We start from the raw sequence: 228,960 nt of genomic DNA, 5'->3' as shown, positions 1-228,960 counted from the left end.
CACTTGGCCGGCGGAACCACCACGCCGCACGCCATGCGATCGCCGCTTGAAGCCATGGCCATGTAATCATCCGCGCCAGCATGGATCATCACAGCCGTTCCGTCAGCATCGGAAAGGGTATAGGGATAACGGCCATTATCGGGGCCGGCCACATTGATTTGCGGCACGAAAATTTCGGCCTTGGCTGTGCCATCAGCCAGTACGTCGATGTTGGGTAGATCGCCAACATGGTAGCCGCCTTCGGACTTGAAGCCGTGTTCGGCATCCAGCGGGTTGAAGTGGCCGCCAGCCGCCTTGAAGTCGGGCGCGCACATGCCCTTTTCATGCAGATGCAGCCCATGCGGACCCGGTGTCAGGTTCTTCAGATCGACGCTGATTACCACACCATGAAGCGTTTGCGTAAAGGTGGCCGTGCCCGCTTCCTTGCCGTCGGCCGTCATCAGGTTGGCCTGAACCATGTCGGAAGGCGTTGTGGCAGTGACGGGGCCAGCTACCATCAGCGCAAGCGCGGGTAGGCCAAGCGCACGGATTACAGACGAAGACTTCATCGGGATTCTCCTTGGTGTTACCAGGAACAAGCCATTTTTGCGCGGGAAGTTCCGAAATGCACGGCGGGTTGCACATCTGCCGCGATGCATGGTTGCCCCTATTCGCAATCGCGCAAAGCGCCGCACAGGGGCGAAGCAATGCCATGGACACTGCCTTTGCCATTGCCTTGCGCCTGTCGCTCGGCCACGGGGGGGCGCGTTTCAACGCTTGACGCATTATCGCCACGCGCTCCACCCTCGCGCGTACACACGTAAGGGACACCTCGGCACCATCATGCAGCTCGTCATCGTAGAATCGCCCGCCAAGGCCAAGACCATCGAGAAATACCTTGGCAAGGACTTCAAGGTTCTTGCCTCGTACGGGCATGTCCGCGACCTGCCGCCCAAGGATGGCAGCGTGAAGCCAGATGATGACTTTGCGATGGATTGGGAACTGTACCGCGACAAGCAAAGCCGGTTCAAGGAAATCGCCGACGCGGCCAAGGGTGCGAGCCGTCTGGTTCTGGCAACTGACCCCGACCGCGAAGGCGAAGCGATCAGCTGGCACGTTCAGGAACTGCTGAAGAAGCGCAAGAGCCTGCCCGCCAAGGTCGACCGCGTTACCTTTAACGCGATCACCAAGCAGGCGGTGACCGATGCGATGACCCGCCCGCGTGAGCTAGATCAGCCGCTGATCGACGCGTATCTGGCGCGCCGCGCGCTCGATTACCTGTTTGGCTTCACGCTATCCCCCGTTCTGTGGCGCAAGCTGCCCGGTGCCAAAAGCGCGGGGCGCGTCCAGTCTGTCGCGCTGCGTCTGATCGTTGAGCGTGAGCGCGAGATCGAGGCGTTCCGCGCGGATGAATACTGGAGCGTGGTTGCGCGGATGCTGCATGACGGCACCGAATTTGATGCGCGCCTTGTCAAATTCCGGGGCGAAAAGCTGGAGAAGCTCAGCCTTGGCGCGCAGGGTGTTGCGATGGAGGCCAAGGCAGCTGTCGAAGCCGGGCGCTTCACGGTCGAAGGCGTCGAGACCAAACCGGTGAAGCGCAACCCTGCGCCGCCGTTCACCACATCGACACTGCAACAGGAAGCTGCGCGCAAGCTTGGTTTTTCAGCCCAGCACACGATGCGGCTGGCGCAATCGCTGTATGAAGCGGGCGCCATCACCTACATGCGGACCGACGGCGTACAGATGGACATGGGCGCGATCATGGCCGCCCGCGATGCCATTGCAGCGCGTTTTTCCGAAGATTATCGCCCTGAAAAACCGCGCTTCTACAGCACCAAGGCCAAGAACGCGCAGGAAGCCCACGAAGCGATCCGTCCGACCGATTTCACGCGTGAACGCGGGGGCGCAGGCGACGAAGGCAAGCTGTATGATCTGATCTTCAAGCGCGCGATGGCAAGCCAGATGGCCACCGCACAGCTTGAACGAACCACCATTACCTTGCGCGATGCGACCGGGCAGCATGAACTGCGCGCCACCGGTCAGGTGATCCGTTTCCCCGGGTTCCTCGCCGTGTATCAGGAAGGGTTCGATGACGCCGATGATGATGAAGGAAGCCTTCTGCCAGTCATGAAATCGGGTGATCTGCCGGCCAAGCGCGCCGTTGATGCAACCCAGCATTTCACCCAGCCGCCGCCGCGCTTTTCCGAAGCGTCGCTGGTGAAGCGCCTGGAAGAACTCGGCATCGGGCGTCCATCCACCTATGCCTCGACCATTCAGACCCTGCGTGATCGTGCCTATGTCCGGATGGAAAAGAACCGTTTCTTTGCCGAAGAATCGGGCCGTTTGCTGACTGCCTTCCTCGAACGCTTCTTCCCCACCTATGTTGCCTATGATTTCACCGCTGGCATGGAAGACGAACTCGACGTCGTTTCGGACGGGCGGGAAGAATACAAGGTGCTGCTTGCGCGGTTCTGGAAGGACTTCAAACCCAAAGCCGACGAAGTGATGGAGAAGCTGCCTTCGGAAGTGACCGAGGCGCTGGATGAATATCTGTCCGATTTCCTGTTCCCCCCGCGTGAGGATGGCGGCGATCCGCGGGCCTGTCCGCTTTGCGCAGCCGAAGGCCGCGATGGCGGGCGGCTGGCGCTGCGCGGTGGCAAGTTCGGTGCGTTTGTGGCCTGTGCAAACTACCCCGAATGCAAGTTCACCCGCCGCTTTGCGCAACCGGGCGCCGATGGTGAGGATGCCGCCGATGATGGCGTGATGGGACAGCACCCCGAAACGGGTGAGGATATTCATCGCAAGACCGGACGCTTCGGCCCCTACGTCCAGATGGGGGAAGGCAAGGAAGCCAAGCGCGCCTCGATCCCGAAGGATCTTGACGATTTCGACCTGGATTGGGCGGTGAAACTGCTCGATCTGCCCCGCATCATCGGCGCGCATCCTGATACAGGGTTGGAAATCGAAGCCAATATCGGCCGCTACGGGCCTTACCTGCGCCATGACGGCAAATATGGTAAGCTGGCCAACACACGCGAAGTGTTTGAAGTGGGCATGAACCGCGCCGTCGATCTGCTTGCGCAATCTGCGACCCGCGGCGGTGCGGCGCGCGGCAAGGCGGAAGCCATCGCCACATTGGGCGCGCACCCTGTCAGCGCTGGGGAAATCAAGGTGATGCCGGGCCGCTATGGCCCCTATGTCACCGATGGCACCACCAATGCGACGATTCCGCGCGATGTGAAACCCGAAGACGTGACGCTCGACGCCGCAATTGCCTTGATCGATGCGCGCATCGCCAAGGGCCCTGCCAAGGGTAAGCCCAAGAAAAAGGCCGCCCCCAAGAAAGCCGCGCCGAAGAAGGCAGCCGCCAAGAAAGCACCGGCAAAAAAGACCGCCGCCAAGAAACCTGCCGCCAAAAAGGCGCCAGCGAAAAAGGCGGTATCAGCCAAGGACACCTGACAACACGATGAACCGATGCTGGGAACGCTGCAAAAAGGCGTTCCCGGCGCGGTATGTTTGTAAATAATAAAGCATTTGGACCCTACCACGGTGCCCGGAAAAAGGGCTGCGCCGTGATTGAAATCGAAGTCCAGAACGAAACCCATCAGAACCAGGCCCGCATCCGCTTTGCGGCGGTGCCGCGTATCGGTGAAGGCATTCGTCTGCGTGAACCTGATGGCTTGTGGGCCAGCTATGATGTGCTCGATGTCTGGTATCAGAAAGCCGAATTCGGCGATGTCTGGATGCCGTATCTGCACATCCGCATGACACCGGGCGAAGCGGTGGGAACGCCGGATGCGGCCGATCCGTTTTCAGATGATTTTGCCGCGCAGGCGTTCGAGGCGAGCTTTGCCAAAATGGGCGGGGGGCGGTAATCGTGCACAACCTTATCAAGCGCAATTCAGGCCCCAATCGTCGCACCGGATTTGAAGGCAAGACGCTGGCGGAAAAGCTGGCGCAGAACGAAGCCATGCTGGCTGCGGCCGCTGACGTGGACGAGGCGCGCATCGCTGCTGAAACCGATGCTGCGGCGAAGGAAGGCGCCCCGCCGCGCCCGGCCGGAACGACTGGATCAGGCGCCGAACCCGAAGCTGCGAATGACGAAACCGCTGCCATCGTGGCCGCTGCCAAGGCGATGCGCGACCGTTACGGGGCAGCGCCCGCGGCCGCAGCAGCCAAGACCTGCCTGATCGTCGACGACAGCCGCGTGATCCGCAAGGTTTCGTCCAAGATCGCGCTGAGCCTTGGTTATGTCCCCGTTGAAGCGGAAAACGGGGAAGAAGCGCTGGCCCGCTGCAAGAAATCGATGCCCGATCTGGTTCTGACCGATTGGAACATGCCCGAAATGGACGGGATCGAATTCGTTACCAAATTGCGCAGCATCCCCACGCCCAAGGAACCCGTGGTCGTGTTCTGCACTTCGAACGGAGAGGCCAAGGACATTCACGATGGCATTGCGGCAGGTGCCGATGATTACATCGTGAAGCCTTTTGACGAGGCTGCTCTCAAGGCTAAGCTGGAAAAGCTGCGGCCTGCCTGACATTATAAATACTAACCAAGGTTAATAACCCCCACGATGGACACGACTGTCCATCTCTGCGACCGCGAAATGTGTCCAAATGCGGGCACAACTATACAGAAGGCGGTCAATGCCCAAATCTCTCGACCAGAAGAACGACATGAGCGTCGGGCAGATTACGTTCCGCCAACTGGCTGATGCGATGCCGCAAATGGTCTGGTCGACCCAGCCCGACGGCGCACACGATTACTACAATGCTCGCTGGTACGAATTCACCGGCGCGCCTGTGGGATCGACCGATGGTGAAGGCTGGAACGGCATGTTCCATCCTGAAGACCAGGAACGCGCATGGGCGATCTGGCGCAGCTGCCTTGAAACCGGTGAGCCTTACGAAATCGAGTATCGGCTGCGCCATCACAGCGGCGACTACCGGTGGACGCTGGGGCGTGCCTTGCCCGTCCGATCGGACGATGGCAGCATCATCCGCTGGGTCGGCACCTGTACCGATATCAACGAACACAAACAAACCGCGCAGATGAACGCGGTTCTGAGCCGTGAGTTAAGTCACCGGATCAAGAATATCTTTGCGGTTATTGGCGGTATCATCGGCATTTCTGCGCGGCAGTTTCCCACCATGGAAACGCTTGCACGCCAATTGCAGGCGCGTGTTTCGGCCTTGGGCCGCGCGCATGACTATGCCCGCCCGCACAGTGAAGACAGCGCGCCGCATAGCGGGCCTTCTTCGCTTTCAGAACTGCTGCGTCAATTGATGGTCCCCTATCCGGTTTTGGACGAAGGGCGTCTTACGATCGAGGGCGATAGCGTGCTGATCGATGACCGCGGCGCAACGCCAATTGGTTTGGCTTTTCACGAATTGGCCACCAATTCGATGAAGTATGGCGCGATGTCGTCGCCTGATGGTCGGGTTGCGATTCAGATCGATGTCGAAGATGGATTGGTTGCAATCAAATGGCATGAATCGGGTGGGCCGCCGGTTACAGAGCCTGAGCAAACCGGGTTTGGGACCCAACTGACTGAGATCGCAATTACAGCGCAACTTGGCGGCACGATTGACCGCGTTTGGGCAAAAGACGGTCTTTGCGTGAATATTCGGGTGCTGGAAGAACGCCTCAGCCGAAGCTGATCAATTGAAGCATTGCAGGCATTGAGGCGCTTCGATCTCGCGGCCGCGGCGACGTTCCATTGCGTAACTGACGGCGGTTAGCAGCACTTCGGGTTCGGCTGGCTTGCTGATAACGCCGACAGTTCCGGCAATCCCGTTGCCGAGAAGACGGGGGTTGGCCGTAACAAACACCACCGTCGCGCCAAATTCCGAACATAGCCGTGCGCCAATCTCCGGGCCGGTCAGCCCATCGCGCAGATGCAGATCGACAAGCGCAATGGCCACGCCTTGTTCCGCATGGGTGAGCGCTTCGGTAAGATCCGCCGCAACAGCGCGCACTTCATACCCGGCGCGTTCGAGAATGCTTTTCATCTCAAATGCGATGAAAAATTCATCTTCGACAATGAGAATGGGTTCGGACATGGATTGCAAAAGACCTGTCATGACCTCTCGGTTCCCTTTTCAGGACATTTTTTTTCAGGAAGCACTGACCGATAACTGACGGACCGATCGCCCGATCCGTAATCTGGCACAGTCACACCGCCCCTTATCTGACCCAGTCCAGACCCATCTCTTCAAAGATTTCCTTGTCTTCGGCCCAGTTTTCAAGCTGCTTGACGTGCAAGTAGAGGTGAACCGGCACGCCGAGCACTTCCGATAATTCCTTGCGAGCCGCAGCCCCGATCTGCTTGATCCGGGAACCGCCTTTGCCAAGCACGATCGCACGCTGGGTTTCCCGGGCCACGACGATCTGCTGATGAATCTCGATACTGCCGTCCTTGCGCACTTCGTATTTTTCGGGACGCACGGCGCTGTCATAGGGCAGTTCTTCGTGGAGCTGCTGGTACAGCTGTTCGCGGGTAATTTCCGCGGCAAGCAGGCGTTCGGACGCGTCCGAGACCTGATCTTCGGGATACATCCATTCGCCATCGGGCATCATGGCTGCCAGCGCATCCTTGAGTTCCGGCACGCCGTCACCCGTCAACGCGGATACGAAATAGATTTCGGCAAAATCGACCTTGCCGCCCAGATCCTGCGCCAGCGCCAGCATGGGTTCCTTCTTGGCGCGGTCGACCTTGTTGATGACAAGGATCTTGCGTTCCGGCCGCCCAGCCAGCGCCTCAAGCAAAGGTTCCAACTCATGGCGGCGCTGCTTGATCGGATCGACCAGCAGCAACACCGCATCAGCTGCCTCGGCGCCTTCCCACGCCGCGCTGACCATTGCGCGGTCAAGCCGGCGGCGCGGTGCAAAGATACCGGGGGTATCGACCAAAATCATCTGAACAGGTGTTCCTGCCAATTCATGCAAGGCAATTCCCAGCATCCGCGCGCGAGTGGTTTGCGCTTTGGCAGAGGTGATTGCGACCTTCTGGCCGACTAGCTGATTTACAAGCGTCGATTTGCCCGCGTTGGGCGCGCCGATCACGGCAACCATGCCGCATTTTTGTTGGGTCATGTCATGACTTCCTGGCCGCAGAATTTTTGCTTCGTTCCAACGCGGCTGCGGATCGCCGTTTGGGTTGGGAGCCGTCCGGTTCCGATGTTGGCACCGCCTTAGCGCACTTAGCCGAATCGTTCCAGAAACGCTTTTGCCGCCAGACGTTCGGCTTCGCCCTTGCTTGTGGCTGTGGCTTCGGCGGCGCCGACGTTGCGGACGCTTACCTGCACGGTGAAGCGCGCCGCATGATCGGGTCCGCTGCGGTCCGTCACTTCATACAATGGGGGCGCCCGGCGATTGCCCGCGGCCCATTCCTGCAGCGCGCTTTTGGGATGCTTGGCCTTGCCGACATCGCCATCCAGTTCATTGGCCCACAGGCGATAGATCATCGCTTGCGCCGCATCGAACCCGTTTTCGATAAAGCATGCGCCGATCAACGCTTCCATCACATCGCCCAGGATCTTGTCGCTATCAGCGCCGCCATCATCGCGGGCCTGTTTGCCCAGCCGGATGTGCTGGGGAACGCCGATTGACCGCGCAATGCGTGCGCAGGTCGTGCCGCTGACCAGCGCGTTAAGACGCTGCGACAGCTTGCCTTCGGGCGCGTCGCCCGCGTGAAACAGCCAGCTTGCCACAGACAGGCCCAACACCCTGTCGCCCAGAAATTCGAGCCGCTGATAATCGGCCGCATCAGCGCCTGACCCATTGTAGCTGCCATGGGTCAGCGCCTCCACCCAGGTCGCGGGTGTGGTGACGGTGAACCCCTGATGTTCGAGCCAGCCCAACGTGGCGGGTGACAGCGCGGTCACAGCAGGTTTCCAATCCGGTCCCAGCGCGCTGCGTCAAACCAGCTGAAGGGGTCGCCCCAGTCGGCGCTCCCATCGGTTGACCAAACGATGATCGCCGCGCGCCCGACCAGCAGATCCTGCGGCACCATGCCAACCCCATCGCCTGCCATCGCCGCAAACCGGCTGTCCCGAGAATTGTCGCGGTTGTCGCCCATCACGAACAGGTGGCCTTCAGGCACGGTCTGTTCGGCAAAGCCATCATACGGCGTTGGACCGAAATCGAGTGTGATGAAGGATTTGCCTCCCGGCAAGGTTTCACGAAAGGCGGTATAGCGACACGTTTCAGCAGTTGGCGCATCTGACAAAGTGTTGTGTGATACCACGCCGCCCCAGCCGCAGCCGGTGTTGGCTGACTGGGGTATCACAGTGTCATCAACCGCGTCGCGGCGCAGTTGGACGCCGTTCAGGATCACGGTGCCGCCAATCATGGCAACCTTGTCGCCCGGCAAACCGATCACTCGTTTGATATATTCCTGGCCGCCAACCGGGTGTTTGAAGATCACGATATCACCGCGCTCTGGCGAGCGGGCCAATATCCGTCCTTCGGGAAGCGACACATCAAACGGAAGAGAATGGCGCGACAGGCCATAGGGCCACTTCGCCGCGAGCAGGAAATCGCCGTTCATCAACCGTGGGAGCATGCTTTCCGACGGGATCGAAAACGGGGAAAATACGACGGTTCGAAAAACGAGCACTGCCAGCACGAGCTTGATCAGAAACCAGAAAAACCCGGCCCAGCTATCGCGGGCACGTGCGCCATCTGCGGCAGGGTGCGGGGCCGCAAGCGATTGGGTCTTAACATCCATCGCCTCTGCCCTTACTCGCACCGGCACACTTGCGTAAAGGGGAACGGCGATGAGCACTTCGGGCAATGTACATGGCGAAGCTGCCGCTGCACAGGCATGGACGACGTTGCGCGGAATGCAGCATACCCCGCTGTCCGATCTGTTTGCCACCGATCCAGATCGGCCCGCGGCGCTTACCCGCAGGATCGCATGGCCGATTGAACCTGGCAGCCCGGCTGAAGCGGGTATGCGAATCGATTTTTCCAAGACGCACCTGTCCAGCGACATCCTGACCGCGTTCGAAACGTTGGCGCAGGCTTCTGATTTCGGCGCGGCGCGCGATGCGCTGTTTGACGGCGGGATTATCAATGTCACCGAAGGCCGCGCCGCCACCCACGGCGCGCTGCGTGGCAGCGGCACCCCTGCTCAGGTAGAAGAAGCCGCCGCCTTGCTGGATCGCATGGGAATGCTGGTCGAAGCGATCCATGAAGGCGCCTTGGGCGAAATCAGGCATTGCATCGCTATCGGCATCGGCGGGTCTGCGCTGGGCCCCGCGCTTGCCATCGATGCTCTGACCCGCGATCTGGCGCTGGTGGATGTGCATGTCGTGTCGAACATCGATGGGCTGGCAATGGAACAGGCGTTCCGCGCTTGCGATCCCGAAACCACGCTGATCGCGGTCGCATCGAAGACCTTTACCACCATCGAAACGATGACCAACGCCAACAGCGCGCTGCAATGGCTGGCCGAAAACGGCGTCGATGACCCGGGCGGCCGGGTGATTGCGTTGACCGCGTCGCCCGAAAAGGCGGTTGAATGGGGTGTGGATGAAACCCGCGTGCTGCCCTTTACCGAAAGCGTGGGCGGGCGCTACTCTATGTTTTCATCAATCGGATTCCCGGTCGCGTTGGCGATTGGCATGGATGAATTCCGGGCGATGCTGGCAGGCGCCAAGGCGGTGGACGATCATTTTCGCGCCAACGAAGGCCGCGACAACGCGCCGCTGCTCGCTGCCTTTGCTGATCAATATTACACGCGGCTGCGCGGTTGCCAGACCCGCGCGGTGTTCGCCTATGATGAACGGCTGGCACTGCTGCCCGATTACCTCCAGCAGCTTGAGATGGAATCCAACGGTAAAAGCGTCACTGTCAGCGGGGCGCCGGTGGATGCGCCGACTGCGGCCATCACATGGGGCGGGGTAGGGACCGATGCGCAGCACGCCGTGTTCCAGTTGCTGCATCAGGGCACGCATCTGATCCCGGTCGATTTTCTGGTCAGCATCGCACCGGGCGATCAATTGAATCCCGCCCATCACCGCATCTTGCTGATGAATTGCCTGGCGCAAGGCGCAGCATTAATGGCGGGCAAACCCTCCGACGATCCAGCACGTGCCTATGCCGGCGACCGGCCGTCAACGACATTCTTGATCGACGATTGCGATGCCGCGGCATTGGGCGCTCTGATTGCGTTTCACGAACATCGCACTTTTGCCAATGCTGTCCTGATGGGCATCAACCCCTTCGACCAGTTCGGTGTTGAACTGGGCAAGGCGATTGCCAAGCAGATCGAAACGGGTGAGGGCACGTTCGATGCCAGCACAAGGGCACTGATGGCAGCAGCAGGTCTGGGGTAAGGGCGACACGGTTGACTTTTGGCCCGATCGCGCCCATCTGCACCGCATCGAAGCGCGCTAGCCATGCGTGAAGCGGCGGAAATCTAAAAGCATCCGCCCCGGCCGCTCTTCGGTTCTACCTTTCAAGACTTCCCTTTTCACGCGGGCGGTTTCAACCCCCGCGCCGTGCGTGGCGTGCCTGTGAACGTTTGGCGTTCAGGCAGCCGAGCGCGCGTCGCAGATCAATTGCGAGCTTATTTCACATGACTATTTTTGCTGACCTCGGGCTGTCGCAGCCCGTTCTTCAGGCGCTTGACCTCAAGGGCTATTCTACACCGACGCCGATTCAGGAACAGGCTATTCCCGCCGTTCTGAAGGGCCGCGACCTGCTCGGAATCGCGCAGACAGGCACCGGCAAAACTGCCGCGTTCATGTTGCCGAGCATCGACCGCTTGCGCGAAGCCGACAAGCAAATCCCGTTCAAATCATGCCGCATGCTGGTGCTGGCCCCGACCCGCGAACTCGCGGTGCAGATCGCGGACAGCGCCAAGGATTACGGTGCGCTTGCCGGGTTGAAGGTGCAGTGCATCGTCGGCGGTACCAGCGTGGGCAAGGACCGCAACAAGCTGCACCGCGGCACCGACATTCTGGTCGCGACCCCGGGCCGCCTGCTTGACCTGATCGACCAGAAGGCATTGAACCTGGCAGGTATCGAGATCCTTGTGCTCGACGAAGCGGACCAGATGCTTGATCTCGGCTTCATTCACGCGCTGCGCAAGATCAAGGAACTGGCCCCCAAGGAGCGCCAGACGCTGTTCTTCAGCGCGACGATGCCCAAGGCGATCAAGGAACTGGTCAGCGGGTTCTGCAACAACCCCGTGCAGGTGTCCGTTACCCCCGAAAGCACGACTGCCGAGCGTATCGACCAGTACCTGTTCATGGTGCAGCAGGACGAAAAGCTGGCGCTTCTCGAAATGGTTCTGAAGGGCCGCCATCAGGTGCCCGGCGCCATCGAACGCGTGCTGATCTTCACCCGGACCAAGCATGGCGCGGACCGCGTGGTGAAGAAGCTTGAGCAGGCGGGCATTCCTGCCAATGCGATCCACGGCAACAAGTCGCAGCCGCAGCGCCAGCGCGCGCTCGACGAATTCCGCAAGGCGCGTGTGCCTGTGCTGATTGCGACAGATGTGGCCGCGCGCGGGATCGACATTCCGGGGGTCAGTCACGTCATCAACTACGAACTGCCCAATGTGCCCGAACAATACGTGCACCGCATCGGCCGCACGGCGCGGGCGGGTAAGAGCGGGATTGCGATTGCCTTTTGTGCCGAGGATGAACGCGCGTATCTGAAGGATATTCGCAAGACGACCGGCGCTGAACTGGATCGTCTGGCACTGCCCGATAACTTCCGTGCCGTGGTGGAAGGCGAAGGCCCGACCAAGCCTGCACCGCGGGTCCCGATGAAGCGCGTCAACCCGCGGCCCATCGGCCAGCGCAAGCCGCAGGGCGATCGCAAGCCGCAGGGCGACAGCCGCGGCGAACGGCGCCCGCAGCAGGGCGAACCGCGCCGTGCCGAAGGTGATCGTCGTCCGCAGGGTGATCGCAAGCCTCAGCAGGCCAATGGTCAGGCGCGCCCCGCCGGAAACGGTGGCGGTGGTGATCGGCGCCATGCAGGTGGCGGCGCGCGTCCCGGCGGCAATGGTGGCGGTGGCAACCGTGGCCGTGGTCGCCCCGGCGGCGGCGGTGGTCGTCCGCGCTCTGCCAATGTCTGAATTGAACGGGGGCCTTTCTGGCCCCCGTTTCATTTGACCAATCGCACCTTTTCGCCGCGCCGTGGTTGCCCCCATCGGCGCGCGCCGCCATATGCGCCCGGTCCCCTAAAGGAGCAGCGCCGTGGCCGACACTTATGATTTTGATCTCTTCACCATCGGAGCAGGGTCCGGGGGCGTACGCGCCAGCCGGGTAGCCGCTGCCCACGGCGCCAAATTGGCGGTGGCCGAAGAATACCGCGTAGGCGGCACCTGTGTCATTCGCGGTTGTGTGCCCAAGAAGATGCTGGTGTACGGCGCGCACTTTGCCGAAGATCTGGTTGATGCACAGCATTTCGGCTGGACTATCGGCGAAAAAAGCTTCGACTGGGCGACCTTGCGCGATTCCGTGCAGCAGGACGTGTCGCGTCTGGAAGGGTTGTATGGGCAGACGCTGGGCAGCCACGATGTGACGATCTTCAACGAACGGGCAACAATTACGGGCGATCACGAAATTACGCTGGCGAGCGGAAAGGTCGTGACTGCGCGATACATCCTGATTGCCACCGGCGCGCGCCCGTTCGTACCGCAGTTTCCGGGCAATGAGCATGTCATCACCTCGAATGAGGCTTTTCATCTTGAAACACTGCCGAAGCGTATTCTGATCGCAGGTGGCGGTTACATCGCAAACGAATTTGCCGGCATTTTCAACGAATTCGGTTGCAAGGTTACGATCGCCAACCGTTCGGACACGATTCTGCGAAGCTATGATGCAAGCGTGCGTGACCGGTTGCTGCAGATATCGATGGTCAAGGGCATTGCCTTCCTGTTCCATGCCGAGTTCGAGCATATCGAAAAGCAGGCCGATGGCACCCTTCTGGTCACGCTGTCGGGGCAGGAGCCGTGCGAATATGATGCGGTAATGGTTGCAACCGGCCGTGTCCCCAATGTGGAAGGTCTGGGACTGGAAACCATCGGCGTTGAAGTCGGTAAGCGGGGCGAAATCGTAGTCGACGCTTTCAGCCGCACCAATGTCGATTACGTCTATGCCGTAGGCGATGTGACGGACCGCGTGCAGCTGACACCGGTTGCCATTCGCGAAGGTCAGGCGTTTGCTGATAGCGTGTTCGGCGACCGCGAGCCCTACGCTGTCGATCATTCCTGCGTGCCGAGTGCCGTCTTCAGCCATCCGCCCATCGCCGCTGTCGGCATGACCGAAGGCGAAGCGCGCAACACGTTGGGGAACATCAAGGTCTATCAGTCCGATTTTAGACCGATGAAGAATGTCGTGGCTGGCCGCAACGAACGCAGTCTTTACAAGATGATCGTCGATGCCGGAAGTGATCGGATCGTGGGAATCCACATGATCGGCCCCGAAGCGCCCGAGATCATGCAGGCTGCAGCGATTGCGGTGAAGGCCGGACTGACCAAGGCCGATTTTGATGCCACGGTGGCGATCCACCCCACGATGGCCGAAGAACTGGTGCTGTTCAAATAGCGCGCACCGCGCAAAAGGAGGGCGTGTTTTGGACCTTAATGACAAGAACGTGCTGCTGACCGGCGGCAGCGCCGGGATTGGGCGGGAAATGGCGCGCCAGCTTCAGGCCAAGGGCGCGCGCGTGATCCTGACGGGCCGCGATCCCGCCCGGCTTGACTCGATGCGCGCCGAAGGATTCGAGGCGCTGACTGCCGATCTGTCGAACGCCGCCGGGGTCGATGCCTTGCTGGCGCTGCTGGGGGATCGCCCGCTCGACGTCCTCATCAACAATGCCGGACAGCTGGTCGATCATGATTTCCGCAAGGGCGCGCCCGATGCCGACGCTGCGGATGAAGGCATTTACGCCAACCTTACTGCGCCTATCCGGCTGATCACAGCGCTGGTCCCGCGTCTGCGCGGCCGGCCTCAGGCGGCGATCGTCAATGTCACTAGCGGCCTTGCTATTGCTCCGGCGGCGCGTCAGCCGGTCTATTGCGCGACCAAGGCGGGACTGCGGTTCTACACGCTGGCCCTGCGTGAACAGCTGAAGGACACATCGATCCAGGTGATCGAGGCACTGCCCCCCGTAGTTGACACGCAGATGAATGACGGGAACCCGATGAAGAAGATGCCGGCGGAAGAATGCGCGCGGCAGATCGTTGCCGCCATCGAGCAGCAGCGGGACGAGGCGAATATCGGCATGACCCGCGCCCTGCGGATGGTTGAATCCATCGCGCCGTCGCTGGCGCGGCGGATGACGTTGCGGTTTTGATCTAGCCGCCAAGCCGCTTTGGCGAGAAGGTTTCGGGCGATAGTCCTCCCGCAGCGCAGTCTTCGGGGAAGGGCATCCCCAGCACCGCCGCCGCTGCGATGCGCGCCAGGGTGGGGGCTGACTGAAAGCCTGCCCCACCTTGCCCGGCACACCACACAAAGCCGGGCGCGCCGGTGGCTTGGCCCACTACCGGCAACTCGTCTGGCGCAAAGCTTCTTAAGCCTGCCCAGCTATGGCTGATCCGGCGGATGGCAAGCGTGGTGGCCTGCTCAACCCGGTCAGCCGCGATGGCGATGTCGAATTCCTCCGCGGCGGCGTCGCAAGGGGCCGAACGGGTCTGGTCCATGCTTGATGCCAGCAGGCCCCCGCGTCCTTCAGGCAGCAGGTAGAAGCCTTCGCCGACCGTTTTGGTGAAAGGCCATGTGCTTACATCCATATCTCCGGGCGCGGCAAAGCTGATGACTGTGCGGCGGCGCGGTTCGATCCCGAGCGGAGCGATGCCGGCCATCTGCGCGACTGCATCGGCCCACGCTCCGGCAGCGTTGACGAGGATCGGTGCAGCAAAGTCCCCCACGCTGGTCTCGGCGTGCCAAATCTGCCCGCACTGCGCAATCCCAGTGACACGCGCACCGGTGACAAGAGTGCCGCCCGCGGCCTTCAGCGAAGTGGCGCAGGCGTGGAGCATCGCGTTGGTGTCAAGTTTCAGCGACCCGTGCTCCACCAGCGCCGCTGCGCACGCCTTTGCCTTGAGTACAGGCATCAACGCCTGCGCTTCATCCGCACCGATCCGCATGGTATGGCAGCCATAGCGCCGATGCACCGCCTCCAAAGCATCGAGCGCCGCCGTCTCTTGGGCGCTGGCGATATGCAAGGCCGGGTGCACCGTCGCGAAGGCGGCAAGCTCGGCCATGCTCATCGCGGTCAGATCACGCACAGGCTCGTTCCCGAGGCCGTAATGTGCAAAAGCAACGCTGCGGCCCGAGGCGTGATAGCCCGCCGCAGCCTCGGCTTCGATCACGATCACCCGCGCATCCGGTGCAACGCGGGCTGCGGCTGAAAGACCCGCGATCCCGCCGCCGATCACCAAGACATCTGCGGTTTCCATACCTGCCTTCTCGTTCTCTGCCACGTTTGGCACGTTGACGCTCGCGGCGCGCTAAGGCAACGCGTCGGCAACGACATTGAGAGAGGAACCCCGCGTGTCCGCCAACATCGCCGAAATGGAACGCCGCCGCGAAGCTGCCCGGATGGGTGGCGGCCAAAAGCGGATCGACGCGCAGCATGCCAAGGGCAAGCTGACCGCGCGCGAACGGCTCGAAGTGCTGCTCGACGAAGGCAGCTTCGAGGAAGTCGACACCTATGTCGAGCATGACTGCACCGATTTCGGTATGGAAACGCAGCGCATCCCCGGCGACGGGGTGGTGACCGGCAGCGGCACGATCAACGGTCGGCTGGTGTATGTCTTCTCGCAGGACTTCACCGTGTTCGGCGGAAGCCTGTCGAAGCGTCATGCCGAGAAGATCTGCAAGGTGATGGACACCGCGATGAAGGTCGGTGCGCCCGTGATCGGTCTGAACGATTCGGGCGGCGCGCGGATTCAGGAGGGCGTGGCCAGCCTTGGCGGCTATGCCGAGGTGTTCCAGCGCAATGTGCTGGCGAGCGGCGTGGTGCCGCAGATCAGCCTCATCATGGGGCCGTGTGCGGGCGGGGCGGTCTATTCGCCTGCCATGACCGACTTCATCTTCATGGTGAAGGATTCCAGCTACATGTTCGTCACCGGCCCCGAGGTGGTGAAGACCGTCACCAACGAGGTCGTGACGCAGGAAGAGTTGGGCGGCGCGATCACCCACACCACCAAGACCAGCGTCGCCGATCTCGCTTACGAAAACGACATCGAGGCGCTGCTGGCGACCCGGCGGTTCTTCGATTTCCTGCCGCTCTCGAACCGCGAAGGCGTGCCGCAGCTGCCCACCAGCGACCCGTGGGACCGGCTCGACATGAGCCTCGACACGCTGATCCCCGACAATGCTAACCAGCCCTATGACATGCACGAAGTCATCGCCAAGGTGCTGGACGAGGGCGATTTCTTCGAGATCCAGCCGGCGCACGCGGGCAACATCCTGTGCGGCTTCGGCCGCGTGGAAGGTCGCACCGTGGGGGTGGTGGCGAACCAGCCGATGGTGCTTGCGGGCGTGCTCGACATCAATTCATCGAAGAAGGCCGCGCGCTTCGTGCGGTTCTGCGATGCCTTCGAGATCCCGATCATCACCTTCGTCGACGTCCCCGGCTTCCTCCCCGGCACCGCGCAGGAACTGGGCGGGATCATCAAGCACGGCGCGAAGCTGCTGTTCGCCTATGCCGAGGCGACCGTGCCCAAGATCACCGTCATCACCCGCAAGGCTTACGGCGGGGCCTATGACGTGATGGCATCAAAGCACCTGCGCGGCGATTTGAACTACGCCTGGCCGACCGCCGAGATCGCGGTAATGGGCGCGAAAGGCGCGGTGGAGATCATCTTCCGTCAGGAGAAGGACGACCCCGCCAAGATCGCCGAGCGGACCAAGGAATACGAAGACCGCTTCGCCAACCCCTTCGTGGCAGCATCACGCGGCTATATCGACGAGGTGATCCACCCGCACTCGACCCGGCGGCGGATTGCGCTGGGGCTAAGGAAGCTGCGGACGAAGCAGCTGGAGAACCCTTGGAAGAAGCATGATAATATTCCGCTCTAAACCGAAGCGCATGGCGTTTCGGATCACTAACTCGAGCAAAAGATCCCTGCACATCATGACGGAGCTATGGTGTGAAGAGTTCGATCTCGAACCGGGTGACGTGCTGCATGGGACTGCTAGCATTAAGGAACTGACGGACTCCCTCAACCCGCTGGATTTCGAGATTTATCTTGAAGATGACCACGTGTCGCTTTGGTGTCCGCTTGACGCAGAGTTCAATATTGAAAAGGCGAACTCAGAATGAAACTCGGACGCCTCAACCACATCGGGATCGCCACGCCCTCCATCGCGGACTCAATCGCCTTCTACCGCGACGTTATGGGCGCGACGAAAATCCACACGCCGTTCGACCTTGAGGAGCAGGGCGTGAAGGTCTGCTTCGTCGACACCCCCGGTGCGGACGGCGCGATGAACGGCACGCAGATCGAGCTGATTGAGCCGCTGGGGGAAAACTCCACGCTGGCAGGCTTCATCGCCAAGAATCCGCTCGGCGGGCAGCACCACCTGTGCTTCGAAGTGCCCGACATCGCCGAGGCCCGCACCGCCTACGAGGCCATGGGCAGGCGCATCCTCGGCCCCACGCGCATCGGCGCGCACGGCACCCCCATCTTTTTCGTCCATCCCAAGGACATGGGCGGCATGCTTACCGAGATTATGGAGACCCCGCGCGAGGACGCGCACTGGTCGAACTGACACATCTTACCGGAGAGAAGAATGTCCTACGAAACCATCCGCGCCGACCGTGACGGCCCGCTGCTGACCATCACCCTCAACCGCCCCGAACGCCTCAACGCCATGGCGCCGCAAATGGCGGACGAGCTGGGGCAGGCGTTCTATGATCTTGGGGATGCGCGCGCGGTGCTGATCACGGGGGAGGGCAAGGGCTTCTGCTCGGGCGCGGACCTTTCGGCGCGCGGCGCGGGCTCGGCTCTCGGCAGCAAGGGCGGCAGCCACGAGGCGCTGATCAATCACTACAACCCCGCAATCAGCCAGCTTCTGCGCGCGAACGTGCCGGTGATTTGCGCCGTGAATGGCCCGGCGGCCGGCGTGGGTTGCTCGCTTGCACTGGCGGCGGACTTCACCATCGCTGCCAAGAGCGCCTACTTCCTGCAAGCCTTCGTCAATATCGGGCTCGTGCCCGATGGCGGCTCGACCTGGTTGCTCGCACGCGCCATCGGCCGCGCGCGCGCAACGCGGATGATGATGCTGGGCGAGAAGATCAGCGGCGAGCAGGCCGAGGACTGGGGCCTGATCTACAAGTGCGTCGATGATGCCGACCTTATGACCGAAGCCCGCGCACTGGCGGAGAAGCTCGCGAACGGGCCGACCCTCGCCTACGCCCAGATGAAGCGCAACATCGCCATCGCGCTCGACAACAATGTGCAGATGGTGCTGCTGGCCGAAGCCGAAGCGCAGCGGGTTGCAGGCGCGAGCGCCGATGCGATGGAGGGCGGCATGGCCTTCCTCCAGAAGCGGAAAGCCGCGTTCAAGGGCGCCTAATCACCCTCATAATTCGGGCTGAGCGGTGTTGCTGTGCAACAGTTTCGCTTCCCAAGCCCTGCACTTTTTCTTCCGAACCTGCGCCAAAAGAAGGGCAACCCTTCGACAGGCTCAGGGCGAACGGATATGGTAATGCAATGACCGACAAACCGACCCTCTCCGACTGGAATGCCCTCGCCGCCAAGGAAGTGAAGGGCCGCGACCTTACCTGGCAGACGCCCGAAGGGATCGCGGTCAAGCCGCTCTACACCGCAGAAGACCACGCCGGTTTCGACCCCGGTCTGCCCGGTTTTGCGCCCTTCACACGCGGGGTGAAGGCCTCGATGTACGCGGGCCGTCCCTGGACGATCCGGCAATATGCGGGCTTTTCCACCGCCGAGGAATCGAACGCCTTCTACCGCCGCAACCTCGCGATGGGGCAGAAGGGCCTGAGCGTCGCCTTCGACCTCGCCACCCACCGCGGATACGACAGCGATCACCCGCGCGTGGTCGGCGATGTCGGCAAGGCGGGGGTGGCGATCGATACGGTCGCGGACATGCAGATCCTGTTCGACCAGATCCCGCTCGATGCCATGAGCGTCAGCATGACGATGAACGGTGCGGTGATCCCGGTGCTGGCCTTCTTCATCGTCGCCGCCGAACGTCAGGGCGTGTCGCAGGACAAGCTGGAAGGCACGATCCAGAACGACATCCTCAAGGAGTTCATGGTCCGCAACACCTATATCTACCCGCCCGAACCTTCGATGCGGATCATTGCGGACATCATCGCCTATACCTCGGCCAACATGCCGAAATTTAACTCTATTTCTATCAGCGGCTATCATATGCACGAAGCCGGAGCGACGGCGGTGCAGGAACTCGCGTTCACGATTGCCGATGGCAAGGAATACGCGAAGCGCGCGATGGAAACCGGGCTCGATATCGATGCCTTTGCGGGCCGCCTCAGCTTCTTCTTCGGCATCGGCATGAACTTTTTCATGGAGATCGCCAAACTGCGCGCCGCGCGCACCCTGTGGTACAAGGTGATGGACGATCTCGGGGCTAAGGACGAACGCTCCAAGATGCTGCGCACCCACTGCCAGACCAGCGGCGTCAGCTTGCAGGAGCAGGACCCCTACAACAACGTGATCCGCACCACGGTGGAAGCGATGGCTGCGGTGCTGGGCGGGACGCAGTCGCTGCACACCAATGCGCTGGACGAGGCGATTGCGCTCCCGACCGATTTCTCCGCCCGCATTGCCCGCAACACCCAGCTGGTGCTGCAGGAGGAAAGCGGCATCTGCAACGTTGTCGATCCTTTGGGCGGCTCGCATTATATCGAGGCGCTGACCGCCACGCTGGTGGCCGAGGCCGAGGCGATGATGGCCGAGGTCGATGCGGCGGGCGGCATGACCGCCTATGTCGCCACCGGCGCGCCCAAGGCCGCGATCGAGCGCGCGGCGGCGGAAAAGCAGACCAGGGTCGACAAAGGCGAAACGGTGATCGTCGGCGTCAACAAGTATCGGAAGGACGCCGAAGACGCGCTGGAGACGCTGGAAGTCGACAACCAGATGGTCCGCACCGGCCAGATCGCGCGGCTTGCCAAGGTGCGCGATAGCCGCGACGAGGCGGCGTGCCGCGCGGCGCTGGCGGCGCTGACGGCGGGCTGCGCGGACGGCGCAAACGTGTTGGCGCTGGCAGTGGAAGCTGCGCGTCACGACGCAACTCTCGGCGAGATTTCCGCGGCGATGGAGGAAGTCTTCGGCCGCCACGATGCGACGCCTGCGCCAGTCTCGGGCGTCTACAAGAGCGCCTATGAATTCGACCGCCGCTGGGCGCAGGTGACCGACGGGGTCGAAGCCGTGGGCCGCCGTCTGGGCCGCGCGCCCCGAATCATGGTCGCCAAGATGGGCCAGGACGGCCACGACCGCGGCGCAAACGTGATCGCGAGCGCGTTCGGCGACATGGGGTTCGATGTGGTCAGCGGCCCGCTGTTCCAGACGCCCGAGGAATCGGTCGCGATGGCATTGGAGCATGATGTCGACGTGGTTGGTGCGTCGTCGCTGGCGGCAGGCCACAAGACCCTGATCCCCGAACTGATCCGCCTCCTGCGTGAAGCCGGTCGCGGCGATATCAAGGTCACCGCTGGCGGCGTGATCCCGCCACAGGATTACGACTACCTGCGCGAGGCAGGGGTGCAGGGGATCTACGGCCCCGGCTCGAACGTGGTGGAGTGCGCGGCGGATATCCTCGTGCTGCTGGGGCATAACATGCCGCCATTAGGTGAAGGGCTGGACGAGGCGGCGGAGTAGCCGCTACTCCCCCTTTATCGCGAGCCGGAGGCGAAGCAATCCAGAGCGGCTTGCGAAACGCTCTGGATTGCCGCGTCGCCTGCGGCTCCTCGCAATGACGAAAGGGATGGTAGCGTGGCTTTCAGCGATCGACCGTTGCTTAGCGGGCGTCAGAAACTCGGATGCGCGGTTGTTGCAGCAATTGGCATCTTCTGCTCCTTCATTGCTTTAATTATCGCGGCTCTTGGCTCTTGCCCAGAGTGCGATCCTAACCCTGTCGTTCAATTCATCCTCATGCCCGGTCTGCCGATTCTCTTTTTTGGCATCGGCATATTGATGATCCGGCATTTTATTCGAGACAAGAAATGACCCAACCCCGCACCGACTGGACCCGCCTCGAAATCGCAGGCCTTTTCGACCTCCCCTTCACCGAGCTGCTGTTCCAGGCCGCCAGCGTCCACCGCGCATTCCACCCGCCGACGCAGGTGCAGCTCTGCACCCTGCTCAGCATCAAGACCGGCGGGTGCCCCGAGGATTGCGGCTATTGCTCGCAGTCGGTGAAGGCTGACTCCGGCGTGGAAGCCACAAAACTGATGGACGTGCAGGCCGTGCTCCAGCGCGCGGCGCAGGCCAAGGATGCGGGCAGCCAGCGGTTCTGCATGGGCGCGGCGTGGCGCAATCCCAAGGACCGCGACATGCCCGCGATTGTCGAGATCGTGAAGGGCGTACGCGACATGGGGCTGGAAACCTGCATGACGCTGGGGATGCTCGAACCGCATCAGGCAGCACAGCTGGCCGAAGCGGGGCTCGATTACTACAACCACAACATCGACAGCAGCCCCGAGTATTACGAGCGCGTCATCTCCACCCGCGATTTCCAGTGCCGCTTGGATACGCTGGGTCACGTGCGCAAGGCCGGGATCAATGTCTGCTCCGGCGGGATCGTCGGCATGGGCGAGACGCGCGAGGATCGGGTGGGCTTCGTCCACACGCTTGCCACCCTGCCGCAGCATCCTGAAAGCGTGCCGGTTAACGCGCTGGTGCCGGTCAAGGGCACGGTGCTGGGCAATATGCTTGCCGACACGCCGCTCGCCAAGATCGACGATATCGAGTTCGTCCGCACAGTCGCGGTCGCGCGGATCACCATGCCGCGCTCGATGGTACGGCTCTCGGCGGGGCGCGAGTCGATGTCCGAAGCGACGCAGGCGCTGTGCTTCCTCGCGGGCGCGAACTCGATCTTCACCGGCGACAAGCTGCTGACCGCACCCAATGCGGGCGACGACAGCGACGGCGCGCTGTTTGCCAAGCTAGGACTGACCGCATTGAAGGGCGAGGAACCGGCGCGAGCGTGCAAGGCTGCGGTGGCGGCAGAATAGAAAACCGTTCGCACTGATCTTGTCGAAGCACTGTCTTTTCTTGTGGCGCAAACTTCGTGAAAGAATGAAGGCGGCCCTTCGACAAGGTCGGGGCGAACGGAGTTTGTGGTCATGACTCTTGGCTTCACCGTCGACACCCTGCTCCCCAAGGCGCGCGGGGGCGGGCAGCTTCGCATGGGACTGGTGAAGCTGGAGGAGCGCAATTGGCTGCAGCCTGCGCCTGACCTTGCTGCGCGGGCAGAAGGTTTTGCCGACTGGGCCGAGGGCGTGCAGCTTACGCAGGAAGCGCACACGCCGGGCCGGGAACTTGCCGCGATGCTGGGCGTCAAAGGCGCGCTCCCCGAGGCGGCGCTCGCGGTCCACGAAGACCTGTGCCTGCTTACCCAGCGCAAAGGCGAAGATGTCTACCGCCTGATCGGAGCGGCGGTCGCATGGCCATCCGACTGGCGTCCGGCAGATAAGATCGGGCTGCCGCTGCGTGCGCTTCATGCACCGATACAGGGCTATGCCGAACACCTCGCCACCGGGGTCGACCGTTTCATGGCAACATTGCGCCCCGGCCCGATCTATGCCCGCTGCAACTGGTTCATCGCCGCGACGGACGAGCGGCGCTGGCTCCCCGACCGCCCGCCGCAGGAAGCCTTCGCCCATGTTACTACCGAAAACGCGGGCGAAACCCTGTTCGTGCGCTCCGAACGCCAGACCCTGCGCCGCCTGCCGCAGACCGGCGCGATCCTGTTCACTATCGGCATTTATGTCGAACCTCTCGGCAGCCTTTCCTCCGCCAATATCGCCATGCTGGGCAAGGCGGTGCAAAGCCTCGTCAGCGGCGAGGGTGACCGCAGGGGCACGCCTGCCTATGCTGACAGTCTGATCGCTTACGCCCGAAGGAACGCCGCATGATCGCCTCCCTAGTCCTCCCCATTCTGCTGCAATCGGCTGAGCCGCCATTGCCCGGCTGGAATTGCGATGATCCGATGGTGCAGCAGGAAATGAACTGGTGTGCCGGGCAAGACTACGCGGTGGCCGATACCGAGCTGAATGCGCAATGGATGATCACAGCATCCATCATGAAGGAACGCGACACCGGGATGGAGGCCAATTTCGGCCCAATAAACCCCGCCTCGCCGCAGGAGGTGGCGACGGCGCGGCTGGCCTATACGGGCCATTTCCAAACTCTGCTTGAGGCCCAGCGCGCATGGCTTACCTATCGTGATGCGCAATGTCGGCTGGAGGGGTACAGTTTCCTGGGTGGTTCAGCGCAGCCGATGATTGTGGCTGGATGTCTAGCAAAGATAACCCGCCAGCGGACGCAGGAACTGCGGGATCTCGTCGAAGTCCTTGGCTGACGGCCAAATCCCATAGCTTGCAGCAATGCCAATCCCTCGGCATAGCCGGGTGATAACATAACGCGATTGCACGAGAGGTCTTAGCCTTGTTTGCGAAAATCCTGATTGCCAACCGCGGCGAAATTGCCTGCCGGGTCATTACCACTGCCCAGCGCATGGGGATCAAGACCGTTGCGGTCTATTCCGACGCCGATGCCCGCGCGCCGTTTGTCGCCATGGCTGACGAGGCTGTGCATATCGGCCCGTCACCCGCGGCAGAATCCTATCTGATCGCCGACAAGATCATCGCCGCAGCCAAGCAAACCGGGGCCGATGCCGTGCACCCCGGTTATGGTTTCCTGTCTGAACGCACGTCCTTTGCCGAGGCTTTGGCGAAGGAGAACATCGCTTTCATCGGCCCGCCGGTGGGCGCGATTGCGGCGATGGGGGACAAGATCGAATCCAAGAAACTCGCGATGCAGGCGGGGGTCAACGTCGTCCCCGGCTTCGTTGGCGAGATCGACGATACCGAGCATGCAGTGCGGATCGCGGAAGAGATCGGCTATCCGGTGATGATGAAAGCCTCAGCCGGCGGCGGGGGCAAGGGGATGCGGCTCGCCTACAGTGAAGCCGACGTGCGCGAAGGGTTCGAGGCGACCAAACGCGAAGGCCTCAATAGCTTCGGCGATGATCGCGTGTTTATCGAGAAGTTCATCCTTAATCCGCGTCACATCGAGATACAGATCCTCGGCGATCAGCACGGCAATATCCTCTATCTGAACGAGCGTGAATGCTCGATCCAGCGGCGTCACCAAAAGGTGGTCGAGGAAGCGCCGTCGCCCTTCGTGACGCCCAAGATGCGCAAGGCCATGGGTGAGCAATGTGTCGCTCTGGCGCGCGCGGTGGGGTACTACAGCGCGGGCACGGTTGAACTTATCGTCAGCGGCGCGGACCCGAGCGGGGAAAGCTTCTACTTTCTCGAAATGAACACCCGGCTTCAGGTCGAACACCCTGTTACCGAGGCGATCACCGGCATCGATCTGGTCGAACAGATGATCCGCGTCGCTTACGGCGAAAAGCTTGCCATGACGCAGGATGATATCGGGATCGATGGCTGGGCGATCGAAAACCGCGTCTATGCTGAAGACCCCTATCGCGGCTTCCTGCCTTCGACCGGGCGATTGGTCGAATATTCTCCCCCGCTCCCCGGGTGGACCGAGGATAAATCCGTCGCAGGCAAGGCGCGGCGCGGGGTCGCGCGCGGCACCGGCGGTGTTCGCGTGGATGATGGGGTCTACCACGGCGGCGAAGTGTCTCGCTTCTACGACCCGATGATCGCCAAGCTGATAACATGGGCACCCACCCGCGATGAAGCGGCGGATTTGCAGATCGAGGCACTCGACAATTTCCGCATCAAGGGATTGAGCCACAATATCGACTTTCTCAGTGCTATCATGCAGCACCCGCGGTTCCGTTCGGGCGAACTGACGACTGGCTTCATTGCCGAAGAATATCCCGAAGGCTTCCAAGGGGCGCCGACGACGCTGGAATTTCGCCAGGTTCTGGCGGCTGTCTGCGCTGGCAATGAATTTACGCTGCAAAGCCGAGCACGCCGCATTTCGGGCCAGCTTGACGACCCCTTGCCTGTTACCAGCGCTTGGCTTGTGAAGCTGGGTGACACGGCGCATGAGGTCGAACTCGGCGATGGTCACGCGATGGTCGATGGTGTGCGGGTGGAAGGCACTTGCGACTGGCAGCCCGGTCATTCGCAGGCCACTGCGACCGGCAAGGTGGATGGCGGCGAGGAACTAAGATACGGCCTGATTGTCGAGCGGATCGGCAATCAGTGGCGCGTGACCACCCGCGGTGCGCAGCACACCGCGCTGGCGATACCGCTCAGGCTTGCCCGGCACCAATCGCTGATGCTGGAGAAGACGCCACCCGATCTTTCGAAGTTCCTGATTTGCCCGATGCCGGGGATGCTGGTGAAACTGCACGTCGCTGAAGGCGAGACAGTGCAGCCCGGCCAGCCTCTGGCCACGGTTGAGGCGATGAAGATGGAAAACATCCTCCGCGCCGAGAAAGAGGGGGTGATCGCCAAGATCAACGCTGCGGAAGGCGAAAGTCTGGCTGTGGATGCCGTGATCCTCGAACTGGAATAGATCGGCCCGTTGATCGCAGGATTTGGCTGCCGGGACTGTGTCATAAATGACCGATTCCCGGCACACTGGCGTTGATCCGAAGCGAGCATACGTAATCATCCGTCAGTATTGCGCCAGGATAATTACGCATGAGCGGAACATATCTACGCGAAATCGTAATTTCTTGTCACACATTATTGTAGATTTGCGCCAGTCTTCCGTTTTTCGACATAATGTTGTTTTTCGCTCTGTGCGTCGGCCCACTTCGTGAGAAACTGCCCCAGTCGAATCGCGGTATGTCCCGCATTCGCAGATTGAATCTGAGTGGGAGGATTTGATCGTGGCACACACAGGAACTGGATTTTTCGACCGGAAGGGTAATTTCTTTAAGACGGCTCGCGATGCGACGGTAAGCGATCTTGCAGCGTTGCTGGGAAAGATTGGTGATGGCGAAAGCCTTGCACCGGGCATCGCCATCATGCTGCTGGAACGCCGTCTTGAAATAGAGCAGCTGTTTGCAGAGCATGATCAGATGCTGGCGGCCGAGGCGGCGGTGAAAGCTGCGCGGGTGATTGAGCTGGCGGACAATGTGTCGCCGCTACAAAGCCGGCCGGCTTGTTGAGAAGCACAGCCGACGTCGGACCCTATTAGGTTCGAGTGAAGCGCGAAATACCGACGTACCACGCACGCCGCAATGGTCAACCAGCGGGATCAGCCCGCCAATTCGTCATCCAGAAATGCTGCAACATCTTTCAGATCGACATCTCGCGCGACGTGGGCCTCTCCCACTGAACGTAGCAGCAGAAAAGGCAAAGTAGCTGCCTCTGCCTTTTTGTCGTGGCGCATATGATCGACCAGCCTGCTGCCGCTACATTTCAGGCCGAGTTCCTCAAGCCGCGATGGCAGGCCCGCTGCCGCAACCGCGCGTTGGACCCGTATCACATCGGCATGGTCAAACCCACCGCGCCGCGCTGAATATCGGGCCGCCAGCACCATTCCCATAGCGACCGCCTCGCCGTGCAGCAGATCGTGCGAAAAGCCGGTCTCGGCCTCAAGCGCATGTCCAAAAGTGTGGCCGAGGTTCAGCAGCGCACGCAGATCCTGCGTTTCTTTTTCGTCAGCCGCCACGATGTGCGCCTTCATCGCGATGCTGGTGCAAATGGCGTATTCAAGCGCGGCTGCATCGCGCGCCAGCACCTTGCTGCCATTGGTTTCCAGCCAGGCAAAGAATGCGGCGTCCCCCAGCAGTCCGTACTTCAGCACCTCGGCGTATCCTGCGCGCATTTCCCGATCGGGAAGAGTGGCGAGTGTTGTCGTATCGACAAGCACGAGCGAGGGCTGATGAAACGCGCCAATCAGGTTCTTGCCTGCGCGCGTATTGATGGCGGTTTTGCCACCGACAGAGGAATCGACCTGCGCCAGCAACGTTGTGGGCAATTGCACAAAACCCACACCGCGTTTCAGGATGGCGCAGGCAAACCCCACAAGATCGCCCACGACACCACCGCCAAGCGCAAAGACATGATCCTGACGTGTGACACCCAGTTCAAGCAGCCAGTCAGTCAGGCGTTCCAGGTTCTCCCAGCTTTTCGATCCTTCGCCCGGCTTCACGTCGAACCATGCGATCTCGTATTCATCCGACGCGAGCGAATGGGCCAATCGCTCGCCGTGATACTTGCGGGCGTTGGTATCGGCGACGACGGGGACCTTGCGGCTACCCCCACCAGTCAGCGCATAGGTTTCAATGAAGTCGCGCGCCTGCACGATTGCATCGTCGATCAACCCTGCACCAACCTGCACATCATAGGAACGCCCGCCCAATTCCACGCGGATAGGGGACACAGTGTTCAGAGCCATTGGTCTATCGCCTCGATGATTGCGCGGGCGGTATCGGCGTGTGGACCGTTTTCGCTGACAACGCGGATGGGAGCCTGCGCATAGAAAGGCGCACGCTCATGCGCCAGTCGGGTAAGAATTTCGTGCGGATCGCCAGTTTTCAACAAGGGGCGATTGCCGCGGCGCGCGGTGCGTTCGACCAGCGTATCGATGTCGCAATCGATCCAGACAGCAATCCCTTTGGCAAGAATAAGATCGCGAGTGGAGGAATCGGCGAAAGCGCCCCCGCCGGTGGCGATTACGCCGTTGGTTTCAGACAGAAGGCGTGAAATGACGCGCCGTTCGCCGTCGCGAAAATAGGGTTCGCCAAAGGTTTCGAAGATTTCCGGGATCGATCGCTGCGCTGCTTCGGCGATGGCATCGTCCGCGTCGACAAATTCGCGGCCCAGCAACCCTGCGAGTTTGCGCCCGACCGTCGACTTTCCCACGCCCATAAGTCCCACGAGGACCAACGGTCGGGTGATGCGCGCGCTGATGGCGGTGAAGGTGGCGGGATCGTTGAAGGGTTGCGCGGCGGTCATTGCAGCAGGGCCTATAGATGGGCTAGGGCACGCGCAATATGCGAAACTTGCGCTCTCCGCGTCTCTCTGTGTCCGGCCTCGAAGGGGCGCCAGCACCTTTGCGCGCAAGCAAGCGTCGCCTTGTCATTCTGGCAAGCCTTGCCACCGCCGGAGTATTGGGACTTGCCTGGTTTGATGGCGGCGAAGAACCACTCCATCCGATCGCCGAGGTCGTGGCGTTGCCGGAGCAGGGATAATGAAACAGTTGCGGGTGATGGTAAGCATTCTGGCGCTCGGCTGCGCCGCAGCGCTGGGCGGTGCGGGATTGGCTGGACTTGCGTCGGCGCAAGGCAAACCCGAATCGCTGCTTCCTCCCGGTTTCGATGATCCTGCGCCTGCGCCAAGCCCGGCATCAACGCCCCCCGTTCGTCAGGGTACAGCGCCGTCCCCGCAGCAAGGCAATGTTCCGCCGCCCGCAGTTCAAGCCGGCATCCTTCCGCCTGCAAATTCAGGCAACGCTGCGAGATCCTTGCCACCGCTGCCGGCCATCACCCGCAGCGAATTGGCGCGTTTGCCCAGCCTGGACGAGCTTGAAAACATGTCGACCGAGGAGCTTGATCAGCTGCTTGGCCTCAAGCCCAAAACCGACATTCCTCCGGGCGCCCGGCGGGCATTGACCCGTATCGGGGTGCTGGCCGTGGATGAAGGCGGCCTGCCTCCGATGGCGCTTGCCAATCAATCGGATGATCTGGTTCGCGCCGTATTGGCAGGAACGCGCGGCCCGCTTGTTTCACGCTGGGGACATATTGTGCTGCGGCGCGCTTTGGTAAGCCGCATGGCAGCGCCACTGGGAATGGAGCCGGCAGAGTTTGCCGCGCTGCGGTTGGGTGTGCTGAATGCGATGGGCGAATACGCCCTGACGCGGGCGGTCGCCCAAGATATCGACAGCGCCGACTGGTCACCCAGCCTGACGCAGCACGCTCTTGATGCGTACCTTGCCAGCGGAGATATCACGGGGGCCTGTCCTGCGGTGCGATTGCAAGGGTCAGGCCGTGACGATGGCCAATGGAAGATGTGGCAAGCCATCTGCAATGCTTACGCGGGTGAGACCGCTCTTGCCGCATCGCAGCTTGACCGGGCCTTGTTCCGGGGTGCCGCGCCGCGGATTGACGTGTTGCTGGCGCGCCGTTTCGCTGGGGCTGCCGGACGCAGCCAGCGCGGCGTTCAGATTGAATGGCAGGGTGTTGATGATCTCAACCCGTGGCGGTTCGGACTTGCGAGCGCGGTGGGCGAACCCTTGCCCGAAGGACTGTTGGACAATGCCATGCAGGCAGAGGGCGGTGCCTACTATGCGCGTGCTGGCGCACTGCTGCCAATGCTGCCCGCAAGCCAGCGCGCAGCATTTGCCGGTCAGGCAGCACGTGAAGGCATAATGTCCGCCGATGCGATGGTGGATCTCTATTCCGAAATCCATACTGATGCAGCCGCTTCGGGCGATCCGCAGAGCCATGCAGCGACCTTGCGGGAAGCCTATCTTGCCAGCAGCCCCGCCGCACGAATTGCGGCGATGGAGCGGTTGTGGGCGGGCGACACTGTCCTGGGCGGTTTGGATGGCTACGGCGCGAAGGTGCTAACGGCTTATGCGGCAGCACGTATCCCCGCCGATGCGGCGCACACCGGCAAGGCAGATATGCTCATTGCGTCGATGTTGGCCGCGGGCCTTGATGCCAATGCTGTACGCTGGGCTGACGTGGTCGAAGAAGGATCGCTTGGCTGGGCGCTGATCGCGCTTGCCGATCCACGTGGAAGCACGGTCGGTGTGAGCGCGGTAGACGGTTTTGCAGACAATGATTCCAGCACAGGTGCGCGCAAGACTGCGTTTCTGGCAGCGGGCCTTGCCGGTCTGGGACGTCTGAATGAAGATGATGCCCGCTCTGTGGCAGACGATCTTGGCTTTGATCTTGCGCGTCAGACACGTTGGACCAATGCCATTTCGCGTGCAGCATCGGTAGGCAATCCGGCGCTTGTAGTATTGCTGGCTGGTCTGGGGATGCAAGGCGAAAGCTGGCAGCAGATGACGCCACGGCATCTGTATCACATCACTGCGGCGCTCAATCGGGTAGGCATGCAGGCCGAAGCGCGAATGATTGCGGCCGAGGCTTTGGCGCGCGGATAATGTCCGCCGCGACCGAGGCTTTTCTTGCCATGCTGGCCGCCGAACGCGGTGCAGCGAACAATACGCTTTCCGCCTATCGGCGTGATCTTGCGCAGGCAGAAGACGCCATCGGCGCACTTGCCGAAGCGTCATATGATGCGGTTGCCAGCCTTGCAGGAGAATGGGCCGATCTTGCCCCGGCATCTGCTGCGCGGAAGGCTTCGGCGCTTCGGCAGTTTTTCGGTTTTGCGGCCGATGAAGGATGGCGAAGCGATGATCCTTCGGCTGCGCTTCCGCGTCCCCGTGCGCGTCGGCCGCTCCCCAAATTGCTCGGCCATGATGAAATTGCCGCGCTGTTCGCCCGTGCCGAACATGAGGCTGCGGGTGATGATCCCGCAGCGGTACGCCTGCTTGCGTTGATCGAACTTCTTTACGGGTCGGGTCTGCGCGCGACTGAGCTGATTGAACTTCCGCTGCACGCCGTACCACGCGATTCGCCGTTTCTCACAGTGACGGGCAAGGGCGGAACCACGCGGATGGTGCCTGTGGGGCGAAGAGCGCTGGATGCAGTTGGTCGCTGGCTGGCGATACGTCCGAATGAACCTGCGTCACGGTTTCTGTTTGCATCGCGCAAAGGCCAGCCGCTCAGCCGAGTAAGGTTGTATCAACTGGTGAAAGCCTTGGCCGCTCGAGCAGGGCTCGATCCTGCGGCAATCAGCCCCCACGTGCTGCGCCATGCCTTTGCAACGCACCTGCTGGAAGGCGGAGCGGACCTGCGCGTCTTGCAAACTTTGCTCGGCCATGCAGACATCTCGACGACGCAAATTTACACTCATGTCGACAGCGCGCGATTGGTTGCCCTCGTCAATTCCCGTCATCCGCTTGCAACACGCTCAACATCCGACTAGCCCGGCGGAATGATTTCCTACCTCGATTTCGAGAAGCCGGTCGCCGCGCTGGAAGAGCGCATCGCACAGTTGCGCAGTGTGAACGCATTGCATGATGTCGATGTAGCCGGCGAAATTGGCCGACTTGAAGCCAAAAGCACCGAACTGCTTGCCAGCACCTATGCCTCGCTTACGCCGTGGCAGAAAACGCAGGTGGCCCGCCATCCGCAGCGCCCGCATTTCCGTGATTATGTCGCGCATGCTTTCAGCGAATTTATGCCGCTTGGCGGGGATCGCCTCTATGGTGACGATCTGGCCATCATGGGCGGATTTGCCCGGCTGAACGGACGCCGGGTTATGCTGATTGGCCATGAAAAGGGCCACGACACCACGACGCGGATTGCCCACAATTTCGGCATGGGAAAGCCTGAAGGGTATCGCAAGGCCATTCGCCTTATGGAAATGGCGGGGCGGTTTGGTCTTCCGGTTGTAACCCTGGTTGATACATCTGGCGCGTTTCCCGGAATTGAAGCCGAAGAACGGGGACAAGCTGAAGCCATCGCTCGGTCGACCGAGGCGTGCCTCGCGCTGGGCGTGCCAATCATCGCAGCAATTGTTGGCGAAGGCGGATCGGGCGGTGCTGTGGCTTTGGCGAGCGCGAACCGCGTGCTGATGATGGAGCATGCCGTCTATTCGGTCATTTCGCCCGAAGGGTGTGCATCGATCCTGTGGCGTACCAGCGAAAAAGCCGCAGATGCTGCGCAGGCCATGAAGGTTACAGCCCAGCATCTGAAGCGCGACAAAGTCATCGACCGCATCGTAAAGGAGCCTGTCGGCGGCGCACACCGTGATCCCATGGCCGCTGCCCGAATGCTTGGCGCAGCGTTGATCGAAGAGATCGATATCTTCAGCGGTCAAAGCGCAGAACAGATTATTGCTGCGCGAGAGGAACGTTTTCTTGCCATAGGCGGTTAATGCCTCCCGCAACGGGTCGGATGGTTTGCGAAGCTTACGCGATCCGTCCCACATCCCAAAACCTGCGGGAGAACATGATCATGGCACGAATTTCACGCAAACTTCTTATATTGGGCGCGGCACCTTTGGCTATTGCCGGGTGCACGGCTGTTGGCGGGGGACCGATCCCATCGGCATCAACGCCGATTACGCCAACCGAGGCGCAGCAAGGCGCACAATATCACCCTCAGCTTTTGTCCGAATTCGGCGGAGCGATGACGGGAAGCCACGCGCAGTATGTCGAACAGGTCGGCAAGAATATCGCGGTGCAGTCGGGCCTCGGCAATGCGCGTGAAAGTTTCACGGTCAGTCTGTTGAATTCTCCGGTTCACAATGCCTTCGCCGTACCGGGCGGCTACATCTACACCACGCGCCAGCTTGTGACGTTGATGAACAACGAAGCAGAGCTTGCCGGCGTTTTGGGGCATGAAGTCGGCCACGTGGCAGCGCGCCATTCGCAGCGTCGTCAGCAGGAAGCGCAGAAAAATTCGCTGCTGGGCGGCGGACTTGCGATCCTTTCAGGGCTGTTGCTGGGCGATTCGGGTATCGGCAACACTTTGTCGCGCACGCTGTTGCAGGGCTCGCAGCTTCTCACGCTCAAGTTCTCGCGCCAGCAGGAACTGGAAGCTGATGACCTCGGTATCGAATATCTTTCAAAAGCGGGCTATGATCGCCGTGCCATGGGCACCGTTTTGTCGAGCTTGGCAGCCCAAAACGCGCTCGATGCTCGGCTTGCGGGCCGCAATGCCAGCGTTCCTGAATGGTCATCGACTCACCCTGATCCGGCCAGCCGCGTGCAAAGCGCACTGGCGAAGGCCAATGCGGCCGGAACAGGCGGTGTAACGAATCGTGACACCTTCCTCAGCCGGATCGATGGCCTCAGGTACGGTGATGACCCGGCGCAGGGCATGATTGAAGGTAGCACCTTCATTCATCCCGAACTGCGCCTTGCTTTCACCGCGCCGCAGGGCTTCTACATGGTGAATGGAACGCGTGCTGTCAGCATTCAGGGGCAGGGCGGTCAGGCGCAAATGACGCTTGCCGCTTATAACGGCAATCTGGAAACCTACGTGCGTCAGCAATTCACAGCGCTTGGTGGCCAGAACAATCAATTGGCACCAGCGCAGTTGGAGCGCACGACGGTAAACGGGCTGCCCGCGGTTTACGGCACGGCGCGCGTCAATAATGGTCAAAGTCAGGTCGATGTTGTCGTATTTGCGTACGAATTTGCGCGCGATCGTGCATATCACTTTACCGCCATTACGCCTGCAGGCCGCGCCGGAACCTTCAATGGGATGTTCCAGTCGATGCGGCGGATCACGCAGACCGAAGCCTCGTCAGTAGTTCCCAAGAAATTGCAGATCGTGACCGTGGCGCGCGGCGACACCGTGGCAACTCTGGCACGGCGCATGGCCTATCCGGCTGCTCAGGAAGAACGTTTCCGTGTTCTCAACGGTCTTTCGAGCCGCGATACGGTCACCGCTGGGCAAAAGGTCAAGCTGGTGGTTCGCGGTCAATAAAAGACGATGGGCGGGTCTGATATGTGTTCAGACCCGCCTTCCTTGCAGACAAAGAAAAACGGCGGGGATTGCTCCCCGCCGTTGTTCTGTTGGCCCGAAGGCGAACGATTAGTTGGCTTCAAGACCCTTGGTCATTTCCGAGTCAACTTCGTTGAAGGTCTCTTTGAGGGTCGAGCCCAGCGAGGTCATGGCAGTGATCGCAGCGACGGCGATGAGAGCAGCAATCAGGCCGTATTCGATAGCGGTGGCGCCCTGCTCGTCGCGGATCAGCTTGTTGAGAAAGTTCATGGTCGGTCTCCTGTTGGTCTTCGATAATCCTGCCCGTCGGAAGCTTGGCTTGGTTCGGACAATTGTTGAATTAGGACGTATTTCTTTAAAAAATCCTAATTGCGGTTAATTCGACATTGCGGCGGTACTACGGGTATCTATGTCGTTCCACATACCGGTCGAAGTTTCGGAAACGCCCCACAGCGCGGTTACCATCGCAATCGCGATCAGTCCGACGACAAGTCCGTATTCCACGGCTGTTGCGCCCTTGGAATCATGTCTTAAAAGCTTGAAGAAATTGGTCCTCATGACTCGTACACCTGTTCTGTCGCCATCCTGACAACTTGAAAATCGTCGAGGAATATTAAGAAAGTGTTGATCGCGACGGTTTTGGTGGAAAGAAATCCGACATGATCGTGCGCTGGACGCCCGTGGTGGCCGGCGCTTTGTATCGTGGTGATGGAAGGTGGCTGATGCACTGTCGCCCAGAAGGAAAGCATCATGCTGGACTGTGGGAATTCCCTGGAGGGAAGGTAGAAGCTGTTGAAATGCCTGTGCAATCCTTGCTGAGAGAACTGGCGGAAGAGCTGGCCATTGTTGTTCGCGCGGATGATTGTATCCCTGCAGGATTCGCTGAGAGTGGCATCGGCGGAGCATCTGACGCACTTGTCATCCTGCTTTACACTGTCAGCGCTTGGCAGGGCGATCCGCAATCCACCGAAGGCGGCTCAATAGGCTGGTTCACTCCGGCCGAAGCGATGGCGTTGCCGAAACCGCCTCTCGACATTGTTTTGGCTCGGCGACTTTTCCACAATCTTTGATTTACTGCAAAAGACCCTTGCCAAGTCACGGCGGCGCCCGTATTTGGCCCCCCTCAGCGCGCACCCGTAGCTCAGCTGGATAGAGCACCAGACTACGAATCTGGGGGTCGGACGTTCGAATCGTTCCGGGTGCGCCAACAACGCCCGCTTCTCGAAAGAGGGGCGGGCGTTGTTGGTTTCTGGGGAACCACGGTCGGTCTAGTCCGCCGTGCCTTCTTCCAGAGCATGCATATCCGCGTCCGACAGGCCGAAATGATGGCCCGCCTCATGAATGACGACATGGCGGATCAGCGCATCGAAGCTGACGCCGGTGTCTTGCATTTCTGCAAGCAGAGGTTGACGGAACAGCGTGATTACCGGCGGCAGGCTTTCAATATCCCATTGCGACCGCTCGGTCAGCGCGACACCTTCATACAGGCCGGTCAGGTTCCAACGGTTCGCGATCCCGACAGCGCGCAGTTGTTCGGCGGTGGCAAATTCCTCCACGCGAACAATCACGCTGCCGAGCAAGTCGCGGAATGTTTCCGGCAGCCTGTCAACCACACCAAAGGCGGCCGCTTCAAAGTCGGCGATACTGGGATGGTGCAAGGTGGATATCCTTTGACGTTCCCGAAAGGGGATGATTTGGCGCAGCAAAAGCCTACATATCGCAAGATGGGGAGGGCACCGTTACCGCGCAATCGGCGTATCGCGATGGAACGCCTTGAGGTCTTGCGGGTTGAGATGACTCGGGTTCGGCAGGCTAGGAGGCTCTGACCGGGCCCATGCGCAAAGAAAGACGATAGATCATGAACTATATTTCGGCCCACGATCACGATCATGACGACGGGTTCGATCCGGAAAATCCGCTCGGCAAGCCCGATGTGCCGGACAATGTTCAAGACGCGATCCGCACCCTGATTGCATGGGCCGGTGATGATCCGGCGCGTGAAGGCTTGCTGGATACCCCCAAGCGGGTTGGGCGTGCGTGGCTTGAATATTGCGAAGGATACAAAGAAGACCCTGCAATCCATCTTTCTCGCATCTTCGAGGAAGTTGGCGGCTATGACGAAATCGTCTTGTTGAAAGACATTCCGTTTCAGTCGCATTGCGAACACCACATGGCGCCCATAATTGGCAAGGCGGCGATCGCGTACCTTCCGAACAAAAAGGTCGTCGGCATCTCCAAACTTGCGCGTGTGTTGCATGGTTATGCCCGCCGCTTGCAAATCCAGGAACGACTGACCGCAGAAGTTGCCAGCTGTATTTGGGATCACCTTGAGCCTCAGGGCGTCGCTGTAGTCATCGAAGCCCAGCACGGGTGCATGACAGGGCGCGGCGTGAAGACCCCCGGAGTGAGCATGATCACCAGCCGCGTGCTTGGCTGCTTTCTCGACGATCATCGCAGCCGCAAGGAAGTGATGAGCCTCATGGGTTATTGAGCCCGCCGATGTTTCGGAGCTTATCGAACGAGTAGTGCAAATCGAATTGTGTGCAATGGAGAGCAGCGCGGCCAAAGCCTGCGGCGATAGCCGATCGTGCAGCAGGCTAGTTTGATGTTTGCGGTTTGTCTGAAAGGAGCATAGCGTTTCTTGAGGTCGCCAGCGGGTGTGCCTGAGGAGATCGCCAATGCCGCGCAAATCCGTTAACCGCATGACAATCGCCGCCGTACTGACTTTCGCGCTGATTGCCTGTTCAGGTGATGGCGCGGGTACGTCTTCGGCTGGAGGCACCGTGCCGCCGATCATTTCGGAACGTCACGACAATTTTGAGGCAATCGGCGCGGCTTTCAAAACCGTACGCGTCGAGCTTGAAAAGGACGCGCCCAAATATGCCGTCATCGCCGCAAAGGCGACGGATATAAATACGCGGGCAATGAAGATTGAAAACCATTTTCCCGCTGGCACCAGCGTGGAAGATGGGTTCAAGACCGAAGCCCTTCCAGCAATCTGGGAGACACCCGAAGAATTCAAAGCGGCGGCGCAAAAGCTTGTCGCTGAAAGCGCCAAATTGGCGGCGATTGCCGGTGGGGGAGACAAAGCCGCAATAGAGGCCCAGGCAAAAGTGATGGGCGGCACCTGCAAAAGCTGCCACGACAAGTTTCGACTTGATAATGACAAGTAGGCCGTAATGATCCGTCCGCTGGAGCCAGCGTCAGAAGGGCATCGCGATGTCCGGGTATGGGACCCGCTGTTGCGCATCGCGCACTGGAGTTTCCCGCTCATTATATTGATGATGTGGTGGACGGCGGAAAATTCGAAATGGGCGCTTCACCGGCAAACAGGTCTGGTTCTTCTGGGCCTGCTAACATTCCGTTTCGTATGGGGATTTGTTGGTCCGAAGACCGCGAGATTTTCTGATTTTATCAAAGGCCCAGGCACGGTTCTCAGCTATCTCAAGGCAGGGCGTGGCGGGGAATGGACTCGGATCGGCCATAGCCCGCTTGGCGGGTGGAGCACCCTTGTGCTGCTTTCAGTGATGCTCGCACAGGTCAGCATGGGACTGTTTGCAGGCGATCCCTATGACGGGATGACAGGCCCGCTCAACGCTTTGGTTGGCGTTCAGACCGCAGATTCGATCACGCAACTGCATGAAACATTTTTTTGGGTAATCGCCGGGCTTATCGCGCTGCATCTGGCTGCGATTACGTATTATGCTGTCAAAGGTAACGATCTTCTCGGCCCCATGGTGAGCGGTCATCGTCCGCCCCTGTCAGGCGTTGCGGGGATCGGTCCGACACCATGGGTGCGGGCGGCGCTTGCGATCATGGTAGCTGCTGGCTTTGCGGTGTGGATAGCCTATGGCGCATCGCCGCTGACCTGATGTAAAAAAGGGGCGCTTCCCTATACCGAAAAGCGCCCCTTTCTATCCTTTGGCTTGAAGGATTATAGTTGGCCGAGCATGTGATCGGCGCTCGAGACCTTGAAATCGCCCGCTTCTTCTACGTTGAGCTGTTCGACCACGCCGTCGTTGATGACCATGGAGAACCGCTGGCCGCGCTTGCCCATGCCAAATCCGGAACCGTCCATCGTCAAGCCAATGGCTTCAACGAATTCGGCATTGCCATCGGCCAGCATGGTGATGTCGTCGCTGCCGGATGCCTTGTTCCATGCGCCCATCACGAATGCATCGTTGACCGCAGTGCCCACGATCTCATCGACGCCCTTCGATTTGAGATCGCTTGCCTTCTCGACAAAGCCGGGGAGGTGCTTGGCAGAACACGTCGGGGTGAAAGCACCGGGAACCGAAAACAGCGCGATTTTTTTGCCCGCAAAATAATCGGATGATTGCACCGCCTGCGGCCCTTCGGATGTGGCTTTGATGAGCGTGACTTCGGGGATCTTGTCGCCAACAGAAATGGTCATAATGGTTCCGTCCTTGTGTGATCGTTACGCCTTGGCGTCTCTATAACGAATGGTCCTGCAGGGGCAACAAATAGACATATAAAGATAAGTTTATATTTGCCCTTTGGAGTCTGTGCCGTTAGGGGCCTGTTCCATCATTATACCCCCAAGCGCTTTTGCGCAGGAGACACGACCATGGCTACCCTCGCTGCCGCCCCCACCCATGAATACGTGATCAAGGACATCGTGCTCGCCCAGTTTGGTCGTGATGAAATCCAGATCGCGGAAACCGAAATGCCCGGTTTGATGGCGCTGCGCGAAGAATACGGCGCGGCTCAGCCGCTGAAGGGCGCGCGCATCACCGGCTCGCTCCACATGACCATTCAGACAGCCGTGTTGATTGAAACGCTTGTCGCGCTTGGCGCAGAAGTGCGCTGGGCGACCTGCAACATCTTCTCCACACAGGATCACGCAGCTGCAGCGATTGCACAGAGCGGTATTCCCGTGTTCGCCATCAAGGGCGAAACGCTGGCTGACTATTGGGACTATGTGGGTCGCATCTTTGATTGGGCTACCGATGAAAACCCCGATTTGACCTGCAACCTTATCCTCGATGATGGCGGCGATGCCACTATGTTCGCGCTGTGGGGCGCACGCCTTGAAGCAGGCGAGGAAATGGGCAAGCCAACCAACGACGAAGAAGTTGAATTCCAGCGCGCGCTAAAGGCTTTCGTCGCTGCCAAGCCTGGCTACCTCACCAAGACGGTGAAGGCGATCAAGGGCGTTTCGGAAGAAACCACCACGGGCGTGATGCGGCTCTACCAGATCGCCAAGCAGGGCAAGCTTCCCTTCCCGGCGATCAACGTGAATGACAGCGTCACCAAGTCGAAGTTCGACAACCTGTATGGTTGCAAGGAATCGCTGGTCGACGCGATCCGCCGCGCGACCGATGTGATGCTGGCCGGCAAGGTCGCTTGCGTTGCCGGTTACGGCGATGTCGGCAAGGGTTCGGCCGCCTCGCTGCGTGACGGCGGCGCACGCGTGATGGTCACTGAAATCGATCCGATCTGCGCGTTGCAGGCAGCCATGGACGGCTTTGAAGTCGTCACCATGGAAGACGCCGTCAAGCGCGCCGACATCTTCGTTACTGCGACCGGCAACGAAGACGTCATCACTGCTGATCACATGATGAACATGAAGCCGATGGCGATTGTCTGCAACATCGGCCACTTTGACAGTGAGATCCAGATTTCCGCCCTTTCCAACTACAACTGGAAAGAAATCAAGGAAGGCACCGATCTTGTGACCTTCCCCGACGGCAAGTCGATCCTCATCCTCGCCAAGGGTCGTCTTGTGAACCTGGGCTGCGCCACCGGCCATCCCAGCTTCGTGATGAGCGCCAGCTTCACCAACCAGACGCTGGCCCAGATCGAACTGTTCACCAAGGCGGACGAGTACAACAACGACGTGTATGTCCTGCCCAAGCATCTCGACGAAAAGGTCGCCGCGCTGCATCTGGAAAAGCTGGGCGTCCAGCTGACCCAGCTCAGCAACAAGCAGGCCAGCTACATCGGTGTGCCGCAGGCTGGCCCGTTCAAGCCCGATCACTACCGCTACTAAACAATACAGACAGCCCGCCTCCGCCCTGTTTTATCACGGGGTTGGGGGCGGGCGTCTTTCGCCCGTTGCACTCCGGCGCGCACGCGCATAGCGGTTGAGCGATGGACATGTCGCCCCTTTCACTTGTGCTGATTGCGATCGTGCTGGCGGCGTGGACCGTGGGCGCGGCTGTGGTCGTTCTGCGAGCGAGCAGCGACGTCAAGCGTGCCAAGGCGATGCGCACGAGCCTCAAACGCTTGCAAACGCTGCTGGATGTTGCCCCGGCGCTGCCTCTGCTGGTCCGCGTTGATGGCCGGATAGAAGCACCTGAGAAACTGGCGCGCATGCTCGGACTGTCCGCGATGCCGCGCTATCTAAGCGAACTGGCGGCGCCGCCGGGCAATTCCACGGCGGGTGGGCTGGCCCAGGCGCAGCTCGATCAACTTTGGGCCAAAATCCAGACCACGCAGAAAAGCGCTGCGCCGTTCCGCATGGCGATAAATCTGCCCGGTGCGCAGCGCAGCCTTGCGCTGTATGGCACGCTCGCTGACCCCCAGGTATCGCCGGGGGGCGCTGCACTTGTGTGGATCTTCGATTTTACAGATAGCCATGCCGAAATGGCGCGGTTGCGGGCGGCTGCGGCGCGCGCGACAGGGGATTTTGCCGCGCTGGTCGGATTGATCGAAGCTGCGCCCATGCCGATGTGGTTCCGCGGCGCAGATCTGACCTTGCAGCTGGTCAATCAGGCATATGTCGATGCTGTTGGAGCAGGCAGCGCAGCTGAAGTGGTGCAGGCGCAGATCGAGCTGCTTGAACCCGAAGATGGACGTTCGCCCGCCGATGTTGCGCGTACAACGCTGCAGAGCCAAGACAAATCCGAACGCATCATCGCGGCAACGATACATGGCGCGCGGCGGACGCTGCGGGTCAGCGATCTTCCGCTGGGTCTTGAAGGGGTTGCAGGCTACGCGATCGACATTGAGGAACAACAGCAGGTCGCACGGGAGTTTCGGGCTTTTCGTGATGCTCAACGCGCATTGCTGGATCAGCTATCAGTGGGCGTCGCGCTGTTTGATGGCGAAGAACGCCTGACCTTTGCCAATCGCCCCTTTCGCCGTCTTTTCAGCCTTACCGATGAAACGATCGAAACGCATACACCGTTCGAGCGCTTTCTTGCCGAGGCGAGAGAGCGCGGGCGCACGCCCGAAGTGCGCGATTTCCCCGAATGGCGGCGTGAACGGACGGCATGGTTCGGCATGCAGGCGACGCTTGAAGAGGCTTGGCCGCTTCCAGGCGGAACGCACCTGCGCGTGGTTGCGCAGCCCATGCCCGATGGTGGTCTGATTCTGATTACCGAAGACCGCACCGAAAGCCTCGCCCTGTCTGCGGTTCGAGACACGCTGCTGCGTACACGCACAGCAACGCTCGACAGCCTGTTCGAAGCCCTGGCCATCTTTGCTCCCGATGGGTCGGTTCAGCTTTGGAACCGCAGTTTTGCCGGTACTTGGGGTCTGTCGCCGGAATTGCTGGATCAACACCCCAGCGCGGATGAATTGCTGGGCGCCATCGGACGCAATCTGGTGCGACCCGAAGAAGCCAGCCTTATCGGAGCCGCTGTGCGGGCCGCAACGCTTGACCGGCGTGAAAAGGAAGGGCGGGTTGATCTGGCCGATGGCCGCACGCTGCGATTTGCCGGGATACCGTTGCCCGATGGCAATGGCCTTTTGACAGTGCTGGACATTACTGCCTCGCAAAAGGCGGAACAGGCATTGCGCGAACGGGCTGAGGCGCTGGAAGAAGCAGATGCGGTCAAGGCGCGCTTCCTTGCAAACATGTCCTATGAATTCCGTACTCCCCTTACGACCATCGGGGGTTATGCAGAATTGCTGAAAAGCGGCGTGGCCGCCGATCCCGAAGCCTCGGGCGAATATGTTGATGCGATCCTCAGTGCGGTCGAACGCCTGACCGAGCAGGTGGAAAATGTGCTCGATCTATCGCAAAGCGAAGCTGGTCTGTTGCCCATCCGCAAAGAACGCCTCGATCTCCTCGATTTCCTCACGACGCTTGTGCGGGAACGCGAAGCTGCGATCGTGTCAGCGGGGCTCAGCCTTGACCTGAAGGGGCGCCGGGGCCGTGTCATCGAAGCCGACCCGCGTCAGTTGGGCCGGGCCATCGGTAATCTGATCGATAATGCCGTGGTGGGAACGCCCAAGGGCGGGCGTATCGTGATCGAAATTCGCAAGGCCCCGGAGGGAACCGACTTCGGTGTCGAAATCAGCATTGCCGACAACGGGCGCGGCATGACATCGCAAGAACTCGCGCGCGCACAAGGCGGGGTGAAACCAGCCGGCGACGGATCGCCAGAACGCCGGACAGGACTTGGCATCCCGCTCGCCCGACAACTGATCGCCGCCCATGACGGGACGCTTGAAATTCTAAGCCGGAAGGGTGCAGGCACTTCCGCAACGATCCGCCTGCCATGATCGAAACACGAATCGAGCTTGGTGATCTGGCAGCGATGACGGCCTTCGGCTCGCGCATCGCAGACAAGCTGAAGCCGGGCGATGTCGTGGCGCTGACGGGCGGGCTGGGCGCCGGAAAAACGACCTTGGCGCGGGCTATCCTTGCGGCTTTGGGTCACACTGGCGAAGTGCCATCGCCCACATTTACGATCATCGAAACCTACGATTCGCCGGCATTGCGGTGGCCTGTGGTGCATGCCGATTTCTACCGGCTCGACGATCCGGCCGAACTAGCTGAAATCGGGCTAGATGATTACCGTGAGGGTGCGGTTTTGCTGGCCGAATGGCCTGAAAATGCCGGCGGTTTCATGAAAGAGCCGGGCTGCCTGTCGATTGCATTGCAACCCATCGGAGAAAACGGGGAAGGCGGACGTATTGCGATTGCCCGCGCAGGGCCGGATTGGGTAGGGCGAATGCCATGACACAACTTCCCCCCGGCCTTGCCGATTTTCTTGACCGAGCCGACTGGAGTGGAGCGGACATCGCCCCGTTGCCGGGGGACGCATCGTTCCGACGATACTTTCGTGTGACCCGCGGCGAAGATCAGGCGATGCTGATGCATGCGCCGCCTCCGCATGAAGACCCCGCGCCATTCCTGCATGTTGCGCGCTGGTTGAACGCAAACGCAATGCGCGCACCTGCGATCCTGGCACAGGAAGCTGATGCAGGCTGGGTACTGACCGAGGATTTCGGCGATGATCGTATGCGTGACTGGCTCGATGGCAATCCGCAGGACGAAGTACCCGCCTACGAGGCTGCCGTATCAGCACTCGCGGCGCTGCATCGGCTTCCACCCGGGCCTTTTGCAGCCTACGACATGGCGACATACCAGCGCGAAGCGGCGCTTCTGACCGAATGGTATTGTCCCGCACACGGGCTGGATGTGGATGCGCAAGCATACAGCGCCGCTTGGCAGGAGGTTCTGTCCCCCGTCGTGTCCCGGCAATCGCCTGGCGTTACGGTGCTGCGCGATTATCACGCGGAAAACATCATGTTGCTGGGTGGTAAAGCCTCTACGCCTCAGGGCCTGATCGACTTTCAGGACGCCTTGGTGGGGCATCCGGCCTACGATCTTGTATCCTTGTTGCAAGATGCGCGGCGCGATGTCGCGCCCGAGCTCGAACATGCGATGTTGCTGCATTATGTCGATGCAGCAGGCGGCGTCGATGATGCCTTTCTAGCCGACTACGCAACGCTTGGCGCGCAGCGCAATGCCAAGATCGTGGGCATTTTCACCCGGCTGAACCGCCGCGATGGGAAGCCCCGGTATCTCGCCATGATCCCGCGAGTCTGGGCGTTGCTGGAACGCGATCTGGCCCATCCGGCCCTAGGTCCTGTGGCGCGCTGGTTTGATGCCAATATCCCTGAAGACCTGCGCACCGCCAACGGTGCTTTTGGGACATGACCGTGGCCAAGCTAGCATCGGACACCGCGATGATACTGGCTGCCGGGCTCGGCAAGCGTATGCGACCGTTGACCGCCAGCCAGCCCAAGCCGCTTGTGCGGGTCGCCGGAAAACCATTGATCGATCACGCGCTTGATCGCCTGTCGGAAGCGGGCGTGAGGCGTGCGGTGGTGAATGTCCATTATCTTGCCGATTCGCTGGAAGCCCACGTGCGCGCTCGTACCGCACCCGAAATTTCTGTCTCGGATGAGCGCGCGTGTTTGCTGGAAACCGGTGGGGGCATGGCAAAGGCGCTGCCTCAATTACCCGATCCGTTCTTTGCGCTGAATGCCGACAACATGTGGCTGGATGGGCCCAAGAACGCCTTCCATGATCTGTCCCGGCGCTGGGACCCGCACCTGATGGACGCGCTGCTGTTGGTGGTGCCGCATGCGCGTGCCGCCAATTTTTCGGGACCGGGTGATTTTCATATGGACCCGCTTGGCCGTATCTCTCGGCGCCGCGACGGGCGTATGGCCCCATTTATCTACACAGGCATCCAACTGGTGAGCCATCGTTTGCTGCGCGATGCACCTGATGGGCCCTTTTCAACCAACATTCTGTGGAATCGCGCGATCGAAGAGGGCCGTCTTTATGGCCTGAGCTTTACCGGCTTTTGGTTCGAAGTGGGCACCCCGCAAGCCATTCGTCCTACCGAGGAGGCGTTGCAGAGTGCCTGAAACGCGCCGGGTGGGCCCTCTTGTCTATTCGATTGCTGCCCACCGCGGATTTGCAGATGCGCTGGTTGCAGGTCTTGTCCCGCGTTATCGGGAACCCAATTTTGGCCTGGCCCGCCTGACACTGCTCGTCCCGTCGAGCCGCGCTGCCCGCACACTGTCCGAAGCCTTTGTCCGCCAGACAGGGGAAACGGGCGAAGGTGGATTGTTAATGCCGCGCATGATTGCAGTGGGCGACCTTGATCTCGACGAAAAGCTGGGCGCAGCGCTCGACCCATTGGGGGCCAGCGACATTCCTCCGGCAAGCGACCCCATGGCCCGCTGGCTGACACTCGATCGCCTGATCGCCGAGGAGCGCGCCGCCGAAGGCATGGAACCGCTGCCGGGACGCGCGCGGCTTAATCTGGCGCGCGAAATGGCGCGAACGATGGATCGCCTTCTGGTTGAAGAAAAGGCCGCAGACGATTTGTGGTCGGATCCTGTCCTTGATGAACTCGGGAACGTGGCCGATCACTGGAAGCGGGCGATCCGCTTGTTTGCGCGGGTCAACGCAAGGTGGCAGGCAGCACTGGTTGATCGTGGGGAAGTGGATGCGGCGACGCGGCGCAACCTGCTCTTCGACCGTGCTGCGCGCCGTTGGAGAGATACGCCGCCGCCCCATCCGATTGTGGCGGCAGGCGTGACAAGTGCCTCGCCCGCGTTGGCGCGGTTGCTTCGTGTGGTGGCGGAACTGCCGGATGGCGCCGTCATCCTGCCCGATCTTGATCTGGCGATGAATGACGATGCGTGGCAGGAACTGGGTTTGGCAGGCGCATCGGCAGAACCGGGCGGGCCCGTGTTTGCGGCAGGCGATGCTCTCAGCCATCCGCAATATCATCTCAAGCTTCTGCTGAACCGCATGGGGATTAACCGCGCCGAAGTGCAGCCGTGGCATCGGCGCGGTCTGTCCGCGGCCGAACCTTCGCGCAGCCGGGCAATATCGTCGCTGTTCCTACCCCCGCAGGCCAGCCGCGCATGGATCGGGCTGGAGGCAGACAAGCGCCGCTTGGCTGGCGTGCGCCTGCTTTCCAGCGCGACGATCGAAGAAGAGGCGCAGGCGATTGCAATGCTCACCCGCGAGGCTTTGGAACAGCCAGAGCAGCGGGTCGCCATCGTGACCGCAGATCGCGGATTGGCACGGCGGGTAACGCAGCATCTCGAACGCTGGAACATCGCGGCTGACGACAGTGCGGGGCGCCCGTTGTCACTGACTGCGGCAGGCCGATTCATGGGTCTGTTGTCCGAAATCGCAGCCAACGGGCCCGAACCTGCCGCCCTTGTGGCTGCGTTTGGTCATCCGCTGGTTCATGCAAGCGATGCAGATGCCCGGCGCGCCTGGCTGGTGGGGGTTCGTACCTTTGACCGGCGCCTGCGCGGCCCGGCACCTGCGCCCGGACTTGAAAGCCTGCGCAAGATTGCACGTGATGCGCTAATCACGGAATGGTGGACGGGTGCCGAAGCATTGATCGCGCCGTTGCTCGACTGGCCGCGCGAAATGGCTTTGGCCGATGCGTTGAGCCGTCTGTCGGCAGCGGCCGAAAGCTTTGCGCAGGCGCTGGTGTGGGAACGTGAGGATGGCCGTGCGCTGGGCTCCCTGATCGACGAATTGCGCGGACAGGCCGATAGCGCACAAACTGTCATAGAAACCGCCGATCTGGCCGGGATTCTGCGCGATTGCATGGACGCTGTCGCCGTTCGCCCGGGCTATGGCGGGCATCCCCGTGTCGCGATTTACGGGCTTCTCGAAGCGCGTATGGCGCGTGCGGATCTGGTAATATGTGGCGGTCTGAACGAAGGAAGCTGGCCCCAGCCGCCCGGCGCCGATGCGCTGTTGGCACCGGCCATCCTGCGTGCGCTTGGCGTGCCAGGGGTAGAATTCCGGATCGGGCTTGCCGCGCATGATCTTGCAGGGGCGATGGGCGCGCCGCGTGTCATCCTGAGCCGAAGCCTGCGCGACGCCGAAGGCCCGACCTTGCCATCGCGGTTCCTTCTCCGGGTGGAAGCCTTGCTGGGCGATGATCTTGAAAAAGAACATCGTGAGCGATCGATACCTGCGTTGCTTCCTTATCTGGATCGGATCCGGCCCGCGGCTGATGCCTATCCGCGTCCAGCCCCCAATCCCTCGCCCGAACAGCGCGATGTGCCGATCAAGGTGACTGCGCTCGATCGATTGCTCGGTGATCCCTACCAGTTCTACGCAGCTGCCATTTTGGGCTTGCGCCCCTTGCAGCCGCTTGCTGCCGACCCCTTTAGCGATCCCGCGCTGCGGGGCACGTTGGTTCATGATCTGCTCGACACATGGCACAGAGCAAAGCGGGACAATCCGGGCCTCGCGCTTGTGCCCTTTGCCGCTGCGTATTTTGCAAAAGAGCGGGTGCATCCGCTGTTCCGCGCCCTGTGGCAGCCACGTCTGCTCGCCGCGCTTAACCGATTTGAACAGTGGCTGGCGCAGGACGCGGCGGACGCGGGACGAACGGTCCTTGCTACGGAAATCGACGGGGAAATGCGCTTCAAGGGCGTGACAGTCAAAGGGCGCGCCGACCGGATCGACCGGTTGGGCGATGGTACGCTGGCAATTGTCGACTACAAGACAGGCAGCGTCCCTACCAAGAACCAGGTCGAAAAGGGGTTCGCCTTGCAGCTGGGATTGCTTGGACTGATCGCAGGGCAGGGACGGTTCGGCGACAAGGAGACAGGCCGAATCGTGCAGGGAATTGCCAGCGATTTTGAATACTGGTCCTTCGGCAAGCAGAACGACAGCTTCGGCAAGCGTCAAAGCCCGATGAAGAAAACGGAGAAGGAAAAGGGCATCCTGCTGGACGATTTCCTGCCGCACCACGCCGCCAAACTGTCTGAAGCCATCGACCGCTTTATCAAGGGCGCTGCGCCCTTCACTGCGCGCGAAAATCCTGACTACAAGGGCTACACCGATTTCGATCAATTGATGCGTCTGGAAGAATGGGCCATCCGCCTCACAGAAACGGGGGCCGAATCATGAGCGGCGGCGGCCTCGTTTTCCCGCTGAAAGACAATCAGCGTCTGGCAGCAGACCCTGCCGACAATGTCTGGCTGTCTGCGTCTGCCGGGACCGGCAAGACCCAAGTGCTTTCGGCGCGCGTACTTCGGCTTTTGCTGCGCGAAGATGTCGCCCCTTCGCAGATATTGTGCCTCACCTTCACCAAGGCGGGCGCCGCCGAAATGGCGAACCGCATTAACGCCGTGCTGGCACGCTGGGTGCGGCTGCCGGCGGTGACGCTGGCGAAGGAACTTGATGATCTTGGCGCCGACATTGATCCTGCCACGCAAGACCGGGCCCGTAGCCTGTTTGCCAGCGTGCTCGATTGTCCCGGCGGTGGTCTGCGGATTGATACGATCCATGCCATTGCGCAATTCCTGATCGGCAACTTCCCCGAAGAAGCGGGGCTCGCGCCGGGAGCGCGCGTGCTTGACGATCGCGGCCGCGAATTGCTGGCGCGCGATGTGCTGACCGATCTGTTCGAAGAGGCCGAAAGAACCCATGACGTGCGCCTGCTCGACGCCATCAGCGATTTCACGCTTCGCAGGGAACCGGCGGCGCTGCACAAATGGTTGATGCGTACCGCAGAGGCGCCCAACCTTTGGGATGGCCCATCGGGTTGGCAGTCGCCCATGATTGGCCGGGTGCGTGGTGTACTCGGTATTCCGTCCGATGCGGACGATACCTGGGTCAACGCGCCGCTTGATCCGGATTTGTTTCCCGACGACGTTGTGGCAGCGATGCTCCCCGCGCTGGATGGCTGGAAGGTGAAGACCGGTCAGGAAGCTGCTGCATTCAACCGGGAATGGCTGACGCTTGATCTGCCTGCGCGGCTTGCAGCGGTGCCTGGCTTTTTCAAGACGATCCTGAAGACCGACGGAACCCCGCGCCAGATGGGCGGAGCAGAGAAGATTGACGCATATTTCTCTGATTATCAGCTTGTTATAGCCGAAGCGATACAGGACCATGAAGATCGCCGGTCGTTGCTGGCGTGCGCGGGTATCATCGCCAGCGCGCTTGAAATCGGCCGGGCCTTTGCCGTTCGCTGGGAAGCGCGCAAGGCAAGCGAAGGGTTGCTCGATTTTTCCGACCTGATCCGCAAGGCGGCGGCACTGCTGGGGAAATCCGAAGCGGCCGATTGGATCCGTTACAAGCTTGACCGGCGGTTCGATCACATCCTGATCGACGAGGCTCAGGATACAAACCGCAGCCAATGGGATATCGTCGAAGCGCTGATCGATGACTTCTTTTCCGGAGACGGCGCGCACGGCGACAAGCTGCGTACTATCTTTACCGTAGGCGATTACAAGCAGGCGATCTTCGGGTTTCAGGGCACCAGTCCCGAAAACTTCGCCCATGCCAAGCGCCGCGTCCATGCGCGGATCACGGCGGCGCAGGCGGGTATCCGCGAAGGCCGGGTCAACCGCCGCGCCCCCGGTTGGCAGGATCTGGATCTGGGCCGTTCGTTCCGCACCGCCGATCTTGTGCTGGGATTTGTCAATCACGTGATCAGTACGCTCGGTTTCACCGAGTTCGGTCTGGACAAGGCACCGCCCCCGCACGAGGGCACCGATCGACCGGGAATGGTCACGCTGTGGCCGCCGATCATGCCTGACAAGGACGAACCGGGCGAAGATCCGGAAGCCGATGCCGGTGACAGTCAGGACTGGATACCGCGCCATGATACGATGCTTGCGCAGCGTATTGCCGACCAAGTTCATCGCTGGGTCAGCGGCGCCGAACCTTTCGTATTGGAGAAGGGATCGCGCCGTCATGCGCAAGCCGGCGACATCATGGTGCTGGTTCGCCAGCGCAAGGAACTGGCGTCGCAGATCGTGGCCAAACTGTACGCGCGCGGCGTGCCGGTGGCGGGGGTGGATCGGCTTCGCCTGGGAGCGCCATTGGTCATCAAGGATATTCTGGCCGCGCTGCGGTTTGCTGCGCAGCCGCAGGATGATCTGAGCCTTGCCAATCTGCTTTCCTCGCCTCTGATGGGTTGGACCCAGGATGACCTGCTTGCCCATGCCCCGCGACCATCGGCGGTCCGATTGTGGGATCATCTGCGCCGTGCAGACGCGCCTGAAACAGTCGCAAGGACTGCCGCGCAACTGCGCGAACTGCTGCGCCGGGCCGATTATCAGACGCCTCAGGCATTGATAGCATGGCTGCTGACCGGACCGTGGCAAGGCCGGGCGCGGCTGGTCGAACGGCTGGGCGCGGAAGCCAATGACCCTCTGGACGAACTGGCCAATGCGGCGTTCGCGTACGAGGCTGAATACTGGCCAAGCCTGGCAGGTTTTCTGGCGTGGTTCGATGCCGGGACAGGCGATCTGAAACGCGATTCGGACAGCGCATCCGGCCAAGTTCGCGTGATGACTGTACACGGATCGAAGGGATTGCAGGCGCCCATCGTCATCCTTGCCGATGCGACAGGCGCGCCGGGTGATGCAGGCGATCTTACGCTAGAGGAAAATCCGTTCGGCGTCGTGATTGACCGGGCGCTGGAAATTCCGATCCCGCCGCTCTCCAAAGAGCACAAGAAGGGTAGGATCGCTGAAGCCGAAGCGGCGCGTAAGGCCGCCGCGTTGCAGGAGCACTGGCGGCTTTTGTACGTCGCACTGACCCGTGCGGAAGAAGCGCTGTTCATCGGTGGGTCGCTGAACAAGATCGAGGCCCGCAAGCGCGAACCGCATGCCGACAGTTGGTACGCCCGTATCGCCCCGCTGTTCGAAAGCGACGAGCTGGACGACCCGATCTGGGCCTGGCGCAAGGAATGGGGGGAGCGCGCCGCGCCATTGGTGCCGGACGATATATCCGCGCCAAACGCATACAGCCGGCCCACCTTGCCGCTTTGGGTAACAACCGCGATCGGGCCCGAACCACGCCCACCGCGCCCGCTTGCGCCATCGGGCGCTGGCGAGGATGGCGGTGCCGCCCCCCCGTTACCCCCGGAAGTTGCGCGCCATGCTGCCCGGCGGGGCAGCTTGATCCACAAACTGCTTGAACGTCTGCCAGACGTGAACCGCGACGATCGCGAAGCGGCTGCCCGCGTCTGGCTGGAACGGCAGGCAGGCGATTTGGATCAGTCGGTGCGCGAAGAGATGCTGTCTTCTGCGCTCGGCGTTCTTGATCACCCCGATTTTGCACCGATCTTTTCCCCGTCAGCACTGGCAGAGGTGCCGCTGGCCGCGACGGTTGATGGTGTCGTGGTCGCAGGAACGGTGGACCGGTTGCTGGTTGACGAATCGTGCATCATGGTTGTCGATTTCAAGACCACCCGCCGCCCCCCTGCCGATCGTGAAGCCGTGCCCGTCGCTACGCTGCGGCAGATGGCTGCCTACGTTGCCGCACTGGAAGCGATCTATCCGGGGCGTGAGGTGCGCGCAGGGGTGCTTTACACGCATGCGCCGGTGCTGGTCGACCTGCGGCCCGAAACGCTTGCCGCGCACAAGCAAGCGTTGCAGACCGCGCAGCAATCCTATCTGCCCCCTGATATTGAGTGACGGCGCAGGCGCATTAGATTGCATTCAGATCACCGGCGCCCCTATGGTCGCTGGCAAAAGGAGATACAACATGGCAACCGTCAATGTGACCGATGCAAGCTTTCAGGCTGATGTGCTGGATAGCGATACCCCAGTGCTGGTGGACTTCTGGGCAGAATGGTGCGGCCCTTGCAAGATGATCGCACCCGCGTTGGAAGAGATCAGTGATGAGCTTTCGGACAAGGTGAAGATCGCCAAGATTGACATCATGGAAAACACCGATATCGCGGCGCAGATCGGCGTTCAGTCGATCCCGCTGATGGTGCTGTTCAAGAACGGTGAACCCGTCGCCCGCAAGCTGGGCGCTGCGCCCAAGGGCCAATTGAAGGCGTGGCTCGAAAGCGAGCTTTGATTCAAGGCGCATAGCGACCAATCGTGTCTCCGGCGGCAAGGCTGTTGGAGACACATGAGACACTGTCCAGAACAGGAAAACCCGCCCCCGGTTCAAGCGTTGCTGAATGGATCGCGCGATGGGGGCGGGGGCAGGTCATGGGCGTGATGCTCGCATGACCATTAGCTGTAGGAAAGCGTTCTACGCCTGCGTGCGGCGCACGAAATCTTCCCAAATTGCTGGCGTGGATGCGCCGACAAGCCCTGTCGCTTGTTGGTCATCCACGCGGTACGGGCTGCCATCGTAGCGCGCCGCCTTGCCGCCTGCCTCGTTCAGCCACAACACCCCTGCGGCATGATCCCAGGCCAGCGTGCGGGTAAAGCTGGACACATCATTGTCGCCCAGGGCCAGCCGCGGGTATTGTTCGGCAGCGCAGCGCGGAATGTCGACGAGAGTGTAATGCGGCGCCAATCTTGCATCGACCATCGCCGATTGTTCGGGCGACAGGAACATGCGGCTAACGGCGCTGACGGGCGGTTGCAAGCCTGTCGGCCGCGCCGCGATCCGTTCACCCTCGATGAACGCGCCGTGCCCTTCGCAGGTGTGGCAGAAGCGGTCCTTTACCGGATCGTAAATCCAGCCTGCGACCGCACGGCCGGCATCGGCCAACGCGATGATGATGCCGAAGGGTTCCTTCCCTTCGGCGAAGTTGGCGGTGCCATCCAGAGGATCGATGATCCAGCACTGACCCGACAGATGATCGAGCACTGCCTTGTCGGCGTGAACCGCTTCCTCGCCCACAACCGCAACACCGGGGGCGAGCCGGGTCAGAGCCTCGGTCAAGAAGGCCTCGACTTCGCGGTCGACGATGGTGACAGGGTCATCTGTGCCCTTCATTTCCACGTCGCCTGCCGCCAGATTGCGGAACCGCGGCAGCATCGAACGTTGCGCGGCAAAGCGCATCAGGTCGCGGATTTCAGCGTCGAGGGCGGAGAGGCTCACGAGCGGTAGTCCGCGTTGATCGCGATGTAACCGTGCGTGAGATCGCAGGTCCACACGGTTGCGCGGCCATCGCCAAGCGCCAGATCAACCGCTATGTCGATGTCCTCGCCCTTCAGATGCGCGGCCACCGGGGCTTCGTCATACCCTTCGACCGGCAGGCCGTTGCGCGCCGCCCAAACGCCGCCGAAGGCGATCGAAAGCCTGTCACGATCTGCTGGCTCGCCGGCCTTGCCTACCGCCATGACCACGCGGCCCCAGTTAGCATCCTCACCCGCGATCGCCGTTTTCACCAGCGGCGAGTTGGCGATGGAAAGGCCCACGCGGCGCGCGCTGTCATCGTTGACCGCGCCGCTCACGCGGATGCTGATGAACTTTTGCGCGCCTTCGCCATCGCGCACGACAAGCTGTGCCAGCGTGCGGCAGACATCGGCCAGCGCCGCGGCGAAGGCATCTGCGCCCGGGCTGTCCCAGCTTTCAATCCGCAGGTTGCCCGCCTTCGCCGCGGCGAAGGCCATCACGGTGTCACTGGTCGATGTGTCGCCATCCACCGTGATGCAGCTGAACGTGGCCGCATTGGCACGCTCCAGCGCGTCTTGCAGAAAAGCCGGTGCAACATCGGCATCGGTGAAAATGTAACCCAGCATTGTTGCCATATCGGGCGCGATCATGCCGCTGCCCTTGATGATCCCGGCAAACTGGACACGCGTTGCGCCGATCATCGCGCTGGCGCCCGCACCTTTGGCAAAGGTATCGGTGGTGCCGATCGCATTGGTGGCGTCTTCCCAGCCGCATGGCTGCGCTGCAAGAGCTGCGGTGATCCCGGCGCGGGCCTTGTCGATGGGCAGGGGCACGCCAATGACCCCGGTGGATGATACGAACACTTCGTCTTCCCGGCATCCCAGTGCGGTGCTGACCTGCGCACGGATCGCATCGACAGCCTCCCGCCCACGCCAACCGGTGAAGGCGTTGGAATTGCCCGCGTTGACGATCAGCGCCCGCGCACGCCCCTGCTTTACCGCTTCGCGTCCCAGTTCGACTTCGGAAGATGCGCAGGCGCTTTTGGTAAAGACCCCCGCCACGCTAGTGCTTTGCGTCAATTCGACAAAGGTAAGGTCGCAGCGGTCCCAGGTCTTGTACCCGGCGCGCACGACACGCAGCGTCACGCCTGCAATGTCAGGAAGATGGGGGAAGGGGCGGGCCAGTGGAGAGCGATCGATCTGCATGAAGTAAGCCTCTAAGCTGGCAGTGGCTTGCAGTAAATCGGCAAAGCCAGTGGACGAAACCGCTGTGATTGCCTATCTGGGCCTGGCATGACGCGGCATATTCTCGCCTTTCTGGCCCTGCTTTCCGGCCTTGCTGCCTTTGGCAGCCCGGCGCAGGCGTCGTTGGCTGAGGCGCTGGCGTGCGGGTCCAGCATCGCTGCGGCTGCCGGCAACGAAGCGGCTCGGAACGAAAGCGTGGCTGCCCAACCAGCGCCGGCCACGATCAGCGCATCACGGGCGATGGAATCGCCCAGCGTTGCGCCCGTTACACCGCACGCGCTGCGTCTGCCCGTGTTGATGGGGATTGAACGCGCCTTCGAATAGGCGTGCCATTGCGTCACCCCTGCGAATTGCGGCGCGCCGGGCCTGAAGGCCGCGCGCTGTTACCCCACAAACAGTTTCACAGCCCGCAGGACGGGCTTGTACCCTTACAAAAGGTTTGCCTTCATGTTGAACGCCTTCGTCAAGTCGGTCTTCGGTTCGTCGAATGATCGCTACATCAAATCCGCACGCAAGGTCATTGCGCAGATTAACGCGCTTGAACCTGAACTTCAGGCTCTCACCGATGCCGATCTGCAAGGTCAGACCGCCAAGCTGCGGGCGTTGATCGATCAAGGCTCCAGCCTTGACGATGTGATGCCCGAAGCCTTTGCCACGGTGCGCGAAGCATCGGTGCGCGTGTTTGGCATGCGCCACTTCGATGTGCAGCTGATCGGCGGCCTCGTCCTTCACCGCGGCGAGATTGCCGAGATGCGCACCGGCGAAGGCAAGACCCTGATGGCGACGCTGGCGGTCTATCTCAACGCACTTGAAGGCAAGGGCGTGCACGTGGTGACGGTGAACGATTACCTTGCCCGGCGCGACGCCGCCGAAATGGGCAAGCTCTACAACTGGCTCGGCCTGACCGTCGGCGTGATTGTTCCCGGCATGCCCGAGGAATACAAGCGCGATGCCTACAACGCCGACATCACTTACGGCACCAACAACGAGTTCGGCTTCGATTATCTGCGCGACAACATGAAGCACGAACGCAGCGGCATGGCGCAGCGGCCGTTCAACTTCGCGATCGTCGACGAGGTCGATTCGATCCTGATCGACGAAGCGCGCACCCCGCTGATCATCTCCGGCCCGACAGAGGACAAGTCCGAACTCTACGTCCAGCTCGATCAGGTCGCCCGCGAAATCCCTGTCGAATGGCTCGACATCGATGAAAAGGTGAAACGCGTTCAGCTGACTGAAGATGGTATGGAAGAAGTGGAAAAGCTGCTGCTCGAAAAGGGCCTGCTTGCCACCGAAAACCTGTTCGATGTGGAAAACACGCAGGTCGTCCACCATCTCGATCAGGCGCTGGTCGCCAACTTCGGCCGCAAGCGCGATACCGATTATATCGTGAAGGATGGCAAGGTTGTCATCATCGATGAATTCACCGGACGCATGATGGATGGCCGGCGTTGGTCGAACGGTCTGCACCAGGCGGTTGAAGCCAAGGAAGGCGTGAGGATCGAACCGGAAAACCAGACGCTGGCTTCGATCACGTTCCAGAACTATTTCCGCATGTATCCCAAGCTTTCCGGCATGACCGGGACCGCGGCAACCGAAGCGGCGGAATTCTGGGACATCTACAAGGTGGGCGTCGTGGAAATCCCGACCAACCTGCCCGTCGCCCGCATCGATGAAGATGACGAATTCTACAAGAACACCGTCGACAAGTTCGGCGCCATTGCCAAGGCGATCAAGCAAAAGCAGGAGATCGGTCAGCCGGTGCTGGTGGGTACGGTTTCAATCGAGAAGTCCGAACTGCTTAGCCAGTTTCTCGACAAGGAAGGCGTGACGCATTCGGTGCTGAATGCGCGGTTCCATGAACAGGAAGCGCGGATCGTGGCGCAGGCCGGGCGACTTGGTGCGGTGACGATTGCTACGAACATGGCTGGCCGCGGCACCGATATTCAGCTCGGCGGCAATGTCGAATACCGCGTGCTCGATGAACTGGGCGACATGCCCGAAGGGCCGGAGCGCGATGCAGGCGCAGCCCGCATCAAGGCCGAAGTCGCCGCCGAAAAGGAACAGGTAAAGCAAGCCGGCGGCTTGTTTGTGCTCGGCACAGAACGGCACGAATCGCGCCGCATTGACAACCAGCTGCGTGGTCGTTCGGGCCGCCAGGGCGATCCGGGCCTGTCGCGCTTCTACCTCTGCCTTGAAGACGATCTTCTGCGTATCTTCGGGCCTGACACGTTGTTCTCCAAGATGATGAATTCCAACCTCGCCGATGGTGAGGCGATCGGGTCAAAGTGGCTGTCGAAGGCGATCGAAACCGCGCAGAAGAAGGTTGAAGCGCGCAACTACGACATGCGCAAGCAGGTTGTTCAGTATGACGACGTTATGAACGACCAGCGCAAGGTGGTTTACGAACAGCGGTCCGAAATCATGGATTCCGAAGCGGTCGACGATGTGGTGGTCGATATGCGGCACGATACGGTCAACGCCATGATCGGTGCTGCCTGCCCTCCCGGTTCCTACCCGGAACAATGGGATATCGAAGGGCTGAAGGCGCGCACCGAAGAAATCTTCGGCTTCCAGCCCCCCTTCGATGCATGGCTTGCCGAAGACGAGGTTGAGCCTGACCTGCTCGAAGAAAAGCTGCGCGCACTCACTGACGAGATGACTGACGCCAAGGTATCGGCATCGGACCCGGCGATCTGGCGCATGGTCGAAAAGGACGTGCTGCTGCGCCAGCTCGATCATCACTGGAAAGAACACCTCGCCACGCTCGACGCCTTGCGTCAGGTGATCTGGATGCGCGGAATTGCGCAAAAGCAACCGATCAACGAATACAAGCAGGAAGCCTTTGCGCTGTTTGAAACGATGCTGGAAACACTGCGCGAGGAGGTGACCAAAATCCTGTTCCGCGCAGAATTGCGGATCGAACCACCGCAGCCTCAGGGCCTGCCCGAACTGCCCGATTTTCTCACCGGCCATATCGATCCGCTGACCGGGCTCGACAATTCGAATGACGGCGACGGGTCGGAACTGCGGCCCGAATTGTTCGGGTCGCTCGCCGGAAGCCCGCGCGCCGCAACGGGGCCGGGCGGGGCGAACACGAACAACCCCTACGCCAACCTGGAAATCAGCCGCAATGCGCCGTGCCCATGCGGTTCGGGGAACAAGTACAAGCACTGCCACGGCGCCATCGGCGCTGCGCAGACGGTGTGACACGCGGACGCGGGAACTAGCGTGGGGTCGAGATGATCGGTGCGGTTCCCGTGCTGCTGGCGCTGGCATTTCTTGTCACGGCGCTATTGTATGCCAGTGTCGGTTTCGGCGGCGGTTCGACCTATGCTGCGCTGCTGGCGCTGTCAGGGCTCGACTACCGTTTGCTGCCGCTGGTCGCGCTGGCTTGCAACATCGTGGTGGTCGCCGGTTCAAGCATTCGCTTTGCCCGCGCCGGACTGACCCCATGGCGGCGCGCTGCGGTAATCATCGCCGTCGGTGCGCCGGCGAGCTTTGTTGGGGGGCTGACCCCGATCAGGGAGGCTAGCTTCCTGATGTTGCTTGGCGGCAGTCTGGTGCTGACCGCACTGACGATGCTGATCCCTGTGCGCGAAGGAGGAGGAGGCGCGCCCACCCGCTTCGCCCGGTGGATGCCGCTGGCGGCTGCGCCGCTCGGCTATATCGCCGGCCTTGTGGGCATTGGCGGCGGCATCTTCCTTGCGCCGCTGCTGCACCTTGCGCGCTGGCACGAACCGCGCGGGATTGCGGCCACGGCGAGCCTGTTCATTCTGGTCAATTCGCTGTTCGGCCTCGCCGGGCAGATGCTCAAGAACGGCCCCGATCTGCTGGGCCCCGCCATCGGCGCAGCCTTGCCGCTGCTGGTCGCAGTGGTGATCGGCGGGCAGGTGGGGAGCCTGATGGCCGCGCGCCTGCTGCCGCCCAAGTGGATCCGCTGGCTGACCGCGCTGCTGGTCGGCGTGGTAGGCGTGCGGCTGCTGGCAGGGGTGTGAGCGATTATCCTTTGATGATAAGTTTCAATGCGCCGCCAATGGGGAGCAGATGATGCGGGTGACGATATGGCTAGCGGGTCAGGGGCTTCTTTTCGGAGCCATGTCAGCGGTTTGGGCCCAAGATGACACCAGCCTCGGTCAGGCCTCGCCCCAGGTCCATCCGACCCCATCGACCGGGCTTGGCGTAGCAGACCGATCAAGAGCGCTGGCCACGCGAAATGAAGAGAAATGGATGGCCATGATTGTCCAAGCCTATCCCGTCCACGCTGGGATCCGGGGGCAGGAAGGGACAGTGAGTGTCACAGTGTCAGTGAGCGCCGATGGTCGGCCGAAGGATTGCAGGATCACGAAATCAAGCGGGCACGACTTGCTCGATACTGCCGCCTGCGCGGGCATGATGCGTTATGCGCGCTTCGATCCCGCCTTAGACGCTGACGGTAACCCGACCTCCGCCGACTACACGGCAGAGGTGACATATTCGCTCGAAGGTTAGAAGAAATGGCTCCCCGAGTAGGATTCGAACCTACGGCCAAGTGATTAACAGTCACCTACTCTACCGCTGAGCTATCGGGGAGCAACTCTTCCAAGCGGTGTAAGGAAGAGCGGAAGCGCGCCTATATGGGGGGTGTTGAATGATTGCAAGAGGGTTTTGACAGAAGATCACGCTGTGATGAATTGTTCGGCCACGATGCGTTCTTCAAGGCTCTGCCCAGGGTCGAACAGCAAGGTCAGCGCGGCATCCTGTGCGATTTCCAACCTGACTTCGGCAATATCACGCAGCTCTTTCTGATCTGCAACGGCGGCCACCGGGCGTTTTACGGGGTCGAGCACGCGCAACACGATTTTCATGCGATCAGGCAGAATTGCACCGCGCCAGCGGCGCGGGCGAAACGGGCTGATCGGGGTCAGTGCGAGCATCTTGCTGTCGAGCGGCAGGATCGGGCCATGCGCCGACAGGTTGTATGCGGTCGACCCGGCCGGGGTTGCCACCAGCACACCATCGCAGACCAGTTCGCGGATTCGTACGCGGTCGCCCACGGTGACTTCGATTTTTGCGGTCTGACGAGTTTCGCGCAGCAGGGAGATTTCATTGATCGCGTTCATCACGTGAACATCGCCCCCTTGCGTCACCGCCTCGACCCTGAGCGGGGCAATCGACCAGCGCCGTGCCCGGTTCAGCCGTGCTGCGATGGCGGCGCGCTTGTCATAACGGTTCATCAGGAAACCCACGGTGCCAAGGTTCATGCCATAGGCGGGGACCACCCGCCCGGCATCCAGCATCGCGTGCAGGGTTTGCAGCATGAACCCATCGCCCCCCAGCACCACCACCGCATCGGCTTCCTCAATCGGCGCCCATTCGCCTTGACCAAGCAGCGCCGCGTGCGCTTCCATGGCGCGGGGCGTGTCGGAGGCCAGCAGTGCCAGTCGCTGATAGGTTGTCGTCGTGCTGGCCATTGAACCCCCTGTGACAGCGATCGCCGTTTATCCCCGGCGCATCGCTTGGCGTCGGCCCTGATGTGCCAGTTTCGGGCGGATTGCAATTGATGCGAGGCAGGTTGGCGTTCAATGGTTAGAGGGGGCCGGGGCAAGAGGAACGTGATGGATCAGGGTCGTATATCCTTGCGTGGCTCGGCTCGGGGACGATTTCCGGGGGTTGATCCGGACGTGCTTGAGGCCGATCTGCTGAGCGCGCTGGAAAGGCGCGAAATCGAGGTGCTGTTTCAGCCGCAATTTGCGTCTGCCACAGGCGCTGTGGTGGGGGCCGAAGCGCTGGCACGCTGGCGCCATCCCACGCTGGGCGCAGTAGGCGCGCGCGATCTGTTTGCAGTGGCCGAACGCGCCGCGCTGGTATCGCCGTTGTCGCGGCATGTGGTGGCCCGCGCGCTGGAAGATGCTGCAACGTGGCCGGAAAACCTGACCCTGTCGCTCAACATCACCCCCGAAGAACTGGGCGACCCGCGCTTCGCGGCCGATTTTGCTGCGCTGATCGGGCGATCGGAAATCGCGCCGCATCGCCTGATGCTGGAAATCACCGAGGACGTGTTGCTGCGCAATCTGCCGCAAGCTGCCAGCGCCTTGAAGGCATTGCGGGGCTTGGGATTTCGCACCGCGCTTGACGATTTTGGCGCGGGCTATTGCAATTTCCGCTACTTGCGCGAACTTCCTCTGGATGCGTTGAAACTGGACAAGGCGATGGTGGACGGCGTGCCGGCTGATGCCACCGCGCTTGCCGTGTTGCGTGCGATCGTGACGCTGGGCAAGGCGCTTGGCCTTGCAGTCTATGCCGAAGGGATCGAGGACGAGATCCAGCGCGCCGCGATCACCGCTGAAGGATGCGATTATTGGCAGGGTTTCCTGCGGGCCCAGCCAATGCCCAGCGAAAGCGTGCTGGCACTGGCGCGTACAGCACGGGGGATGGGTCACGGCTGATCGTGCGGCGCCACGCGTGTAGGAGACATATGAGACATTGTCCTGAACGCAAAAACACATCGCCCCGCATTCGTCTGACTGTTGGTATGTAACACGGCTGATGGGCGAGCGGGGCATAGCCGCTGCGATACAGTTGCCAGGCCGCTGTAGGAAACAGCGCGTTTGTCAGCACTTTGGGACGGAGCAGATTTCTGGTGAGACAGTTGCGCTTATAACAGTATCCCAAGACTGACAGGCCGAGCATCAACCCCAGGTACACTCTTACGCTGCCTTTTTCGCCTTAGAAGCCTTCTTCTTCACAACTGCAGACAGCCCCTTGGTCAGTTGGAACAGGCCATTAAGCCGGCTTTGCGGGTCGCCCCATGCGCGGTTGATGACCAGTTTCATATCAGGGCGCAGTTTGGCGGTTTCCTGTCCACCTTGGTTCAGCCGTTCGACATAGGCGATCAGGCCTAGCGGATCGGGGAAGTCGTCATTGTGGAAGGTGACAAGCGTTCCGCGTGCGCCAACATCCATTTTGGCAATGTTCGCGCCGATGGCCTGATGCTTGATCTCGATCAAGCGGATCAAATTCTTGGTCGGTTGCGGAAGGTCGCCAAAACGGTCGATCATTTCGGCGGCAAGGCTTTCTATCTCCTGCTGTCCATCCGCCTGATTGAGGCGGCGATACAGCGCCATGCGAACCGCCAGATCGGGAACGTATTGTTCCGGGATCATGATCGGCGCATCGACCGTGATCTGGGGGCTGACCTTGTCGCGGGGACGTTCCAGCCCCATTTCGCCCGCCTTGGCAGCGATGATCGCTTCTTCCAGCATGGCCTGATACAATTCGAACCCGACTTCGCGGATGTGTCCGGATTGTTCATCGCCTAGCAGGTTGCCCGCGCCGCGGATGTCGAGATCGTGGCTGGCGAGCTGGAAGCCTGCACCCAGCGTGTCCAGATCGCCTAGCACTTTCAATCGTTTCTGCGCGACTTCGGACAATGCCACCCCGGCTTCATGCGTGAGATAGGCATAGGCGCGCAGTTTGGCGCGGCCCACACGGCCGCGCAGCTGATACAGCTGGGCAAGGCCAAAACGGTCGGCGCGGTGAATGATGATCGTATTGGCCGAAGGAATATCCAGCCCGCTTTCGACGATGGTGGTCGATAGCAGCACATCATACTTGCGATCATAGAAGGCGCCCATGCGTTCTTCGACTTCGCTGGGGCTCATTTGGCCATGCGCTGTCACCGCCTTGATTTCGGGCGCATTGTCACGCAGCCATTCTTCGATATCGGTCATGTCGGAAATGCGCGGCACGACGATAAAGCTCTGCCCGCCGCGGTGATGTTCGCGCAGCAACGCCTCGCGCATCACCATGTCATCCCATTCCATCACGTAAGTGCGCACCGCAAGCCGATCGACCGGCGGCGTCTGAATGGTGCTGAGTTCGCGCAGCCCGCTCATGGCCATTTGCAGCGTGCGCGGGATCGGCGTGGCGGTCAGTGTGAGCACGTGGACATCGGCCCGAAGCTGCTTCAGCTTTTCCTTGTGCGTGACGCCGAACCGCTGTTCTTCATCCACGATCACAAGACCAAGATTTTTGAACTTGGTGGATTTGGACAGGATCGCATGGGTGCCGACAACCAGGTCGATCTGGCCGTTTTCCAGCCCTTCGCGGGTTTCGGTCGCTTCCTTGGAGGTGACGAGACGCGAAAGCCGCCCAACATTGAGCGGGAAGCCTGCGAAGCGTTCGGCAAAGTTCTGGTAATGCTGGCGCGCCAGCAGCGTGGTAGGGGCGACCACCGCGACCTGCTGGCCGTTCATCGCGGCAACAAACGCAGCGCGCAGCGCGACTTCGGTCTTGCCGAAGCCGACATCGCCGCACACCAGCCGGTCCATCGGGCGTCCGCTTTCCAGATCGCCCAGCACATCGGCAATCGCGTGTTCCTGATCTTCGGTTTCGGACCAGGGGAAGCGGTCGGTGAACTGGCCAAGTGTTGCAGGATCGGCGGGAAGGGCGGGCGCCTGCCGCAATGCGCGGGCGGCAGCGACCTGCATCAATTCGCCAGCGATCGCGGTGATGCGTTCCTTCAGCTTGGCGCGGCGGCGCTGCCATGCCTCGCCGCCCAGCCTGTCCAGTTGGACAGCCAGTTCGGACGAGCCGTAGCGGCTGAGAACGTCGATGTTCTCGACCGGGATGAACAGCTTGTCTCCGCCGGCATATTCCAGCGCGACGCAATCGTGCTGGCTCTTGCCCACGGGGATCGGTTCAAGCCCAAGATAGCGCCCGATCCCATGTTCGATGTGAACCACCAGATCGCCGCGCGCCAGGGCCTGAAGTTCGGCAAGGAAAGCGTCGGAATCCTTGCGTTTCTTCTTGCGACGCACCAGCCGATCGCCCAGCACGTCGGCCTCTGTCACCAGATCCAGGGTTTCGCTGGAAAAACCGCTTTCGAGCGGGAGCACCACCACGGCGGTCTTGTTCTTGGCGGCAAGCCCCAGCGCCTGCTGCCAGCTATCGGCCAGCGCGGTCGGCGCGCCTGCTTCTTCCAATATCGCCGCCATCCGCCGGGCGCTGCCGATGGAATAAGCTGCTATCAGTGACTTGCGCGATGACTTTGCCACGCTTTTAAGGTGTGCTGCGGCAGCCTCGTACACGTTTTCGCCGCGGCCACGCTCAGGCGAAAAATCGCGTGCGGAGCGGAACCCGAAATCGAGCACGCCGGCGCTGTTATCGGCGGCAAAACCGCTCGCCCGGTGCGCGGGCATACCTGTGAGCGCTGCGTCGAATTCGGTGCGGGTAAGGTAAAGCGCATCGGGCGCAAGTGGACGATAGCTGCCCTTTTTCTCACCCGCGATGCTGCTGCGCTGCTGGTGATAATCAGCGATGTCGGCCAGCCGTTCTTCCGCTGCGCCCACGGCCCCTTGATCGATGACGACCACGTCATCCTTTCCAAGGTGGTCGAACAAGGTGGCCATGCGGTCTTCGAACAGCGGAAGCCAGTGTTCCATGCCCGCAAGCCGCCGCCCTTCGGACACGGCTTCGTACAGCGGGTCCTGCGTGGCGTTGGCGCCAAAAAGTTCGCGGTAACGGGTGCGGAAGCGTTTGATGCTGTCGTCATCCAGCAATGCTTCGGATGCGGGCAGCAGCAGATGTTCGTCAATCCGTTCGACCGTCAGCTGCGTGGCGGGGTCGAACAGGCGAAGACTTTCCAGCTCGTCCCCAAAGAAGTCGAGCCGCAGGCCGGAATCGAGGCTGGAGGGAAAGATGTCGACGATCGAACCGCGCACCGCAAATTCGCCGTGGTCGATCACCGTGTCCGTGCGTCCATAACCCTGACGGGACAAAAGCGCGGCAAGACTTTCATGGCCGATCGTGGTGCCCACGCGGAATTCGCGCACGCTTTCGCGCACCCGGAACGGGGTCAGCACCCGCTGCAAGACCGCGTTGACAGTGGTGACCAGCAATTGCTGCGCTGCGCCGGGCTGTTGCAAGCGGTGCAGCGCGGCGAGCCGTTCGGCGCTGATAGACAGGGCAGGGCTTGCCCGGTCGTAGGGAAGGCAATCCCATGCCGGGAAGGTGACAACCTCAATCTCGGGCGCGAAGAAACGGGCCGCTTCGGCCGCGGCACGCATCGCGGAATCATCGGGCGCGATGAACACCGCGCGCCGCTTGGCCGCGCGTGCCAGATCGGACAGCACCAGCGGCAGGCTTCCGCGAGGAAGCGAGGCGAGGGTCAGCGGTTCGCGGGCCGCGAGAATGCGGTTGAGATCGGGCATAGGTTTCCTGTCAAGCGGTGCGGGACCAAAGGGTTCCCGCAGGCCGCTGTCATTCAGCGCGGAATATCGACATAATCGAGCTTCTGCATGGCTTCCAGCAGATCGCCTGCCAGATGTTCGGGCGGTTGCTGCGAACGCAGCGCCCAAGCCATGATGTCGACATCGTCTTCGTCCAGAAGCGCTTCGAACCACGCCAGTTCGGCTTCAGCCCACGCGTGATGATAGCGATCGTAAAAGCCGCCGATCATGTAATCGGCTTCGCGGGTGCCGCGGTGCCAGCTACGAAACTTGGCGCGGGCCAGACGTTGTTCGAATGAGGGGGCATCAGTCATGACCTTCACCTAGCCACAGCCTTGCGCGGCTTCAACTCGCAATACGGCAGGTGTGGTGATAGCGAAGCGCAATGCGCCCCGAGGCTCTCAATCCGTTGTTCGCCGAAGTCCAGACCCTTGAGGGGGTCGGGCCAAAGCTGATGAAGCCGCTTGAAAAGCTGGGCCTGACCCGGATCAAGGATCTGGCCTACCACCTGCCTGAACGGTTCGTCAGCCGGCGGGCTATCCCCGATCTCGATTCGGGCAGCGAAGGCGAACAGGTCATCATCGCGCTGACCGCGATCGAACACCGCGCGCCGCGTGCCGGAAGCCGGGGGCCGTATCGCGTTCTGGCGCAGGACGAGGCAGGCAATATCTGCGCGCTGACCTGGTTCGGCCGCGCTGCCTTTTCGGGGAAGAAGCTGGTCCCGGTTGGGGAACAGCGCTGGGTGGCGGGGCGGCTCGACCGGTATGGCGACATGCTTCAGATCGTGCACCCCGATCATATCGAACCCACCAGCGCGGCGAACATGGGACGGCTGAGCGAGCCGGTCTACCGCCTGTCGGACGGGCTGACGCAGCCCCGTCTGGCCGATTTTGCGCGGCAGGCACTGGCCCGGCTGCCTGCGCTCTCCGAATGGATCGAGCCCGGACAGCTTGAACGTTCGGGCTGGCCGGCGTGGCGTGACGCGCTGTATCTGGGGCATGAAACGACCGATCCCAAGGCGCTTGATCGATTGGCGTATGACGAACTTCTGGCCAACAGCCTGGCCTTGCTGCTGGTCAAGGCCGAAGGGCGGCGACGCAAGGGTCAGGCGCTGCGCGGCGATGGCAGTCTGCGAGAGCGATTGCAGCTGCCTTTTGCCATGACCGGCGCGCAGCAGCGTTCGATCGACGAGATTGCGGGCGATATGGAGCAGGAAGCGCCGATGCTGCGACTGCTGCAGGGCGATGTCGGCGCCGGCAAGACAGTCGTGGCGCTGAATGCCATGCTCATTGCCGCAGAAGCGGGCAAACAGGCCGCGCTTCTGGCGCCCACCGAAATTCTCGCCCGGCAGCATTACGAAACCTTGCGCAAAATGCTGGCGCCAACGGGCGTGGAAATCGCGATCCTGACCGGACGTGCCAAGGGGCGCGAGCGTGAAAGCATCCTGATGGGATTGATGGACGGATCAATCCAGATGCTGGTGGGCACGCATGCCATCTTCCAGGAATCGGTCAATTATCGTGATCTGGGGCTGGTGGTGATCGATGAGCAGCACCGGTTTGGTGTGGCGCAGCGGCTTGCGCTGGCAGCCAAGGGCAGGCGTGCGCCGCATACGCTGGCCATGACCGCGACGCCCATCCCAAGATCGCTGACGCTGGCGCAATATGGCGAGATGGATGTCAGCCGGCTCGATGAACTGCCGCCGGGCCGACAGGCAATCGATACGCGGGTCGTTCCGCAGGAACGGATGGACGATGTGGTCGCGGGCGTGGCGCGCCATCTTGCCAGCGGACAGCAGGCCTATTGGGTGTGTCCGATGGTGCGTGAAATCGACGGTGCGCCCGATCTGGCCGATATTGCAGCGGCTGAAGCCCGCTTTGCCGCGTTGCAAACGCATTTCGGCGATGCCGTCGTGCTGGTTCACGGGCAGCTTCGACCCGAAATCAAGGATGCCGCAATGGAGCGTTTTGCCAGCGGCGCGGCCCGGTTGCTGGTGGCCACCACGGTTATCGAAGTGGGTGTGGATGTTCCCACTGCGACATTGATGGTGATCGAACAGGCAGAACGCTTTGGTCTGGCGCAACTTCACCAGTTGCGCGGCCGGGTTGGGCGCGGGGCTGAAAAATCGACCTGTCTTTTGTTGCGCGGCGGCGCCTTGTCCGAAACGGGCCGCGCCCGCCTTGCCCTGATGCGCGAGACACAGGATGGTTTCCGCATCGCCGAAGAAGATCTGGCGCTGCGCGGCGGCGGCGAACTGCTTGGCACGCGCCAGTCAGGCGAAGCTGCGTTTCGGATCGCCAATCTCGATCAGGTGCAAAAGCTGCTACCGGTCGCACACAGCGATGCGCGCCTGCTGATTGAGCGTGATGGAGGGCTGACCAGTCAGCGCGGCGAAGCGGCCCGCATCCTGCTTTATCTGTTTGAACGCGATTGGGGCGTGCAACTGCTCCGCGGGGGGTAGCGTGTCACCCCGCTCGCATGGTCATTTCATGCACGATCCGGTCGGCCCAAGCATTCACACCGGTATTGATGACATTCCACGTCGCTTCGAAAGCGGCTGGGGCGCCATAATAGGGATCGGCAATCGGTTCGCCCCGGCGCCCTTCGACAGCATCGAGCAGCATCGCCAACCTGGCGGTGCCATCGCGCGGGGCCCGCGCGCGCAACGCTTCAAGATTGGCGCGGTCCATCGCAATGATATGCGAAAACCGGAAGAAATCGTCGCGCTCGATCTGACGGGCCGTTTGCTGCGCAATATCGATTCCGTGCGCCCGAGCAGCCGTAATGGCCCGCGGATCAGGGGAACACCCAAGGTGGAACGATGCGGTGCCGGCCGATTCCACATGACACGCAAGATTGCGCGCCACCGCCGCGGCGCGAAACGCGCCTTCTGCCATCGGTGACCGGCAGATATTGCCAAGACACACGAACAGCACTCCGAAATTATGCTCAAACCCCCCATGCATGGGAAGCCCGCTAAACCAATTTACAACCGCTGTCACGTCCTATCGTGTTGGTTTCGCGTGAAACATATCTCAATTCGACGCATTTACCTGCGGCGTTCCACGGGATTTTTACCTAATAATCACTTAACACCGCATACGCGCCGTCATTCAGTGGGCTCGGGCACAGGATCGGTGCCTGCCAGAACCTCTTCGGTGATCCGCCGGATATTGACCCTGGCCTTCAACCGCGCGCCCAGCAGCGCGGTGCCCGATACCTTACGTTGCACGAACAGCGTTTCAATGGGCGGGAAGGCCCAGGTGTCCTTGTCCTGCGCAATGGCGTAGCCTTCTTCGCGCAGTAGCGGGACGAAACCGCGATCGCCAAAATCGAACGGCGCGTCTTCGCGCATCTCGTTCATTACGATGTCGATCATCCGGTTTACCCGTTCGGGATGTTTTTCCGCGACGATCGGCATCATGAAGCCAGCCTCGATGGTTGCGGCCAGAACGTCCTGCGCATTGCCCTGCAAGCCTGCCTGCAGCATCTTGCGATATCCGTTGGCCACCGCTGGATCGACCGGACGACAGGCGCCAAAGTCGAGCAGGATGATTTCACCCGTGTCGCGGCGGTAGCGGAAATTGGCAAAGTTGGGATCGGTCTGCATCACGCCGAATTCGAACAATTCGCGCGCCACCAGCCGGATCAGGCGGCCAAAGACTTCATCGCGGCGTTCGGGCGGTTCATTGCCCAGCTCTTCGATCGATATGCCATCTTCGAAGCTCATCGCGAGAATAGATCCGCGGGTAAGGCCCTGATGCAACCTTGGTACGACGAAACCCGGCGTGCCGTTCAGCGCGGCGCGGTACATCTCCATTTGCGCGCCTTCGCGGGTGTAATCGGCTTCTTCGTGAAGCTGCTGCTTGGCGGCGGCCATCAGCTTTTCCATCTCCAGTTCCGGCGGCGCAAACCCGGCAACCTTCAACAGCGTCATCACGTTGTCGACATCGCTGTCGATGCTTTTGGCAACGCCTGGATATTGCACCTTGATCGCCAGTTCTTCGCCATCGCGGGTCAGGGCCTTGTGAACCTGACCGATGCTGGCTGCGGCGATGGGACGCGGGTTGAACCAGCGGAAGGATTTGCGCCAATCCGGCCCCCATTCAGCGCGCAAAACCGCGTCCAGTTGTTTGGTGGGCATGAAATTCGCCTGATCGCGCAGGGTGGCGAGAATCTTGGAAAGCTCGTCAGGCAGGAAATCGCCTGCGTCCAGACTGATCATCTGCCCCATCTTCATCGCGGCCCCGCGAAGGTGCGAGAGGCGGTCGGTCATGCGCTGAACGTTGCCCGGGGTCAGGATCAGGTCTTTGGCCGTGATCCCTTCGCCGCTGGCGATCCGCCGCGCACCTTCGGCCACCATTCCCCCTGCTACGCCCCCAACGAGCCGGCCAAATGTGCCGAAGCGCGCGATCCGGCCCGAAGGCACCGCCCGTTGGCGCCTGCGATCATCGGGCAGATTGTCGAAGTCGGGAATGGAGGGATCATCAGCCAAGGTAAGTGTTTCCGGTTGCAAGAGGCTTTTGCAGGCAACGGCCCGGGCCATGGTGCGTTCCCCTTTCAAATGGGAACCGCGATGCTGGCGCAAAGGAGGCGGGCAGGCCGTCAGGAGATACTCAAGCCTCCATCGACGGGCAGACATTGTCCCGTGATGTAATCGGAATGCGACGAGGCGAAGAACACCGCGAGCCCTTCCAGACCCTGATGATCCCCCGACCGGCGCAGGGGAATGCGGCGGCTCATCCATTCAGCAAAGCGCGGGTCTGCCTTTGCGGTGATATCCGTCTCGTAAAAGCCGAAAAGCAGCGCATTGGCCGTGATCCGATAGCGCGCCAGTTCAAATGCGGCCGCGCGGGTGAGTCCATTCAGTGCGGCTTTGGACGCTGCATAATCGGACGATCGATTGACCCCCATGATCGATTGGCCGGACGATGTGGCGATCAGCTTTCCCCCTGCATCCCCTTCCTGCGCCCGCGACAGCATGTGCCGGCTAACATGCTTGTAAACCAGCGCCGCGCCGCGCGTATTGATTGCCATAGTGTGATCCCAGCCGTCCAGGGTGATGTCCGGGATGGCCGTGCCAGCTCCCGCAATCCCGGCGTTGGCAAAACACACATCGATCCGTCCGAACGTGTCAATTGTGCGGGCTGTGGCGGTTGCAATGGCGTTTTCTTCGCCAACATCGCATGTCAGCGCGGTTATCTCCCCCGCGCCGCAACTGCGCAATTCGCTGACAGCTGCTGCGTTCTTGTCCCGATCGCGTGCCCAAATGGCGATGTTGGCGCCTGCCTTTGCAAGACCCCGCGCCATCGCAAGGCCAAGCCCGCCATTGCCTCCGGTGATGACCACGCTGCGGCCACTAAGATCAAAGAGTTCCATGCCTCATCTGTTGGCCCAATCACAGCGGCGCTGCAAGCGAGGCGGGAACCGGGCAGGGGGCCTGCGACTTGTGGCGGGATGGACGATCAAACATCTCGAAGCGCAGCCTCGCTTTCGCAAACCGCACGGGCGCTGGGCTATGCCGGACTCTTGCCGCAGATTATCTGCCTTGCGCTGATCCTGACCGGACACGAATGGCGTTACAGCGCACTTGCCGGGGGGTTCGCTTACGCTGCTGCCATCTTCAGCTTTCTGGGCGGCGTATGGTGGGGGCAGGCGGTACAAAGTGGCCGGGCGACCACCGGCGCCTATGTTCTGGCTGTGATGCCAAGCCTGCTTGCTGTCGCGCTGTTCCTGCCATGGACCTTCGGATGGGACTGGCCAGGCCCGGCGTTGCTGTATCTGGGCGCGCTTATCCTGGTATCACCCTTAATCGACAGGGCACTGGGTTTTGCTGCGCGTGATTTCCTGCGCCTGCGCTGGCACCTGTCGATCGGGCTTGGCGTGTTGACGATTGTGCTCGGCTTTCTGGCCGACAGGGTCATCTGACCACTTCTGTCATGCGTGACCGGATCGGGGATCCACCGTTTGCGATGAATTAACCAACGTATCCTAGGACGAAGCATGGCTTTGCCCCCAGGAACGCACGTTTAATGATCGGATCGTTTAACACTCTGGCTGAAAGGATGCGGCAATCGCTCGGTTTTGCGGGCGATGAAGTCGCAAATTTGCGGCAGGAAATGACTCAACGCTCGGGCGCTTCGCTACTGCGCCGCAAGCGGTCGAAGGTGGCTGCGCTGGCGGTAGTGGTAGGAGTGTTCGCAGCGGTCATCGATCTGCCGTTGCCGATCGAAGACATGTACCGCGCAGTCCGTGCCGAAATGCGGTCACGCCCCGCACCGAATGACATCGTCATGATTGCAATCGACGAAAAGACTATGAACGCCAATGGTCGCAACCTGCCGGACCGGTTGCAGGATAGTCAGGTGGTCGACAGGCTGATTGCCGCTGGCGTGGATCGGGTGGTCTTTGACCGGGCGCACGCCGACCCCGAAACACCCGCGTCCGACGCGAAATTTGCACAAACCCTGGCCCGTCACAAGGGCAAGGTATGGTTGGGTTTCACTCCCACCGTCGATGTTGGATTTCAGACACTTGAAGAACTGAGGCCACTGCCCGAATTCAGCAGATCCGCACGCCTTGCGGCCATGAACGGCCGCGCCAACCTGTTCGGTCTTTCGGTTATATTTCCCACATCGGTTGAGCTGCATGAAAGCACCTTTCCGTCGATTTCTACGGTCTTATCTGGCTACAGTGGTCCTTCAAGATCATACAGGCCGGATGCGGCCTTCGATCCGTTGACCGTTCCGTCATACAGTTACACCGACATCTTGCATGGCCGGATCGCCGCGGAAAATCTGCGTGGCAAAAATGTCGTCATCGGGCAGGCCTTTTTTGGCTCGAACGATTACTTTTTCATGCCCTTCCGACCAAACACCCGAGTACCGGGCGCGTATTTTCATGTTCTCGGCGCGCATACATTAAAACGCGGAACACCGCTGGACCTGATGTGGTATCCGGCGATGGTTATCGCAGCTTTGGCCGTCGCCTTTCAGATAGCCAATCGCCGGCGATCGTCGCACGCGATGTGGTATGCCGCCGCAGGGTTGCTTTCAGTTGGTTTCGTGCTCGATGAAATCAACATCAACATGGATGTCATGCCAGCACTTATGGCGATGGGCGTGGCCGCAATTGGCTTCCAGCGGATCAATCGCAAGTATTACAGCAATGACGTTGATGCGATGACGACAACCGCCATAAGCTCTGACCGCACGAATGATCAAAACGATGTCTATGCGCTGAAAATTGCCAATCTGGCAGAATTTTCAGAAGATTGGTCCGCCCGCGAAATCGGAGAATTCGTCAATACGTTGATCGCCTATGTCAAAGGACCGGGCGAAGTCGGCGATGTGGCATTTGAGCGCGATATTCTGGTTTGGTTCGCGCCGCGAATGGAAGATTTCGATTTGCAGCGTCATGCGGATGGACTGGCGCTGATGCTCAAGACGGCAATCAGCTACGAACTTCAGTCGTCCAATGGCAGCCCGGCCTTGGGTATTGATACCAATCACGAATTGCCGGTGGCGCTTCGCATCAAGAAGGCAATGCAAGCGTCCGAAGAAGCCGCCACACGTGGTATGCGCTTCATCGTCAATGATGCAGCGCATCTTGAAGCGCGCAACAACCGTCTCGAACTGATCCGTGTCCTGGAAAAGGGGCTGCGCGAACGCAGTATCGGCGTGGCTTATCAGCCCAAGATCGATCTTGCTTCAGGACGGATCGTCGGTGCCGAAACGCTGATTCGCTGGCGTCCTGATGGCGGCGATCATGTCAGTCCTCAGGATCTTGTGCTTGCTGCTGAAGCGAGCGACCGGATCAACGAGCTGACGCTGCTTGTCATGCAAAAGGCGCTGATTGATGCCAAGCAGGCGATCGCGCTCGATCCACGGTTCAAGCTGGCGGTGAACATGTCGGCCAAAAGCCTTTCGGACACGCATCTGCTGTTCGATATCATGACCTTACTGGGTCGATATGATTTTCCGCCCGAGAACCTTACTCTTGAACTGACGGAAACTGCAAAGCTCGAAGATCATCGTATTGCTCCGCAGATCGCGGCGCTCAAGGCACGTGGCATCAGCCTGTCGATCGATGATTTCGGAACTGGCGAATCCAATCTGGAATACATCGAAACGCTACCGAGCTCCGAGCTGAAGATCGACAAGCGTTTTGTGCAGCACATGGCCACATCAGAAGAAAGCCGTGCCGTGGTTCGTGCCACGATCGAGATTGCCCATTCGCTCGGCAAGACCGTTGTCGCTGAAGGTGTCGAAGATCTTTCAGTCGCGGCAACCCTGCGTGCAATGGGATGCGATCAGGCGCAGGGATACCTGTTTTCTCCTGCCATCGCCATGCCCGAACTTCTGGCGATGATGGGCGGAGGCCGGACTGCAATTTACGGTTGATTAAGGTTAATAAAGTGTTAAATCGATCCTACAGCATTTGGCGCTGATAGGAGAAGATTTATGTGGGGTTGGATCACACTCGTTCTCGGCAGCCGCTAATACGGCATAGCCTTTGGAACGCGGAGAGCCTCGGGAAACCGGGGCTCTCTTCTTTTGTGCTGCGTGAAATCTTCCAAGTGCCAGTTGTCATCGCTGCGATGCCGTTGCTTCCGCAGACGGATTGGGGCCGCGTGTCACTTACCGTTGAATGGCAATAAACCTGATACGGCGCGACCGACCAGCCGTAGAATTCGGGCATCAGCAAGTCAGGCCGCAGGGGGTGCTTGGCGCTCTTTTCAAACGCAGCCCTTGCGGGCAGCGCCCTGATTTGAGCCAGCAGTGCTCTGGTTTGCCGTCACCGTTGCCGCCCTTCGGCGAATCGTCGCCATTGCCACCGAAAAGCCTATCGATAGCTCCATACCCGCAGGCCGCGCCTTACGTCAGATGCTGAGGATCTTTCCTGAGTACGAAACCGGCATCCGTAAGGAAGCGCAGTTGGAAGGCATCGCCAAGGCTAAGGCCAAGGCAGTGTGCGAAGGCCACAAGCCGTCCGTCCTAAAACAAACAGAAAAAGAAAATTGGTCGGGGAGAGAGGATTCCCGACTAATTTTCGACCGCTTCTAAGCGTTCGCAGAAAACAGCCATTTCCACGCTCCCGGACGAAGCGTGTGGCACAATCTGTGGCACAATTTGTGGCACAGTGCGAGAGTCGAATTAAGATCGTCTCGACGATAGAAATCCAGCAGCAACCCCGCCCGACTGTGTCCGATATTTTCAGGATCTGGCTGCCTGTGGTATTTCGATCTGGTCCCTGTCGGAGAGCAGCCATGCGATCAGCTCATTCACTGCCTCGTCAGCATCGGTCGCAGTCCTGACCCCGCACTCCCAGACGATTGCAACCCGCCAGCCCCTGTCACGAAGCTCAGCAATGTTGCGCCGGTCTCTCTCTTGATTGGCCGTGAATTTCGCTGTCCAGAAGTCGGTTCGCGTAGATGGCGTTGTCGCTAGACGGCAGCCCGGGTGCCTGTGCCAGTAGCAGCCGTGGACGAAAATGACCGCATCGTGGCGCGGCATGACGAGGTCCGGTCTGCCGGGCAGATCCTTGCGATGCAGCCCGTAGCGAAAACCGGCAGCATGCAATCTTCGTCGAACGTTCAATTCCGGTTTCGTGTTCGCGCCACGGATGCCGCTCATCATTCGCGAACGGGTTTCTGGATTTACGACGTCCACCATGTGAATTGATCCTGGATTATCCGAGCCTTCCTAGTAAAACGTTTGATGAAGGGAAGACTGCAATTGGGTTCTGGTTTCAAGGTAGTAGACGTCTTTGCGGGGCCTGGCGGGCTTGCAGAAGGCTTCTCATCATTCATTGCAAATGATGGCTCGTCGCCATTCGATATCGCCCTCTCGGTAGAGAAGGAGAAGTCGGCGTTCGCAACGCTACGCCTGAGAGCTTTCTCGCGACAATTCGCGACGTTGCCGTCGGAATACTACCGGTTCCTCGCCGGCAATACTTCCAAAGATGCCCTCGTGGCGGCGTATCCAAAGCAGTGGCAAGCCGCTATCGACGAGACGCGCATGCTGGAACTCGGATCGGACGAGGCCCGAGCCGAACTGGACCCTATCCTCGATCTCCTCAAATGCGAAGGCGAAACCGTGCTCATCGGCGGGCCTCCTTGTCAGGCATACTCGCTGGTGGGCAGAGCCCGAAACAGGGGCAATTCGGAATATGTTGCTTCCAAAGATCATCGGCATTTCCTCTACAAGGAATACATCCGGATAATCGAACGGCTCGAGCCGGCTGCTTTCGTGATGGAGAACGTGAAGGGGATGCTCTCGGCCACAGTCGATGGGGAAAGCATGATTGATCGGATCATCGCTGACCTGCGGTCCATCGGAGGCGAGACCGACAGGTATCGATTGATACCCTTGGTGAGTCATCCCGACGGTGGTTTGCGCGGCAACATCATTTATGCCGAGAAGTTTGGAATCCCGCAGAAGCGACATCGCGTGATCCTGATGGGCGTCCGCGCTGACCTAGTGGATGGGATAGACAACTTCCCGCGCCTTGAGCCTGCTAGCAGAGCGGTGACAGTGGCTGATGTCTTGGAGGGGATGGAGCGCCTGCGAAGCGGATTGAGCCGCGGAGGCGACGACGGCGATCGCTGGCAAGCACACGTGGCTACAGCTTTTTCGGAAGCAGCTGACGCACTCGAAGGTAAGTCCGAAATGGGTGAAGTGCAAAACCGGCTCATAGAATATCGCGACAAGATCCTCTCGGTCGACAAAGTGATGGGCAGAAAGGGGACGCAGGCTGCCCCCATCGCAAGCAACGTGATTGCTGCTTGGCTGCAGGATGGCAATCTTGAGGGCCTGCCAAACCACGAGACAAGAGGTCACATGCCCAGCGACCTCGCTCGCTACGCATTTGTCGCGACGTTCGCCGAAGTCACGGGCCGGACTCCGAAAGCGAAGGACTTTCCTCCTGCATTGGCACCTGATCACAAGAGCTGGAACAGTGGGAAGTTTGCCGACCGTTTCCGGGTGCAGCTCTGGGAGCATCCGTCAACCACGATAACAAGCCACATCTCGAAGGACGGGCACTACTTCATCCATCCGGATCCTGCCCAGTGTCGCAGCCTGACGGTTCGGGAGGCGGCGAGGCTGCAGACCTTCCCCGATAACTATTTCTTCGAAGGAAACCGGACGCAGCAGTATGTCCAGGTCGGAAACGCGGTTCCGCCTCTGCTAGCCCGACAGATAGCCGCCGTGCTGTGGCAGATCCTTGATGATTGTGCCCTCGAACCGGCTGCGACGGCGAAAGAACGAGCTGCGGCTCAGTAGAATTGCTCGAGCCGATTAGCCACTTCGATCGCTATCACCGCCTGTTTTTCGGAAGGCAGTTTGTGCGGAATCTGTGAGCAGACGGTAAGGATACCTTTCTCCTTCGGAGAGATTTTTCCCATGTGCAGGCCGAAATTGAGCATCTGGCTCCAGTATTCCCCACCTTGCTGCATCACTTCGGTCATCGCTTCTGCACCGCTCATCGCATTGCGGTCCTTGCGGTCGCTATCCTTGGCCGCCTTCGCTTCCTGAGGACTTACGAGAACATCACGGAAGTTCGCCGGATATTCCAGATCGCGTCTGCTTAGCTGCTCCCAGCAGGCCTGCTTCTTGGCCCACTCGCTGAAGTTCCGGACGCCGTCAGGCGGGTTCGTGATCTGCTCATTCGCTGCCTTGGCGGTAACTTTCAATGCCTCTTCGAGAGCGGCCGGGACGCGCTGAAGTTTCCAGACCCGGTCAAGATCAGGCACCTTTGCTTGTTGCTCCGCATCATGAACAAGCTTGGCGAACGCATAGGTCACGATGTTGGCACGATAGCCCCCCTCATACCAGTCTTGGGCCGGCACCAGCTTCTCGAGGGTCCTGAAGATGATTGCCTTGGCGACGAGGCGCTTGAACCACGTTTCGTCGAACTCACTTTCGTTCTTCTTCCACTCCTTCCCGATTGCGCTGGCAAAGTTCCCGAAGTTCTTCTGTGCACCAAGGCTGACAACATGCGGCTTGCATCGATAGGAATTCTCAAATTTTGCCAGATCGGTCTTGGTGATGAACTGGCTTCGCGGGAACTCAGCCTTGAACTTGCGCTTTTCTGCCACGCTGCGCTTGCCGTATTCGTCCGCATACTGCCCGCGCGCCCGTTCGTAGAACCACTTTGTTTCCCGGTATTCGTCTTCTCCGGACGGAGCCAGCACGCGGCGGGAAAATTCCTCCATCTGGACATGGAAGGGCTGGTTGGAAGAGAAGTCGGCCGCATTCACTTTGTTCTGGCTGTTTGCATAGAGCGAGATGTTTGGGACGATTTCCTCGACATTCGCCTTCGGGACGACTGTCAGCTTCATCTGCACGAAGACGTTCTTCAGCTGGGCCGGAGACAGCTTCTTCGCCGCGTGTATGGAAGCGGTCGTCTGGCCCCCGTTCACGATCTGGAAGTTCTCGGCTGACATCAGGAACAGCCCATCTTCCATCTGCACTACCTCGACGCTCTCGGCGGTCGCCGTGAGACCGTTGTTGTAGGAGAAGAACATGGAGGGATCGTCCTTGATCGTGTCCCGGATCCCACGGTTCACCTTGTTCCTCGCCTGAAGAAAACTGCGAACGTTCGCTTCGAGAAGCCTTGCTCCCCATTTGTCGTAGATATCGGCCAGTTGCGATCCGGGCACGACGGCGATGTAGCTCTCGAGAGGGGCGCCATCAAAGGACGCCTTCAGGACGGAAATCGGCTCGCCGAAGTCATCGGCGAAATTTACGACGAGGTCGTCGCGTGTCTGTCCTGAACTGATGAAGCGCTCTAGGCGGGCGAGGTCCCAGATCGATACGGTTGTTGGAATTCCGGCAATGGTTCCAAGGCTGTGGGCGTCCCAGGATCGAGCCTTGTTCAACCGGTTTGTTACGAGGATGAGCTTGATCTTGCCGAATTTCTTGATGTTGCGAACGAAGAAGTCGGCGAAGACGAACGCTGAACTTGTTTCCTCGAGCTTCTCACTGAAGTTCGTATCGCGCGCTGCCTTTGTGAAGTGGATCAGCTTGTTCAGCAGAGCATTGATGTCGGCCTTCAGCAGGCCCTGTGGCTCTTCCGACCGGACGAAGTCGGAAATGATGATGCTTAGCACGCCCTCTTCATCCCCAGGATCCCAGCAATACGCGCTTATCCCGATCGATTTCTTGTCATAGGTGCCTTCGTAGAAGCACTGCTCGAAAGCGCTGATTTCTCCCGCCTCGTCGAGGATCTCGCCGACTTTCTCCAAGAACGCTTCGGAGGTTATGAGGCCCATCGCGTCAGCGTCACTCTGAACATCAGCAATCAGTTCACGATGGAAGCTCGTCATTTCGTTCATGCGGCAAGGCTTTCGGTGATCAGCGAAGAGACGTTTTCGAAGGATATTTCGAACGGCGCGCAGGCGTCGAGAGCGATCGAATATCGGACACCGGAAACCCCAGGCTTCAAGGGCGTCGTAATTCGGGGGAAATCATCGCGGACCGAGTAGAAGTCAGGTTCGCCAGCTATCCATCTGCGCTCGGAATAGTCATCCTCGAAATCGAAGCCGGTCGCAGCAAGCGTTTCCTCCCATCGCGAATAGGTCTCGAGATCGGCTTGCGCGAAGACGTCTTCGAGAGCCTGGACGTGATCGGCAAGGGTCATGCCGTGGGGCTTGATGACCGCGTCTACGGGCACGACTGTCAGCACAAGAGACGCACTTTCGACATCGGAAAGCTGATCTTCGGATGAGATTTGCACATACGGTCTCGCGGCGCCGCGGCGGGCCTTTACTTCAATAAGGCATTCGCCAAGTTCGAAATCCTTGGCCGAGCCAAGCGGACCACGCCATGCTTCGATCGCAGAACTCGGTCCGGTCAGATTGATGAGTTTTTCGAGGAAGTGCAGTTCTCCTACAAGACCCCGCTGCTCCTCGAGTGAAAGAATGTCCGACCGGCCGCCACGCAGCAGGTGGTGCCAGCGCAAGGTGCGGCGCAGAGCCCTTTGAAGCGCGTCTGCGTTTCCGGCGGCCAGTTCACCGGCCGAAACGATATCTCGGCAGAGGCTGGCGAAGAGTTCTTTCTGCTCGGGATCCTTCAGCAACAGGACCAAACCCTGCCTGCCTTCGAGGTCCCGATACGAGAGGTCCAGATTCTTCATCTTCGGCAACGGGCGGATCGCTTCAGTCTCGGTATCGAGGCGAAGGACCAGTCCCGGCTCGCCCCTGTCAGACACGACCCAGAAGAAATCGTGCTTGCCCTTGCTATCGACCCGTTTGGCTTCGGAGCCGCCCGTATGAAGGTTTCCCCATGGGTTCTCAGTCATCTTCGAGCTCCGTTTCTTCGTCGTCATCCGGATCGCCGAACATCTCCTGGAGCTTTGTGGTATTCAGAATGTATTCGACCTTCTTGTCGGCGTTTGTCGAGGGAGGGAAGCTGATGCCCCAGCCAACGACTGGCTCGGTCGGTAGAAATGCGGCCTGCTTTTCGGTCAGGCCATCGTCGGTGATACGAATGTTGAACAGTATGAGGAGGGGGCGCTTGCGCACTTCCCGATAGATTCTATCGGGAAAATTGCTTTTCGCCTTGCCCTCGCTTGATGCTCGGTAGTCCTGCTCAGCCTTTTCCCTTTGCTGGTCGGTGAGGCCGGTTCTCTCCACGCCACGTGACGCCAGACGAGCCTTCTTGTCGCTGATCGCGAGAAGTCCGCTTTCTTCAAGAGAGCTCCCCCCGATTTTTCGCCGCACGGGTTTGATTTGCCAGCCCTCAATATCCTGAACTGGCTCAGGACTCTGGCTCGTAGAGACTACAAGCAAATTCCATTCGGCAAGCTCATCTGCCGACCGCTTCCGGATGTAATCCCGCACAGGCCGCGTATCGGTGAGGATAGACTCGCGGACGTTGTCGAAATCCCGCAGGAAGCTATCGACCAACTCCACCGGAACATGGCTGAGCAGGTATCCTCCTGAAACTTCCTCCGCTGAACCCTGGTCCTTTCCGATCCTGCGCAGCGCCTCGAGAAGCCGTGTCTGGGCTTCGCGATTTCTGCGTCTTATGCCCTCGTCATTGCCAAGTTTCGTAGTCTCGATGAAGTTGTTCGAAAGCCCGACGAGCAGGTGCTTTTCACCCGAGCCCATCTTGTTTCGGGCGGTCACCATGAGCGCGCTGGGGTGACTGCGCACCGCCAGGCCAAACTCCTCGGGTGTCGCGTTACTTTGCTCCATGCGCTTGAGTTCGCGAAGCAACTCGTCAGTCGCTTCCGCGATGTGCGCATACCACGAGGATGCCTCTTCAGGCATCCATATCCGGCAGAGATCTTCGTAGTTTGTCCGGTATCCGAACCACCGGCCCATCTGCATGAGCGTGTCATACATCATGGAGTTTCGAAGGAAGTATGACACCGTCAGACCTTCAAGGGTCAGGCCCCGGGACAGTGAGAAACCGCCCACGGCGATAACAGTGAGGCCTGTATCGCCGGAGTTTTCGTAATCAAGACTGCCGGGTGATGAACTGTTGACCGCTATCACTTGGGCTGAGGCCGCCACCCCGAGGAGGTTCGCGAGAACCTCGTCCCACGCCGAAACCGAGGAGTATTCGGCCTCCCAAGTTTCATGCAGTTCGGCGATTTCCGGGCTGGCAGTGATCGCGTCGGATCTGCTCCCGTTCACGCGCAAGGCATTCTCGTAGACCTTGAGGATCTCGTGAAGCCGGAGCTTCAGGGTGTTCTGGATGCCAGTGAATCGACTGGCATTGACCAGCATCGATGCGTGTTGCCCTTTCTGACCACGAGCATTCCTCAGGGCGCGGGCCATGAGGAATGCTCTCAATGCCTCTTTCATGCTTTCGGGAAGCTCGGTTATCGGGTGGTCGATCTTGTGCTTGACCGGAAGAAGGTCGCCGTTGTCTTCAATGAATCTCAGATATTCTGGCCGTTCGTCTTCCTCGTCCGGCAGGCCGTCGATGAACACCTTTCGCGCGCCGAAATAGTTCGACGGAGCATCGAGGCCGATGATGAAGTGCCGGGGGAACAGGTCTTCGTTCTCGACATCCTCATCGGCGTCCGGATCAATGAAGATGTTGGCGAACGGGGTTGCCGTGTAGCCGACATAGCAACTCCGCTGGAACATCCCGAGAAGGTCCCTGATCTGTCCATTGATGCGCGATATCTCGTCCCGTCCGTATTGAATATTGATTGACGCATTGTCGGCCTCATCATCGATCAGCAGCATCGGCTGATCGACCATTTCCGTCCCTTCGCGAGCGCTATGTTCCTTGAGCCAGTCGATGAGGTTCGATAGCGTCCGGTAGTTCTTCTTGATGACGAGAACGACGGGAACAGCGTAAGAGCCGATCTGGCTTGTGTTGGTGGTCGCCGTAGCCTTGTTGAAGTCCCTCAGCGTCGTCGTGAGGCTAACGGGAGCCTTCCTAGCATCGTAGCGTCCGACCCCGATGATCTTTGGCTTGTCCCGCGTGTCACGTTGCTCGAGGCGACCTGTGTCGCGACCGATGAAGCCCTCATCTATGCGTGCCTGGGTCTGGTTGCGCAGGTTGTTGTGGATACCCGCGATCACCACGATCAGCCGATAACCGGCGTCCGCCGCCTTGCAGACCAGACCGGTGTAGTTCGCCGTCTTGCCACTCTGGACATTGCCGACAACCATTCCCTTCCGGTCCCAAGCCTTCTCGTCGCGCGGATTTCCCATGCGCCCCAAAATCCGGTCGGTAACCTCGTCGGTCGAGGTGATGACATCACCGGGAAGGCGCTTGTCCTGGAGAAGCTTCTTGTATCGATCCCAGTAGTAAGGCTCGAACAATTCGTTCGCCTTGGCATCTTCCAGCCAGGGCTTAAAATCCTTCGAGGTGACGACTGCCCCGAAGCCCATGCTGATACCGATCCGTTCTTCCAGTTCGCGCGCCAGCTGCTCGCATTGTTCGTCGCTGACGTCTTCGAAGATCGGAATCGCCCGGGTCTGCTCGATCCTTTCGCGAATGCTCTCGCCCGTCCTGTTCTGGTCATTGGCGACGAGCACCGAGACCATCTGATCGAGCTGACGGAGGGGGTCATTCATTACCGGCGTGTTCCTTGATGATGTTCGCTACAAGCGATGAAGTTTCGCACCAATTGTCCCTGAAGGGATCGATCTGTCGCAACAGAGTTTCCACCCTTGCGGCGTCATGCCCCTGTTCGAAAAGGCGCGGAATTATGGCGGCAGCCATCTGCCTCGCTGCCTCGGTATCGACGCCTTCGGTGGTTACCTTTTCGGCACTGCCCGAGAAGTCGGCGTGCAATGCGGCGACCGGCATGGTTGAGCCGAGGAGGCCTATGACATTGGCGAATTCCGCCTGCTGCTGCGGAGCAAGATTTGCTGAAAAGTCCGACAACAGCGGATGCGCCGGATCAGGCCGGTAGATGATCGTTCCGTCCTTCTGGACACGTTGCCAGAGAGGCATACTGGTCTCGTCAATGAGTCTTTGGCCTCTTCTCTGATAGGTTCTGCGAGAAGTCAGCGATAGCCGCTCCACGAGGAGGCGCATCCGCTCCCGCACAGCAGGAGGAAGCTGCGCGGAGGCCTTCTTTACATCGATCTTCCAGTCTGCATCCATCGTGTTCGGAATGTCGACACGGATGCGACAGAGCTTTGTCAGCTCTGTCTGTCGAGCAAGCCCCAGCCAGCTTCCAGCAATGATCAGGCGCCGCCCCCGGTAGACATAAAACCCTTGGCTCTTTAGGTGACCATCCGGGCCGCCCAGATCTTCCCAATCGGCCTTCGAGATGGACTTGTGGTGCGGAAGCGTGAAGCTCTGAAAGACCACGGTTCCGCGCGCGAGTTTCAACTCGTCCTGAGGCTCGCACTGATGCGAGGGAAACGCTCGCGCAAACGGATCAAGTGGCGCGAGTTCGCGTCCGTTGAGCGCCAGTCGCAGGGGCGGGCGATCATCCTCCATGAACCGGTGAAAGACGAGGCGGATATGTCGTTCGGCCTCCGCGATCGTCCGGTTGATATGCTCGGACCGCTTTCGATCATCGCTCTCGATGCCGCCGGACAGTCGATCAAGCGACCTCCAGATCACAAGAGTTCCAGATTCCTTCAGACTGTCGGACCACGGTAGCTCACCCACATCCTGGTGGGTCTCGATTTCCCAGCGATTGCTCCGTGCCACCTCGTCGAGATCCCACGTTGCGCCAACCGTTTGCCCGTTTTTGCGACTGACGACGGTCAGCTTCTTGCACTGCGAGAAACTCGCACTTTTCAGACCGAGTCCGAACCTTCCGAGGTCTCCGGCGTCACGTTTGTCGAGCGGGTTCCGGCTGCCGGGGCGCATCGCCTCGATGAGCTCGTCAAGGTCCATCCCGTTGCCATCGTCGAGGATTCCAATTGCAGGTTCAGCGCAGTTCGTATCGCAGAGAATATCGATCTTGCGTGAGCCGGCCGTAATCGAATTGTCGATGATATCCGCGAGTGCCGTCTCGCAAGAGTAACCGATATCCCGAAGGCTTTGGATCAGAGAGGCCGCGTGAGGTGTAGCATCCGCAACCGTTCTATGTTGGTTTGATCTGCTGTTCTCAACCGTCACTGTTGGTCCGAATCCTTGCCCCAGTCTTTCTCAGATCTAGTCGATCGCGCGCTAAGGGATAGTTTACGCGGAATAATTTCCACCGCGAAATTCAATGCGTTGAGCTCGCCCAAGGATATTGCATTTTAAGACGCGTCTCGCCCGCTACCAATGGTCGGCACCTCACTTAGAAACTGACGTCGTCTATGAAAGATGAAAGGCTCGTTTATTGACGCACATGTCAACCAACTGCCGCCCTCGAAGTGCACGGGATCGGGAACTCTCTGCGATGATCTTTTTGCGCTCTTTTCGCCGTTGCAAACCGGTCGATTTTGGTCATCAATCGTTCGAAGCATTCGAACCTTTTCGCCACGTTCTTGAGATCTTCCCGCAACACTTTCCTAGGTGCTATTCACGAGTCGACGGACATGCCGTCAATTCTCGCTCACAACGAAGCCTCAACCTGTTAGTCGGGCCATCCCAGATACTACGCTGGCACGTCCGTTTGCGCCTCCGCGGTTTTACTCACGACTCGATTTTGGGTGTCATCCGGAGGCATCGAAATCCGAGTTTTTTCCAAGCTCGTCGGGCCGACTTGCGAGGGTCTTTCATGGAGAGAATTATCGGTGCGAGCGATCCAATCCCGCCATCGACTATCGCATCCGCGAAGCTAAATTCCGTTCTGAAGTTGGTCATGAAGACAGATGGCAACAGCCATACATACCTTGCCTATCGCCCGAAATTTGGCACCCGAAGCCAAGATTTCCGCATAGGACCTCGCTTTCAGGGTGAAGATTTCACCTGTGGCAACAGCCATGCATACCTTGCCTATGGTTGGGGATTGACCGTTTTCCGCCATTTCTCCCATGTCCGCAGGCATACATACCTTGCCTATAGGTCGTTTTATGGCCGTTTTCTCTCAATGCCCTCGCATACCTTGCCTATAATGCACAATTAGGCACGAAAGCCATTTTTTGGTCCTTCATGTCCAAAGCCATGCATACCTTGCCTATTCTCTCGGCGGATCCGGGGGAAACCCCCGGATTTCCTAAGGAAACGAGCTCAGCCCGCTGCGTTTTCATCTGGCGTTTCAGCTTCATCAAGGCGGAACAGATGCGGAACATGGTGAAGTCGTTTCGAACCTTGCCTATGAGTTTGACGGCGGTAAGGGGGAAATCTGACCAACTCCCCTCTGACTTTATCGGCAAATCAATAAGACAGCCTGCTAAATTTTGAGGCGCAATACCTCAAAGTCCTTAGCAGTATCGGTTACACCTCACAGCAAAGGACTTTGTTGCGCCTTTCCGTCCGTTCCGGCCTCCAAGGGGTTGTTCGCTGCGCTCACACGTCACCCGTGCTTTGCCCGTGTTCCTCGCCGATCTCCCATACGGTCACCGGTATTTACCCTTTCGATGGCGCAGTTCCTGCTATCCATTCCATAGCGGACGAGCCATCGTCCTTGGGGCGGTGTGACGACACCTTGGGGTTTAGCGGACCCTGCCGCTGACAGCTGCGGGCTGATTGAAATTTCGAACACTTCAGAATGACCTGCCGGGTGAACCGGCAGGGTGGATGGAAAAGGGTGTGAAACACTCGGCATTCGCCTCGTCGGTTCGGATACGAACCGAAAGGCAAAATGATATGAATGTCGAACACCTGAATCCCGAACACGAGGACGTTGCACGGCGCCTCGAAACGGACCCGAATTACCGCGTGCTGCGGGCTGTTCCTCGGCCCTATTCGAATGCGCCGAAAGGCGCGCCACCCGACGCACGCTGTGTGGCGCTGATTGACCTCGAAACGACTGGCCTCGATCCCGACAACGATCGCATCATGGAACTTGCGATCATGCTCGTATGGGTCGGCGAGAATGGTGAGGTTCTCAACCACATCGCGCCCAAGGTCTGGCAGGAAGATCCGCATGTCGAGATCGACCCCCGGATCACTTGGATCACGTCTCTTGCGAACCATCACCTCGTTGGTCGGAAGATCCCCGACGAAGAGGTGCTCGCAATGCTGGACCGCGCGGACCTTCTGGTGGCGCATCATGCCGCGTTCGAAGTCAGCTGGCTGGAGCGCCGCTATCCGCAGATCAAAGGGGCCGCATGGGCATGCTCGATGAAGGACGTCGACTGGCTGCGCTCGGGGCTCGACGGACGCGCGCAGCAGTGGCTGCTGGCGCAAGAAGGATGGCACAGCAATGCGCATCGTGCTGGCGACGATGTCTGGTCGCTGTTCTGGCTTCTCCAGCAGCGCCGTGCGGGCTGGGGCAAGGATCCCGAACGCAGTCATCTCAAGCGTCTGCTCGAAGGTGCTGATCGCACCACCGTGCTGGTGCAGGCGACCCGCGCGCCGATCGGCAAGAAGGATGTTCTCAAAGCACGGCAGTATCGCTGGAATGCGATGCAACGAGTGTGGGAAAAGAACCTGGAAGAAAGTCTCGTCCCGCACAAGGAAGCCTGGTTCTACACCGAGGGTCTGCCGGCACCGACGCTCAGCACCATGACCGCACACCAGCGGCACCGCTGATCTCTTTCACTAGAACCAACACCCCATGAGCAAGGCCCGCCCACCGGCGGGCCTTGCTTTTTCAAACAAGGAATATCGCCATGACCAATCAATCAGACCGCATGGACAAGCTCGTGCAGGACCTTGAGCAGCAGGCTCGCAGTTTCGCAGCCCGGAATGGCAGCGAGGAGGGCAGGTCAACTCGCTCTCTCATCGTCGCCGATTTCGAGTTCCTTTGGGACCGATCACGACACCATGGATACAAGACCCAGGAGGGCAAAGATGCAGCGACAATCCGATGGCCATTCGACAGGATCGCGGCGTCGAGCTGGATTAGTCTCACCTTCCTGGCGGGCGAGATCAGTCCGCGGATTGAGGGGCCGTTCGTCCGGACGATGGAAGACTCAGCCGAGGTCGACATCGTCGAGAGCCTGTTCGATACGCTTCGCACCGATCCTTGTTCTGCATTCGTGACATGGGGAGGGGAGTTCCGCGACCTGCCCGTTCTGCGCCGTTGTGCGACAGAGCATGGGCTCATCCTGCCCGATCAGTTGCGCAACCTCTCGCCGCATGCAAGCGAACGCATTGATCTGTGTCGGACCGTGGCCGGCTTAGCGGATAACGCACACCTCGGTGAGTATGCTGCGGCACTCTCAATTCCAGCCAAGCCGATAGCTGCCAGTTCGGTCGGCAAACTTGTCGAGAGAGGCGAGTGGACACCCGTGCGAGAACAGTGCCTCGCGGATACGTTGGCGACCGCGCTTCTTGCGGTTCGTCACTGCGTCGCTCTGGGCCAGATTACCTGCGACCAGATGGCGACCGATCTCGCCATCGTCGAAGCGGCACATGCAGCGCAGCCGAACAGCGAGTTCGTGACCCGCACGCTCAAGCCCTGGGCACGCGCACGCCATGCGCGCAGCCGATTGAAAGGCGTGGTCTACCACGTCGATGGTTCATCTGACCGGGAAGGAGAGAGGGTCATGTAGACATCGCGCTTCCCGTTCGCCTCCTGCGGACACCTTCATACCCAGTCAACCTTTCAGGGCCGTCCACGATCATGTGGCGGCCCTTTTTTATGGAGAATACCAATGCCCAAGAAGAAGACCTCCAAGGCAATTGCGCCAACAAAATCGACTGCTCCAACGCTGCCGCAACGCTTTGCGATTGCCGATGCGGAAATTCGGCCCGAACAATTCTATCGCCTGCCCGAGCGGCAGCCGACGGAGCGGGGACCCTGGTCTGACGAACCTGGGAAAATCGCCTGGAAAGACCCCGAGAGCGGATTAGACTGCATCATTCTGCGGCAGGAGAATTCGACGCTGTCCGGCTACGTCTCAGTCGATCCTGATCACCCACTTCATGGCTACAATCATGATGCTCTTCCTCAGGCCGTGCGCAACGCTTCGCATGGCGGCATCGACTACGCCGAACCGTGCCGCCGGCACGGACCCGAGGCAGTCCGCGTGTGCCATATCCGGCCGACGGGAAATCCGAGCCACGCGCCAGGAAAAGCTGAGCATGACGACAAGTGGTGGTTCGGGTTCCGAACATCCCATCCGGGCGACCTCGTGCCGACCGGCATCAAGCCTGACCGCTATCGGGAGGAGGGTGAGACCTATCGGGACATGCACTACGTCTTCGCGGAAGTCCTCAATCTGGCGCGCGCGCTGAAAGCGTTCACGGATCGACCTGTCGAGGGAAGCAGCGAGCCGTTGCAGATCGGCTCTCGCGCCACTGATGAAGACCAGGCGTGATGGAGGCGAACATGGACAACCGTGCTTACCAGGACCGCCGGAATGCCAGCCTCCCCTGGGGCTACTGGCTTCACGTGGATCCGGGTCGGAATGACCTCATTGATGAAGACGGCAACCGCTGGGAGAGCTTGCGACATTGCCTCTGGAACGGGCGCCTCGGAATGCCAGGTAGCTATTCTGAACTCATCGATTCCCAGCTCGAATTCATGCTCGCGGTTTTGGCTGCGCATAGCCGGGAGCTTGTGCCGATCGAGGAGCGCGTTATCGATCTTTGCGAGAAATCGTGGACGCTGCGTGCCCATTATGAAAGCTGGCTCGAAGCCGTCGGGTTGCTCACCGAGCGTGGAGCCTATGGACTTACTTCCGAGGGCAGGGCGGTCCTGCTCATGCTAGCCTCGACCCGCTCCACCGAATATGCGGGACTTCCAATCGGCCTTGCCTCACTCGGCCTCACTCGCGGCCTTGATGGGGGTGCCACGCGCGAAGATCGCGAGCGCGTGCTTGCGGAGATCGAGGCCTGCACCACAGACCTGCCTTTCCGGTTCGTGCGCGATACACTGGAGGGCAGGGCGGCAATCAAGCTTCTCGGTGCCAGGATCGGGAGCAACATGCCACTCTCGCGGACGCTGTGGACGATCGAATTGCCCGACACCCATGCACGCGACCGGTTGTTCGCCTGGATAGCCCTACGAGTAGAGCGCTGGCAGGCGTGGGGTTCGCTCGCGAACGAGGAAGGCGCGCAGGCCCTGAGCGAACACTTTCTGCAGCTTGCTCTCGCTGATCAGCCGTCACAGCCTGACGGATAGCTGAGCGGCCCCCGCCGACCATTTCCGCACCGACTATTTTCTCCCGAGCGGGCGGCGCCATTGGCGACTGCCCGCTCGTGCATTGAGGATCACCAATATGAATAAACTCCCGCTGAGCATGCATGACCGGTTGATCGCGCTATCCATCCTGCCGCCACCCGCACCCGGACAGCCGCCAGCCCCGTTCGGTTTCGGCGCGCTGGTTGTCGAACAGACTCGTCGAGGTGAAGCGCGGTTCGAACTTCATGCTCATGGCTTTGGTGCGAATTATCGCTCGGAGGCCTTGCGCGAGCGGCTACAGCCCTTGTTTACGCCCGACACGATGACGCTCATCTTGGATCCCAATTGCGAGCATCGGCCTGTAGTCGGTCTGGATCGCAACCCTGATGCAGACCAGCTGGTCCAGCACGTGCCGAAATGCGGCCATCGGACCCATATCAGGGCATCTGCCGCCTATCACCTGCTGTGTCATGCAGCCGCCATGACGAACCTCCGGCTTCCTTCTCGAGATGCGTCGCCGCTCGCACGTATCCGTCAGCTCGGAGCTGAGGCGCAGGCGGCGTGGATCTGTTATCTGTTCTCACGGCGTGCTTCGACAGAGCGTGGGCGGCTGCTCGCCAGTTTCGAAGCCTGGCGATGTCTTCAAGAGGCCAGACGATCCGTGATGGCTTGATCCGGGCGGGGCGGCAGCGCTCCGCCCCTTTTTTTGGATCCGCACTCGGGCGCGGAGCGTGGTTCCTGCTAGAGAAACCAATGTAATCTCGATCCCCTAAAAAGAGCCGCGGCAGCGGCGCGCTATTTGAGGGACCTCTTCGCATTCGCGAACCCGGCCCGGGAAGGCGCCGCCCGGCAGGGCGGCCCTTCGCCGTGTGACACTCCGGGCACACGGCAGGGCGCAATAGCGACCTTTTTCAGAGTCTTTGGACAGACGACGATTTTGATAATCGTCGGGTGAAAGGAAAAAATCTCCAGACGCCGCCGGCGCAAAGGAATTCTCGAAATGAAAACCAGAAAATCACGAGCGCTTCGCAAGCTTGAGGTCATGTTGAATTCAAAAGTAGCGAAAGGAAAAGCCCGACGAATGACCCGTCGGGCGCGTCCGCCCTAGGCGGACGCCGCGGGCGCCTTCCGGCGCCATGGGGGACGCAGGCCTTTTTCTGCGTCCCCCACTGACGGCCAGCTTAGCTCGAAGAAGCAAACTTTTTCCTTCCCTTTAACTGTTTCTTAAATCCCGCAAGATTACGGCGAAGCCGCGGGGCCGGGGCCGGCCTCCGCCTTTTCCCCTCTACCCCCTAATTCAAAAAACCCTCCCTTCGTCGGGTTTTCGCGCGCGCAGGCGCGCGTAAGTAGCGGCGGAAGCCGCCCCTCACGCTTTTCATCCGTTTCAATCTACGGGGACGAACGCCCGCGGCAGGGTCTGGAAGTCGTAGATCACAGGCGTTTCGTCGATCCAGCTCGTGACCGGCATGCCCCGATCGGAATTGGCGACCCTTTTGCACAGGTCGCGATAAGCTAGGTCGAAGCCTTCATCGTGATAGGCGGACTCGCCGTCCCGGATTTGCATCCTCCCATTGGCATCTGCGATGATCTGCTTGCCGCCCGGGAAGACGAGGCGCGGCTGGGAGCGCGTGCTACCCTTCCAGATCGAGCCGCGTTCGTGGACGATGGTGTCCATCGAGCCATAGGTTTCGAAGTAGGTGAGTTCGAGGTAAAGCGGGTCGTCCGCCTGATCGTGGCTTATCTCGACATAGATCAGTTCCCAGTTCTGCTCGAAGGCATATTCGGCGAGGTCGTATCGCGCGGGGTCAGTTAGCTTTGGACCGCCCATGACGAGCGCTTCGAGGGCTTTTCCGCGCCTCGTCGCCCGTCCCGCAAACTCTGCTTCGATTGCTCGAAGGATTGCGTTCGCGCTGTGCAGATAGGGCGTTGTGTAAGTCAGGGTATGCATATTCGGTTTCCTTTCTTTGCGGCTTCGCCGCGCTGCGTGTTCGCGAAACACGAAGCTGGAGATTTTTCCTCACCACCTTCCTGGTTCACTGCTCACATCTACTTGAAAGAAAATCTGTTTTTGGCGGATGGCCGCTCAATCTTGTTGCTAGTTTGGCGGTGGCCCATTGCGGAATACGTGGCAACACACGGCCAGGATGTAGCGCTTGGCCTGCTAAGTTGGCTGACAACTACATTCGCCCGCCTCGCTGATGAAACGAACTACGAATCTATCTCGCGGCTCAAGGTGGTCAAGCTTGCGAGCCGACCACGCTGGTCACGCCTCCGTCGCACAAAACGACCGAGTCTGAAGAATGAGTTTTCGCAAAGTAAACGAGCAACCTTACCTTTGCTCATCTACTGTTCGGCTCATGCTAGATCCGGGAAAGGCGGGCAGCGGGCCACAAGCCGCCCGTCTCCTTCGTTATATCGGGTCGCGAATCAGCCTTTCACATCGAGCCCTATTGAAATTCTCAGTTTAAGGAACAAATGCGGAATAGAAGGGGGCGCACAGATGCCGACTAAATCCGCAGAAGAATTTCTTGCCGCCTTGGCTGACGAGTTGGCCATCAGTGATACCCGCTATGATCAGGCCTGCCGTAGTTACGAGTCACTGGGAGACTGGCTGCACCGGCCAGAATCGAGTGTTCGTCAATACGACCCGCAAGTCTATGTGCAAGGGTCATTCCGGCTTGGGACGGCCATCCGCCCTACCAATGAAGGTGAAGAATACGATGTTGATTCTGTGTGTGTTCTTCGGGAACTCGACACTGGCGACTTGAGCCAGTCAGAGCTGAAGACCCTCGTGGGGGACGAAATCAAAGCCTATCGTCGCGCGAAAGGTATCCAGAAGCCGGTTGATGAGGGCAACCGCTGTTGGGTGCTAACCTACGCAGATGAAGCCCAGTTCCACATGGACATCGTCCCTGCAATTCCGAATTCGGCTCAACAACGCGTCCTGCTCGAAGCCAGGGGATTCGATACGCGTTGGGCCGATTCCGCCATCGTAATTACGGATCGGCGCCTTCGGAATTACGAAGACGTGACCGTCGATTGGCCACGGTCGAATCCGAAGGGTTACGCTGAGTGGTTTCAAGAGCGGATGGGCTCAATCTTCGAAGAGCGCCGCCGAATGCTCGCCGAGACAACTCAAGCCAGCGTCGAGGAAATACCCACCTACAGGGTCAGGACCCCTCTTCAATCGGCCATCATGATACTCAAGCGCCATCGCGACGGCATGTTTGAAGGTCGCTATGATGATCGACCAATTTCGATCATCATTACGACGCTCGCTGCTCATTCATATGAGGGTGAAGCTAAGGTCGCTGATGCCCTCTATGCCATTTTGTCGAAAATGGATGATGATGATTTCATTGAAGACAACGGCGAAATACGGATAATTCGCAACCCTTCCGACCCGTTGGAGAATTTCGCGGACAAGTGGCCTCTACATCCAGAGAGAGAGGAAGCCTTCTTCGAGTGGCTCGACCAAGCGCGGCATGATTTTTCCCAGCTCGCCAAGCAAGTCGAACGAAGGCAGCTGGTTGAAAGCGTTAAGCCTCGGATCGGCATCGTGGCGAGCCGGGCTGCGGAAAGGATGGATACACCTAGCAGTATGTTGCGTCCCGCAGCGGCTGCGGCTGGCATCGGTGCTGCAGCATCAAGTGAGCCTGCATTTCCGAACACGCGACGTGAGCCTACCTCTCCGAAAGGTTTTGCTTGATCTGGTGGGCTGAGCAGCCTGGCCGGGCGCGCGACGAGCAGATCGCGATCGGTGAGCTGGCAGAACTCCACCCTTGGCTCACCGTTGTCGGAACTCGTCTGGACGAGAGGTTCTCGCTCGTATTCGATTTCGATCTCGAGATCGACGAGAAGGCAATCCCCTTAAGCCTGCATTATCCCGAACTCTTTCCAGACGCGGCCCCGTCGGTCTTCTCACGCGATGGGCAGCGGCTGTCGGGACATCAGTATGGTTCTCAAGGGGAGCTCTGCCTCGAGTATCGACCCGACAATTGGAGCCGAGACGTGACAGGGGCGATGATGATCGAAAGCGCGCATCGTCTTCTTTCATCTGAAAAGGAGACTGGCCGACCTGCTCCTTCGGATCATCACCTTTCCGTTGCCCAGAGTTTTCGTCATTCGGCGCTCCGCTTCTTTTATTCCGCAGATACTCTCGAAGGTCTTTCGAGGATCGGGCCGGCCAATTTTGCGGAAGCTGAAATTCATGAGCAGACAACCGCCAAAACCTTTGTCGCAGAGCTTTCCCAGATCGGTCCTAAGACTGCCCCAATCTGGGAGGCTGAAGCGAAAAGAGGGGGCGAGACGCGATCGCTCCCCGGCATAATATTACGCACAACTGAGAAGCTAAATCGCCCCTGCAAAGACCTGGCAGAGCTTCGCGCACTGCTTTGGTCAAATGGGCTCGGGAACCTCGCAACCGAGATCGCGAACGATTCCGAATTGAAGATTGTGGTTCTGTTTGATGGTGAACGGCCTCACGTGGTCATCGTATTTTCGAGCGACAAAGAGCGGAAGCTAATTGAATACGAAGCAATCTTCAGTGAGCCAGAACACGAGCGTCTCGACGCTGAATACCAAAGTCTGAAAGACGCGAAGGTGGCGATCGTTGGTTGTGGATCCGTGGGATCAAAGATCGCGGTTCAGCTCGCGCGCGCAGGGGTCACGACCTTCGTTTTGATCGATGGCGACATTCTTGCTTCTGGCAATCTCGTTCGCAACGAATTGGACTGGCGTTCGGTCGGGGTTCACAAGGCACCAGCTCTTAGTGCGCGCCTGAATGAAATCAACCCGCACTGTGTCGTTGACGCACGAACCAATCCGGTCGGGGCACAGGAAAGTGGCGTATCTGCATCGGCGACCATTGCGGCAATAAAGGCCTGCGACGTCATCGTCGATGCCACCGCCGAACCTAGTGTATTCAATTTCTGCGGCGCGATCGCTCGCAGGTTTGAAAAACCTCTATTTTGGGCTCAGGTCTTTGGAGGAGGGGCAGGGGGAATTGTTGCGAGACTTCGTCCGGGAGTTGAACCACCGCCCTTGGTCGCGCGACAACGCATTGAGAACTGGTATCGAGATCAAGGTGTCCCTTGGACAGACGACGGTCCGTCAAAGCCATATTCGGACCATGCAGACGATGGAACGCCCCTCGTGGCTGATGACGCCGATGTTACAGTCATAGCTTCCCACCTATCTCGTTTCATCATCGATTATTTGTCTCGTCCTGAAGCCTCGCAATTTCCATATTCGACCTACGTCATCGGCCTGAAGGAGAAATGGATTTTCTCCGCTCCCTTTGACGTTCGCCCTGTCGATCTAGGCGAAGGCGAGCGATGGGGTGAAAAGACGAATGCCGCTGATAAGGAGGCCCTTGAAGCTTTTCTTTCTGAACTTTTGGCGAGCGATAACGATGAAGGTTGAGATAGGTTCGTCCATCAGGGGGAAGCTGCGTAGTTCGCTGCGTCGCTCCGGAAGACGCGAGATTGGTGGAGTGATCATGGGCGAGCAACTCAGCCCTGGTCATTTCAGGATCGTAGATCTTACTGTCGATAATGAAACGGGCGGCCGAGCGCATTTCGTTCGTAGCCCTGAAATTCACTCACAAGCCCTACATGATTTTTTCGAACGAACGGGCAATGAATATGACCGGTTTAATTACTTGGGAGAATGGCACTCCCATCCAAGGTTCCCGGTGAATCCGAGCATTCAAGATGCCGGGTCGATGTTCGAACTTGTGCACGGAGAAAGACAGATTGATTTCGCGGTCTTATTGATCGTCCGGCTGGATTGGTGGTGGAAACTGAGCGCATCTTGCACTCTTTTCCAGCGCGGACGTGATGCAGCGCCGGTCGAAATCCAGAGGGTGTAATCTTGACCAAGTATTTTTTACGATCGCTGATCGACTGGCTATTCCGTCGCCGATCCATCGGGTTGAGGTTGACCAGAATTGGCGCTGGTCTCTTCGTTGTGGCCTTGGTCGGGCTCTCAGTCGGAATAACCGTTCCGACCAAAGACGGGCCCTTTATCTTCAGCTGGGACAGCTCAGGTGGAGCAGCCGTTCTTACTTGGGCCGTCTTTCTTATCGCTACAGCGCTTGTCGTTATCGGACTGGTCCTCATCGCGCGTGACGTCCGGCTGGAAAATCGCAAAAAAGTAATCGTGATTGAGGCTCGAGGCTTGCGAGAATGGGCCGGCGAGCCATTGGAGAACGCAATATCTCCTGCAGTGAAGGGGCGGCGTGACGCATTTACCGTCGACGTTCGGCAAGGGATCGTAGATGGGCAAATCGTAAGTCCGGCAAGGGCCCTCGAGAGATTGTCCGGGCTCCCTGATGACATCTCGCGCCGCGCAAGCGGCGTCGACCGATCTGACGTGACCTTCGCCTTGGGAGGATTGGCGCCGGTTCCCTTGCTGTTCTTGTTGGGTGTCATTGTGGATGACGAACACAAGACGATCCTGATGGACTGGGACCGCAAGTCGCAGATGTGGCGAACCTTGGATGATGAGGACGATGGGAAAAGGTTTGCGATTGCCGGCTTGAGTGGGATCCACAAAACGGATTCCCGCGCAGTTTTGGCCGTTTCCGCATCCTATGACGTTTTCGACGACGACATAAGGTTGGTGGAGCCGAGTGCACCAATCATCAGATTGGATTTGGCCGATCGATCGACCGCATCGCATTGGTCGGAAGAGAAGCAACAGGCCCTTGCCCAACAGTTCTTGGATACCACTATGGATCTCGGAAGGCGCGGCATCTCGGAGATTTCGCTATTTCTTGCAGCGCCAGCCAGCCTGTCCATTCGACTGGGCACAATCTACGATAAACGCAACCTGCCTAAATTGTTGGTCAATCAATATGAGAATGGTCACCCACTGAAATTTCCTTGGGCAGTAAACATGCCGGTCGCGGGGCGTTTCCGACCCGAGCTAATTCAACGCTAGGCTTAAGAATGTTTGCCTTGGCCCTATCTTCAAGCAGACGCCCTCGTTCCACTACGCCATGATGCCGAGTGGGACATGTTTCGCACGCAGTTCCAACGAAGTGTTCCCGCAAGTGATGAGTGTAGCGATCGACCACTTGCTACTGCCAGAGCTGCACGAAGCCTTCAAAGCCCTGAGGCAGGCGCTCGGATCGCCGGTTGCCGAAGTCCGGTGAAGGCAAATCGATTAGCCATGGTAACGAGCGAAACCGAGCTATGCGCTTGGACGAATAGCTGTTCAAACTGGCTCTGCGTTCGAGGGTCGCAGGGCATAAAGACCCGTCATCGCCAATCAGCAATGAATAGAAGAACGGTGGCTTGTAGGATTAGCAGGCGAACTACTGAACGACCGAGATGGGGGCGCGTAGCAGCCGCGCCTCCCATTGCTCATCCTAACTTCTTCGGTCGGCCGCGGGGCTTGCCGAATTTCTGATATTCCTGAGGCCTCAGGTTAAGCGGTCGCCTCGGGATTTCAGGTAACAGATCTGCGAGCACTTCGACCAGTTCGACGAGCTCATGGGGTTCGAAGTCATTGTCGTAGTGTCTACCCTCCGTATCGCCTGGCTTGTGACCGCCAAGGCCTTGACGATGTTCCTTGTCGAATACTTTCAGCTTGGTCTCGCTCTCCTTGGCGCGAAGAACATTGAAACCCAGCGTGCGTATAGACGGGACGTCGACGTCCTTGCGGGCCCGCTTTCTGGAAGTGCCATTCGGAAACACCAGTTTGCGCAGGGGACCGAAAAGGTCCTTGTAGAAGCACTTGTCGGAATCCATCGTCGGGTGCACGAACTCGGGAAAGAGAGCACGATGGCCGGCCTCCTTCATTGCTGTCACATAGTCACCAAAGCCAAGCTCAAGCAGCTTCCGGGCGATCGGGACCCTTCGAGTTGATGAGACGGTCTTGATGCGCCGCAGGCAGTTTTCCCGGATGTGGAGGTGAGGAACCTCATCATCGAGGACAACGTCGGAGACGGAAAGGCCTGCAATTTCGTCGGACCGCGCGAGCGTGGAGACAACCAGCGGCAGCACCCAGTAACTGCCGTCATGGATTACTTCATCGCCCGGTTCGAACCGCTGCCACAAACCGGCGCATCCATACCAGACGGGGGTTTCAAGCATTTTCCGCAATTCGTCGGGATGCCAGGGCAGCCGCCCGGCGTTTCGCTTCTGGTTGTTCTTGACCGACTGGCGCTCGCCCTGTTTCTTTGGCTGGACAAGCGTCTTACGAACCGCTGTGAAATTCAGACCCTTGGGAGCAAGATCCGGATCATGGCCCTCAAGGTGCGTGATCAGCGCACTGATCCACGTCATGTGCTTGCGTTGCGTGACGAGCGACAGGCCTACGTAAGGAAGCCCTTCGGCATCGGCGGCGGAGGGATCTTCATCCCATTTTCTTCGCAGGGCATCGCCGCGTTCGAGCGCTTCCTCGATTGTTTCCCTGACTTCCATGCCGTTTTCATCGTTCCGCGCCCGCCCGTAAACGACAGGAAGACGGGGAAAGAGGTCCTTCATGTCGATGAGATGCTTCTGGGTAATGGCATTGACGGGGATGTCTCCGTTCGCCGCGATGAAGATCCTGACCGCACCTTCGATATCGCGCTTGCGTCCCTTGTCCCACGCCCCGTCCGTGATCTTCTTCCGCAAAGCCTCCTGAGCGTAGACAGAAAGCGGTGGAGCTACGAATGGCGGAGAACCCTCATTTGTAGCTGCGGGTGCCTCATCCAGCGCTTCATTCGCGGGATGAACTGGAGCGGGAACATTGGGCACTGCTTCGGAATGAGCAAGCCGTTCCAGATGTTTCGGCAACGGCCAGACATCGCCTTCCGGCAACGGCGATCCCAGCTCCTTGCAGGCCTCGATATTGGCATTCCGATATGCCGTAGCTGCGATCCGCGCACACGCGGCAAGGTTTTTCTCGCTCGGCCCGATACCCTGAGCACGCAGATCATCGGCGAGTTGTCCGGGCGAAATTGGGCGTTGGTGTCTATGACGGCTTGCTATGGCGGCAAGTGCATCAGCATCGTTCTTGCCAAGACCACGCCCGACGAGTTCCTGATGGCTTTCCATGCTTGCATCGGCCAGCTGCGGTTCGGTGGCCAGCAGCGAGAAGTAACGGGCGTAGTGGCGATTGAAGGCCAGATGATCATCGACACGTCCCGGTTCCTGGAACTGGGACAGGATGATCCGGTCGAGCTCACGCTCGAAGGCCTGCTTGTAGAGCGCGGGCATGTCGTCCGCCTTCAAGCTGCGTCTCAGTAACGGCCTCTGTTCCATGATTGCGTCCTTCGCCAGATCGAGTTCGGCTGCACGCGATCGGGCCTGCTGGGGGCTCGCCGTGCGCAGCGATATCCTCACAATTGTAGTATGGGATGGAACAGAAGAGAAACGCAGGCGGGATTTCCACCAGAAGACGGGGCCGCGACGATAGAGAGCCATGCCATGTGAACCCTGGCTGCGAGGAGCGGGGCGGGGCACAGCGCGGACACAATCTGTGGCACAATTTGTGGCACAATCGGCGCAATAAATTCCCGACCGATTTCCTCGGTTGAAGGAAAACGGCGGAATTCTGCGGCTTAATGTCGGAAACGACGAAAATTGGTCGGGGAGAGAGGATTCGAACCTCCGGCCCCTGCCTCCCGAAGACAGTGCTCTACCAGGCTGAGCTACTCCCCGACCGTGTCGGCTCCGCTGGGTCAAAAGCCCCTGCGGATCGAGGCAAGGCGCGCCCTATAGGTGTGGATGACGAGGGTGGCAAGCGGGCAATTGCGGCTTATGGTGCGGTCCATGGCCAGCGCTGCGATTCCTTTAGACAAAACCGTCAATCCGCACCCCGAGATGCAATATCTCGATTTAATGCGCGCGATATGGGAAACCGGGAGCGAGCGCGTCGATCGAACGGGGGTCGGCACGCGTTCGGTATGTGGCAGTGTCTTGCGTTATGATCTGGCGGACGGTGCCATGCCATTGCTGACGACCAAGCGCGTGTACTGGAAGACGGCGACTCGCGAATTGTTATGGTTCCTGACCGGATCGACCAACATCCGGCCTCTAGTTCTGCAAGGCGTCAAAATCTGGAACGAATGGCCTCATGCCAATTATGTGCGGCAAACCGGCGATCCCATTGATCTGGATAACTTTGTCGCGCGAATTGCGGATGATGCGCAATTCGCGGCGCGCTGGGGCGATCTTGGTCCGGTCTATGGCAAGCAATGGGTTGATTGGCCCACCTTTCGCTACCGCGCGGATGGGCTGTACGAAAAGGGCGAGGGGATCAACCAGATCGCCGCCGTGGTCGAATCACTGCGAACCAGCCCCGGTAGCCGTCGTCACATCATCGAAGGGTGGAATGTAGCTGAACTCGATCGGATGGCTCTGCCGCCGTGCCACAAGACTTATCAGTTCCATGTCGCAGGCAATGGCAGCGCAGCCCGGTTGAACTGCCTGCTGTATCAGCGCAGCTGTGACGTCGCGCTTGGCCTCCCATTTAACTTATGGTCTGCCGCACTTCTGACACGCATGATGGCGCAGCAGGTGGGCATGGAGCCGGGCGAGCTGGTGTGGATGGGGGGCGATGTGCACCTGTATCTCAATCACGCGCACCTGATTGAAGAGCAGCTTGACCGCAGCCCCCAAGGCAGACCGACGATGGAGATCCTGCGCAAGCCCGAAACAATATTCGACTACGCGATCGACGATTTTGTGGTGCATGATTACGCGCCAATGCCCCCGATCGCTGCGCCTGTTGCGGTTTGATGCTGTCCACCGTGCCGTGCTTGACCGCTGTGCGACGTTGAAATAAAAATACGTATTCAAGCAATGATTGCACCGGAATGATCCGGCGCGCGAGGGGAGAGCACATTCATGGCCGAACCAGGGAATCCGGCGGACACCAACCGGCCGGCTCTCGCGCTGCATGTGCCAGAGCCACTATACCGGCCCGGCGATCGCGCGGATTTTTCGCACATCGACATTGGCGCTCCTGGGGCGTTGGCACGTCCTGACGAGGGCGTTCATCCGTCGCAGATGTCCGAACTGGCCTACGGGCTTGTGCGGGTACTGGGTGAGGACAATCAGGCGCACGGGCCATGGAACCCGCGGCTTGATCCCGAAACCTTGCGCACGATGCTTGGCCATATGGCAATGGTGCGCGCGTTCGATGAACGGATGTTCCGCGGCCAGCGCCAGGGCAAGACCAGCTTCTACATGAAATGCACCGGCGAGGAGGCGACTTCGATCGCGCCTGCGATGGCGCTGGCGAGCGACGACATGGTGTTCCCCAGCTATCGCCAGCAGGGCATTCTGATTGCCCGCGGGTATCCGCTGATCGAAATGATCAACCAGATCTATTCGAACAAGGCGGACAAGCTGAAGGGGCGCCAGCTGCCGATCATGTATTCCAGCCGCGAGCACAGCTTTTTCAGTATCTCCGGCAACCTTGCCACGCAGTGCCCGCAGGCAGTGGGCTGGGCGATGGCTAGTGCGATCAAGGGCGACAGCAGAATCGCGGCGAGCTGGGTGGGTGAGGGCAGCACGGCCGAAGGCGATTTCCACGCCGCCTGTACCTTTGCCGCCGTTTATAACGCTCCTGTGATCCTGAACGTGATCAACAATCAGTGGGCGATTTCGAGCTTTTCGGGATTTGCCGGAAGCGAGCGCACCACCTTTGCGGCCCGCGGTCTGGGTCATGGCATCGCCGCCTTGCGGGTCGATGGCAATGATGCGCTGGCCTGCTATGCCGCAGCGCAATGGGCCGCAAACCGCGCCCGCGGCAATCACGGGCCGACGCTGATCGAATATTTCACCTACCGCGCTGAGGGCCATTCCACCTCGGACGATCCAAGCGGCTATCGCAGTGCGCAGGAACGTGAGGAATGGCCCCTGGGCGATCCTGTCAACCGGCTGAAGAATCACCTGATCGCCATTGGCGAGTGGGACGAAGATCGTCAGGCGGCGATGGATCTCGCCTGCGCCGAACAGGTCAAGGCCACCACCAAGGAAGCCGAAAAGAACGGCATTCTTGGCCATGGTCTGCATCACCCGTTCCACACCATGTTCGAGGATGTTTACGAAGAGCTGCCCTGGCATCTTGAAGAACAGGCCGATCAGGCGATCCGCGAACGCATTGCCAAGTTCGGTACCGAAAGGCCCTTCGGATGAGCGACGATATCGCAACCATCGGTGAGAACGTAACAGCCGAACGCCGTCTCAACATGATTGAGGCGATCAATGAAGCACTCGACATCATGCTTGGACGTGACCCGAACGTGGTCATCATGGGTGAGGATGTCGGCTATTTCGGCGGCGTGTTCCGCGCCACCGCAGGCCTTCAGGCCAAACATGGGAAAAACCGTGTTTTCGACACGCCGATCAGCGAATGTGGAATCATCGGTGCTGCGGTCGGGATGGGGGCCTATGGTCTGCGTCCCGTGCCCGAAATCCAGTTTGCCGATTACATCTATCCCGGTCTCGATCAGCTGATCAGTGAAGCAGCGCGCCTGCGGTACCGTTCGGCGGGGGACTACATCGCACCGCTGACTGTGCGCTCACCTTTTGGTGGTGGCATTTTTGGTGGCCAGACCCACAGTCAAAGCCCCGAAGCGCTGTTTACCCATGTGGCAGGGCTCAAGACCGTAATTCCCGCCACCCCCTATGATGCTAAGGGGCTGCTGATCTCTGCCATCGAAGACAACGACCCGGTGATCTTCTTTGAACCCAAACGGATCTACAACGGACCGTTTTCGGGCTATTACGACAAGCCGGTCGAACCATGGAAAAAGCACGCCGACAGCGTGGTGCCGGAAGGATACTACAAGATCCCGCTCGGCAAGGCGCGTCATGTACGCGAAGGCGAAGCATTGACGGTTCTGGCCTACGGCACGATGGTTCACGTGGCCGAGGCTGTTTGCGAAGCCAAGGGTATCGATGCCGATATTCTTGATCTGCGCACCCTGGTGCCCCTTGATATCAAGGCCATCGAAGCATCGGTGGAAAAGACCGGGCGTTGCCTGATCGTCCACGAAGCCACGCGTACCAGCGGCTTTGGTGCCGAGCTTTCCGCGCTTGTCACTGAACGCTGCTTCTATCACCTCGAAGCCCCGGTTGAACGCGTCACCGGGTTTGACACGCCCTATCCGCACAGCCTCGAATGGGCCTATTTCCCCGGCCCCGTCCGCATCGGCGAGGCGATCGACAAGCTATTCAAGGACTGACCCAATCATGGCCACGTTCATTTTCAAGATGCCCGATGTGGGCGAAGGCGTTGCCGAGGCGGAAGTCGTCGAATGGCACGTAAAGGTCGGTAACCGGGTCGAGGAAGACCAGCACCTTGTCGATGTGATGACCGACAAGGCGACAATCGATATCGAAAGCCCCGTATCCGGCACCGTCGTCGAGCTTGCCGGCGAGGTGGGTGACACCATTGCCATTGGCGCGATGCTTCTGGTGATCGAGGCTGATGGGGAGGGTGAAGTCTCCCATGAGGATGCCGAAGCGGCAGCCGGGCAGATCGAAGACGAGATGTCGGACGCCGACGAATCCGATGGCGCGCCTGCGCCAATGTCGCAAACCGTCACCGAGCGTATTGAGGTCGAGAACCCCGATGCCAGCGATCAGCAGGATGCCGCTGCCTTGGCAGAGCAAACACCGGCGAAGCCTGCGCAGGCGGCCGTGCCGAACTCTGTGGTGCAAACCGATGCAAAGGTGCTGGCATCGCCGGCGGTGCGGCAACGCGCCCGCGATCTGGGCGTGGATCTGGCTGCGGTAAAGCCTGCCGAAGACGGCCGCGTGCGTCACGGCGATCTGGATGCCTTCTTGGCGTACAATTCTGGCAGCGGCTTTGCGGCAGCGGGCAAGGTCCGCGAGGACGAAGCTATCAAGGTCATTGGTCTGCGCAAGCGAATCGCGCAGAACATGGCCGCGGCCAAGCGGAACATTCCGCACTTCACCTATGTCGAAGAATGCGACGTTACGGCGCTTGAAGAACTGCGTTCACAGTTGAACGCGGCGCGCGGCGATCGGCCCAAATTGACCATGCTGCCTCTGTTGATCACGGCGATCTGCAAGATGGTGCCCGAATTTCCGATGATCAACGCTCGTTTCGATGACGAAGCGGGTGTGGTCACCCGGTACGGCAGTGTCCATCTCGGCATGGCAGCACAGACCGATGCCGGGCTGATGGTTCCGGTGATACGCGATGCGCAAAGCCGCAACCTGTGGCAGCTTGCTCGCGAAATCGGACGGCTTGCCGACGCCGCCCGCAGTGGCAAGGCGACATCGGAAGAGCTTTCGGGCTCCACGCTGACAATCACATCGCTCGGACCGCTTGGCGGGGTCGCGACCACGCCGGTCATCAACCGTCCTGAAGTGGCGATCATCGGCCCCAATCGCATTGTCGAGCGCCCGATGTTTGTTTCTGACGGAATGGGCGGCGAGCGGATTGCGAAACGCAAGCTGATGAACATGTCGATTTCCTGCGATCACCGCGTCGTCGATGGCCACGATGCGGCAAGCTTTGTGCGAGGGATCAAGCGTCTGATTGAGCAGCCGGCGGGGCTGCTTGTGGATTGATGGAAAATAATGTGCCGGGGGTGTTTCGAGGGCGTTGACAGCCTGAACCGAGCGCCCTAATGGCGCTGCTCCACGGGCGGAACGGCACAGCCGGAACGCTCAAAAGGACAAGATGTGCGGGTGTAGCTCAGTTGGTTAGAGCGCCGGCCTGTCACGCCGGAGGTCGCGGGTTCGAGCCCCGTCACTCGCGCCACTTGTCCGTTGGATCGCCGCAATGGCAGGAACAAAGGCGGGCTTCGGCCCGCCTTTTTCTTTATCGGGTGGCTGCTGCCCGTTGGCCTACGATGCCTTCGGGGGTTTACTGCGAGTCGGGCGCACTCCAGCGGCCCGTCTCCATCCAGATCAGAAACCGTTTGAGCGGCAACAACCAGATCAGACCGAGAATCACATACACCACCGTTTGCGTAGCGCCTGACCAGCCACCGATGATGCCGGGGGCATATCGCGCGACAATAACCCCATAAGCGATGAGCAGCAGGAACAGGCTGATGATGCCAAAGGGGATTCGCCAGGTGGGTGTTTCGCGCATCAAAGGTGTCCGTAAATCCGTGTAGGGGTGACGATGGCATCCAGCGCCATGTCGTGAGGTTCGGTCGGCAGATGGTCGCATAGCTGGGCGTCCCACGCCAATCCAATGGCCAGGCTCGGGCTATGTTCCGACATCCATCGATCGTAATAGCCACCGCCTTGGCCAAGCCTGTCCAGCGCGGCTGTGAAACCAACCAGTGGTACAAACAGGACTTCCGGGATGATCGGCCCATCGCCGATGCCGGGCTGCAGGATACCGTGCGGTCCGGGCTCGAGGTCGCTTTCGCCATGCGGATCGTGGAACGTTGCAAACGTCATTGGCGCATCGGCAGAATCGAACCGGGGCAAGGCGACCATATGCCCTGCTTCGTGAAAGAAACGCGCATAGGCCGCGGTTGGCGCTTCGTGGGCGTCGGCGTGGTAAAGCCCGATCACCGCATCTTGCGCAATACGGGCAAGCAAAGGCGCAGGCGGCCGGTGAAACAACAAGCCGCGGATCGAGGCTGGCAAGGCCTCGACATGCGCTTTTCGCGCGGCGCGAAGAGAACGACGGAGTTCGGATTTGGCTGTCACGCGTTTTTTTCATTCTCACAACGTTGGGCCAACACGACCTGAACGGCCGCAAGGCCAATCGGGCGCCCGAAGCGACGCGACAATCTGATCGCATGAGCGACGATTTCGCGAGCCACAGGGCACGCGTAAATCAAACGGGTGACGGAACCACCATGGGTCGTTTGCGCTAGAAATCCTCTGACGCGTGGTACGTCAGGTGGGCGCCGTATGCCCAAGTCTTCCGGACGAACCGGCAAACAAGGGCAGGGACAGCTCCCATTTGGATTACTTATAGCCTCAGGGATATTCAATCGGCTCGTGCCGGGCAGTCCCGCCGCTTGTTATCTAGGCGCTTGCAGCCACGGCTTCAAGCGCCGCAGCATTAGCTTCCAACTGCGATGCGAGCGCCTCCATGCGTTCAGCCATTTCCGAAGTATCAGGGGTATCGCCCAACCGATCGGCGTAAGTGGTGGGCAGCGGAGCCTGAGTCGAAGCCTTGCGGGCGCTTTCAAGCTCGCTTTCCAGCTGCTCAATCGATTGGCGCAAGTACGCGATTTCCGGATCGGGGGCGGGCGTCTTGCTTGCGTGCTTGCGCGCTTCAGCCAGTTCGTCGGCCAGAAACAACGCCGCAAAAAGGAGATTCTGTGCCTCAAGCGGGGCACGCGATGTGCCAAGCTGCGCGTATTTTTCGGCAATCATGGCGCCGAGAGCCGCGATGTGGTCTTCCTGACCATCTGCGCAGGCAATGACATAGGACTTGGGGCCGATGTTGAGGGTCACGTTGCTCATCGGAGTCAGTCTTCCAGCCGGGCCAGGATATCGTCAAGTTCGCGAAGGCTTTCTGCCACCTGTTCGCGCAGCTTTTCGTGGACATTGACCAGTTCGACTACACGTGACGATCCGTTAGCACCGCGTGCGTCGACGCTGCCGCCCGTCCCGCGTCCAAGATCATGGGCTGCGGTATCGATGCGGGCCGTGGCAGCTTCGATACGGGCAACGGCTGCTGCGATGCGTTCGGCGTTCATGACGCTTGCAATACCAACAGAATTCACGGCGCGCAAAGTGTCGGGCGTAGAGGTGTTTGGGCATGGCTGTTGATAAGTGAGATGCGGGGCGCCGCGGGATGATCGGTTGATCGAGTGTGTGCGCAAGGTTGACCTCCCCCTTGGCCTCGGCAATGGCACAGCGCGATCAGAAACGGGGTCGAATCGCGCCAGCGCGCGTCGGCTCTCGCAGGAGAATAGCGTGTCCTTCAACCTCGACGCCGCCCGCCTCCAGTCGATGGCCAATGCCATCCGCGCGCTTTCCATGGACGCGGTCGAAGCTGCCAATTCGGGTCATCCCGGAATGCCGATGGGTATGGCCGATGTGGCAACCGTTCTGTTTACAGGGCACGTGAAGTTCGATCCGGGGGCGCCGGACTGGGCCGATCGGGATCGTTTTGTCCTGTCCGCAGGTCACGGTTCGATGCTGATCTACAGCCTGCTGTATCTGGCGGGTTATCAATCGCCGACGATCGATGACATCCGCAATTTCCGCAAGCTTGGTAGCCCGTGTGCCGGTCATCCGGAAAACTTCCTGCTTGATGGTGTCGAATGCACCACCGGCCCGCTGGGGCAGGGCCTTGCGATGGCCGTGGGCATGGCCATGGCCGAACGGCACCTGAACGCCAAATTCGGCGATGATCTTGTCGATCATCGAACCTGGGTGATCGCGGGTGACGGTTGCCTGATGGAAGGCATCAACCACGAAGCCATCGGCCTTGCTGGCCATCTCGGTCTGGGGCGGATGAACGTCCTGTGGGACGACAATCGTATCACCATCGACGGTTCGACCGAGCTTTCCACGTCCGAAAATATCAAGGCGCGTTATGTCGCAACCGGATGGCATGTGACTGAATGCGACGGTCATGATTTTGCCGATATCGACCGCGCGCTCAACGAAGCCAAGGCCGATCCGCGTCCCTCGTTGGTCGCCTGCCGCACGGTGATCGGGAAGGGCGCGCCCAACAAGCAGGGCACCAGCGGCGTTCACGGGGCTGCGCTTGGCGCAGCCGAGGTTGCCGCCGCCCGAGATGTCATGGGCTGGAACTCGCAAGCCTTCGACATACCGAGCGAAATTCTGGCCGATTGGCGCACCGCGGCAGAGCCTGGCCGCGCTGCTCATGGCGCTTGGGCGGGCCGGCTCGAATCATCCGCGCACAGGGCGGCCTTTGAACAACAGATGCGGCCCATCAGCGATTTGGTGCCATCGGCTATCGCTGGTCACATACAGGAACTTGCGCGTAACCCTCAGACGATCGCGACCCGCAAGGCGTCGGAAATCGCTTTGGGTCCGCTGACCGCAGAGATCCCTCATCTCATTGGGGGATCGGCCGACTTGACCGGATCGAACAATACAAAGACCCCGTCGACCCTGCCAATGACCGCCGCGGATTATTCAGGCCGCTATGTCTATTATGGCATCCGCGAATTCGGCATGGCCGCCGCAATGAACGGCATGGCGTTGCATGGCGGCGTGGTTCCGTACGGCGGTACGTTCCTGATCTTCAGCGATTATTGCCGCAACGCAATCCGTCTGTCGGCGCTCCAGCAGATCGGCGTCGTCTATGTCATGACGCATGACAGCATCGGGCTGGGTGAAGACGGGCCGACGCACCAACCGGTCGAACAGGTGATGAGCCTGCGATTGATTCCGAACCTCAACGTTTATCGTCCCTGTGATGCGATCGAGACGGCCGAATGCTGGGCGCTGGCGCTGTCGACCCCCGAGACACCTTCGGTGCTCGCGCTGACCCGCCAGAACTTGCCCCAATTGCGGCGCGAAGGCGACGCGGATTGGTCACAGGACAATAATCGCTGTGCCAAGGGCGCCTACCGTCTGCGTGCATCGGACGCGGCACGGCAGGTCGTTTTGGTTGCAACAGGGTCGGAAGTGGCGCTTGCAATGGAATGTGCGGATCAGCTTGAGGCTGCCGGGATTGGGGCAGACGTCGTGTCGATGCCCTGCACCGAACTCTTCGATGCACAGGATGAAGCCTATAAGGCACGTCTTCTTCCCAAGAACGCGCTGACCGTATCGATCGAGGCCGGTTCGACCTTAGGGTGGGAGCGTTACACCGGACGCGACGGTATCAATATCGGCCTCGATACATTCGGCGCATCGGCGCCGGCAGAAGACCTTTTTGCGCATTTCGGCTTTACCGCGGACGCAATTGTCCCGCAAATCCAGAACAAATTGAACGCTTAAGCAGGAGAACCTCTTATGGCTACCAAAGTTGCCATCAATGGCTTTGGCCGTATCGGCCGCCTTGTCGCTCGCGCCATTCTCGAGCGGACGGACCATGATCTTGATCTGGTTGCGATCAACGACCTGTCCGATGCGGCCTCGAATGCACTGCTGTTTGCCTACGACAGCGTTCACGGGCGTTTCGGCGGAGAAGTTGAGGCCGATGGCGATGCCATCGTCGTCAATGGCAAGCGGATCGCAGTGACTAAGGAACGTGATCCCGCCAAATTGCCACATGGTGACATGAGCATCGATATCGTTCTGGAATGCACGGGCTTTTTCCAGTCGGACGAAGCAAGCCGACCGCATTTCGACGCTGGCGCTAAGCGCGTGCTCATTTCTGCTCCGGCAACCGGCGTTACCAAGACGATTGTATACGGCGTCAACCACGACACGCTGACCGCTGACGACGTGATCGTCTCAAACGCCAGTTGCACCACCAACTGCCTTGCACCGGTCGCCAAGGTTCTGAACGACGCGATCGGGATCGAACGTGGTTTCATGACTACCATCCACAGCTACACCAACGATCAGCGGATGCTCGACCAGATCCACAGTGATTTGCGCCGTGCCCGCGCCGGTGCGCAGAACATGATCCCGACTACAACCGGCGCAGCCCGCGCGGTCGGCCTCGTTCTGCCGGAACTGAAGGGCAAGCTCGACGGATCGAGTGTGCGCGTGCCAACTCCGAATGTTTCGCTTATAGATCTGGTGTTTACGCCTTCGCGCGATACGACGAAGGATGAAATCAATGCGGCGCTGAAGGCGGCGGCACAAGGCCCGATGAAGGGTGTTCTGGACTACACGGATCAGCCGCTGGTTTCGTCCGATTTCAATCACTACCCGGCTTCATCGACCGTCGATTCTCTCGAAACGAGCGTCATGGAAGGCAAGCTGGCCCGCGTGGTTAGCTGGTATGACAACGAATGGGGCTTCTCCAATCGGATGATCGACACCGCCGGCGTGATGGCCAAGTTCCTCTGATCCGGATGCACCAGGGGAATTGACCGTGGCCAAGTTCAAGACACTCGACGATCTGCCCGCTGACCTGACCGGCGAAGTTGCGCTTGTCCGCGTGGATCTCAATCTGCCGATGAAGGATGGTTCGGCGACCGACGTGACGCGGGTCGAGGCGGTCAAGCCGACGATCCTCGAACTTGCCGGGCGCGGCGCCAAGGTGCTTTTGCTGGCGCATTTCGGGCGCCCCGGTGGTCAGCGGTCTTCCATGCTTTCCACCAGCATGGTTGTGGGCGACGTTGAAGCCGTTCTGGGCAAGGAGGTCATGTTCATACCTGAAATCACCGGTCCGGTGGTGGTACAGTCTGTCGAATCGATCCTGCGCGCAGGCGATATCGGCCTGCTGGACAACACGCGGTTCTGGCCGGGCGAAGAGGGCAATGACCCCAACTTTGCGCAGGCCATCGCTGCGCATGGCACGCTTTACGTGAACGATGCCTTCAGCGCAGCGCACCGCGCCCATGCCACCACCGAAGGGCTGGCGCACTTCCTTCCCGCTTATGCCGGGCGTTCGATGGAAGCGGAACTCAAGGCATTGGATGCCGCACTCGGCGCGCCGCAGGCGCCTGTTGCTGCGGTAGTCGGCGGGGCTAAGGTTTCGACCAAGCTCGCCGTACTTGAGCATCTGGTCGGCAAGGTGCAGCATCTGATCATCGGCGGCGGAATGGCGAATACATTCCTGGCTGCGCGCGGTGTCGATGTCGGAAAGAGTCTGTGCGAACACGACCTTGCCGAAACCGTGTCGCGGATCATGGACGAGGCGGACAAGGCAGGCTGCACGGTGCATCTGCCGTACGATGTGGTTGTGGCGAAGGAATTTGCAGCCAATCCTGCTTCGCTGCGAACGTGCAACGTGCATGAAGTGGCCCTTGACGAAATGATCCTCGACCTTGGGCCGCAGGCAGTGGAAGCCTTGGCCGATGTGTTGAAGACTTGTCGCACGCTGGTCTGGAACGGACCGCTGGGCGCCTTCGAAACCGAACCGTTCGATGCTGCGACGGTGGCCCTTGCCCGCACCGCTGCGGCGTTGACGCTTGAAGGGTCTTTGGTCAGCGTGGCAGGCGGCGGCGATACAGTTGCAGCTTTGGCACAAGCGGGTGCGTCCGACGATTTCACCTATATTTCAACCGCCGGCGGTGCATTCCTGGAATGGATGGAAGGTCGCGAGTTGCCGGGCGTCTCCGCACTCGAATCGTAATATGGCAGACATATCCGGTCAGATCGAAGCGCTCTCGCTGAGCGCGATGCGCGCTTGGGTGGCAGGTGATGCCAAGGAAATGAAGCGGCTTACCGCGCGCGATTTCATGATGCTGATTGGCAGCACCCCTCCACAGTTACTTGATCGCCCAAGTTTTTTGGCTGCGATGGACCGTGGGTTTGCGTGCACGCGCTTTACCCTTCGCGAAGTGGTTGTCCGTCCCACTGGGAAAACCGCATGGTTCATGGCCGGCGCCGAACTTGAACTGGCGCTGGGCACGAAGGTGTGGAGCGGCGGGTTCCTGATGACCGACCAATGGCGCAAGGGCCCCTTTGGGGGCTGGAAAATGACCGAACGCAGTTTGGGCCGGCTCGATGCTGACGAAGGACTGGCCGCCGCGCTCAGCCGTCTGCAATTGTGGGTGGCGCGATGAGCGAGGCTGTTGAATCCACATATGGTCGCCAAAGCGTGGCAAAAGAGGGCGAATTTTCGGGGTGGCGATACTGGCAAGGCGACCCCTTTGAAACCCGCTCAGGCCCGTTCTATTACCGACGTGAAGACGATGGTTCTTATACGAGCGCATTCCGGGCCGAGCCGCGGCACATGAACGGAGGCGGCTTCATGCATGGCGGTTGCATGATGACCTTTGCCGATTTTGCACTGTTTGCCATCGCTACAGACGAATTGAATGGCGATCACGCCGTAACGCTCAACCTGTCGGGTGATTTTCTTGGCCCGATTGCGAGCGGTGCATTGGTCGAGGCGCGTGGCGAAGTCACCCGCGGCGGCGGCAAGACAATCTTTGTTCGCGGTCTGATTACAGGCGATGGCCAACCTGCATTGAGCTTCACCGGGATCATCCGCCGTCTTACGCGGCGTTGAACGCCCGTTGGCGGCCTTCGCGGTTGCAGCATCATGGATGACTGGCTAAGGGCGCTTTCGAGATGCTCTGCATACCTATGCATAGACGGTAATTCGCCGTTTATGCGTTGTCGTCGTGCTATTGGAGAATGCCGCAATGAACACCCGCGAAATGACCGATCGTATTGCCACGGGCCATGGCTTTATCGCCGCGCTCGACCAATCGGGCGGCTCTACGCCCAAGGCATTGCGCGGATACGGGGTGGACGACAGTGAATGGTCGGGCGACGAGGAAATGTTCGCGCAGATCCACGCCATGCGCGCTCGCGTGATCACCTCACCCTGTTTTGGCAGCGGCAAGGTGATCGGCGCTATCCTGTTTGAAAAGACGATGGATGCAACGGTCGAGGGAAAACCCACCGCGGACGCACTCAAAGCCCGCGGAATTGTCCCTTTCATCAAGGTCGACGAAGGCCTGGCTGACGAAGCTGATGGCGTCCAGCTGATGAAGCCGATGACAAAGCTGTCTGGGCTTCTGGAAAAGTCTGTGTCTTACGGAATGTTCGGCACCAAGATGCGGTCTGTTATCAAGTCGGCGAACCCCGCAGGTATTGCCGCAGTCGTGACGCAGCAGTTTGATGTGGCAGCGCAGATTACGGCGGCGGGACTCATGCCGATGATTGAGCCTGAATACGACATCACCGCCGAGAATCGTGCCGAGGGCGAAGATTTGCTGCTGAGCGAAATTCTGAAGCAGCTGGATCGCCTACCAGAAGGGCAGCAGGTGATGCTCAAGCTCTCGATCCCGCAAAAGGCCGGGCTCTACACACCGCTGACGCAGCACCCCAAAGTGTTGCGCGTCGTCGCATTGTCCGGCGGTTTTTCGACTGACGACGCCTGCGAAAGGCTTGCACAAAATCCCGGCATGATCGCCAGTTTCAGCCGCGGGCTGCTGCAAGACCTGCGTAAAGGTCAATCCGACACCGAATTCGACGCCGTGTTGGGCAAGGCGATTGACCAGATCGCCTGCGCCAGCGTGTGATTGTCGGGGCGTGACATGCGCCGCGCAAGTCGATAGCGAGCGCGGCCATGATCGAAACACAGCTTTATCTCATCTCTCCGCTGGATGTCGGTGGAGATTTTCCGCAACGATTGGAACGCGCATTGGCAGCCAGCAAGGGCCCCAAAGGCCAGCTTGTCACCGCGTTCCAGTTCCGGGTGAAGGGCGTTGAAAGCCACGAGGCGGCTGCGCTTGCCCAGCCTCTTCAAGAGATCTGCGCGGCGCAAGATGTTGCCTTCATCGTGAATGATTCGGTTTCGCTGGCAAAGCGATTGAAGGCGGATGGCGTGCATTTGGGTCAAGACGATGGGTCTGTCCGCGACGCACATGATGAGTTGGGGCGTGAGGCACAAATCGGCGTCACCTGTCTCGCTAGCCGCCATATGGCGATGAATGCTGGCGAAGAAGGTGCCGATTATGTCGCCTTTGGCGCGTTCTATCCGTCTTCCACCAAACAGAAGAGCGCTGATGCAGAAGTTCCTGATCTGGAATTGCTGCAATGGTGGACGTCGATCTTCGAAATCCCTTGCGTCGCAATCGGCGGCATAACACCTGATAACTGCAAGCCGCTGATTGAAGCTGGCGCAGATTTCCTCGCCGTGTCCGGCGCTGTATGGAATGGTGATGAGGTTGCTGCGATCAAAGCATTCGCGAAAGTCATGCGAGCATAGCAACCGCCGATAGCCTTCGATCAGCGCTATTGCTCGATATCGCCTGGCAAAAATCTTGAGGACCGGCCCTAGTTGCCGTTTCCTATCCGCGTGCAGATCAGCTTGCTGAGACTTCCGTTGGCATTGAGTTTCTGCAACGTGTTTTCGCCCAGCAGCCGGAAGCGTTGATCCTTCTTGGGGCCGCGGGTGAATACGACTTCGGTGCCGCGCAGAAGGTAAATCCCGCTACCGGCGGCGTTGATGTAGCTGGACGCGGTGCCGATGCGAAACGCTTCTGCCGGGATGTCGACATAGGCCGCACCACCTGCATCACCAGGCAGCGCGCATTGCCAATCACCGTGCCGCAAGATTCCCAATAACCCGCTGGTGGCGCTGGCTTGGGGTCGTGATTCGCGGCGGTCTTGCGCCTGCGCGCCCCCGGGAAGGAACGCAGCGGCCGCCGCCGCGCTCAGGATCAGCAAGAAGATGTAACGGGTCTTCATAATGCGGCGCCTCTATCAGCCTCGTCGCAATGTTGACAGGTCTTTCGGGCGATTGCCTGCATATCCCATGCGCCCGCGCTTGCCCGGATGGGCGGGCTCGGCTATGGGCGCGCATCATTTACTGGCGTGCTCCCAAGCGGCAGCTTGCCTCTGTGCTCTTTCCACTACGTAAGAAGGCCGAAAGCCCCATGAAGATCAGCGGCGTCGATATTCGCCCCGGCAATATTCTGGAATATGAAGGCGGCATCTGGAAGGTCGCCAAGATCCAGCACACGCAGCCCGGCAAGGGTGGTGCGTACATGCAGGTTGAAATGAAGAACCTGCAGGATGGCCGCAAGACCAACGTGCGCTTCCGCAGCGCCGACACGATTGAACGCGTGCGGCTCGACACGAAGGAATTCCAGTTCCTTTACGCCGAAGGCGATGATCTGGTCTTCATGGACAACGACACCTACGAACAGATTCAGCTGCCCGGCGACCTGCTAGGCGATGCGCGCCCCTTCCTTCAGGACGGGATGCAGGTGAACCTTGAGCTGTGGGACGAAAAGCCGATCTCGGTCGAGCTGCCCTCGCAGATCGAAGCCACGATCGTCGAAGCCGATGCCGTGGTGAAGGGGCAGACCGCATCGTCGAGCTACAAGCCAGCAATCCTCGACAACGGCGTGCGCATCATGGTGCCGCCGCATATCGGCAGCGGCACGCGCATCATCGTCGATGTGTACGAGCAGGCCTACGTCGGCAAAGCGAGCTGAGAACAAATCATGGCAGCTATTTCCGGCCTGATCCGCGTGATGGAACGCGCCGCGCGCAAGGCGGGCGGGCGTTTGCGGCGCGATTTCGGCGAAGTCGAACATTTGCAGGTCAGCCGCAAGGGCCCGGCCGATTTCGTGAGCAAGGCCGATATCCGCGCCGAACGCACGCTTTATGACGAACTGCTCGCCGCCCGTCCGGGCTGGGGCTTCGTCATGGAAGAGGCCGGTGTGATCGAAGGCGATCCGGGGATGCCGCGCTGGATCGTCGATCCGCTCGATGGCACCAGCAATTTCCTCCACGGCATCCCGCACTTCGCGATCAGCATCGCGGCGCAGGAGCCGCGCGCTGATGGCAAGGGCTGGGGCGATGTGGTTGCGGGCGTGGTCTATCAACCGATTACCGACCAGACCTTCTGGGCGGAAAAGTCGCGCGGCGCGTGGCTTCAGGATGCGCGCCTGCGCGTGTCGGCTCGCTCGCGTCTGGGCAATTCGCTGATTGCAACCGGCATCCCCTTCGCGGGCCATGGCGATTTTGCCGAATGGAGCCGCATCTTCGGTGCGATCGGCCCCGAAGTCGCAGGCATTCGCCGGTTTGGTGCCGCGTCACTGGATCTGGCCTACGTTGCCCAGGGGCGGTTCGACGGTTTTTGGGAAAGCGGCCTGAGTGAGTGGGACACTGCGGCGGGCTGCCTGCTGGTGCGCGAGGCCGGTGGTTTCGTGAGCGACTTCCGCGGGCGTTCGGAACCGGTCCACGCTGGACAGATCCTGGCGGCCAACGATGCGCTGCATTCCAAACTGCACAAGCTTCTTGCAGGTGCTTTGCGATAGAGCTTATTGCCATGTCGCGGCGCGCTCGCTAACAGCCTGCGCACCCGATCCGGCGCCCCTGTGGTGGAATTGGTAGACGCGCTCGACTCAAAATCGAGTTTCGAAAGAAGTGCCAGTTCGAGTCTGGCCAGGGGCACCAACTTCCCGTAATTTATTTTCAGCGTTCAGCGCCAAGTGCGCTGGTGCCTTGGCAGCGGCAACGGGGCGGGGACAGCATCGCCCACCCCGTCGTACGCAATGTCAAACGTGTTCTAGGGCCTGCAAGCAATCGGCGATCAGATCGTCCGGTTCTTCCACGCCGACCGACAGGCGCACCAGATTGTCGCTGATCCCGTAGGCTTTCTGCATTTCGGGCGCGACGTCCACGTGCGTCATCCCTGCGGGATAGGACGCAAGGCTTTCCGTCCCACCCAAACTCACAGCAAGTTTGATCAACTTCAGAGAATCAAGAAACCGGAAGGCTTCAGCCTCACCTCCGCGCAGGATCACTGAGAAGGTTGAGCCTGCGCCCGTGCATTGGCGCGCATAGATCCGGCCCTGATCGCTGTCCGGTTCAACGAAACCAAGAAAACCGACCTGTTCCACTTTCGGATGCTTACGGAGCGTTTCGGCCACTTTCCAAGCACTTGCTTCGGACTGGCGCATCCGCAGCGACAACGTCTCGAGACTGCGCATCAGCAGCCATGCGGTGTGCGGATCGGTCATAGTGCCCAGGATCGTGCGGAATCCCGATATTGCAGCCAGATCGCCTTCGCTTCCGACACAGGATCCCGCGATCAGGTCGCTGTGACCGCCGACATACTTGGTGAGCGAGTAAAGCGCGATATCGGCGCCATGCGCCAGCGGCTTTTGCCACAATGGGCCAAGCATGGTGTTGTCCACGACCAGTCGCGGCCTGCCTCCGGGCTGTCCTTCCAGCGAGCGCGCCAGATCGGCCAGCATGGCCAGATCGACAAGACGATTGGTTGGGTTGGCAGGTGTCTCCGCATAGATCACAGCCAATCGGCCAGTCGTCGCGAGCTCAGCGCGAGCTTGCTCTACCGAAGCCTGCATGCTTTCTGCCGACAGATCTCCTGAAACCGGATGACACCGAATGCCGAACTGCGGCAGCAGCTTTTCGAATAGGAAGTCTGTGCCCCCGTAAACCGGCGGTGTGTAGACGATCGCATCGCCGGGCCGCGCCATGCTGAGGATCGTGGTGGAAATAGCTGCCATACCGCTGGCAAAAACCAGCGCGCGTTCGGCACCGTCCCACAGCGCCAGACGGTCTTCCAGGATTTCGAGCGCCGGATTGTTGATCCGGGAATAAATAAGGCCGGGATCTTCCGCCACGCCGCGTTCGCGCAAGCCATAGGCAAGCTGCATCACGCTTTTTCCCGCTGCTGCGCTTTCAAACACAAATGTTGAGCTTTGAAACACAGGGCACTTGATCGCGCCCTCGGACAGTTTGGGATCGTAGCCGTAACTCATCATCAGCGATGACGGAGCGAGCGCGTGATCGCCGATATGCGTAATGGTGCGGCGCATGTTGTAACTCCTGAAACGATCTTTGAATGCGCCGCCCTACGGGGGGTGATCATCGAATCGCAACAACGTCGACGCTTTTTGCGCGCATCGATCGGAGTTGCGACAATCTTGTGAGCAGGTTTTGCGATAAACCGCTTGTCGGAAGCGCTTGGAAGTCGCTACCGCTCGAACGACGCCATGCTCGAAGCTCCATCCTATCATGCGATTGCGGCCATGGCAGTGACCATTGCCATGTTCATCGGCTTTGCACGGGGGCGTTACCCGGAAGAGATCATCTCGCTTGTAACTATCGCGGTGATCGGGGTTGGCCTATATTTCGCACCGCTCGAAGGCACCAAGCCCACAGATGGATTGGCGCTGGCGTTCGGCGGTTTCGGACATCAGGCGCTGATAACGATCTGCGCGTTGATGATCATGGGGCGGGGCCTGGTTGTCACAGGCGCGCTTGAGCCTTTTGCCCGCCTTCTCGAAAAGATTTTTCGCATTAACGGACAGCTGGGCCTTCTGGCAGCCCTGCTGATTGCGTTGTTCCTGTCGATGTTTGTCAATGACACGCCTGTGATGGTTCTGCTGTTGCCGATCCTTGTTGCGCTGGCAGGAAAGGGGCTGATGGCGTCCTCCAAGACGCTTATGCCGATCAACGCCGCCGTGCTGATCGGCGGTATGGCGACCACAATCGGCACATCGACGAACATTCTGGTCGTTTCCATCGCATCAGATATCGGCATGCGGCCGCTGGGCGTGTTCGAATTCACGCCGATCGTATTGATCGCCGCGATGTTTGCATTGCCCTATTTATGGTTGGTGATGCCGCGGTTGTTGCGCGACAACAGCGTGGTTGCCGATAACATCCGACGCACCTTCCACACCCGTTTGCGGGTAGGCACCAGCAGCCTTCTTCCCGGCGCTGATCTTTCCGCAGTTTCAGCAAAGCTGCCGGACGGGATCACGTTCCATGACAAGCCGTCCGGCTTGCTTCAGCCGGGGCAACGTCTGCACATATCCGGAACGCACGAGGCGTTGGAAGAAGCTGCACGAATAATGAAGGGAGAGCTTGCACCCGTATGGGTGCTCGACCGCATTCGCCGGGTTTCCAAGGCCGAAGGCGAAGATGTCGTCGCGGTGGAAATGACTGTGACAGCCGATTCCCGCCTCATAACCCGCACACTGGCGAGTTCCGGTATCGCCGATCTTTACGGTGTCGCGGTGCTGGGTATTCACCGCCCGGAACGACTTCTGGGTGAACGGGACATCTATTCCGAAGCGGGCGATCTTCGTATCCTTGAAGGCGATGTCCTGCTTGTCATGGGTATCGATACTGATTTGCAGACGTTTGCCCGCAACGACGGCCTACTGAGGCTCGAAGGTGCGCGTGAACTGCCGCGCCGGTCGAAAGCCGTTCTGGCTGGCGTAATCATGCTGGGGGCAATCGCAACAGCCTCCATCGGCGTGCCGTGGTTCGACAGCGCAGGCGGGTATGCGCCGATCAAGATTCCCATCGCCATTTCCGCGTTGGCGGGCGCGATTGTGATGTTTGTCACTGGATGCGTGAAATTTGACAGGGTCGGCCGGGCGCTTTCAGCCAAGGTCATTGTGCTTATTGCAGCCAGTCTGGCGATTGGCCGCGTTATTGATGATAGCGGTGCTGCGGAATGGTTGGGGCAGGCGTTGTCCCTGGGACTGGCCTACCTGCCGCCTGCACTGGTGCTGTCGGCAATCATGCTATTCGTCACTATCGTCACGAACTTTGCTTCAAACGCCACGGCCGCGACCATAGGCACGCCTATCGCGTTCAGCATTGCAACCCAGCTGGGCCTTCCGCCCGAACCGCTGGTGCTGGCGGTGCTGTTCGGGTGCAATCTGTGCTACGCTACGCCGATTGCCTATCAGACAAACATGCTCATCATGTCCGAAGGCAGCTATGAATTCAGGGACTATATACGCGCCGGCGTCCCTCTCGTGGGGTTGATGGTGACAGTGCTGTCTGTGCTGTTGGTGCTCTGGTACGGGTTGTAACAAGACAAGGCGGGGGGAAATGGATATGAAGCGCGCATGGTTATTGGCCGGAGCATGTCTGCTGGCAGCGACCGCGCCCGCACACGCGGATGATCTGCGTGATGCCGTGGCGGCCGATATGCCTGAACTGATGGCGTTGTATCGAGATCTTCACGCCAACCCCGAATTAAGTTTTCAGGAAGTCGAAACCGCACGAAAGCTTGCCATCCGTGCGCGCGCTCTCGGTTTCGACGTTACAGAAGGCGTCGGAAAGACGGGCGTTGTGGCGGTTCTGCGCAACGGAGAAGGTCCCACGGTAATGGTGCGGGCTGACATGGACGGGCTGCCGGTCATCGAGCAGACCGGGCTGCCCTACGCCTCGACCCGCCGGGCCGTGCCAGCCACTGGAATCGAAACCGGAGTGATGCACGCCTGTGGTCATGATACGCATATGGCCGCATGGATCGGCACGGCGCAGCAGCTGGTTGCGCGGCGTAATCAATGGTCGGGTACGCTTGTCATGATCCTGCAGCCGGCTGAAGAAATTGGCGAGGGTGCCAAGGCCATGCTAGATGATGGCCTTTATACCCGCTTTCCCAAGCCCGATTATGTGATGGCGTTTCACGATGCGGCGCAGGCACCTGCGGGCATGATCGGTTACGCCAAGGGCTTCGCGCTCGCCAATGTCGATTCGGTCGACATCGTGGTGCCGGGTGTGGGCGGGCACGGCGCTTACCCGCACACCACCAAAGATCCGGTGGTGCTTGCATCGAGCATCGTCATGCGACTGCAGACGCTGGTAAGCCGCGAACTTGATCCGACAGATCCCGCCGTTGTGACAGTCGGCAGTTTTCAGGCAGGCTCCAAACACAACATCATCCCCGATGAAGCACGGTTGCAGATCACGGTGCGCAGCTATTCGGATGAAACGCGCAAGCACCTTCTGGACGGAATTGCGCGGATCGCCCGCGGAGAGGCCATCGCTGCCGGAATGCCTGAGGCAAAGCTTCCGCGTGTCAGCATTGCCGATCCGTATACCCCTGCCACTTTCAATACGCCTGCGTTGACTAACCGCGTTGCGGCGTTGCTCAAGCCTCGATTTGAAGGCCGCGTGTCTGAAGTATCGGCGGTGATGGGCGGTGAGGATTTCAGCCAGTTCTATCGCGCTGACCGCGACAATGTGGAATCGCTGATCCTGTGGGTCGGCGGGGTGAAAGCCGATGAATGGGAAAAGGCGCAACGTGGGGAGATGACCCTGCCATCGCTGCATTCGCCGTTCTGGGCCCCTGACGCGCCTACGGTAATCGCCACCGCGACCGAGGCGCTGACCGCCGCGACGCTTGATCTGATGGCGAAGACCGGCGGGTAGAACCCCACTCGTCCAAAAATTCGGCCGCCGAAATGCTTCCTTTGACAGAAGCCCTTCGGCGGCCGTTTCTCCTCCCCAGGAGAACTGGTACTCGGCTTGCGCTTACGATGGAACGTAAGTGCCGAGCCGGTGATGCAGAGCATTGATCTTCGCCAGCTCTTCACGATCTTCAGTGTTGCGGGCATGGCTTTCGAGCGCCCGGCGCAGCAATTTCATATCGGCGGTCGAAAGCAGTGCGCGTGCGCGCGCAGGCTCGGGATTCGAAGTTTCGGTATCGCTCATCGTCACTCTCCTAGGGTGAATACCCGCAAACCTTAGGCGGGTTTGCGGGCAACCGGAAGGCCACAATAAATTGCAGCCTTCCTGCCGCTCTCCCTGAGGCTATGCTGCCTCGAACTGGTTCATGGTGTTGTGCGCGCCGCCTGCTTTCAAGGCGGCTTCACCGGCGAAGTATTCCTTATGATCATCGCCAATGTCGCTGCCGGACATGTTCTGGTGTTTCACGCAAGCGATGCCCTGACGAATTTCTTCACGCTGCACGTTCTTGACGTAACCCAGCATCGCCTGCTCGCCGAAGTACTCGCGGGCCAGGTTGTCGGTGCTGAGCGCCGCGGTGTGATAGGTCGGCAGGGTGATGAGGTGGTGGAAGATCCCGGCCCGCGCCGCGCCGTCGCGCTGGAAGGTGCGGATCTTCTCGTCAGCTTCGGCGGCAAGATCGGTGCCGTCGTAGTCGACGCTCATCAATTTGGCGCGGTCATAGGCCGACACGTCCTTGCCCGCCGCTTCCCAGGCGTCGAACACCTGCTGGCGGAAGTTCAGCGTCCAGTTGAAGCTGGGCGAGTTGTTGTAGACCAGCTTGGCGTTCGGCACGACTTCGCGGATGCGATCCACCATCTCGGCGATCTGTTCGACATGCGGCTTTTCTGTCTCGATCCAGAGCAGGTCGGCACCGTTCTGAAGGCTGGTGATGCAGTCCAGCACCACCCGGTCGACACCCGTGCCTGAGCGGAACTGGTAAAGGTTGGAAGGCAACCGCTTGGGAGCAAGCAGCTTGCCATCGCGGCTGATGAAGACCTGGCCATTGGTGATGTTGGCTGGATCGACTTCATCGGCATCGAGGAAGCTGTTGTATTGATCGCCCAGATCGCCCGGCTCCTTCGAGAACGCGATCTGCTTGGTCAGGCCAGCGCCGAGCGAGTCGGTGCGGGCCACGATGATGCCGTCGTCGACACCCATTTCGAGGAAGGCCATGCGGCAGGCGCGGATCTTCTGGAGAAAGTCTTCGTGCGGCACAGTGACCTTGCCGTCCTGGTGACCGCATTGCTTTTCGTCCGACACCTGATTTTCGATCTGCAGCGCGCAGGCGCCCGCTTCGATCATCTTTTTGGCAAGAAGGTAAGTCGCCTCGGCGTTGCCGAAGCCTGCATCAATGTCGGCAATGATCGGAACGACATGTGTTTCATAATTGTCGATCGCGTTTTCAAGGCGCTTTGCTTCAACGGCATCGCCCGTTTCGCGGGCTGTGTCGAGCGCGCGGAAAATCATGCCCAATTCGCGCGCGTCCGCTTGCTTGAGGAAGGTGTAGAGCTCCCCGATCAGCGCGGGCACCGAGGTCTTCTCGTGCATCGACTGGTCAGGCAGGGGGCCGAATTCGCTGCGCAGCGCGGCGACCATCCAGCCTGAAAGGTACAGGTAACGTTGCTTGGTTGTGCCGAAGTGCTTTTTAATCGCAATCAGCTTTTGCTGAGCGATGAAGCCGTGCCAGCAGCCAAGTGATTGTGTGTACTGGGCAGGGTCTGCATCATAAGCTGCCATGTCGGCCCGCATGATCTTCGCGGTGTACTTGGCGATGTCGAGACCTGTTCCAAAACGATTCTGGATCGCCATGCGGGCAGCACTTTCGGGATCGATTGCGCCCCAGCTCGGCCCATTCGCCGTGACAATTTCGCGCATCCGGGTGATCGTGTTCTGGTAGGTCATGAGCATCTCCTGTCCGTCCTGGGGAGTGGTGCGCGTCCCGTTGGGATTTGCGCCGATGGATGGATGTGCTTTGACCTGCTGCAGCGCAGCGCAACAGAGAAACTTACAAAAATTCGTGTCGCTAAACGGACATTCACCTGTGATCTTGTGTCAATCAGTAAATTTATTTACAAAAGTGCTATGGCTGATACGAACCTCCTTGCTGGACCTGCCTTGCGCCGACTGCGCAAACGAGAAAGCCTGACACAAGCCGCGATGGCGAGCATGCTTGGCATTTCTCCGTCATATCTCAATCTGATTGAACGAAACCAACGCCCTCTGTCAGCGCGCGTGCTGGTCCAAGTGATCGAGCGTTTCGACTTCGATCCGCGGTCTTTACGAGAAGATGATGCGATTGGCGGCTTGGATGGTCTTGTTCGCCGCATGAGCGACAAACGGTTTTCCGATCTTGGTATTGATCGGGAAGAGGTCCAGGAGTTTCTTGCTGCAGCACCGCAGGTCGCGGCCGCTTTTGCGCGCCTTTATGATGCGCCGGGTCATTCGGACGGAGTCGAGCCAATGCTGGTAGCGGACAGCGACGCGTCTGCCCGGCGTGCGATTGAGCGGTGGCAAAACCATTTCGCCGATCTCGATCACGCCGCGGAAAGTCTGGCGGACGAACTGCGTCTATCGCGCGGGGAAATCAGTGCGGCATTATCAGAACGACTGCGCGAAAAGCATCAGCTTTCGGTCCGCATCCTCCCGGCCGAAGTCATGCCGGGGCTGGTCCATCGGCTCGACCTGCATGCACGGCAATTGCAGCTTTCGGAAATGCTGCCCGGCGCTGCGCGGCGGTTCCAGATCGCCCGGCAGGTAGGGGCGCTGGAAATGCGCGAGGCTTTCGATACGCTCGTTGCAGGAGCGAACCCGTCCAGCCCCGAAGCGCGCAAACTGCTGCGTGAGCATATCACGAACTATTTCGCGGGTGCTTTGTTGCTACCCTATGGCCGGTTCCTTCGCGCCTGCGAAGCGACAGGGTATGACATAGCGGTGCTGCAGCGCCGCTTTGCCGTAAGCTTCGATCAGGTCGCAGACCGGTTGACCACCCTGGGCCGGGTCGGAGAGCGCGGGCTGCCGTTCTTTACCGCAACGCTCGATCGCGCGGGACGAATGACGCATTTTGTTGCTGGCGGGAGCGGTGCGGTCTTTCCACTTGATGGCGCGCGATGGCCCGCCTGGGTGCCATATGCCGCCTTCGAGCGCCCTGGCACCGTGTTGACGCAAGCTGTTACCTTTGGCGAGGGTGAAGCGACGCCGCGGCACTGGTTTATCATCACGCGTACAATTGATGGCGATGGTGTGATGTGCGCGGGAAGACGCGCCGTAGTGCTCGGCATCGAAGCGCGCTTTGCCGGAGAATTGGCCTATGCCCGCGGAGTGTCGCTTGATCGCGATGATGCCGTTCCCCTTGGCGTGCCTTGTGGGCGATGCGGCAAACCTGAATGCCTGACACCCGCACCAGCGCGGATTGCCAGTTCGCTGCCAAGGCCTCGGACTGAGTAGTGAAAGGCGCATTAACTGTCGAACCCGGCAGAAAACCGCGCTTTCACCATGGTGTAAAATTTACCGACACTTAAGGTCTCAGCTTTAGATGAAGGCGGGCATGTAGCAAAGGCCACCCGTCGAATGATCCGCCTGTTCAAGCATTATATCCCGCACGCCGTGCTTTTGCTCGGGATGCTCGATCTTGCGCTTCTTGTATTGGCGAGTGAAATTGCCTGGCAATGGCGTGCGCACCAGATCGGGATTGATGCAGGTGCCATCAGCGGGCGTGGTCTGGCCCTGTTCGGTACTGCCTCGGTCATCTGGCTCGCAATGATAGCGGTCGGTGTTTACGGGCCGTATGCACTGCGATCCTTGCGGTTTGCCGGCGCACGGGTTCTGGTTGCGATCAGTCTCGGAATCATCGCGCTGGCGGTGATCGACTTCCTTTTGCCAAGCGAGCTCTTCTGGCGATCCACCCTGCTTTATACGATGGGGCTTGCGATCGTGGTTCTGGTGGCGGATCGGCTGCTGCTCAATTCGTTCCTCGGCTCTTCCGCGTTTCGCCGCAGAGTCATGGTGCTTGGCGCAGGGGACCGGGCACAACGCCTGCGCGCCTTAGGCGAAAAGCCCGAAACAGGCTTTGCAATCGTCGCGTACATCGCGATGAGCGAAAATCAGCGGCAGGTGGAAGAAGCGATACCGCGTGAGGCAATCCATGATCTTGGCCGCTTTGTCGAAAATCTCGGCGTATCCGAAGTGGTGCTCGCCTTGCAGGAGCGTCGCAACGCTCTACCGCTCAAAGACCTCTTGCGGATCAAGACCAAGGGTGTCCACGTCAACGATTTTTCCAGCTTTATCGAACGCGAAACGGGCCGCGTCGATCTGGATACAATCAACCCCAGCTGGCTGATTTTTTCCGACGGCTTTTCCAGTTCGCGCATGTTTTCCAGCGCGCTCAAACGTATATTCGACGTTACAGCCAGTGTTATTCTACTGACACTGACATTCCCGCTGATCGCGATTTTTGCAGCGTTGGTGAAGCTGGACAGCAAGGGGCCGGCATTCTTTCGGCAAAAACGGGTCGGCCTTTATGGTCAGACCTTTACGCTCGTCAAACTGCGGTCAATGCGCACCGATGCGGAGAAGGACGGGGCCAAATGGGCGGAACAAAACGATCCGCGAATCACGCGGCTCGGTCGTTTCATTCGCAAGGTCCGGATTGACGAATTGCCGCAGACGTGGAGCGTGCTGAAAGGCGAAATGAGTTTTGTCGGCCCGCGACCCGAGGTGCCTTCTTTTGTCGAAAGCCTAGAGGAAGAAATCCCCTTTTACGGCGAAAGGCATATGGTCAAACCGGGCATTACCGGCTGGGCGCAAATCAACTATCCGTATGGCGCATCGGTTGAGGATAGCCGCTGCAAGCTTGAATATGATCTCTATTACGCGAAGAATTATACGCCCTTCCTCGATTTTGTGATCCTTTTGCAAACACTGCGCGTTATCCTATGGCCGGAGGGTGCCCGGTGACATGGCTTGCAGACATTTCGCCGCTTGCCGGGGTTCTGGCATGGATTGCAGGCGCTATGCTGAGCGGCGGGGCCGCAGCATGGATTTGGCGTCACGGCGAACTCACGCGCCCTGATCGCACCGCTTTGATGGTTGCTGCCTTTGTCAGCATGGCATGGTGCACGTTCGCTGCCGCGCTGGGGGCGGATCACCCTGCGACCATTCTTGCCGCGATGACGCGCAATATTGCCCTGATTGCGACCATATTCTGCCTGTTTGCTGCCGATGGCCGGACTGCGACCCTGAAACCTGTTCGCCCAGTGATCGTCGCGCTGGTAATGGTCCAGCTGCTTCAGCCGTTCGTCCTGCTTGTAGGGCTGCGCGTAACCCAGGTGCCGATTGTTACCACCGCGATAATCGAAGCGCGGGCGTTGATCGATATTCTGGTGGCGATCGGTGCGCTCATGCTGCTGCATAACCTTTATGCCGGTGCCGCCACGGTCCTGCGACCTGTGCTGCGCTGGACCGGCATCGCGCTGGCCGGAACTTTCGCCTATGACCTGAACCTGCAGACATTGGCCTATCTTAACGGAGCGCCCGCGGGAGCGCTGGGCGAATTGCGCGGACTTTTTGCCGGCATCATGGCGATGCTTTTCGCGCTCGGTACGAACGCCGTCGGCCCAAGAGTGCAATTCAACCCTTCGCGGGCCGTGACGTTTCGCACCCTGTCACTACTGCTTATTGGTGGCTATCTTGTTGCCATGGCGCTCGTAACAAAGTCGCTCGCGCTTATCGGCGGAGAGGCGGCCCGCGCCAGTCAGGCCTTGTTTGTCGTATTTGCGGTCATCGGGGCCGCAGTGGTCCTGCCATCGCAGCGCATGCGCGGATGGATGCGCGTGACCGCGACCAAGCATCTTTTCCAGCACCGATACGATTACCGGCAGGAATGGCTGCGCTTCACCCGAACCATCGGACGCAGCGGTACGGGCAACGCCAGCCTTGAAGAGCGCGCGGTCAAAGCCTTGGCTGACATTACCGAAAGCCCCGCCGGCCTGCTTTTGATGCCTAATGACGAAGCGCAACTCGAACTGAATGCGCGTTGGAACTGGCCGACAATCGCAATTCCTGCGGTTGCAGGCGAATATGCGCTGTCGGGAATTCTCGAACAACACAACCTGGTTCTAGCGCTTGATGAAGCGCGCGGCGGGATCGATCACCATGGCGAGGCTGCCCTGGTTCCCGATTGGCTGATGGAAGCTGATGATGCCTGGGCTCTGGTTCCGCTCATCCATTTCGATCGACTGGTCGGGGTGATCGTGCTCGCCCGTCCGCGCAATCCGCGTCAGCTTGACTGGGAGGACTTCGACCTTCTGCGCGTGGCAGGGCAGCAATTGGCAAGCTACCTGTCCGAACAGGCCGGTCAGCAGGCGTTGATGGACGCTAGCCGGTTTGACGAATTCAACCGCCGCATGGCGTTTGTGATGCACGACATCAAAAATCTGGTCAGCCAGCTTTCGTTATTGGCGGCCAATGCCGAAAAGCACGCTGATAACCCGGCCTTCCGTGCCGACATGCTGGTGACGTTACGCAATTCCGCTGACAAGCTTTCCGCACTGCTCGCGCGGCTGGGCCGTTATGGCTCGGGTCAGGTCAATGCGCTTGCTCCGATTGAACTGGTCGATTTGGCCAGATCGATTGCCGACCGCTTTAAGGGCGGGCACGCGGTCGCTTTGACCCGCGAAGACCCCGTCAGGATCATGGGCAACCGGGAAGCGTTGGAGCAGGCCCTGATCCACTTGGTTCAAAACGCGATCGACGCCAGTGAACCCGGCATGACTGTGTTTCTCGACGTTGCCGTTGATGGACTGTACGGTGCGATCGACGTGGTTGACGCGGGCAAAGGGATGAGCCCGTCATTCGTGCGGTCCGGATTGTTCAAGCCGTTCGTATCATCGAAGGCGGGCGGCTTTGGCATTGGCGCATTTGAAGCGCGCGAACTGGTGAAGGCGATGGGTGGGCGTATTGCGGTGCAAAGCCGCGAGGGCTTGGGTACCCGGTTTTCTGTGGCGTTGCCGCTTGCCGAAGCGGTGCAATTGCTCAGCGGCCAACACCATCATGACAGCACTGCGCAGGAGGTCGCATAATGGCAGACAGGAAACCCGTGCTGTTGGTGATCGAGGACGATCCGGGCCTGCAAGCGCAGCTCAAATGGGCGTACGACGATTTCGAGGTCGTGATTGCGGGGGACCGCGACAGCGCGATTGCCGCACTGCGTTCCGAAGCGCCGGGTGTGGTCACCCTTGATCTGGGATTGCCGCCCGATCCCGATGGTACGACCGAAGGGTTTGCAGTGCTCGACGCGATCATGGCGCTTAAACCCGATACCAAGGTGATTGTCGCTTCAGGCCATGGCGCACGCGAAAGCGCGCTGGCGGCGATTTCGCGGGGGGCTTATGATTTCTATCAGAAACCCATCGATATCGATGCACTTGGCCTGATTGTGCGACGCGCATTCAACCTGCGCACAATTGAGGAAGAGAACCGCCGCCTCGTCGCATCAAGCAGTGCGGACAAGACTGTGCTCGGCCGCCTGATCACTGGTGCGCCTGAAATGGTCAAGGTTGCCCGCACCATCGAACGCGTCGCGAAAACCAGTGTATCCGTGATGCTGTTAGGGGCGAGCGGCACCGGGAAGGAACTGCTTGCCAAGGGTCTGCACGATGCAAGCGACCGTGCTGGGGGCCCTTTCATCGCCATCAATTGCGCGGCAATCCCGGAAACTCTGCTGGAAAGTGAGTTGTTCGGGCATGAAAAGGGCGCCTTTACCGGTGCCGTAAAGACCACCGAAGGCAAGATTGAAAATGCCGACGGCGGCACGTTGTTTCTTGACGAGGTGGGCGACATTCCCTTGCCGCTTCAGGTCAAGCTGTTGCGGTTCTTGCAGGAACGCACGATCGAACGGGTCGGGGGACGCAAGGCGATAGCGGTAAACACCCGGATTGTGTGCGCCACCCATCAGGATCTGGAAAGCATGATCCAGCAGGCGCAGTTCCGTGAGGACCTGTTCTACCGATTGGCGGAAATCGTAGTGCGAATTCCCGGTTTGGCCGAAAGGCACGGTGATCCAGTTCTGCTTGCCAAAGTGTTTCTCAAACGGTTCTCGGCCGAAATGAATCCGACCGTCACCGGCTTTGCCGCTGATGCGCTTGCCGCGATTGATGCGCATGATTGGCCCGGCAACGTCCGCGAGCTTGAAAACCGGGTTAAGCGCGCCGTCATCATGGCGGATGGCAAGCTGGTTGGCGCAGATGATCTCGACCTTGGGGCAGGCACGGATGGCGGATCCGATGTCCTGAACCTCAAATCTGCCCGTGAAGCAGCGGATCGGCGCGTGATCCGCCACGCCCTTTCACGCAGCGAGGGCAATATTTCAAACACAGCCAAGCTGCTCGGTATCAGCAGACCGACGCTGTACGATTTGCTCAAACAATATGACTTGCAGGCGTAAGGCCCCCATTGCACTTGCAGCGCTGCTTGTAACGTTGGCTGGCTGTTCGTCATCGCGCGAAACAGGTTCGTCCAATACCGAGACGGCACCGCTTCCCCCTCAGGCCGAGCGCCTTCTGGATGAAACGCGCACGACGATCGCTGTTGGTCGGCTTGCTGATGCTGATGCTCTTATCGCTGGTGCCCGACGGCTGGCGCCCGATCACCCCGATGTGTGGGTTGCCTTGGCCCGGCTGCGTTTTCGGCAGGGCGAACATCTTCACGCGATCGAGGCGGTTGACCGCGCCATCACGCTTGGCCCTGATCATCCGCCAGCGCTGCTTTTGCGTGCACAAATGGTGCGAGATGCGCATGGCTTTGCGGCGGCCCTCCCATGGTTTGAAGCCGCCTTGGCGGCAGACCCGTTTTTCGCTGAAGGCTGGGCCGAATATGCGGCGACCCTGGGCGATGGGGGCCAAGCTGGCGACATGCTGGAGGCCATACGAACGATGGCCAATGTTGCGCCTGACGATCCGCGGGTGGCTTTCATGCAGGCGGTGCTTGCAGCACGGGGGGGCGAGTATGCGACGGCGCGAAGCTTGCTATCGCGCAGCGGCCTGACAAAGAATGGTGTCCCTGCCGCGCTGCAGTTAGACGCCGTGATCAGCCTCGCCGAAGGAAACGCCGACAGCGCATCCGTGATCCTCGAAAGCCTGACGCAGCGCCAGCCGTCCAATACGCGGTTGCGAGAAATGCTCGCCAAGGCATTGTTCGATGCGGGGCGGACCGATGAGTTGATTGATCGCTTCGGCGAGGAGGCTGCGACGCCTCAAGCCTCGCGCTACCTTTTGATGCTGGTGGCACGTTCCCTTGAACACAGTGGCGACCGCGTTGGCGCCGCGCCCCTGTTGGCGCGCGCTTATCGTATGGCTGATCGCTGGCCGATCCCTTTTGCCGTGCGAGAGGGTCTTCCCGGCCCCACGATTGCGGCCAGGACAGCGGGTGTTGCCGGTAACTGGCCCAAGGCCATAGCTGACACGCAGGCCCTGTCCGACCAGTTCCCGGCATCGGCAGATGTTGCGGTTTTGGCAGGTGATGCAGCGCTGGGCGGCGGGAATTGGCGGTCGGCGCTCGGCTTTTATCAGATGGCCACCCGGGTTAGGCGGCCGTGGGGGCTCACGCGCAAGATTTCGTACGGCTACCTCCGATCTGGCGATCCTGCAGCAACACATTCGATCCTGGCCCGTCATGTGGCCAGTGATCCCGAAAATGCGAGCGCGGTGATCGCGTTGGCAGAAAGCCTGGGGCGGCGCGGCGACTGGCTGCGCGCTAGCCAATTGCTCGATCACGCGATGAGCCTCGGTACTGGCCACGATCCTACGGTGTTGGGATTGCGATTGCGAGCTGCGCTGGCCCTGGGAAACCGTCATGATGCGTACCGGTTTGCTGCTTTGCTGGCCGACATGCGCCCACGATCTTTGGTGCCATCTGGCCCACGCTGATCCTCGACAAGCGGACTGCGGCAGGGCACGGCGCTGATCATATGTTAAAGATCACGATGTCGCGCTTGCCGCTATTGTCCGATCCGATGATCGCTGTGCTAATTGCAGCAACCGGAATTGCACTCCTGTTTCCTGCGACCGGAGAAACAAAGGAAGCCGCGAGCAGCATTTCCAACGCGGGTATATTTTTACTGTTTCTCATCAATGGCATGCGAATCCGCCGGGCCGAGATCGTACGTGGACTGTCCAACTGGCGCTATTTCGGGCCATTGATCATATTCGTGTTTCCCGGAATGGCGATGCTCGGACTTGGCTTTGCACACCTTGGCGGCGGCGCTCTTCCTCCGATGGTTGCTTTGGGTTTCGTCTACCTTGGATGTCTGCCTTCTACGGTGCAATCTGCCACCAGCTACACAAGTCTGGCGGCTGGCAACGTCGGTCTGGCTGTCGTTGGTGCGGCGCTTATCAATATTGTCGGCGTTTTTGTCAGCGCACCACTTTTTGCATTGCTCGCGGGTGAGGCGGCGGGCGCGATCGGAAACGAAGCGATCGTCCGTATCGGTCTGATACTGGTTCTTCCGTTCGTCGTCGGCCAGATCGTTCAGGGACGCGTAATCGACCGGATTGCCGCGCACCGATCGCAGATTGCGTGGCTGGACCGGGCGGTAATTGGCATCGCGGTCTATGTGGCGTTTTCGGGTGCGGTCGAGCAAGGACTGGGTGCGATGCTCGCTACGCGCGATTGGCTGATACTGGTTGCTATGGTACTTGGCATGCTGGTGATTGCACTGGCAGCAGCGTGGACGAGTGCGAAGCTGCTGGGACTGGTTCGGGCAGACCGCATCGCGTTTCTGTTTGCCGGTTCACAGAAAAGCGTCGCAATTGGCGCGCCGCTGGCCGCCATCTTGTTCCCTGCCGAAAGCGCCGGTTTTGTCATAGCCCCGCTGCTGATCTATCACCTTGCTCAGCTGGTGCTGGCCGCACCCATGGCGGCGCGAATGGTCAAAGGTCGGGATCAGGCCTTGGGCTGATAAGTCTGATCTTCGCCCGGGAAGCTGCGGTCGCGCACTTCTTCGGCGTAACGGGCCACGGTACGATCGATCAGGCCTGCGATATCTTCATACCGCTTCACAAAGCGCGGCACCCGTTCGAACATTCCCAGCATATCGTCGGTAACAAGCACCTGGCCATCACACTGCGCCGATGCGCCAATGCCGATAGTGGGGCAGTTCACCGCCTTCGTCGCTGCGATTGCAATGGGCTCCACAACACCTTCAATCACGATCGAAAAAGCCCCGGCGTCATCCAGCGCCTTGGCATCGGTGACGATTTTTTGAGCTTCAGCATCTGAACGCCCTCTTGCACTATAACCGCCAAGAACATTCACTGCCTGCGGCGTCAGACCGACATGGCCCATAACCGGAATTCCGCGATTGGTCAGAAAAGCAACGGTTGGTGCCATGGCTTCACCGCCTTCCAGCTTTACTGCAGCAGCGCCAGTCTGCTTCATAAGGAAGGCCGCGCTTTCAAACGCCTGTTCGGGCGATGCCTCGTACGATCCGAAAGGCATATCGATCACCACGACAGACCGGTACGATCCGCGCACGACAGCCGCGCCGTGGTTCGCCATCATCTCCAGTGTGACCGGCACGGTAGAAGGAAGCCCGTAAATCACCTGACCAAGAGAATCCCCCACCAGCAGCATATCGCAATGCGGATCGAGAATTTGCGCCTGCCGTGCGGTGTAGGCGGTCAGCATAACCAACGGCTGGCCCGTTACACCCTCTGTCTTGCGCGCACGGATCACTGGCACGGTCAGCCTGCGCATCGGTTGCGGGGTGGGGTTGGCGCGGCTGGTGCTGGTATCGAGCTGGAAGGTCGTGGACATGGCATAAGGCTCTAGCGGGTGCGCACGTCGGGGGAAAGCCTGCGCTTTGCCGCTTGTGTTGCGAGCCTGTTGCGCTAGCGTTACAGCCTGATGGTCGCGCAGGGGATCTGCCTGCGATCAAGGGGAGACCTATTCCAGATGTTTCTAGACAGGGTAAAGCCGCTCGACGCGATCCTCGCAGCGGCGGAAAAGAAATCGTTGAAGCGTTCGCTTGGCGCTATTCAGCTGATGCTGTTCGGTATCGGTTGCATCATCGGCACCGGGATCTTCGTGCTGACGTCTGCCGGTGCGCAAAAGGCTGGACCGGGTCTGATGCTGGCATTCGCCATCGCCGGCTTGATCTGCATCGTGGCCGCATTGTGCTATGCCGAAATTTCTTCGACCATTCCGGTTTCGGGGTCGGCTTACACCTATACCTATGCCACGATGGGTGAGTTTCTGGCATGGACCGTCGGCTGGGCGCTTGTGCTGGAATACGCCATCGCCGCAAGCGCGGTGTCGGTGGGCTGGTCGGGCTACTTTGTCGGCACCATACTCAACGAGACTTTCGGTATAACCCTGCCGGCAGCGCTTTCCGGCGGACCGCTGGCGTTCGGCGGAGTTGAAGGTGGGATTATCAATCTTCCCGCGCTGATCATCGCTTTGCTGGTAACTTGGCTCCTGATGATCGGGACGAGCGAAAGCGCCAAGGTCAATGCCGTACTGGTTGTGATCAAGGTGGCCGCGCTGACCGTGTTCATCGTGTTGACCCTGCCTGAAGTCGAGGCCGAAAACTTCAATCCCTTTCTGCCTGCCGGGGTGTTTGGCAGTCTGGGATCGGGCGTTGGCGCAGTTGGCGCGGCGGCCACGATCTTCTTTGCCTACGTAGGTTTCGATGCGGTTTCGACTGCAGCAGAAGAAACCAAAAATCCCCAGCGCAATGTGCCGATTGGCTTGGTCGGATCTCTACTGTTCTGCACGGTCTTCTATATTCTGGTGGCAGCCGGCGCGATCGGCACGATTGGTGGTCAGCCGATCATGGGGCCTGGCGGCGTTCCGTTCCCGGCGGGGTCGGAAGAACTTGCTCGCCAGTGCGCCATGCCAGCCTATTCGGCTGCTTTGGTATGCTCGGATGAAGCACTGGCCCATGTGCTGCGTCAGATCGGTTATTCGGGCATCGGCAACATGCTCGGCTATGCCGCTTTCATCGCGCTGCCTTCGGTGATTCTGGTGCTGCTTTATGCCCAGACCCGGATCTTCTTCGTGATGAGCCGCGATGGTCTGCTTCCTGAAGTGCTTAGCAAGGTGCATCCCAAGTGGCAGACGCCGCACGTCGTTACGGCGATGACCGGCGTGGTCGTGGCTGTGGCCGCAGCGTTCCTGCCGGTGGGCAAGCTTGCCGATATCGCCAATGCCGGTACGCTTTATGCCTTTGCACTGGTGGCGCTGGCCGTGATGGTACTGCGTCGCACGCGGCCTGACGTGAAGCGTCCGTTCAGAGTGGCAGGCCTTGTGATTATCGCTCCGGCGGCGATCGCGGGTTGCCTTTTCCTGTTCGTCAATCTGCCGCTGGAAGCCATGATCGTGTTGCCGGTGTGGACGCTGGTAGGTGTAGTGATCTACGCCCTTTACGGACGCCGCCGCAGCCATCTGGGGCGCGGGATCGTGGAAGTTGTGGATGATGTTCTCGGCGACGAGACGATTATTCCGATCGATAATCCCAAATCCTGATCTCGTTTTTTTGCGAATATCGAAGGGGCGTCCGGCGACGGGCGCCCCTTTTTTATTGTCTGGCAGCACGATTGCCAAACTGATGATGTTGGAACATAATGCGAACAAATGAGTCGTTTCTCCATGCCATCCACATCACCACTCACAAGTATCGACCCCGTTCGCCTTGCTGAAACGCGCTGGCGTCCAGGATTGCCTGCGCACCCGTTCCATTCCGAAATCTTTGCCTCGTCGGGCGAGGGCAGCGGAGCGGGGTTGGCGCTGGCGTTGGCGCGTGACGCCTTGACGTCATCCGATACGGCTTCGGATCAAAGCGAAGTACAGGACACCCGGCAGATTCTCTGGGTGCAGGATCGCAAGGCGATGCAGTTAGCAGGGCGCCCCTGTCTTGCCGGACTTCCGCCAGACTGGCGCCATCGGATCATACATGTCGCCGCAGCAACGCCTGAAGATGCGCTGTTTGCATTGGAAGAAGGGCTCAAGTGCCGCGATCTTGCCTGTGTGATCGGGGAGATTGCCGGCAACCCCAAGGCGCTGACCTTTACCGCCTCCCGCCGTCTCAGCCTTACCGCGGAACGGCACGGTGTCCGCCTGTGGCTGGTGCGGCTTGATGCCGAACCTGATCTGTCTTCGGCCCGAATGCGCTGGCAGGCACATGCCGCGCCGTCCCCGCCGCCGCGCTGGAACCCCGTCGCCCCCGGTACGGCCAGCTGGCACGCCGAATTGTTTCGCTCACGTGCCCACGCGCCGGGGGTATGGATACTGATCGATGACACGCAAACCCTGCGCTTCTGCACCGAACCCGAACCTGACACCGATATCGCCGCCGCGCCGCATCCTGTCCGTATGGCTCGCCCGACTGTCGGTCGATCGCTGGCGGCACGCGCTCGCGGCTGATGCGGCCGAAGCGTCTGCACCCACCGCGCTGATTCTGGAAACGGCACACGGTCCGCGTATCACCGCTGCCAATGATGCAGGGCTGGCAGCAGGCGCGCGGGCTGGAATGTTGCTGGCCGATGCGCGTGCGCTGTGCCCCGATCTTGCCGCTGTGCCAAGCGATCCGGCAGGCGATTTGGCCACCTTGGAAAAGCTGGCCGTATGGGCTCAGCGTTGGGGGCCATGGAGCGCGCTTGATCCGCCTGACGGACTGTTGGTCGATGTCACTGGCGTCGCCCATCTGTATGGCGGCGAAGAGGCACTGCTGCGCGATGTTGCGCGGGCCTTTGCCCGGCACGGCCTGACTGCTCGCGCTGCGCTTGCCCCCACCGCAGGGGCGGCCTGGGCATTATCGCATTTCGGAAAAGCCAATACGATCCTTGCACCCTGCGATGATCCTTTGCGGGTGTTGGGCGATCTGCCGGTCGCCGCGCTCCGGCTTGATGAAGATGTGCTGACCGTGCTGCGGCGTTTGGGCATCAAGCGGCTTGGTGAACTGGCAGGGGTCAGCGGTGTGGGTGATGACCCTGCGCAGGAAGTCGCCGCACGCGATTCGCTGCGCCGCCGGTTTCGCAATCACCGTTCGCCTGCCGCCAATCCGCTGCTGAGGCTCGATCAATTGCTTGGCCGCGTGCCCGAGCCGCTGCTGCCTGTCATCGCGCAGGTCATGCCAATGGTGCAACGCCGAATGATGGAGCCGTTGCGTCATCGCAACCTGCTCGATCAGGTGGTGGAAGATCTCGCCGCCGACATGATCCGTACGCTCGAAGCGCGGGGGGAAGGGGCGCGCAGGCTCGAACTGGCATTGTGGCGGGTGGATGGCGAAGTCCTGCAACGCCGCATCGAACTGGCTGCCGCCACCCGCGAGGCAGATCACATCATTCGTCTGTTCGCGGCGCGGCTTGACGATGTCGAAGCCGGGTTCGGGATCGAGGCGGTGCAACTGCGCGCCAGCTGGAGCGAGCCTCTCACCCTAGATCAGGCCGATCTTGATGCGGCAGCCGAAAACCACGGAACCGCACTCGCTGCCTGTATCGACCGGTTGACGGTCCGATTGGGGCCAAAGGCTGTAACCCGGCCGGTGCTGCGCGCCAGCCATATCCCCGAGCGTGCCCAAGGCTGGCAGCCGCCGCTTGCACCGATTTCGCCTGCGCAAGGCGCGCTTGCTTTCCACAGTCGGCCTGTAAAGCTGTTCGACCGCGCCGAACAGATATCTGTGCTGTACGCCTCGCCCGATGGTGTGCCGCAGCGCTTCCGATGGCGGGGTAGCGTGCGCGAAGTCGTACGGGTCGAAGGGCCGGAACGGATCGCGCCTGAATGGTGGCGCGAACGTTCCACTGCACGGCTGCGCGATTATTACAGGATCGAGGATGAGGCCGGGCGGCGATACTGGATCTATCGGCAGGGGCTTGCAGGCGATGGGCGCGGCGGGGTGCCCGACTGGTTTCTGCATGGCATGTATGGCTGATACCTGGTTACCGGCCTGCTCAGTTTTAATTTACGTATTTGTGCAAGATTCTTCTCATGAACCTCGATTCGATCTCACGCGCATCCGATCGTCGGCCCATGAGCCTTACCGTGAAAAGCCGGGTGCGTTCGCGTGTGGTCTTTGTTGACCTGCTTGATCTGTCCGAAGGCGGCTGCAAGATCAGGGCAAAAGCCGGGTTTGCCGAAATCGGCGACCGGGTGACGATGAAAGTGAACGGGGTCAACGCTCCGCTCGGTTCGATCGCGTGGGTAGAAGGCCAGATCGCAGGTGTCGCCTTTGAAGGTACGATGCATCCAGCGGTGATCGACTATTTGTGCAGTCAGCAAAACGATCGGGACAGCGGCCCGAGGCTTCGCCGTATCATTTGATCCATGCTTGCAAGCTTTGCATTTGGCATTGAGCTTGCAAGAACATATAAGGAACGCGAAAGGTGTTCCTTTATCCATGGCTCAGCAGTCCCTCCGTCAGAAACTCGAAATCCTTGCCGATGCGGCAAAGTATGATGCGTCGTGCGCGTCATCGGGGACGGCAAAAAAGAACTCGCTTGGCGGGAAAGGTGTCGGCTCGACGGAAGGGATGGGGATTTGCCACGCCTATGCTCCCGATGGTCGCTGCATTTCGTTGCTCAAGATCCTGCTGACCAACCACTGCATCTTCGATTGCCATTATTGTATCAATCGCAAAAGCTCGAACGTGGCACGCGCGCGCTTTACCCCGCAGGAGGTGGTCGACCTCACGCTCAATTTCTATCGCCGCAATTATATCGAAGGGCTGTTCTTGTCCTCGGGCATCGTGCGCAGCGCCAATCACACGATGGAGCAGCTGGTCGAAGTCGCGCGGATCCTGCGTGAAGAGCATGACTTTCGCGGCTATATTCATCTCAAGACCATTCCCGAAGCCGATGCCGAAATCATTCACGAGGCCGGGCTTTATGCTGACCGGGTTTCAATCAATGTCGAACTGCCGACCCGGGCCGGGCTGACCCGGCTTGCACCCGACAAGAATGAAACGCAGATCGAAGGCGCGATGGGCCGCACCAAGGCACGGATCATCGAGGCGAAGGACGAACGCAAGCGCTTCCGCCATGCGCCGCGCTTTGCCCCGGCGGGCCAATCGACCCAGATGATTGTCGGCGCAGACGGCGCCAATGATACTGCGATCATCGGGAAGGCGAGTCGGCTGTATGGCAGCTTTGGCCTGCGCCGCGTCTATTACAGCGCCTTCTCGCCGATTCCGGATGCAAGCGCGGTGCTTCCGCTGAAGCGTCCGCCGCTACTGCGCGAACATCGCCTGTATCAATCCGACTGGCTGATGCGCTTCTATGGCTTTGCGCCGGGAGAAGTCGCCGATGCGACCGAAGCGGATGGCAATCTGCCGCTCGACATCGATCCCAAGCTCGCCTGGGCGCTGAAGTTTCGTGAAAGTTTTCCGGTCGATGTGAACCGTGCGGCGAAGGAGCAATTGCTGCGCGTGCCGGGGCTGGGCACGCACGCTGTCGGGCGAATCCTTGCGGCACGGCGGCATCGGACCTTGCGGCTTGATGATGTTGCGCGCCTGACTGCCTCGATTGCCAAGGTGCGGCCCTTCATTTGTGCGCTCGACTGGCGTCCGACCTTGTTGACTGACCGGGCCGACCTGCGCCGGCTGCTTGCGCCCCAGCAGGAACAGCTGGAGCTGTTCTGATGGCTACGCAGCGACGGTCGGGACAAAACATTAGCCTTGGTGCGCATTATGCCGTGCATTTGCCTACGCCCGATGATTTTGCCTTCTGGCGCGAACGGGCACGCGGCTTGATCCAGTCCGATATTCCGCCTGACCGCGTTTCGTGGATCGAGCCAGGCGGAACGGGGGATCTGTTTGCGTCCGAAAGCCCGTTACGAGGCGACAAGCGCTTGCCTGCGCCCCCGGCTGATGCGCCCGCGGTGCGGACCAGCCAACGATTCCTCACGCTCGCCCGCAGCGCCGCGCTGCACACTGATCCGGCGCGCTTTGGCCTTCTTTACCGGATGCTGTGGCGCTTGCAGCAAAACTCGCGGCTGATGGAAGACAAGGCCGATCTTGACGTGCGCCGGATCGAGGAACTGGCCAAATCGGTGCGCCGCGATGCGCACAAGATGCACGCCTTTGTCCGTTTTCGCGAGGTCGAAGAAGAAGACGGCACGCCGCATTTCATCGCCTGGTTTGAACCCGATCACCACATCGTGCGGGCAGAAGCGGCGTTCTTCATGCGCCGTTTTGCCAATATGCGCTGGTCGATCCTGACCCCGCGGGGCAGCATCCATTGGGATGGCGAGGTCATGCACGAAGGTCCGCCAGCTCGCCGCGAAGATGCGCCGGGCGATGATCCGGTCGAGGATTTATGGCGGTCCTACTATGCTTCGATCTTCAATCCAGCGCGTTTGAAGGTGGGCGCAATGCTGTCCGAAATGCCCAAGAAATACTGGAAAAATCTGCCTGAAGCCGAGCTGATCCCCGGCTTGATCGCAGGCGCACAGGCGCGCGAAGCAGCGATGGTTGCGGCCGGAAAGCGCGAAGAGCGTGTGCGCCCTTCCACCTTGGGTGATGTCGCGCAAGGCGCCGCTGCGTGCCGCGATTGCCCGATCGCTGATTGCGGCACCCGCGCCGTTGCGGGCGAGGGGCCGCCGCAGGCGACCTTGATGATTGTCGGTGAACAACCGGGCGATCAGGAGGACATCCACGGGCGTCCCTTCGTGGGGCCGGCAGGGCAATTGCTCAACCAGCATCTCACCCGCGCCGGGATAGACCGCAAGGACGCCTACCTCACCAATGCGGTCAAGCATTTCAAGTTCGTGTACAAGGGCAAGCACCGACTGCACCAGTCGCCCGGCGCCAAGGAAATCGATACGTGCCGCTGGTGGCTTGATGCCGAACGTGCGATTGTGCAGCCGCGTATCGTGCTGGCGTTGGGCGCAAGCGCAGCACGTGGGATGCTGGGCCGCACTGTCAGCGTGTCCAAGGCGCGCGATGCGCCGATCATGCTTGATGATGGAGCAGAGTTATGGGTGACCGTGCACCCTTCCTACCTGCTCCGGCTCGACGGTGATGCCCGCGCGGCGCAGACCGAATTGTTCACTGCAGACCTGGCACGGGTGCAGGAGCGCCTGACGCAGCTGGCGGGTTGATATGCCCGATGCGCCGCTTACCCCCGACAAGCGCACCTTGCACGTTGATCCCGATGCGATCGACGCACCGCCGCGCGCGGATTTTGTCGAACTCGGCATGGCGAGCTGCTTCACCTTCCTGCGGGGGGCGTCAGACGCGGTCGATCTGGTGCTTGCCGCGCACGCGCAAGGCTATGACGCATTGGGAATTGCCGATGTGAATTCGATGGCGGGTGTAGTTCGGTTGCATACCGAGGCCAAGACCCTGAAGCTGCGCCCGGTGATCGGCTGCCGGATCGAAACTGTCGAAGGCCTTGCCTTCCTTGCCTACCCGGAAGACCGTACCGCCTATGGGCACTTGTGCCGGTTGATCAGCGCAGGCCGAATGCAGACGCCAGATGGTGCGTGGCAGGACAAAGGGGTATGCCAGATCACGCTGGCGATGCTGGCGGACCACTCCGACGCGGTGCAGTTGATCCTTATTCCGCCCGATGATCTGCATGCGCCGCTAACGATCGCAGTGCCTAGCAACGTGGTCCCGTTTCCCCGTCTCGGCCTCCGGGAAGGAACCCCGCGGCCTTACGGCAGCGCCCCTGAAATCGGTGGATCTGCGGATCAGGTCCGGGGTGGGGGGAGCATGGAACTGACCGCCCCGCTGCCCGACCTCCTCCCCCATCTCGTGCGCCAACTACCCACGTTCCGCCATATTGCCGCCAGCTACCTCTACCGCGGCGATGACATTGCCCGGATCGAACAGCTCGACAGCCTTGCGCGCGCACACGGCCTTGGCCTGCTTGCTACCAATGATGTGCATTACCACGCACCCGAGCGCCGCGCGTTGCAGGATGTCATGACAGCAATCCGGCACAAGACCACCGTGGCGCAGGCGGGCCACTTGCTGCACGCCAATGCCGAACGGCATTTGAAATCGCCGGTACAGATACAGCGCCTTTTTGCCCGCTGGCCTCATGCGATCCGGGCCGCACGCGACGTGGCGGACAGGTGCCGATTCAGCCTCGACGAGCTTCGTTACGAATACCCCGAGGAAATTCACCCGGACGGCCAGAGCCCCCAAACCTATCTTGAAGGAGAGGTTTGGGCCGGGGCAGGGCGGCGTTACCCTGATGGCGTCCCCGAAACCGTACGGGCCACAATCACACGCGAACTGGCGTTGATCGCCAAGCTCGATCTGGCGCGATACTTCCTCACTATCAAGGATATCGTGGATTTTGCCCGGGGCTGTGAACCTCCGATCCTGTGTCAGGGGCGCGGCAGCGCGGCCAATTCTGCTGTATGCTATGTGCTTGGCATCACCAGTGTCGATCCGGCCAAGCACCAGTTGCTGTTCGACCGCTTCATTTCCGAGGAACGCAAGGAACCGCCCGATATCGATGTCGATTTCGAGCATGAGCGGCGCGAAGAGGTGATCCAGTACATCTACGCCAAATATGGACGTCACCGCGCCGGGCTTTGCGCCACGGTGATCCACTACCGTCCGCGCATGGCGATCCGCGAGGTAGGTAAGGCGATGGGATTGTCCGAAGACGTCACATCCGCGCTTGCCCGCACTGTGTGGGGCGGATGGGGGCGCGAGATTACCGAAAAGCATGCCGCCGAAACCGGTCTTGATATCACCGACCCGCATCTCAAAAGGGTGCTGAAGCTGACCGAACAGATGATCGGCATGCCGCGCCATCTGGGCCAGCATGTTGGCGGCTTCATCCTCACGGAAAGTGCGCTGAGCGAGACAGTGCCGATCGGCAACGGGGCGATGCCTGAACGTAGCTTCATCGAGTGGGACAAGGATGATATCGAAGCGCTGGGCATTCTGAAAGTCGATGTGCTCGCACTTGGCATGTTGACCTGTGTTCGCAAATGCCTCGATCTGCTGGCAGCGCATCATGGCCGTGCGCTGACGCTAGCCACGGTTCCGCGAGAGGATCCGCAAACCTACGCGATGCTGCGCAAGGGCGATTCGCTGGGCGTTTTCCAAGTCGAAAGCCGCGCGCAGATGAATATGCTCCCGCGCCTTCGCCCGCGTGAATTTTACGATCTGGTGATTCAGGTTGCGATTGTGCGTCCGGGCCCGATCCAGGGGGACATGGTCCACCCTTACCTGAAACGTCGCCGCGGGGCCGAGCCCGTGCAGATTCCCGCGCCTGCGCCCGAACACGGGCCTCCCGACGAACTTACCAGTATCCTTGGGCGCACCTTGGGCGTGCCGATCTTTCAGGAACAGGCGATGAAGATCGCGCTGGATGCGGCGAAATTTTCCAGCCTTGAAGCCAATCGACTGAGGAAAGCGATGGCGACCTTCCGCAGCCGAGGGATGGTGGACGAACTTCAGGACATGATGGTCGAACGCATGGTCGGGCGCGGATATGATCGTGATTTCGCCCAGCGCTGCTTCAACCAGATCAGAGGCTTTGGCGAATATGGCTTTCCTGAAAGCCACGCGGCCAGCTTTGCGCAGTTGGTGTATGTGTCTAGCTGGCTCAAATGCCATTATCCGGCAGCATTCGCCTGCGGCTTGCTCAATTCGCAACCGATGGGTTTTTATGCTCCGGCACAGATTGTGCGTGACGCGGCCGAGCACGGAGTGGCGGTGCTGCCGGTGGATGTAAACCATTCGGAGTGGGACTGCACGCTTGAAGAAAAGGGTGATACCCACGCCTTGCGCCTTGGGCTCAGACAGGTTGACGGCTTGCCGGAACATATTGCCGCAAAACTGGTCAATGCGCGGGTTGCGAGCGGGGCATATCATGACATTGCCGATCTTCGGGCCCGTGCAGGCCTCAGCCCGCCGCATATCGAACGCCTTGCCAGTGCGGATGCCTTCACCTCGCTCAGCCTATCGCGACGGCAGGCCCTGTGGGATGCGCGCAGCCTTGTCGCAGCTCCCGACCTGCCGCTGTTCCGTGCTGCCGGCATCCGCGAAGAGGGGGCAGAGCGTGCTGCCGTCGGCCTGCCGGGCATGGCGCTTTCAGAAGAGGTGGTGGCCGATTACCAGACCACGCGCCTCAGTCTGAAGGCGCACCCCATGGCATTTCTGCGTGCCGATCTTGGCGCACGCGGGTTTGTACGCGCGACTGATCTGCGGTCGCGAAAGTTCCGCAGCATGGTGCAGGTAGCAGGGGTGGTGCTGATCCGCCAGCGGCCGGGTAGCGCGAAGGGTGTGACCTTCATTACGCTGGAAGACGAAACGGGGGTCATTAATCTGGTGATCTGGCCCGATCTGAAGGAAAAGAACCGCAAGATCGTGATGGGTGCTCGGCTGATGGAGGTGCGCGGGCGCGTAGAATATGACGATGAGGTCATTCATGTGATCGCCCAATCCATGACCGATGCGACGCAGCGCCTTCATGCATTGTCAGACGATCTGCTTGACGCGCCGTTGGCGCGTGCCGATCATGTCAATGCGCCCCTTTCCGGACGACGTCCTCCTGCTCCGCATGATCTGGCGGGTGAGCTTGCGCCTGTTCCCAATGTTACAGGCCATCCTCGCGATCATCGGATCCTGCCCAAATCGCGTGATTTTCACTAGGAATACAACATGAATCGCTACAACAAGTCACGCGCAAGCGCCCGGGGCAACACGCATTTCGCCGCGGCCCGCAGGGCCATGGGGCTGCTCGCCTTGCTTGTCGGCGTAATCGCAGGGTGGCAGTGGTTACAGTCACATCCGCAACACAGTCCTTGGGCGCCGCTGGACCTGCGCGATCCGCCGGGTTGGGCAACCCGGACAAAGATGAACGCCATGCTCGGCGATGTGTCCGAATGTCGCGCTGTTCTCGCTCGGAGCGATGTAAATTTTTCCACGCTTCCACCCACCGGTGAGGGCGAATGTGCGCGGCCCGACCGCACCCGGCTTGGCAACTACCCGCTATCACCCGATACGCCTGCGGTGACATGCCCGGTCGCAGTCGCGCTCGAACTCTGGCGCCGAGATAGCGTTGCGCCATCGGCTCTGGCGATCTTGGGCAGCGAGTTGGCACGGATCGAACATCTTGGGGCATACTCCTGCCGCCGAATCTACGGCGGCGCCGATGGAGCATGGAGCGAACACGCGACGGCAAACGCAATCGATATCGCGGCCTTCATCCTGGAAGATGGCCGCCGTGTGAGCGTGCTGGGCGATTGGGACGGAGACGATCCCGAAGCAGCCTTCCTTCGTGCGGTACGCGATGGCGCGTGCAACAGCTTTGCCACGGTGCTTTCGCCCGAATACAACGCTGCCCACGCGGATCACTTCCACCTTGATCAGGATGATCGCTGGGCAGGAGTGTGCCGTTAGCTCGCTTCGAGCGCATATCCGGCAGAGCGCACCGTACGGATCGGGTCTTTTGCACCATCGATCCCGATCGCCTTGCGCAGACGGCGGATGTGAACATCGACCGTGCGCAATTCGATATCGGAGCCGGTGCCCCATACGCCATCAAGCAACTGACCGCGGCTGAAGACACGACCGGGGCTTTCCATAAAAAACTTCAGCAGCCGGTATTCTGTCGGACCCAATTGTAACGCGCGCCCGCGGCGTTGCACCTTGTGCGCGACGGGATCGAGTTTGAGATCGCCGACTTCGATCGTTTCCCCAGCCAGTGCCGGCCGAATTCGGCGCATCACAGCGGCCACGCGGGCCAGCAGTTCACGAGGAGAAAAAGGCTTGGTGAGATAATCGTCAGCCCCGGTTTCAAGCCCGCGCACCCGATCATCTTCAGCCTCGCGGGCGGTCAGCATGATGATGGGAACATGCGCGGTTTCTTTGTCGCGCCGCAAGCGGCGACACACTTCGATGCCGCTTGTGCCTTCGATCATCCAGTCGAGGATGATGAGATCGGGCACTTCTTCCGCGGCAAGAACCAGCGCTTCGTCACCGTCTCCGGTGGAACGGACGGCATAGCCTTCGTTCTGGAAACGATATTCAAGCAGCTCGGAAAGAGCTGGATCATCTTCGACAAGCAACAATTTGGCAGCGGACATGCGCACAGTGCCTCCTCAAGCTCGCAGACGCGAGCGGCGCCCGAGCCTATGTGTCACTTGAGCGACAATTTGATGAAAGCTGGCAGGAAATCAACAATAGCGTGACAGCATCGTCACCGCGATATCAACGATCACCTTCTGGCGGGTAGGTCCCCGTTGCAGCAAAGTGAACCATTTCGGCCACGTTGGTGGCGTGATCCCCGATCCGTTCGATGTTCCGCGCAACGAAGAGCAATTGCGCCGCGCTTGAAATGGTCGAAGGATTTTCGACCATGTGGCTGACAAGATTGCGGAAGATGCTGTTGTAAAAACCATCCACCTTCGCATCCGTCGCGATCACTTCCCGTGCAAGATCGGGATCGCGTGCGGCATACGCGGTGAGCACATCATGCACCATTTCGCTGGCAACCTCTCCCATGGTCGGGAGTAGGGTAAGTGGTTCGAACCGTCCCCGTCCTTCAATCATGCCTGTGCGTTTGGCGATGTTTTTGGAATAATCACCAATCCGTTCAAGCACGCCTGCGATCTTGAGTGCCGCGATGACTTCGCGAAGATCGTCGGCCATCGGCGCGCGCAAGGCGATGATGCGCACGGCCAGCTTGTCGACCTCCATTTCAAGCATATCCATGCGCTTGTCGCGGGCTACAACCTTTTCGGCCAGATCTTCATCGCCGCGCAGCAGCGCATCCAGCGATTCCGCAATGGCAACTTCCGCAAGCCCGCCCATCTCCGCAATCAGACCGCGAAGTCGGGTGATGTCTTCGTCAAAAGCCTTGACGGTATGTTCAGCCATCAGCCGTAACGTCCTGTGATGTAATCTTTTGTACGTTCTTCAACGGGATTGGTGAAGATTTCGGAAGTGGGCCCGTATTCTACCATCTTGCCAAGATGGAAAAATGCGGTGCGTTGACTGACGCGCGCAGCCTGCTGCATCGAGTGGGTAACGATGACAATCGCGTAACGGCCCGAAAGTTCATCGATCAGCTCTTCAATTTTGGCGGTCGCGATCGGGTCTAGGGCGCTGGCCGGTTCGTCCATCAGGATGACTTCGGGGTCCACTGCTATAGCCCGTGCGATACAAAGTCGCTGTTGCTGGCCGCCCGAGAGAGCCGTTCCGGAATCATCAAGCCGGTCTTTAACTTCTTCCCACAGACCGGCGCGGGTCAGCGAACGTTCGACAATTACGTCAAGATCGGCCTTCTTCTCGGCCAAACCGTGTATCTTGGGGCCGTAGGCGATGTTTTCGTAGATCGACTTGGGGAAGGGGTTGGGTTTCTGAAACACCATCCCCACGCGCGCGCGCAGTTGCACCACGTCCATGCGGCTGCCGTGGATATCTTCGCCATCAAGTTCGATCAGCCCTGTCACCTTGGCCGCGCCGATCGTGTCGTTCATGCGGTTGAAGCACCGCAGGAAGGTCGACTTGCCGCAGCCCGACGGTCCGATGAAGGCAGTGACGTAATTGGGCGAAATGTCGATCGACACGTGATCGATCGCCATCTTGTCGCCGTAGAAGACGCAAACGTCACGCGCGCGAATCTTCGCGTTTTCGTCTGCCATGTTGGGATGGATTACAGTCACCAGCGTTTCTCGAACTTGTTGCGGAGGTAAATGGCCAGGCCGTTCATTGTGAGCAGAAACACCAGCAGTACGATGATAGCCGCGCTGGTGCGTTCTACAAAGCCGCGATCGATTTCATCCGACCACAGGAAGATCTGCATTGGCAGAACGGTGGCGGGCGAGGCGAACCCTTCCGGTGGGGTGGCAACGAAAATGCGCATCCCGATCAAAAGCAACGGCGCGGTTTCACCCAAGGCGCGGGCCATCCCGATGATGGTCCCCGTCAACATTCCTGGCAGTGCCAAAGGAAGAACATGGTGGAACACCACCTGCACTGGCGACGCACCGATTGCCAGTGCCCCATCACGGATTGATGGTGGAACCGCCTTGATCGCGTTCCGTCCTGAAATGACGATCACGGGCATCGTCATCAGGGCGAGCGTCATTCCGCCGATAAGGGGCGCAGACCGCAGGTTCGGGAACAGCGCAAGAAAGACGGCAAGGCCCAACAAGCCAAAGATGATCGAAGGCACCGCGGCCAGATTGCTGATCGACACTTCGATGATGTCGGTCCAGCGGCCGCGTGGCGCGTATTCTTCGAGGTAAAGCGCCGATAACACTCCGATCGGGAAAGCCAGAACCAGAGTTACCAACATGGTGAGCATCGAACCCTTCAGCGCCCCCCATATCCCCACGGCCTGCGGACTGGTGGCATCAGAGCGGCTCAGGAAACCCAGATCCCAGTTGCGCGACAGCTTGCCTTGGGCCGACAGACGGTCGGCCAAGGCCTGCGTTTCGGCCGCGCCTTCGCCCTGAAGCCCGGCGGCAAGAGCGGAGGTTGCTGGCAAGTTAAAAGTTTGTGTGCGTGTGATGAGGCCGGGATCGTCGTTCAACGCCGTAGCAATATCGCGCCATGCGTCCGGTGACAGTTCGGACGCCGCATCCGTGCCCAATTGTTCTTCGGCAAAGAAGGTCACGATATCTGGAAGGCCCTGCATTTCGAGCGTCTGCATCGCGCTGGGGGCTGTCAGCGACACGGCATCGCCAGTCAGCCCGCTTTCCGGAAAGTCGATCGTAACTTCGACTTCGGCACGCTGGAACCCGGCGATCCCATTGATCAGCATGTTGCCCAGAAGGAACACAAGAACAGCCACCGAGAAAATCACGGCGCCCTTTCCGATCCAGCGGAAGTTGCGTTCAGCGCGGTACCGTTTGGCAAGCCGTTGTTCGAAGGCGGGCGTGCGCGTTGGGCCGAGCGCATGCGCATCACTGGGTGCGGCGTGGGGAAAGGCGGAATTGCTCATTCGTAGGCCTCGCGGAAACGCTTGACGACGCGAAGGGCGATGAAGTTGAGCGCCAGTGTCACCATGAACAGCACAAAGCCCAGCGCATAGGCGCTCAGCGTGGCGGGGTGATCGGTGCTCTGTTCGCCGGTCAGCAGTTTGACGATCTGGACCGTTACGGTGGACATCGGTTCAAGCGGATTGGCGGTCAGGTTCGCTGCGGGAGATGCGGCCATCACCACGATCATGGTTTCACCGATCGCGCGGCTGACTGCGAGCATGACGCCAGCAACAATTCCGGGCAACGCAGCGGGAAAAAGCACCTTGCGGATCGTTTCAGACTTGGTCGCTCCCATCGCCAGGCTACCATCGCGCATCGCCCCGGGCACGGCAGCCATCGAATCATCTGCCATCGACGACACGAACGGAATGATCATGACACCCATGACAATACCGGCTGCCAACGCGCTTTCTGTCGAAGCGTTGGTAATGCCGATCGATACCGCGAGGTCGCGGATCATCGGTGCCAGTGTGAGCGCCGCGAAGTAGCCGTAGACCACCGTGGGCACGCCTGCGAGCAATTCGAGCAGCGGTTTGATCCACGTGCGCACTCTGGGGTCGGCATATTGTGTCAGATAAATCGCGCTCATCAGGCCTAGCGGGATCGCCACGATCATTGCGATGATGGCCCCGATGAAGATTGTACCCCAGAACAGGGGGATGGCGCCGTAACGTGACGCATCGACGGCATCAGGGTTTGCCATCGTGTCCGGCCCCCACTTGGTGCCGAACAGGAAATCGATCGGCGAAACCATGCCGAAGAAACGCACGGTCTCGAACACCAGGCTAACAAAAATGCCGAGAGTGGTGAGAATTGCCACCAGCGATGCCAGCAGCAGGATCATCATGACGGTGCGTTCCACCCGGGTGCGGGCGCCGAATTGCGGACGCAGGCGCAGGAATGCCAGTGCTCCGCCCAAAACGGCGATCAACACCGTCAGCACGATGCCGATGGTGTTATAATAGGCAAAAGCGTCGCGGAACGGTGCGATCAGCGGTTCAGCTTCATCGTTGAACACCCCCGGCGCCTGCCCTAACGCCACCGCGCGGGCTTCGCCAAGGAAGGCGTCACGTTCGAACCCGAAAACCGGCAGCCCCTCGGTCGCCGGCGATGCCAACACCGACTGCATCACCAGCTGCGGCGCGATGATTGACCATGCGGCAACAAAAACCAGCACCGGAACCACCACCCAGAGTGCCACGTACCACGCGTGATAGATGGGGCGCGAGGCGGGGCGATGGGCAGGATCGGTGGACTGAAAGCTCCATGCCTTGGCACGGCCCGCCAGCCATCCCAGCAGGCCAAGGCCCAATGCAATCAGGATCAGCGTGATCGGCGACATGAAAGAGACCTGTATTCCCTGAAGGAGTGGCGCATTTGCAATAAGGATGCCGATTCTCGGATCGAGCTTGTCGCCGCGGTCCGGCTCCTATGCCATGCCGCCCGCATGTTGAAGAAATAAGACACTGCTATGACAGTTGTTGCGTTTCCGGCCCCACCATGTGGTCAGATGTGGTTCGCACTGCAGAGCTCGCTGACAATTCGGCTTCTGCCAAGGGGATGCGAACCACGACCTGCGTTCCCTTCTGAAGTTTGCTGGTGATGTCGAGCCGGCCGCGGTGCCGTTCGACAATGTGTTTGACGATCGCAAGCCCAAGCCCTGTGCCGCCCGAAGCGCGGCTGCGGCCGGGATCGGTGCGATAGAAGCGGCGAGTAAGATGTGGAATATGCTCCGGTGCAATGCCCTCTCCCTGATCGGCCACCGCAATGCGAGCCAGATTGCCCGGGGTCAGGTCAAGCCGGACATTCACAGGCATTTCGGCCGCACCATATTTCAGCGCGTTGTCGACGAGATTGCGCATCACCTGTTCCAACTGTTGGCGGTCGCCGAGCACGACAGGCTTGGCGGTGATTTCAAGGACCAGACGATCCAGGCGTGCCAGCCCCGCAGCATCGCGCGCCGCGCGCTCCACCAGCACGGCCAGATCTATACGCTCCGTGGGCAGATCGTGCTTTTCCGCCTCCACCCGTGACAGGCTCATCAGGTCGCTCACCAGCGCCTGCAAGCGCTGGGCTTCGCGCTCGATGATGCCCAGAAACTTGCGTGCGGTTGTCGTGTCGAGGTTGCTGTCGCCTTCCTGAAGCGTTTCGACGTAGCCGATGATCGCTGAAAGCGGCGTGCGCAATTCGTGGCTCGCATTCGCCACGAAATCCGTGTGTGCGCGGCTTATGTCGGCTTCGGCAGTCTGGTTGATGAATTCGAGCATCGCAAGCCGTTCGTCGATCCGCTGGCGATTGATCTGCCAGATGTCGCCGCGCCGTACGAGCCCGCGCACGATCGCTTCGCCCTGGCGATCTTCATTGAGCAGCGAGGTTGCTTCAGGCTGGCGCAGCGCGACCCTGGCGTCCTGTCCGATCACATGGGGCCCCAGCATCCGCCGCGCAGCATGATTGGCAAGCGCGATAGTGCTGCGTTCGGTGATGACCAGCGGCGTCGACGTGTTTTCGATAAGTTCGCGAATCGATTCGAGCGACAGGCGCTTCTTTGATGCGGCGCGGGGCGGTTCGGGGGGGCGTCCGGCTGCTACCATCAATGAGCCGACCCATACGGTCATAACCGAAAGCGCGATGATCACATCGGTGCCAAGCAGCAGCAGTGCTACGAAGGTCACCGCGGCTAACATGATACCGGCGATCGGAATGTTCTGGCCGCTGCCCATGGCCAGCGCCTTACAACCTGGAACAGCCGGTGGGAAGCGGGGAGCAGCGCCGACCACCCGACACACGACAAGAAAAAAGGCGGCAAGGCCGAAGCCTGCCGCCTGTTTCAACCACGTTGGAAGTGGTGACCCCTACGGGAATCGAACCCGTGTTTCAGCCGTGAAAGGGCCGCGTCCTAACCGCTAGACGAAGGGGCCGTCGCGATTGCGAGAGCGGCCAACTAGGGGCGTGAATCGGATCGGTCAACACCCTTTTGCGTCTGCAGTGGGAAAAAGTCGTTTGAAGCGTTCAATCGGCGAAGGCGGCGTCCTCCAATTGCAATTCGGCGGCTGGTCGATTGCCCCAATCATCGATCCGCGCACGGCCCGCGAGATAGAATCGCCGCCCCTGGTTCCGATGCAGAAGCGTTTGCCCCATGTCGGATTCGGCGGCGCGAAACGCGATAGCCTTGAAACTGCGCCCGTCATTGCCGCTGACGATCAGCCGCAAGTGATCTTTGCCCACAATGTCGGCTTTGATGATTCGCACAGGGCCTACAGCAATCCGGGGTGCAGGCCAGCCGACCCCGTAAGGCCCGGCCGCCTCCAGCGTTTCGACCAGTTCGGGGGTCAGTCCGCCCGGCGCAAGCGCAAGATCCAGCAGCATTGCGGCGCCCGCCCTTGCGCGCTCCACGTCTCGGGCGAGCCGCGTGTCGAGGAATTCCGCAAAAGCAGGCATCTGGGCCGGATCAATCGTGAGTCCGGCGGCCATCGCGTGACCGCCGCCTGCAACCAGTAAGCCTGCCTCGCGTGCAGCGATGATCGCCGCACCCAGATCGACCCCGCTGATCGAGCGGCCAGATCCCTTGCCCTGCACATCGTCCAGCGCGATTACCACGGCAGGTTTGCCCGTCTTTTCCTTGATCCGCCCGGCTACGATCCCGATCACTCCAGGGTGCCAGCCGTGTCCGGCGATCACATGAACCGCCATGTTGTGCTGTCCAGCGATTTGCGCTTCGGCGGCTTCCTGCACTTCAGCTTCGATCGCACGGCGTTCTTCGTTCAATTGCGAAAGCTGCATCGCGATGGAGCGGGCTTCGTCTGGGTCGGTGGTGGTCAGAAGCCGCACCCCCAGGGTTGATTCGCCGATCCGTCCGCCCGCATTGATCCGCGGGCCCAGCGCAAATCCCAGATCGCTGCACTGCGGTACGCGGTTCAGGCGACTTGCATCCATCAGCGCGGCCATGCCGATCCGGTTGCGGCGCGCCAGCACCTTCAGACCTTGCGCCACAAACGCGCGGTTCAACCCATGGAGCGCGGCGACATCGGCCACAGTTCCCAGCGCCACCAGATCGAGCAATCCCATCAAGTCGGGTTCGGCCTTTCCGGCAAACCAGTCGCGTGTCCGCAAGGTTCTGACCAAAGCCACGCCGAGAAGAAACGCTACGCCCACGGCTGCCAGGTGCCCGTGGGTTGCGCCAAGGTCGCTTTCGTCAAGCCGGTTGGGGTTTACCAGAGCGGTTGCGGGCGGCAGATCGGGTGAACATTTGTGATGGTCCACCACAATGACATCCACCCCCGCATCGCGGGCCATTCCCAACGCTTCATGCGCCATCGCACCGCAATCGACCGTGACGACCAGCGTGGAGCCTGTCTCGCCCAATTTGACCAGCGCCTTACCCGATGGGCCATACCCTTCAAGCAGGCGGTCCGGGATGTAATAGCCTGCTTCAAGCCCCAGTTGCCTAAGCAGTTCCACCAGCAGCGCAGCAGAGGTTGCGCCATCAACATCGTAGTCGCCGTAAATCGTTACGCGTTCACCGGTCATGACGCTGTGCGCAAGGCGTTCGGCGGCGGCATCCATGTCGCGGAAGATCGATGGATCAGGCAGAAATGCGCGCAACGTCGGCTGGGCATGACGGATCAGGTCGTCTTCAGCGACGCCGCGAGTTAATAGCAGTTGGTCGAGGATGGCATGATCCAACCCGCGCGGCCCATCGGCCGTATCGCTGCCAAGTTCCATGTTTCCTCCGCGCCATCGCCAGGCCTTTCCGGAAAGCGAAGCCGCAATGCCGAGGACGGGAGCGAGCGTGGGTGGGGGAAGGGTGCGAGAAGCCATTGCCCATCCCTAGCGCAAAGCCTGCCGACCGCACAGGGACGTATGGTTGACAATCGACAGCCGCACCCGGAAACCTGCGCGGGATGAACGCCGCGCCTGCCGATCCCTCCCTGCTTATCATTTGGCACAGCCGCACAGGCGCCAGCGCTGCTATGGCGCAGGCCGCGGCCGACGGCGCGGGTGATGCGGCACGGCTTGTCCCGGCAGAAGAAGCGCATCCGGACGTGCTGATTGCCGCAGACGGGTTTCTGTTTTGTTGCCCGGAAAATCTTGGAAGCATGAGCGGCTTGATGAAGGAGATGTTCGACCGCGCCTATTACCCGGCGCTCGGCATGATTGAAGGGCGACCATACGCGACGCTCATTGCGGCTGGATCGGATGGAGCAGGGGCCACGCGCCAGATTGACCGGATCGTAACGGGCTGGCGATTGCGCCGGGTCGCTGCGCCGCTGATCGTCAATTTGGGCGCGCAAACGCCCGATGCAATCAGTGCGCCCAAGACGCTTGGAGTCGGGCAACTGAACCCGTGCCGCGACGTGGGAGCCGCCATGGCCGAAGGCTTGCGCCTTGGTGTCTTCTGACCGGTGCTTCAAAATGGGACGGACGTACCGTTTGGGGACTCGACGATGAAAGGCAAAACGGCCAATAAGTTGCGGAACGGATCGTTTGTGTCGGGCACGATGCGAGAGGGGGCCTGAGCAATTTCACAGTCGCAGCGCGCTCATGACGCTGAGCTGCATCTGCTGTTTGCGCAGGGCAAACGGCCCGATCGATTTTCGATCAGGGCCTTCGCCGCTGAGTGGGAGCGGGTCAGCATCAGCCATGATCCCGATCTCGATCGCCCCGCGATGGCCGAGCCGCATTGGCCCGGACAGCAACAGTGGCTTGAGCTGCTGCGCGAAGGTTTGACCTTCGATCTGAGCGGTCTGGCACCGGGCCCCGAAAGCCCGTTCCCACAGATCGTCCATCGCTTTGATCTGCCTGCGCTTCCGCTTGCGAGCGACCATGAAAGCATGGTGCTTCGGCCCGGACCGCATCTTGCCGCTGCAGGAAGCAGTACGCCACTTGTTCGCAACATGCTGGCGCTTGCGTGTGATCTGGTGCGCCATTTCGATGATCTGGTCGCGATTGGCTGGGGACCAGCGAACAGCGTGATCGGACGGCGCTTCTTCGAATCGGTAACGGCCGCGTGGCTTGATGGCGGCCCCTTTCCGGCGCTGGGATTGACGGCGTTCGACGAGACGCCTGATGCCGCGCTGCAAAGCGTGGGTCTCGGCTTCTGGATCGGACAGGAGCTCAGGATCGAGCCTCCGCTCAGTGCCGACCGTGTGGCAGCCACCCGGCTTGCTATCCGTCTGGTCAATCACCTGATCCTGACAGGTGGGCTGACAGCCGATGAACACATCACCGCACCCGACGGCATGCGCCTCTTGCTGCAGCCATCGCGTGACTGGGCGACGATCAGCGTGCGGCGCGAGTAGATGCGATCCCCGGGTCGCGCCGCCAGTCTTTCCGTTATCGCTTTTCGTTCGGTCAACATCCCCGGAGCTCCGGGGTACGACAGGAGCTTGCAGCGCCATCATCTGCTACCCCGCCAGCTTCTGTCACAGCGCTGCTTTGGCGCCCTGTTCGCTGCAATCGGACGCACGCGGGTGGGGTTCGACGACTTCCGCCTCAATGGTCTTCTGCTTCCTGCGAACGAGACTGCCAGCGTCGCGACCGGGATGCCGCTGCACCGCGGCCCGCATCCGCGCTACAACGAGGTGGTGATCGCCCGTGTCGGACAGATCGAGGCGCGCTGGTGTGTCGCAAGGCGCGGCGACGCGGACTCGGCCTTGGGCGAGGCTTTGATGCGGCTGCAACTGCTGCAACGTGCCTTGCGGCGGCAGTTGCTGGCCGAACGGCGGCGGGTCCTTCTCAACCGGAAAGACCCGCTCGGCACGGGGTACGACTTCAGCGACCTTGACGCCATGGCCGAGACGCTCTGGTCCGCGCCCTGATGCCTATTCGGCCGCTTCGGCCATCGCGCCCCACGCGGCATAGTCCGAATTGGCAAGCAACTGCGCCTTGGCCGCGTGGTATTCGCGTTCCATCCGCGCCACGAGGTCTTCGACCGTGCCCACATCCTTAATCGGCCCGATGCCTTGGCCCGAACCCCAGATGTCCTTCCACGCCTTGGCCTTGGTGTTGCCGCCGCTGCCGAAGTTCATCTTGCTGGGATCGCTTTCCGGCAGATTGTCAGCGTCCATTCCAGCAGCTTCGATCGAAGAACGCAGATAATTGCCATGAACGCCGGTAAACAGGTTGGTGTAGACAATCCCTTCCGATGATCCTTCAACGATCCCGTTCTTGTACCCATCGGTTGCGTTGGCTTCCCTGGTCGCAATGAAGGCGCTGCCGGCATAGGCGAAATTGGCGCCCAATGCCTGTGCTGCAAGGATTGTGGCGCCGTGTCCAACCGCGCCTGAAAGCGCCACCAGACCGTCAAACCATTCGCGGATTTCCTGCATCAGCGCAAACGGCGACAAGGCCCCTGCATGGCCGCCAGCCCCTGCCGCCACCGGGATAAGACCGGTCGCGCCCTTTTCGATCGCCTTTCGGGCAAAGCGGTTGTTGATCACATCATGCATCGTGATCCCGCCCCAGCCGCGCACGGCGGCGTAGATATCCTCGCGCGCGCCAAGCGACGTGATGACCATCGGCACCTGCCACTTTTCGCAGGTTGCCATATCGGCATCGATCCGGTCGTTGGTCCGGTGAACGATCTGGTTGACCGCAAACGGCGCAGCCGGACGGTCGGGGTTGGCGCGGTTGTGCGCGGCCAGTTCTTGGGTGATCTGGTGCAGCCATTCATCAAGCTGTGATTGCGGCCGCGCATTCAGCGCCGGAAAGCTGCCGATAATTCCCGCTTTGCACTGTGCGATGACGAGTTCGGGGCCGGAGACGATGAACAGCGGCGATCCGATCAGCGGCAGGCGCAGGCGATCAAAGGGAGCGGGAAGCGGCATCGGTTTCTCCTCAAAACGTATTCGGCTTGAATGCGCGTCTCTAGCGCAGGTTCCGAACCTGCCAAGCGCGATTTCAATCGTGTGGTTTCAGCAACGTCTCCAGCCCGTAAAACCGGGCTGCCGTGCCGGCAAACAAGGCGGCCTTTTCATCGGCGCTTGCTGCATGGGTCAGGCGTTTGAAGGTGTTCCACAGCACCGCGTAATCGGCGCCCCAGTGATCGACCGGGTAGTTGCTTTCAAACATGGCGCGCTGCGGCCCGAAGGCTTCGATGCAGGTTTCGATATACGGGCGCCACAGCGCAGCGAGCTGTTCGGAACCATAGCCAGCGCAGGGCCCTTCATCGGGCATCGCGCAAAAGGCCATCGCCAAACCGCCCAGCTTTACGATCACATTTTCGCAGCGCGCCAGTTCGCGGATATTGCCGCGCCAGATGTCGAACCGTTCTTGCAGCCTCCCTTTGTAACCCATCACGCCGACCGGCGTGCCGCAATGGTCGAGACAGATCGGCTGATCGGGAAACGCACGGGCCAATTCGATCACATCAGGCAATTGCGGTTCCAGAACCCACGCATCGAAGGTGAGCCCCCGTTTGCCAAGTTCGGCAAAGCCGGTGCGAAACGCGGTGTCACGGTACAGGCCCTCAGGATGATGGAAGGGCGGACCGAGCACATCGGCATCCGCGTCCCACGCGCCGGCATGGCGAATCCCCTTGAAGCGCGCTGGCGCGGCTTCCTGAAGTGCATCCAGCACCGCGCCTGCATCAGTCCCGCGCATCAGGTCAGCATGGCCGACGATCCCGGCACACATGCGCGAAGGCCCGTAAAGCCCGCTCGCCGATTGCGCGGCCACGCCGTTGACGAACTCCACCTCGCCCACTGGTTTCAACGCATCGCCATAGGCCGCATTGTAGAACGCGCCGCATTCCATGAAGACCGTGCCAATGATGTTGTGCCCGGTGTTCAGGTGCGCGTGAAGCTGATCGAACGTGTAATGCGCGTTGTCGGCCAAAGCCGCGATGAAGGGGTGATGCGGCGCCGGGAACATGCCCATCATCGGCCGCAGATCCCAAAGATGGTGGTGCGGATCGATGATCGGCAGATCGGGTTCGATGATCGCTTCGTTCCGGTGGCTTTCGGTCATGCATGTCTCCCTCGCGTGGTGGTGTGTAGGAGACACATGAGACACTGTCCAAGAACAGAATCTTCCCCCCATCCACCGATCCTTTTGGGGGCAACACTAATGGCAGGATCGGTGCGCGTCATGCGCCATCTGTTAGCGGGCGGGCCGCGTGTAGGAAATGCTGCCCGCCGCCGGTCAGCTGCCCGATTTAGCGACCGCGGTGTTGGCTGCGCTAAGGACGGCGCGCACGCTGGCGGTGGCGATGTCTTCATCGATCCCGCAGCCCCATATCGTGCGGCCATCGGCGGCGCGGCATTCCAGATAGGCGGCCGCACGCGCATCGGTTCCCGCGCCAAGCGCGTGTTCGGTATAGTCCACCACGTCCAGTTCAACGCCAAACGCACTGCGCAATGTGCCCATCACGCTGGAAATCAGACCGTTGCCCCGGCCCGAAACGCTCTGTTCTGCGCCATCGACCGCGATCGTGCCTGCAAAAATGCGTGTGCCATCAGTAGCGCGGCTTTCTTCGTAGCGCACCAGCTGGAAATGCTTGGGGCTGATCTTGACGTGGTAGGCCCGGCGGAACGCATCCCAGATATCCGCAGCGTTGAGTTCGCGCCCCAGATCGTCGGCCATCGTCTGCACGTGGCGGCTGAAATCGGCCTGCATTTTCTTGGGCAGTTTAAGGCCCTGATCCTTTTCAAGCACCCAGGCAAAGCCGCCCTTGCCGGACTGCGAATTGACCCGGATGACCGCTTCATAGCTGCGGCCAAGGTCCGCGGGATCGATCGGCAGATAGGGCACGCGCCATTGCTCGTCGTTCTGCGCCTCACGCGCTTCGAAACCCTTCTTGATCGCGTCCTGATGGCTTCCGCTGAAGGCGGTATAGACCAGCTCTCCCCCATAGGGGTGGCGCTGATGCACGGGCAGATCGTTGCAATAGGTGACCGTCTCGATCACCCGGTCGATGTCGGAGAAGTCGAGCTGCGGGTCGATCCCCTGCGTGTAGAGGTTGAGCGCCATCGTCACGAGGCAGCAGTTGCCGGTGCGTTCGCCGTTGCCGAACAGGCAGCCTTCGACCCGGTCTGCGCCCGCCATCAAGCCCAGTTCCGCCGCCGCAACGCCGGTGCCGCGGTCGTTGTGGGTGTGGAGGCTGATGACCGCGCTCTCCCGCTCGGGCAGATGGCGGCAGAAATACTCGATCTGGTCGGCGTAGACATTGGGTGTTGCCGCTTCGACCGTGGCGGGCAGGTTGAGGATGATCGGGCGATCCGGGGTGGGGGCCAGCACTTCCATCACTGCGGCGCAGACCTCGATGCTGAAATCGAGTTCGGCGGTGGAGAATGTTTCGGGCGAATATTGAAAATGCCAGTCGGTGTCCGGATATTTCGCCGCCTCGTCGCGCATCACTTTCGCGCCGGCAACGGCTATCGCCTTCACCTCGGCTTTCGACATGCGGAACACGATATCGCGCCACGCCGGACTGACGGCGTTGTACAGATGCACGATCGCGGCGCGGGCCCCTTCGAGGCTGGCAAAGCTGGTGCGGATTAGGTCTTCGCGGCTTTGCGTTAGAACCTGCACGATCACGTCCTTGGGGATCGCATCGGATTTGACGAGGCCCGAGATGAAATCGAACTCGGTCGCGCCGGCACTGGGAAAGCCGACTTCGATTTCCTTGACGCCGACCTCGACCAGCAGGTCGAAGAAGCGGCGCTTCTTCACCGCGTCCATCGGGTCGATGATTGACTGGTTGCCATCGCGCAGATCGGTCGAAAGCCAGCGCGGCGCATGTTCAATCAGGCGCGACGGCCACTGCCTATCAGGCAGATCGATCTGGCCGAACGGACGGTATTTGACGGAAGGCTGCTTGAGCATGGGCATGATGGAAAGCTCGTCGCGAAAAGGAAAGGGAAGCTGCGGCACGTTACCCTTGGGAGCGGTGCCGCGCTGTCCGATACGCGCGGCTCCCTACGCCCAAGGGCGCATAAGTCGAAGCAGCGTAAGATCATTCCGCGTCATGGTTTGGCGTCTTTGCCGATTATTGCGCAACGCGCAAGCCGGGATTCCCACCTGTTTCAATCGCGCCGCTTTATCCGCAACGCGCATCGCGAATGATGTTCTGTGCATCCAGCATGATCGACAGGCGCGGATTGGTGGGATCGGGGTTGACGGTGCCTGCGCTGCCGAACGTCACGAAACGCAGATTGTCGGTACGGCCCAGCATCCGGGCGATTTCTGCGCGGGTGCCCTGATCGGCAAGCTTGCCGAGGAAACCCCCCATCAACGGCGCGCCGCAGGTCTTGGAGGCAGGGTCGGTTAGCGTGCCCTTGGCAAAGGGCCCCGGCGCCGCGCCCGGAAGCGGGGTGGCCACCATCGCTGCCACAGTTGCTGCGGGAGCAGGGGCGGGCACAGCACCCGGCGCCGCTGCTGCGCCATCACTACCGATACGTGCCGCAAAGCTATCCGCGTCGGTGCCCGGCTGCGCAGGATCATTCCCGCACGCCGAGATGGTGAAGGCAAGCGAAGCCAGGGCAAGGGCACGAAATGCGATGGTCATGATTTCCGGTCCAGAATGTTTCGTTGACGCTGCCAAAACGCGCTTTGCGTTACCGGTTTATGACACCGCGGCCTTTAACCGCGATAACGCAACCGATCAGGCGTGAGCTGGTCCAGCCGGGTCACCCCCATCAACCGCATCCCGCGTTCGAATTCGTCCTTAAGAATGGCCAGCGCCCGTTCGACACCATCCTGACCGGCTGCGGCTAGCGCATAGAGATACAACCGTCCGCCAGACGCTGCCGTGGCGCCCGAACACAAGGCTTTCAGCACATGTGTCCCGCGCCTGACGCCGCCGTCGCAGATGATCTCGATATCCCCGCCGACGGCATCGACGATTTCGGGCAACTGGTCGAAAGGCGCGCGGGATCCGTCCAATTGGCGTCCGCCGTGGTTGGAAACCATGATCGCGTCCGCACCGATTTCAACCGCGCGGCGGGCGTCGGCGGCGCTCATGATGCCTTTGAGCACAAACGTGCCGCCCCATTGCTGACGGATCGCCGCTGCGGTGTCCCAGTCCATCGACGTGTCGAGCATTGTGTTGAAATATTCAGCGATGCTGACAGCCTTGCCGCTGCCTTCGGATACGTGAGTATCGAGATTGGGGAGCCTGAACTTTTCCCGCATAATGTAATCAAGCGTCCAGCGCGGGCGCGTGGCGTAACTCCAGATACTAGCAGGGGTGAACCGGGGCGGGGTGGTAAAGCCGCTGCGCAAGCACCGTTCACGCTTGCCTGAAACGATCGTGTCGACGGTCAATGCCAGCGCATCGAACCGCGCAGCCTGGCACCGTTCAATCATGTGCGTGTTCAGGCCCTTGTCCTTGTGCACATAAAGCTGGAACAGCTTGGGCCCTGCAGTAAGCGCGGCGATTTCTTCGATGCTGCGGGTCGCAAGGCTGGATATGCCGAACCACAATCCGAACTTTTCCGCCGCTTTGGCAACTGCGGTTTCGCCCTGCCAGTGAAACGCGCGTTGAACCGCCGTAGGCGAGAGGATCAGCGGGAGCGATGATGCGCGCCCCAGCAACGTGCATGAGGTGTCGATCGCAGCGACCCCGGCAAGCACATCAGGCACCAGGTCAACGCTGTCATAAGCTGCGGTGTTGCGCGCCTTGGTGCGTTCATCATCAGCTGCACCATCGATGTAATCGAAGACGGGAAAAGGAAGCCGCGTTTTGGCGAGCTTCCGGAAATCGTCGATATTGTGGCAATCGGACAATCGCATGGTTCGCTGCGCCTGCCCGATTGCCCCTGCCGTGTCGAGGGTGACTTACTGCTTTTCGAAAGCGGCGCTGATGGTCATCGTGACATCTTTGCCCACCACGGGCACGCCGTAGTTGATCCCCCACTGCGTACGATCGATCATTGCACGGGCATGGAAGCCAACGGTTTCCTTCTTGTTCATCGGATTCGCGCCCGCACCGACAAACTCAACCGCCATCAGGACGGGTGCGGTCTTGCCGTTCATCGTCAGATCGCCGGTGACATTTGCGGTGTTGGTCCCGGTGCGCATCACATTGGTCGAAGTGAATTTCGCCATGCCCGGCTGCGGGCCAAAAAAGTCGGGCGAGCCGCCATCCTTACCCGGGCGCAGAAGGTGATCCTTCAGGCCTGCACTGGCCACCGTGACATCGGCAATCGGCACCATGATTTCAAACGATGCCGCTTCGATGTTGGCCGGGTCCATCGTCATCGTGCCGGTGATGTTGCCGAACAGGCCGAAGTAATCGTTGAAGCCAAAATGGCTCACTTCCCAATTGACCAGCGTATGCGCCGCGTCGAGCGTATAGGTGCCCGCGGTGACGCGCGATGCGTCTTGCATGCCGGGTATCTGCTGCGCGGACTGTGCGAAGATCGCAGGGGCGGCGGCGATCCCGCCGGTCACGGCAGCAAAAGTGGCGGTGGCAGCGGCTGCAAAAACGAAACAATTCATGGGGATTGGCCTCCTGTTTGTTCAGAACGCACAACCCCCCTTGAACCCAAAAAGTTCCGCCGCGGTCGCGGTCAGTTCTTCGCCTTGTCGACGAGCTTGTTGGCGGCAATCCACGGCATCATCGCGCGCAACTTTTCACCGGTCTGTTCGATCGGATGCGCTTGCGCGGTCTTGCGTGCCGCCTTCAGCTCGGGCTGGCCCGCACGGTTGTCGAGCACGAAGTTCTTCACGAAGCGGCCCGACTGGATATCGGCCAGCACGCGCTTCATTTCGGCCTTGGTCTCGGCGGTGATGATGCGCGGGCCGGTGGTGATGTCGCCATACTCGGCGGTGTTGCTGATCGAATAGCGCATGTTGGCGATGCCGCCTTCATAGAGCAGGTCGACGATCAGCTTGGTTTCGTGGAGGCATTCGAAATAGGCCATTTCGGGGGCGTAACCGGCCTCGACCAGCGTTTCGAACCCGGCCTGGATCAGGTGCGTGATCCCGCCGCACAGCACCGCCTGCTCGCCGAACAGATCGGTCTCGCATTCCTCGCGGAAGTTGGTCTCGATGATGCCGCTGCGCCCGCCGCCGACGGCAGAAGCGTAAGCGAGGGCGACGTCATGCGCGGCGCCGCTGGCATCCTGATGGATCGCGATCAGGCAGGGCACGCCGCCGCCCTTTACATATTCGCTGCGCACAGTGTGGCCGGGGCCCTTGGGGGCAATCATGATGACGTCAATATCGGCGGGCGGTTCGATCAGACCGAAGTGGACATTAAGACCGTGCGCGAAGGCGAGCGCGCTGCCGGGCTTCATGTGACCCTTGAGGTCGTTCTCCCAGATGGCGGCCTGATGTTCGTCCGGCGCGAGAATCATGACCAGATCGGCCCACTTGGCAGCTTCGGTGTTGGACAGCACCTTGAAGCCCGCAGCCTCGACCTTTTTCGCGGTCGCTGAGCCTTCGCGCAGGGCGATGGCGACCTCTGCGACGCCGCTATCGCGCAGGTTCTGGGCATGGGCGTGGCCTTGCGAGCCGTAGCCGACGATGGCGACCTTCTTGGGCTTGATAAGGTTCAGATCGGCATCGGCGTCGTAATAGACTTTCATTAGTGTTCTCTCTTGCAGATTGTATTCGTTGAATCCGTTCAGGCGCCCTGCGGCCCGCGCAACATCCCGACTACGCCGGTGCGGCCGACTTCGACCAAACCCAATTGCCGCATCAAGGCGATGAAGCTGTCGACCTTGTCGGGTGGACCGGTAATTTCAAAAATGAAGCTTTCGGTGGTGGTATCGACGGGGCGCGCGCGGAAAATATCGGCAAGCCGCAGCGCCTCGACCCGCTTGTCGCCGGTGCCCGTCACTTTGATGAGCGCCAGTTCGCGCTCGACGTGGGGTCCGGCGGTGGTGAGGTCTGTAACCTTGTGAACCGGCACAAGGCGTTCAAGCTGCGCCTCGATCTGGTCGATCACCTGCGGTGGGCCATTGGTGACGATAGTGATGCGGCTGACCGCGTGATCTTCGGTAATGTCGGCCACGGTCAGGCTGTCGATATTGTACCCGCGCGCGGTGAACAGGCCGGTGATCTTGGCAAGAATGCCCGGTTCGTTATCAACCATCACGGCAAGCACATGGCGTTCGGAGGCGGCTTCGGTGATTTTCATTTGAAACGCCCCTCCCAAACAGGCTCGAACATCCGACCGACCCCTTCGTTTTCGTTGACGAACCTGCGACCTTCATCGAGCGCAGAACAATTGTCGGTTTGGTAGCTGAGGTCGAGGATCGGATCGATCAGCAACATCCACTCACCGTCTTCGAGTTTCTGCGCCACATCCATGCCCAGAAATCGTTCGTTTGCCTCGGCAAGCCAGTCCAAAATCAGCAAGGCATCACCGGAGTTGAACCAAGTTCGTCGCTCAGCCTTCGCAAGAAGGTCTGGTGGCAGATCGGCAAAACTTGGCATCACACCAGCGCCTTGGCTTCATCGTCCATCGTGCCGTCGACCTTGTCGCCGTAGAGCAGCATCTCGGTATGCGCCGCGCCGCTCGGGATCATCGGCAGGCAGTTCGCGTCCTGCGCCACCAGACAGTCAACGATCACCGGGCCGTTATGGTCGAGCATCCGCATGATGCCATCATCCAGATCGCGCTCCTCGGTGATGCGAATGCCCTTCCAGCCATAGGCTTCGGCCAGCTTCACGAAATCGGGCAGACTGTCGGAATAGCTGTTCGAATAGCGGCTTTCATAGGTCAGTTCCTGCCACTGACGGACCATGCCCATATATTCGTTGTTGAGGATGAAGATCTTGACTGGCAGGCGATACTGGCTCGCGGTGCCAAGTTCCTGAATATTCATCTGGATGCTCGCTTCGCCCGCAATGTCGATCACCAGCGCATCGGGAAAGCCCAGTTGCGCGCCGATCGCCGCGGGCAGGCCATAACCCATCGTGCCAAGCCCACCGCTGGTGAGCCACTTGTTGGGGTCTTCAAAGCCGAAATACTGCGCCGCCCACATCTGATGCTGGCCAACTTCGGTGCTGATGATCGGGTTGCGCTGATGGGTGAGGGCATGAAGCCGCTCCACCGCCTTTTGCGGCATGATCATGCCGGGGTTCTTGGCCGACCGTTCGGGATAGGCAAGGGACTCGCGCGCGCGCCATCCCGCGATGCGGGCCTTCCATTCGCCAAGGTTGTGCGCTTGGCGCGTTCCCCACGCTTCGACCATCTGCGCCAACACAGTGCCGCAGTCGCCGACAATGCCCAGATCAACCGGCACGACCTTGTTGATCGAGGATCGGTCGATGTCGATGTGGATCTTGGTTGAATTGGGCGAAAAGGCGTCAAGCCGCCCGGTGACGCGGTCGTCAAAGCGTGCGCCGATGCAGACCATCACGTCGCACATGTTCATCGCCATGTTCGCTTCATAGGTGCCGTGCATTCCCAGCATTCCCAACCAATCGGGATGCCGGGACGGAAAGGCTCCGAGCCCCATCAGCGTCGATGTGACCGGCGCTCCGGTCAGATCCTGCAATTGCCGCAGCAGGCGGCTTGCATCGGGACCAGCGTTGATGATGCCGCCCCCAGTGTAAAATATGGGCCGCTGCGCTTTGGCGATCAGCTCGACAGCTTCGATGATCTGTTCGGGCGGCGCAACGGTCTGCGGGGCGTAACGGTGGGCGCCTGCACGCGTCAGCGCACGCCTTTCCGACGGCACCGCGATCTGCACATTCTTCGGAATATCGATCACGACCGGGCCCGGGCGGCCTGTGGTGGCAATCAGAAACGCTTCCTTGATCGTTGCAGCCAGATCGGCCGGGTCTTTCACCAGATAATTGTGTTTTGTGCAGTGACGCGTGATGCCGACGGTATCGGCTTCCTGAAACGCATCGGTGCCGATCAGGGCCGTGGGCACCTGTCCCGTGATGACAACCAGCGGGATCGAATCCATCCAGGCATCAGCAATACCTGTGACGGCATTGGTTGCGCCGGGGCCAGACGTAACCAGAACCACCCCCGGCTTTCCCGTCGCGCGGGCATAGCCTTCAGCGGCGTGAGCTGCGCCGGCTTCGTGCCGGACGAGGATGTGCCTGATACGTTCGTCGCCGAACAGTTCGTCGTAGATCGGCAGGACCGCACCGCCGGGATAACCGAAGGCGAATTCGACATCTTGCTCGATCAGGGACTGCACCAAAATGGCCGCGCCGCTCATCGTGGCGGCGTGATCGGCAGCGGGTGTTGGGCTTTCGGGGGCAGGGGCCGGCTCGGCTGGCACGGGGCACTCCATCTTATCAAAGTGTCATGAAACCGACAGGCAGCATCATGGGCAAGGGCGATTGCAAAAGAAACCGGCCCGGCGCAGGGGGTGGCGCCGGACCGAGTAACAGCCCGCTATCGGTTATAATCTGACGGGTCAAGGCCTAATCGCGTAATAATGATGCAAATTGACCGCTAAGATCGATATTATCAGTCTCACCCCCGAAATTCAGGCGTGGCCAATCGGGTGGCGGCTGACGGCGGAACCACGTGAACTGGCGCTTGGCAAACTGGCGGGTCGCCTGCTGCGCAGCAGCCACCATCTCATCACGGGTCAGTTCATTGGCAAGGAATGCTGCAACCTCCGGAACACCAATGGCGCGCATCACCGGAAGGTCAGGATCGAGCCTGCGGTTCATCAGGGCCTCCACCTCCGCCAGTGCGCCAGTTTCCAGCATCATTTCGAACCGGCGATCGCAGCGTCCGTAAACCCAGGCACGATCAGGTTCGAGCACCAGCGGGAACAATGCCACGTCATCGCCGATGCCCCCGGACTTGGCGCGCTGCCATTCGCCCAGCGTCACCCCTGTCGAGCGTTTCACCTCCAGCGCGCGCGCAATGCGCTGGCGATCACCCGGATCGAGTTCGGCGGCGCGCAAGGGATCTTCAAGCTGGAGCAGCTTATAGGCGGCATCTTCGGGCAGGGCGCGCACCGCTTCGCGCACTGCCGGATCGATTTCGGGGATAGGCGCAATCCCTTCAAGCAGGACTTTCAAATACAACCCGGTGCCCCCGACAAGGATCGGCACGGCGCCGCTTGCGTGGCAGTCTGCGATTTCGGCCTTCGCGCGGGCAGCCCATGCCGCGACCGAGCAGGCGTCCGCGCCGTCCCAGGCGCCGAACAGCCGGTGTTCGATGCCCTCCATCTCGTCTTCGGAGGGGCGGGCCGACAGAACCTGCAGATCGGCATAGACCTGCGCGCTATCGGCATTGATAATGACGGCACGTTGCCCGGCCAAGGCAAGACGGTGGGCGAGCGCAAGCGCAATCGCGCTCTTGCCGCTCGCGGTCGGCCCTGCAATGAGCGCAAGCGGTGCTGGTGGAGATACAGGAATGCTCATTGCGCGGCTGATAGCAGACACAGCGACAAGTGAAACGCATCTCGATGCATTCGCGGCCGCATTAGCGGACAGCGGCACTGCCTTGAAAGCGGTGCAGCGGCCCGAAGACGCCGACGGTGTTTTGGAACTGCATATCGACGACGGCTATCCGGGTGCGGTGCTGACCGCGATTGATACTGTTTTTGCGCCTGCCGATATGCTGGTGTCGACGGCCCCCATTACAGTCCCCAAATTGTTCATTTCGGACATGGATTCGACCATGATCGGGCAGGAATGCATCGATGAACTGGCCGATTATGCCGGGCTCAAGCCGCAGATCGCCGCTATCACTGAACGCGCAATGCAGGGTGAACTCGATTTCGAAGCGGCGCTGCGCGAACGTGTTGCCCTTCTGGCGGGCCTCAAAGAAAGCGCGATCCATGCCTGCCTGTCGGAACGCATCACCGCCACACCGGGCGCCGCGACCCTGGTTGCCACGCTGGCTTCGCTGGGTGCACGAACGGTTCTGGTAACGGGCGGCTTCCACCACTTTGCCGATCCCGTAGCGGAACGGCTGGGTTTTCAGCATGTCGTGGGCAACCGGCTTTGCGTTGAGGGCGGCGCGCTGACGGGCAGATTGCGGGGCCCGATCGTCGATAGCGCGGTTAAGGCAGCGGTTCTTCGCGAGGAACTGGACGCACTGGGCGATCATGCGCACAGCCTGGCAGCAGGCGATGGCGCGAATGACATCCCGATGATCGAAGCGGCGACGTACGGCTTTGCCTACAAGGCGAAGCCCAAGGCCCGCGCTGCGGCAAACGGCCGGGTGGATTCTGGTAATTTGACCGCTGTGCTGCGCCTGCTGGGCATACCGCGTGCGCAATGGCGCGATAGCTGATTTTTCCTGCGTCCTTGGTCTGCACCAAAAAAGGGTTTCAAATCGCGAACCGAATCGGCTATTAACACAGATGTAAGCAAGCCGAGCTACTGTCAGCCGTTCTTGGAGGACTTTTTGTATGAGCCGTTTGGATCGTGATGCCTATACCCGGATGTTCGCTCTGGATGGCACCGTGCTGTTGCACCCCGATCGGCCAGCGGCGCGGTATCGTCCCCTGCGCGCAGTGAAAAGTTTTCAGGCGCTGATCAAAGACAAGGAGGATACCTCGCTTGTCTTCAAGATCTTTGAATTGTTGCCGTCCTCAGGCTTCATGGACCGGGTGACTGACCTGGCTTTGTCCCAGCGCGGCGAATTGTTGCGTGCGACTGAGCCCTGCCTGCCCGAAATCCTTGACGATCACGCCGCCTTGCGCCGGACGCCCAAGGGCAGTCTGGCGCATGCTTACTGTGATTTCATGGAATCCGAAGGCCTAAGCGCCGCAGGTCTGGTTGCCGAGGCCGAGCGTCTGGGCCGTCCGAAATATCCCGATCTTGTGCAGTGGTTCATCGAACGGTCACGCGATACGCATGATCTGTTTCACATCCTGACTGGATATGGGCGCGATGCGCTGGGCGAACAATGCGTGCTGCTGTTCACCCACGGACAGGCGCCCAGTCAGGGGCACCTGTTGATCGGGTATGCTGGCGCGGCCAACATCAAGAAGATGGTCAAAGGCAGCGCGGCGCCCGTCATTGGCGCTGTTCGCGAAGCGCACCGTACGGGCAAGGGCGCGCCGCAACTGATGGCGCAATCCATCCGCGAATTGCTGGTCCGCCCGCTGGCTGACGTGCGCGCCGAAATGCGCATTCCCGATCCGGCACAGTACCGCGAATGTCACCGAATTTGGCAGGCCGAAGGGATCGACCCTTACAATCTGCTGGCCGGCCAACCTGTCGAACAGGAACTTCTCGCCGCCTGATTTGCGTTCACAGCCAACTGCTTATCTGGTTTAGCGGCTTTTTCAGCAAGGCGCGGGACGGCACCGTTGCGCCCGCGGCTGGATGACCTGTCACGATAATCATGACGGGTTTTTCCCATGCGGGCCGTTCGCACACGCGGCGCAGGAACCCCATCGGGGACGGGGTGTGGGTAAGCGTCGCAAGGCCCGCTTCGTGCAAGGTTGCCAGCAGCATTCCGCAGGCGATACCCACGCTTTCGCTGACATAGTAATTCTGCGTCTGCCCGTCTTCGGCAATCCCGCCCTTGCGCTGCGCAAAGACGACGATGAGATATGGTGCCGTTTCAAGAAACGGCTTGTCCGCATCGGTCCCGAGTTCGCGCAATGCGGCCAGCCATTCGTCACCCGCTTTGGGGGTAGAGCCGTTGCTGCCGTAAAACTGACGCTCTTCAGCCTCGGCCGCTTGGCGAATGGCCCGTTTGCGGTCAGGAGATGATATGACTGCGAAATGCCAGGGTTGATGGTTGGCACCCGATGGCGCGCTGCCAGCCGCAGCAATCGCAGCGTCGATCACGGCGCGGGGCACCGGTTGCGGCGAAAACCACCGGCAGGTGCGCCGCTGATTCAATCTTTCAGCGAAGTCCACCGCACGATGGATGGACTCATCGTCGGTCAGTTCGGGCAAGGCATACGGCACCGTTTCATGATCGTTCATCGGCAAAAGTGCTCCCTTGATCTTTCGAGAAATTGACGCATTACTGACATTGCTGTAAGTAAGATCGAACGATCCTGTTTCACATCCTTTGCCAAGGGCGTATCACAATGCCTATCGCCGATCTTCCGCTGGTGGCGCCTGAACGTAAAGTGTCGGGCCTCCGCCCGCTCAAGGTGCTGCGCCATTTCGGCAAGCTGGTTGAAAACAAGGAAGACACCGAACAGGTATTCCACATCATGGAGGCGACCAGGGGTCGGCGCAGTCACGCGCAAGCACGTGACTTCATCCAGTCTTCCGAAGGACAGCGTTTTCTGGCTGAAGGGCAGGATATACCCGCCATGCTGGACGATCATATCCGGTGGGCAGACTGCCCGCCCGGCAGTGTGGCAGCGCATTACCTGGCCTTCATGAAGCGCGAAGGCCTTTCGGCTGCGGGCCTTGTGGCCGAAAGTCACCGCTGGGCATCCCCTGAAAGCCTGCCGCAAGACCAGACGCAATGGTATTTCGACCGCCTGCGTGACACGCATGATCTGTTTCATGTGCTGACCGGTTATGGCCGCGATGCGTTGGGGGAGGTCAGCCTTCTCGGGTTCTCCTACGAACAGAACCACAATACCGGAATTCTGTTTATCGCCTATGCCGCAGCGCGTCAGATCAAGAAAGTGAGTGGCACAAAAGCTCCTATATTCGCTGCAATCGGGGAGGGGCGCAGGCTTGGACGGGCCGCGGCATGGATTGCGCATCAGGATATTGCCGCGCTGATGCACGAAAATATCGATGCGGCGCGTGCGCGTCTGAAGATTGGCAAACCGACGGTGTACCGGCAGTGTCTGCGGATCCTTGAAGCCGAAGGCACCGCAAGCGAACAGCTTACGCTGGGCGGCGCAGTTACGCAGGTCGCCTGACGGTTCAGCGCAGCTCCTTGCGGATAACCAGCTTCAAGCTGTCCCATCCTTCGATGGCGCAGGTCTTGGTGTCGATCAACCCGAGGGGTGTTGCGACGGAGCGGATCGTATCGGCGTCCATTGTGCCCGCGCTGCCGCTGGACGCATCGGGCCAGCTGACCCAGATCTGACCTTCGGGCGCAATTTGCTGGCGCAGCAGGGCAAGCCGCTGCGCAAGGCCAACCTGTTCGGTCACGAAGATATGGGCCGCATCGATACCTTCTGACGGATTGACGACGAAATACAGCTCCAGCGCATATTCGTCGATCTCGTCAATGACGGCTTCGGGCATCCCATCGAACCACACCCGCATCCCGTCACGCAGGGTCAGCATCTTGACGAGCGGCAGGGCCGAAGAGGTCGACGACACTGCTGCTTATCCCTCCATCCATTCGTCAAAGAAGCGCGCATTGGCGCTGCGCAGGTCCTTCAGTGGAACCCCAAGCACCGAATCGCCGCCTACCGTGCCGATCCGCTGAAACCCGATCTGCGCAGTCGCTTCATCGCGCGTGCCCTTGGCGAGCACGGCGTTAAGCGCGGCTACATCGGGCACAGTGATCAGATAACGCCCCTGATCTTCGCCGAACCACCACTGCGCGGGCGTATAGTCGGGATTACCGGCAAGATCGGCATCGGCGCCGATATCACCGGCCAGCGCCATTTCCGCCAGCGCCACGGCAAGGCCGCCATCGGAAAGATCGTGAACGGCGTTCACAAGGCCATCGGCGATCAGTTCGTGGATAATCTCCCCCGCGGTGCGTTCCACCACCAGATCGGTCGGCGGCGTGCGGCCCGCTTCCATACCCTTTACGACGCGCAGCCATAGCGACTGACCAAGGTGCGACCGGGTTGGATCGGGCTTTGCCCAGAATTCGGGCCCGACAAGGTAGATCGCGTCGCCGGCCTGCTTGAAATGCATCGTCATCATCTTGGACAGGTCGTCGATGATGCCCACGCCTCCGATTGCGGGGGTGGGCAAGATCGCTGACCCGCCACCTGTGGCTTTCGATTCGTTGTACAGGCTGACATTGCCGCTCACGATCGGGAAATCGAGCGCGCGGCAGGCTTCGCCCATACCATCCAGCGCGTGCACGATCTGCGCCATGATCTCGGGCCGCTGGGGGTTGGCGAAATTGAGGCAATTGGTCACGGCCAGCGGCCTTGCGCCCACGGCGCACAGGTTGCGGTAGGCTTCAGCGATCGCCTGCTTGCCGCCTTCGTAGGGATCGGCAAACACATAGCGCGGGGTGCAATCGGTGGTGATCGCCAGCGCCTTGCCGGTGCCATGCACCCGCACCACGCCGGCATCGCCCCCGGTCTGGAGGGTATCGCCGCCTACTTGCGAATCATACTGTTCGGCAATCCAGCGGCGCGAGGCGAGATCGGGTGAGGCCATCATCGTCAGCAGGTCGGCCGCGATGTCGTCGCTGGCCGGCACTTCGGCGAGCGGCTTGACGCCGGCCCAAACCTTGTATTCGTCCTTCGACAGATAGGGCCGGTCATACAGCGGCGCATCGGCAGCGAGCGGCCCGAGCGGAATGTCGCACACGACCTCGCCGTCGAATTCCAGCACCATATGGCCGGTGTCGGTGACTTCGCCGATTACCGCGAAATCGAGCTCCCACTTGTGGAAGATCGCTTCGGCCTCGGCCTCGCGGCCGGGCTTGAGCACCATCAGCATCCGCTCCTGGCTTTCGCTCAGCATCATTTCGTAAGGCGTCATGCCGGTTTCGCGGCAGGGCACCTTGTTCATGTCGAGCCGGATGCCGGCCTTGCCGTTGGTCGCCATTTCGACGCTTGATGAGGTCAGGCCCGCCGCGCCCATGTCCTGGATCGCCACGATCGCGTCGGTCGCCATCAGTTCCAGGCAGGCCTCGATCAGCAGCTTTTCGGTGAAGGGATCGCCGACCTGCACCGTCGGGCGCTTGGCTTCGGCATCCTCGCCGAAATCGGCGCTCGCCATCGTGGCGCCGTGGATCCCGTCGCGCCCGGTCTTGCTGCCGACATACACGATCGGATTGCCGAGGCCGGTGGCGGCGGAATAGAAGATCTTGTCCGCATCGGCGACGCCCACGGTCATCGCATTGACAAGGATGTTGCCGTCATAGGCGGGGTGAAAATTTGTCTCCCCCGCCACGGTCGGCACGCCCACGCAATTGCCGTAGCCGCCGATGCCCGCGACCACGCCCTGCACCAGATGCTTCATCCGTGGGTGTTCAGGCCGGCCAAAGCGCAGCGCATTGGCGTTGGCGATCGGCCGCGCGCCCATGGTGAAGACATCGCGCAGGATGCCGCCGACACCGGTCGCGGCGCCCTGATAGGGCTCGATATAACTGGGGTGATTGTGGCTTTCCATCTTGAAGATCGCCGCCTGCCCATCGCCAATGTCGATCACCCCGGCGTTCTCACCCGGGCCGCAGATCACCCACGGTGCTTCGGTCGGCAGCTTCTTCAAATGCAGCCGCGAAGACTTGTAGCTGCAATGCTCCGACCACATCACCGAAAAGATGCCAAGTTCCACAAGATTGGGCTCCCGGCCCAGTGCGGAAAGGACGCGCTGGTATTCCTCGGGGGAAAGGCCGTGCTGTTCGACGATTTCAGGGGTGATGGCGGTCATGTCGGGACTCCTTGGCGCAGCCCCCTAGATTACATGCCCGACGAGGCCAAGCCACCGCGTTTCCTGAACCAGCGATTCTTCCCGACCCACGTTGCCAATCCTGTCAGAATCCCGAAGGCCAGCAATGCCTGCAGATACAGGAACACGCCCGCGCTTTCGGGGTGCGGCGCGAACCAGTTAATGGCTTGCAGCAGCAGCATCGTGGCAATCAGAACCGCAGGCTGACCCACCGTGCCCAACGTGCGGCGCATGTAGAATGCAAAGGCGCCCAAAGTCAGTGCGATTTCCAGCGGGATGGCAATCCACGGCATGTTCCACAGGCCAAGCCCGAACTTCGGCGGCGTTCCATCCAATGTCAGGTCAGGAACATGCACCAGCCAGTCGAGCACCCAGTGCGACAGCACCACCAGACCGGCCAGCATTGCGATCTTGAGGTTGCGCTGATGGATGGCGACCACACCGCACAATGCCGCTGCCCAAAGCGCTGTGCCGATAAGGCTGTGCGTGTAGGGCATGTCATACAGATCGAAGGGCACCATGACGCTTGCCGAGGGATCGATGCGCATGTTTTCAACGCCCAGCATCGCCAGTGCGAAAAATCCCCAGTCGATGAGCTGTGCTGCAACGAACATCAAGCCCAAGCGCGGCCTTTGCGGGCTGACCGCGGCGGCGACAAATGCGGGGGCGAAATGGCCGATGAACATGGCTGCGGCCGGCGTTTCAGGTCGACGCAGGTGCGAAGCGCAGGACAGCCAACGTGGCAAGGCCGCTCGCCGAACCGGTAACGAACGCGCCCCACAGGATGTCGAGCACGCTGATCTGTGTCGACCAGACCTTCATCACCGCTTGCGAGGTGAGGTCAAAGGTTGCGTAACACAGGCCGCCCAGAAGAATGCCATTGAGTACCGCGGCTTGCACCGTTCCGCTTTCTATACCAGGCCGGATTGCGAACCACGTCATCCCGGCAACGTAAATCAGATAAAACGCAACCGCTGCCTTCGCGTCGAACGTCTTGGCCATGATTTCGCCGATAACCGGACGATAGAGATTGCTGGCCGCCCAGCGCAGCCACACTGCATCCATCGCCAGAAAGACAACCGCTGCCACGCCATAGGCGATGATCCATTTGAGCATATTGCGTGCAAATCCTGTTTTGGGCGATCCGGCCCGTCATGCCCAGCCTTGACCGCGCCCGCGTGCCCCGTCAATGCTCCTGACATGGACGAGGGCACAGCATCACCACTTGCCGCAAGGCAACCCGGCTTACAGGCCAACACACAGACCGGCGCGCATGATATCGACGGCATGACGTTCGAAGCGGCGCTGGCGGCGCTTGAACAGATCGTGCAGGCGCTTGAACGCGGTGATGTGCCGCTGGATCAATCAATTGGGCTTTATGAACGCGGAGAGGCTTTGCGGTTTGCGTGCCAGCAGCGGCTTGATGCGGCGCAGGCGCGGATTGAACGGATCGTGACGGGGGCCGATGGGCGGGCTTCAGGTACGAAGCCGTTCGATACGGAAGGTTGATACGATGCTGGCAGACACAAGGCACGATGTGCTGAGCGATGAAATCCGCCGCGTTCAATCCGAAATTGATTCGCTGTTTGATGCCGCGCTTCCGGTTCCCGATGATACCAGTGCCCGTCTGGTCGAAGCGATGCGCTATGCCGCGATTGGTGGCGGCAAGCGCGTGCGCCCTTTGCTGCTGGTGAGCACAGCCAGTCTTTTTGGCGTGTCGCGCGATGCCGCATTGCGTGCGGGCGCCGCGATAGAGGCGATCCATGTCTATTCGTTGATCCACGATGATCTGCCGTGCATGGACAATGATGACCTGCGCCACGGCAAGCCAACCTTGCACAACGTGTATGACGAGGCGACCGCGGTTCTGGCTGGCGATGCGCTTCATGCGCTCGCGTTCGAGATCCTGGCCGATGATGAAACCAGCGAAGATCCCTTCACCCGCAGTGAGTTGATCCTTACCCTGGGCAAGGCGTCGGGGATGCACGGTATGGCTGGCGGGCAGATGATGGACATGGTCGCCGACGAAGAAGGCGTGACCTACGATCTGCACACCATCACCCGCTTGCAGCAGCTGAAGACCGGCGCACTGCTGGCTGCTAGTGTCGAAATGGGCGCAATTCTTGGCAAGGTGGCGCCGCAGGGGCGGGCACATCTGCGCGCCTATGCCCGCGATATCGGCCTCGCCTTCCAGATCGCCGACGATTTGCTCGATGTCGAAGGCGACAGTGAGAAGGCAGGCAAGGCGCTGCGCAAGGATGATGAACAGGGCAAGCAGACATTCGTGACCCTCATGGGCGCGGACAAGGCCCGCGAACAGGCGCGTGCGTTGGTTGATCAGGCGGTCTTGCGGCTTGCGTCTTATGGAAGCGAAGCTGACGTTCTGCGTGCGCTGGCCCGGTACATTGTCGAACGCGATCGCTAAGAAGCGTCGACGCGGATGAAGAGAGGGGGGGTAGCCAATGACATTTCGTCAGGTCATTCAGGAAGAAAGCCGCGGCGGCGTTACCATGCGCGTGCACCGCTTTGTCGAAAAGAAGATGGTTGCGCGCGGGATTCCCACCGGGGTTGAAGGGCAGTTCCACTACATCGCTGAACCGACCGAAGTGTATCAGCTGGAAATCGTACTCGACAACGCATCGGCGCTGATTGAACCGGGCGCTCTGCAATATTCCTATGGCAACCTTACAGCGGATGTTGTTCGTCATGAAGCCAACAAGGGCTTCTTCGCCCGTGCGGCGGCATCCGCGGCGACAGGCGAATCCGCCCATGCAACACGCTATACCGGGTCAGGAACCATCTGGTGTGAGCCGGTGCGGAAGCATTTCATCCTCGCCACGATGGATGGCCCGCAGGATGCGCTGTTGCTTGACGACCGGGCGTTCTATGCCTGCGCAGCTGATATCTCGCTCACCACGCATATGCACAAATCGGTGTCGGGAATGTTTTCGGGCAATGGCCTCGCGCAGCCCAAGATCACCGGAACGGGCGTTTTCGCGGTCGAAAGCCCCGTTGCGGTACACGAAATCGATGAGGTCACAGTGCTGCCGGGACAGGAGGTCGTAGTCGACGGCGATTTCATGCTGATGTATTCGGCATCGCTCGACGTGACAATCGGCCCACTCGTCAAGGGCTTGCGCAGTGCAATGCGGTCAGGCGAAGGGTTCGTCTACAAGATGCGCGGTTCGGGCAGCGTCTGGATCACGCCATCGTCGCGGATCGCCTGAGATCGCCAGAGGAAAGAACATATCCATGAGCGCAACATCATGACCCGCCGCATCGGGATTTACCCCGGCACCTTCGATCCTATTACACTGGGGCACGCCGATATCATCCGGCGCGGTGCCAAACTGGTGGATCACCTCATCATCGGCGTAACGACCAACCCTTCAAAGAATCCGATGTTTTCCAATGAAGAACGCTTCGGCATGGTCAAACGCGAAGTCGCCAATATGGGTCTCGGCAATGTCGAAGTGGTGGGTTTCAATGCGCTGCTGGTGAAGTTTGCACAAAAACAGCGCGCAAAGGTCATCATCCGCGGACTGCGTGCTGTTGCCGATTTCGAATACGAATATCAGATGGCGGGCATGAACCAGCAGCTTGATGAAGCTATCGAGACGGTGTTTCTGATGGCTGACGTATCGCTTCAGCCGATTGCATCGAAACTGGTCAAGGAAATCGCGTTGTACGGCGGAGATATTGCCCGTTTTGTCAGCCCGCCGGTCTGCGATGAATTGAACGCTCGAGTGCGCGAAGTCGGTCTTAAGGGCGATTACTAAAGCCTGTGACTGTCGGTAAGGCGCCTTCATTCATTGCAGTGTCAGGCGACCGCGGTTACGAGGCCTTTCACATCCGGATGGAACCATGATCACCACCAAGCTTGCGCCCACTCTTGCCGCTGTATTGCTGTTTACTGCTCCGCAGGCAGCTTTTGCTCAAAACCAGCCGGTCGATACGCCTGCTGAGGCCTTCGGCGAAAACGCCGAAGCTGCCGAGGATAAGGACGTACCGGTAGCGGCTCGCACCTATGAGCCTATCAATTACGATCCCGCGTTTCAGCCGGAAAATGTGTGGGTGCTCGACCTCTCCAATGGTCAGCGCGTGAAGGTGCGCCTTCAGGCGGATTGGGCCCCGGCCCATGTCGAACGCATCAAGACGCTGACCCGCGCCGGGTTCTATAACGGCGTGGTATTTCACCGTGTGATCGAAGGGTTCATGGCGCAAGGCGGCGATCCGACCGCAACCGGGCAGGGCGGTAGCGAGCTTCCCGACCTCAAGGCCGAATTCAACCCGATGCCACATGTGCGCGGGACACTGTCGATGGCGCGCGCTGCTGAAGAAGACAGTGCCAACAGCCAGTTTTTCATCGTCTTTTACCCGCGCTTCAGCCTGGACAAGAAATACACCAATTTCGGGCGTGTGATTGAGAATATGGAAGCGGTTGATGCGATCAATCGGGGTGAGCCGCCGGCGGAGCCTACCTTTATTGTGCAGGCGTCACTTGCCAGCGATAACCTTGCGCCGCCTGCGCCGCCTGCTCCTGTGGCAGAGACGCCAATTTCGGCTGACATGCTGAGCGCCCCGATCGGCTAAGGGCTTTGCGGCGATGGCGGTTCCGGCTAGGGCCGCCCGCCATGAAGGTTGACCTTTTCGATTTCGATTTGCCGACTGAACGCATTGCGCTGCGTCCCGTTCGTCCGCGTGATTCCGCGCGTATGCTTGTGGTGCGCGGCCACAGCGCACCGTTTGAAGATTGCACAGTTGGTGATCTGCCCGGCTTGCTTCGCCGGGGCGACGTGTTGGTGTTCAATGACACCCGTGTCATTCCCGCACAGCTTGAAGGGCGCCGGGCAAATGGCGAAGCGCGGATCGGTGCGACCTTGCACAAGCGCGTGGATCTGCGCCGCTGGCAAGCCTTCATCCGCAACGCCAAACGCATCAAGGAAGGCGACCAGATCGTTTTTGGCGGCGGGGTGACGGCCATTGCGGAAGCGCGTCTTGTCGATGGTTCGATCATATTGATGTTTGAAGGTGACGAACCGGTGGAAGTGCTGCTTGATCGTGCAGGCACCATGCCCTTGCCGCCGTACATCGCGTCGAAGCGCGGGGTCGATGCGCAGGATTTGGAAGACTACCAGACTATGTTCGCCGCCGAAAAAGGCGCCGTCGCTGCGCCCACCGCATCGCTGCATTTCACGCCCCGTCTTGTCGATGCGCTGGATGCTGCAGGTATCGGACGCGCGATGCTGACGCTGCATGTCGGGGCGGGCACCTTCCTTCCGGTCAAGGCGGATGACACCGACGACCACCAGATGCACGCCGAGTTCGGGCGCATTTCGCAGGCCACAGCAGATCAATTGAATGAAGCGCGCGCAGCCGGCGGACGGATCATCGCGGTCGGCACGACATCGCTGCGTCTGCTTGAAAGTGCGGCCGATGAAAACGGCTCAATTCAGCCTTTTGCCGCAGACACCGCAATCTTCATCACACCGGGCTACAAAATGCGGGCCGTCGATGGGCTGATGACCAATTTTCACCTGCCCAAATCAACGCTCATGATGCTGGTCAGCGCGTTGATGGGGCGTGATCGGATGATGGCGGCCTATGCCCATGCGATCGCCAATGACTATCGCTTCTATTCCTATGGTGACTCCTCGCTGTTGCTGCCGTAACTCGGTTTCATGAACGAACCGATCCTCTCAATCCGTGGCCTGACAAAGACCTATAAAGGCGGCACCCGCGCGCTCGACAATGTTGATCTCGACATTCGCAAGGGGGAAATTTTCGCTTTGCTGGGCCCGAATGGTGCCGGTAAGACCACGTTGATTGGCGCGGTGTGCGGTTTGGTGCGCCCTACGGGCGGCACGATTACTGCCTTTGGACAGGATTTGTCACACGACTGGCGGGCGGCGCGGGCGCGTATCGGGCTGGTGCCGCAGGAACTGGCCACCGACATGTTTGAAACGGTGTGGCGGGCTATTGCCTATTCGCAGGGGCTTTTCGGCAAGCCATCCGATCCTGCGCGGCTTGAAGAAATCCTCCGAAGCCTGTCGCTCTGGGACAAGAAGGACACGCAGATCCGTGCGTTGTCCGGCGGAATGAAGCGCCGCGTGCTTATTGCCAAAGCGCTCGCGCATGAGCCGGAACTGCTGTTTCTTGATGAACCGACCGCCGGGGTCGATGTCGAACTGCGCAAGGATATGTGGCAGCAAATCGCCGCATTGAAGCAGCGCGGTGTCACCATCATCCTGACCACCCATTACATCGAGGAAGCCGAGGAAATGGCGGACCGCGTCGGTATCATCCGCAGCGGACGCATCCTGATGGTGGATGAAAAACGCGCAATGATGGAGCGGCTTGGTACGACCGAGGCTATCATTGCTCTTGCCGCGCCCATGACCGTGATCCCGCCGGACATCGCCTCATTTCCGGTCGAGCTTTCAGATCGTGGAAGCCGGATAATTTATCGCGGGGGTAGCAGCAGCACGGACGGAGAGGGCGGCGCCCGCGCGCAGATTGCCAGTCTCACCCAGACCATGACCCGCGCCGGTATTGATTATACCAGCATCGACATTCACGATTCCTCATTGGAAGACATATTTGTCGGGCTGATGGGCAAGAAGGAAGCTGAGTGATGCACTTCAATGTCCGTAGCGCCTATGCGATCTATCAGCGGGAAATGTCCCGTGCAATTCGTACCGCGTTCCAATCAATCCTGTCACCCGTTCTGACGACATCGTTGTACTTTGTCGTTTTCGGGTCAGTGATAGGGGCACGGATGGAGCCGGTGGGCGGGGTGCCCTATGGTGCTTTCATCATCCCCGGCCTGTTGATGCTGACCCTGCTGGGCGAAACCACAAGCAATGCAAGTTTCGGCATCTATATGCCGCGCTTCACCGGAACGATCTACGAACTGCTTTCGGCGCCGGTGGGGGTTGCAGAAACGCTTGCAGGATTCGTTGGTGCCGCCGCCACCAAGGGACTGATCCTGGCTGCGATCATTTTGGGCACTGCGACGCTATTTGTTGATTACGAAATCAAATATCCGCTGTTGGCGATCTTTTACATCATGCTGGTAACATCAAGCTTTGCGCTGTTCGGTTTCATCCTCGGCATCTGGGCAGACTCATTCGAAAAATTGGGAATCATTCCGCTGCTTATCCTCACCCCCCTGACATTTTTGGGCGGCACCTTCTATTCGATTCGAGATCTACCTGCGCCGTGGGATGCGGTCGCCTTGGCTAATCCGATTGCCTTTCTGGTGAGCGGGCTGCGATTTAGCTTCTATGGTGTTGCAGATGTGCCGATCGCGATATCGCTGGGACTTACGATCGGATTTCTCGCCTTGTGTGTGCTTGTAATCTCATTGATTTTTCGGACGGGCTGGCGGCTCCGCGAATGACATTTATGAGAAAATTCTGCACCCTTGTCCGATCATATGCACCCATAGTCGGACATTAACGCCAATCTGTACGTTCGTTCATTGCGCAGAAAGAAAGCCGTTCCTACATGGCCGATAACCCGCTGCACCCCCTGCAGCCGGTCCATTGAAGGATAACAGCAATGAAGAAGATCGCATTCAGCACGCTGGCAGCGATGGGCGCGATTGCGCTCCCGGCCGCTGCTCAGGCGCAGGACGCTGGCCAGGCAGACATCACCATCGGTGCGACCGTTGGTCTCCACGACCTCGGCATCGACCTTGGTGACCTTGACGCTGACGACGGCGAGTTCGACGATTTCAACATCGACGACAGCGCAGAAATCTACGGCGGCTTTATCGCTGCTGACTTCCCCATCGGCAGCAACCTGTTCGCCGGTATCGAAGGCAACGCCTCGTTCGGCAGCGGCCCGATCGAAGCTGAATACGGTGCTTCGGCTCGCCTTGGTTTCCGCACCGAAAGCGGCGCGAAGATTTATGCTCGCGGTGGCTACCAGTGGGTTGACCTCGACATCGAAAACCTGACCGGCTTCAGCGAAGACTTCCTCGATGACAACGACATCGACGTAAACGACGTGGGCGGCGACTATCTCGTCGGCGTCGGCGTTGAAGTTCCGGTGAGCTCGGTTGTGCTGCGTGCCAACGTTGACACCATCGCGTTCGACACCCTGCGCGGAACCGTCGGCGTGGGCTTTAAGTTCTAATCTTCTGATTTGAACTTTTGCGTTTTGCGGGCCGCTCGTCATTATGATGGGCGGCCCGTTTTGTTTAATAATGGGTGTTGGGCTGGCAGCCTTAGGGGGTGACAGGCGCCCCGCGCGCCGCTAGCGCGCACGGCCAATGACACCTCCCCGTTTCGCCTTCACCCTCCACGCGACCGACGGCAAGGCGCGCACTGGCGCCATCGCGATGCAGCGTGGCGAAATCCGCACGCCGGCCTTCATGCCAGTGGGAACCGCTGCAACGGTCAAGGCGATGAAGCCCGAAGCCGTCCGTGCGACGGGGGCCGATATCATCCTTGGCAATACCTACCACCTGATGCTGCGTCCTGGCGCAGAACGCGTGGCGCGGCTCGGCGGTTTGCACGCGTTCATGAATTGGCAGCGCCCCATTTTGACAGACAGCGGCGGCTATCAGGTGATGAGCCTGAGCGAACTTCGCAAATTGACGGAACAGGGCGTGGAGTTTCGCAGCCATATCGATGGTTCGAAGCACATGATCTCCCCCGAACGGTCAATGGAAATCCAACGCCTGCTGGGTTCCGATATTGTCATGGCGTTTGATGAATGCCCCCGCGCCGACCGGCCCTTTGACGATATTGCCGCATCGATGGAACTGTCGATGCGCTGGGCCAAGCGAAGCCGAGATGGTTTCGACAGTGGCAGCGATCACGCAAGCCGTGCGGCCTTGTTCGGAATTCAGCAGGGCGCCCTGCACGAAGATTTGCGCCGGATCAGCGCGGACAGGCTTACTGATATCGGGTTCGATGGCTATGCCGTTGGCGGACTTGCTGTCGGAGAAGGGCAAGAAGCCATGTTCGGGGTGCTCGATTACGCACCCGACATGCTGCCCAAGGACCGGCCTCGTTATCTGATGGGAGTCGGCAAGCCAGACGATCTCGTCGGTGCAGTGGAGCGCGGCATCGACATGTTCGATTGCGTCTTGCCCACCCGGTCAGGACGCAACGGCCAGGCATTTACGTGGAACGGCCCGCTCAACCTGCGCAATGCGCGATTTGCCGAAGATACCGGCCCGCTGGATGAAATGTGCGCATGCCCCGTCTGCCGGACATACAGCCGCGCCTATATCCATCATCTTGTGAAATCCGGCGAAATGCTTGGCGCCATGCTTGTGACCGAGCATAATCTCAGCTTCTATCAAGCCTTGATGCAGGGAATGCGCGATGCCATTGCGGCGCAGCGCTTTGCCAATTTTGCCGCCACGTTCCGGCGTGATTACCTTGGAAGTTCCTGATTGATGTCCGATTCCGCTGTCAAAGCCCCGGAAGCCTGCCAAACCATGACTGAGGTGCGCGCCGGGGTCGACGCGCTCGATCGCGAGCTGGTAGCCCTGCTGTCGACGCGTTTTGGTTACATGCGTGCCGCCGCCCGGATCAAACCGAGCCGCGATGTGGTGCGCGATGAGGCCCGCAAGGCCAGCGTGATCGCCGCCGCGGTCGCCGAGGCCGAAGCGCGTCGCATTCCCGCCGATGTCGTAGCCGACCTGTGGGAGCGCCTCGTCGAAGGCTCGATCGCTTATGAACTCAATGAATGGGATCGAACCCGCGGCTGACAGCCGCCTCCGCATCCCTCCAACGAAAAAGGGCGGCCCCGCGAGGCCGCCCTTCTTGTATCAGATCGCTGAAATCGGATCAGCGCGAGTAGAATTCCACCACCAGGTTCGGTTCCATCGTCACCGGGTAGGGGACTTCGTCGAGCTTGGGCACGCGGGTGAAGGTGATTTTGTCGGTGCCATCGGGCTGGACGTAATCGGGAATGTCACGCTCGGCGAGGCTCTGTGCTTCGATCACGAGCGCCATTTCCTTGGCCTTGCTGCCGAGGCTGATGACATCGCCGACCATTACGCGGCGCGAGGCGATGTTGCACTTCACGCCGTTCACATAGATGTGACCGTGGCTGACGACCTGACGGGCCGAGAAGATCGTCGGCGCGAACTTGGCGCGGTACACGACCATGTCCAGGCGCTGTTCGAGCAGGCCGATCAGGTTCTGGCTGGTATCGCCCTTCATGCGCGATGCTTCGGCATAGGTGCGCTTGAACTGCTTTTCGGTGACGTCACCGTAATAGCCCTTGAGCTTCTGCTTGGCGCGCAGCTGCAGGCCATAATCGCTCATCTTGCCCTTGCGACGCTGACCGTGCTGGCCGGGGCCGTAGGACCGCTTGTTCACCGGGGAATTGGGACGACCCCAGATGTTTTCGCCCATCCGGCGGTCAAGCTTGTACTTGGCGCTTTTGCGCTTCGACATACGTCTTCCTTCAAATTGCTGGGCCGCCCCCATTGGGCAGCCATTGAACCCGGCATCGCACCATCATGACAGATCATAATGCGGCCACCGCTTCACCGGGGTGCGGGGCCAATTGCGAAGGCGCGCGCATAGCAGCATGGCCGTAAAGGTCAAGCCAGTGACAACCGCTGCTGAACAATCAGTCGCGGATCTTACGATTCAGCGTGGTGAGGACGCCGCGCAAAGTTCGCACTTCCAGATGATTCCAGCCCGGCTTCGTCAAGACCCCGCGGAGCGTCCTTCGCGTCGCTTCGGCTCGGCCTTCGGGGAGGAAGTAGTCCCGCGGTTCAAGTATCGTCTCGATGTGGGCAATCAGGCCTTCCAGCTCCTCCTGCGGAGCGGGGGGAAGCGTCTCTTCCAACGTGGGCTGCACCAACACGGCATCCGCCCCTGCCAAAGCGCGGCCCATGCGCGCCCATTCGTAAGCCACCAAAATTACCGCTTGTGCCAAATTGAGCGAGGCAAATTCCGGGTTGATGGGAATCGTGAGGATATTGCGTGCAAGTGCAACATCTTCGGTTTCGAGCCCCGACCGCTCAGGCCCGAAGATGATGGCATGGCGACCGGCAACGGTATGGACCAACCGGCCCGCGTCATCCGCACCGATAACAGGCTTGGTCACTCCGCGCTTTCGCACCGTCGTCGCATGAACATGCTGGCAATCGGCAACGGCTTCGGCGGTGCTGGCGAATACCTTTGCCCGTTCAAGCACAATGTCGGCGCCAGCCGCAGCAGGGCCTGCCGAGGGGTTGGGCCATCCATCACGCGGGCTGACAAGTCTAAGCTCTGTCAAACCGAAATTGAGCATGGCCCGTGCCGCCTTACCGATGTTTTCGCCCAACTGTGGGCGCACTAGCACGATAACCGGCTTATTGAGTTCGGCCATGTTTGCCTTAATCTTTCGCGGCTTGCTGAACGGTGCTGGCAAATTCTTCGAAGTCGCGGGCTTCGGAAAAATCGCGGTAGACACTGGCAAATCGGATGTAGGCGACCGAATCGATCTGTCGCAGACCTTCCATCACCAATTCGCCGATATGCGACGACGCGACTTCAGCCTCGCCCGATGTTTCCACCTGGCGCTGAATGCCCGAGATTAGCTGATCGATCCGTTCCTGATCGATCCCGCGTTTGCGGGTGGCCAGTGCAACCGAATGCTCAAGCTTTGACCGATCAAATGGCTCCCGCCGCATCGCTTCGCCGTTGTTACCCGATTTGACCACCACGACCTCGCGCAGTTGCACGCGCTCGAACGTGGTGAAGCGCGCGCCGCAGGACGAACACTGACGGCGTCGCCGGATCGAGGCGTTGTCCTCAGTCGGGCGGCTATCTTTGACTTGACTGTCATCATGGGCACAAAAGGGGCAACGCATTCAGGTAGTTACTTCTTGACCCTCTGATACAGCGCAAACCCCGCACCAGCGATAAGGCCGACCGGTATGGAAAGCACCGGAAGCAAGAGGCCCGCTGCTGCGCCGATCGCTGCGCCTGTCAGGACAGGCTTCGTGGAAGGATGGTTCATCCCTTCGCGGGCCATGCCTGACACTTCTGTCTTCACACCTTCGACCCAATCGGGCCCCGGACGCGGGTCTTGCTGGTTCATCGACGTGGTTCCTTACATACCTGGATAGACGGGGAAAGCGGCACACATCTTGCTTACGCGCTGACGTACGCTTTCTTCAACCTGCGCATCGCCATCAGGACCGTTTTTCGACAGGCCTTCAACCACTTCGGCGATAAGTCTGCCAATCGTGCGGAACTCTTCCGGGCCAAAGCCGCGGGTGGTGCCGGCCGGCGTGCCAAGGCGAATGCCGCTGGTGACGAAAGGCGAGCGGGTGTCGTAGGGAATGCCGTTTTTGTTGCAAGTTAGGAAGGCCCTATCGAGGCCCTTCTCGGCATCCCTGCCGGTCACGTCTTTCGCAGTGAGATCCACCAGCATCGAATGGTTGTCGGTGCCACCACTGACGATGCGCAGCCCGTTTTCCTCAAGGCTCGCGGCCAGCGCGCGGGCGTTTTCGACGATGCGGTGGGCATAGTCGCTGAAGCTCGGATCGAGCGCCTCCTTGAAGGCTACAGCCTTTGCTGCGACGATGTGCATCAGCGGGCCGCCCTGAAGACCCGGGAACACCGCCATGTTGAGCGGCTTAGTGTACTTCTCGTCATTCCACAGGATGATGCCCGAGCGGGGCCCGCGCAGGCTCTTGTGAGTGGTCGAGGTGACTATGTCGCAATGCGGGAAGGGCGAGGGGTGCGCGCCGCCGGCGACAAGACCGGAAATGTGGCTCATGTCGCACAGCAACACCGCACCGACTTCGTCCGCAATCGCGCGGAAGGCGGGGAAATCCCAGGTGCGCGAATAGGCGGTGCCGCCGCAGATAATGATCTTCGGCTTGTTTTCCCGCGCCTTGGTGGCGACTTCTTCCATGTCGATGGTCTCGGTCTCGCGGCTGACGCCATACGACACGACATTGAACCACTTGCCGCTCATGTTGACGGGCGAACCGTGGGTGAGGTGCCCGCCCGAATTCAGATCGAGCCCCATGAAGGTGTCGCCCGGGTTGAGCAGCGCGAGGAACACGGCCTGGTTCATCTGCGAGCCGCTGTTGGGCTGCACATTGGCAAAATTACAGCCGAACAATTGCTTGGCGCGATCAATTGCTAGCGTTTCCACCACGTCTGCGTAGTCACAGCCGCCGTAGTAGCGCTTGCCCGGATAACCTTCGGCATACTTGTTAGTGAACACGCTTCCGGCCGCTTCCAGCACGGCACGGCTTGCGATGTTTTCGGACGCGATCAGTTCGATCTTGTCGCGCTGGCGGCCAAGTTCTTTTGCTACGGCCGCTGCAATCTCCGGATCGGCGTGCGCTAGGTCGTCGTTCCAGAAGCCATCCATCGGGGCAGCGACTGAACGGGCGGCGAAATCAATCGGGGCTGTGCTCATTGATGGGTCTCGATGTGATCAGGCTGAAACGGTGGTTTGCCAAGCTTGCCGACACGGCGCTGGTGACGCCCGGCCGGATCGCCGGCATCGGCGAATTCGGTATCAAGGAAGGTGGCAACGCAAGATTTGGCCATCTCGATCCCTACGAGACGCGCGCCCATTGCGATGCAATTGGCATCATTATGTTCACGCGCGAGGGCGGCCGAGAGCGGCTCGGATACAAGAGCACAGCGTACCTGCGGATGGCGGTTGACGCCAATCGAGATACCGATGCCACTGCCGCACAGGGCAACGCCGAATTCGGCAGTGCCTTCAGCCAGAATTTCCGCGAGGCGGTAGCCGTAATCGGGGTAATCGACGCTCTGCCCCGGTTCCGGCCCGAGATCGGCGACCTCGTGGCCTTCTTCGACGAGCCATTCGGCTAGTTCGGACTTCAGCTCGACGGCTGCGTGATCGGAGGCGATGGCGATGCGCATGGCAGGCCTATAGGCGTTAGAGGCGAGATTCTCCACCCCCAGGGTGCGTCTTTTCGACTGGCGGATTGCCAAAAATTGGAGTCAAGATAGGGCGCCAACGTATCTAGATTGCAGCTGACCGACAATCAGGAGATTTCGCTATGAAAGCCAAGTCGAAGGCGCAGCAGAAAGCCGCAGGTGCGGCACTGTCCGCAAAGCGCGGCGAAACGCCGAAGAAAGACCTCAAGGGCGCATCGAAGGAGATGGTCAATTCGATGAGTGAGAAAGATTTGGAGGAAATGGCATCGACCAAGCGCGATTCCCTGCCGGCCAAGAAAGACTAAGCTCGCCTTGCAAGAAAAACCCCGCCGAAGCGGGGCCTTTCTCGTACTACTGGTCGAGGAAGCTGCGCATCTTGCGCGACCGACTTGGGTGCTTGAGCTTGCGCAGCGCCTTGGCTTCGATCTGCCGGATGCGTTCGCGGGTCACCGAGAACTGCTGGCCCACCTCTTCGAGCGTGTGATCGGTATTCATCCCGATGCCGAAGCGCATCCGCAGCACGCGCTCCTCACGCGGCGTCAGCGAGGCCAGCACGCGGGTGACGGTTTCCTTGAGATTCGCCTGAATCGCGGCGTCCACGGGGATGATCGCGTTCTTGTCCTCGATGAAATCGCCCAAGTGGCTGTCTTCCTCGTCGCCGATCGGCGTTTCAAGGGAGATCGGCTCCTTGGCGATCTTCATCACCTTGCGCACCTTCTCCAAGGGCATGGAAAGGCGCTGCGCCATTTCCTCCGGCGTCGGCTCGCGGCCTTCCTCGTGCAGGAACTGGCGGCTTGTGCGCACCAGCTTGTTGATCGTCTCGATCATGTGAACCGGAATGCGGATGGTGCGGGCCTGATCGGCAATCGAGCGGGTGATCGCCTGCCGGATCCACCACGTCGCGTAAGTGCTGAACTTGTAACCGCGGCGGTATTCAAACTTGTCGACCGCCTTCATCAGGCCGATGTTGCCTTCCTGAATAAGATCAAGGAATTGCAGGCCCCGGTTAGTGTATTTCTTGGCGATCGAGATCACCAGCCGCAGGTTCGCCTCGACCATTTCCTTTTTGGCGATGCGCGCCTCGCGCTCACCCTTCTGCACCATGTTAACGATGCGGCGGAATTCGGGGAGGCTCATGCCGGTCTGCGCGGCAATATCAGCGATTTCGGAACGGATACGTTCGATCGCGTCTTCCTCGCGCTCGGCGAAGGCGGCCCACTTCTTGTCTTTCTTCGCCTTTTCCTTGATCCAGGCGTCGTCCATTTCGTTGCCGATATAGGCATTGAGGAAATCGACGCGCTTGACCTTGTGACGTTCGGCCAGACGCAGCATTTGGCCGCCCAGCGTGGTCAGGCGGCGATTGAAGGCATAGAGGTTGTCGACCAGAAATTCGATCTTGGTCGCATGGAACTGAACGCTTTCGACTTCAGCGGTGAGATCTTCGCGCAGTTGTTCGTATTTCTTCTCTTTGGCGGCCGGGAAATCGTTCCCCATCGCCAAAGTATCAACCCGCTCACCCTGCAGTTTTTCGAAGGCGTTGAACAGCGTCGTAATGCGCGCGAACCGCTCAAGGGCTTCGGGCTTTAGCGCTGCTTCCATCTGGGCGAGGGAGAGGGTGTTGTCCTCCTCCTCTTCCTCTTCGCGCTTGGGGCGGCCTTCGCCGTCCTCGTCATCGTCGTCATCGCTGGCTTCTTCTTCGACTTCGTCATCTTCGCGGATGGTCGGGCCAGCGGTGGCTTCCGAAATTTCGCCGTCGTCGTCGTCGTCCTCGGCGCCTTCGGCCATCTTGTCGGCGGGCGGTTCCTTAGAAAGCATTGCGTCGAGATCAAGGATCTCGCGCAGCTGCATGTCGCCGTTGTTGAGAGCTTCGGACCACTGAATGATCGCGTGGAATGTAATCGGGCTTTCGCACAGGCCCATGATCATCATGTCGCGGCCAGCTTCGATCCGTTTGGCAATGGCGATTTCGCCTTCACGGCTGAGCAGTTCGACCGCGCCCATTTCGCGCAAATACATGCGCACCGGATCATCGGTACGTTCGCCGGTTACGAGTTTGCGATTGCCAGCACGGGCGTCTTTTGCAGGGCCCTTCTTTTCGCTGTCATCATCATCGTCATCGTCATCATCGGCGACGACTTCCTCGGCTTCGTTATCTTCGCCTTCAGACTCGGCCTCTTCGTCGCTCTCGACGATCTGGACGCCCATTTCGGAAAGAGCCGTCTGAATGTCCTCAATCTGATCAGGGCTCATCTCGCCGGAGGGCAGCGCCTCGTTCAGCTCATCATAGGTGACATAGCCGCGCTTTTTCGCCTTGCTGATCAGCTTCTTGATCGAAGCCTCATTAAGATCGATCAGCGGAGCGTCTTCCTTCTCGGCCATATTTTTACAATCAATCCGTTGCCGGGCGACCTGCATGACATGCGCGGTCGCCAATTAATCCCATTACCGCCCGTCAGACGGTATCATCACCCAAGGCCACCGCGCCTGCTTTGCGGCGACCGAAAGCCTTCAGCCTGTCTTCAACTGCCAACAGCTGTGCACGCAGGCGAGTCTGCTCCGCGAACGATCCTTCAGGATCGCTCTCGAAACGAGCAATGGTGGCCGCAAGCGCAGCCTCCAGCGCTGGTCTTTCAACCAGCAGCGACACAGCTTCAGCCAATTCCTCACACGCAGCGCCGGGATCATTGCCTTCATCGAGAAAGGCGTAACGTATATCTGCCGGCGGGGCAGGATGACCTTGCGGGTTGCATATGGCGGTTGGCGGCTGCGAATCAAGCGTTTCTGCAAGTTCGAAGAGCGATTCGATAAGCGGGGCTGCTTCGCGATCAAGCCGGGTAAGGCTGGACAGGGCTTCGGCGTGCCGCGCGATCTGCTGCGGAAACCGCGCAAGTCCGACCAGAACCGCGCGTAACAGGCTCTGTCGCTGGCCGCCTCCCATGGTGTTTGAAAGCTGAGCACGCGCGCCGTCAGACAGGCCTTGCGGAAGCGAAGGTCCACCTCTCCAGGGCAACCGTTTGGACGCTTGGCCTGGCTGAAAGGAGGGGCGGGCAGGCGCCCGCGATTCGCGCGGCGGATAGGCAAATGCGGAAAAACGATCACCGATCTCCCGGCGATACAGGCTTTTGATGTCAGGATCGGCGATGGTTTCGACATGCGCCATCAATCGCGCCTTCAAACCCGCCTTGGCTTCCGGTGTGTCGAGAGGTTGGGCATCGCGCTCCACTGTCCAGAGCGTTTCGATCAGGCTTGCCGGTTGGGCCAGCAACTGTTCGATCGCACCCTTGCCTTGCGACTTGATAAGGTCATCCGGATCCAGGCCTGCAGGTAGCCGCACAATGCTGAGCGAGCGCATCGGGGCCAGCAGTGGCAACGCCCGGACAATCGCGCGCATCGCAGCGCGCTGACCCGCAGCATCGCCATCGAAGCATAGAACGGGCACCTCCACCATGCGCCACAACAGTTCTAGCTGCATCTCGGTAAGCGCGGTGCCCAGCGGAGCGACCGCATCCGCGATGCCCGCATTGGCGAGCGCGATCACGTCCATATAGCCTTCAACCACCACCACCCGACCGCTCTGGCGAGCAGCAGGTGCGGCGCGGTGCAAGTTGTAAAGCGTACGGCCCTTGTCGAAGAGATCGGTGTCCGGCGAATTCAGATACTTCGCCACGCCTTCCCGTTTGTCGAGAATCCGTCCACCGAACGCGATCACCCTGCCGCGGGCATCCTGAATGGGCAGCATAATGCGGCCGCGGAACCGATCGTAGCGTTCGCCTTGCTCATTGGCGGCGCGCATCCCCGCGCCTTCGAGCATATTTTCTTCGAATTGTACCAAGGCGCGCGGCAGGGCCTGGCGATCATCCGTGGCCCACCCAAATCCGAATTCGCGGCAAATCGCCGCACTGAAGCCGCGCCGTTCCAAATACGCCCGCGCCGCTCCGCCCTGTGGTCCTGCAAGACTGTCAGCGAAAAAACTCTGCGAAGCTTCGGTGACGTCGATCAGGCTGGCACGCTGTTCGGCGCGTTTGGCCATCGCAGGATCAGGAGCAGGAACATCCATCCCCGCGCTGGCCGCTAGCTCCTTGACCGCGTCCATGAACTGAAGGCCTGCGTGATCGACCATCCAACTGATCGCATCCCCATGCGCGCCGCACCCAAAGCAATGGTAGAACTGCTTCTGGTCGTTGACGTAGAAGCTGGGTGTCTTTTCTTCATGGAACGGGCAGCAACCCTTCCATTCCCGGCCTGCACGCGTCAGCTTGACGCTGCGCTGGACGAGCGCCGACAGCGTGATCCGTGCACGCAGCTCGTCTTTCCATTGCGGGGTGATGGCCATGGCAGATTAGGTGCGCCCGAACGCAACAGCATTCAAGCGCGACCTTGCAATCAGGAAAGCGCCGCCTTCACCAGCATGCTTGCCAACTTTCCATCGAGTACAGCGCCGTGGCGTGCCTTCAGTTCGGCCATGACGGTGCCCATGTCCTTCATGCTCGACGCGCCCGTTTCTGCCTTGATCGCCTCGATTGCAGCGACGGTATCGGCCTCGCTCAGCATTTGCGGCAGGAATTCTTCAATTACCGCCAGTTCGGCGCGCTCCACTGCGGCCAGTTCCTCGCGGCCGCCAGCATCGTACATTTCGATTGATTCGCGCCGCTGCTTGGCCATCTTCTGCAATACACTGACCACAAGCTCGTCATCGGGAATCGCCTTGGTGGATGTGCGTTCTTCGATGTCGCGGTCCTTGATCTTGGCGCTGATCTGCCGAAGCGCGGCGGTACGGTCTTTCTCGCCGGCCTTCATCGCGGTGATTGTGGCGGCCTTGATTTCATCACGGATCATTGGGAGTTTCCTGTGGATTGGACTGTCGCGCGCGCCCCTAACGCAAATAGGGCCACACGCCTAGGTTGACGCAAGCGAACGACGCGCCTAGCGCACGAAACTTAGCAACATCGCTGGCATTACACCCGAACGGAGCGCCCCATGGCCGACCCCGCATCTCTCCGCGCGCAACCTTCTGACGCGACCGGCTGTCTCGTATTGGCTGATGGCACCGTGATCTGGGGCCGCGGCTTTGGCGCTGTGGGCGCCAGCGTTGGAGAAGTGTGCTTTAACACCGCAATGACCGGTTATCAGGAGGTGATGACCGATCCTTCTTACGCAGCGCAGATTGTGACCTTTACCTTTCCCCATATCGGCAACGTGGGCGCCAATGGTGATGATGTCGAAAGCAAGGTGGAAGGCGCGGTTGGGTGCATCGTTCGCGAAGATGTGACCGAGCCTTCCAATTTCCGTTCAGTCGAACGATTTGCCGAATGGATGGTGCGCAACGGAAAGATCGGCCTTTCCGGAGTCGATACCCGCGCACTGACACGGCACATTCGTCAGACCGGGGCACCGAACGCGGTTATCGCTCATGCGGCCGATGGCATTTTTGACATTCCTGCGCTTGTGCGCCGCGCGCAGGAATGGCCCGGGCTTGAAGGTATGGATCTTGCCATCCGCGTTACCCGCGACAAGCACGAAGGCTGGGAGGGCGGATATTGGATCCTGGGCAAGGGCTATGGCCGTGCGCCCTTCGATGCCAAGCCACACGTGGTGGCGATCGACTATGGCTCGAAGGACAACATCTTCCGCAATCTGGTGAAGGCCGGGGCGCGAGTGACAGTGGTGCCAGCCAAAACCAGCTTCGACGAGGTGATGGCGCTGAAGCCCGACGGCGTGTTCCTGAGCAACGGTCCGGGCGATCCGGCGGCCACGGGGGAATATGCGGTGCCGGTTATCGAGGCGCTGCTTGACGCCGATATGCCGATCTTCGGGATTTGTCTGGGGCATCAACTTCTGGCGCTGGCCGCAGGTGCAAAGACGATCAAGATGCACCAGGGCCATCGCGGCGCAAACCATCCGGTGCAGCGCGTCGGCGAGGGTTGGGGGGCAACCTCGGGGCTAGTCGAGATCACTTCGATGAACCACGGTTTTGCGGTGGATGCCGCGACTTTGCCGGACAATGTCGAGCAGACCCATGTCTCGCTGTTTGACGGGACGAATTGCGGGATTGCGATCAAGGGCAAGCGAGCCTTTGCAGTGCAGTATCATCCGGAAGCATCGCCGGGCCCGCAGGACAGCTTCTATCTGTTCGAAAAGTTTGTCGGGGGGCTTTGACGCTGCATAAACTGCTCGCCTTTCCTGTGATGGCGGCGGCAACTACACTTGCCGCGCAAAACGCAGCGATGACTCCGCCACCGCTCGCCGAATGGCCCGGTGCGGAGATCGCGGAGGGCGTGGCCTTTCAGGGCGATGGTGCTGTGACGCTGGATGCTTCGTCCGCCACCGGGCTGCCGGTACTGACCTTCTGGCGCCCTGTATTGCACGACGAGGACACCCGCTATCCTGTCGCAGGCCGGATGGATTGCCGGATCGCGGCGACCGAAGGCCCGTTTGATGATGCTGCTTTTGACCCCGCCGCGCGCCACGCCGCAATTGCCGATGCGCGCAAGGACGAAGGCTTTGTAGACGCCGAACGACTGTCGTCGGGTGACGACCGCACCAGACAGCTGGATGTCATCGGCCGTCGCAACAGTCCCCGCTCCTACTATGTGCTAAGCTACATAATGGCGCGTGACGGGGATCGTCTGATCGACATCCGCCGGAACTGCACCTTCATCTTCGGAAACGGCGCGTCCAAGCCGGATGTGCTGCCGTTTGTGAACCGTTACACCAAATTCACCTTCGCCTTTGCCGACAGGGATTCCTGATGCCCAAAAGAACCGATATTTCCTCCATCCTCGTCATCGGCGCTGGCCCGATCATTATCGGGCAGGCCTGCGAATTTGATTATTCTGGCACGCAGGCGATCAAGGCGTTGAAGGAGGAAGGCTACCGCGTCATCCTCGTCAATTCCAACCCGGCGACGATTATGACCGATCCGGAATTTGCCGACGCCACCTATATTGAGCCGATCACGCCCGATATCGTTGCCAAGATCATCGCCAAGGAACGGCCTGATGCGCTGCTGCCGACGATGGGTGGGCAGACCGCGCTGAACTGCGCGCTGGCGCTCGATGCGGATGGCACGCTGGCGAAATACGGGGTCGAGATGATCGGGGCGAAGGCCGACGCGATCGACAAGGCTGAAAACCGCCAGCGGTTCCGCGATGCGATGACTTCTATCGGCCTCGAAAGCGCCCGCAGCGGCGTGGCCAACACGCTGGAAGAAGCGCGCGTGATCCTTGAACGCACCGGGCTGCCCTCGATCATCCGTCCCAGCTTCACGCTTGGCGGCACGGGCGGCGGGATCGCCTATAACAAGGCCGAGTTCGACCAGATCGTGCGCGAAGGCCTCGACGCCTCGCCCACCACCGAAGTCCTGATCGAGGAATCGCTGCTCGGGTGGAAAGAGTTCGAGATGGAGGTGGTGCGCGACCGCAAGGATAACGCGATCATCATCTGCGCCATCGAAAACGTCGATCCGATGGGCGTACACACCGGCGACAGCATCACCGTCGCCCCGGCGTTGACGCTGACCGACAAGGAATACCAGATCATGCGCAACGCGAGCATCGCGTGTCTGCGCGAGATCGGGGTGGAGACGGGCGGTTCCAACGTCCAGTTCGCGGTGAATCCCAAGGATGGCCGCCTGATTGTCATCGAGATGAACCCGCGCGTGTCGCGTAGTTCCGCGCTGGCATCGAAGGCGACCGGCTTCCCGATCGCTCGTGTCGCCGCCAAGCTCGCCATCGGCTACACGCTCGACGAGCTGACCAACGAAATCACCGGCGCGACGCCAGCGAGCTTCGAGCCAACCATCGACTACGTCGTCACCAAGATCCCGCGTTTCGCCTTCGAGAAGTTCAAGGGCGCTGCAGACGATCTTTCGACCGCGATGAAGAGCGTGGGCGAAGTCATGGCGATCGGCCGCAGTTTCGCCGAATCGATGCAGAAGGCGCTTCGTGGCCTCGAAACCGGACTCGATGGATTCAATCGGTTCCACGAGCTCGAAGGCCAGCCCCGTGATGTCATCACTGCCGCGCTGTCGCGCCGGACACCGGACCGGCTGCTCAAGGTCGGACAGGCGTTTCGTGAAGGACTGAGCGTTGAGGACATCGCCGCTGTCACTTTTTACGATCCGTGGTTCCTGCGGCAGATTGAAACGATCATCGCCGCTGAAACCGAAGTGCAGAAGAATGGTCTTCCGCAAAACGCTGTCGGACTCCGGCGGTTGAAGGCAATGGGCTTTTCCGACCGCAGATTGGCCAGATTGGCCGTGCGTTCGGTGGGCGTCGCAGGCGGGATGGGCGAAACCCAGGCCAAGCGTTCGGGCCTGCTGCACGATGCCCTTGTCGCCATGGCCGGCGCAACCAGCGCCGACGAAGTGCGCGCGCTGCGCCACAAACTTGGCGTCGTGCCTGTATTCAAACGGATCGACAGCTGCGCTGCCGAATTCGAGGCGATCACGCCGTACATGTATTCGACCTACGAAGCGCCCAGCTTTGGCGAGCCGGAGTGCGAAGCCATGCCATCCGACCGCCGCAAGGTGGTGATCCTCGGCGGGGGTCCGAACCGGATCGGGCAGGGGATCGAATTCGATTACTGCTGTGTCCACGCATGCTTTGCGCTGGCCGAGCAGGGCTTCGAGACCATCATGGTCAACTGCAATCCGGAAACCGTCTCCACCGATTACGACACATCGGACCGTCTGTATTTCGAGCCGCTGACGGCCGAAGACGTGCTCGAAATTCTTGCAGTTGAACAGCGATCTGGCGAATTGGTCGGGGTCATTGTGCAATTCGGCGGGCAGACTCCGCTCAAGCTGGCGCAGGCGCTGGAGGATGCTGGCATTCCCATCCTCGGGACATCGCCCGATGCGATCGATTTGGCCGAAGACCGCGAACGCTTTGCCAAGCTGGTGAGCAAGCTGAAGCTGAAGCAGCCCGACAACGGCATCGCGCGCAGCCGTGACGAAGCCGCCGCAGTCGCTGCACGCATCGGGTATCCGGTTTTGCTGCGCCCGTCCTACGTGCTCGGCGGACGGGCGATGGAGATCGTCGACAGCGAGGCGCAGCTTGACAACTACATTGCGACCGCAGTGAACGTGTCAGGGGACAGCCCGGTTCTTATCGATCAATATCTGCGCGATGCGATCGAATGCGATGTCGATGCGCTTTGCGACGGCGAAGAAGTGCGGATTGCTGGCGTGATGCAGCACATCGAGGAAGCCGGTGTCCACTCCGGCGATAGCGCCTGTACCTTGCCGCCCTATTCGCTTCCGCCAGAAATCATTGCTGAAATGGAACGACAGGCCGAGCTGCTAGCCCAGGCGCTGGGCGTGGTTGGCCTGATGAACATCCAGTTTGCCGTCAAGGATGGCGAGGTTTTTCTGATCGAGGTGAACCCGCGCGCCAGCCGGACTGTGCCCTTCGTTGCGAAGGCAATCGGCCAGCCCGTCGCAAAAATCGCCGCGCGGGTGATGGCTGGAGAGAAACTGGCAGCCTTCCCCCCGTTCAAGCGTGATCTTCCTTATATGGCGGTCAAGGAAGCGGTGTTCCCGTGGGCGCGCTTCCCGGGCGCAGACCCCGTGCTTAGCCCCGAGATGAAGTCGACAGGTGAAGTGATGGGGATCGATGCGGGTTTCGAGGCCGCTTTTCTTAAATCGCAGATCGGCGCAGGGATGGTGCCTCCACAATCGGGAACCGTGTTTGTATCGGTCAAGAACACCGACAAAGCAGTTATCGTGGCCGGGGTGCGCCAACTGATCGAGCATGGTTTCCGCATCGTGGCTACGGGCGGAACGCAATCCTATCTTGCGGAACGCGGATTGGACGTGGAACGGGTGAACAAGGTGGCCGAAGGGCAGCCCCATATCGTCGACAGAATTATTGATGGCGATATCGCGCTGATCTTCAACACCACTGAAGGCTGGCAGTCGTTGATGGACTCCAAATCGATCCGTCAGGCAGCGCTTGCCAACAAGGTTCCCTATTACACAACGGCCGCCGGATCGGTCGCGGCCGCGCTGTCGATTGCAACGATCCGGCCTGACCAGCTTGAAGTCCGCTCGATGCAGGACTATTATGAAATGTAACTAAGGTTTTCCCCTACAGACCGACAGTGATTTGCGCCGTGAGGATTGAACGGTCGGTATCGCTTTTGTTGGTGATGTGGGGAATGCCGACATAACAAACAGAAAGAACAACGAAATGGCGACGATGGACAAGGTGCCGATGCTGGCCGAGGGGTACGAACGGTTGACGGCCGACCTCAAGATGCTGCGTGAGGAACGCCCAAAAATCGTCGAGGCTATCGAAGAAGCCCGTGCGCACGGCGATCTTTCGGAAAATGCCGAATACCATGCCGCCAAGGAGCGTCAGGGCCAGGTCGAAGCCATGATTGGCGATATCGAGGGCATGGTCAGCCGTGCGCAGATCATCGATCCCACGACGCTTTCAGGTGACAAGATCGTTTTTGGCGCAACAGTGACGTTGCTCGATGAAGACGACAAACCGATCCGTTACCAGATCGTAGGGCAGACTGAAGCCGATGCGACCAAGGGTCGGATTTCCTACACTTCGCCGCTTGCCCGCGCTTTGATTGGAAAGCAGGTCGGCGACGATATCGAGGTGACCGTGCCCTCGGGCGAAAAGTTCTACAGCGTCGAGAAGATTGAATTTATCTAAGACGTCGCGATGGTCTCGGCGCTTCAGCCGAGCCGCTTTTCCATCGCATAATTGTGGATCGCCACCTCGCCGCCACTCGACGGTATCGTAAAATCGCGGCGGTTGCGCAGGACATATCCGGCCCGCGCGAACACGGGGCGGGCCAGTTCGCTCGCTTCGGTGAACAGCCGGGTGGCACCCTGAGCCCGCGCTGCGGTTTCCGCCTCGGCCAGCAGCCTGAGGCCGAGACCCTGTCTCGTGTGGTCTGGGTGGCAGTACAGCATGTCGAGGTGTCCCCCCACCTCGAGAACGACATAGGCGACCGGTCGATCGCCCGCATCGGCTGCGACAAGGATCACATCGCCCTTGGCCGAGCCGCTTGTCAGTCGCTCCACCGAATGGTGATCCGCCCAAGCCGTGACCTGCGCGGGTGAATAGGCCTGCAGCGCAGTGGTGCGGATCGCTGCGAGGGTGAGGACGGAGAGCGCAGCCGCGTCATCCGGCCGGTACGGTCGGATCGCGACCATCGGCGCAAATCAATCTTCCGGGGTCAACAGCTTTTGAATATTTACAACGACATATTTCATTTCTGCATCGTCTACCGTGCGGTGCGCCTGTGCGCGCCAAGCATCGACAGCAAATTCGTAAGAGCTGAACACGCCTACGACGTGAATGCTTTCCGGATCCTGGAATTCGATGGCACGAGGATCTTTGACGCGGCCACCCATTACAAGGTGCAAACGTTGGGTAGGGGTGGTTTCTGCCATATAAGGTACCCTTGGGGAGGAAGGTTGGGCGACCCCTTAGCGCGTGTAGCGCCAAGGGCAAGCCCAACCACGACCCCAAACCTCCAGATTACCAATTGGTCTTGCGCTTCAGATCACGAAAGGCATCGGCTGCTGCGGTCTGTGTGTTGCGAGCCAGCGAGCGGGTGCTGTCCTTGGCGGATTCAGCTGCGTACGAAGCGTTGGAACCAAAACGCTTGGCCTGCGTGGCCGCGGTATCACCAAGGTCGCTGACGCGATCCTGACCGGTGCGAGCCGCGTCCATGACCTCGTCGATCATTGTCGTGGCGTAGGCCAGTACAGTGTCACCGAACGACCGGCCGAAACCGGAACGGCTGCCGGTTGCAGCATTCTTGACGGTGTTCCCCGCGTTGGAGATCGCATCGCTTGCATTGTGGAACGCTCTGCCGGCCACGCGGCGGCCGGGGCGGGTCAGGAGTCCGATTACCAGACCAGTTGCAAGCGCGCCGCCAATCACTGTCAGAGGATTGGCACGAGTGTAGTCGGCTGCAGAGGTCGCGGCATCGCGCGCCTGATCAGCCAAGGTACGTTCGGCGTTTCGGCGTTCGGAAGACTCGATCCTTGCACGAAGCGCATCGCGACTGTCGGTGTTGGCTTCTGGTATCGTGGTGGTCATACGTAATCTCCTTGTGTAGCCGCAGCATCGGGCGCGGCATCGGAATGGTTGTCGTCTTTGTGCTGATCCACGTCGGTGTCATCCATCCAGTCGAGGATGGGGCCACGGCCAAACCAGAGCATGATAGCGCCAATCAGGACGGCTAGTACGGTCTTGTGATCGCCTGCCTGTGTTTTGGCTTGCGACAGAACGTCACGCGCACCGGTACGGACACGCTCGCTAATCGTGGATCCAAAGCCCGAAGAGACGCGGCTTGCGATGCCATCTTCGCCCAAGGTCTCGCGAAGACGGTCGATGTCATCGGTAAGAACAGCCCGTGCCGCGTTGCGCAGCCGCAGATCTTCAATGAAACGCGATGGAAGGCCGGTCATGCCGCCTCTCCTGATACAAACATCGCCGACACTACCTTACCTTCGCGCTGTGCCATCATGACAAGAACAGCGACGCCGATGAGCATGGCGCCCACGACAACTGCGATCGCGCCCCAAATTGTGATGTAAGGTGCCAGAGCGATCACCACACCGACCGCAAGAGCAATCAAGGCGATGTGCAACAACACCAAAGCAAGCACCAAAAGTCCGATCACCCGACCCGACTTCTTGCCCGCCATAACGGCGCGCGTCTTTTGAAACGCAAATTCCGCCTCGGCGTAGGTGCGAGCGTCTTCTGTCAGCGCACCGACGTCTGCACGCAGAGATGAGAACGCGCTGCTGTTATCTTCATCCGAAAAATCATCGGTCGGCGGCAACGTCGGATCATTCAAATCGTGATCCGACGTGCCGAGTGTCGAGGGCTGCGTATCATACATGTGCGTGGCCCCTACCTACGAATCAGTTCCGGTTCCCGCCAAGCATGCGTGCGAGGAAAAAGCCGACAACGGCTGCAATGCCGACAGCCACGCCTGGGCTCTTGCGAACCATCTCGCGGGCATCTTCGCTCAGCTCGTCAACGCTTTTGGATTCAAGCTTTGCCGAGGTTTCCTGCAACGTGCGCGATGCCTTGCGGGCATAGTCACCGTACTGCTCACCCAGCTTTTCGTCGATCTGTGTGGCCGTGTCGCCAACGACCTTACCAAGCGACGCGATTGCATCGCTCGCAGCCTTTTTGCCTTCAACGGCCAGATCGCCTGCCTTGACCTTGGCCTGATCGCCGTAAGATTTGGCGTCTGCGACAAGATCGTTGCCTTTGCCCTTGGCCTGCCCGCTGACTGCCGTAAAACGGTTTTCCGCTTCAGTGCGCAAAGCGGCGGCGCCAGCCTTTGCCTCTTCAAGTGCCGCATTGAAACGATTCTTCGCTTCGGCGACGGGTGCGGATGTGCTTGAAGGATTCATGCCCGACGCGTCAGCGCTTGTGTCGGTCAGGCCGCTGTCAAGCGAACTGGTCGGAGTCAGCGTTCCGGTGGCGGCAGCCCCGCCCGTTACCGGGGTTGCCGGGGTCGTGCGCGTCTTGGGAGCGGTTGAACCGGTGGGGGTTGTGTCTACCATTGTCATGCTTCCATTCTTGTTGTGTTTGAACATCGAGTTGAAGTGCGCTTGCACCGGAATGTTCCACAGCATAGGGCCAGCGGAGCACCTCACGCGACGAGATTCCTCGCGGGGGAGGTGTCTTGTCTCTTTACAACACTTTCCTGCGGGAGCCAATCATGACCGCCATCATCGACATTCATGGACGCGAAATTCTCGACAGTCGCGGCAACCCGACCGTCGAAGTCGATGTGTTGCTCGACGATGGCAGTTTCGGCCGTGCGGCCGTGCCATCTGGTGCATCAACCGGCGCGCATGAAGCGGTGGAATTGCGTGATGGGGATGCGGCGCGATATCTTGGCAAGGGCGTGCTGAAGGCGGTCGATGCCGTAAACACCGAAATCCGCGAACTGCTCACCGACCATTTCGATGCGGAAGATCAGCGTGATATCGATCTGGCGTTGATGGCGCTTGATGGCAGTGCGAACAAGGCACGCCTTGGCGCAAATGCCATCCTTGGCACCAGCCTTGCTGTTGCCAAGGCTGCAGCCAACGCCCGCGGACTGCCGCTGTATTCCTATCTCGGTGGTGTTTCGGCGCATATGTTGCCCGTGCCCATGATGAACATCATCAACGGCGGCGAGCACGCGGACAACCCGATTGATATTCAGGAATTCATGATCATGCCCATAGGAGCTGACAGCATCGCGGAAGCTGTGCGCTGGGGTGCGGAGGTGTTCCATACCCTGAAAAAGGGGTTGGCACAGAAGGGCCTGTCGACCAGCGTCGGCGACGAAGGCGGGTTTGCGCCCAATCTTGCAAGCACGCGCGCCGCGCTCGATTTCGTCATGGAAAGCGTATCCAAGGCCGGATTCAAGCCTGGCGAAGATATCGTGCTCGCCCTCGACTGCGCGGCGACAGAATTTTTCCGCGGCGGTAAATATGAAATTTCGGGTGAGGGGCTCAGCCTGTCGCCGCAAGAGATGGCTGATTACCTTGCAAAGCTGGCTGCCGATTATCCGATACGCTCGATCGAAGATGGTATGAGCGAAGATGATTTCGAAGGGTGGGCCGCGCTGACGGCCAAGCTGGGTGATAGCGTGCAGCTGGTAGGTGACGATCTCTTCGTGACCAACCCTGCGCGCCTGAAGGATGGGATCGCGCGTGGTCTTGCCAATTCGTTGCTGGTCAAGGTCAACCAGATCGGAACCCTGACCGAAACGTTGGCCGCGGTCGATATGGCTCATCGGGCTGGATATACGTGCGTAATGAGCCACCGTTCGGGTGAGACTGAAGATGCAACCATCGCTGACCTGGCCGTCGCTACCAACTGCGGTCAGATCAAGACTGGCTCGCTTGCCCGGTCAGACCGTCTTGCGAAGTACAATCAGCTTATCCGCATCGAGGAAGAGCTTGGCGACAGCGCGATGTATGCGGGCGCCGATTGTTTCGGAGCGCGTGGCTAACCACACTCGACCGCGTCGAAAAACCGATCCATCGCCGCGCGGCCTTCGGGCGACAGCCTGACCAGCACGCGGCGGTGATCATCTGCATCCTTTTCGCGCACGATCAACCCCTCTTCGGCAAGTACGGTCAGCCACCGAAGGCCGGTGGTTGCAGGTGCGGCAGAGCCGATGCATGCGCTGGAAACGGACACTAACTTGCCTTCGCTTTGAGCGATGTACAGATCGAGCATGATATCCCAGGCAGGTTCGCCGAACAGGTCGGGTTTGCCGAACAGTGCTTCGCGCTTACGACGCAACGCATAGGTCCGACGCGCCATGGTAAGCCGGCAGCGGCCCGAAGCAGGCGGGGGTGCGATGCGGGTCTCTCGCATCGACGATCTGCCATCGGCCGCATCACGCAAGCGTACCGCAATCTCCATCAATTCGTCAGCGAACGGATGAAAGGGAGACATGGGCAGTAACAGGTCCAAGTTATTACGATCAAGTGTAGACTCGCGTGAATTTTCGCTCATGCAACCGCCTTCAGGAATGTTCGCCGATATTAAACCGTGTGCATTCAAGAGTATGTTGATACGTCAACCAAGCCGAAATGGCTTTACGGGAAAGTACGCATGTTCTTATTTTCCCGTAATAAACCATGTTAGTGACAAGGCAGTCAGCGATGGGTGATATCACGCCGCATTTGTTGAATGGCGGCATCGACGTGGGCGGCGGCGATGTGCGCGCCCATACGATCCAGGTTTGTCAGTTGCTGTTCTAGCGTTGCAAGTATGTCATCTAGGCCAACAACTCGCGGGGCGGTCGGGGAGAGGTTTTCCACTGTAAAATCCATTTTGGGTTGATCTATTCTCCTATCGCACCCGACCCAGTTGCGACAGCAGAAGCTGGTAGGGTATCGCGTTAAAGCCTTATGCAAATCTACAGAGGGAAAGTACGTAGTCGGGCCGCCATCCCGAAGCGGGACAGGATGACGGACGCGACTTAACCTGCAAACCGATCCTGAAGTTCCATCAGCGCGAGCGCGGCCTTGGCTGCTTCGCCGCCCTTGTTCTTCTGCGCCGGATCAGCGCGAACCAGAGCCTGATCTTCATTTTCGACGGTCAGGATACCGTTGCCAATTGCAATCCCGTCCATCGTCAGCGCCATGATCGCCCGCGCGCTTTCGCCCGCAACGATTTCGAAATGATAGGTTTCGCCGCGGATCACCACTCCGATCGCAACAAAGCCATCATAACGATCGGCTTCGGTTGCCAGCGCGATCGCACCGGGGATTTCCAGCGCACCGGGAACTGTCAGCACCTCGACCTTGTGGCCTTCAGCTTCCAGCGCGGTGCGCGCGCCCGCGATCAGCATGTCGTTCAGATGGGCGTAGAAGCGCGCTTCGACGATAAGGATATCAGCCATGACTGTTACTCCGGAATGGGGTGGAAATCGGTAATGGTCAGGCCATAGCCTTCGAGTGCGACCAGATCGGGACGGCTGTTGGAAAGCAGGACCATGTCGGAAACACCCAGATCGACGAGTATCTGTGAGCCGATGCCGATGTTGCGCATTTCTTCGTCAGCGCGCCATTCGCCCGTACCAACGCGCCCTGTCAGGATCACGATTACGCCCGATCCATGGTGACCAATCGCTTCCATGGCGCGCTGCAAGGTGCGCTTGCGATGACCTGGTGCGCCCAGCACATCGTCAAATACCGAAATTGGATGAACGCGGGCAAGGGTGGGCTCACCCGGGATGATGTGCCCTTTTTGCAGAACATAGGCTTCGCTGCTCGCAACCCGGTCGCGATAGGTGATCATCCGCCATTGGCCGCCGTAGTCGGAGGTGAACGCACGTTCGGCCAGCCGTTCGACCAGATGGTCGTTGCGCATCCGATAGGCGATCAGGTCGCGGATCGTGCCGATCTTGAGATCATGGCGCCGCGCAAACTTCACAAGATCATCAAGGCGGGCCATGGTCCCATCGTCATTCATGATCTCGCAAATCACGCCCGACGGGTTGAGGCCCGCCAGTCGGGAAATATCGACTGCCGCCTCGGTATGGCCAGCGCGCACCAACGTGCCGCCATCGCGGGCCATTAGCGGGAACACGTGCCCCGGTGTCACCAAGTCATCAGCACCCTTGGCGGCATCGATGGCCACTGAAATCGTGCGGGCGCGATCAGCCGCCGAAATGCCGGTAGTAACGCCTTCTTTTGCCTCGATCGAAATGGTGAAGGCGGTCTGCATCGATTCCTTGTTGTTGCGGCTCATCGGCTGAAGCCCAAGGTGGTCGACACGATCCTTCGTCAAAGCAAGACAGATCAAGCCACGTCCGTGTGTGGCCATGAAATTTACCGCCTGCGGCGTGGCCATCTGTGCCGGAATGATAAGATCGCCTTCGTTTTCGCGGTCCTCATCATCAACCAGAATATACATCCGGCCATTGCGTGCTTCGTCAATAATTTCTTCGATCGTGGCAAGCACGGGCTTGTCGGCATTGGCATCAAGGAAGGTCTCAAGCTTGTTTAACGTCTCAGCTGTCGGGTTCCAGCTGTCATCAGTGCAATCGCGCAAGGTATTGGCATGAAGGCCCGCAGCCCTCGCAAGCCCAGCACGGGTCATTGTTCCTGATGTGACAAGATCGCGAATGCGTGTGATGATCGATGTGTTCATGGCGGCGGAATATCACATTTCGATGTGAGCGCAATGCCGTTAGTACCAGTATTAATTTAAAACCCACTTCCAGTCTTCGCTGGTGCAAATTTGCGGCTTAAGATAAGGGCCCGACCATCAGATCACTCTTGAACTAGGGCCATCTGTAGGATTGTGTGCAAGGGGATCTGAATGTCGCAAAGGTCCGACAGCTCCGGTTTCAACAATCCATCGGACAAAGGGGCTGTAAACTCGCGCGCGGTTCTTTTTGACGACGCGAGCGGTTATGAATTTAAGCCGCATGAAATGCCGATCCTTCCCGGCTCTCCGGCTAATCCCGATCATCCGCCCGCTCGGCGCGCTGGGTACTTTCTCATCGGTACATTCATCGGCCTGGTCGGCGGCGCGCAAAACGGCTTTCTGCTGGCAAACACGCCCGCATTGCAGGCCGAATTCGCGCTGACCCCGGTAGAGGCGGGTTGGCTGACAGTTGCCTTCTACGCCACCTATGCGACGATGAGCATGCTGCTGTTTCGTGTCCGGCAGGAATTCGGGATCCAGCTGTTTGTGCGATGGGCCATGGCCGGGCTTGTCGCAGCCAATTTTGTGCAATTGATCGGGCCGGGCTATTATGGCGAGATGGCGGCGCGTGCTGTGGCGGGCATCGCTGCCAGCGGTCTTTCGGCGCTTGCCATTTATTATCTCATGCAAGGTCTTCCGCCTGCGGTACGGATTGCAGGGTTGGTGCTGTCGCTGGGGCTCACGCAAGTGGCGTTTCCCATGGCGCGGGCGTTGTCTCCAGTGCTGGTGATCGATGGCGACATGGACCGCATTTTCGTGTTTCAGTTTGGCCTGTCCTTGCTGGGTTTGGGGATGGTCTACCTGCTGCGCCTGCCCCCCGGGGTGCGCAAACAGACTTTTGAGCCGTTGGATATTCCGAGCATCGCGTTGTTCATGATTGGCGTTGGTGCGTTGTGTGCGTTTCTCATTCAGGGCCGAATCCAGTGGTGGGATGCGCCGTGGCTCGGGTATGCTGCCGCCTTGGCAATTGTCGGGTTGGGTGGGTGTCTGTTGATCGAGGCAAACCGCAAGGCTCCCATGCTCGATCTCAGCTGGCTGTCGAGCCGTGCCGTTCTGGGGATCGCGGCGATCGGTGCGACGGTACGCATTCTCGTCGCCGAACAGGGGTTTGGTGCCACCGGCATGTTTGCGGCGCTGGGTTATGGAAACGAACAGCTGACGAGCTATTTCTGGATACTGACAGGTGCGACACTGGCCGGGATGATCCTTTCGATCATCCGGCTCGACCCGAAAGATCTGACCCGGCCCGTGCTGTTTGCGGTGTTTGTGATCGGTGTAGCTGCCTATGCCGACACACGTACCGGCATCCTGACCCGTCCCGAAGATCTGTACATTTCCCAAGCAGCCATTGCCTTTGCCGCGGTGTTTGCGATGGGACCGGTTTTGATGGAAGGGATGCTGCGGGCGCTGGCGGCGGGTCAGAATTTTGTGATCAGTTTCATCGCTGTTTTTTCGCTGTCGCAGTCGGTGGGAGGGCTGGCGGGGATCTCGCTCTTGTCGGCGTTTCACACCGTGCGATTGAAGACCCATCTGATCGATGCCGCCAGCACCTTGGCCTTGGGCAACGCGCAGCTGTCGCAGGCGGTCAGCAATGCCGCAGCGCGGACGGTCCCCCTGCAGCAGGATGCAGCAGTGATTCAGCAAATCACCGCCGCGGACATATCGCAGAGGATTGGACGAGAAGCGGCGGTCCTTGCCTTCAACGATGTGTTCTTTCTGATCGCATCGCTGTCAGCGCTCACGTTCGCGTTGTTGTTCGTGCCCTGGGTGATGAACCGGATCCGGGGGCGCAATCCTTTGGCAAAAGAATTGGCCTTTCTTGAAGACATGCGCGCAAGGACGCAGAAATGACATCTTCCGAACAACCCATTGCCGATACGGTCACGAATAAGCCCGCCGAAGCCGGGCCTGCCGTAGAAAAGGGATGGTCGCCCGACGTTTCGCGAAACCGGGTGATTGCGGCGGCTGCGTTAATCGCGATCGGCGTGCTCGCTGCGCTTTATGCATGGGGGTTGCCCCCGTTCGGAAGCGGAGATCAGACGACCAACAACGCCTATGTTCGCGGCCGCACCACAATCGTCAGTCCGCAGGTCGCGGGTTATCTGGTCGATGTTACCGTGACAGATTTTCAAAGGGTCACAAAGGGAGATTTGCTAGCGCGCATCGATGACACACCCTTCCGCGGTAAGGTGCAGCAAGGTGAGGCAAACACGGCAGCACAGCGCGCCAACCTTGCCAACAGCGTACAAAGCCTGCGATCGGCACAGGCACAAATGGAATTGCAGGACGCCTCTGTTGCCAGCGCGCAGGCTGGTTATCAGAAGGCGCGGGCTGACATGAACCGCATTGCCGAACTGGTTGATGAAGGGTCGGTGTCCCTGCGCGAACGCGATCAGGCGCGGGCCGCATTGCAGCAAGCCCAGGCGCAGGTTCGTCAGGCGCAGGCCCAGCGCGCCATCGCGGAAGAGAACGTTCGTTCGGTAACTGTCGGTCGCGGCGCGCTTGAAGCGCAGGTTGCAGGCGCCGAAGCATCGCGCGAACTTGCCCAGTTTGAACTATCGCGAACTGAAATTCGTGCGCCGCGTTCCGGCCGTCTCAGTGAAGTTCTGGCGCGTGAAGGCCAGCTTGTCAGTGCCGGGACGCAGCTGATGTATATCGTGCCCGACGAATTGTGGGTCGTGGCCAATTTCAAGGAATCGCAAACCGAAGGTATGGCGAAAGGCCAGCGTGCAACGCTTGAAATTGACGCTTTAGGGGGCTTATTCCTGTCGGGGCGGGTCGAAAGCATCGCCCCGGCGGCGAGCAGCGAATTCAGCATCGTCAAACCGGACACGGGCGCAGGCAATTTCGTCAAGGTGCCGCAACGCATCGCGGTTCGCATTGTGCTTGATCGCGGCCAAACGGCAGCCAAACGGCTGGGGCCCGGAATGTCCGTCATCGCAACCGTGCATACCGGCAAATGACCGGGATGCGCGGCGTTTCGTTTCTTGTGCTCGGCCTATCGCTGGGACTTGCGGGCTGCGCGCCCATGATCAGAGATGCGCCTGTAGCGACAGAAGCCCCGCCGCCCGTCGCATGGCGCACCGATTTGGGGGTAACTGCACCTGTTGAGTCTACGTGGTGGGAAGGTTTTGGCAATACGCGATTGTCTGCGCTGGTTGCGAAAGCGCGTGCCAGCAATCCCGATATTCTGATCGCCGCCGCCCGCATCGAAGAAGCCCGCGCAACAGAACGTGCATCCCGTGCGTTTCTTCTGCCAACGTTCGGTGCAGGCGTGGAAGGCGGCGAACGGCGCGAAGTGTCGCCGTTCGGTCAGCCGCTCGACCTGATCGCAGTGCAGCCTTCATTTCAGGCCGCTTATGAGATCGATCTGTTTGGCAAGAACGCATCGCGCGTAGCGGCCGCACAAGCGGCGGTAGCGGCGGCATCGGCCAGCGCGGAGGCGGCAAGCCTTTCGGTAGCAGCCGCCACTGCGACAGGTTACATCACGCTGCTTGCGCTGGATGCGCGCATGTCGGTTCTGGAACGCACTGTCGAGGCGAGACGGCAAGCGCTGAAATTTGCGCGGGACCGCGCGGAGGTTGGTTACACCTCGCAACTGGAACTGCGGCAGGCGGAGGCTGAATACGAAGCAACCATTCAGCTGGTTCCGCAATTGAAGACCCAGATCGCGCGTCAGGAAAACGCGCTTTCGGCGTTGGTTGGCGATGCGCCCGGAGCGATCGCGCGCGGAGGTGCGCTGACCGACATCACGCTGCCACCACCGCCTGATGTCCTGCCTTCGGAATTGCTTCGACGCAGGCCTGACATTGCTGCGGCCGAATATCGTGTGGCCGCCGCTGATGCGCAAATGCGGGTTGCACGGGCGCAGTTTCTGCCCTCGATCAATCTGGGCGTCAGCGCAGGCGTGGCGATTTCAGACCTTCTGGCCGATCCGATCGCAGTATGGTCGCTGGGCGGCAGCATTCTCGCCCCGATCTTTCAGGGAGGCCGTCTGAGCGCGCAACTTGATGCAGCAACGGCACAGCGCGATCAGGCCGCTTGGGCCTATCGCGCGGCTCTTCTCAACGCCTTGCGCGAGACTGAAGACCGCATGGTGACGCTAGCCAATTTGTCCGCGCAGGAACGGTCGCTCGAAGCGCAGCGAACGGCTGTGTCCGATGCCCTGCGCCACGCGATCAATCGTTACCGCGCAGGCTATACCCCTTATATCGAACAGATCGATGCGCAGCGTGCCTTGCTGGGGGTCGAGCTGTCGCTTGTACAGACCCGCGCTGATGAATTGACGACGATGGTGGGCCTTTATCAGGCGGTGGGCGGTGCACCGCGCTAAGCCGGTTCAATGGAACATTGGTATGCCAGTAGTCTTAGATCAGCAGAACCCCCACGAACGCACCCATAGGAGTCGACGTGAAACAGCTGCATGATCATTTTTGGAATTTTCGCGGTTCCTTCAAGGTTGCGAAGGTTATTGATATCGGCACGCAGATGTCGCTGGTTCGGCGGCCTAATGGCCGTTTTATCGTGCTTGATTCCTACGATCTTGACGAGGATGATCTGGCGCATCTCTTGTCGCTGACGGACAACGGAAACGCGGTCGACGCGATCATAAATGTCCATCCGTTTCATACCATTCATTGCAAAGCGCTGCGATCGGCGCTGCCCAACGCCCGCATGATCGGCACCCGGCGGCACCGGGAAGAGGTTTCTGATCTTGGATGGGACGCCGATGCCATTGAAGACGCCGAGACCCAGAATCAATTTGCCGATGCACTCGAATTCACCATCCCTGACGGGGTCGATTTCGTCAGTTCCGATGACAGCGTACACGTATCATCAGTGATTGTTCGCCACCGTTCCAGCGGGATCGTTCACGTCGATGATACGATAAACGTGCTGATGCCCCCGGAAATTTTGAAGGCCGTCCTTCCGGAACCGCGCTTGCGGTTTCATCCCATGCTGAAAAAGGCACTTCAGGAACGACCCGGCGCTGCAGACGATTACGTGCGGTGGGCGCGAAAGATTGCAAGCGATTGGACTGGAACCCCGGTCGTTTGCGCCGCTCATTCTGCGGTACGCACCTTGCCTGAAGGAGGCTGGGAGACGGAAATCCTGTCCGCACTTGACGATGTACAGGACACACTGTCGGCACACCGTGACACATATGGGTGAATTTAGGCCGTGATTTGCCTGGCTTTGGAGAGTTTCATGATTGATTGCACCTCAAACGCAGCGACGATCATCGCTTTTCACGTGGTAACGCCTGTATGAGCGCGCCCATCGAACTATTGTGTGATGTGGCCATCATCGGTGCAGGCACCGCTGGTCTGGCGGCTGAACGCGCCGCCCGCGCCAATGGCGCGAAAACGCTGCTGATCGATCCGAATTTTGATGGAACCACCTGCGCCAACGTAGGCTGCATGCCATCAAAGCTGCTTATCGCCGCGGCAAAGGCCCGGCGTTCGGTTGATCGCGCGCAAGTCTTTGGTGTCAACGTCGGCGATGTCAGTGTTGATGGTGAGAGCGTGATGCAGCGGGTCCAAGACGAACGTGATCGTTTCGCAGCTCTCACACGCAAATCCATCCGCGAAATACCTGATGGAATCCGCATTGAGGCGCGCGCCAAATTTTCCGGCCGTTGTACGCTTGATCTGGACGACGGGCGCTCAATCACTGCAAAGACAATTGTAATCGCCACAGGCTCGCGTCCGGCAATGCCCGATGCCTTCGCCAAACTCGGCGATCGGGCCCTGACCAACCGGACCATATTCGAACTGGCAACGTTGCCTCGCCGATTGGCTGTGGTGGGGGCAGGGGCCATTGGCCTGGAAATGGCACAAGCCTTTGCCGGTCTGGGTGTTGCCGTCGCGTTGTTCGACAAGTCCGAAACGATGGCCAAGGTGCGCTGCCCGCGGGTTCACGATGCCTTGGAAGCCATTATCAGTGATGAACTGGAAGTCCATCTGGGGGTGGATGTGACCCCTGAACGCCGCGGCGATGAGGTGTGCCTGCGCTGGGAGGGGAAATCAGTGGGCGAAGCCATGTTCGATTATGTGATCGTCGCAGTAGGCCGTCCGCCGGTGCTGGACGGGATTGCAATAGAAAACGCCCAGGTCGCCTTGGACAGTGATGGCGTGCCCTGTCACGACCGTGCCACCATGCGATGCGGCGACAGTCCGATATTCCTTGCAGGCGATGTGGCCAATGATTTGCCGCTGCTGCACGAGGCATCGCATGATGGCGCGATTGCCGGCCGAAATGCGGCGGCTTATCCGGCGGAGGTCAAGACCGATCGGCATGTCCCTTTCACCATCACATTTACCGATCCGCCAGTCGTCAGCATTGGCGAGTCTGAAGCGGATGGCGCAGTCAGCGGCTGTTCGGACTATTCCGATCAAGGGCGCGCCCGGGTTGAGGCGCGGGCTGAAGGGGCAGTGACGCTTTATGCCGCAGCGCCCGATGGTGTGCTGATTGGTGCCGATCTTGTCGCACCGGCAGGTGAGCATCTCGGACACCTGTTGGCGTGGGCTATCCAGAACGAGATGACCGCGACGCAGGTTCTGACGATGCCGTTCTATCACCCCACGATCGAAGAAGGTTTGAAACAGGCGCTGCGCACCGTTTGCGCTGCAACCCCGATCGAGATCCCGGCCACGCAAGACGCAGGATCGCCATCAGGAGGGTGAAGCCACCCGGCGCTATTCTATCGCGATATAAAGGATGGTGGACGCACTTGGGCTCGAACCAAGGACCCGCTGATTAAGAGGGGCCTTCCGGGGCCTTTCCAATCACACTCCATGCTACGCCAAACTACGCTCAAAGGCTTGAAACGGTTGGATTAATTCTGCCGTGGATTACCTTAACCTACGCCACGGCTTTCCCGCAAATGATTACGTGGCGATTACGTGGGAGCGTGAAAACCATGCCCAGTCAGTCGATCACCTTGCGAACAATCGAGGCTGCCAAGCCCAGCGCGTCGGGCGATGTTTACACTTGGGACACCGGCCTCAGAGGCTTTGGATTGCGGGTCACACCGCGCGGCGTCAAGAGCTATGTGCTGCAGTACCGGATCGAGGGTGGCTCAGCGCGGCGCAAGACCATCGGTATCCATGGCAGCCCGTGGACGACGCAGACGGCACGGCGCGAGGCCGAGCGCCTGCTCATGCTGGTCCGGCAGGGCATCGACCCGGTCGAACAGCAACGCGAATTGAAGCGCCGCGAGAAGGCGCTCAACTTCTCGGCCTACTGTGACCTGTTCGTCGACCTGTACCTGCAAGCGAACTGGCCCGACACCTGGCCAGAAGCCATGCGGATCTTGGAGAACATTGCCAAGCCGCGGTGGGGTAAGCGGCCTCTGTCGGCACTGAAACGGAGCGACATGGTCAAGCTGATGGACGACTATGCCGACCGGCCTGGCCAGCGGAAGGCAGTCCATTCGTTGCTGCGCAAACTGTTCAACTGGGCGGTCGACCGCGAGGACATCGAGGTCTCGCCGCTGGCAGGCATGAAGGCTCCCAAGGCTGTTGCATCGCGGCGGCGGGTCCTAGGCCACGAAGAAATCGTCTGCCTGTGGAATGCCTGCGAGCATGTCGGTTGGCCATGGGGACCCTATGTGCGGCTGCTGATCCTGACGATGCAGCGTCGGCAGGAGGTCGCCGAGATGGATTGGAGCGAGATCGACCTCGAGGCCAAGACCTGGACCCTCCCGCCTGAGCGCACCAAGAATGACGAAGCCCATGTTGTGCCGCTATCGCCGCTCGCGGTCGAACAGTTGCGGGCTATGAGCCCAAAGCGGTCAGGCCTGGTTTTCACTACCACAGGCAAGACCCCGGTATCGGGCTTCTCCAAGGCCAAGCGTACCCTTGACGAGCATATGTTGCGCATCATCGCAGAGCGCTTTGGCCATCTGAATGTGGAAATGACCCCGATCGTGATCCCCGAGTGGCGTTTCCATGATATCCGCAGGACGGGAGCAACCAACCTTCAGGCACTTGGCATTCCGATTGAGGTAACCGAAGCCGTGCTCAATCACATCAGCGGAACGCGGGCAGGGGTAGCTGGCATCTATAACCGGTACAAATATGACGCAGAGAAGCAGAAGGCATTGGAGTTGTGGGACAAAAAAATCACCGAATTACTGAGTGCTAGTCCAATATGCTAAGGCCGTAATGGCGACTTGCGAATGAACCTCATGAGGCTGATCGTCCCGGTCCCATCAGGATCAACCCTGCTCCGGCGAGACAAATTGCAGCGCCAATGACATCCCAGCGGTCGGGTCGCGCGCCTTCGACACTCCAAAGCCAAATCAGTGATGCTGCGATATAAACGCCGCCATAGGCTGCAAACGCGCGGCCTGCGGCGGGCGTATCGACCAGCGTCAGCAGCCATGCGAAGATCGCAAGCGAAACCATGCCCGGCGCAACCCACCAGGGAGATTTGCCGAGCCGCAGCCATGCCCAAAACGAGAAGCAACCGGCGATTTCTGCCAGTGCGGCGAAGGCATAAATTAGTCCGGTTTGCAGGGTCGGCATGGTCATGAATTGATCCGTGGAGGTCGCGGGCCTGTCCAGACCATCGCTTCGTGTCGCAGTATCGTCAACGCCGCCTGCCGCATGCATGAACGCGAGGCCGAAGCAGCGTTGTCGGTGGAGCGATCGTCCATCACTTCGCGGGCACAGTGCGCGGGGCCAGGGTCTCGATGATCTTGCAGTCGGCCACCGTCCCGTGACGGCAGGAACCGATGATCCGATCAAGCTCGACGCGCAGCGCTGTCAGATCGGCAACCTTGCGGTCGATTTCGGTGAGGTGGACGCGCGCGATACCATCAACTGCATCGCAGGATTGGGCCTTGTCATCCGATAGCGTGAGCAGCTCGCGCACGGCTTCGAGCGTGAAACCGAGATCGCGGGCGCGGCGGATGAACGACAGGCGAGCCAGATGATCATGGCCATAGGCACGGTAATTGGCACTTGTCCGTGCGGGTGGCGGCAACAGCCCGATCTTTTCATAATAGCGCACCGTCTCGACCTTGGTCGCCGTGGCGCTCGCGAGCTCGCCAATCTTCATTGCCACTCCTTCGGGCTTGACCCTGTAGTTGCTACAGGGTGTAGATAGAGTGCCGACTCGGGATTTGTCGAGAAGGCAAGATGATGGCTGATGATTGCTGCAAGGCCGCGTGCGGAACGACGGCAACGCTGAATGACCCGCGCTGGCGCAGGGCTTTGTGGATCGCGCTCGGCGTCAACGCCGGCATGTTCGCTGTCGAGATGGCGGCAGGTGCCGCTGCTGACAGCCGTGCGCTGCAGGCGGACGCACTCGATTTTCTGGGTGATGCTGCCAATTACGCGATCAGCCTGCTGGTTGCCGGGATGGCGCTGGCGTGGCGGGCACGGGCTGCCCTTGCCAAGGGGCTTACTCTTATCGGCCTGAGCGGTTGGGTCATGATCACAGCGGTGTTGGCGGCATTGGGCGGAGCTGCACCCAAACCTGAACTGATGGGGATCATCGGCGCGCTCGCGCTCGCAGCCAATGCTGGCGTCGCCATCATGCTCTACCGCTTTCGGACGGGTGACGCGAACATGCGTTCGGTCTGGATCTGCTCACGCAATGACGCGATCGGCAATATTGCCGTGATGGCTGCTGCGCTCGGCGTGTTCGGCACCGGGACAGCCTGGCCCGACCTTATTGTTGCTGCGCTCCTGGCGCTGCTCGGGATCAGCGGCGGCATTCAGATCGTCCAGCAGGCGCGGCTTGAATTGCGGAGCGTTACGACATGAAGGTTTCCCGATCGACACGTATCGCGCTCAAGCCGGAAACTGTCTGGGCCGAGGTGCAGACTGCGCGCCTGTTGCAGCATATCGCTTGGCCGCTGGTGCATTTTATCCCGGTCGATGACGCGGCGTTCGAGAGCTTTCAGCCCGGCGGGCGCTACCAGGTTGAGCTCCGGCTGTTCGGCATGATCCCCTTCGGGACCCAGTGGATCGTGAGCTCGCTGCATGAACCTAAGGGCACCCAATGGCCCAAGCGACTGCGTGATGACGGCTATAGTGCCCTCATCTCGAAGTGGGATCATTGGATTACGGTCGCGCCGGACAAGGACGGCGGGACGCGTTACATCGACGAGGTCGAAGTTTCGGCCGGAGCCCTGACCCCGTTCATCTGGGCCTTCGCGCAGATCTTCTATTGGCACCGGCAGCGGCGCTGGCGGGGGCTTGCCAATAGCTTTGCTGCGCGGTGGGTGATCGCGGCCGAAATGGCGGCATACCGGTTAGCGTTAGAAGCCGGCGACGATGATCGTGCGTGGCACCATCTGGAGCGGGTTCATATCGTTTCGCAGCCCTATCTTGGCCCACATCTCGCCAGTCATGGCGCCATGCTGGGGTTTGCGATCCGACGGCGCGATTGGAGCGAAATGCTGGGCCAAGTCATCCGGATTTTGCTGGCTCCGCTGGGTTCGCTGACGGGCCGGTTGCCGGTGGGTAATTCCGGGCGATCTAATGTGAGCGCGTTTGCGCCGATGCCAATACCTGCCGATCTGGCGGAAGCGTTGCGCCAGCAGGAACTGATTTCGTGACATCGCAGCTGTCAGATTGCTTGATTAACCCTTTCAAGCTAGTGCGGCCATGATGGCGCGCGTGCTTCTTCTGTTTTGGCTGGCGGTTGGACTGGCATTCGGCGGCGTAGAATCGCCGTCGATGGCGCATGATGCCTTGCCTTTTAGTGCTGTCATTGCTTCGTCAGACGTAAGCGGCCATGCCGAAGCAGCGCATCGCGACCATGCTCCCGACGATGAAAATTCTCCCTGCCACGCCGTGGTTCATCACCATTGCAGCGTGGGTCTTAATGCCGGCGCGCCGGTCATGGTCGAAAGCCTGTCGCTGGCCCGTGTCGCGATGCGGCCACAAGACAGCGCCATCCTGAGCTCTTTGGCGCAAGCCCCGCCGCTTCAGCCACCTTCTGCCTGAACTTGCACCGTAACGGCGCACGGACCTGTGGGTTCGCGCGCTGAACGCATGCCAAGTTCAGGAGTCTTTCATGCCCATATCCTTGCGCGCCGCCCTTATGGCTGCGGCGCTGGCCACTGCCTTTCCGGCCTTGGCCGAACCCATAACGCTCGAGACTGCGATCGAGCGTGCCATTGCAAGCCAACCGCGCCTTGCTGCAGCTGCGGCGCGTGTCGACGCTGCCGAAGCGCGCGCACGTCAGGCCAATGTTGGTCCCAATCCGCAGGTCAGCCTCGAGGTCGAGGATTTCGCCGGAAGCGGTCCCTTCCGCGGCTTGGACAGCACACAAACAACGCTGGCGCTTAGCCAGCAGCTCGAGATCGGGGGTCAGCGAAGCGCCCGGCGGTCCGTTGCGGCAAGCGAGCGTGACGTGGTGGCCCTGGCCCTGCTGCGCGAGCGCATTGATCTGGTTCGCGACGTTGAACTGGCCTTTGCCGAGCTGGCAGCGGCGACGGATCAGGCAACGCTGGCGCGCGACAATGCTGCGCAAGCGTCATCGCTTGCCAACACCGCGCGCATTCTGGTCGAAGCGGGCCGCGATCCGCCGCTAAGGCAATTGCGTGCCCAAGCGGCGCTTGCCGAGGCCCGTGCCGCCGAGGTTGAAACATTCAGTCTCATGCTTGCCGCACGGCGGAACCTCGCAGTGCTGGTTGGGTCAGATGATCCAGATCTGACGGTCGCAGCCGGTTCGCCGCAGCCCCGACGAACAACCAACGATCCTGCCTTCATCGGCATCAACGAGCGGCTTGCCGAGGCGGAACGCCGCGTGGCTGCAGCGCAGGTGACGCTGGCGCAGTCGGCCGCTGTTCCTGATGTCACGGTCAGCGGCGGTCTGCGGCGTTTCAATGACGGGCGCGATACCGCGTTTGTTGCTGGCCTATCGCTGCCAATTCCGATCCGTGACCGCAATCGCGGCGGGATCGAGGCGGCGCGAGCGGACGAGACCGCAGCCGAATATCAGGCAGAGCGTGTGCGAGCCGAGGCGCGGCGAGACAGGGCGCAGGCACAAATGCTGGTCGAAGCTGCCGAGACGCGCTTGGCCGCACTTGAGGGGCCTGGCCTTGCCCAAGCCGAGGAGGCAGTGAGGCTGGGGCAGGTCGGCTACAATGCCGGGCGCTTCTCGCTGCTTGAATTGCTCGACGTCCAGGGCGCGCTGACGACGGCGCGCCGTTCCATCATTGAAGCCCGGCTTGACCGGGCCCGCGCGATTGCCGCGCTCAATCGCGCCTATGCGCGCGAGGAGAACTGATCATGACGATTGACCGAAAAATGCTGGCCCTGATCGGCGGGGCCGCGATCATTGCCCTTGTAGGTGGCGGCGCGGGCTATGTGCTGCGCGGCGACGCAGCACAGAGTGATGAAGCTGCTCACGGCGCTGAGTCTGGCGGCGATGCGGAGGCCGAGGTGGCGCCAGGGGAAGGCACCATCATGGTGACCGAAGCGCAGCTGCGCACAGCAGGGATCGTGGTTGCGGCAGTCGGAGAAGGCTTTGCCGGGGGCGAAGTGACAACGGCGGGCGTGCTCGTGCCGCCGACACAGTCGGTCGGTCATGTCACCGCACGCACGTCGGGCGTTGTCGTGCGGATCTTGCGCCAGCTCGGCGACCGGGTCGCGGTAGGTGATGCGCTCGCTGTCATTGACAGCCGCGAGGTTGCCGAGGCGCAGGGCGCATCGGCACGCGCACGGCGCGCAGCCGAAGCCGCACGCACTGTTCTTGCGCGAGAGGAAAGTCTGTTCCGCCAACGTGTCACGGCACGTCAGGAATATGAAGCAGCGCAAGCCGCCTACGATGCGGCGCGAATTGATGCGCAGCAAGCCGAGCAAGCCTTGCGTGCGCTGGGTGCAGGGACGGGAGGAGGCACCACCCGGCTGATGATGCTGCGTTCGCCGGTTGCGGGTGAGGTTACTTCGGTGACCGTTACGCCGGGTGAATATGTTCCGCCCGAGCGCGAGCTTTTTCAGGTTGCCGATCCGCGCACGGTCTGGGCGGAATTGATGATCCCTGCGCGCGATATCCAGCGCGTTCGGGTCGGCCAGACGATGATGCTTTCTGTTCAGGGTAGCGATCACCCGCACACGGGCCGTATCCGGTTCCTCTCTCCCGCTGTTGATCCGGCCACCGGGGCGGCCAAGGCGATCGCCACCATCGACAATCGCGATGGCGACCTTCGTGTCGGCCAGAATGTCAGTGCGCGGGTCACGACGCCCGGGAGCGATAGCCAGCGGGTGCCAGTGGTGCCGCGCAGCGCGATCCAGGAGGTTGAGGGGCGCAGTGTTGTTTTCGTGCGCACGCCGCGCGGCTTTGTCGTGCGGCCGGTGACGGTGGGCACTGGCAGCGATTCCGCCGTGCCGATCATCTCGGGTCTGCGCGTCGGCGAACGCGTCGCGACCGTCAATGCCTTCGTCCTCAAAGCGGAACTCGGCAAGGCCGAGGCCGAACATGATCATTGAGAGGACGAACCATGATTGAAAAAATCCTCGCCTTCGCCGTCGAGCGAAGGGTGCTGGTGGTCCTCCTGACCGCGTTTGCCGCCATTTATGGTGCGACCCAGCTTGTACAACTGCCTGTCGATGCGGTGCCCGACATCACCAACCGGCAGGTGCAGATCAACGCCGTTGCGCCCTCGCTCGGGCCGACGGAAATGGAACGCCAAGTCAGCTATCCTATTGAAACTGCCATGGCGGGCATGCCCGGCCTCGTTGAAACCCGCTCGATTTCGCGTAACGGGTTTGTGCAGGTCACGGTGATCTTCACCGATGATACCGATCTCTATTTCGCCCGCCAGCAAGTAGGTGAGCGCTTGACGCAGGCGGCGGGCACGTTGCCGCCGGGGGTGGATCCACAGATCGGACCGGTATCTACCGGCCTTGGCGAAGTGCTGATGTGGACGGTCGACTTCGCGCATCCCGACGGGCGCGGGGCTCCGCGCGCGCGGGCCGGGCAGCCGGGCTGGCAAACTGACGGCAGCTATCTTACTCCTGAGGGACAGCGGCTGACGACGCCGGAAGAGCGGCTGACCTACCTGCGCACGGTCCAGGACTGGATCATTCGGCCACAGATGCGTCAGGTTGCCAATGTTGCGGGTGTCGACGCCATCGGCGGTTTCGTGAAGCAATATGAGGTCGCACCCGATACGGTGCGTCTGGCCGCCGCCGGTCTTTCGATGACCGATCTCGTCGACGCGCTCGAACGTGGCAATGTATCGAGCGGTGCGGGCGTGGTCGAGCGCAGCGGGGAAGGACTGGTGGTTCGCGCCGATGCCCGGGTGTCACGCGGGTCTGAAATTGCCAATATCGTGATTGCCCAGCGAGGCGGGGCGCCGGTGCGGGTCATTGATGTGGCGACCATTTCGTCGGGCCGCGAGGTCCGCACGGGTGCAGCCAGCGTCAATGGTCATGGCGCTGTGGTTGGCACCGCCCTGATGCTTGCAGGTGGCAACAGCCGCACGGTGGCGGCGGAATCCGCCGAGAAGCTCGATGAGATCGGCGCGGCCCTCCCGCCCGGTATTGTCGTGACGCCGGTGCTTGATCGTTCGGTGCTGGTTGATGCGACGATCAGCACGGTGGCCAAGAACCTGACCGAGGGCGCGCTCCTTGTTATTGTCGTCCTGTTTCTGCTGCTCGGCAATTTCCGCGCTGCCATCATCACGGCGCTGGTGATCCCGCTGTCGATGCTGCTGGCGGCAATCGGGATGGTCAAAGGGGGTGTTTCAGGCAATCTGATGAGTCTCGGCGCGCTCGATTTCGGTCTGATTGTCGATGGTGCGGTCATCATCGTTGAAAATTGCCTGCGCCGTCTGGCCGAGCGTCAGCATCATGAAGACAGGTTGCTCAGTTTGCAGGAGCGGCTTCACGAAGTGATGGTTGCGGCGCGCGAGATGATCCGCCCATCGGTGTTCGGTCAGGCCATCATTATCCTGGTGTATCTGCCGCTGCTCGCGTTCGACGGGGTGGAAGGCAAGATGTTCGCGCCGATGGCGATCACCGTGATGCTGGCACTGACCGCAGCCTTTGTCCTCTCGCTGACCTTCGTACCAGCGATGGTGGCGCTGCTCGTGACTGGCAAGGTCGAGGAGAAGGAGCCGCGCGTGCTGGCGGCAACGCGGAGCCGTTATGAGCCATTGCTCGACAAGGCGCTTGCCCGGCCATGGGTGGCCATCGGCTCGGGAGCGGCGATTTTCCTTGTCGCGCTCGTCGCCTTCACCAGCCTTGGTCGCGAGTTCATTCCCCAGCTCGACGAGAAGAATTTCGCGCTCCACGCGATGCGGATCCCGTCGACGAGTGTCGAGCAATCGGCCTCAATGCAGTTGCAGGTCGAACGGGTGATCGCTGGCTTTCCGGAGGTCGCGACGGTCTTTTCAAAGACGGGCACGGCGGAAGTGGCGACTGACCCGATGCCCGGCAATGTGTCCGACACTTTCGTGATCCTGCACCCACGAGAGGAGTGGACCGATCCGTCCGAAAAAAAGGCCGCGCTGATTGCCCGGGTGGAAGCCCGGCTGAACACGCTGCTCGGCAACAATTATGAGTTCAGCCAGCCTATCCAGATGCGCTTTAACGAGCTGATTTCGGGCGTTCGATCGGATGTGGCGGTCAAGGTCTACGGCGATGATTTCGAAACACTCAATGCCACGGCGCAGCGCGTTGCAGCTGCGCTGCGCGCGGTCGACGGTGCTTCGGATGTCAAGGTTGAGCAGACCGAAGGATTGCCGGCGCTGGTGATCGATTTCGACCGGGCGGCGATTGCAGCCTATGGTCTGTCGGTTGGCGATGTGACTGATGTGGTGCAGATCGCGCTCGGCGGCCGCGAGGCCGGGCTGGTGTTCGAAGGCGATCGGCGGTTTGATGTCGTGGTGCGCCTGCCCGAAGAGCAGCGGCGCGATCTCGATGCGCTTGCGGCCTTGCCAGTTGCATTGCCATCGGCAGATGGCACGGCGCGGTCAGTGCAGCTTGGCCAGCTCGTTCGCTTCCGCATTGAAAACGGACCCAACCAGGTCAGCCGCGAAAACGGCAAGCGCAGGGTTGTTGTGCAGGCTAATGTGCGCGGGCGGGACTTGGGCTCGTTCGTTGCCGATGCGCAAGCCGCGGTCGCCAATGATGTGCAGATTCCTCCGGGTCTGTGGATCGACTGGGGCGGCCAGTTCGAGAATCTCGAACGTGCGCAAAATCGCCTCAGTATTGTGGTGCCACTTGTCTTCGCGGCGATCTTCGCCTTGCTTTACGCAGCGCTGGGGTCGGCAAGCCGTGCGGCGATGGTCTTCTCCGCCGTCCCGCTCGCGCTGAGCGGGGGCGTGCTGCTGCTATGGCTGCGTGGCATGCCCTTTTCGGTCTCTGCAGCGGTTGGCTTCATCGCTCTGTCGGGCGTGGCAGTGCTCAATGGGCTGGTCATGATGTCGAGCATCCTTGCGCTGCGTCAGAACGGCAAGGGCGTGGTGGAATCGGTGCGCGAAGGGGCGCTGATGCGTTTGCGACCCGTGCTGATGACGGCATTGGTGGCCAGTCTTGGTTTCGTGCCGATGGCGCTGGCGAGCGGCACGGGGGCAGAAGTGCAGCGACCTATTGCCACTGTCGTGATCGGTGGGCTGATCTCGGCGACTTTGCTGACTTTGGTCGTCCTGCCCGCGCTGGCCCGGCTTGTGCTCGACCGGGAAGCCAGGCGCTTTTCAGATGATGAGCCTCAGCCGCTTTCGCCCGTGATGGCTTAGATGAATGACCAGTAAAATAGACCAAAGATCAGGAGATACCCGATGACCAGCAGCGGTAACCGAAGTGCATCGGCTCCTGGCGGTCCTTGCAATGGCTCCTTGGTGGCAAGCTGATGGGCGCGGGTCACGATGATGGCAATGCCGGTCACCAGGGCCACAGCCATGGCGCTGGTGCCAGCACCCGTCGCCTTGCCATTGCACTTGGATTGACCACGACGTTCCTGATCGCCGAGTTGGTCGGTGCCTTTGTCTTTGACAGCCTGGCGCTGCTTTCCGACGCTGCGCACATGTTTACCGACAGCGCGGCGCTGGCGATTGCGCTGGCGGCGGTGAAGATCGGCCAGCGTCCGCCCGATGATCAGCGCACCTTCGGCTATCGGCGATTCGAGATATTGGCGGCGGCGTTCAACGCGATCCTGCTGTTTGCGGTCGCCGGATACATTCTCATCGAGGGGATCGGGCGGTTCTTTGCACCACAGCCCGTCGAATCCGTGGGCATGCTGATTGTCGCAACGCTGGGGCTGATTGTGAACCTCATTGCGATGCGGATCCTCGCCGGTGGCAAAGAGGACAGCCTGAACCTCAAGGGGGCCTATCTCGAGGTCTGGGCCGATATGCTTGGCTCGCTTGGGGTCATCGCTGCCGCCGTCATGATCTATTTCACCGGTCTCAACTGGATTGATCCGTTCGTCGCGATTGCGATCGGCCTCTGGGTTCTACCCCGCACGTGGATATTGCTGCGCGATACCACGCATATCCTTCTGCAAGGCGTGCCGCGCGGGTTTGACCTCAAGGCCATCCGCGCCGCGATGGGCGAGATTGCCGGCGTCACGGGAGTGCATGACCTGCACCTGTGGTCGGTGGCGGGCGATGACGCCAGCCTGACCGCGCATGTTGCGATTGGTGAAGGGCAGGATGCGGAGAGGGTGCGCCGCGCCGTGGCAGACATGCTGGAAGCGCAGTTCGCAGTCCATCACGTCACGATTCAGACAGAAGCTGTTCCGTGCACTGATGAGACGGCGCTGCATCGCTGAATATGCGATCTTCGCTCTAGGTCATCATCCACACTGCCATGCCGATCATCATCAGATTTTCGGTCAATGATACAAAGCCCAGCGGCACATTGCTGTCTCCGCCGACGCAAGCGCATTTGAGTTCGCGTCGGTCGATATAGACGGCTTTGAAGACCGAGATCGCACCGATCGTGCCGATGAACAGCGCCACCGGTATCGATAGCCAATGCAGTTGGCCCGAGACCATCAGCACACCGGCGAGGCCCTCAGCGAAAGGATAAAGGGTCGCATAAGGCACCCAGCGCTTTGCCAAGAGGTCGTAATTGAGGAACATGGTCGCAAACTTGTCGACGTTCTGGAGCTTGAGCAGCGCCAAGACGCACATGCTGAAGGCGATAAACCACTCCGCAACGCGAACACTCAGAGACGTGCCATCGACCGCGATGCCGGCCGCAATTGCCATCGCTGCGGTCATGGCGAAGAGCGCGATGATCGGGCGATAGCTGGTTGCAGCAGGATCCAGGACCTTGATCCCGAAGTATCGCCGCAGGTCGTCATGCCCGCCAATGCGCTCGCCATCGATGAAAGTCTGAGGGGTGGTTGCAACGCCGTGTTCAGCCTTGAACGCGTCGGTCTGTTCGCGCGTGGTAAGGTGCCGATCATCGACCTTGTAGCCGCGCGTTTCGAGCAGATGCTTGGATTTCAGGCCATAAGGACATGTGTGATTGGGCATTACCATGCGGTGGAGCACCGCGGTTTTTATGGGCTTGGGCATTGGAGATTTCCTTTGGATCGCAGCAATGCAGCCCATATAGGTCCCGTACCATGGTACGGAATCAAGGGTGAAAATGAAAATTGGTGAATTTGCCCGCGCAGGCAGGGTCAATGTCGAGACGATCCGCTATTATCAGCGGCGCGGATTGCTGGCGCAGCCTGCGCGGCATGAGGGGCCACGCCGCTATACGCGCATCGATCTTGGCCGTTTGCAATCGATCCGCTCGGCGCAGACTGCGGGCTTCACGCTTGACGAGATCGCGACCCTTCTTGCTCTCGATACGGGCGATCGCACAGCGGCGCAGAATCTGGCACGCGTTAGGATCGCGGCTCTCGATGAGAAAATCGCGACGTTGCAAACCATGCGGGGAGCCCTCGTCAGGCTCGCAGATGACTGTGCGTCGGAACAATCCGGACCCTGTCCCATCATCGATGCTTTCAGCTTTGACCAAGAAAATGCAGGATCGAAGGTGGCAACATGAGGGGTATTTGCCGCGCCCGCGTATACAATCCCGAAGGAGCTTCATGATGGACCTCGACGCAAATCTCGCCCGACTGGCCGGGCTTCCCGTGCCGGATCTTTCCGCCCTTGACGGCGGAAGGCTGGCGGCTCGCGCGCAGAACGAGGTGCGGCAGACGCGGGCTATGCTCGGACTGGGGCTCGTTGTGTCGTTGGGGATGGGGGTCGTCGGCGGGCTCCAGGTGCCAGCACGCGCCGAGGTGCCCCTGGCTGCCTTCGGGCCGCCTTCTTCGCTTACGCCCTTGATTGCATTGGGTCAGGAATGAACCTTCGTCGTATCGCCTTGGCGGCAGGCCTGATCATTGCGCTCGCGCTGGTCGGGGTGTGGCTTGGGCGCATGCTTCAACCCGCACCGCACCATGGTGGGGCTGAACTCCATGCCTTGATTCATGGTGAGCTCGACCTTGATCCGGCCCAGGAACAAGAACTGACCGCACTGGAGCGCCAGTTTGCTGCGCGGCGCGAGGCGCTCGAAGACCGGCTCAGGCGAAGCAATGCACTCCTCGGCGACGCCATCGCCGCCGAACATGAAAATGGTCCCCGCGTTTCTGCGGCGGTGGACGATACGCATGATGCGATGGGGGATCTCCAGAAGGCGACGCTCGAGCATGTTTTCGCGATGCGGGCCATTCTTCGTCCCGATCAACAGGCGCGGTTCGATGCGGTGGTTAGCAAGAGCCTCGCTACACAGCCGCAGTGACCTCAGACAATCTGGATGCGGCGCTTATACGCGACGCACGGGCCGGAGGGTCCGGCGCGCAACGTGCGCTGGTTGAGCGCTACCGTGAGACCGTCTACCGGCTTGCGCGCTCGGCGACGGGCGATCCCGAAGAAGCCTTCGATATTGCGCAGGAAGCGTTCGTCGCCGCGTTTGCTGCGCTCAACCGCTATGATCCCGAGCGACCTTTCAAGGCCTGGATCAGCGCCATTACGCTGAACAAATGCCGGGACTGGGCTCGTCGCCGCGCGGTCAGGCGGTTCATCGGCCTGCCGATGCCCGAGCACACGGCGGACTGGATCGCTGATGATACGCCTTCTGCGGAAACACTTGCTGCAGACCGCGCCGAGCTTGCCGCGACCGCCAGTGCGATCGCGGAGCTTCCGGCCAAGCTGAAAGACGTGTTGATTTTGTGCACGGTTGAGGGGTTGAGCCAGCAGGAGACAGCAATGACGCTGGGCATCAGTGTTAAGACGGTCGAGACGCGGCTTTCTCGCGCGCGTCAAAAATTGGTGGGCATTGTGAGGGGTGGCCCGGACACGCGCGTATAGAAGCGTATGAACAGTCCGAACCTTACACGACGTCACCTGATCGCCGCCCTCGGCGCGGGATCCGCCTTCGCTGCCATGCCGGCCTGGGCGCAAGGGCATAGCGTCCACCGCAGCGGCAGCCATGGGCGCGGCGGCCCGCGTATTCCAGCAGGCTTTGGCGAGCTATCAGGCGATGTCATCGATCTGACCGTTGGCAGCGGCCACCGCATTGTCGAAGGGCGGCGCGGCCCGGGCATTGCCGTCAATGGCAGTGTCCCCGGCCCGCTGATCCGGCTGCGCGAAGGGCAGAATGTCCGCCTGAATGTCACCAATAACCTGGAGACCGATACGTCGGTCCACTGGCACGGCTTCCTTTTGCCGTTCCACATGGATGGGGTGCCGGGCATCAGCTTTCCCGGTATCAAACCGGGCCAGACCTTCACCTACGAGTTCCCCATCCGCCAGTCGGGCACCTATTGGTATCACAGCCATTCGGGTCTGCAGGAGCAATCCGGCCATTACGGCCCGATGATCATCGATCCGGCAGGGGCCGAGCCGGTGCAGTTTGATCGCGATTACATCCTGCTGCTGAGCGACTTCACCGTGCTCGATCCGCATTTCATCATGAGCCGGTTGCGCACGGGCGAAGGCTATTTCAATCGGCAGCTGAGCACCTGGACTGACCAATATCCGATGTCGGGTGAAGAACGGCGGATGTGGGCCGAAATGCGGATGATGCCGACCGACATCATGGATATCGGCGCGCCGACCTACACCTTCCTCGCCAACGGGCGCGGCCCAACCGAGGGGATGGAATATCTGTTCCGCGCCGGAGAACGCGTGCGGCTGCGCATCATCAATGGATCCGCGCAAAGCTTTTTCAATGTTCGCATTCCAGGCCTGCCGATGACTATCATCGCTGCCGATGGCCAGAATGTGCGCCCGGTTGAGGTCGACGAATTCCAGATCGGCACGGCTGAAATCTATGACGTGATCGTCACTCCCGGTGAGGCTGATGCCTATGCCATCGTGGGCGAATCGATGGACCGATCAGGCATGGCGCTGGCGATGCTGGCGAGCCGCCCCGGCGCGCGCGCTGCGGTGCCGGCCCTGCGCGATCCGCCGCTGTTGACCATGGGTGACATGGGCATGAACCACGGCTCTGATGGCATGGATCACAGCATGATGGATCATGGCGGCGCCGCCGCAGATGCTGCAGCAAGCGAAATGGACCACGCCGCCATGGGCCATGGCGATCCGGCCGTACCTGCTGACGCCGCCGATGGCGCAATGGCGGGCATGGCGATGGACGGCATGAGCATGGACGGGATGATGATGCGCGACACCACGCTGCTACCGCCCGATGTCGCAGTCGGCCCGGGCGTGGACATGGTGTCGATGGCGCCGGTCGACAAAATGGGCGATCCCGGGCTTGGCCTGCGCGATGTGCCGCACCGCGTGCTCAACTATCGGATGCTCACCGCGCTTGAGGCCAACCCCGACACGCGCGAGCCTTCGCGGCTGCTCGAACTCCACCTGACGGGCAACATGGAGCGCTACATGTGGTCGTTCGACGGACGGATGTATTCGGCCGTCAGCGACGTGCCGATCCGTTTTGCATGGAACGAGCGGGTGCGGGTGAAGCTCATCAACAACACGATGATGGCGCACCCCATCCATCTGCACGGCATGTTCTTCGAACTGGTCAACGGGGAAAGCGCTGCGCATCAGCCGCGCAAGAACGTCGTGATCGTCCAGCCCGGCGCCAGCGCGCAATTTGATCTCACCGCCAACGAACCCGGCGACTGGGCATTCCACTGCCACCTGATGTATCACATGCATGGCGGGATGATGCAGACCGTGACCGTGGTCGGTCCGGGCGGCGGCGCATGAGCGTGCGGTCTGTCCTGTCAGCGGCCCTGCTCGGGAGCGCGATGATCTCCGTCCCGGCCTTCGCGCAGCATCAAGGGCATGCAATGCCTGCGCCAGCGCCAGCGCCGACACCTGCTCCAGCGCCCGGCGATCCCCATGCCGGGCACGGCATGCCGGCCGCGCCGACTACGCCCGCGCCTGATCCGGCCGATCCGCACGCGGGGCACGTAATGCCTGAGCAGCCTGCGACCGCTGAGCCAATCGACCCTCACGCGGGCCATGACATGACGGGTGGGCCGGCTGCGCCTGCCGATCCGATGGCTGGCATGGACCACAGCACCATGGATTATGGCATGATGGACGACGCAGCGTCGGCATCGCCTGGACCTGCCATGGAAACCCCGCCGCCACCTGAGGCCGGAAGCGGTCCACCGCGCGCTGCCGATGCCCTTTGGGGCGCCGATGCGATGCGGGCTTCGCGCGAGGATCTGCAACGCACCCATGGCGATTTCCCGGTCTTCTGGTTTCAGGGCGATCGTTTCGAAACGCAGGTGCGTGACGGTCGCGAGGGCTATCTGTGGGATCTTCAGGGCTATTATGGTGGCCCGACGAGCCGGCTCTGGTTCAAGAGCGAAGGTGAAGGCACGTTCGGCGAACCGATTGAACAAGCCGAAGTTCAGGCGCTTTACGCCCGGGCCATTGCGCCCTTCTGGGATCTGCAGGCGGGCGTGCGGCAAGACCTCGGCGGACCCGACACCACACATGCAGTGATCGGCGTGCAAGGGCTTTCGCCCTATATGTTCGAAGTCGACGCCGCATTGTTTCTTTCACAGCGCGGCGATCTCACGGCGCGGATTGAGGGCGAGGTCGACCAGCGGATCACGCAGCGTCTGATCGTGCAACCGCGCGCCGAGGTGAACTTGTCGGCGCAGGACATTCCGCGCCTCGGCATCGGTTCAGGGATCGACTCGGTCGAGGTCGGCGTGCGGCTGCGCTACGAATTCATCCGCGAGTTTGCCCCCTATATCGGCATCGAACAAAGCTGGCGCCTCGGCGGCAGCGCCGATTACGCCCGCGCACGAGGCGAGGATCCCAGCGTTACCAACTATCTCGTCGGCATCCGTTTCTGGTTTTGAAGTAAAGGAATACCCCATGAAATTCGCATCTCTCCTCGCCGCAATTGCCATGATCGCTGCGCCGCTTGCGGCCCCGTCGATCGCGCTTGCTCATACGCGCGTCGTGGCCTCAACTCCTGCTGAGGGCGCAACCGTTGCGCGCCCGCGGGCGGTGACCCTAACATTCAGCGAAGCTCTTCTGCCGCCGACCGCCGCCGCCAGCATCGTCATGACCGCGATGCCCGGGATGGCGAACCACGGCGAGATGGTGATCCGCAATTTCACGACGGCCTGGAGCAATGGCAACAAGACCATGACGCTCACCCTGCGACAGCCGCTGCGCGCCGGAACCTATGAGGTGCGCTGGCAGGCCGCCGGAGCCGATGGGCATCGCATGAACGGCACCGTCAACTTCATCGTCAGCTGACAACAGCGTGGGGAGTCTGGCCGAGCAGGGGTTGCGATTTGCGCATTATGGCGCGCTGCTTTGCCTGTTCGGTTGGACGGCGTTCCGGTTGCTGAAGCTGCGGCACATGGAGTGGGTGTCGCAGGATGAGGGCAGGGCTGCTCTGACCCTCGTCGCGATTTCTGCGCCGCTGTTAGCAGTCGCGCTGATGCTGGTGTCGATTGCAGCAATGATGGGCGCGCCGATTACCTCGCTCGACTGGCCGATGATCGAAGCGATGATCATTGGCACCGAAATGGGCATGGCGTTTCTAATGCGCCTTGCGCTGCTGATTGCCGGCCTTTGCGCGCTGCTTGCGAGCCGAGCAGGAAGGCAAGGCACTCTGATTGCGGCCATGTGCTTCGCTGGCGCATTGCTGACGCTCAGCTGGAGCGGCCATGCGGCTGCGACTGAAGCCGGATTAGGCCTGTTCCACCGATTGAACAATGCCGTCCATCTGCTGGCGACCAGCCTGTGGCTGGGTGCCATTTGCTGGTTTCTGTTCCTGACACTTAAAGCCCATCGGCAGCCCGATCTCATCCCTGCTTTGCCGCTGCTTCGCGTGATGCACGGGTTCGCGCCGTTGGGCGTCGGCCTGGTTGCTGCAGCTGCTCTGACGGGCGTGATCAACGCGCAGTTGATCTTTGGACTGGAGAACAGCGTCTCGGTTTTGACCACGCCTTATGGGATCTTGCTGATCGCCAAAGTCCTGTCGGTTGGAATGATGCTGGCGTTCGGCGCGCACAACGCCCGGATCGGACGACGGGCGGCCCTGAAAGGCGAGAGCGACAAATCGGAGTCCTCAATCACTTTATCGCGCCTTCGTAGAAGCCTGGCAGGCGAGTTGATGATGGCGGTCGGAGTGATTGGACTGGTTGCCGTGCTGGGCATGTTGTCTCCGATGACGATGTAACCAAGAAACTGATCGAGGGAGGAAGAGACGATGATCGAGGGTAAAATGATGCAGCTGACAGGGCGACGTGCTGCGTCTCTCGTTGGCATTGCAGCGATCGGACTAAGTCTGACGGCTGCGCATCCGGTGCCGCATGACGGGCCGCGACCGCCCGCTTCGGCAAATCCGGAAGCGCCGGTCGATGCGGCAACACCCGTTGGCACCGTTATGGCCTTCCACGCCGCACTTGCCAGCGGCGATACGGACGCCGCGCTGACATACCTCGCCGAAGACGTCGTTATTTTTGAATCTGGCGGCGTTGAAAACAGCCGCGCCGAATATGCCAGCCATCATCTGGAAGCCGATGCTGCCTTCAGCGCCGCAGTGCCTCGAGCCCTAGTCAGCCGCACGCATGGTATGCAAAGCGATATGGCCTGGGTCATGAGTGTCGAAACGGTGACCGGAACGTACCGCACGCGTGCGATCAACAGCCGGTCGGTCGCGACGATGATGCTCCGGCAGGTGACTGGGCAATGGCGTATCGTACACATTCACTGGTCGTCTGCGGATATATCCTGAACTGATCTTCGTTTCATGTCTGCAGGAAATCTGAGGTCTTGAGCGAGATGACCCACAGTGAATTAATGGGTGCGAAGAGCAAGAATAGGCGCTTGTAGCAGCAGCGATCTTGCCCGCTGGTCATTGAAGACATTGGAAAAATCTGGGTGATCCTGATTATTGGTGATAATGCGACCGGGGAGAAGATGATAAAGGTCGCGTAGCCTATGATCGAAGTGCGTCAGCTCAGGTTTGCTGTTGCCACAGCCGATGCTCAGAATTTCTCACGCGCCGCCGAAGCATTGCGCATCAAGCAATCGACGTTGAGCAGACGCATAGCCGCCCTGGAAGCCCGCCTCGGGATCAAGCTCTTTGAGCGCAGCACGCGCGGCGCGATACCGACCGAACAGGGCAAGGCATTCCTGAGCGTTGCCCGGCGCATTCTCACCGATATCGACAATCTTCAGACGACAGCCCGCGCCGTCAGCTATGGCGAGGAAGGTAGGATCGCGGTCGGCTTTTCTGCATCCCTGATGGCCGGCAATATGCGCGCGACGATTGGCGAATATATGCGGCGTCACCCCGACATTCAGTTTGACGGGATCGAAGCCGATCCCGAGCAGATGCTCAGCGATCTGAAGGCCCTGATCATAGACGTCGCGCTAATGCCGTCGGATGCGCATGACGCTGGCATCTCGCGGCGCTCGGCATGGTCGGAGCGATTGCTAGTCGCCCTGCCGAAAGGCCATCAGCTGGCCAAGTCAGACCGGCTTCACTGGAGTGATTTTCGCCGAAAGGTCTTTGTATTGCCCAGCCAAGGTGTGGGCACTGCGATGGCCCGAATTCTGCAACGGCGCTTATCGGATCAGGGCTATCGTGCGAACTTGATTATGCAAGACACGAGTCTGGAAAGTGTTTTGAGCACGGTCCCGTTCGGGCGATACATCACGCTGGCCACTGAAGCGTCGATCGGTGTGCATTGGCCAGAACTGACCTTCGCGAAAATTATCGATCAAGGCGGTGCTGCGCGCCTCGATTATGCTTTCTACTGGCGCGAGGATAACGAAAACCCTGCGCTGAAGCGCTTCTTCGAACTGATCAGCGAACGCTACCCGGCCTGACCCGACCGCCGCAATTTGGCGAAGGACCGGTCGGTCGCGATGAAGCGCTCGATCATCGGCGGGATCAGTCGTTCGGGTGAGGGAACATCTTTGGTATCGCCGCTGTTGATCGCCAAGCCATAGGCGAGCAGTTCGCGGTGGAGGCGCGACGAGAGCTCGATGGTGACCTTGACCGGCTTTTCATCGGCAAGATCGGCCAGTTTCAATCGGGTCACGATCCGCCTCCCAATATCAGATCACGGGTCACCAGCACTCGCACCGGAAAACCCGGACGGATGGTCAGGGTCGGTCGGACATCAAGCTCGCGGCTGACCACCTGTTCGCCCGCGCGGCCGATGCTGTCTTGCGAGCCGCGCCGCAGCGCGCGGGTGAGATTATCGTCATTGCCAGCACCAAGTTCGCCGCCAACACCCAGCAAGGTCGAGACCAGCGCCGCGCGCAAAACGCCGCCCCAATGAAAGTCCACGCCGTCCTGCAACCCGGCAAAGCCAGACGGGTCGCCGCCGGGTTGGCGTTCGAGCACAATCGACCGGCCATCGGGCAAGATCAGGCGGTTCCATGCGAGTTGGACCCGGCGCTGGCCGAAGGACACGTCGGCATTATAATCGCCGATCAGCCGTGCCCCTTGAGGGATGAGCAGGATGCGGCCGGTGACGCTGTCATAGACAGGCTCGGTCACCTGCGCGGTAACTTGCCCCGGAAGATTGGAGCGAATCCCGGTGATGAGGGCAGCAGGAATGATGCTGCCCGCCTGCAAGACATGGGTGCCCGCCGGTGGCTCGATCCGGCTCGTTGATACCGTGCGGCGCTCGACAGGACGTTCGGCAAAGGCGGGACGCTGAGCCTCTGCTGCAAGCTGCGGCACCGGCGGCCCATTGCTGGAATCGGCAGCTTGCGATCCGTCACCGACAGCAGCTGCTCCGGCGCCGCCGCCAAAGAACAGGCGGCTTTCGCGCGCGGCGCTGCGTTCCTGCACAAGCCGCTGCCGCTCCGCCTCGGCAGCCGTCTGCGCTGGCGTTGGCGCCGGGCCAGTGGGCGGCGTAGCGCCGATCGGCGGAAGCTCGGCAACATCGCCGCGCTGTTGTGCCGCCAGGATCGGCGCACCGAGATCGCCGGGGAGGGGCGGGCCCAGCTTGGGAACATCGCCATAGTCACGCGGCCCGTCCGCCAGTGCATCGGGCCGTGCGGTGCCCTCGGTGTTCAGCAGTTCCTCGCGCTCGGCCTGGCTCGCGGGCTGCAGAGCATAGATCAGCGCACCACCGACAAGGGCAAAGCCGCAGGCCGATGCAATACCGATGGCTTTGCGCGAAAGCCGCATAACCCGCGGTGGATCGCCGCGCAGCTTGACCGCCTCTTCCGGCGTTTGAGCAGCTTCGTCGCTCATGACGGCGTCCTCCGGCGTTCCTTGCGGATCTCGACGCGCTGCTGCGAACGGCGGTCGCCGAGGCGCAGTTCGGCGCGCTCGAGCAGCCGGTCGACGATCATGAAGCGGCCTGATACGCGGTAGTTGAGGAGCTCGGCCTGATTGCCTTCGCCAAGCCCGAACAGCGGCGGCATCTGACCTTGGGCAACGCTTTCGGGAAACTCGATAAAGGTCTGCCGCCCGTCATCGAACACGCGCACCGGTCGCCACGCAGGCCGATCGCCGGACAGACGATAGGCAAAATTGAGCGCTTCGATCGGAATATTGGCGGCAATCGGC

General features: G+C 60.3%; 214 protein-coding genes, 6 tRNA genes and 1 other RNA gene (2 of these 221 only partly in view). 133 read left to right on the top strand and 88 right to left on the bottom strand.

Annotated features, from left to right (window positions below; genetic code table 11):
* A protein-coding gene (locus tag SJY33_RS06020; RefSeq protein WP_379921703.1) for a superoxide dismutase family protein crosses the window boundary here: on the bottom strand, positions 1-548 show its 5' portion. It extends 1 nt beyond the left edge of the window; 548 of the gene's 549 nt are visible here — the first part of the coding sequence; it begins with the start codon at positions 546-548; the stop codon is cut by the window's left edge — 2 of its three bases fall inside, at positions 1-2.
* A gap of 274 nt (positions 549-822) precedes the next feature.
* Here SJY33_RS06020 and topA point away from each other — a divergent pair, with 274 nt between their 5' ends.
* From topA to SJY33_RS06000, 4 genes are all read left to right on the top strand, one after another.
* Entirely contained in the window at positions 823-3,438 is a 2,616-nt protein-coding gene (topA, locus tag SJY33_RS06015; RefSeq protein ID WP_379921702.1) for a type I DNA topoisomerase, read from the top strand.
* A gap of 113 nt (positions 3,439-3,551) precedes the next feature.
* A complete protein-coding gene (locus tag SJY33_RS06010; protein WP_379921701.1) occupies positions 3,552-3,854 on the top strand; it encodes a hypothetical protein in 303 nt (100 codons plus the stop codon).
* A gap of 2 nt (positions 3,855-3,856) precedes the next feature.
* A complete protein-coding gene (locus tag SJY33_RS06005; protein ID WP_379921700.1) occupies positions 3,857-4,519 on the top strand; it encodes a response regulator in 663 nt (220 codons plus the stop codon).
* A gap of 109 nt (positions 4,520-4,628) precedes the next feature.
* Positions 4,629-5,642, top strand: coding sequence for a sensor histidine kinase (locus SJY33_RS06000; protein WP_379921698.1), 1,014 nt, complete (start codon positions 4,629-4,631; stop codon positions 5,640-5,642).
* Here SJY33_RS06000 and SJY33_RS05995 read toward each other — a convergent pair whose 3' ends face one another.
* The 4 genes from SJY33_RS05995 to lepB form a co-directional block, all read right to left on the bottom strand.
* A complete protein-coding gene (locus SJY33_RS05995) occupies positions 5,643-6,065 on the bottom strand; it encodes a response regulator (RefSeq protein WP_379921697.1) in 423 nt (140 codons plus the stop codon).
* A gap of 103 nt (positions 6,066-6,168) precedes the next feature.
* Positions 6,169-7,077: a GTPase Era gene (gene era, locus SJY33_RS05990; protein ID WP_379921696.1), complete on the bottom strand. Its 909-nt coding sequence runs from the start codon at positions 7,075-7,077 to the stop codon at positions 6,169-6,171.
* Between the two features lie 107 nt (positions 7,078-7,184).
* Positions 7,185-7,868 carry a ribonuclease III gene (gene rnc / locus SJY33_RS05985; protein ID WP_379921695.1) on the bottom strand — a complete coding sequence of 228 codons (684 nt, stop codon included), beginning with the start codon at positions 7,866-7,868 and terminating at the stop codon, positions 7,185-7,187.
* Positions 7,865-8,713 (bottom strand): signal peptidase I, encoded by an 849-nt coding sequence (gene lepB, locus SJY33_RS05980; RefSeq protein WP_379921693.1) that lies wholly within the window; start codon positions 8,711-8,713, stop codon positions 7,865-7,867. The genes rnc and lepB overlap by 4 nt, the downstream gene beginning before the upstream one ends.
* A 49-nt stretch (positions 8,714-8,762) precedes the next feature.
* Between lepB and pgi the strand changes: the two genes are divergently transcribed.
* From pgi to SJY33_RS05960, 4 genes are all read left to right on the top strand, one after another.
* Positions 8,763-10,325: a glucose-6-phosphate isomerase gene (pgi, locus tag SJY33_RS05975; protein ID WP_379921692.1), complete on the top strand. Its 1,563-nt coding sequence runs from the start codon at positions 8,763-8,765 to the stop codon at positions 10,323-10,325.
* 242 nt (positions 10,326-10,567) lie between these two features.
* Complete coding sequence (locus SJY33_RS05970; protein WP_379921691.1) at positions 10,568-12,076, top strand: DEAD/DEAH box helicase; 1,509 nt, start codon at positions 10,568-10,570, stop codon at positions 12,074-12,076.
* A 121-nt stretch (positions 12,077-12,197) separates the two neighbouring features.
* On the top strand, positions 12,198-13,550 hold the full coding sequence (gorA, locus tag SJY33_RS05965; protein WP_379921690.1) for a glutathione-disulfide reductase: 1,353 nt from the start codon (positions 12,198-12,200) through the stop codon (positions 13,548-13,550).
* A 28-nt stretch (positions 13,551-13,578) separates the two neighbouring features.
* On the top strand, positions 13,579-14,301 hold the full coding sequence (locus SJY33_RS05960) for an SDR family oxidoreductase (RefSeq protein ID WP_379921689.1): 723 nt from the start codon (positions 13,579-13,581) through the stop codon (positions 14,299-14,301).
* Between the two features lies 1 nt (position 14,302).
* Here SJY33_RS05960 and SJY33_RS05955 read toward each other — a convergent pair whose 3' ends face one another.
* Positions 14,303-15,406, bottom strand: a complete 1,104-nt coding sequence (locus SJY33_RS05955; protein WP_379921688.1) for an NAD(P)/FAD-dependent oxidoreductase — start codon at positions 15,404-15,406, stop codon at positions 14,303-14,305.
* Between the two features lie 94 nt (positions 15,407-15,500).
* Between SJY33_RS05955 and SJY33_RS05950 the strand changes: the two genes are divergently transcribed.
* From SJY33_RS05950 to SJY33_RS05900, 11 genes are all read left to right on the top strand, one after another.
* Positions 15,501-17,033, top strand: coding sequence for an acyl-CoA carboxylase subunit beta (locus SJY33_RS05950; RefSeq protein ID WP_379921687.1), 1,533 nt, complete (start codon positions 15,501-15,503; stop codon positions 17,031-17,033).
* 55 nt (positions 17,034-17,088) lie between these two features.
* Positions 17,089-17,277, top strand: a complete 189-nt coding sequence (locus tag SJY33_RS05945; RefSeq protein WP_379921686.1) for a hypothetical protein — start codon at positions 17,089-17,091, stop codon at positions 17,275-17,277.
* Positions 17,274-17,726 (top strand): methylmalonyl-CoA epimerase, encoded by a 453-nt coding sequence (gene mce, locus SJY33_RS05940; RefSeq protein ID WP_379921685.1) that lies wholly within the window; start codon positions 17,274-17,276, stop codon positions 17,724-17,726. The genes SJY33_RS05945 and mce overlap by 4 nt, the downstream gene beginning before the upstream one ends.
* A 21-nt stretch (positions 17,727-17,747) precedes the next feature.
* A complete protein-coding gene (locus SJY33_RS05935) occupies positions 17,748-18,533 on the top strand; it encodes an enoyl-CoA hydratase-related protein (protein ID WP_379921684.1) in 786 nt (261 codons plus the stop codon).
* 137 nt (positions 18,534-18,670) lie between these two features.
* Positions 18,671-20,824: a methylmalonyl-CoA mutase gene (gene scpA / locus SJY33_RS05930; protein WP_379921683.1), complete on the top strand. Its 2,154-nt coding sequence runs from the start codon at positions 18,671-18,673 to the stop codon at positions 20,822-20,824.
* 114 nt (positions 20,825-20,938) lie between these two features.
* Positions 20,939-21,172, top strand: a complete 234-nt coding sequence (locus SJY33_RS05925; protein ID WP_379921682.1) for a hypothetical protein — start codon at positions 20,939-20,941, stop codon at positions 21,170-21,172.
* Positions 21,169-22,179, top strand: a complete 1,011-nt coding sequence (bioB, locus tag SJY33_RS05920; protein ID WP_379921681.1) for a biotin synthase BioB — start codon at positions 21,169-21,171, stop codon at positions 22,177-22,179. Before SJY33_RS05925 ends, bioB begins: the two co-directional genes overlap by 4 nt.
* A gap of 111 nt (positions 22,180-22,290) precedes the next feature.
* The gene (locus SJY33_RS05915; protein ID WP_379921680.1) at positions 22,291-23,082 is read left to right on the top strand and encodes a DUF3445 domain-containing protein; all 792 of its coding nucleotides are present in this window, start codon (positions 22,291-22,293) and stop codon (positions 23,080-23,082) included.
* Positions 23,079-23,528, top strand: a complete 450-nt coding sequence (locus SJY33_RS05910) for a lysozyme inhibitor LprI family protein (RefSeq protein WP_379921679.1) — start codon at positions 23,079-23,081, stop codon at positions 23,526-23,528. Before SJY33_RS05915 ends, SJY33_RS05910 begins: the two co-directional genes overlap by 4 nt.
* Positions 23,529-23,614: 86 nt before the next feature.
* A complete protein-coding gene (locus tag SJY33_RS05905; RefSeq protein ID WP_379921678.1) occupies positions 23,615-25,669 on the top strand; it encodes a biotin carboxylase N-terminal domain-containing protein in 2,055 nt (684 codons plus the stop codon).
* A 319-nt stretch (positions 25,670-25,988) separates the two neighbouring features.
* Positions 25,989-26,270, top strand: coding sequence for a hypothetical protein (locus SJY33_RS05900; RefSeq protein ID WP_379921677.1), 282 nt, complete (start codon positions 25,989-25,991; stop codon positions 26,268-26,270).
* Positions 26,271-26,359: 89 nt separating this feature from the next.
* On the opposite strand, the gene aroB is transcribed toward SJY33_RS05900, so the two are convergent.
* Together aroB and SJY33_RS05890 are read right to left on the bottom strand one after the other, a co-directional pair.
* Complete coding sequence (gene aroB / locus SJY33_RS05895) at positions 26,360-27,490, bottom strand: 3-dehydroquinate synthase (RefSeq protein ID WP_379923528.1); 1,131 nt, start codon at positions 27,488-27,490, stop codon at positions 26,360-26,362.
* Positions 27,491-27,495: 5 nt separating this feature from the next.
* Positions 27,496-28,065: a shikimate kinase gene (locus SJY33_RS05890; RefSeq protein WP_379921676.1), complete on the bottom strand. Its 570-nt coding sequence runs from the start codon at positions 28,063-28,065 to the stop codon at positions 27,496-27,498.
* A gap of 98 nt (positions 28,066-28,163) precedes the next feature.
* Between SJY33_RS05890 and SJY33_RS05885 the strand changes: the two genes are divergently transcribed.
* The 5 genes from SJY33_RS05885 (at position 28,164) to SJY33_RS05865 (ending at position 33,620) form a co-directional block, all read left to right on the top strand.
* A complete protein-coding gene (locus tag SJY33_RS05885) occupies positions 28,164-28,301 on the top strand; it encodes a hypothetical protein (RefSeq protein ID WP_379921675.1) in 138 nt (45 codons plus the stop codon).
* Positions 28,301-30,220: a hypothetical protein gene (locus tag SJY33_RS05880; RefSeq protein ID WP_379921674.1), complete on the top strand. Its 1,920-nt coding sequence runs from the start codon at positions 28,301-28,303 to the stop codon at positions 30,218-30,220. Before SJY33_RS05885 ends, SJY33_RS05880 begins: the two co-directional genes overlap by 1 nt.
* Positions 30,220-31,107 carry a tyrosine recombinase gene (locus SJY33_RS05875; RefSeq protein WP_379921673.1) on the top strand — a complete coding sequence of 296 codons (888 nt, stop codon included), beginning with the start codon at positions 30,220-30,222 and terminating at the stop codon, positions 31,105-31,107. Before SJY33_RS05880 ends, SJY33_RS05875 begins: the two co-directional genes overlap by 1 nt.
* Positions 31,108-31,116: 9 nt before the next feature.
* A complete protein-coding gene (locus SJY33_RS05870) occupies positions 31,117-32,061 on the top strand; it encodes an acetyl-CoA carboxylase carboxyltransferase subunit alpha (protein WP_379921672.1) in 945 nt (314 codons plus the stop codon).
* Between the two features lie 74 nt (positions 32,062-32,135).
* Positions 32,136-33,620 (top strand): M48 family metalloprotease, encoded by a 1,485-nt coding sequence (locus tag SJY33_RS05865; RefSeq protein ID WP_379921671.1) that lies wholly within the window; start codon positions 32,136-32,138, stop codon positions 33,618-33,620.
* Between the two features lie 108 nt (positions 33,621-33,728).
* On the opposite strand, the gene SJY33_RS05860 is transcribed toward SJY33_RS05865, so the two are convergent.
* A complete protein-coding gene (locus SJY33_RS05860; protein WP_379921670.1) occupies positions 33,729-33,908 on the bottom strand; it encodes a Flp family type IVb pilin in 180 nt (59 codons plus the stop codon).
* Positions 33,909-34,013: 105 nt separating this feature from the next.
* Positions 34,014-34,196: a Flp family type IVb pilin gene (locus tag SJY33_RS05855; RefSeq protein ID WP_379921669.1), complete on the bottom strand. Its 183-nt coding sequence runs from the start codon at positions 34,194-34,196 to the stop codon at positions 34,014-34,016.
* Between the two features lie 101 nt (positions 34,197-34,297).
* On the opposite strand from SJY33_RS05855, the gene SJY33_RS05850 reads away from it, so the two are divergent.
* Positions 34,298-34,708: a (deoxy)nucleoside triphosphate pyrophosphohydrolase gene (locus SJY33_RS05850; RefSeq protein WP_379921668.1), complete on the top strand. Its 411-nt coding sequence runs from the start codon at positions 34,298-34,300 to the stop codon at positions 34,706-34,708.
* Positions 34,709-34,768: 60 nt separating this feature from the next.
* A tRNA-Arg gene (locus tag SJY33_RS05845) sits at positions 34,769-34,845 on the top strand.
* Positions 34,846-34,906: 61 nt separating this feature from the next.
* Here SJY33_RS05845 and SJY33_RS05840 read toward each other — a convergent pair.
* Complete coding sequence (locus SJY33_RS05840; RefSeq protein WP_379921667.1) at positions 34,907-35,296, bottom strand: metallopeptidase family protein; 390 nt, start codon at positions 35,294-35,296, stop codon at positions 34,907-34,909.
* A gap of 200 nt (positions 35,297-35,496) precedes the next feature.
* On the opposite strand from SJY33_RS05840, the gene folE reads away from it, so the two are divergent.
* The 3 genes from folE (at position 35,497) to SJY33_RS05825 (ending at position 37,510) form a co-directional block, all read left to right on the top strand.
* The gene (gene folE, locus SJY33_RS05835; RefSeq protein ID WP_379921666.1) at positions 35,497-36,129 is read left to right on the top strand and encodes a GTP cyclohydrolase I FolE; all 633 of its coding nucleotides are present in this window, start codon (positions 35,497-35,499) and stop codon (positions 36,127-36,129) included.
* Positions 36,130-36,316: 187 nt separating this feature from the next.
* Positions 36,317-36,811: a c-type cytochrome gene (locus SJY33_RS05830; protein WP_379921664.1), complete on the top strand. Its 495-nt coding sequence runs from the start codon at positions 36,317-36,319 to the stop codon at positions 36,809-36,811.
* Between the two features lie 6 nt (positions 36,812-36,817).
* Positions 36,818-37,510 carry a cytochrome b/b6 domain-containing protein gene (locus tag SJY33_RS05825; protein WP_379921663.1) on the top strand — a complete coding sequence of 231 codons (693 nt, stop codon included), beginning with the start codon at positions 36,818-36,820 and terminating at the stop codon, positions 37,508-37,510.
* 62 nt (positions 37,511-37,572) lie between these two features.
* Here the strand turns inward: SJY33_RS05825 and SJY33_RS05820 are convergent, their stop codons facing one another.
* On the bottom strand, positions 37,573-38,052 hold the full coding sequence (locus SJY33_RS05820; protein WP_379921662.1) for a peroxiredoxin: 480 nt from the start codon (positions 38,050-38,052) through the stop codon (positions 37,573-37,575).
* Between the two features lie 174 nt (positions 38,053-38,226).
* Here SJY33_RS05820 and ahcY point away from each other — a divergent pair, with 174 nt between their 5' ends.
* The 8 genes from ahcY (at position 38,227) to trxA (ending at position 51,222) form a co-directional block, all read left to right on the top strand.
* Complete coding sequence (gene ahcY / locus SJY33_RS05815) at positions 38,227-39,651, top strand: adenosylhomocysteinase (RefSeq protein ID WP_379921661.1); 1,425 nt, start codon at positions 38,227-38,229, stop codon at positions 39,649-39,651.
* A 101-nt stretch (positions 39,652-39,752) separates the two neighbouring features.
* Complete coding sequence (locus tag SJY33_RS05810; RefSeq protein WP_379921660.1) at positions 39,753-42,113, top strand: PAS-domain containing protein; 2,361 nt, start codon at positions 39,753-39,755, stop codon at positions 42,111-42,113.
* Entirely contained in the window at positions 42,110-42,574 is a 465-nt protein-coding gene (gene tsaE, locus SJY33_RS05805) for a tRNA (adenosine(37)-N6)-threonylcarbamoyltransferase complex ATPase subunit type 1 TsaE (RefSeq protein ID WP_379921659.1), read from the top strand. Before SJY33_RS05810 ends, tsaE begins: the two co-directional genes overlap by 4 nt.
* Positions 42,571-43,557: an aminoglycoside phosphotransferase family protein gene (locus SJY33_RS05800; protein WP_379921658.1), complete on the top strand. Its 987-nt coding sequence runs from the start codon at positions 42,571-42,573 to the stop codon at positions 43,555-43,557. The genes tsaE and SJY33_RS05800 overlap by 4 nt, the downstream gene beginning before the upstream one ends.
* Positions 43,554-44,276 carry a nucleotidyltransferase family protein gene (locus SJY33_RS05795; protein ID WP_379921657.1) on the top strand — a complete coding sequence of 241 codons (723 nt, stop codon included), beginning with the start codon at positions 43,554-43,556 and terminating at the stop codon, positions 44,274-44,276. The genes SJY33_RS05800 and SJY33_RS05795 overlap by 4 nt, the downstream gene beginning before the upstream one ends.
* Complete coding sequence (locus SJY33_RS05790; protein WP_379921656.1) at positions 44,269-47,310, top strand: PD-(D/E)XK nuclease family protein; 3,042 nt, start codon at positions 44,269-44,271, stop codon at positions 47,308-47,310. The genes SJY33_RS05795 and SJY33_RS05790 overlap by 8 nt, the downstream gene beginning before the upstream one ends.
* On the top strand, positions 47,307-50,831 hold the full coding sequence (addA, locus tag SJY33_RS05785; RefSeq protein WP_379921655.1) for a double-strand break repair helicase AddA: 3,525 nt from the start codon (positions 47,307-47,309) through the stop codon (positions 50,829-50,831). The genes SJY33_RS05790 and addA overlap by 4 nt, the downstream gene beginning before the upstream one ends.
* Before the next feature lie 70 nt (positions 50,832-50,901).
* Positions 50,902-51,222: a thioredoxin gene (gene trxA / locus SJY33_RS05780; protein ID WP_379921654.1), complete on the top strand. Its 321-nt coding sequence runs from the start codon at positions 50,902-50,904 to the stop codon at positions 51,220-51,222.
* A 180-nt stretch (positions 51,223-51,402) separates the two neighbouring features.
* On the opposite strand, the gene SJY33_RS05775 is transcribed toward trxA, so the two are convergent.
* Together SJY33_RS05775 and argJ are read right to left on the bottom strand one after the other, a co-directional pair.
* Positions 51,403-52,203, bottom strand: a complete 801-nt coding sequence (locus SJY33_RS05775) for an inositol monophosphatase family protein (protein ID WP_379921653.1) — start codon at positions 52,201-52,203, stop codon at positions 51,403-51,405.
* On the bottom strand, positions 52,200-53,426 hold the full coding sequence (gene argJ, locus SJY33_RS05770) for a bifunctional glutamate N-acetyltransferase/amino-acid acetyltransferase ArgJ (protein WP_379921652.1): 1,227 nt from the start codon (positions 53,424-53,426) through the stop codon (positions 52,200-52,202). Before argJ ends, SJY33_RS05775 begins: the two co-directional genes overlap by 4 nt.
* 87 nt (positions 53,427-53,513) lie before the next feature.
* Here argJ and SJY33_RS05765 point away from each other — a divergent pair, with 87 nt between their 5' ends.
* From SJY33_RS05765 to SJY33_RS05750, 4 genes are all read left to right on the top strand, one after another.
* The gene (locus SJY33_RS05765; RefSeq protein ID WP_379921650.1) at positions 53,514-53,789 is read left to right on the top strand and encodes a hypothetical protein; all 276 of its coding nucleotides are present in this window, start codon (positions 53,514-53,516) and stop codon (positions 53,787-53,789) included.
* 123 nt (positions 53,790-53,912) lie between these two features.
* On the top strand, positions 53,913-56,675 hold the full coding sequence (gene secA, locus SJY33_RS05760) for a preprotein translocase subunit SecA (RefSeq protein ID WP_379921649.1): 2,763 nt from the start codon (positions 53,913-53,915) through the stop codon (positions 56,673-56,675).
* A 32-nt stretch (positions 56,676-56,707) separates the two neighbouring features.
* Complete coding sequence (locus SJY33_RS05755) at positions 56,708-57,463, top strand: sulfite exporter TauE/SafE family protein (RefSeq protein WP_379921647.1); 756 nt, start codon at positions 56,708-56,710, stop codon at positions 57,461-57,463.
* 232 nt (positions 57,464-57,695) lie between these two features.
* Positions 57,696-57,956 carry an energy transducer TonB gene (locus SJY33_RS05750; RefSeq protein ID WP_379921646.1) on the top strand — a complete coding sequence of 87 codons (261 nt, stop codon included), beginning with the start codon at positions 57,696-57,698 and terminating at the stop codon, positions 57,954-57,956.
* Between the two features lie 6 nt (positions 57,957-57,962).
* Here the strand turns inward: SJY33_RS05750 and SJY33_RS05745 are convergent.
* Both SJY33_RS05745 and SJY33_RS05740 read right to left on the bottom strand, forming a co-directional pair.
* A tRNA-Asn gene (locus tag SJY33_RS05745) sits at positions 57,963-58,037 on the bottom strand.
* Between the two features lie 86 nt (positions 58,038-58,123).
* Positions 58,124-58,918, bottom strand: a complete 795-nt coding sequence (locus SJY33_RS05740) for an NAD kinase (RefSeq protein ID WP_379921645.1) — start codon at positions 58,916-58,918, stop codon at positions 58,124-58,126.
* Positions 58,919-59,062: 144 nt separating this feature from the next.
* On the opposite strand from SJY33_RS05740, the gene SJY33_RS05735 reads away from it, so the two are divergent.
* Entirely contained in the window at positions 59,063-59,893 is an 831-nt protein-coding gene (locus tag SJY33_RS05735; protein WP_379921644.1) for an EAL domain-containing protein, read from the top strand.
* Between the two features lie 261 nt (positions 59,894-60,154).
* Here SJY33_RS05735 and mfd read toward each other — a convergent pair whose 3' ends face one another.
* Both mfd and SJY33_RS05725 read right to left on the bottom strand, forming a co-directional pair.
* Positions 60,155-63,658, bottom strand: coding sequence for a transcription-repair coupling factor (gene mfd, locus SJY33_RS05730; protein ID WP_379921643.1), 3,504 nt, complete (start codon positions 63,656-63,658; stop codon positions 60,155-60,157).
* Between the two features lie 53 nt (positions 63,659-63,711).
* Positions 63,712-63,990 (bottom strand): succinate dehydrogenase assembly factor 2, encoded by a 279-nt coding sequence (locus SJY33_RS05725; RefSeq protein WP_379921642.1) that lies wholly within the window; start codon positions 63,988-63,990, stop codon positions 63,712-63,714.
* A gap of 71 nt (positions 63,991-64,061) precedes the next feature.
* Between SJY33_RS05725 and recG the strand changes: the two genes are divergently transcribed.
* The gene (recG, locus tag SJY33_RS05720; protein ID WP_379921641.1) at positions 64,062-66,137 is read left to right on the top strand and encodes an ATP-dependent DNA helicase RecG; all 2,076 of its coding nucleotides are present in this window, start codon (positions 64,062-64,064) and stop codon (positions 66,135-66,137) included.
* A 4-nt stretch (positions 66,138-66,141) separates the two neighbouring features.
* Here the strand turns inward: recG and SJY33_RS05715 are convergent, their stop codons facing one another.
* The 3 genes from SJY33_RS05715 to SJY33_RS05705 form a co-directional block, all read right to left on the bottom strand.
* Positions 66,142-66,642 carry a low molecular weight protein-tyrosine-phosphatase gene (locus SJY33_RS05715; protein WP_379921640.1) on the bottom strand — a complete coding sequence of 167 codons (501 nt, stop codon included), beginning with the start codon at positions 66,640-66,642 and terminating at the stop codon, positions 66,142-66,144.
* Positions 66,643-66,785: 143 nt separating this feature from the next.
* Positions 66,786-68,222 carry an ABC1 kinase family protein gene (locus SJY33_RS05710; RefSeq protein WP_379921639.1) on the bottom strand — a complete coding sequence of 479 codons (1,437 nt, stop codon included), beginning with the start codon at positions 68,220-68,222 and terminating at the stop codon, positions 66,786-66,788.
* A gap of 59 nt (positions 68,223-68,281) precedes the next feature.
* Positions 68,282-69,055, bottom strand: a complete 774-nt coding sequence (locus SJY33_RS05705; protein WP_379921637.1) for an SDR family NAD(P)-dependent oxidoreductase — start codon at positions 69,053-69,055, stop codon at positions 68,282-68,284.
* A gap of 78 nt (positions 69,056-69,133) precedes the next feature.
* On the opposite strand from SJY33_RS05705, the gene SJY33_RS05700 reads away from it, so the two are divergent.
* The 3 genes from SJY33_RS05700 (at position 69,134) to SJY33_RS05690 (ending at position 72,741) form a co-directional block, all read left to right on the top strand.
* Positions 69,134-69,604 (top strand): DUF3429 domain-containing protein, encoded by a 471-nt coding sequence (locus tag SJY33_RS05700; protein ID WP_379921636.1) that lies wholly within the window; start codon positions 69,134-69,136, stop codon positions 69,602-69,604.
* 104 nt (positions 69,605-69,708) lie between these two features.
* Entirely contained in the window at positions 69,709-72,078 is a 2,370-nt protein-coding gene (locus SJY33_RS05695; RefSeq protein ID WP_379921634.1) for an EAL domain-containing protein, read from the top strand.
* Between the two features lie 378 nt (positions 72,079-72,456).
* Positions 72,457-72,741, top strand: coding sequence for a hypothetical protein (locus tag SJY33_RS05690; RefSeq protein ID WP_379921632.1), 285 nt, complete (start codon positions 72,457-72,459; stop codon positions 72,739-72,741).
* 150 nt (positions 72,742-72,891) lie between these two features.
* Here the strand turns inward: SJY33_RS05690 and SJY33_RS05685 are convergent, their stop codons facing one another.
* Positions 72,892-73,350 carry a very short patch repair endonuclease gene (locus SJY33_RS05685; protein WP_379921631.1) on the bottom strand — a complete coding sequence of 153 codons (459 nt, stop codon included), beginning with the start codon at positions 73,348-73,350 and terminating at the stop codon, positions 72,892-72,894.
* 63 nt (positions 73,351-73,413) lie between these two features.
* Between SJY33_RS05685 and SJY33_RS05680 the strand changes: the two genes are divergently transcribed.
* Entirely contained in the window at positions 73,414-74,961 is a 1,548-nt protein-coding gene (locus SJY33_RS05680) for a DNA cytosine methyltransferase (protein WP_379921630.1), read from the top strand.
* On the opposite strand, the gene SJY33_RS05675 is transcribed toward SJY33_RS05680, so the two are convergent.
* The 4 genes from SJY33_RS05675 to SJY33_RS05660 are packed head-to-tail and all read right to left on the bottom strand — an operon-like array spanning position 74,955 to position 82,230.
* Positions 74,955-77,015: an AIPR family protein gene (locus tag SJY33_RS05675; RefSeq protein ID WP_379921629.1), complete on the bottom strand. Its 2,061-nt coding sequence runs from the start codon at positions 77,013-77,015 to the stop codon at positions 74,955-74,957. The two genes, SJY33_RS05680 and SJY33_RS05675, sit on opposite strands and share 7 nt — an antisense overlap.
* A complete protein-coding gene (locus tag SJY33_RS05670) occupies positions 77,012-77,980 on the bottom strand; it encodes a PD-(D/E)XK motif protein (protein ID WP_379921628.1) in 969 nt (322 codons plus the stop codon). The genes SJY33_RS05675 and SJY33_RS05670 overlap by 4 nt, the downstream gene beginning before the upstream one ends.
* Complete coding sequence (locus tag SJY33_RS05665; protein ID WP_379921626.1) at positions 77,973-80,723, bottom strand: Z1 domain-containing protein; 2,751 nt, start codon at positions 80,721-80,723, stop codon at positions 77,973-77,975. The genes SJY33_RS05670 and SJY33_RS05665 overlap by 8 nt, the downstream gene beginning before the upstream one ends.
* Positions 80,716-82,230 carry an ATP-binding protein gene (locus tag SJY33_RS05660; RefSeq protein ID WP_379921625.1) on the bottom strand — a complete coding sequence of 505 codons (1,515 nt, stop codon included), beginning with the start codon at positions 82,228-82,230 and terminating at the stop codon, positions 80,716-80,718. The genes SJY33_RS05665 and SJY33_RS05660 overlap by 8 nt, the downstream gene beginning before the upstream one ends.
* A gap of 1,620 nt (positions 82,231-83,850) precedes the next feature.
* Between SJY33_RS05660 and SJY33_RS05655 the strand changes: the two genes are divergently transcribed.
* The 5 genes from SJY33_RS05655 (at position 83,851) to SJY33_RS05635 (ending at position 87,950) form a co-directional block, all read left to right on the top strand.
* Positions 83,851-84,738, top strand: coding sequence for an exonuclease domain-containing protein (locus tag SJY33_RS05655; RefSeq protein ID WP_379921623.1), 888 nt, complete (start codon positions 83,851-83,853; stop codon positions 84,736-84,738).
* 80 nt (positions 84,739-84,818) lie between these two features.
* Positions 84,819-85,703, top strand: coding sequence for a hypothetical protein (locus SJY33_RS05650; RefSeq protein ID WP_379921622.1), 885 nt, complete (start codon positions 84,819-84,821; stop codon positions 85,701-85,703).
* Between the two features lie 102 nt (positions 85,704-85,805).
* Entirely contained in the window at positions 85,806-86,471 is a 666-nt protein-coding gene (locus tag SJY33_RS05645) for a hypothetical protein (RefSeq protein WP_379921621.1), read from the top strand.
* A gap of 11 nt (positions 86,472-86,482) precedes the next feature.
* Positions 86,483-87,277: a hypothetical protein gene (locus tag SJY33_RS05640; protein ID WP_379921619.1), complete on the top strand. Its 795-nt coding sequence runs from the start codon at positions 86,483-86,485 to the stop codon at positions 87,275-87,277.
* 82 nt (positions 87,278-87,359) lie between these two features.
* Positions 87,360-87,950 (top strand): hypothetical protein, encoded by a 591-nt coding sequence (locus SJY33_RS05635; protein WP_379921618.1) that lies wholly within the window; start codon positions 87,360-87,362, stop codon positions 87,948-87,950.
* Between the two features lie 711 nt (positions 87,951-88,661).
* Here the strand turns inward: SJY33_RS05635 and SJY33_RS05630 are convergent.
* Positions 88,662-89,225 carry a hypothetical protein gene (locus tag SJY33_RS05630; protein WP_379921617.1) on the bottom strand — a complete coding sequence of 188 codons (564 nt, stop codon included), beginning with the start codon at positions 89,223-89,225 and terminating at the stop codon, positions 88,662-88,664.
* Positions 89,226-89,777: 552 nt separating this feature from the next.
* Here SJY33_RS05630 and SJY33_RS05625 point away from each other — a divergent pair.
* From SJY33_RS05625 to SJY33_RS05610, 4 genes are read left to right on the top strand one after another with little or no spacing between them, the layout of a single operon-like run.
* A complete protein-coding gene (locus SJY33_RS05625) occupies positions 89,778-90,986 on the top strand; it encodes a nucleotidyltransferase (protein WP_379921616.1) in 1,209 nt (402 codons plus the stop codon).
* Positions 90,983-92,701 carry a ThiF family adenylyltransferase gene (locus tag SJY33_RS05620; RefSeq protein ID WP_379921615.1) on the top strand — a complete coding sequence of 573 codons (1,719 nt, stop codon included), beginning with the start codon at positions 90,983-90,985 and terminating at the stop codon, positions 92,699-92,701. The genes SJY33_RS05625 and SJY33_RS05620 overlap by 4 nt, the downstream gene beginning before the upstream one ends.
* Positions 92,652-93,149: a Mov34/MPN/PAD-1 family protein gene (locus SJY33_RS05615; protein ID WP_379921614.1), complete on the top strand. Its 498-nt coding sequence runs from the start codon at positions 92,652-92,654 to the stop codon at positions 93,147-93,149. The genes SJY33_RS05620 and SJY33_RS05615 overlap by 50 nt, the downstream gene beginning before the upstream one ends.
* Before the next feature lie 2 nt (positions 93,150-93,151).
* Positions 93,152-94,222: an SAVED domain-containing protein gene (locus SJY33_RS05610; RefSeq protein WP_379921613.1), complete on the top strand. Its 1,071-nt coding sequence runs from the start codon at positions 93,152-93,154 to the stop codon at positions 94,220-94,222.
* Between the two features lie 425 nt (positions 94,223-94,647).
* Here the strand turns inward: SJY33_RS05610 and SJY33_RS05605 are convergent, their stop codons facing one another.
* Positions 94,648-96,696, bottom strand: a complete 2,049-nt coding sequence (locus SJY33_RS05605; protein WP_379921612.1) for a hypothetical protein — start codon at positions 96,694-96,696, stop codon at positions 94,648-94,650.
* Between the two features lie 160 nt (positions 96,697-96,856).
* Positions 96,857-96,933 (bottom strand) — tRNA-Pro (locus tag SJY33_RS05600).
* 111 nt (positions 96,934-97,044) lie between these two features.
* Here SJY33_RS05600 and thyA point away from each other — a divergent pair.
* The 5 genes from thyA (at position 97,045) to SJY33_RS05575 (ending at position 102,019) form a co-directional block, all read left to right on the top strand.
* Positions 97,045-98,013 (top strand): thymidylate synthase, encoded by a 969-nt coding sequence (gene thyA, locus SJY33_RS05595; RefSeq protein ID WP_379921611.1) that lies wholly within the window; start codon positions 97,045-97,047, stop codon positions 98,011-98,013.
* Between the two features lie 108 nt (positions 98,014-98,121).
* Positions 98,122-99,417, top strand: a complete 1,296-nt coding sequence (locus tag SJY33_RS05590; RefSeq protein ID WP_379921610.1) for a thiamine pyrophosphate-dependent enzyme — start codon at positions 98,122-98,124, stop codon at positions 99,415-99,417.
* Entirely contained in the window at positions 99,414-100,469 is a 1,056-nt protein-coding gene (locus SJY33_RS05585) for an alpha-ketoacid dehydrogenase subunit beta (RefSeq protein WP_379921609.1), read from the top strand. Before SJY33_RS05590 ends, SJY33_RS05585 begins: the two co-directional genes overlap by 4 nt.
* A 7-nt stretch (positions 100,470-100,476) precedes the next feature.
* Positions 100,477-101,826: a dihydrolipoamide acetyltransferase family protein gene (locus SJY33_RS05580; protein ID WP_379921608.1), complete on the top strand. Its 1,350-nt coding sequence runs from the start codon at positions 100,477-100,479 to the stop codon at positions 101,824-101,826.
* Between the two features lie 116 nt (positions 101,827-101,942).
* Positions 101,943-102,019 (top strand) — tRNA-Asp (locus SJY33_RS05575).
* Between the two features lie 105 nt (positions 102,020-102,124).
* Here the strand turns inward: SJY33_RS05575 and SJY33_RS05570 are convergent.
* The 5 genes from SJY33_RS05570 to SJY33_RS05550 all read right to left on the bottom strand — a co-directional run bounded on the left by SJY33_RS05570 (position 102,125) and on the right by SJY33_RS05550 (position 103,931).
* A complete protein-coding gene (locus tag SJY33_RS05570; RefSeq protein ID WP_379921607.1) occupies positions 102,125-102,355 on the bottom strand; it encodes a DUF2842 domain-containing protein in 231 nt (76 codons plus the stop codon).
* A complete protein-coding gene (locus tag SJY33_RS05565; RefSeq protein ID WP_379921606.1) occupies positions 102,355-102,927 on the bottom strand; it encodes a 5-formyltetrahydrofolate cyclo-ligase in 573 nt (190 codons plus the stop codon). The genes SJY33_RS05570 and SJY33_RS05565 overlap by 1 nt, the downstream gene beginning before the upstream one ends.
* Positions 102,928-103,067: 140 nt before the next feature.
* Positions 103,068-103,241: non-coding RNA, 6S RNA (gene ssrS / locus SJY33_RS05560), on the bottom strand.
* Between the two features lie 10 nt (positions 103,242-103,251).
* Positions 103,252-103,695, bottom strand: a complete 444-nt coding sequence (locus SJY33_RS05555) for a cell division protein ZapA (protein ID WP_379921604.1) — start codon at positions 103,693-103,695, stop codon at positions 103,252-103,254.
* A 5-nt stretch (positions 103,696-103,700) separates the two neighbouring features.
* A complete protein-coding gene (locus tag SJY33_RS05550) occupies positions 103,701-103,931 on the bottom strand; it encodes a hypothetical protein (RefSeq protein WP_379921603.1) in 231 nt (76 codons plus the stop codon).
* Between the two features lie 256 nt (positions 103,932-104,187).
* On the opposite strand from SJY33_RS05550, the gene tkt reads away from it, so the two are divergent.
* The 7 genes from tkt to thiE all read left to right on the top strand — a co-directional run bounded on the left by tkt (position 104,188) and on the right by thiE (position 111,001).
* Positions 104,188-106,155: a transketolase gene (gene tkt, locus SJY33_RS05545; protein WP_379923527.1), complete on the top strand. Its 1,968-nt coding sequence runs from the start codon at positions 104,188-104,190 to the stop codon at positions 106,153-106,155.
* Positions 106,156-106,170: 15 nt separating this feature from the next.
* Positions 106,171-107,178 carry a type I glyceraldehyde-3-phosphate dehydrogenase gene (gene gap / locus SJY33_RS05540; RefSeq protein ID WP_379921601.1) on the top strand — a complete coding sequence of 336 codons (1,008 nt, stop codon included), beginning with the start codon at positions 106,171-106,173 and terminating at the stop codon, positions 107,176-107,178.
* 25 nt (positions 107,179-107,203) lie between these two features.
* Positions 107,204-108,409 carry a phosphoglycerate kinase gene (locus SJY33_RS05535; RefSeq protein ID WP_379921600.1) on the top strand — a complete coding sequence of 402 codons (1,206 nt, stop codon included), beginning with the start codon at positions 107,204-107,206 and terminating at the stop codon, positions 108,407-108,409.
* 1 nt (position 108,410) lies between these two features.
* Complete coding sequence (locus tag SJY33_RS05530) at positions 108,411-108,842, top strand: DUF4440 domain-containing protein (protein ID WP_379921599.1); 432 nt, start codon at positions 108,411-108,413, stop codon at positions 108,840-108,842.
* A complete protein-coding gene (locus tag SJY33_RS05525; RefSeq protein ID WP_379921598.1) occupies positions 108,839-109,291 on the top strand; it encodes a PaaI family thioesterase in 453 nt (150 codons plus the stop codon). The genes SJY33_RS05530 and SJY33_RS05525 overlap by 4 nt, the downstream gene beginning before the upstream one ends.
* A 136-nt stretch (positions 109,292-109,427) precedes the next feature.
* Positions 109,428-110,312, top strand: a complete 885-nt coding sequence (locus SJY33_RS05520; RefSeq protein WP_379921597.1) for a fructose bisphosphate aldolase — start codon at positions 109,428-109,430, stop codon at positions 110,310-110,312.
* 47 nt (positions 110,313-110,359) lie between these two features.
* Positions 110,360-111,001 carry a thiamine phosphate synthase gene (gene thiE, locus SJY33_RS05515; protein ID WP_379921596.1) on the top strand — a complete coding sequence of 214 codons (642 nt, stop codon included), beginning with the start codon at positions 110,360-110,362 and terminating at the stop codon, positions 110,999-111,001.
* Positions 111,002-111,069: 68 nt separating this feature from the next.
* Here the strand turns inward: thiE and SJY33_RS05510 are convergent, their stop codons facing one another.
* Positions 111,070-111,483, bottom strand: coding sequence for an elongation factor P (locus tag SJY33_RS05510; RefSeq protein WP_379921595.1), 414 nt, complete (start codon positions 111,481-111,483; stop codon positions 111,070-111,072).
* 188 nt (positions 111,484-111,671) lie between these two features.
* Between SJY33_RS05510 and efp the strand changes: the two genes are divergently transcribed.
* From efp to SJY33_RS05495, 3 genes are all read left to right on the top strand, one after another.
* The gene (gene efp, locus SJY33_RS05505) at positions 111,672-112,235 is read left to right on the top strand and encodes an elongation factor P (RefSeq protein ID WP_379921594.1); all 564 of its coding nucleotides are present in this window, start codon (positions 111,672-111,674) and stop codon (positions 112,233-112,235) included.
* Positions 112,236-112,244: 9 nt separating this feature from the next.
* Positions 112,245-113,063, top strand: coding sequence for an inositol monophosphatase family protein (locus SJY33_RS05500; protein ID WP_379921593.1), 819 nt, complete (start codon positions 112,245-112,247; stop codon positions 113,061-113,063).
* Between the two features lie 54 nt (positions 113,064-113,117).
* A tRNA-Leu gene (locus SJY33_RS05495) sits at positions 113,118-113,202 on the top strand.
* A gap of 101 nt (positions 113,203-113,303) precedes the next feature.
* Here the strand turns inward: SJY33_RS05495 and SJY33_RS05490 are convergent.
* On the bottom strand, positions 113,304-114,590 hold the full coding sequence (locus SJY33_RS05490) for a cystathionine gamma-synthase family protein (RefSeq protein ID WP_379921592.1): 1,287 nt from the start codon (positions 114,588-114,590) through the stop codon (positions 113,304-113,306).
* A 177-nt stretch (positions 114,591-114,767) separates the two neighbouring features.
* Between SJY33_RS05490 and SJY33_RS05485 the strand changes: the two genes are divergently transcribed.
* Both SJY33_RS05485 and SJY33_RS05480 read left to right on the top strand, forming a co-directional pair.
* On the top strand, positions 114,768-116,606 hold the full coding sequence (locus SJY33_RS05485; protein WP_379921591.1) for an SLC13 family permease: 1,839 nt from the start codon (positions 114,768-114,770) through the stop codon (positions 116,604-116,606).
* A gap of 25 nt (positions 116,607-116,631) precedes the next feature.
* Positions 116,632-117,954, top strand: a complete 1,323-nt coding sequence (locus SJY33_RS05480) for an amidohydrolase (protein WP_379923526.1) — start codon at positions 116,632-116,634, stop codon at positions 117,952-117,954.
* A 102-nt stretch (positions 117,955-118,056) separates the two neighbouring features.
* Here SJY33_RS05480 and SJY33_RS05475 read toward each other — a convergent pair whose 3' ends face one another.
* Together SJY33_RS05475 and SJY33_RS05470 are read right to left on the bottom strand one after the other, a co-directional pair.
* On the bottom strand, positions 118,057-118,236 hold the full coding sequence (locus SJY33_RS05475; RefSeq protein ID WP_379921590.1) for a hypothetical protein: 180 nt from the start codon (positions 118,234-118,236) through the stop codon (positions 118,057-118,059).
* A 99-nt stretch (positions 118,237-118,335) separates the two neighbouring features.
* Positions 118,336-119,934: an isocitrate lyase gene (locus SJY33_RS05470; RefSeq protein ID WP_379921588.1), complete on the bottom strand. Its 1,599-nt coding sequence runs from the start codon at positions 119,932-119,934 to the stop codon at positions 118,336-118,338.
* Between the two features lie 180 nt (positions 119,935-120,114).
* On the opposite strand from SJY33_RS05470, the gene SJY33_RS05465 reads away from it, so the two are divergent.
* The 6 genes from SJY33_RS05465 (at position 120,115) to SJY33_RS05440 (ending at position 128,983) form a co-directional block, all read left to right on the top strand.
* Positions 120,115-121,476, top strand: a complete 1,362-nt coding sequence (locus SJY33_RS05465; RefSeq protein ID WP_379921587.1) for a short-chain fatty acyl-CoA regulator family protein — start codon at positions 120,115-120,117, stop codon at positions 121,474-121,476.
* Positions 121,477-121,599: 123 nt separating this feature from the next.
* On the top strand, positions 121,600-122,985 hold the full coding sequence (locus SJY33_RS05460; protein WP_379921586.1) for a TIGR03013 family XrtA/PEP-CTERM system glycosyltransferase: 1,386 nt from the start codon (positions 121,600-121,602) through the stop codon (positions 122,983-122,985).
* Positions 122,982-125,108, top strand: coding sequence for an XrtA/PEP-CTERM system histidine kinase PrsK (gene prsK / locus SJY33_RS05455; RefSeq protein ID WP_379921585.1), 2,127 nt, complete (start codon positions 122,982-122,984; stop codon positions 125,106-125,108). Before SJY33_RS05460 ends, prsK begins: the two co-directional genes overlap by 4 nt.
* The gene (gene prsR / locus SJY33_RS05450) at positions 125,108-126,472 is read left to right on the top strand and encodes a PEP-CTERM-box response regulator transcription factor (RefSeq protein ID WP_379921584.1); all 1,365 of its coding nucleotides are present in this window, start codon (positions 125,108-125,110) and stop codon (positions 126,470-126,472) included. The genes prsK and prsR overlap by 1 nt, the downstream gene beginning before the upstream one ends.
* Positions 126,456-127,952 carry a tetratricopeptide repeat protein gene (locus tag SJY33_RS05445; protein ID WP_379921583.1) on the top strand — a complete coding sequence of 499 codons (1,497 nt, stop codon included), beginning with the start codon at positions 126,456-126,458 and terminating at the stop codon, positions 127,950-127,952. The genes prsR and SJY33_RS05445 overlap by 17 nt, the downstream gene beginning before the upstream one ends.
* A gap of 41 nt (positions 127,953-127,993) precedes the next feature.
* On the top strand, positions 127,994-128,983 hold the full coding sequence (locus SJY33_RS05440; protein WP_379921581.1) for a bile acid:sodium symporter family protein: 990 nt from the start codon (positions 127,994-127,996) through the stop codon (positions 128,981-128,983).
* Here the strand turns inward: SJY33_RS05440 and panB are convergent.
* Positions 128,968-129,840, bottom strand: coding sequence for a 3-methyl-2-oxobutanoate hydroxymethyltransferase (gene panB / locus SJY33_RS05435; RefSeq protein WP_379921580.1), 873 nt, complete (start codon positions 129,838-129,840; stop codon positions 128,968-128,970). The genes SJY33_RS05440 and panB overlap by 16 nt on opposite strands.
* Before the next feature lie 138 nt (positions 129,841-129,978).
* Here panB and SJY33_RS05430 point away from each other — a divergent pair, with 138 nt between their 5' ends.
* From SJY33_RS05430 to SJY33_RS05395, 8 genes are all read left to right on the top strand, one after another.
* Entirely contained in the window at positions 129,979-131,550 is a 1,572-nt protein-coding gene (locus SJY33_RS05430; protein WP_379921579.1) for an amino acid permease, read from the top strand.
* Positions 131,551-131,673: 123 nt separating this feature from the next.
* A complete protein-coding gene (locus tag SJY33_RS05425) occupies positions 131,674-132,447 on the top strand; it encodes a recA-like protein (protein ID WP_379921578.1) in 774 nt (257 codons plus the stop codon).
* Complete coding sequence (locus SJY33_RS05420) at positions 132,389-133,954, top strand: DUF6504 family protein (RefSeq protein ID WP_379923525.1); 1,566 nt, start codon at positions 132,389-132,391, stop codon at positions 133,952-133,954. The genes SJY33_RS05425 and SJY33_RS05420 overlap by 59 nt, the downstream gene beginning before the upstream one ends.
* 56 nt (positions 133,955-134,010) lie before the next feature.
* On the top strand, positions 134,011-134,343 hold the full coding sequence (locus SJY33_RS05415; protein WP_379921577.1) for a PilZ domain-containing protein: 333 nt from the start codon (positions 134,011-134,013) through the stop codon (positions 134,341-134,343).
* Positions 134,344-134,419: 76 nt separating this feature from the next.
* A complete protein-coding gene (locus tag SJY33_RS05410; protein ID WP_379921576.1) occupies positions 134,420-135,658 on the top strand; it encodes a putative DNA modification/repair radical SAM protein in 1,239 nt (412 codons plus the stop codon).
* Positions 135,658-137,118: a UdgX family uracil-DNA binding protein gene (locus SJY33_RS05405; RefSeq protein WP_379921575.1), complete on the top strand. Its 1,461-nt coding sequence runs from the start codon at positions 135,658-135,660 to the stop codon at positions 137,116-137,118. Before SJY33_RS05410 ends, SJY33_RS05405 begins: the two co-directional genes overlap by 1 nt.
* A gap of 1 nt (position 137,119) precedes the next feature.
* Complete coding sequence (locus tag SJY33_RS05400; RefSeq protein WP_379921574.1) at positions 137,120-140,641, top strand: error-prone DNA polymerase; 3,522 nt, start codon at positions 137,120-137,122, stop codon at positions 140,639-140,641.
* Between the two features lie 9 nt (positions 140,642-140,650).
* Complete coding sequence (locus SJY33_RS05395; protein ID WP_379921573.1) at positions 140,651-141,391, top strand: extensin family protein; 741 nt, start codon at positions 140,651-140,653, stop codon at positions 141,389-141,391.
* Here SJY33_RS05395 and phoB read toward each other — a convergent pair.
* The 8 genes from phoB to recJ all read right to left on the bottom strand — a co-directional run bounded on the left by phoB (position 141,388) and on the right by recJ (position 149,799).
* A complete protein-coding gene (gene phoB / locus SJY33_RS05390) occupies positions 141,388-142,077 on the bottom strand; it encodes a phosphate regulon transcriptional regulator PhoB (protein WP_379921572.1) in 690 nt (229 codons plus the stop codon). The genes SJY33_RS05395 and phoB overlap by 4 nt on opposite strands.
* A 124-nt stretch (positions 142,078-142,201) precedes the next feature.
* Complete coding sequence (gene phoU / locus SJY33_RS05385) at positions 142,202-142,870, bottom strand: phosphate signaling complex protein PhoU (RefSeq protein WP_379921571.1); 669 nt, start codon at positions 142,868-142,870, stop codon at positions 142,202-142,204.
* Positions 142,870-143,637, bottom strand: coding sequence for a phosphate ABC transporter ATP-binding protein PstB (gene pstB, locus SJY33_RS05380; RefSeq protein ID WP_379923524.1), 768 nt, complete (start codon positions 143,635-143,637; stop codon positions 142,870-142,872). The genes phoU and pstB overlap by 1 nt, the downstream gene beginning before the upstream one ends.
* 17 nt (positions 143,638-143,654) lie before the next feature.
* Positions 143,655-144,941: a phosphate ABC transporter permease PstA gene (gene pstA, locus SJY33_RS05375; protein ID WP_379921570.1), complete on the bottom strand. Its 1,287-nt coding sequence runs from the start codon at positions 144,939-144,941 to the stop codon at positions 143,655-143,657.
* Positions 144,938-146,323, bottom strand: a complete 1,386-nt coding sequence (pstC, locus tag SJY33_RS05370) for a phosphate ABC transporter permease subunit PstC (RefSeq protein ID WP_379921569.1) — start codon at positions 146,321-146,323, stop codon at positions 144,938-144,940. Before pstC ends, pstA begins: the two co-directional genes overlap by 4 nt.
* Before the next feature lie 127 nt (positions 146,324-146,450).
* A complete protein-coding gene (locus tag SJY33_RS05365) occupies positions 146,451-147,701 on the bottom strand; it encodes a sensor histidine kinase (RefSeq protein ID WP_379921568.1) in 1,251 nt (416 codons plus the stop codon).
* Positions 147,702-147,824: 123 nt separating this feature from the next.
* Positions 147,825-147,899, bottom strand: a tRNA-Glu gene (locus SJY33_RS05360).
* Between the two features lie 91 nt (positions 147,900-147,990).
* A complete protein-coding gene (recJ, locus tag SJY33_RS05355) occupies positions 147,991-149,799 on the bottom strand; it encodes a single-stranded-DNA-specific exonuclease RecJ (protein WP_379921567.1) in 1,809 nt (602 codons plus the stop codon).
* 83 nt (positions 149,800-149,882) lie between these two features.
* Here recJ and SJY33_RS05350 point away from each other — a divergent pair, with 83 nt between their 5' ends.
* The 3 genes from SJY33_RS05350 to SJY33_RS05340 all read left to right on the top strand — a co-directional run bounded on the left by SJY33_RS05350 (position 149,883) and on the right by SJY33_RS05340 (position 151,799).
* On the top strand, positions 149,883-150,380 hold the full coding sequence (locus SJY33_RS05350; protein ID WP_379921566.1) for a flavodoxin family protein: 498 nt from the start codon (positions 149,883-149,885) through the stop codon (positions 150,378-150,380).
* 267 nt (positions 150,381-150,647) lie between these two features.
* A complete protein-coding gene (locus SJY33_RS05345) occupies positions 150,648-151,280 on the top strand; it encodes a hypothetical protein (RefSeq protein WP_379921565.1) in 633 nt (210 codons plus the stop codon).
* Positions 151,281-151,799: an AHH domain-containing protein gene (locus SJY33_RS05340; protein WP_379921564.1), complete on the top strand. Its 519-nt coding sequence runs from the start codon at positions 151,281-151,283 to the stop codon at positions 151,797-151,799.
* A 3-nt stretch (positions 151,800-151,802) separates the two neighbouring features.
* Here SJY33_RS05340 and SJY33_RS05335 read toward each other — a convergent pair whose 3' ends face one another.
* The 11 genes from SJY33_RS05335 to miaA all read right to left on the bottom strand — a co-directional run bounded on the left by SJY33_RS05335 (position 151,803) and on the right by miaA (position 163,275).
* Positions 151,803-152,807, bottom strand: coding sequence for an NAD(P)H-dependent flavin oxidoreductase (locus tag SJY33_RS05335; RefSeq protein ID WP_379921563.1), 1,005 nt, complete (start codon positions 152,805-152,807; stop codon positions 151,803-151,805).
* A 73-nt stretch (positions 152,808-152,880) separates the two neighbouring features.
* Positions 152,881-153,948: an amidohydrolase family protein gene (locus SJY33_RS05330; RefSeq protein WP_379921562.1), complete on the bottom strand. Its 1,068-nt coding sequence runs from the start codon at positions 153,946-153,948 to the stop codon at positions 152,881-152,883.
* Positions 153,949-154,122: 174 nt separating this feature from the next.
* Complete coding sequence (gene leuA, locus SJY33_RS05325) at positions 154,123-155,811, bottom strand: 2-isopropylmalate synthase (protein ID WP_379921561.1); 1,689 nt, start codon at positions 155,809-155,811, stop codon at positions 154,123-154,125.
* 208 nt (positions 155,812-156,019) lie between these two features.
* Entirely contained in the window at positions 156,020-156,487 is a 468-nt protein-coding gene (locus SJY33_RS05320; RefSeq protein WP_379921560.1) for a hypothetical protein, read from the bottom strand.
* A 74-nt stretch (positions 156,488-156,561) separates the two neighbouring features.
* Positions 156,562-157,713 (bottom strand): alpha-hydroxy acid oxidase, encoded by a 1,152-nt coding sequence (locus tag SJY33_RS05315; protein ID WP_379921559.1) that lies wholly within the window; start codon positions 157,711-157,713, stop codon positions 156,562-156,564.
* A 45-nt stretch (positions 157,714-157,758) separates the two neighbouring features.
* A complete protein-coding gene (locus SJY33_RS05310; protein WP_379921558.1) occupies positions 157,759-158,421 on the bottom strand; it encodes a YceI family protein in 663 nt (220 codons plus the stop codon).
* A gap of 71 nt (positions 158,422-158,492) precedes the next feature.
* Positions 158,493-159,512, bottom strand: a complete 1,020-nt coding sequence (gene ilvC, locus SJY33_RS05305) for a ketol-acid reductoisomerase (protein ID WP_379921557.1) — start codon at positions 159,510-159,512, stop codon at positions 158,493-158,495.
* A 38-nt stretch (positions 159,513-159,550) separates the two neighbouring features.
* Complete coding sequence (gene ilvN, locus SJY33_RS05300; protein ID WP_379921556.1) at positions 159,551-160,066, bottom strand: acetolactate synthase small subunit; 516 nt, start codon at positions 160,064-160,066, stop codon at positions 159,551-159,553.
* Entirely contained in the window at positions 160,063-160,365 is a 303-nt protein-coding gene (locus SJY33_RS05295; RefSeq protein WP_379921555.1) for a hypothetical protein, read from the bottom strand. Before SJY33_RS05295 ends, ilvN begins: the two co-directional genes overlap by 4 nt.
* On the bottom strand, positions 160,365-162,110 hold the full coding sequence (ilvB, locus tag SJY33_RS05290) for a biosynthetic-type acetolactate synthase large subunit (RefSeq protein WP_379923523.1): 1,746 nt from the start codon (positions 162,108-162,110) through the stop codon (positions 160,365-160,367). The genes SJY33_RS05295 and ilvB overlap by 1 nt, the downstream gene beginning before the upstream one ends.
* A 208-nt stretch (positions 162,111-162,318) precedes the next feature.
* Positions 162,319-163,275 carry a tRNA (adenosine(37)-N6)-dimethylallyltransferase MiaA gene (gene miaA / locus SJY33_RS05285; protein ID WP_379921554.1) on the bottom strand — a complete coding sequence of 319 codons (957 nt, stop codon included), beginning with the start codon at positions 163,273-163,275 and terminating at the stop codon, positions 162,319-162,321.
* On the opposite strand from miaA, the gene serB reads away from it, so the two are divergent.
* Positions 163,268-164,152 carry a phosphoserine phosphatase SerB gene (gene serB / locus SJY33_RS05280; protein WP_379921553.1) on the top strand — a complete coding sequence of 295 codons (885 nt, stop codon included), beginning with the start codon at positions 163,268-163,270 and terminating at the stop codon, positions 164,150-164,152. The genes miaA and serB overlap by 8 nt on opposite strands.
* A 118-nt stretch (positions 164,153-164,270) precedes the next feature.
* On the top strand, positions 164,271-165,110 hold the full coding sequence (locus SJY33_RS05275; protein WP_379921552.1) for a Coq4 family protein: 840 nt from the start codon (positions 164,271-164,273) through the stop codon (positions 165,108-165,110).
* A 7-nt stretch (positions 165,111-165,117) separates the two neighbouring features.
* Here SJY33_RS05275 and SJY33_RS05270 read toward each other — a convergent pair whose 3' ends face one another.
* Positions 165,118-165,804 carry a nitroreductase family protein gene (locus SJY33_RS05270; RefSeq protein ID WP_379921551.1) on the bottom strand — a complete coding sequence of 229 codons (687 nt, stop codon included), beginning with the start codon at positions 165,802-165,804 and terminating at the stop codon, positions 165,118-165,120.
* A gap of 107 nt (positions 165,805-165,911) precedes the next feature.
* Between SJY33_RS05270 and SJY33_RS05265 the strand changes: the two genes are divergently transcribed.
* A complete protein-coding gene (locus SJY33_RS05265; protein WP_379921550.1) occupies positions 165,912-166,709 on the top strand; it encodes a Coq4 family protein in 798 nt (265 codons plus the stop codon).
* Positions 166,710-166,713: 4 nt separating this feature from the next.
* Here the strand turns inward: SJY33_RS05265 and SJY33_RS05260 are convergent, their stop codons facing one another.
* From SJY33_RS05260 to SJY33_RS05245, 4 genes are read right to left on the bottom strand one after another with little or no spacing between them, the layout of a single operon-like run.
* Complete coding sequence (locus tag SJY33_RS05260) at positions 166,714-167,118, bottom strand: hypothetical protein (protein WP_379921549.1); 405 nt, start codon at positions 167,116-167,118, stop codon at positions 166,714-166,716.
* 6 nt (positions 167,119-167,124) lie between these two features.
* Entirely contained in the window at positions 167,125-169,365 is a 2,241-nt protein-coding gene (purL, locus tag SJY33_RS05255; protein ID WP_379921548.1) for a phosphoribosylformylglycinamidine synthase subunit PurL, read from the bottom strand.
* Between the two features lie 29 nt (positions 169,366-169,394).
* The gene (locus SJY33_RS05250; protein WP_379921547.1) at positions 169,395-170,069 is read right to left on the bottom strand and encodes a hypothetical protein; all 675 of its coding nucleotides are present in this window, start codon (positions 170,067-170,069) and stop codon (positions 169,395-169,397) included.
* A 16-nt stretch (positions 170,070-170,085) separates the two neighbouring features.
* Positions 170,086-170,499, bottom strand: coding sequence for a DUF2177 family protein (locus tag SJY33_RS05245; RefSeq protein ID WP_379921546.1), 414 nt, complete (start codon positions 170,497-170,499; stop codon positions 170,086-170,088).
* Between the two features lie 84 nt (positions 170,500-170,583).
* Between SJY33_RS05245 and SJY33_RS05240 the strand changes: the two genes are divergently transcribed.
* The 11 genes from SJY33_RS05240 to SJY33_RS05190 all read left to right on the top strand — a co-directional run bounded on the left by SJY33_RS05240 (position 170,584) and on the right by SJY33_RS05190 (position 179,113).
* Positions 170,584-170,892, top strand: a complete 309-nt coding sequence (locus SJY33_RS05240) for an exodeoxyribonuclease VII small subunit (RefSeq protein ID WP_379921544.1) — start codon at positions 170,584-170,586, stop codon at positions 170,890-170,892.
* Positions 170,893-170,896: 4 nt separating this feature from the next.
* On the top strand, positions 170,897-171,808 hold the full coding sequence (locus tag SJY33_RS05235) for a polyprenyl synthetase family protein (RefSeq protein ID WP_379921543.1): 912 nt from the start codon (positions 170,897-170,899) through the stop codon (positions 171,806-171,808).
* A gap of 37 nt (positions 171,809-171,845) precedes the next feature.
* Positions 171,846-172,610, top strand: a complete 765-nt coding sequence (locus SJY33_RS05230) for an AIM24 family protein (protein ID WP_379921542.1) — start codon at positions 171,846-171,848, stop codon at positions 172,608-172,610.
* Between the two features lie 39 nt (positions 172,611-172,649).
* Positions 172,650-173,162 (top strand): pantetheine-phosphate adenylyltransferase, encoded by a 513-nt coding sequence (coaD, locus tag SJY33_RS05225; RefSeq protein WP_379921540.1) that lies wholly within the window; start codon positions 172,650-172,652, stop codon positions 173,160-173,162.
* A gap of 85 nt (positions 173,163-173,247) precedes the next feature.
* Entirely contained in the window at positions 173,248-173,976 is a 729-nt protein-coding gene (locus SJY33_RS05220; protein ID WP_379921539.1) for a peptidylprolyl isomerase, read from the top strand.
* A 41-nt stretch (positions 173,977-174,017) separates the two neighbouring features.
* Positions 174,018-175,055 (top strand): tRNA preQ1(34) S-adenosylmethionine ribosyltransferase-isomerase QueA, encoded by a 1,038-nt coding sequence (gene queA, locus SJY33_RS05215; RefSeq protein WP_379921537.1) that lies wholly within the window; start codon positions 174,018-174,020, stop codon positions 175,053-175,055.
* A gap of 9 nt (positions 175,056-175,064) precedes the next feature.
* Complete coding sequence (locus tag SJY33_RS05210) at positions 175,065-176,018, top strand: ABC transporter ATP-binding protein (protein WP_379921535.1); 954 nt, start codon at positions 175,065-175,067, stop codon at positions 176,016-176,018.
* Complete coding sequence (locus SJY33_RS05205; protein WP_379921533.1) at positions 176,018-176,785, top strand: ABC transporter permease; 768 nt, start codon at positions 176,018-176,020, stop codon at positions 176,783-176,785. The genes SJY33_RS05210 and SJY33_RS05205 overlap by 1 nt, the downstream gene beginning before the upstream one ends.
* 161 nt (positions 176,786-176,946) lie before the next feature.
* Positions 176,947-177,525 carry a hypothetical protein gene (locus SJY33_RS05200; RefSeq protein ID WP_379921532.1) on the top strand — a complete coding sequence of 193 codons (579 nt, stop codon included), beginning with the start codon at positions 176,947-176,949 and terminating at the stop codon, positions 177,523-177,525.
* 136 nt (positions 177,526-177,661) lie between these two features.
* Positions 177,662-178,795, top strand: coding sequence for a tRNA guanosine(34) transglycosylase Tgt (gene tgt / locus SJY33_RS05195; RefSeq protein WP_379921531.1), 1,134 nt, complete (start codon positions 177,662-177,664; stop codon positions 178,793-178,795).
* A 3-nt stretch (positions 178,796-178,798) separates the two neighbouring features.
* The gene (locus SJY33_RS05190; RefSeq protein ID WP_379921530.1) at positions 178,799-179,113 is read left to right on the top strand and encodes a chorismate mutase; all 315 of its coding nucleotides are present in this window, start codon (positions 178,799-178,801) and stop codon (positions 179,111-179,113) included.
* Between the two features lie 79 nt (positions 179,114-179,192).
* Here the strand turns inward: SJY33_RS05190 and rpsD are convergent, their stop codons facing one another.
* From rpsD to SJY33_RS05160, 6 genes are all read right to left on the bottom strand, one after another.
* The gene (rpsD, locus tag SJY33_RS05185) at positions 179,193-179,807 is read right to left on the bottom strand and encodes a 30S ribosomal protein S4 (RefSeq protein ID WP_379921529.1); all 615 of its coding nucleotides are present in this window, start codon (positions 179,805-179,807) and stop codon (positions 179,193-179,195) included.
* A 178-nt stretch (positions 179,808-179,985) separates the two neighbouring features.
* Entirely contained in the window at positions 179,986-180,732 is a 747-nt protein-coding gene (locus tag SJY33_RS05180) for an RNA methyltransferase (RefSeq protein ID WP_379921528.1), read from the bottom strand.
* Positions 180,733-180,739: 7 nt separating this feature from the next.
* Positions 180,740-181,216, bottom strand: a complete 477-nt coding sequence (nrdR, locus tag SJY33_RS05175; protein ID WP_379921527.1) for a transcriptional regulator NrdR — start codon at positions 181,214-181,216, stop codon at positions 180,740-180,742.
* A gap of 8 nt (positions 181,217-181,224) precedes the next feature.
* Entirely contained in the window at positions 181,225-181,446 is a 222-nt protein-coding gene (locus SJY33_RS05170) for a hypothetical protein (protein ID WP_379921526.1), read from the bottom strand.
* Between the two features lie 12 nt (positions 181,447-181,458).
* The gene (gene glyA / locus SJY33_RS05165) at positions 181,459-182,784 is read right to left on the bottom strand and encodes a serine hydroxymethyltransferase (RefSeq protein ID WP_379921525.1); all 1,326 of its coding nucleotides are present in this window, start codon (positions 182,782-182,784) and stop codon (positions 181,459-181,461) included.
* Positions 182,781-183,260: an RpiB/LacA/LacB family sugar-phosphate isomerase gene (locus SJY33_RS05160; protein WP_379921523.1), complete on the bottom strand. Its 480-nt coding sequence runs from the start codon at positions 183,258-183,260 to the stop codon at positions 182,781-182,783. Before SJY33_RS05160 ends, glyA begins: the two co-directional genes overlap by 4 nt.
* A gap of 140 nt (positions 183,261-183,400) precedes the next feature.
* Between SJY33_RS05160 and SJY33_RS05155 the strand changes: the two genes are divergently transcribed.
* Positions 183,401-183,583 carry a DUF3008 family protein gene (locus tag SJY33_RS05155; protein ID WP_379921522.1) on the top strand — a complete coding sequence of 61 codons (183 nt, stop codon included), beginning with the start codon at positions 183,401-183,403 and terminating at the stop codon, positions 183,581-183,583.
* 46 nt (positions 183,584-183,629) lie between these two features.
* On the opposite strand, the gene rpoD is transcribed toward SJY33_RS05155, so the two are convergent.
* The 3 genes from rpoD to SJY33_RS05140 all read right to left on the bottom strand — a co-directional run bounded on the left by rpoD (position 183,630) and on the right by SJY33_RS05140 (position 188,114).
* Entirely contained in the window at positions 183,630-185,657 is a 2,028-nt protein-coding gene (rpoD, locus tag SJY33_RS05150; RefSeq protein WP_379921521.1) for an RNA polymerase sigma factor RpoD, read from the bottom strand.
* A 73-nt stretch (positions 185,658-185,730) separates the two neighbouring features.
* Entirely contained in the window at positions 185,731-187,611 is a 1,881-nt protein-coding gene (dnaG, locus tag SJY33_RS05145; protein WP_379921520.1) for a DNA primase, read from the bottom strand.
* A gap of 50 nt (positions 187,612-187,661) precedes the next feature.
* Positions 187,662-188,114, bottom strand: a complete 453-nt coding sequence (locus tag SJY33_RS05140) for a GatB/YqeY domain-containing protein (protein ID WP_379921519.1) — start codon at positions 188,112-188,114, stop codon at positions 187,662-187,664.
* Between the two features lie 141 nt (positions 188,115-188,255).
* Here SJY33_RS05140 and carA point away from each other — a divergent pair, with 141 nt between their 5' ends.
* The 4 genes from carA (at position 188,256) to greA (ending at position 193,945) form a co-directional block, all read left to right on the top strand.
* On the top strand, positions 188,256-189,434 hold the full coding sequence (gene carA, locus SJY33_RS05135) for a glutamine-hydrolyzing carbamoyl-phosphate synthase small subunit (protein WP_379921518.1): 1,179 nt from the start codon (positions 188,256-188,258) through the stop codon (positions 189,432-189,434).
* A complete protein-coding gene (locus SJY33_RS05130) occupies positions 189,431-190,027 on the top strand; it encodes a carbamoyl-phosphate synthase large subunit (RefSeq protein ID WP_379921517.1) in 597 nt (198 codons plus the stop codon). Before carA ends, SJY33_RS05130 begins: the two co-directional genes overlap by 4 nt.
* Complete coding sequence (gene carB / locus SJY33_RS05125; RefSeq protein WP_379921515.1) at positions 190,027-193,353, top strand: carbamoyl-phosphate synthase large subunit; 3,327 nt, start codon at positions 190,027-190,029, stop codon at positions 193,351-193,353. The genes SJY33_RS05130 and carB overlap by 1 nt, the downstream gene beginning before the upstream one ends.
* Positions 193,354-193,468: 115 nt before the next feature.
* Positions 193,469-193,945: a transcription elongation factor GreA gene (gene greA, locus SJY33_RS05120; protein WP_379921514.1), complete on the top strand. Its 477-nt coding sequence runs from the start codon at positions 193,469-193,471 to the stop codon at positions 193,943-193,945.
* A gap of 23 nt (positions 193,946-193,968) precedes the next feature.
* On the opposite strand, the gene SJY33_RS05115 is transcribed toward greA, so the two are convergent.
* From SJY33_RS05115 to SJY33_RS05090, 6 genes are all read right to left on the bottom strand, one after another.
* A complete protein-coding gene (locus tag SJY33_RS05115) occupies positions 193,969-194,451 on the bottom strand; it encodes a GNAT family N-acetyltransferase (protein WP_379921513.1) in 483 nt (160 codons plus the stop codon).
* A 9-nt stretch (positions 194,452-194,460) separates the two neighbouring features.
* On the bottom strand, positions 194,461-194,691 hold the full coding sequence (locus SJY33_RS05110) for a DUF4170 domain-containing protein (protein ID WP_379921512.1): 231 nt from the start codon (positions 194,689-194,691) through the stop codon (positions 194,461-194,463).
* Positions 194,692-194,779: 88 nt separating this feature from the next.
* Positions 194,780-195,346: a hypothetical protein gene (locus SJY33_RS05105; RefSeq protein WP_379921510.1), complete on the bottom strand. Its 567-nt coding sequence runs from the start codon at positions 195,344-195,346 to the stop codon at positions 194,780-194,782.
* Positions 195,343-195,717 carry a hypothetical protein gene (locus SJY33_RS05100; protein WP_379921509.1) on the bottom strand — a complete coding sequence of 125 codons (375 nt, stop codon included), beginning with the start codon at positions 195,715-195,717 and terminating at the stop codon, positions 195,343-195,345. The genes SJY33_RS05105 and SJY33_RS05100 overlap by 4 nt, the downstream gene beginning before the upstream one ends.
* Positions 195,714-196,154, bottom strand: coding sequence for a phage holin family protein (locus SJY33_RS05095; RefSeq protein WP_379921507.1), 441 nt, complete (start codon positions 196,152-196,154; stop codon positions 195,714-195,716). The genes SJY33_RS05100 and SJY33_RS05095 overlap by 4 nt, the downstream gene beginning before the upstream one ends.
* A 22-nt stretch (positions 196,155-196,176) precedes the next feature.
* Entirely contained in the window at positions 196,177-196,836 is a 660-nt protein-coding gene (locus SJY33_RS05090) for a hypothetical protein (protein WP_379921506.1), read from the bottom strand.
* A 152-nt stretch (positions 196,837-196,988) separates the two neighbouring features.
* Between SJY33_RS05090 and eno the strand changes: the two genes are divergently transcribed.
* Positions 196,989-198,275 (top strand): phosphopyruvate hydratase, encoded by a 1,287-nt coding sequence (gene eno, locus SJY33_RS05085; RefSeq protein ID WP_379921505.1) that lies wholly within the window; start codon positions 196,989-196,991, stop codon positions 198,273-198,275.
* Here eno and SJY33_RS05080 read toward each other — a convergent pair.
* The 3 genes from SJY33_RS05080 to ribB all read right to left on the bottom strand — a co-directional run bounded on the left by SJY33_RS05080 (position 198,272) and on the right by ribB (position 200,932).
* The gene (locus SJY33_RS05080; protein ID WP_379921504.1) at positions 198,272-198,727 is read right to left on the bottom strand and encodes a MarR family transcriptional regulator; all 456 of its coding nucleotides are present in this window, start codon (positions 198,725-198,727) and stop codon (positions 198,272-198,274) included. The two genes, eno and SJY33_RS05080, sit on opposite strands and share 4 nt — an antisense overlap.
* Before the next feature lie 529 nt (positions 198,728-199,256).
* Complete coding sequence (gene ribH, locus SJY33_RS05075; RefSeq protein ID WP_379921502.1) at positions 199,257-199,679, bottom strand: 6,7-dimethyl-8-ribityllumazine synthase; 423 nt, start codon at positions 199,677-199,679, stop codon at positions 199,257-199,259.
* A 5-nt stretch (positions 199,680-199,684) separates the two neighbouring features.
* Positions 199,685-200,932, bottom strand: a complete 1,248-nt coding sequence (gene ribB, locus SJY33_RS05070) for a 3,4-dihydroxy-2-butanone-4-phosphate synthase (RefSeq protein ID WP_379921501.1) — start codon at positions 200,930-200,932, stop codon at positions 199,685-199,687.
* Between the two features lie 171 nt (positions 200,933-201,103).
* Here ribB and SJY33_RS05065 point away from each other — a divergent pair, with 171 nt between their 5' ends.
* From SJY33_RS05065 to SJY33_RS05040, 6 genes are all read left to right on the top strand, one after another.
* Entirely contained in the window at positions 201,104-202,843 is a 1,740-nt protein-coding gene (locus tag SJY33_RS05065) for an MFS transporter (protein WP_379921500.1), read from the top strand.
* Positions 202,840-203,955: an HlyD family secretion protein gene (locus tag SJY33_RS05060; protein ID WP_379921498.1), complete on the top strand. Its 1,116-nt coding sequence runs from the start codon at positions 202,840-202,842 to the stop codon at positions 203,953-203,955. Before SJY33_RS05065 ends, SJY33_RS05060 begins: the two co-directional genes overlap by 4 nt.
* Positions 203,952-205,325, top strand: a complete 1,374-nt coding sequence (locus SJY33_RS05055; protein ID WP_379921497.1) for an efflux transporter outer membrane subunit — start codon at positions 203,952-203,954, stop codon at positions 205,323-205,325. Before SJY33_RS05060 ends, SJY33_RS05055 begins: the two co-directional genes overlap by 4 nt.
* A 77-nt stretch (positions 205,326-205,402) precedes the next feature.
* Positions 205,403-206,164 carry a hypothetical protein gene (locus SJY33_RS05050; RefSeq protein WP_379921496.1) on the top strand — a complete coding sequence of 254 codons (762 nt, stop codon included), beginning with the start codon at positions 205,403-205,405 and terminating at the stop codon, positions 206,162-206,164.
* A gap of 95 nt (positions 206,165-206,259) precedes the next feature.
* Positions 206,260-207,678 carry a dihydrolipoyl dehydrogenase gene (locus SJY33_RS05045; protein WP_379921495.1) on the top strand — a complete coding sequence of 473 codons (1,419 nt, stop codon included), beginning with the start codon at positions 206,260-206,262 and terminating at the stop codon, positions 207,676-207,678.
* Positions 207,679-207,878: 200 nt separating this feature from the next.
* Entirely contained in the window at positions 207,879-209,153 is a 1,275-nt protein-coding gene (locus SJY33_RS05040) for a tyrosine-type recombinase/integrase (RefSeq protein WP_379921494.1), read from the top strand.
* A 28-nt stretch (positions 209,154-209,181) separates the two neighbouring features.
* Here SJY33_RS05040 and SJY33_RS05035 read toward each other — a convergent pair whose 3' ends face one another.
* Entirely contained in the window at positions 209,182-209,529 is a 348-nt protein-coding gene (locus SJY33_RS05035) for a YnfA family protein (protein WP_379921493.1), read from the bottom strand.
* 124 nt (positions 209,530-209,653) lie between these two features.
* On the bottom strand, positions 209,654-210,058 hold the full coding sequence (locus SJY33_RS05030; protein WP_379921492.1) for a helix-turn-helix domain-containing protein: 405 nt from the start codon (positions 210,056-210,058) through the stop codon (positions 209,654-209,656).
* Between the two features lie 83 nt (positions 210,059-210,141).
* Here SJY33_RS05030 and SJY33_RS05025 point away from each other — a divergent pair, with 83 nt between their 5' ends.
* The 6 genes from SJY33_RS05025 to SJY33_RS05000 all read left to right on the top strand — a co-directional run bounded on the left by SJY33_RS05025 (position 210,142) and on the right by SJY33_RS05000 (position 217,700).
* Positions 210,142-210,768: a cation transporter gene (locus SJY33_RS05025; protein ID WP_379923522.1), complete on the top strand. Its 627-nt coding sequence runs from the start codon at positions 210,142-210,144 to the stop codon at positions 210,766-210,768.
* Positions 210,765-211,565: a DUF3703 domain-containing protein gene (locus tag SJY33_RS05020; protein WP_379921491.1), complete on the top strand. Its 801-nt coding sequence runs from the start codon at positions 210,765-210,767 to the stop codon at positions 211,563-211,565. Before SJY33_RS05025 ends, SJY33_RS05020 begins: the two co-directional genes overlap by 4 nt.
* A gap of 61 nt (positions 211,566-211,626) precedes the next feature.
* The gene (locus SJY33_RS05015) at positions 211,627-211,956 is read left to right on the top strand and encodes a hypothetical protein (protein ID WP_379921489.1); all 330 of its coding nucleotides are present in this window, start codon (positions 211,627-211,629) and stop codon (positions 211,954-211,956) included.
* Positions 211,957-212,026: 70 nt separating this feature from the next.
* Positions 212,027-213,244 carry a TolC family protein gene (locus tag SJY33_RS05010; RefSeq protein ID WP_379921488.1) on the top strand — a complete coding sequence of 406 codons (1,218 nt, stop codon included), beginning with the start codon at positions 212,027-212,029 and terminating at the stop codon, positions 213,242-213,244.
* Positions 213,245-213,246: 2 nt separating this feature from the next.
* Positions 213,247-214,446 (top strand): efflux RND transporter periplasmic adaptor subunit, encoded by a 1,200-nt coding sequence (locus SJY33_RS05005; protein WP_379921486.1) that lies wholly within the window; start codon positions 213,247-213,249, stop codon positions 214,444-214,446.
* An 11-nt stretch (positions 214,447-214,457) separates the two neighbouring features.
* Entirely contained in the window at positions 214,458-217,700 is a 3,243-nt protein-coding gene (locus SJY33_RS05000) for an efflux RND transporter permease subunit (RefSeq protein WP_379921484.1), read from the top strand.
* Here SJY33_RS05000 and SJY33_RS04995 read toward each other — a convergent pair.
* Positions 217,697-217,864 carry a hypothetical protein gene (locus SJY33_RS04995; RefSeq protein ID WP_379923609.1) on the bottom strand — a complete coding sequence of 56 codons (168 nt, stop codon included), beginning with the start codon at positions 217,862-217,864 and terminating at the stop codon, positions 217,697-217,699. The two genes, SJY33_RS05000 and SJY33_RS04995, sit on opposite strands and share 4 nt — an antisense overlap.
* Here SJY33_RS04995 and SJY33_RS04990 point away from each other — a divergent pair.
* Positions 217,814-218,734, top strand: a complete 921-nt coding sequence (locus SJY33_RS04990) for a cation diffusion facilitator family transporter (RefSeq protein WP_379923521.1) — start codon at positions 217,814-217,816, stop codon at positions 218,732-218,734. The genes SJY33_RS04995 and SJY33_RS04990 overlap by 51 nt on opposite strands.
* A gap of 16 nt (positions 218,735-218,750) precedes the next feature.
* Here the strand turns inward: SJY33_RS04990 and SJY33_RS04985 are convergent, their stop codons facing one another.
* The gene (locus tag SJY33_RS04985; protein ID WP_301749538.1) at positions 218,751-219,488 is read right to left on the bottom strand and encodes a MauE/DoxX family redox-associated membrane protein; all 738 of its coding nucleotides are present in this window, start codon (positions 219,486-219,488) and stop codon (positions 218,751-218,753) included.
* 73 nt (positions 219,489-219,561) lie between these two features.
* Between SJY33_RS04985 and SJY33_RS04980 the strand changes: the two genes are divergently transcribed.
* The 10 genes from SJY33_RS04980 (at position 219,562) to SJY33_RS04935 (ending at position 227,258) form a co-directional block, all read left to right on the top strand.
* Positions 219,562-219,969 carry a MerR family transcriptional regulator gene (locus SJY33_RS04980; RefSeq protein ID WP_301751110.1) on the top strand — a complete coding sequence of 136 codons (408 nt, stop codon included), beginning with the start codon at positions 219,562-219,564 and terminating at the stop codon, positions 219,967-219,969.
* Positions 219,970-220,012: 43 nt separating this feature from the next.
* Positions 220,013-220,273, top strand: a complete 261-nt coding sequence (locus SJY33_RS04975; protein WP_301749537.1) for a hypothetical protein — start codon at positions 220,013-220,015, stop codon at positions 220,271-220,273.
* Positions 220,270-220,707, top strand: a complete 438-nt coding sequence (locus tag SJY33_RS04970) for a periplasmic heavy metal sensor (RefSeq protein ID WP_301749536.1) — start codon at positions 220,270-220,272, stop codon at positions 220,705-220,707. Before SJY33_RS04975 ends, SJY33_RS04970 begins: the two co-directional genes overlap by 4 nt.
* A complete protein-coding gene (locus SJY33_RS04965) occupies positions 220,704-221,276 on the top strand; it encodes an RNA polymerase sigma factor (protein WP_301749535.1) in 573 nt (190 codons plus the stop codon). Before SJY33_RS04970 ends, SJY33_RS04965 begins: the two co-directional genes overlap by 4 nt.
* A 6-nt stretch (positions 221,277-221,282) precedes the next feature.
* Positions 221,283-223,148 (top strand): copper resistance system multicopper oxidase, encoded by a 1,866-nt coding sequence (locus SJY33_RS04960; protein WP_301749534.1) that lies wholly within the window; start codon positions 221,283-221,285, stop codon positions 223,146-223,148.
* Entirely contained in the window at positions 223,145-224,263 is a 1,119-nt protein-coding gene (locus tag SJY33_RS04955; protein ID WP_379921483.1) for a copper resistance protein B, read from the top strand. The genes SJY33_RS04960 and SJY33_RS04955 overlap by 4 nt, the downstream gene beginning before the upstream one ends.
* A 16-nt stretch (positions 224,264-224,279) precedes the next feature.
* Positions 224,280-224,669 carry a copper homeostasis periplasmic binding protein CopC gene (gene copC / locus SJY33_RS04950; RefSeq protein ID WP_066544464.1) on the top strand — a complete coding sequence of 130 codons (390 nt, stop codon included), beginning with the start codon at positions 224,280-224,282 and terminating at the stop codon, positions 224,667-224,669.
* Between the two features lie 7 nt (positions 224,670-224,676).
* On the top strand, positions 224,677-225,600 hold the full coding sequence (locus tag SJY33_RS04945) for a CopD family protein (RefSeq protein WP_379921482.1): 924 nt from the start codon (positions 224,677-224,679) through the stop codon (positions 225,598-225,600).
* A 30-nt stretch (positions 225,601-225,630) separates the two neighbouring features.
* Positions 225,631-226,158: a YybH family protein gene (locus SJY33_RS04940; RefSeq protein ID WP_379921481.1), complete on the top strand. Its 528-nt coding sequence runs from the start codon at positions 225,631-225,633 to the stop codon at positions 226,156-226,158.
* Between the two features lie 206 nt (positions 226,159-226,364).
* Positions 226,365-227,258 (top strand): LysR substrate-binding domain-containing protein, encoded by an 894-nt coding sequence (locus tag SJY33_RS04935; protein WP_379921480.1) that lies wholly within the window; start codon positions 226,365-226,367, stop codon positions 227,256-227,258.
* On the opposite strand, the gene SJY33_RS04930 is transcribed toward SJY33_RS04935, so the two are convergent.
* The 3 genes in view from SJY33_RS04930 to trbG are tightly spaced (each overlapping or abutting the next) and all read right to left on the bottom strand, a layout consistent with a single transcriptional unit that may run on beyond the window.
* Positions 227,246-227,473 (bottom strand): DUF2274 domain-containing protein, encoded by a 228-nt coding sequence (locus SJY33_RS04930; RefSeq protein WP_379921479.1) that lies wholly within the window; start codon positions 227,471-227,473, stop codon positions 227,246-227,248. The two genes, SJY33_RS04935 and SJY33_RS04930, sit on opposite strands and share 13 nt — an antisense overlap.
* Positions 227,470-228,642 carry a TrbI/VirB10 family protein gene (locus tag SJY33_RS04925; RefSeq protein ID WP_379921478.1) on the bottom strand — a complete coding sequence of 391 codons (1,173 nt, stop codon included), beginning with the start codon at positions 228,640-228,642 and terminating at the stop codon, positions 227,470-227,472. The genes SJY33_RS04930 and SJY33_RS04925 overlap by 4 nt, the downstream gene beginning before the upstream one ends.
* A protein-coding gene (gene trbG / locus SJY33_RS04920) for a P-type conjugative transfer protein TrbG (protein WP_379921477.1) crosses the window boundary here: on the bottom strand, positions 228,639-228,960 show its 3' portion. It continues 644 nt past the right edge of the window; only the last 322 of its 966 coding nucleotides appear in the window; its start codon lies beyond the right edge, outside the window; it ends in the stop codon at positions 228,639-228,641. Before trbG ends, SJY33_RS04925 begins: the two co-directional genes overlap by 4 nt.

The organism is Erythrobacter sp. R86502, from assembly GCF_042466465.1.
Taxonomy (GTDB): Bacteria; Pseudomonadota; Alphaproteobacteria; order Sphingomonadales; family Sphingomonadaceae; genus Erythrobacter.
Note: the sequence above shows the minus strand (reverse complement) of the source record. Positions and strands in the feature narration are given on the sequence as shown.

What these genes read in the sequence shown, in the direction of transcription:
- topA (WP_379921702.1), top strand. Translation starts at nt 823, where the DNA reads ATGCAGCTCGTCATCGTAGAATCGCCCGCCAAGGCCAAGACCATCGAG.
- SJY33_RS06000 (WP_379921698.1), top strand. Translation starts at nt 4,629, where the DNA reads ATGCCCAAATCTCTCGACCAGAAGAACGACATGAGCGTCGGGCAGATT.
- SJY33_RS05995 (WP_379921697.1), bottom strand. Translation starts at nt 6,065, where the DNA reads ATGACAGGTCTTTTGCAATCCATGTCCGAACCCATTCTCATTGTCGAA.
- era (WP_379921696.1), bottom strand. Translation starts at nt 7,077, where the DNA reads ATGACCCAACAAAAATGCGGCATGGTTGCCGTGATCGGCGCGCCCAAC.
- lepB (WP_379921693.1), bottom strand. Translation starts at nt 8,713, where the DNA reads ATGGATGTTAAGACCCAATCGCTTGCGGCCCCGCACCCTGCCGCAGAT.
- pgi (WP_379921692.1), top strand. Translation starts at nt 8,763, where the DNA reads ATGAGCACTTCGGGCAATGTACATGGCGAAGCTGCCGCTGCACAGGCA.
- SJY33_RS05970 (WP_379921691.1), top strand. Translation starts at nt 10,568, where the DNA reads ATGACTATTTTTGCTGACCTCGGGCTGTCGCAGCCCGTTCTTCAGGCG.
- SJY33_RS05955 (WP_379921688.1), bottom strand. Translation starts at nt 15,406, where the DNA reads ATGGAAACCGCAGATGTCTTGGTGATCGGCGGCGGGATCGCGGGTCTT.
- SJY33_RS05945 (WP_379921686.1), top strand. Translation starts at nt 17,089, where the DNA reads ATGACGGAGCTATGGTGTGAAGAGTTCGATCTCGAACCGGGTGACGTG.
- mce (WP_379921685.1), top strand. Translation starts at nt 17,274, where the DNA reads ATGAAACTCGGACGCCTCAACCACATCGGGATCGCCACGCCCTCCATC.
- SJY33_RS05935 (WP_379921684.1), top strand. Translation starts at nt 17,748, where the DNA reads ATGTCCTACGAAACCATCCGCGCCGACCGTGACGGCCCGCTGCTGACC.
- scpA (WP_379921683.1), top strand. Translation starts at nt 18,671, where the DNA reads ATGACCGACAAACCGACCCTCTCCGACTGGAATGCCCTCGCCGCCAAG.
- bioB (WP_379921681.1), top strand. Translation starts at nt 21,169, where the DNA reads ATGACCCAACCCCGCACCGACTGGACCCGCCTCGAAATCGCAGGCCTT.
- SJY33_RS05915 (WP_379921680.1), top strand. Translation starts at nt 22,291, where the DNA reads ATGACTCTTGGCTTCACCGTCGACACCCTGCTCCCCAAGGCGCGCGGG.
- SJY33_RS05910 (WP_379921679.1), top strand. Translation starts at nt 23,079, where the DNA reads ATGATCGCCTCCCTAGTCCTCCCCATTCTGCTGCAATCGGCTGAGCCG.
- SJY33_RS05890 (WP_379921676.1), bottom strand. Translation starts at nt 28,065, where the DNA reads ATGACCGCCGCGCAACCCTTCAACGATCCCGCCACCTTCACCGCCATC.
- SJY33_RS05880 (WP_379921674.1), top strand. Translation starts at nt 28,301, where the DNA reads ATGAAACAGTTGCGGGTGATGGTAAGCATTCTGGCGCTCGGCTGCGCC.
- SJY33_RS05875 (WP_379921673.1), top strand. Translation starts at nt 30,220, where the DNA reads ATGTCCGCCGCGACCGAGGCTTTTCTTGCCATGCTGGCCGCCGAACGC.
- SJY33_RS05870 (WP_379921672.1), top strand. Translation starts at nt 31,117, where the DNA reads ATGATTTCCTACCTCGATTTCGAGAAGCCGGTCGCCGCGCTGGAAGAG.
- SJY33_RS05865 (WP_379921671.1), top strand. Translation starts at nt 32,136, where the DNA reads ATGATCATGGCACGAATTTCACGCAAACTTCTTATATTGGGCGCGGCA.
- SJY33_RS05860 (WP_379921670.1), bottom strand. Translation starts at nt 33,908, where the DNA reads ATGAACTTTCTCAACAAGCTGATCCGCGACGAGCAGGGCGCCACCGCT.
- SJY33_RS05855 (WP_379921669.1), bottom strand. Translation starts at nt 34,196, where the DNA reads ATGAGGACCAATTTCTTCAAGCTTTTAAGACATGATTCCAAGGGCGCA.
- SJY33_RS05850 (WP_379921668.1), top strand. Translation starts at nt 34,298, where the DNA reads ATGATCGTGCGCTGGACGCCCGTGGTGGCCGGCGCTTTGTATCGTGGT.
- folE (WP_379921666.1), top strand. Translation starts at nt 35,497, where the DNA reads ATGAACTATATTTCGGCCCACGATCACGATCATGACGACGGGTTCGAT.
- SJY33_RS05830 (WP_379921664.1), top strand. Translation starts at nt 36,317, where the DNA reads ATGCCGCGCAAATCCGTTAACCGCATGACAATCGCCGCCGTACTGACT.
- SJY33_RS05825 (WP_379921663.1), top strand. Translation starts at nt 36,818, where the DNA reads ATGATCCGTCCGCTGGAGCCAGCGTCAGAAGGGCATCGCGATGTCCGG.
- SJY33_RS05820 (WP_379921662.1), bottom strand. Translation starts at nt 38,052, where the DNA reads ATGACCATTTCTGTTGGCGACAAGATCCCCGAAGTCACGCTCATCAAA.
- ahcY (WP_379921661.1), top strand. Translation starts at nt 38,227, where the DNA reads ATGGCTACCCTCGCTGCCGCCCCCACCCATGAATACGTGATCAAGGAC.
- SJY33_RS05810 (WP_379921660.1), top strand. Translation starts at nt 39,753, where the DNA reads ATGGACATGTCGCCCCTTTCACTTGTGCTGATTGCGATCGTGCTGGCG.
- tsaE (WP_379921659.1), top strand. Translation starts at nt 42,110, where the DNA reads ATGATCGAAACACGAATCGAGCTTGGTGATCTGGCAGCGATGACGGCC.
- SJY33_RS05800 (WP_379921658.1), top strand. Translation starts at nt 42,571, where the DNA reads ATGACACAACTTCCCCCCGGCCTTGCCGATTTTCTTGACCGAGCCGAC.
- SJY33_RS05795 (WP_379921657.1), top strand. Translation starts at nt 43,554, where the DNA reads ATGACCGTGGCCAAGCTAGCATCGGACACCGCGATGATACTGGCTGCC.
- addA (WP_379921655.1), top strand. Translation starts at nt 47,307, where the DNA reads ATGAGCGGCGGCGGCCTCGTTTTCCCGCTGAAAGACAATCAGCGTCTG.
- trxA (WP_379921654.1), top strand. Translation starts at nt 50,902, where the DNA reads ATGGCAACCGTCAATGTGACCGATGCAAGCTTTCAGGCTGATGTGCTG.
- argJ (WP_379921652.1), bottom strand. Translation starts at nt 53,426, where the DNA reads ATGCAGATCGATCGCTCTCCACTGGCCCGCCCCTTCCCCCATCTTCCT.
- SJY33_RS05765 (WP_379921650.1), top strand. Translation starts at nt 53,514, where the DNA reads ATGACGCGGCATATTCTCGCCTTTCTGGCCCTGCTTTCCGGCCTTGCT.
- secA (WP_379921649.1), top strand. Translation starts at nt 53,913, where the DNA reads ATGTTGAACGCCTTCGTCAAGTCGGTCTTCGGTTCGTCGAATGATCGC.
- SJY33_RS05755 (WP_379921647.1), top strand. Translation starts at nt 56,708, where the DNA reads ATGATCGGTGCGGTTCCCGTGCTGCTGGCGCTGGCATTTCTTGTCACG.
- SJY33_RS05750 (WP_379921646.1), top strand. Translation starts at nt 57,696, where the DNA reads ATGGCCATGATTGTCCAAGCCTATCCCGTCCACGCTGGGATCCGGGGG.
- SJY33_RS05740 (WP_379921645.1), bottom strand. Translation starts at nt 58,918, where the DNA reads ATGGCCAGCACGACGACAACCTATCAGCGACTGGCACTGCTGGCCTCC.
- SJY33_RS05735 (WP_379921644.1), top strand. Translation starts at nt 59,063, where the DNA reads ATGGATCAGGGTCGTATATCCTTGCGTGGCTCGGCTCGGGGACGATTT.
- mfd (WP_379921643.1), bottom strand. Translation starts at nt 63,658, where the DNA reads ATGCCCGATCTCAACCGCATTCTCGCGGCCCGCGAACCGCTGACCCTC.
- SJY33_RS05725 (WP_379921642.1), bottom strand. Translation starts at nt 63,990, where the DNA reads ATGACTGATGCCCCCTCATTCGAACAACGTCTGGCCCGCGCCAAGTTT.
- recG (WP_379921641.1), top strand. Translation starts at nt 64,062, where the DNA reads ATGCGCCCCGAGGCTCTCAATCCGTTGTTCGCCGAAGTCCAGACCCTT.
- SJY33_RS05715 (WP_379921640.1), bottom strand. Translation starts at nt 66,642, where the DNA reads ATGCATGGGGGGTTTGAGCATAATTTCGGAGTGCTGTTCGTGTGTCTT.
- SJY33_RS05710 (WP_379921639.1), bottom strand. Translation starts at nt 68,222, where the DNA reads ATGGCCCGGGCCGTTGCCTGCAAAAGCCTCTTGCAACCGGAAACACTT.
- SJY33_RS05705 (WP_379921637.1), bottom strand. Translation starts at nt 69,055, where the DNA reads ATGGAACTCTTTGATCTTAGTGGCCGCAGCGTGGTCATCACCGGAGGC.
- SJY33_RS05700 (WP_379921636.1), top strand. Translation starts at nt 69,134, where the DNA reads ATGGACGATCAAACATCTCGAAGCGCAGCCTCGCTTTCGCAAACCGCA.
- SJY33_RS05695 (WP_379921634.1), top strand. Translation starts at nt 69,709, where the DNA reads ATGATCGGATCGTTTAACACTCTGGCTGAAAGGATGCGGCAATCGCTC.
- SJY33_RS05685 (WP_379921631.1), bottom strand. Translation starts at nt 73,350, where the DNA reads ATGGTGGACGTCGTAAATCCAGAAACCCGTTCGCGAATGATGAGCGGC.
- SJY33_RS05675 (WP_379921629.1), bottom strand. Translation starts at nt 77,015, where the DNA reads ATGAACGAAATGACGAGCTTCCATCGTGAACTGATTGCTGATGTTCAG.
- SJY33_RS05670 (WP_379921628.1), bottom strand. Translation starts at nt 77,980, where the DNA reads ATGACTGAGAACCCATGGGGAAACCTTCATACGGGCGGCTCCGAAGCC.
- SJY33_RS05665 (WP_379921626.1), bottom strand. Translation starts at nt 80,723, where the DNA reads ATGAATGACCCCCTCCGTCAGCTCGATCAGATGGTCTCGGTGCTCGTC.
- SJY33_RS05655 (WP_379921623.1), top strand. Translation starts at nt 83,851, where the DNA reads ATGAATGTCGAACACCTGAATCCCGAACACGAGGACGTTGCACGGCGC.
- SJY33_RS05650 (WP_379921622.1), top strand. Translation starts at nt 84,819, where the DNA reads ATGACCAATCAATCAGACCGCATGGACAAGCTCGTGCAGGACCTTGAG.
- SJY33_RS05645 (WP_379921621.1), top strand. Translation starts at nt 85,806, where the DNA reads ATGCCCAAGAAGAAGACCTCCAAGGCAATTGCGCCAACAAAATCGACT.
- SJY33_RS05640 (WP_379921619.1), top strand. Translation starts at nt 86,483, where the DNA reads ATGGACAACCGTGCTTACCAGGACCGCCGGAATGCCAGCCTCCCCTGG.
- SJY33_RS05630 (WP_379921617.1), bottom strand. Translation starts at nt 89,225, where the DNA reads ATGCATACCCTGACTTACACAACGCCCTATCTGCACAGCGCGAACGCA.
- SJY33_RS05625 (WP_379921616.1), top strand. Translation starts at nt 89,778, where the DNA reads ATGCCGACTAAATCCGCAGAAGAATTTCTTGCCGCCTTGGCTGACGAG.
- SJY33_RS05605 (WP_379921612.1), bottom strand. Translation starts at nt 96,696, where the DNA reads ATGGCTCTCTATCGTCGCGGCCCCGTCTTCTGGTGGAAATCCCGCCTG.
- thyA (WP_379921611.1), top strand. Translation starts at nt 97,045, where the DNA reads ATGGCCAGCGCTGCGATTCCTTTAGACAAAACCGTCAATCCGCACCCC.
- SJY33_RS05590 (WP_379921610.1), top strand. Translation starts at nt 98,122, where the DNA reads ATGGCCGAACCAGGGAATCCGGCGGACACCAACCGGCCGGCTCTCGCG.
- SJY33_RS05585 (WP_379921609.1), top strand. Translation starts at nt 99,414, where the DNA reads ATGAGCGACGATATCGCAACCATCGGTGAGAACGTAACAGCCGAACGC.
- SJY33_RS05580 (WP_379921608.1), top strand. Translation starts at nt 100,477, where the DNA reads ATGGCCACGTTCATTTTCAAGATGCCCGATGTGGGCGAAGGCGTTGCC.
- SJY33_RS05570 (WP_379921607.1), bottom strand. Translation starts at nt 102,355, where the DNA reads ATGCGCGAAACACCCACCTGGCGAATCCCCTTTGGCATCATCAGCCTG.
- SJY33_RS05555 (WP_379921604.1), bottom strand. Translation starts at nt 103,695, where the DNA reads ATGAGCAACGTGACCCTCAACATCGGCCCCAAGTCCTATGTCATTGCC.
- SJY33_RS05550 (WP_379921603.1), bottom strand. Translation starts at nt 103,931, where the DNA reads ATGAACGCCGAACGCATCGCAGCAGCCGTTGCCCGTATCGAAGCTGCC.
- tkt (WP_379923527.1), top strand. Translation starts at nt 104,188, where the DNA reads ATGGCCAATGCCATCCGCGCGCTTTCCATGGACGCGGTCGAAGCTGCC.
- gap (WP_379921601.1), top strand. Translation starts at nt 106,171, where the DNA reads ATGGCTACCAAAGTTGCCATCAATGGCTTTGGCCGTATCGGCCGCCTT.
- SJY33_RS05530 (WP_379921599.1), top strand. Translation starts at nt 108,411, where the DNA reads ATGGCAGACATATCCGGTCAGATCGAAGCGCTCTCGCTGAGCGCGATG.
- SJY33_RS05525 (WP_379921598.1), top strand. Translation starts at nt 108,839, where the DNA reads ATGAGCGAGGCTGTTGAATCCACATATGGTCGCCAAAGCGTGGCAAAA.
- SJY33_RS05520 (WP_379921597.1), top strand. Translation starts at nt 109,428, where the DNA reads ATGAACACCCGCGAAATGACCGATCGTATTGCCACGGGCCATGGCTTT.
- thiE (WP_379921596.1), top strand. Translation starts at nt 110,360, where the DNA reads ATGATCGAAACACAGCTTTATCTCATCTCTCCGCTGGATGTCGGTGGA.
- SJY33_RS05510 (WP_379921595.1), bottom strand. Translation starts at nt 111,483, where the DNA reads ATGAAGACCCGTTACATCTTCTTGCTGATCCTGAGCGCGGCGGCGGCC.
- efp (WP_379921594.1), top strand. Translation starts at nt 111,672, where the DNA reads ATGAAGATCAGCGGCGTCGATATTCGCCCCGGCAATATTCTGGAATAT.
- SJY33_RS05500 (WP_379921593.1), top strand. Translation starts at nt 112,245, where the DNA reads ATGGCAGCTATTTCCGGCCTGATCCGCGTGATGGAACGCGCCGCGCGC.
- SJY33_RS05490 (WP_379921592.1), bottom strand. Translation starts at nt 114,590, where the DNA reads ATGCGCCGCACCATTACGCATATCGGCGATCACGCGCTCGCTCCGTCA.
- SJY33_RS05485 (WP_379921591.1), top strand. Translation starts at nt 114,768, where the DNA reads ATGCTCGAAGCTCCATCCTATCATGCGATTGCGGCCATGGCAGTGACC.
- SJY33_RS05480 (WP_379923526.1), top strand. Translation starts at nt 116,632, where the DNA reads ATGAAGCGCGCATGGTTATTGGCCGGAGCATGTCTGCTGGCAGCGACC.
- SJY33_RS05475 (WP_379921590.1), bottom strand. Translation starts at nt 118,236, where the DNA reads ATGAGCGATACCGAAACTTCGAATCCCGAGCCTGCGCGCGCACGCGCA.
- SJY33_RS05470 (WP_379921588.1), bottom strand. Translation starts at nt 119,934, where the DNA reads ATGACCTACCAGAACACGATCACCCGGATGCGCGAAATTGTCACGGCG.
- SJY33_RS05465 (WP_379921587.1), top strand. Translation starts at nt 120,115, where the DNA reads ATGGCTGATACGAACCTCCTTGCTGGACCTGCCTTGCGCCGACTGCGC.
- SJY33_RS05460 (WP_379921586.1), top strand. Translation starts at nt 121,600, where the DNA reads ATGATCCGCCTGTTCAAGCATTATATCCCGCACGCCGTGCTTTTGCTC.
- prsR (WP_379921584.1), top strand. Translation starts at nt 125,108, where the DNA reads ATGGCAGACAGGAAACCCGTGCTGTTGGTGATCGAGGACGATCCGGGC.
- SJY33_RS05445 (WP_379921583.1), top strand. Translation starts at nt 126,456, where the DNA reads ATGACTTGCAGGCGTAAGGCCCCCATTGCACTTGCAGCGCTGCTTGTA.
- SJY33_RS05440 (WP_379921581.1), top strand. Translation starts at nt 127,994, where the DNA reads ATGTTAAAGATCACGATGTCGCGCTTGCCGCTATTGTCCGATCCGATG.
- panB (WP_379921580.1), bottom strand. Translation starts at nt 129,840, where the DNA reads ATGTCCACGACCTTCCAGCTCGATACCAGCACCAGCCGCGCCAACCCC.
- SJY33_RS05430 (WP_379921579.1), top strand. Translation starts at nt 129,979, where the DNA reads ATGTTTCTAGACAGGGTAAAGCCGCTCGACGCGATCCTCGCAGCGGCG.
- SJY33_RS05425 (WP_379921578.1), top strand. Translation starts at nt 131,674, where the DNA reads ATGCCATCCACATCACCACTCACAAGTATCGACCCCGTTCGCCTTGCT.
- SJY33_RS05415 (WP_379921577.1), top strand. Translation starts at nt 134,011, where the DNA reads ATGAACCTCGATTCGATCTCACGCGCATCCGATCGTCGGCCCATGAGC.
- SJY33_RS05410 (WP_379921576.1), top strand. Translation starts at nt 134,420, where the DNA reads ATGGCTCAGCAGTCCCTCCGTCAGAAACTCGAAATCCTTGCCGATGCG.
- SJY33_RS05405 (WP_379921575.1), top strand. Translation starts at nt 135,658, where the DNA reads ATGGCTACGCAGCGACGGTCGGGACAAAACATTAGCCTTGGTGCGCAT.
- SJY33_RS05400 (WP_379921574.1), top strand. Translation starts at nt 137,120, where the DNA reads ATGCCCGATGCGCCGCTTACCCCCGACAAGCGCACCTTGCACGTTGAT.
- SJY33_RS05395 (WP_379921573.1), top strand. Translation starts at nt 140,651, where the DNA reads ATGAATCGCTACAACAAGTCACGCGCAAGCGCCCGGGGCAACACGCAT.
- phoB (WP_379921572.1), bottom strand. Translation starts at nt 142,077, where the DNA reads ATGTCCGCTGCCAAATTGTTGCTTGTCGAAGATGATCCAGCTCTTTCC.
- phoU (WP_379921571.1), bottom strand. Translation starts at nt 142,870, where the DNA reads ATGGCTGAACATACCGTCAAGGCTTTTGACGAAGACATCACCCGACTT.
- pstB (WP_379923524.1), bottom strand. Translation starts at nt 143,637, where the DNA reads ATGGCAGACGAAAACGCGAAGATTCGCGCGCGTGACGTTTGCGTCTTC.
- pstA (WP_379921570.1), bottom strand. Translation starts at nt 144,941, where the DNA reads ATGAGCAATTCCGCCTTTCCCCACGCCGCACCCAGTGATGCGCATGCG.
- pstC (WP_379921569.1), bottom strand. Translation starts at nt 146,323, where the DNA reads ATGTCGCCGATCACGCTGATCCTGATTGCATTGGGCCTTGGCCTGCTG.
- SJY33_RS05365 (WP_379921568.1), bottom strand. Translation starts at nt 147,701, where the DNA reads ATGGGCAGCGGCCAGAACATTCCGATCGCCGGTATCATGTTAGCCGCG.
- recJ (WP_379921567.1), bottom strand. Translation starts at nt 149,799, where the DNA reads ATGGCTTCTCGCACCCTTCCCCCACCCACGCTCGCTCCCGTCCTCGGC.
- SJY33_RS05350 (WP_379921566.1), top strand. Translation starts at nt 149,883, where the DNA reads ATGAACGCCGCGCCTGCCGATCCCTCCCTGCTTATCATTTGGCACAGC.
- SJY33_RS05345 (WP_379921565.1), top strand. Translation starts at nt 150,648, where the DNA reads ATGGCCGAGCCGCATTGGCCCGGACAGCAACAGTGGCTTGAGCTGCTG.
- SJY33_RS05340 (WP_379921564.1), top strand. Translation starts at nt 151,281, where the DNA reads ATGCGATCCCCGGGTCGCGCCGCCAGTCTTTCCGTTATCGCTTTTCGT.
- SJY33_RS05335 (WP_379921563.1), bottom strand. Translation starts at nt 152,807, where the DNA reads ATGCCGCTTCCCGCTCCCTTTGATCGCCTGCGCCTGCCGCTGATCGGA.
- SJY33_RS05330 (WP_379921562.1), bottom strand. Translation starts at nt 153,948, where the DNA reads ATGACCGAAAGCCACCGGAACGAAGCGATCATCGAACCCGATCTGCCG.
- leuA (WP_379921561.1), bottom strand. Translation starts at nt 155,811, where the DNA reads ATGCCCATGCTCAAGCAGCCTTCCGTCAAATACCGTCCGTTCGGCCAG.
- SJY33_RS05320 (WP_379921560.1), bottom strand. Translation starts at nt 156,487, where the DNA reads ATGACCATCGCATTTCGTGCCCTTGCCCTGGCTTCGCTTGCCTTCACC.
- SJY33_RS05315 (WP_379921559.1), bottom strand. Translation starts at nt 157,713, where the DNA reads ATGCGATTGTCCGATTGCCACAATATCGACGATTTCCGGAAGCTCGCC.
- SJY33_RS05310 (WP_379921558.1), bottom strand. Translation starts at nt 158,421, where the DNA reads ATGAATTGTTTCGTTTTTGCAGCCGCTGCCACCGCCACTTTTGCTGCC.
- ilvC (WP_379921557.1), bottom strand. Translation starts at nt 159,512, where the DNA reads ATGAAAGTCTATTACGACGCCGATGCCGATCTGAACCTTATCAAGCCC.
- ilvN (WP_379921556.1), bottom strand. Translation starts at nt 160,066, where the DNA reads ATGAAAATCACCGAAGCCGCCTCCGAACGCCATGTGCTTGCCGTGATG.
- SJY33_RS05295 (WP_379921555.1), bottom strand. Translation starts at nt 160,365, where the DNA reads ATGCCAAGTTTTGCCGATCTGCCACCAGACCTTCTTGCGAAGGCTGAG.
- ilvB (WP_379923523.1), bottom strand. Translation starts at nt 162,110, where the DNA reads ATGAGCGGCGCGGCCATTTTGGTGCAGTCCCTGATCGAGCAAGATGTC.
- serB (WP_379921553.1), top strand. Translation starts at nt 163,268, where the DNA reads ATGCTCATTGCGCGGCTGATAGCAGACACAGCGACAAGTGAAACGCAT.
- miaA (WP_379921554.1), bottom strand. Translation starts at nt 163,275, where the DNA reads ATGAGCATTCCTGTATCTCCACCAGCACCGCTTGCGCTCATTGCAGGG.
- SJY33_RS05275 (WP_379921552.1), top strand. Translation starts at nt 164,271, where the DNA reads ATGAGCCGTTTGGATCGTGATGCCTATACCCGGATGTTCGCTCTGGAT.
- SJY33_RS05270 (WP_379921551.1), bottom strand. Translation starts at nt 165,804, where the DNA reads ATGAACGATCATGAAACGGTGCCGTATGCCTTGCCCGAACTGACCGAC.
- SJY33_RS05265 (WP_379921550.1), top strand. Translation starts at nt 165,912, where the DNA reads ATGCCTATCGCCGATCTTCCGCTGGTGGCGCCTGAACGTAAAGTGTCG.
- purL (WP_379921548.1), bottom strand. Translation starts at nt 169,365, where the DNA reads ATGACCGCCATCACCCCTGAAATCGTCGAACAGCACGGCCTTTCCCCC.
- SJY33_RS05250 (WP_379921547.1), bottom strand. Translation starts at nt 170,069, where the DNA reads ATGTTCATCGGCCATTTCGCCCCCGCATTTGTCGCCGCCGCGGTCAGC.
- SJY33_RS05245 (WP_379921546.1), bottom strand. Translation starts at nt 170,499, where the DNA reads ATGCTCAAATGGATCATCGCCTATGGCGTGGCAGCGGTTGTCTTTCTG.
- SJY33_RS05240 (WP_379921544.1), top strand. Translation starts at nt 170,584, where the DNA reads ATGGACGAGGGCACAGCATCACCACTTGCCGCAAGGCAACCCGGCTTA.
- SJY33_RS05235 (WP_379921543.1), top strand. Translation starts at nt 170,897, where the DNA reads ATGCTGGCAGACACAAGGCACGATGTGCTGAGCGATGAAATCCGCCGC.
- SJY33_RS05230 (WP_379921542.1), top strand. Translation starts at nt 171,846, where the DNA reads ATGACATTTCGTCAGGTCATTCAGGAAGAAAGCCGCGGCGGCGTTACC.
- coaD (WP_379921540.1), top strand. Translation starts at nt 172,650, where the DNA reads ATGACCCGCCGCATCGGGATTTACCCCGGCACCTTCGATCCTATTACA.
- SJY33_RS05220 (WP_379921539.1), top strand. Translation starts at nt 173,248, where the DNA reads ATGATCACCACCAAGCTTGCGCCCACTCTTGCCGCTGTATTGCTGTTT.
- queA (WP_379921537.1), top strand. Translation starts at nt 174,018, where the DNA reads ATGAAGGTTGACCTTTTCGATTTCGATTTGCCGACTGAACGCATTGCG.
- SJY33_RS05210 (WP_379921535.1), top strand. Translation starts at nt 175,065, where the DNA reads ATGAACGAACCGATCCTCTCAATCCGTGGCCTGACAAAGACCTATAAA.
- SJY33_RS05205 (WP_379921533.1), top strand. Translation starts at nt 176,018, where the DNA reads ATGCACTTCAATGTCCGTAGCGCCTATGCGATCTATCAGCGGGAAATG.
- SJY33_RS05200 (WP_379921532.1), top strand. Translation starts at nt 176,947, where the DNA reads ATGAAGAAGATCGCATTCAGCACGCTGGCAGCGATGGGCGCGATTGCG.
- tgt (WP_379921531.1), top strand. Translation starts at nt 177,662, where the DNA reads ATGACACCTCCCCGTTTCGCCTTCACCCTCCACGCGACCGACGGCAAG.
- SJY33_RS05190 (WP_379921530.1), top strand. Translation starts at nt 178,799, where the DNA reads ATGTCCGATTCCGCTGTCAAAGCCCCGGAAGCCTGCCAAACCATGACT.
- rpsD (WP_379921529.1), bottom strand. Translation starts at nt 179,807, where the DNA reads ATGTCGAAGCGCAAAAGCGCCAAGTACAAGCTTGACCGCCGGATGGGC.
- SJY33_RS05180 (WP_379921528.1), bottom strand. Translation starts at nt 180,732, where the DNA reads ATGGCCGAACTCAATAAGCCGGTTATCGTGCTAGTGCGCCCACAGTTG.
- nrdR (WP_379921527.1), bottom strand. Translation starts at nt 181,216, where the DNA reads ATGCGTTGCCCCTTTTGTGCCCATGATGACAGTCAAGTCAAAGATAGC.
- SJY33_RS05170 (WP_379921526.1), bottom strand. Translation starts at nt 181,446, where the DNA reads ATGAACCAGCAAGACCCGCGTCCGGGGCCCGATTGGGTCGAAGGTGTG.
- glyA (WP_379921525.1), bottom strand. Translation starts at nt 182,784, where the DNA reads ATGAGCACAGCCCCGATTGATTTCGCCGCCCGTTCAGTCGCTGCCCCG.
- SJY33_RS05160 (WP_379921523.1), bottom strand. Translation starts at nt 183,260, where the DNA reads ATGCGCATCGCCATCGCCTCCGATCACGCAGCCGTCGAGCTGAAGTCC.
- SJY33_RS05155 (WP_379921522.1), top strand. Translation starts at nt 183,401, where the DNA reads ATGAAAGCCAAGTCGAAGGCGCAGCAGAAAGCCGCAGGTGCGGCACTG.
- rpoD (WP_379921521.1), bottom strand. Translation starts at nt 185,657, where the DNA reads ATGGCCGAGAAGGAAGACGCTCCGCTGATCGATCTTAATGAGGCTTCG.
- dnaG (WP_379921520.1), bottom strand. Translation starts at nt 187,611, where the DNA reads ATGGCCATCACCCCGCAATGGAAAGACGAGCTGCGTGCACGGATCACG.
- SJY33_RS05140 (WP_379921519.1), bottom strand. Translation starts at nt 188,114, where the DNA reads ATGATCCGTGATGAAATCAAGGCCGCCACAATCACCGCGATGAAGGCC.
- carA (WP_379921518.1), top strand. Translation starts at nt 188,256, where the DNA reads ATGGCCGACCCCGCATCTCTCCGCGCGCAACCTTCTGACGCGACCGGC.
- carB (WP_379921515.1), top strand. Translation starts at nt 190,027, where the DNA reads ATGCCCAAAAGAACCGATATTTCCTCCATCCTCGTCATCGGCGCTGGC.
- greA (WP_379921514.1), top strand. Translation starts at nt 193,469, where the DNA reads ATGGCGACGATGGACAAGGTGCCGATGCTGGCCGAGGGGTACGAACGG.
- SJY33_RS05115 (WP_379921513.1), bottom strand. Translation starts at nt 194,451, where the DNA reads ATGGTCGCGATCCGACCGTACCGGCCGGATGACGCGGCTGCGCTCTCC.
- SJY33_RS05110 (WP_379921512.1), bottom strand. Translation starts at nt 194,691, where the DNA reads ATGGCAGAAACCACCCCTACCCAACGTTTGCACCTTGTAATGGGTGGC.
- SJY33_RS05105 (WP_379921510.1), bottom strand. Translation starts at nt 195,346, where the DNA reads ATGACCACCACGATACCAGAAGCCAACACCGACAGTCGCGATGCGCTT.
- SJY33_RS05100 (WP_379921509.1), bottom strand. Translation starts at nt 195,717, where the DNA reads ATGACCGGCCTTCCATCGCGTTTCATTGAAGATCTGCGGCTGCGCAAC.
- SJY33_RS05095 (WP_379921507.1), bottom strand. Translation starts at nt 196,154, where the DNA reads ATGTATGATACGCAGCCCTCGACACTCGGCACGTCGGATCACGATTTG.
- SJY33_RS05090 (WP_379921506.1), bottom strand. Translation starts at nt 196,836, where the DNA reads ATGACAATGGTAGACACAACCCCCACCGGTTCAACCGCTCCCAAGACG.
- eno (WP_379921505.1), top strand. Translation starts at nt 196,989, where the DNA reads ATGACCGCCATCATCGACATTCATGGACGCGAAATTCTCGACAGTCGC.
- SJY33_RS05080 (WP_379921504.1), bottom strand. Translation starts at nt 198,727, where the DNA reads ATGTCTCCCTTTCATCCGTTCGCTGACGAATTGATGGAGATTGCGGTA.
- ribH (WP_379921502.1), bottom strand. Translation starts at nt 199,679, where the DNA reads ATGGCTGATATCCTTATCGTCGAAGCGCGCTTCTACGCCCATCTGAAC.
- ribB (WP_379921501.1), bottom strand. Translation starts at nt 200,932, where the DNA reads ATGAACACATCGATCATCACACGCATTCGCGATCTTGTCACATCAGGA.
- SJY33_RS05065 (WP_379921500.1), top strand. Translation starts at nt 201,104, where the DNA reads ATGTCGCAAAGGTCCGACAGCTCCGGTTTCAACAATCCATCGGACAAA.
- SJY33_RS05060 (WP_379921498.1), top strand. Translation starts at nt 202,840, where the DNA reads ATGACATCTTCCGAACAACCCATTGCCGATACGGTCACGAATAAGCCC.
- SJY33_RS05055 (WP_379921497.1), top strand. Translation starts at nt 203,952, where the DNA reads ATGACCGGGATGCGCGGCGTTTCGTTTCTTGTGCTCGGCCTATCGCTG.
- SJY33_RS05045 (WP_379921495.1), top strand. Translation starts at nt 206,260, where the DNA reads ATGAGCGCGCCCATCGAACTATTGTGTGATGTGGCCATCATCGGTGCA.
- SJY33_RS05040 (WP_379921494.1), top strand. Translation starts at nt 207,879, where the DNA reads ATGATTACGTGGCGATTACGTGGGAGCGTGAAAACCATGCCCAGTCAG.
- SJY33_RS05035 (WP_379921493.1), bottom strand. Translation starts at nt 209,529, where the DNA reads ATGACCATGCCGACCCTGCAAACCGGACTAATTTATGCCTTCGCCGCA.
- SJY33_RS05030 (WP_379921492.1), bottom strand. Translation starts at nt 210,058, where the DNA reads ATGAAGATTGGCGAGCTCGCGAGCGCCACGGCGACCAAGGTCGAGACG.
- SJY33_RS05025 (WP_379923522.1), top strand. Translation starts at nt 210,142, where the DNA reads ATGGCTGATGATTGCTGCAAGGCCGCGTGCGGAACGACGGCAACGCTG.
- SJY33_RS05020 (WP_379921491.1), top strand. Translation starts at nt 210,765, where the DNA reads ATGAAGGTTTCCCGATCGACACGTATCGCGCTCAAGCCGGAAACTGTC.
- SJY33_RS05010 (WP_379921488.1), top strand. Translation starts at nt 212,027, where the DNA reads ATGCCCATATCCTTGCGCGCCGCCCTTATGGCTGCGGCGCTGGCCACT.
- SJY33_RS05005 (WP_379921486.1), top strand. Translation starts at nt 213,247, where the DNA reads ATGACGATTGACCGAAAAATGCTGGCCCTGATCGGCGGGGCCGCGATC.
- SJY33_RS05000 (WP_379921484.1), top strand. Translation starts at nt 214,458, where the DNA reads ATGATTGAAAAAATCCTCGCCTTCGCCGTCGAGCGAAGGGTGCTGGTG.
- SJY33_RS04990 (WP_379923521.1), top strand. Translation starts at nt 217,814, where the DNA reads ATGGGCGCGGGTCACGATGATGGCAATGCCGGTCACCAGGGCCACAGC.
- SJY33_RS04995 (WP_379923609.1), bottom strand. Translation starts at nt 217,864, where the DNA reads ATGGCTGTGGCCCTGGTGACCGGCATTGCCATCATCGTGACCCGCGCC.
- SJY33_RS04985 (WP_301749538.1), bottom strand. Translation starts at nt 219,488, where the DNA reads ATGCCCAAGCCCATAAAAACCGCGGTGCTCCACCGCATGGTAATGCCC.
- SJY33_RS04980 (WP_301751110.1), top strand. Translation starts at nt 219,562, where the DNA reads ATGAAAATTGGTGAATTTGCCCGCGCAGGCAGGGTCAATGTCGAGACG.
- SJY33_RS04975 (WP_301749537.1), top strand. Translation starts at nt 220,013, where the DNA reads ATGATGGACCTCGACGCAAATCTCGCCCGACTGGCCGGGCTTCCCGTG.
- SJY33_RS04970 (WP_301749536.1), top strand. Translation starts at nt 220,270, where the DNA reads ATGAACCTTCGTCGTATCGCCTTGGCGGCAGGCCTGATCATTGCGCTC.
- SJY33_RS04960 (WP_301749534.1), top strand. Translation starts at nt 221,283, where the DNA reads ATGAACAGTCCGAACCTTACACGACGTCACCTGATCGCCGCCCTCGGC.
- SJY33_RS04955 (WP_379921483.1), top strand. Translation starts at nt 223,145, where the DNA reads ATGAGCGTGCGGTCTGTCCTGTCAGCGGCCCTGCTCGGGAGCGCGATG.
- copC (WP_066544464.1), top strand. Translation starts at nt 224,280, where the DNA reads ATGAAATTCGCATCTCTCCTCGCCGCAATTGCCATGATCGCTGCGCCG.
- SJY33_RS04940 (WP_379921481.1), top strand. Translation starts at nt 225,631, where the DNA reads ATGATCGAGGGTAAAATGATGCAGCTGACAGGGCGACGTGCTGCGTCT.
- SJY33_RS04935 (WP_379921480.1), top strand. Translation starts at nt 226,365, where the DNA reads ATGATCGAAGTGCGTCAGCTCAGGTTTGCTGTTGCCACAGCCGATGCT.
- SJY33_RS04925 (WP_379921478.1), bottom strand. Translation starts at nt 228,642, where the DNA reads ATGAGCGACGAAGCTGCTCAAACGCCGGAAGAGGCGGTCAAGCTGCGC.